The sequence below is a fragment of the Comamonas squillarum genome (assembly GCF_025309455.1).
Lineage (GTDB): Bacteria > Pseudomonadota > Gammaproteobacteria > Burkholderiales > Burkholderiaceae_C > Comamonas > Comamonas squillarum.
This window is the reverse complement of sequence record NZ_CP104377.1, coordinates 1,306,952-1,533,553: the sequence shown is the minus strand read 5'-3', so window position 1 is coordinate 1,533,553 and position 226,602 is coordinate 1,306,952. Positions and strand designations below refer to the sequence as shown.

Genomic DNA, 226,602 nt, shown 5'->3' with positions numbered 1-226,602 from the left:
TCACCGGCGTTTCACACGACGCGGCCTTTGGCCCGGTGGTGATGGTGGGCATGGGCGGCATCTATGCCGAGGTGCTCAAGGACGTGGCGGTGCAGGTGGCGCCGGTGACGCAGGCCGAGGCGCTGCAGATGATTGCGTCGCTCAAGCTCTACCCGCTGCTGCAAGGGGTGCGCGGCCAGCCCGCTGCCGATGTGCAGGCCATGGCCGCCACGGTGGCGCGCCTGTCGGAGCTGGCGCTGGCCTATGCCGGCGAGATCGCCGAGATCGACCTGAACCCGGTGCTGGTCCAGCCTGCCGGCGAGGGCGTGATTGCGGTCGATGCGCTGATGGTGGCGGCCCCGCCGCAGGCCTGATGCGCAGCGCCATGCAGACTTTGATCGGAACTATGCGATGAAACAGGAAGAGAATTTCGCCCGCCCCGATGCCGCATCGGGCCCGGGTGCCTACCGGCAATATGCGCGTGACTGGCTGCACAGCCATTTGCCCGCCCACATGCGCGCCGACAGCGTGGACTACCGCACGCCCAGCCTGGACGAGTGCCGCGATTGGGAAGCGCGCATGTACCAGGCGGGCCTGGCCGGCATGACCTGGCCGACCGCGTACGGCGGCCATGGCCTGAGCCTGCGCGAGCACCTGGCGGTGAACAAGGAAGTGGGCGCGCTGGCCATGCCCGAGAGCGTCAGCTCAATTGGTAAGGAGCTGGCCGGTCCCATCATCATGGCCGTGGGCACCGAGGCGCAAAAGCAGGCCTTTCTGCCCGCCATTTTGGAGATGCGCGAGTACTGGTGCCAGGGCTTTTCCGAGCCCGAGGCCGGGTCGGACCTCGCGCGGCTGCGCACCAAGGCCACGCCCGATGGCGATGACTGGCTCATCCAGGGCCAGAAGATCTGGACCAGCGGCGCGGCCAAGGCCCATTACTGCCTGCTGCTGACCCGCACCGGTACGGTGGCCGACAAGCACCGGGGCCTGCTGATGTTTGCGGTACCGATGGACACGCCCGGCATTCGCGTGGTGCCGATCCGCTCCATCGACAACAAGCAGTCGTTTGCCGAGGTGTTTTTTGACCAGGTGCGCGTGCCCGATTCGGCCCGCCTGGGCGCTGCCGATGAAGGCTGGAGTGCGGCGATTCGGGTGCTGTCGATCGAGCGCGCCACCAACCGCATGTACCGCGCCTGGCGCTTTGCGTGCGAGCTGCGCCAGCTGGTGCGGGCCTACCAGTCCGAGCCCGCGCTGCGCGCTCGCTTGCAAGAGCCCGGCCTGCGCCAGGCCATCGGCCAGGTGGCGAGCCAGATTGACGGGCTCAAGGGCCTGGTCGAGCGCAGTGTGGAGCAGCTGCAGGCCGGTGAGCCCATTGGTGCGCGCGGCTCGCTCACCAAGCTGTACTGGTCTGAATGCCACCAGGCCTTTGCGTCGCTGGCGCTGGCGATGGTGGCCGATATCCACCCTGGCCACAGCGCGCTGGCGCAGCGCGCCAAGGCCCATTTCACGCAGGCCTATCTGTTCTCGCGCGCCGAGAGCATCTACGCCGGAACCACCGAAGTGCAGCTGGATGTCATTGCCCAGCGCATTCAACAGCTGACCAAGGACTAAAGGGATGACGATGCAAACTGAAGAGCTGCACCCCGAGGAGTTTGGGCAGGCGGCGCAGGCGGTCATCGCGGCGCTGCAAGGGCAAGGCCCGGCCGAGGCGGCCACCGCCATGGCCGATGCCGGCCTGTTTGGCATCTGCGCCGATGAAGCGCAGGGCGGCCTGGGCCTGCCGCTGGCATTTGCGATGCCGGTGGTGCGGGTGGCAGGGCAGATGCAACTGTCCTACCCCCTGCCCGAGCAGATTGCCGCCAGCAAGGCGCTGCAAGGCACGGATGTGGGCGGCGAGCTGCTGCGCGGCGAGAAATCGCTGTGCGTGGTGATGGCCGCGCAGGCCGCTGGCGATTGGAGTGGGGTGGCGCGCAATGGCCTGCAGGCCGACTATGCGCTGGTGCAGACCGATGCCGGTTTTGCGCTCTACGACAAGGCGGACTTGCGCTGCCAGGCCGAAGAAATGCTGGACCCGGAGGTGCCCCAGCTGTGGGTATCGGCCGCCGGTGCCACGCCGCTCTTGAGCCTGGACGCGCAGCAGTCGCAGGATTTTTGCGCCGATACCAAGCTGCTCTGGGCCGAGTATCTGAACGGGCTTTGCGCCGGCGCGCTGGAGCGCACTGCTGATTACCTGCAGGCGCGCGTGCAGTTTGGCCGGCCGCTGTCGGCCAAGCAGGCGGTGCGCCACCACCTGGCGCGCATGCGCCTGCTGCTGGAGGCATCGAGCGCCCAGGCCTGGCGCGCGCTGCGCCCCGATGAGTGGGGCAATCCCCGCCAGGCGGACAGCGCCTTGGCCGCTGCACTGAGCCAGGGCGCCTGGGTGCTGGAAAAGGCCATCCACTTACATGGCGGCATGGGCTTTACCTGGGAGCTGGGGCTGCACCGCAGCCTGCGTGAGCTCAAGAAGCTCGACGCCTGCCTGGGGGCGGGGGCTGTGATGCGCGCCGTGGGCGCTGACTTTATCGACCGTTGTGAGGTGACGCAATGACAGGCGCAATAGCAAGAGATATGGAAGGCCGCGTGGCCCTGGTCACCGGCGCAGGTGCCGGCATTGGCCGCGCCACAGCGCTGCAACTGGCCGCGCGCGGCGCCGTGGTGGCGGTCAATGACCTGAAGGAGGCGCTGGTCGAAGAGACGGTGGCTGCCATCACCGCCCAGGGCGGCCAGGCCTTTGGCGTGGTGAAGAACGTGGCCACGCGCGAAGAGATGACCGCCGCCGTGGACGAGGCCTATGCCCGCCACCAGCGGCTCGATATTTTGGTCAACAACGCCGCCTGGGTGCGCTACCAATCGGTGAGCGAGATCATGCCCGAGACGGTGGACCGCATGCTGGACATCGGCTTCAAGGCGGTGCTCTGGGGCATCCAGGCCGCCGCTGCCCGCATGGATGCCGAGCGCGGTGGCAGCATCATCAATGTGGCCTCGGTCGCGGCGCTGCGCTCGGCCGGCAGCTCGATGGTGTATTCGGGCATCAAGGCTGGTGTGCTGGGTATTACCCGAGCTGCGGCGGCGGAGCTGGGCGAGCGCTATATCCGCGTCAATGCGGTCTGCCCGTCTGCCGTACCGACCGAGGGCACCCAGCGCAACCGCAATGCCGAGCGCGATGCCGGCCGCGTGGCCAAGACACCGATGGGGCGCCTGGGCACGGTGGACGATATTGCCGGAACCATCTGCTTTTTGGCCAGCGATGCCTCGCAGTTCACCACCGCGCAGGCGCTGGTGGTGGATGGCGGCATTACCTTCACCAACATCTGAAGCCTATGCCCGCTGTCTTGATCACTGGTGCTGCCTCCGGCATTGGCCGCGCTGCCGCGCTGCAGTTTGCGCAGCAGGGCTGGGACTGCCTGCTGGCCGACATCAGCCCCGCGATTGCCGAGCTGCCCCAGCAGTGCCTGGCGCAAGGCGCGGCCAGTGCGCAGGCCTTTGCGCTGGATCTGACCGAAGCGCAGGCGCTGGTCCAGCTGGGCCGCCAACTGGCTGCGCTGCCAGCACTCGATGCGCTGGTCAACAACGCCGGTATCTCGGACAGCAGCGGCCGGCCGCTGGCCGAGCAGGCGCCCGCGCAGTGGCAGCGCCTGCTACGGCTGAACCTGCAGGCACCGCAGGCCTTGTTCGAGACCTGTCTGCCCCGTTTGAAGGCCGATGCGCGCCTTGTCAATGTGTCCTCCGGCGCGGGGCACAAGGCCATTCCCTGGCGCGGGCTCTACAGCCCCAGCAAGGCCGGTCTGATCGCCTGGTCGCAAAGCCTGGCGCGGCGCTACCCGCAGCTGAGCGTGACCACCTTGTGCCCCGGCTTTGTGCGCACCGAGCTGGTGCAGGGCCTGATGGATGCCGGGCGCCTGGCGTTGGCCGATGCTGTTGCCAAGATCCCGCTGGGCCGCTTGGCCGAGCCCGAAGAAATGGCCGCAGCGCTGGTGTTTTTGGCGCAGCCCCAGGCCCGGGTGCTGTCGGGCCAGGTCCTGTCGGTCGATGGCGGATCGGGCATTTACGGCGGCAGCAGCCGCTGCGCGCTGAGCACCGCCGTGCCCGCACCGTTGCAGACCCCGCTGCATCTGCAGCTGCAAGCGGGCAGCGATGCCGCAGGTGATAGCGCCTGTGATGGCGCCTGGTTGCAAGCGCTGCAGGCAGCGGACGGCGAGCAGGTAGCGGCAACGGCCGCGCCTTGCCAAGGCCTGGTCAGCACCCAGGCGCTGGCCCCTGCTGGTGGTGATCTTGTGGAAGCCGTGCTGAGCGCCGCCCAGCAGTTTGCAGCCACCCATGCGCGCGATGCCAGCCTGGTGCTCTTGCTGCCCGCGACTGCCCCCGAAGGCGTGCCCGCCTGGCAGCACCAGACGGCACTGGCTGCCGCACGCATGCTGGTGGCAACCCTGGCCTGTGAATGGGCCACACAAGGCTTGCGCATCAATGCACTGCTGCTGTCGCCCCAGCAGGCCCGTGGCCCAGCGGTGGCGCAGCTGCTGCCGCTGGTCCGTTTTCTGGCCGGGGCACAGGCGCAGTTTGTCACCGGACAGTGCCCCAATATCTCGGGCTCCGAGGAGAGCGCCCATGGCTGAACTGGACACCGCCGCCGTCGAGGCGCTGTACCGCCAGGAGCGCGGCTACTGGCGGCCCTGGAATGCCCAGCTGCTGGCGCGCCGCCCGGCGTTTTTGCAGGCCTATGCCCACTATGCCGGCTACCCGGCGCGCAGCGGGGCCTTAAGCGAGCGCATGGTGGAACTGGTCTATGTGGCACTCGACGCATCGGCCAGCCATTTGTTTGCCAGCGGCCTGAAGCTGCACATGCAAAAGGCGCTGGCCTGCGGCGCCAGTGATGACGACCTGCTCGATGTGCTGACCTTGGTTTGCCTGCAAGGCGCAGGCGCGACAGCGGCAGCGCTAGGGGAGGTGACCCAGGTGTATGGTCTGCCACCCAAGGCGGAGGCCACGGTGGACGGCCAGCAGCCAGACCTGTGGGCGCGGCTGCAGGCCATCGACCCGGCCTACTTTGGCCATCTGCAGGCGCTAGCCAGCACGGCCGAAAGCGGCAAGGGCCTGAGCGCCGGCGAGCGCTGCCTGATCACGGTTGCGCTGCATGCCTGCTTTACAGCGATGCAGCCCGAGGCCTTGCGCGCAGCCTTGCAGCAGGCCCAGGGCCTGGGCGTGGCGCGCGAAGCGGTGGTGCAGGTCATCCAGATGGGCGCGCACCTGGCGGTGCATGGCACGGCGCTGGGCATCACGGTGCTGGCTGAGCTCGACGCCGCATGACATCGAACGACAAGGAGACAAACATGAACCAGCTGCGTACCGAACGCCGCACCCTGCTGATGGCGGCCATGGCCGCCGCACTGCCTGCAGCCCTTCCTCTGGCACGGGCAGCCACGCCCTGGCCCAGCAAGCCGGTGCGCCTGGTGGTGACCAGCTCGCCCGGATCGGGCGGCGATGTGTTTGCCCGCTTGCTGGCGCCCGGCCTGCAGGCAGCTCTGGGCCAGCCCTTCTATGTGGAAAACAAGGTGGGCGCCAACGGCATCATCGCCAATGACTTTGTCGTCAAAAGCAGCGATGCGCACACGGTGCTGTTTGCGCCGTCATCAGCCATCGTGATCAACCCCTTTATCCAGCCCAAGCTGCCCTATGACACGCAACGCGATCTGCTGCCCGTCGGCCAGATCGGGCTGTCCGGTATTTTTCTGGTCGCCAACCCGGAGACCGGCATTGCATCCTTGCCCGATCTGGTGCGCTATGCCAAGGCCAACCCGGGCAAGCTGTCCTGCGGCTCCTGGGGCAATGGCTCGTCGGGCCATCTGGCGCTGGAGGGCCTCAAGGCCCATTACGGCATCGACATCCACCATGTGCCCTACAAGGCGCTGTCCACCGAGCTGTCCGACATCATCGGCAACAACATTGCCATGGGCTTTATGGATATCGCGTCACCCGTGCCGCATATCCGCAACGGCAAGCTGCTGGCAGTCGGCGTGACGGGCACGCAGCGCGCGCCGGCCACACCGCAGGTGCCCACCTTTACCGAGCAGGGCTTCAAGTTTGATGCCGACGGCTGGTATGGCGTGTTTTTGCCCGCCGGCAGCTCCAACCCCCAGATGGTGGAGCGCCTGAACCACGCCCTGGCGCAGGTGGCGCAAAGCGCCGATATCCGCAAAAAGTTTGAAGACCAGAACATGGCCCTGCCTGCCGTCAAACCGGCGGCAGAGTTTGCCCGCTCCATCCAGTCCGATATGAAGATCTGGGGTGGGCTGGCCAAGCTGGCCGATCTGAAGATGTCGTAACGAGCGCGCTGGCGGCTGCACCGGGCGCTACAAGCCCGGGCCGCTGCTCACAGCAAACCCAAGAACCAGGTGGTCGCCGCAAGGCCGGCCACCGGCAATCCACAGGAGACAAAAATGACCGATTCATGCGCAAGCTTCAACCGCCGGCAGATGCTGCTGGGCCTGCTGGCCGCAGCGGGCACCGGCACGGCCTGGGCCAATACGGCCTGGCCCAACAAGGCGATCCGGATGATCGTGCCGGGGCCAGCGGGCTCGGGCGGCGACATCTTTGCGCGCCTGCTGCTGCCTCCGCTGCAGTCGACGCTCAAGGAAAGCCTCTATGTCGAGAACAAGGCCGGTGCCAACGGCATCATCGGCAATGACCATGTGGCCAAGGCCCAGGCCGATGGCTATACCTTGCTGTTCTCGCCGTCGTCGTCGATTGCGATCAACCCCATCATCCAGCCCAAGATGCCCTATGACGCGATGCGCGACCTGGCACCGGTGGCGCAGGTGGGGGCTGCGGGCATTTTGCTGGTGGCCAACCCAGCCACTGGCCTCAAGACGCTGGCCGACATGGTGCAGTATGCCAAGGCCAACCCGGGCCGCCTGGCCTATGGTTCCTGGGGCAGCGGCTCGACGGGCCACCTGGTGATGGAGGGCATCAAGGCCCACTACGGCCTGGACATGCCCCATGTGCCCTACAAGGGCACTGCCGTGGAGCTGGGCGATCTGCTGGCCAACACGATTGGCGTGGGCTTTATGGACATTGCCTCGCCCATTCCCCATATCCGCAGCGGCAAGCTGCGTGCGCTGGGCGCCACCGGATCGGCGCGCGGCCCGGCGCTACAGGATGTGCCCACACTGACCGAGCAGGGCTACAGCTTTGATGCCGATGGCTGGTACGGCGTGTTTGCGCCCGCCAAGACGGACCCCAAGATCATCGACCGCATCAATGCCGATCTGGGCCAGGTGCTGGGCAGCGCCGAGATGAAGGCCAAGTTTGCCGAGCAGAACATGCTGATCCCTGCGCACAAGTCGGCCGCCGAGTTCAGCCAGGTCGTCAAGAACGACATGGCGCTGTGGCAGCAGCTGGCCAAGGTGGCCAAGCTCAAGGTCGATTGAGCGACGCCCCGGGGCAGGCAGCGGGGCTGAAGGCTCTTCAGCCCTGCCCCGGGACCCTCTGTGCCGTATTGGCACAGCCAACTCTTGCGATGGTATGGCGATTGCCCGGCAGACAGGCTGGGCAAGGGATCCTCTGCAAGACCCTCGCTAAGCGGGATGGGCGCGGATCGGGATGAGGCGCAAGGCGTCTTTCGCAGTCAATAGCCGTAGCTATTGACAAGGAAGACAACGCAGCGAACCGCCCGAGCCCGCATTCAGACCACGGCAGGGAGTCTTGCAGAGTATCCCTAAGGAGGTCTTATGTCGATCAGGATTTTTTGGCGCGCTACCGCGCTGGGGCTGGGCCTGGCTTGCTGCGCGGCCACTGCACCGGCCGCTGAGGTTCAGGCCGCTTTCCCCAACAAGCGCGTGACCATCGTGGTGCCTTATTCTGCCGGCGGGCTGACCGATACGCTGGCCCGGTCGCTGGCGGCGAAGCTGGCGACGCTCTGGGGCCGGCCGGTGGTGGTGGAGAACCGCGATGGCGCAGGCACCATCATCGGCACGAGCGCCGTGGCCCGTACGCCAGCCGATGGCTACACGCTGCTGTTCACCAGCTATGCCTACACCTCCAACCCGGTGCTGCGCCGGCAGCTGCCCTATGGGCCCGACGCTTTCCGGCCTGTGGGCCTGCTGGGCTCCAGCCACAATGTGCTGCTGGTCACCAACCGCTTGCGTGGCCAGTCGCTGCAAAACCTGATCGACCGCGCCAAGGCCGAGCCGGGCAGCTTCAAGCTGGCCTCGTCCGGACCAGGGTCGAGCCCGCACCTGGCGGCCGAGCTGTTTGCGACCAAGGCGGGCATCCGCTTTACCCATGTACCCTACAAGGGCCAGGGGCCGTCGATGACCGATCTGATGGCGGGCGTCGTCGATGGCATGTTTGACGGCATGTCGTCGTACGCGCTGGTCAAGTCGGGCAAGGTGGCAGCCGTGGCCATCGCTGCCGAGCAGCGCCACCCCGGCGCGCCCGAGATCCCGACCTTCAAGGAGCTGGGCATGGATTTTGTCAGTGGCAGCTGGTTTGGCATGCTGGCGCCGGCTGCAACGCCCGATGCGGTGGTGCGGCAGATCAATGCCGACCTGCACCGCGCCCTTGAAGACCCTGCCGTGCGCGCCCAGATTGCCAAGACCGGCTTGCTGGTGTCGCTGTCCAGGCCCGAGGCCTTTGGCCAGTTTCTGCAGGCCGAAACCCGCAAGCTGCAGGCGCTCCTCCAGAGCGGCGTGCGCATTGATCTGGATTGAGCCGGGGCGGGTGGGGGGCCTGACGCATAATGGGCTTTTTGCCACCTGTCTGGATTGCCCATGCCCTACGCCCGCCATACCCTCGCTGCCGGATTGCTCGCGGCAGCGTCTTTGCTGAGCGCACCGGCCTGGGCCATCAACAAATGCGTCGATGCCCAGGGCCGCACCAGCTTTCAGGATGAGCCCTGCGCAGCCGGGCAGAAGGCCGAGGCGATCACCGTGACGCCCTCCAGCCAGGGCATCAACCCGCGCGAGCATGACCGCCCGGTGACCAGCCGTCCAACGGATAACCCACCGCCGTCCGTACCAGCAGCTGCACCCGCCGATGCGCCAGAACCCCGCCCGGCCGATTGCCCCGACCCGGAGCGCATGAAGAGCATGCAGATCGAGGCCGAATCGATTGCGCTGCCGCTGCCGATCCGCAAGCAAAAGCGGGCGTCGTTTGAAGCGCTGAAAGAGCGCTGCGGCGGCTAAAGACCCCCTCTCAGCAAAACGCCCGCGATTGCGGGCGTTTTTGTTTACACGGCCATCGGCGCCGTCAACGGCGCATGGTGCTGGTAGCCTTCCAGCCAGAAGTCCGAAGGCTCCACCTTCTCCAGCCACTCCGGCTCGTATTGGCCGGTCACCGCATAGTCGGGGATGCGGTCCGACAGCACCAGCTGGGGCGACTCAAAAGGCTCGCGCTTGAGCTGCTCTTGCAGCATGTCCAGGTGGTTCTCGTAGATGTGGGCATCACCGATGAAATAGGTAAACCAGCGCGGGGTGTAGCCACTCAGGCGCCCCATCAGGTGCAGCAGCGCGGCGCCTTCGGTGAGGTTGAAGGGGGTGCCCAGGCCCACATCATTGCTGCGGATGTACAGGCACAGCGAGATCTCCCGCTTGCTCTGGTCAACCAGGAACTGGTAGAGCAGGTGGCAGGGCGGCAGGGCCATTTCTTCGAGCTGGGCCCAGTTCCAGCCGTGGAAGAGAATGCGGCGGCTGCCCGGGTCGGTCATGATGGTGTCCAGGCACTGGCGCAGCTGGTCGATGGCCTTGTAGAGCACGATCTGGCGCTTGCCGTCTTCGGCCACTTCCCCGATCTGGGTGTAGCCCTTGGCCAGCGCGTCGGCCACCTGGGCGGCGCCTTGGGGCTGGGCCTGGTCGATCAGCTTGTAGGCCGGCCATTGGCGCCATTGCACGCCGTAGACGGGGCCCAGGTCGTCGGCCTCCAGGCGGTAGGGGTTGGCCAGCCAGGCCTGGTTTTCATTGGCGTTCTGGTCCCAGACCTTGCAGCCCAACGCGCGGAAATCGGCAGCGCTGCGCGCCGCACGCAGAAAACCCACCATCTCGCCGATGGCCGATTTGAAGGCCAGCTTCTTCGTGGTGACAGCCGGAAAGCCTTGCTGCAGATCAAACTTGAGCATGGCGCCGGGCATGCTGAGCGTGCGGATGCCTGTGCGGTTGGACTGCCAGGAGCCTTGGTCCAGAATGCTCTGGACGAGTTGGAGGTATTGCTTCATGTTCTTCTGGCCTGATCGAGAGTGGGGCCTGGCCGCCCCTGGAGCGCCGAGGCGCTGCCTGGCCCGGTGCGATATGGGCGCACTGCGAGGGCGGGGCTGGGGGCAAGGCCCAAAGGGCCTACTGTACGATGCCTGCGTTTTTTGCGTAGGCCGTAAGGATAAGCCCACGTGGGTGATGGCGGCGGCCGCCCTTGCGGCCCAAAAATTGGTGTAGGGTGTCGGCTTTGGCGCCCGGGCCCACCGGGGCCGGCGGTGCATGGCCGTGGCAAGCACAGGTGGGCAGCGGGACATCGACAGTTTGCCTGGCGCAGGAGAGGGCGCGGCAAACGCACCAAGGACACCTGACTATGTGGATGATGACGAAAAAATGGGGCCTAGCCCTGGGCGCTGCTGCGGCGCTGGCACTGGCGGGTTGCCAGACCACGCCCGCTGGCGGCAACCCCAGCGGCCAGCAGGCCTGGAACCAGCTGCAGGCCCAGGTGGGCCAGTACCCGCAGGATGCCGCTTTCTTGCAGCAAGGCGTGATGGCTGCGCGCATGCAGCACCTGCTGGGCGAGCACCGCGCCGCCTTCATGCAGAACCTGCAGGTGAGCGGGCCGCTGAGCAAACAGGGCTCCGTTTACTACATCACCGGCAACCGCCAGCACGATGGTGGCCACAATGCCGCCGCCGTGGCGCTGGATGCCAAGAGCAACACCATGCGCATCTGGTGGCTGCAGGACGGCCAGCCGCGTGTGGTGCAGGACCCGGGCGCAGCGTTTTCCTGGCCCAAGGATGTGAACCAGATGATCAGCAACGCGGTGGGCACGCCGGCGTCGTGATGCTTCCATAAACAAAACAGGGCGGCACCTCTGCGAGGGCCGCCCTGTTTTGTTTTGGCGCTGGGTTTTAGGAGCTGCTAACACGACCCAGCAAACCGAAGGTTTGCGGTTGAGACGAGGCGTCAAGCTGCAGGCAGTACAGTAGTACGACAAGGCTTGGCGCGGCCGGCGAGGCAACGACGTATCAAGGGTTGTGCTAGTAGCTCTAAGCGCGTGTGATCATGGCATGCGGGTTCATAATGTTCTGCGGGTCCAGCGCAGCCTTCACCGCCCGCATCATCGACAGGGCCACCGGCGACTGGTACTGCGGCAAGGTGTCTACCTTGAGCGTGCCAATGCCGTGCTCGGCCGAGATGGAGCCGCCAAAGGCGGCCACTGCGTCATAGACGATGTGGTTGACCTCGTGCTCGCGCTCGTCGAGAAATTGCTTGGCGTCTCCGCCCTCGGGTGCCTGCACATTGAAGTGCAGATTGCCGTCGCCCAGGTGGCCGAAATTGACCAGGCGCATGCCCGGCACCTTGTCGTTCAGCACCTGGGTGGCATGCTCGACAAACTCCGGGATGCGCGAGATGGGCACGGAGATGTCGTGCTTGATGTTGAGGCCTTCCTCGACCTGGGCGAGCGGAATGCTCTCGCGGATATGCCAGAGGTTGTGGGCCTGGCCCAGGTTCTCGGCGACCACGGCATCGAGCACGATCTCTTGCTCGAATGCCGCTTCCATCAAGGCTTCAAAGCGGCTGCGGGCATGCTCTTCCGATTCGCTGTCGGAGTTCTCCAGCACCACGGCATAGGGGAAGGCGGGGTTGTCGATAAAGGGCACGCGCAGCTGGGGCATGTGCTTGTCGACCAGGGTGAGCGCAAAGCGGTTCATCACCTCAAAGCCGGTCAGACCCGCGCCCAGGTACTGGTGCGCCAGCGCCAGCAGGCGCACGGCAGCATCGAACGACGGCAGCGCCGCCCAGGCGGTGAGCTGGCTCGCGGGCAAGGGGTAGATCTTCATCGTCGCTGCCGTGATCACGCCCAGGGTGCCTTCGCTGCCGATGAAGAGGTTGCGCAGGTCGTAGCCGGTGTTGTCCTTGCGCAGGCCCTTGAGGCCGTTCCAGATCTCGCCCTGGGCGTTGACCACTTCGAGGCCCAGGCACAGCTCGCGCGTATTGCCATAGCGCACCACCTGGGTGCCGCCGGCATTGGTGCCCAGGTTGCCGCCAATGGTGCAGCTGCCTTCGGCCGCCAGCGATAGCGGGAACAGATAGCCCTGGCTCTCGCAGCGCTCCTGCAGGGTCTGCAGGATGCAGCCGGCCTCGACGGTGACGGTCAGGTTGTCCTTGTCGATCGCGCGGATCGCCTGCATGCGCCCCAGGTTCAGCACCACCTGCTGGCCCGAGGTATCAGGCGTGGAGCCCACGACCAGGCCGGTGTTGCCGCCCTGGGGCACGATGGAGGTGCCGTTGGCCGCGCAGGCCTTGACGACGGCGGCCACTTGCTCGGTCGTGGCGGGGCGCACCACCGCCAGCGCCTTGCCGTGGACGCGGCGGCGCCAGTCCTGCTCATAGGCCGTCAGGTCGCCCTCGGTAAGCACATGGGCATCGCCCACAATCTGGCGCAAGCTCGCAATCAGGTCGGTCATCGGAAGTCTCAGCAAATAAAAAGAAATCGGTTCTAGGAAGCGGCTGCGGGCTGGGCGGCCGGGGATGCGGCGCGCAGGCGGCCCCGGATATGCAGCACGCAGGCGGCAAACAGCAGCAGGCACAGTGCGATCTCGGCCAGCGCGCACCAGCGGCTGGGCGGCGCATCACCCCAGGCGCGCACCACGCCCTCAATAAAATACAGCCACACCAGAAGGCTCAGCCAGCGGTAGGTATACATGCGGCGCTTGAGCAGGCCGGCGAGCGGAATGCACAGCGGCAAGGCCTTGAGCACCAGCCAGGAGCCGCCCGGCCGCAGCGGGGCCAGCCACAGCTCCCAGGCCAGGCACAACAGCACCAGGCCCAGCAGGGCCGCCACGGCCAGCCAGCGCGAAAACTGCGCCGCTGCCCTGGCCGGGGCAGGCGTTACCAAATCAGGCAGATTTGCGGCGGGTTCAGGGGTCGATGCAGGCATGGAAATGGCATCATATCGGTATGTACGTCAGTGATGAGAAAAACGCAGCATCTTTGCAGGTGCAACCGCGCCAGGGATGGGCTTTGTGGTGGCAGCAATTTGCTGCGTTTCCCTGGCGCAATACCGTCAATACCTTGCGCACGCGCTTTGGCGAGGACCGCCTGGGCCTGACGGCCAGCAGCCTGACCTTTACCACCATGCTGGCACTGGTGCCATTCTTCACGGTGGCGTTGGCGCTGCTCACCGCTTTCCCGATGTTTGCCACGGTCGAGGCGCAACTGCAGCGCTGGCTGATCGAGAGCCTGATCCCCAGCACCATCGCCAGCCAGGTGCTGGGCTACATCACGCAGTTTGCCTCCAAGGCCAGCCGCCTGGGCCTGGCGGGCCTGAGCTTTTTGCTGGTGACGGCGCTGGCGCTGATATTGACGATGGACCGCACGCTCAACAACATCTGGCGCGTGCGCCAGCTGCGGCCACTGGGCCAGCGGGTGCTGATCTACTGGGCGGCCATGTCGCTGGGCCCGCTGGTGCTGGCCTCCAGCCTGGTGCTGACCTCGTCGGTGGTGGCCGCTTCGCGCAGCGCGATGGGCGAGCTGCCCTACCTCATTCGCCTGGCCTTTGATTCGCTGGAGTTTGTGCTGCTGGCATCGGGTGTGACCGCCATGTACCGCTATGTGCCCAACACCCATGTGCGCTGGCGCGATGCACTGGCCGGCGGGCTGTTTGTGGCCGTGGGCATCGAGGTGGCCAAGAAGGTGCTGACCCTGTACCTCGTGCATGTGCCGACCTATTCGACGATCTACGGCACCTTTGCCACCTTGCCGATCTTGCTGATCTGGATCTATGTGGCCTGGGTGATTGTGCTGCTGGGCGCCGTGGTGGCCGCCTACCTGCCCAGCCTGCTGGCCGGCGTGGCGCGGCTGCCGCTGGCGCAGAGCTGGGATTTTCAGCTGGCGCTCGAATGCCTACGCGCGCTCAACCTGATGCGCTACCAGCCCGAGAAGGGCCTCTACCTGCACCAGCTTGCCACCCGAATGCAGGTGGAGGATGTGCAGCTGCACCGCGCGCTCGATGTGCTGTGCCAGCTCGACTGGGTGGGCGCCGTCGTCGATGTGGATGAGCGCCGGACCAGCACGGGAGCCACCGAGAGCCAGCATGACATGCGCTATGTGCTGCTGATCGAGCCCGCGCAGACCCTGGCTGCGCCGCTGGTCAGTGCACTGATGCTGGACCGCAACGAGGCCACCGAGCCCTTGTGGTGGCACAGCGGTCTCGACCAGATCGCGCTCATTGCACTGCTGGAGCGCCGCCAGTGGCTGCCGGAGGAGGTGCCTGCGCAAGAGGTGGAAGCAGTAGCGCAGGAGTTGGAGCCTGTGCTGGGTGATGAGACCCAAGCCCTGCAGCCCAAGGCTTGAGGGCAGTTTGATCGCTGAGAGGGGCTGCCCATCAGCGGCCTACCTGATGGCGATGCGCAGAGATCGCTGAAGCCGCTCAGTGGGCGGCGAAGCTTGCCTCATTGAAGGCCAGGCGCTGGCGCGCCAGCGCCACCATGTCGGCGGGGTAGCTGCTGTAGGCGGTCAGGGTGCTGTCGTCCAGCTCGTACAGCACCACCAGGGCGGCGACTTCCCAGGCCCAGCGCGGGTGGTGCTCGCCCATGCCAATGAGCCGGCCAATGGCGGCCAGCGCAGGGTGCAGCTGGCTGCTGTAGTTCTCGTCCAGATAGGCTTGCAAGGGCTCGGTGCCCAGCTCGGACTGCTCGAAGAAGGCGGTCAGATCGGCATAGGGCTTGGGACAGAAGACCTGGGCGGAGGCTTCGTCCTTTTCGCAGGCGACGGCGCTCAGGTAGTCGAGCAGGCAGTCACAGCGGTTGCCCAACAGACGCTCGACAATGCCGGGAATCAGCTCCTGGCGCTCGAGCAATACCGGCAGCGCCAGCAATTGCACGGCGGCCGGGTAGCTGTTGGAGGCGGGGTTGATGGGTTGGCGCGCTTGCGCCGGTGCTGCGGCATCGCTGCGCATGAAGACCGCATACTCATTGCACCAGTGCAGCACATGCTCGAACAGGCTTTCCATCGCGCGAGGCGGCAGCCCCCGGCTGTAGGCCAGATCCAACAGCGCCAGCGATTGCAGCGCCGCGCGGCACCAGCCAGCCCGGGCAGCGCGTTGGCTGTCGGCGTCCAGATCCTGCACATCCAGACCATAGTAGCCATGGCTGGAGAATTCATGCAGGCTTGACAACTGGTCCGCCCAGGTCTCTGCCCATCGCTCCAGGTCCATGTCCACGCGTGGCCGCAGCAGATGCCAGGGTTGCGCCTGGCAGTGTTGCAGCAAACAGGGAAGGGCCTTGTATTGCATAAGTCGTATGTATCGGGTCTGCAGTTTTTCAGGTGCAGCTGTCTGGGCCTCCATCGGCCTGGCAGATAGGCTAACGCATTTGATGCCCGCATTGCGGCATTTTTTGCGGTGGCTTACGCCTTCTTACGCCAGATACATACTTGATATTCTGCTATAAAAACAAAAGCAATATCGCAATTGCAAAGCTGATAGCGCGACGGATCGCTGCGGCAGGCCCTCAGGCGGGAAGCTGCGGCGCTGCGGCCTGTGCCTGCAGAAAATGGTGGATCGCAAACAGGGTCGCGTCGGGTGACTCGGTCATCTGGTTGTGGCCGCTGGGCACCATCTGGACCTGCACTTGCATGCCAGCGGTTTTGGCGGCGTCCACCAGGCTGCGCGCGGCGCGGGCAGGCGTCATCTGGTCTTGCTCGCCCAGCACAAACAGCACCGGGCAGGCGAGGGCGGCCATCGCAGCCTGGCCATTGCGGTAGCTGTCGCAGGCCACAAAGCCGGTGTGCAGCAGGTTGGTGTCGCCGTTGCTGGCCTGCACGCGGCGGGCCAGCGCCATGCCGGCACCAAATACCCAGCTGCCCGCGCCTGAGGGTGGGGCCAGGGTTGCGCGCGAGAAGGTCTGCACCATGGCAATCGCCTGGTCGGTAGCGCTGAGCGCTTGCTCGAGCAGAGCGGGGGCGACCTTCATCGGGTCGGCCGTGCCGACCAGCACCAGGTGGCTGATACGCGCGCCCAGGCGTGCGGCCGCTTCCATCGCTATCAGGCTGCCCCAGCTGTGGCCGATAAGGGCCGCCTGCTGCAGGCCTGCGGCATCGAGCAGCTGCGCGATGGTCTCGGCCGCTTCTTCCACCGTGCGCGGCGCGGCGCCGGCACTTTTGCAGTGGCCGGGCAGATCGATGGCCAGCACGTTCCAGCCATGGTTGGCCAGGTAGCGGCTTTGCAGCGCCCAGACGCTGTGGTCGCACAGCACGCCGTGGATAAAGATGGCAGTGGGCTGGTTCGCATCCAGCGCCTTGCCGCCGGTGTAGGCATACAGGTCGGCACCTTGTACTTGGATTTGCATGTCTGTGCTCCGATGGTGTGGCTGAGGCTAGATGTCGGCAATCAGGCGTTTGCCCAGGCTCACGGTCTGGTCGTTGGCATAGCCCAGGCTTTCGTAGAAGGCGATCACCGCCTCGTTGCCGGCGCGCACCTGCAAGTTGAGCTTGGGGCAGCCCAGCGCCGTGAGCTCGGCTTCGGCCCGCTGCATCAGCTGGCGCGCATGGCCCTGGCGCTGGTGCCGGGGGTGCACGGCCAGGTAGTTGATCCAGCCGCGGTGGCCGTCGTAGCCGACCATGATGCTGGCGATCACCGCGCCTTGTTCATCGACACCGACCCAGAACAACTCGGGCGAGACGCTCTGCTTGCGCGCAATGTCCTTGTGCGGGTCGTTCCAGGGGCGGGTCAGGCCGCAGTCGTTCCACAGCTGCACGACGGCAGGCGCATCTTGCGGTGCAAAGACACGGATTTCCATCATGCGGCCTTCTCTGCGGACTTGAGCGCGCGCTTCAAGTCATCGATCAGGTCGTCGGCGTCTTCCAGGCCGATGGACAGGCGGATCGTGCCCTGGCTGATGCCCGCTTGCGCCAAGGCGTCGTCGTGCATGCGGAAATGCGTGGTGCTGGCCGGGTGGATGACCAGCGAGCGGCAGTCGCCGACATTGGCCAGGTGGCTGAAGACCTTGAGCGTCTCGATGAACTTCTTGCCCTGGTTGCGGTTGCCGGCAATGTCAAAGCTGAACACAGAACCCGCGCCGCGCGGCAGCAGCTTTTGCGCCAGCGCGTAGGAGCTGTGGCTCTCCAGCATCGGGTGGCCCACGCGGCTGACCATCGGGTGGCTGGCAAGGAACTGCACCACTTTTTCGGTGTTGCGCATATGGCGCTCCATGCGCAGCGGCAAGGTCTCGATGCCTTGCAAGATCAGCCAGGCGCTGTGCGGGCTCATGCAGGCGCCAAAGTCGCGCAGGCCTTCGCGCCGCGCGCGCAGCAAGAAGGCGCCGGTGGTCGATTCCTCGCTGAACACCATGTTGTGAAAGCCGTCATAGGGCTCGGTCAGCTCGGGGAAGCGGCCCGACTTTTCCCAGTCAAAGCTGCCGCCGTCGACCACGATGCCGCCAATGACGGTGCCGTGGCCGGAGAGAAACTTGGTGGCCGAGTGGTAGACGATGTCGGCGCCATGCGCAAAGGGCTTGATGAGCCAGGGCGAGGTCAAGGTGGAGTCGACCAGCAAGGGCACGCCGGCCTCATGGGCGATGGCCGAGACGGTGGGGATGTCCAGCACATCGAGGCCGGGGTTGCCGACGGTCTCGCCAAAAAACAGCTTGGTGTTGGGCCGCACCGCAGCGCGCCAGCCGTCGATATCGCCGGGTTGGACAAAGGTGGTCTCGATGCCAAAGCGGGCCAGGGTGTAGTGCAGCAGGTTCTGGCTGCCGCCATAGAGCGCGGTGCTGGCAACGATATGGCTGCCCGCGCCCATCAAGGTGGCAACCGACAGGTGCAGCGCGGCCTGGCCGCTGGCCACCGCGATCGCGCCCACACCGCCTTCAAGTGCCGAGACGCGCTGCTCCAGCACCGCATTGGTGGGGTTGCTGATGCGGCTGTAGACATGGCCGGGCCGCTCCAGATTGAAGAGGCTGGCTGCGTGGTCGCTCGACTCGAAGACGAAGGAGGTGGTCAGGTGGATGGGGACGGCGCGAGCCCCGGTGGCCGGGTCCGGCTGGGCGCCAGCGTGCAGACTCAGGGTGTCAAAGCCGGGGTCGGTGTAACCGGGCATGGCGTATCTCCGCGATGTTGTCGTTCTGGACGGGCATTGTCGGCTATATTTAGCAGACCTGGGCGGGCAGGCCTGTCGCCGATGCGTGTGCACGCAGGTGGGCCCCGCCAGCATCGGAGAACGGTACAAGGAGACACCCATGAAAGTCAGCGATATCCTCCGCCTCAAAGGCAACACTCTCTACACGGCCAGCGTCAACGACCCTCTGGGCGACGCGATCCAGACCATGGCGGAGAAGGACATTGGCTCACTGGTGGTGATGGAGCACGGCGATGTGGTGGGCATGTTGACGTTCCGCGAGGTGATCGTGGCCATCGTCAACAACGGCGGCACTGCAGGCAATATCCTTGTGCGCAGCGTGATGGACGATGCACCGCTTACCTGCACGATGGAAACCGACATGGACGAGGTGCGCCGCATGATGCTCGACCGCCATGCCCGCTACATGCCGGTGATGGACAAGAAGATGCTGATGGGCGTGATCAGCTTCTACGACGTGGCCAAGGCCGTCGTCGACAGCCAGAATTTCGAGAACAAGATGCTCAAGGCCTATATCCGCGATTGGCCGGTGGAAGGCGAGACGGATTCTTGATGGTGGGACCGGCGCAGCTTGGCGGCTGAGCCGGCGACTTCCACAACCGCTACTGCAGCGGCCCGCGAGGCCGCTTTTTTGCGCCTTTGCTTTGGAACAGATGCTGGGTATTGGTCAGAAACGGATGATGCGCCCGGGGATGCGGCCGACCGTGTTATCGGTGGAGGCTGGGTTCTCAGCCTGAGCATCTGTTTGCGCTGGCAGGCCCACATACTGGGCGCGGGGGCGGATCAATTGGCCGCTGTCGCGCTGCTCCATCGCATGGGCCAGCCAGCCTGCCGTGCGGCCCAGTGCAAACAGCACAAAGGCAGCGCCCGCGGGCAGCCCCAGGCCGCGCTGGATGGCGACCAGCGCATAGTCCAGGCTGGGGTGCAGGCCGGTTTGGCGGTGCACTGTTGCCAGCAAGGCATTGCGGTGCGCATCGGCCGGCAGCAGGCTGATGAGGCGCTGGCTGCGCGGGTCGCCTGCCGGGTAGAGCGGGTGGCCAAAGCCTGCGCAGTAATGCGGGCTGCCATGGGTGCGGGTGTCGGCCAGCAGCTGGGTGAGCGATGGGTGCAGTGCATCGCCAGCCCGTGGCGCCGCATGCCAGTCTTCCCAGTGCTGGTCGATCACCGCCGTCATCCCCCCGTGCAGTGGGCCGGTCAGCGCGGCGAGACCTGCGCCCAGACTGGCATGCAGGCTGGCGCCGGTTGATGCGACCACCCGGGCTGCAAAGCTGGAGGCATTGAGCTCATGGTCGGCGCACAGCACCAGCGCCTGGCGCAGGGTGCTTTCGCCGGCGGCATCCACACGCCAGAGCGCAGCGAGCTGCTGGTGGACCAGCCGTTCGGCCTGGGGCGGCGCAGCACCAGGAGGTGGCGGCAGCCCCGTCAGCACCCACAGCATCTGCTGGAGCAGCGGCCGGGGCCAGCCGGGGCTGGCCAGCGTGGGCTCGCTGGTGGGCAGGCTGTGCCAGGCGCTGAGCGCCTGGTCGGGTGACCGGGGTTGTGGCACGGGCGATGCTGCGGACGCCCTGGTCGGGGCCATGCGGGCGCTGCTGGACTGCGCCGCGATGGGCTGGCCCAGCAGCAGCGCGGTGGTGTCTTCCAGGCTGGCGTGCTGCGCCCATTGCAGGGCATCGCGCCCCCGGTAGTACAGCTGGCCTTGGGCCACCTGTGTGATGGCCGAGCGCAGCACGGGTGTGCCCCAGTCGAGGGTGGAGCGGGCGAGCTGCGCGGGGTTGCGCACGGTGTGCCGCTGGCGCGCGAGGCGCTGCACATCGATGCGGGCATAGACATGGCCGCGCAGGCCCGGTTGGCGGTGCGCCTGTAGCAGGCCCCGGCTGACATAGGCGTAGAGGCTGGCGCGCTGCACACCCAGCATCGCGGCGGCCTGCTGGCTGCTGAGCCAGGGGCTGTCGTCTTCGGAAGGTGGGGTGGGAGAGGGACGTGAAGCAACCATGGGCCATGCTACTGCAAGGCGAGTTGAATGGTATGTGTATCGGCCCAATCAAGATTGACCCCGGGGTGCGGCAGGTATGCAATGGCGGCCATGTGCCAACCAGGAGAACGTCTTGCCAATCACTAACAACCACAGCCCCACCAGCCACCACCTGGCGCAGCAACCGCTGCATGCGGCCATACAGGCCAGCGTGCACATGCTCTGGCAGCAAGCGGGCCTGCCAGCGCAGGCTTTGGAGCAGGGCGCTTTGGCGCTCAGCGGCGATGGCGCTGCCTACCCCTCGAGTTTTTGCCTGGATGTGGCAGCGCCTGCGGCCGTGGCGGCCAGCGGCCTGGCCAGTGCCTTGTTGTACCAGCGCCGCCAGCAGCGGGCCATGCCCCAGTTCCAGGTGGATGTGGGCCATGTGCTGGCCGAGTGCAGTGGCTATTTCACCTTGGACGGCGAGCAGCCCAACCTGTGGGCGCCCATCTCGGGCCTCTATGCCTGCGGCGCCGATGTGGGCGAGCCGGGCTGGCTGCGCATCCATGCCAATTTTGACCACCACCGCGATGGCGTGTTGCGGTTCCTGGGCCTGCCCACGGGCGCTGCCACCACGCGGCAGCAGGTGGCGGACGCGCTCCAAGGCTGGACGGCGCAGGCAGCGGAGGAGCGCGCCGCAGCGCTGGGCCTCGTGGTGGCAGCTGCGCGCAGCCCTGAGGCCTGGCAGGCCCATCCCCAAAGTGCGGCGGTGGCCGCGCAGCCCTTGCTGTCGATCACGCAGCTGGACAGCGACCAGCCCGCCGCGCCCCGCGATGGGCCCGCGCCTGCCCAGCACCGGCCGCTTGCTGGCTTGCGCGTGCTGGACCTGACCCGCATTCTGGCGGGGCCCGTGGCAGCCCGCAGCCTGGCGGCGCAAGGGGCCGATGTGCTGATGCTCAATGGGCCGGGTCTGCCCAATATCGAGGCCATTGCCGATATGAGCCGGGGCAAGCGCTCGGCCTTGCTGGATCTGAAAACCCCGGCAGGCCAGCAAAAGATGGCCGCGTTGCTGGATCAGGCCCATGTGCTGCTGCAAGGCTACCGGCCGGGCGCGCTGGATGCGCTGGGGCTGGATCCGCAGTCTGCCGCCCGGCAGCGGCCGGGCATCGTCTATGCCAGCCTGTCAGCCTATGGCCGCAGCGGCCCCTGGGCCGACCGGCGCGGCTTTGATTCGCTGGTGCAGACCGTCTGCGGCATCAACTGGGCCGAGGGCCAGGCGTTTGGCAGCGCGGGGCTGCGGGCGCTGCCGCTGCAGATTCTCGATTACAGCGCGGGCTTTTTGCTGGCCTTTGGCATCCAGGCTGCGCTCTACCGCCAGGCAAAGCAGGGCGGCAGCTGGCATGTGCAGGTGTCGCTGGCGCGCGTCGCACAGTGGTTGCAGTCCATGGGCCAGCGGCCGGTAGCCGCTGCGGCGGCTACGGCACCCAGCGGCGCGCCGCCCGACGCCTATCTGGAAGAGATGGACACTGGCTTTGGCCGCCTGCGTGCGGTGCGCCACAGTGCGGTGCTGCAGGGCCTGCCAGGCGGCTGGCCCCATGCCGGCCAGCCGCCTGGCGGTGACCCGCCCCGCTGGTGAGCCCTGTGGGGCTGCGTGGGGCACCGGCATCAGTGATAATGGCGGGCTATGAGCGGCAATACCTTCGGCACCTTATTTACTGTTACCAACTTTGGCGAATCCCATGGCCCCGCGATTGGCTGCGTGATTGACGGCTGCCCACCGGGCATGGCGTTGAGCGAGGCAGATATCCAGCAGGACCTGGACCGCCGCCGCCCCGGCACCAGCAAGTTTGTCACCCAGCGCAATGAGCCCGACAGCGTGGAGATCCTCTCGGGCGTCTACGAGGGCAAGACGACGGGCACGCCGATTGCGCTGCTGATCCGCAATACCGACCAGCGCAGCAAGGACTACTCCAATATTGCGCAGAGCTTTCGCCCCGGCCATGCCGACTATGCCTACTGGCACAAGTACGGCATCCGCGACCCGCGTGGTGGTGGCCGCTCCTCGGCCCGCCTGACCGCGCCCACCGTGGCCGCTGGCGCCGTGGCCAAAAAGTGGCTCAAAGAGAAGTTCGGTACCGAGTTCCGCGCCTGCATGCTGCAGGTGGGCGAGGTGGCCCTGCCTTTTGAGGACTGGGCGCATGTGCCTAACAACCCGTTTTTTGCGCCGGTGGCCGATGTGACCCGCTATGAAGACTATATGGATGCGCTGCGCAAGGCGGGCGACTCCTGCGGCGCGCTGATCCGCGTGCAGGCCAGCGGCGTGCCGGTCGGCCTGGGCGAGCCGCTGTATGACAAGCTCGACGCCGACATCGCCTACGCGATGATGGGCCTCAACGCCGTCAAGGCGGTCGAGATTGGTGCCGGTTTTGACAGCGTGGCCCAGCGCGGCACTACGCATGGCGACTCGCTCAGCCCCCAGGGCTTTCGCAGCAACAATGCCGGCGGCATTCTGGGCGGCATCAGCACCGGCCAGGACATCGAGATCCGCATCGCTATCAAGCCCACCAGCTCGATCATCAGCCCGCGCGAGTCCATCGATACCGAGGGCAAGAGTACCGAGGTCATCACCAAGGGCCGGCATGACCCCTGCGTGGGCATCCGCGCCGCACCGATTGCCGAGGCCTTGCTGGCCATGGTGCTGATGGACCATGCGCTGCGCCACCGCGCCCAGAACAGCGATGTGGTGCAGGCGGTGGGGCCGATTGCCGCCGAGGCGCCGCAAGACTGACAAGGCGCAGCCCGGGCCGGCTCCGTGGCTGGTCTCCAAAGAAAAATGCGAACCCAGGGGTTCGCATTTTTTTGTGCCTCAGTCCTTTTTACGGGCGCTGTCTTTCTTGGGCTCGGGCGGCGGGGTCGTTACCTCGTCGACGATGGACTTGAACTGGTCAATGTCCTCGAAGCTGCGGTAGACGCTGGCATAGCGGATGTAGGCCACCTTGTCGAGCTTTTGCAGCTCGGCCATGACCAGCTCGCCGATCAAATGCGTCTGTACCTCACGCGCACCCAAGGTGCGCAGCTTGTCCTCGACATGCTCGAGCGCCAGGTCCACCTTGTCGATGGGGACCGGGCGCTTGCGCAGCGCCAGGCTGAACGAGCCGCGCAGCTTGCTGCGGTCGTAGTCGATGCGCCGGCCGTCCTTTTTGACGATGACCGGCAGGCTGACCTCGGGCCGCTCATAGGTGGTAAAGCGCTTTTCGCAGTTGCCGCACTGGCGCCTGCGCCGTACAAAGCCGCCGTCTTCTGCAACACGGGTCTCCACCACCTGGGTATCGGGATGGCTGCAGAAGGGGCATTTCATAGGCGCGGGCGCAGGTCAGATCAGCGGTAGACGGGGAAGCGTGCGGTCAGGGCGTTGACCTTGGCGCGCACGGCAGCGATGTTGGCCTCGTCCCGTGGGTTGTCCAGCACGTCGGCGATCAGGTTGGCCGTGAGGCGCGCTTCTTCGTCCTTGAAACCACGGGTGGTCATCGCGGGCGTACCGATACGGATACCGCTGGTGACCATCGGCTTTTCCGGGTCGTTGGGGATGGAGTTCTTGTTGATCGTCATGTGGGCAGCGCCCAGCACGGCTTCGGCTTCCTTGCCGGTGATGCCCTTGGCGCGCAGGTCCACCAGCATCACGTGGCTTTGGGTGCCGCCAGAGATGATGCGCAGGCCGCGCTCGGTCAGGGTCTCGGCCACGATGCGGGCGTTGGTCTTGACCTGCTGGGCATACTGCTTGAACTCAGGCGTCAGCGCCTCCTTGAAGGCCACGGCCTTGGCTGCGATCACGTGCATCAGCGGGCCGCCTTGCAGGCCGGGGAACACGGCCGAGTTGATGGCCTTCTCGTGCTCAGCCTTCATCAGGATGACGCCACCGCGCGGGCCGCGCAGGCTCTTGTGGGTGGTCGTGGTCACCACGTCGGCGTGGGGCACGGGGTTGGGGTATTCGCCAGCGGCGATCAGACCGGCATAGTGGGCCATGTCGACCATGAAGATCGCGCCCACATCCTTGGCCACCTTGGCAAAGCGGGCAAAGTCGATTTCCAGCGAGTAAGCGGATGCGCCAGCGATGATCAGCTTGGGCTTGGTCTCGTGCGCCTTCTTTTCCATGGCGTCGTAGTCCAGCTCTTCCTTTTCGTTCAGGCCGTAGGAGACGACGTTGAACCACTTGCCGGAGATGTTCAGTGGCATGCCATGGGTCAGGTGACCGCCTTCGGCCAGGCTCATGCCCATGATGGTGTCGCCGGGCTTGAGGAAAGCCAGGAAAACCGCTTCATTGGCCGATGCGCCGCAATGGGGTTGCACATTGGCAGCATCTGCGCCAAACAGTTGCTTGACGCGGTCGATGGCCAGCTGCTCGGCGATATCGACAAATTCGCAGCCGCCGTAGTAGCGCTTGCCGGGGTAGCCTTCGGCGTACTTGTTGGTCAGCTGGGTGCCTTGGGCCCACATCACGGCAGGGGAGGCATAGTTTTCGCTGGCGATCAGCTCGATGTGCTGCTCTTGGCGCTGGTTTTCGGCCTGGATGGCCGCAAAGAGTTCTGCGTCGGTCTGTTCGACAAGGATGTTACGTTGGTACATGGCGGTCGTTGGAGTCAGAAGTGAGCCCTGCCTGCCAACAGTGAGGTTGGCGAAAACAGGGGCTGCCCAGGCGCACGGCTAACACGTGGCGGGTGCGGGGGGCGATGCGCTCGCCCTGGCACTGCACGGTACGCTCCCCGGTGGTTGCTGCAGGCCGGGCCTGCATTCCACGTCAACAATCCGGTCATACAGATGTCTATCGCCAGTCGCGTACCCGGCTAGTGTAGCCGAGGCTGCACAGGCCTGGGGCAATGGGTTTATCGCCACGTCTGGATAAAAACCGGTTCAGGGAAGCTGTGCCAAGGCCAGAAAAAACAAAAGCACCCCGCAGGGTGCTTGTGCTAACAGGGCGACGAGCCGGAGGGGCAGATCAGGAACCCATGGCCACGGCGGTGGCCTCGGCCTTGGCCGCTGCTGGCAGCGCGGCTTGCTTGTCAGCCAGGGCCACGGTTTCAGAAGCGTTGCCTGCAGCTGCGCTGTTGCTGGCGGCCTTGGCCTTGTCGGCCACGGTACCGGCTGCGGCGGGCGTATCCGCCTGGGCCGACAGTGAAGGCTTGGCAGCGGGGGCCACCGGTGCCTTGGGCGTGTTGCTGCGGCCTTCGGCCACTTGCTTGATGCGGAAGTGCTCGGCCATCACCTTGGCGGCGTAGCCCCCGTCGGTCGGCAGGTTGGCTGCGCCCACATAGTATTTGAGGCCGCCTTCGAGCGAGCCGGCGCGCTCGATGCACTCCTGCAGCACCTTGACGCCCACGCGCAGATTGGTCACCGGGTCAAAGGCTGCAAAGTGGCCGCCGAAGTGCTCGTACTTGTCGGTGTGAATCTTGGTCATCACCTGCATCAGGCCTTGCGCACCCACCGAGCTTTGGGCAAAGGGGTTGAAGCTTGACTCCACGGCCATGATCGCCAGGATCAAGGTGGGATCCAGCTTGGTTTCCTTGCCCACGAGGTAGGCTTCGGAGACGAGCACGGCCAGGGGCTCTGGCGCCACGCGGTATTTCTTGGCCAGCCAATAGGCCACATTGGCCTGGTTGCGGGGCAATTGCTGGGGGTTGCTGGCGGTGGCACGGTCCACGGCCGCCACCATGGCGGCATCGTCGCCATTGGATGCGTCCGCATCGGCACCTGCCAGGTCAACGGCTGGCGCATGCGTGCGGGCCTGCAGCCAGCTGCGCAATTGCGCCTCGCCGGCGTGGCGCAGGTCATCACGCGACACCAGGGTGAGGGCGCAAAACGCCACTACCAGACCAATCAAAGCAAAACTGTTGTGTGCCATGGTCATCAGACCACGGCTGATGGTGGCGCTCAATGAGCGCGCACCGGCATCCACTTGCGCGGGAGCCGTCATAGGGATTTTTCCTTTCTAAGTCCCGCCACCTCCAACAAAGAGCCCGGCGGATAGTGCACCGGGCTGGGGTCTGGCAGGGTGGAGCCGCACTGTCCTGTGCGGTCTCCGGCAGGCTGTCTGCGTTGCAGACGGCCCTTGTCGTTTCAAGCACGCTCTTGCGTGTCAGGGGCTACGATCAAAACACCGTGAGGGGTGTTGACTAAAAAATCAGCAATCAATGCAATGGGCTGAATTCTAGAAGCTTGCTTAATACTCAGTCAACACTATTGAATTGAAAAATGAGAAAAAAAAGTAATAAAAAAACGTGTATAGCGATTCACTGCAGGGCCGTATCCGGGCTGGGGCGGCAGCCACCCCTGCAGCGGGGATGGCAGGCAGAAAAAGCACCGGATCGGGGGCCTGTTGGGGACCCCGTTTTATGGGTTCAATAGCTTGTATTTAATCTTCTAAATACATTGATTGATATAAAGGATGCAGCAAAAAGTCAATCTTTATCAAATGCTGCGCGGCTGTTGTGCTCTGTTTTTGGTGTAGCGAGTCGCTCCATTTGCGTTTTTTCAGCCTAGGAGGGAGCCCGGGTGCCGCCTGCCAATAGCTGCAAGGAACCGTTGCGGGCCGCGCAAAACACTGGCCTGATTTGGGCGGGCAGGTCTTGGTCATCATGCGGTCATCTGCGCACGCACAAATTTCACATCAAAAGGCCAAAAAACTGTATAAAAACCAGGATAAAACAGCCAATAACCCATGGCTACATCAGGTTTTTGGCATTTATACCTGGGTGAAAAATAGATGGACGCAAAAAAGCAGGGCCTGGCGTGTGTTTTTACGGCTCCGCGCTGCGGTTTGGCATGCCGCAGTGTGAAAAGCACGGCGGTGTCCAGGGCGGGCGGACGGGCGCATGCCCGATCCGGCTGTTGGATCCGTGCATCGCGGCAGCGCCCCCTGCTGCTCTCGACCCTGGCCGTGGTGTTACCACAGGGCGCGCCTCCATAGAAACTGCGTCTGTCCTCTATATATATAGAGGCACACCGTTTCCTGGGGGCAACCTGCAAGAATTGAACGATTGTGAACCAGCTACCGATGCCGCTTTTGTGTGCTATGCCAGCACCGCTACAGCGGCTTATTTGTGCACAATGGATCTTGGGCCTGCCATGGCTGCCATGGGGTGGGCCGTACTGACTCAGAGTGAGGATCATCGCCGTGAGCGAAACGCAAGAAACAAACAAGAAAAGGGTCGTCGCGATGCGCTGGTTGCGCCGGCTGGGATGGTGCCTGCTGGCGCTGCTGCTGCTGTGGGCGCTGTCGTGGCTGCTGCTGCCCTGGCTGCTGCGCACCCAGAGCGAGAAGCTGGGCACGGAAAAACTCGGGCGGGCGGTGCATATCGGTGCGGTGGAGTTCAAGCCCTGGTCGCTGGAGCTGACCGTGCGCGACCTGCAGATCGCCGGGCCCCAGGCCGACAGCGCGGCAATGCTGGCGGTCGAGCGCATCTATGTGGATGCTGATATCCAGTCGGTGTTCAGGCTCGCACCGGTGCTCGATGCCATCCAGGTGGACAAGCCGGTGCTGCGCATCGCGCAGACCGCCCCCGGAAAATTTGATTTTGACGACATACTGCAAAAGCTGCGCAGCCCTGAGCCCAAAGCCGATGACGGCAAGACGGCGCACTTTGCGCTCTACAACATCGAGCTCAAAGACGGGCAGGTGGCCTTGCGCGATGACACGGTGGGTCAGACCCATGAACTCCAGGGTCTGCAGCTGGGCATTCCCTTTCTGAGCAACCTCGAATCCAAACGCGAGATCAAGGTGCTGCCCCAGCTGGCCTTTGTGCTCAATGGCAGCCAGTTTGCCAGCCATGCCGAGGCCACGCCTTTTGCTGATGACCGCAAGGCCGAGGCCAAGTTTGCGATCAAGGACCTCGACCTCCAGCCCTATCTGGCCTATATTCCCGCGTCCTTGCCCGTCAAGCTGGTGGCCGGCGTGCTCAATGCCGACCTGGCTCTGGCCTTTGAACAACGTGAAAAGACACAGGTGCGCCTGAGCGGCGAGGTGCATGCCAGCGCTGTGCAGCTGCACGACGCGGCCAACGGCGAATTGCTGGGCTGGGAGCGGCTCGATGTGCAACTGGCCGATGTGCAGCCCTTGCTGGGGCAGGTGCATATCGCCCAGCTGGCGCTCGATGGCGCGCAGCTGTCGCTCAAGCGGGGCAAGAATGGCCAGCTGAGCCTGCTCGATGCCCAGGGCCAGGCACTGCCGCGCCGGGCTGAGGATGCCCCGCAGGCCGCCAAGTCCACAGAAACCGCTGCCGCCGCAGACAAGGCAGAGCCTGCAACCTCCGTGGCCAGTGCAGATGGTGCAAGCCCCGAAGCGAAGGACGACAAGGCTGACAAGGCCGACAACGCGGACTCTCAGGCAGTCGCTGCAGAAGCTGGCGCATCCGCAGGCAAAGCCAGCAGCGGCCAACCTGCCTGGTCGGTGCGGGTCGATGCGCTCAAGCTCAGCCGTCTCAAGGGAGTCTGGGTCGATGAGAGCGTGCCACTGCCCGCGCGCGTGCAGCTCGATGACTTCAGCATGGAGGCGCAGCAGATTGCCTGGCCCTTCAAGCAGCCTTTCAGTTTTGAGGGTTCGTCGGGGCTCTCGGGTGCGCAGGGCGTGCCGTCTACCGGCCGCCTGGTGTTCTCGGGCAAGGCGACCGACCAGATGGCCGAGGTGGATGTGACCACCACGGGCCTGCCGCTGCAGTTGGGGGCTTCTTATTTGACCGGGGTGATCGAGCCGGGCCTGCTGGGCACCATCGACAGCGAGATGCACCTGAGCCGCCAGGGCACGGCGCTGAAGCTGACGCTGGCGCAGATGCGCGTATCGGACGTGGCCCTGCAGTGCAACAGCAAGGCCAACTGCGCGCCGCCCCATGGCCCGGCCATCGGCCTCAAGGGCAAGAACAACCTGCTGGAGCTGCGCCAGCTGCTGGTCAAGGATGCCGTGCTGGACACCGAAGCCCAGCAGGTCAAGCTCGGCTCGGTGCAACTGGTTGAGCCGGTGCTGGGCGTCTCGCGCGCCAAGGACGGCCGCATGATGTTTGAAGACTGGCTCGTGGCATCGCAGGCCCGCCAGAGCGAGGCCAAGGCGCCCGCAAAGCCTGCTACTTCTAGCAAGGCCGCAGCCAGCAAACCCTGGGATGTGCAGCTGGATGTGATCGCGATCAAGGGCGCCCAGCTCGCCTTCCAGGATGAATCGACCGCACGCAAGGTCGCCTTTCGCCTGACCGGCTGGGATCTGGAGCTGCGCGACTATGCGCCGCTGGCGGCCAAGGCCAAGCCCTCGCCGCTCAAGCTCTCGGGCCGGATCGGCAGCGGCCGCGCCGAGCCCGGCCGCATCGCCTATGACGGCAGCCTGGGCCTGGCGCCAGTGTCGGCCGTGGGGCGTCTGAATGTGAGCCAGCTGCCCGTTCACGCCTTTGAGCCCTATGCGGCGGCTCTGCTGCCGGTGCGCCTCGTGCGCGCGGATGCCAACTTCCGGGGCACGGTGGACTTCAGCCAATCGGACAAGGGGCCGGTGCTGCATATCAAGGGCGATGCTGGGCTGGATGATGTGCGCGTGCGCCCCCTGGTGGCCGCCGCAGCGCCGGCCAGCGGTGATGATGCCAGTGATGACGATGGCAATGGCGCCAGCGAGACCGGCCGCAAAGCGGCTGCACCTGTTGCCAACCGGGGTACAGGTACCTTGGGCATTGGGTTGATGGGGGCGGGCGATGACCTGCTGAACTGGAAGCTGCTGAGCCTGCGCGCCCTGGCCGTGGACATGGTGCCGGGCCAGCGCATGAAGGTGCAGGTCGGCGAGACGGCCTTGACCGACTTTTATGCGCGCCTCGTGGTGCAGGAGAACGGCAAGCTCAATCTGCAGGACCTGGGCGGCAGCAGTGCTGCGGGCGCTGGCAATGCGGCGGCGCCATCCGAAGGCGTGGTGGTCGAGGCCTCGGGCGGCGCGGCAGTCAGCCCACCGGCCTCGCCTGCCAGCCCCGAGCCAGCCACCGGCCCGATTATCGACATGGGGCCGATCACGCTGGCCGGCGGTACCGTCAAGTTCAGCGACCAGTTTGTGCGGCCCAACTACTCGGCCGACCTGTCCGAGCTGGCCGGGCGCATGGGCGCGTTTTCGTCCGAGCCGACGGCCGGCCAGTTGCAGCTGGCCGAGCTGGAGCTGCGCGGCAAGGCAGAAGGCACCGCGTCGCTGGAGATCACCGGCAAGCTCAACCCGCTGGTCAAGCCGCTGGCGCTCAATATCCATGGCAAGGTGCGCGATCTGGAGCTGTCTCCGCTGACGCCCTACAGCATCAAGTACGCCGGCCATGGCATCGAGCGCGGCAAGATGAGCGTGGATGTGCAGTACGACGTGACGCCCGAGGGCATGCTGACGGCCAGCAACAAGCTGGTGCTCAACCAGTTGACCTTTGGCGATGCGGTGCAGGGCGCGCCAGCGAGCCTGCCGGTCAAGCTGGCTGTGGCCTTGCTGGCCGACCGCAATGGCGTGATCGACCTGGACCTGCCCATCAGCGGCTCGCTCAATGATCCGCAGTTCCGCCTGGCGCCGATCATCTTCAAGGTGATTGGCAACCTGATCATGAAGGCGGTGACCTCGCCCTTTGCGCTGCTCTCGGGCGCCTTTGGTGGCGGCAGCGAAGCCAGCCATGTGCCCTTTGCCCCCGGCAGTGCGGTGCTGGATGCGGACAGCAAGCAAAGCCTGGATAAGGTGGCCAAGGCGCTGGAAGACCGCCCGGCGCTGCAGCTGACCGTTGCCGGCCAGGCCGATCTGGAGCGTGAGAAGGACGGCTGGCGCAAGGCCCGCATCGATGACCTGGTGCTGGCGCAAAAGCGCCGCAGCGCTGTGCGCGCCGGTGGCAAGCCTGAAGACGTGCAGGCCGTGAGCGCTGCCGAGTACCCCGCCTTGCTCAAGGAGGTGTACAAACGTGCCGATATCCAGAAGCCGCGCAACCTGGTGGGCATGGCCAGCGACATCCCGGTGGCCGAGATGGAAACCCTGCTGCTGACCAGCATCAGCGTGCCCGACAATGCGATGCGCGAGCTGGCGCTGGCCCGGGGCGTGACGGTGCGTGACTACCTGGCCAGCAAGGGCGTCAAGTTGGAGCGCCTCTTCCTGGGCAATGCCAAGACCGAGGGCTTTGGTGAGGACAAGGACTGGACGCCGCATGCCGAGCTCAGTCTGGCGCCGCGCTGAGCGCTGACACACCATTGAACAAGGGCTGGGCCGCAGGGCGCCAGCCCTTTGTTTTTGGCCATGCTGCGGCCGAATTACCTGATAGCGATGCCCGTGTGCTTGGAGTCCTTGCCAAACCGGGTCAAAATAGCACCCTGGATGCAGGCTAGGCAGTTTCGCAGAGACTCCCTTGGGCCGGCTTCCCTCTTTTTTATGTGCCAATGGCTGCATTGCGCTGCATTGCGCTGCGATGCAGGCCGTATTTACGACTGAACTGACTCCATGTTCCCCTTTATCTCGCGCAACAAGACGCCCGAAACCCCTGAGCCCGCACCCGCACCCGCCAAGGCGGCCGCTGCCCCCCATCCCCTCGATGGCGTCACCGGTGGTGCTTTCTCGGCTGCCACCTCGGGCGAGCGTGCAGCCAAGGTGCGCGAATGGCTGGCGACCAACCCGGGTGCCGAGCAGCTGCAGGAAGTGTTCAAGGAGCTGTCTGCCCGCGACAAGGGCGCTGCCAAGGCTATCCGTGAGCGCATGGAAGAGATGCGCCGCGCCAAGGGCCAGGAGGCCATCGCCGCGGAATGGGCCGAGAAGGCCGAGAAGCTGCTGGGCGCCTCCAAGCTGAACATTGCCGATGCCCTGGCCTGGCAGCGTGACGCCGCCAAGGCTGGCGCGCCGCTGTCGCGCGAGCCGCTGGCCGCGCTCAAGATCCAGCTGGCCGACCGCATCAAGACGATTGAAGACCTGCAGCACCGCGTGCAGGTGCAGCGCGAAGCCGCCGTGCTGCTGGCCCAGCGCGTCGAAGTGCTCTCCACCAAGTCCTACAAGGATGCCCAGGCTGCCCAGGCGGCACTGGCCACCGATGTGCAGCACTGGCAGGACCAAGCTGCCGTGCTCGAAGGCGATGCCAGCTGGGGCAGCGTCGAAGCGCGCTACCCGAGCATGCTCGACGCCTCCAAGTCGCAGCTGCTGCTGGTCTGGGATGCGTTCCAGTCCGCCCTCAAGCAAACCCTGGCTGCCGCTGAAGATGCGCAAGCGCCGCTGCCCACGGTGCCGGTCTGGGCCGACGAGATCCGCGCCGGGCGCGGCCTGCCCACCGAAGTGGAGCAAGCTGCCGCCCGTGCCGCTGCTGCCAAGCCCGCTGCCGACCCGCAGGAAGCCAAACGCGCCAAGCATGCGGTGCAAGAAGCGCTGAAAGCCTTGCAGGCCCATACGGCCGAAGGCCATGGCAAGGGCGCATCCAGCGCGGCGCAGCAGCTGCGCGCTGCCCTCAAGCAGCACGGCAAGCTGATCGACCAGGACCTGGAATCGCAGGTCAACACCGCGCTGATCGCCGCCGGTGAACTCGAAGGCTGGCAGCGCTGGAGCGCCGACAAGGTGCGCGAGGAGCTGCTGGCCAAGGCCCAGGGCTTGCTCGCCCGCCCCGAAGGCCAGGAGCTGGGCGGCCGCAAGCTGCAAGAGGCGCTGCGCCAGCTGCGCGAGGACTGGAAGAAGGCCGACCAAAGCGGCCCCACCAACCATGCGCTGTGGAAGAAGTTTGATGAGGCCTGCAACGCTGCTTACAAGCATGTCGAGGTCTGGCTGTCCAAGGTGCGCGAAGAGGGCGCCAAGCACCGCGCCGAGCGCGAGGCCCTGATTGCCGAGCTCAAGGGCTGGGTCGAGGCGCACAAGCCATCGACCGATTGGAAGCGCATTCAGCGCGACCTGTTCCAGTTTGGTGACCGCTGGCGCGCCAGTGGCCATGTGGGCGAAAAGGCCTATGCCGAGCTGCAAGAGGCCTGGAAGACCGCGCTGCACGAGGCCTCTGCGCCTTTGCATGCAGCCCAGAAGCAGAGCATTGCGCGCCGCGAAGCCATGGTGGCCCAGGCCGTGGAACTGGCCGCTGCGCCCAACCTGAACATTGACGCCGTGCGTGAGCTGCAGCGCCAGTGGCAGACCGAAGCCCAGTCCGTGCCGATGGACCGCCGCCATGAGCAAAAGCTCTGGGATGCGTTCCGCAAGCCACTCGATGAAGCCTTTGCCCGCAAGACCCAGCAGCGCGAACGTGTGCAGCACCAGCTGAGCGCCCGCGACCAGGCCGTGCTCGACGCCTCCAAGGTGCTCGAAGCGGCCAACCACAGTGGCGATGCTGCCCAGATCCAGGCCGCGCTCGATGGTTTGCAGCAAGCGCTGCAGGCCCAGCAAGCCCCAGTGGCGGCCGAGCCTGTTGCCGCTGCACCAAAGGCAGCGGCGCCAGAAGCGGTTGCAGCAAATGCGGCTGCTGTAGATGCGGCAGCACCAGTGGATGCGGAGCAGCCAGCAGAACCTGCAGCCCAGGAGGGTGCCGATGCAGAGGCCGCTGCTGCTCCGGCACCAGCGCCAACACCTGTGGCCCCCAAGCCCGTGATTGCCCAGCGCAGCGGCGATGACCGCCCTGGCATGCGCCGTGATGCGCCCGCAGCCGCTGGCCGCCCCGGCAAGCCTGGTGGCGATCGCCGTGACAGCCGCGATGGCCGCGACAGCCGTGGCCCGCGCAGCGACCGTGGCCAGGAACGTCGTGGTGGAGATGACCGCTTTGGCCGGGGTGAGCGCATGGACCGCGCGCCGCGCGAAGACCGGGGCCCCCGTCTGGGCGATGCCGCCTTCCGCGCCCAACGCGATGCGGTGGAGCATGCCCAGGCTGCGCTGCGCAAGCTCGCCACCCAGGCCCATGGCCAGGCACTGACGCAGATGATGGATGCATGGAGCAAGCGCGATGCCGCGCTGCTGCCCCAGGCCCAGGATCTGGGACGCCTTGCCAGCGGCTCGCGCAACAGCTGGAGCCAGGCCATTGCCGCGCCTGCTGCCGGTGATGGCCGCGAAGCCATGCTGCGCCTGGAGATGGCAGCGGAAGTGCCCACCCCTGCCGAGCACATCAATGCCCGCCGTGCACTGCAATTGCAGCTGCTGACGCGCCGCAATGATCCTTCGCCGCAAGAGACCTGGCAGCAGGATGTTGCCAAGGTACTGGCCACCAGCAGCGACGAGGCCTCGGCCCGCCGCCTGCAAAATGCCTTGAAGGCTTTGCTGAAGAAGTAAGCCTTCTACAGCGCCGCCCTCACAACGCCCTGTGCTTGAACGCCAGGGCGTTTTTTATGGGCCTGGTGCTGGGCTTACCTGGTGGAGAGGGGAGTGAAGGGCGGGTCCTGTGGTGGCTGCGGGCTGGCAGCTTGCGTGCAAGCAGACAACAAAAAAGCCATTGCACATGGGTGCAATGGCTTGATGTTTGGTGCCCAGGAGAGGACTCGAACCTCCACGATGTTACTCGCTAGTACCTGAAACTAGTGCGTCTACCAATTCCGCCACCTGGGCTTTCAGGATGGAGCAATTATAGGAGGGTGTTGGTGGCGGTTTTAGAAAAACTGCAAAATTTTTCTCAAAAAAGATAGCGTGAGACTGCGGGTGGCTGTGCGCTGCCGCAAAGCATGCCCGGCCCAAAGCAAAAAAGCTGCTGCACATCGTGTGTGCAGCAGCTTTTGCTGTTTGGTGCCCAGGAGAGGACTCGAACCTCCACGGAGTTACCCGCTAGTACCTGAAACTAGTGCGTCTACCAATTCCGCCACCTGGGCTTTCAGGGAAGCCGCAATTATAGGGGTGATTTTTGACCGCTTCGGGGCAAATTCGGAAAATTTTTCAGAGCGCCGGGTGGGGGTGCCATTTCGCTCAGCGGCTGCCCCAGTTCCAAGGTGCTGCGAGCGGTTGCAGTGGCTGGTGCCGGCCAGGTTTGGCAAGTGATGCAAGCTGGCATGGCGCCCAAGAGAATACGGCATCACTGTACAGAGGAGTGTGGCGAGGGGGGGGGTCTGCCACCTCTGCAGCTGATGGTGTGGTGCCTGCCGAGCGCAGGCTATATCGGGAGCGCAAAGATGCGGTTTGCGCCGTCGATGCCCATCGCAGACAAAGAAAAAGCCGCTGCACGAAAGTGCAACGGCTTATGTCTGGTGCCCAGGAGAGGACTCGAACCTCCACGATGTTACTCGCTAGTACCTGAAACTAGTGCGTCTACCAATTCCGCCACCTGGGCTGATGATGCAGGGCAGTGCCCCTTATCGACTTTCCTAAAAAACCACTGTTGAACCAGCCCGTTAAGACTGATTTTTCACCGTTTTCACAAAACAAGTTGTACTTGTCGTTAAACTTGGTGCCCAGGAGAGGACTCGAACCTCCACGGAGTTACCCGCTAGTACCTGAAACTAGTGCGTCTACCAATTCCGCCACCTGGGCATTTCAGGAAAGAATCAGATTGTATATCAAAAAAACGGCTTCCAAAACAGGAGCAGATAATTTGTCAGAAGAAATTGAAGGTGTAGTCCAAGGCCACCGTGAAGGCCACGGCTTTGTGATCCGGGATGACAACGAAAGCGACATCTACATTCCGGCCAATGAAATGCGCGCCGTACTGCACCGTGATCGGGTCCGCGCCCGCATCGTGCGCACCGACCGCCGCGGCCGCCCCGAGGGCCGCATTGTTGAAATCATCGAGCGCTCCGCGCAGCCCATCATTGGCCGGCTGCTGCAGGAAAGCGGCGTCTGGCTGGTAGCGCCCGAGGACAAGCGCTATGGCCAGGATGTGCTGATCCCCAATGGGGCGATTGGCGCGGCCAAGACCGGCCAGGTTGTCGTGGTGGAGTTGACCGAGCCCCCAGCCTTGTTTGGCCAGCCGGTGGGCCGCGTTGTCGAGGTGCTGGGCGAGATCGACGACCCCGGCATGGAAATCGAGATTGCGGTGCGCAAATATGGCGTGCCCCATGAGTTCTCGGACGAGTGCCTGGCGCTGGCCAAGAAGCTGCCGGACAAGGTGCGCCTGGCCGACCGCAAGGCCCGCATCGACCTCACCGATATCCCGCTGGTCACCATCGATGGTGAAGATGCGCGTGATTTTGACGATGCGGTGTACTGCGAGCCCGCCAAGATTGGCCGCACCAAGGGCTGGCGCCTGCTGGTGGCGATTGCCGATGTGAGCCACTATGTGCAGAACGGCAATGCCATCGACGTTGATGCCTACGACCGTGCCACCAGCGTCTACTTTCCGCGCCGCGTGATCCCCATGTTGCCGGAGAAGCTCTCCAACGGCCTGTGTTCGCTCAATCCCAACGTGGACCGCCTGTGCATGGTGGCCGATATGCTGGTCACCGCCGATGGTGAGCTGCAGGCCTACCAGTTCTACCCTGCGGTGATGCACAGCCATGCGCGCTTTACCTATACCGAGGTGGCGGCCATTCTGGCCAACACCCGGGGCCAGGAAGCGATCAAGCGCAAGGAGCGTGTGGCTGACCTGCTCAACCTGCACGATGTGTACAAGGCTTTGCTGTCGGCGCGTGGCCGTCGCGGCGCGGTGGATTTCGAGACCACCGAGACGCAGATCATCTGTGACGAGAACGGCCGCATCGAGAAAATCGTGCCCCGCACCCGCACCGAGGCCCACCGCCTGATTGAAGAGGCGATGCTGGCAGCCAATGTCTGCGCGGCAGATTTCATCCAGCAAAGCGGCCAGCCCGGGCTCTTCCGGGTGCACGAAGGCCCGACGCCCGAGAAGCAGGACATCCTGCGCGGCTACCTCAAGGCCATGGGGGTGGGCTTGTCGATCAGCGACGACCCGAGTCCGGCTGAGTTCCAGGCCATTGCCCAGGCCACCAAGGACCGGCCCGATGCCCAGCAGATCCACACCATGCTGCTGCGCTCGATGCAGCAGGCGATCTACACGCCGATCAACAGCGGCCACTTTGGCCTGGGCTACGAGGCGTATACCCACTTCACCAGCCCGATCCGCCGTTACCCTGATTTGCTGGTGCACCGCGTTATCAAGGCCGCCCTGCTGGGCAAGCGCTACCAGCTGCCGCTGCTGCCCACGCCTGGAGAGGCCGAGGCCAAGCTGGCCAAGCGGCTGGCCAGCCGGGTGGCTGCCCCCAAGCAAAAGCTGCAGGCCGAGCGTGTGCAACGCGTATCGCGCGAAGTGCAGGCCTGGGAAGCGGCGGGCCTGCATTGCAGTGCCAATGAGCGCCGTGCCGATGAGGCCAGCCGCGATGTCGAAGCCTGGCTCAAGTGCAAGTACATGCGCGAGCACCTGGGCGAGGAGTACAGCGGCATGGTCTCGGCCGTCACCTCGTTTGGCCTGTTCGTGACCTTGGACCAGCTCTATGTCGAAGGCCTGATCCACATCACCGAGCTGGGGGGTGATTACTTCCGCTTTGACGAGATGCGCCAGGAGCTGCGCGGCGAGCGCACCGGCATCCGCTACACGATTGGCACCCGCCTGCAGATCCAGGTCAGCCGCGTGGATCTGGATGCGCGCAAGATCGACTTCCGCCTGGTGCGCGAGGGTGAGGATGCAGCCCGCGCACCGGCCTCCAACGGCCGTGCGGCCAAGGTGGCGTCGTCGCCGTCCAGCCGCCAGCGCGAGGGGCGCGATGAGGCCTATGACGCCCAGCGCGCCAGCCTCAAGCGCAAGGCCAAGGGTGCTGCGCATGCTGCCGGCAAGCCGCGTGGCAATGACCGGGGCGCCGGCGCGAGCAAACAACCGGGACAGAAGACACCGCGCAAACGCCGCTGATCGGCTGTGAATTCACTATGATCGAAGCTAGGCCATCCCCGGGATGGCCTGGCTTTTTTCGTTCACAGAGCTGAGAACTATCGAAGGAGTACGGATGACCGAGAAGACGCGCAAGATTGCAGTGGTGACCGGTGCGGGCACCGGGATTGGCCGCGCAGCGGCGCTGGCCTTGATGAAGGACGGCTGGTCGGTGGTGCTGGCCGGCCGCCGCGCGCAGCCTTTGCAGGAAGTGGCCAGCCATGTGGCAGACGCCGGCCAGGCCCTGGTGGTGCCCACCGATGTGGCCGACCCGGTGGCGGTCAAGGCCTTGTTCGATGCGGCCGTGGCCCAGTTTGGCCGCGTGGACATGCTGTTCAACAACGCCGGGCGCGGCGCGCCTGCGGTGCCGATCGATGAGCTGCCGGTCGAGACCTGGCAGGATGTTGTCAATGTCAACCTCAACGGCATGTTCTATTGCTTGCAGCAGGCTTTTCGCGTGATGCGCCAGCAGTCGCCGATGGGCGGGCGCATCATCAACAACGGCTCCATCTCGGCCCATGCGCCCCGGCCCATGTCGATTGCCTATACCGCCACCAAGCATGCGGTGATGGGCCTGACCAAGACCGCCGCGCTCGATGGCCGCAAGTGGAACATCGCTGTCGGCCAGATCGATGTGGGCAATGCCGGCACCGAGCTGGCGATGCGCATGACCCAGGGCGTCATGCAGGCGCATGGCGAGATTGCGCCCGAGCCACTGATGGATGTGGATGTTGTGGGCCAGTCGGTGCTCTATATGGCCAATCTGCCGCTGGAATGCAATGTGCTGTTCCACACGGTGATGGCCACCAAGATGCCGTTTGTGGGGCGCGGCTAAGTCCGAGTCTGGTTGTCAGCCTGGCCGTTGCAGGCTGCGCGCCAGGCGCGATGCCGTCAGCATGCGTGCCGGCGGCCAGATATCGGCCGCATGGCCATGCAGCCAGACGGCATGGAGCAGCGGCTGCCAGGCCTCCGCCCAGCTGCTGCCGGGCGGCAACGCTGCCAGGTGCGCGCCGATGCAGCCCGCCAGCACATCGCCGGTGCCGCCAATCGACAGGCGGGCATTGCCGCTGTGGTTGATGGCATAGCGCCCATCTGGCGCGGCAATGACCGAGCCGCTGCCCTTGAGCACTACCAGGCACTGCCATTGCTGCGCCGCCTGGCGCGCGGCGCCTATGCGGTCGCGCTGGATCTGCGCAGTGCTGCTGCCCAAGAGGCGCGCCAGCTCCAGTGGGTGGGGGGTGAGCACCGTGGGCCCAGTCGCACTGGCTTGGGCTGCCCGCTGCAGCAGCGCTGTTTGTACAGCGGCTTGGGCGGCGATGGCGTTGAGCGCATCGGCATCGAGCACCAGGCTGCCTGCATGCGGCAAGGCCTGAGGAATCACATCGCTGACCAGGCTGCCACCGCCGCAACCACAGACCAGGCTGCCGCGCAGTGCGCGCATGGCCTCCAGCGATCGGAGCATGATGTCGGCCGCGATGCCGCCAGGCCTGGGCGATGTGCAGCTGCTGCCCAGCAGATGTAGCATGACCCGGCCGGCCCCGGCATGCAGCGCCGCGCTGGCGGCCAGCATGGCGGCGCCTTCCATGCCCTGGCCATCGTGGCTGGCGCTTTGGCCGCCGATGACACCGACATCGCCAAACAGGCCTTTGTGGCTGTTGTGGGTGGGCAGAGGGTTTTGGGCGCGGATGACCAACTGGCCGGTGCCTGAGGAGGTATCCATATCGGCGGCAGGAATCCGGTCACAGCGCCAGACCGGGTTGTGGGCCGACAGCGGTGCCAGCCAGACCTCGCCGGCCCAGTCGCGCCCCTGCAGGGTAAAAAGCCCGGGCTTGAGGGCCAGCATGCTGAGCGTGAAGCGGCGGCCTCTGGGGGCTTGTGGCACCAGGGGTTCTAGCCATGGCAGCCAGGCGCCGGTATCGGCCAGCAGGCCCGAGGGCGTGTCGATGCACAGCACATCGCGATCGGTTTCCAGCAGCTGCTGCAGCCAGGCCAGCGCGGGGCCTTCGGTGGGGGCGCTGCGGCCGGCGCTCAGGCCAATGCCCCAGACTGCATCGATGGCCAGGTCGAAATGGGCGGGCGGTTGCGCGCTGATCGCCAGGCCTGCGGCCTGGGCGCGTTGCAGCGCATGGGCGGCATCGGCGGGCAGGGCCTTGCCGGCGCTGGGCTGCAGGCTGATATGCACGGTCTTGCCGGCGGCTCGCAGATGGATGGCGGCTTCGAGGCCATCGCCGCCGTTGTTGCCGGCGCCGCAGGCCACCCAGATATGCCGGGCATGCGGCGCAATCGCCAGGGCCAGGCGGGCTGTGGCTTCGCCAGCGCGGGCCATCAGGCGGTAGTGGGGCAGCGTGGCCGCCAGCGATTGCTCGCGCGCGCGAACCTGGTCGCTGGAGAGCAGGGCGGGATAGGGCAGAGTGGCAGAAGCGGGCATGGCACCATCGTAGCGCAGGCCCTGGCCTGGGTGGCTGGTACAGCTGGTTAGCGCAGGCGGTGAAGATCCAGCGCTTCGGGGGCGGTGCTGGTGCTCTGGCCCATGACCAGCTGGCGCACATGGTGGGCGCAGCCCATCGACAGCCCCCAGCCATAGCCGCCGTGGGCGGTGTTGAGCCAGACGCCCGGGATGCCGGAGGCGCCCACAACCGGCAGGCCATCGGGCACCGTCAGGCGCGCGCCGCGCCACATCTGCAGGATCGATTGGCTCGGCTGGATGCAGCCGGGGAACCACTCGAGCAGCACGCTGATCAGGGCGTGGCGGGCGTCATCGCTGCGCTCGGGGCTGTCGGCGTAGCCCAGCTCGGCGCCGCCGCTGATGCGCAGGCGCGAGCCCTGGCGCGTCAGGATCATGTTGTTTTCCAGATCGATGATTGCGCGGCGCGGGGCCAGCGACTCTTCGCTGATCTGGATGCTCGCGCTATAGCTATAGATAGGCGCGCTGGGCAGCTGCACATGGTGCGGGCGCAGCAGCTGGTTGGTGTGGGCGCCGGCGCAGAGCACCACCGCATCGAAATCCTGCGTGCCGGCGGTCAGCTGCACGCGCACGCCCTGGCCTGCACTCTGGATGCCGCTGACGGGCTGCTGGGTATGGAGCTGCAGGCCATGCGCTTGCAGCGCCTGCAGCAGCCCCTGCGAAAACAAGCGCCCATTGCCCGACCAAGCTTCCGGCAGGTGCAGGGCGCCGGCGATCTGGATCTCGGTGGCCAGGCCCGGCTCGATGGCGCGGGTTTGGGCTTCGTCGCAGCGCTGGTAGTCAATATGCGCGGCCGACAGGCGCCGGGTCAGTTCATACAGCGCAGCGGCGCTGGGCTCCTTGCGCAGCGGCAGCAGCAGGCCCTGGCTGAACTGGCCGTTGATCTCCAGCATTTCCTGCACATGCTGCATGCGCTGCATGGCCAGCAGCTCCAGCGACTGCAGCGCAGGCAGGGTTTCGCGGTCGCGCAGCTTTTTGGCAATGCCTTGCTGGCGGCGCGCCCAGCGGCGGGGAGAGGAGAGCACGCTGCCCTGGACCTGCAGCTCGGCAAACGCCGGGCGCGACATGCCCAGCTGCAAGGCTTGCTGGAAGGCGGTGGCACCCCAGGGATTGATCGCGCAAGGCCACATCAGCCCTGAGGGGGCAAAGCTGGCCTCCTCGCCAGCTGCGCGGTGCTGCTCGAAGATACTGACCTCGTTGCCGGCCTCCATCAGCTCGAAGGCCGTTGCTATACCTGCAATGCCTGCTCCAACGATCGCAATCTTCATAACAACAAAAACAGGGGGCCGTTCATAGGATGGGGCGCGGCCGGTGCAAGCATTTGCAAAAGCCGTGCGTTCGAGTGCCAGATTGTGCCTAGTTTTTTGCGCTTGCCGTGGTAAGGCGCGCCACTGTGGTTCAAAAAACGCAAGCAATCGTCAAGGTGGGGGTTGGTGCAACTTCTTCGCGACCCATGCCGGACTATGTTAGAATCCTAGGGTTTTGCCGAGTGTGGCTTGCCGCATCGGTTCAAAACGAAATCGCAAACCTGCCTACCTAAGGTGTTGCGGCATGCGGTGCACAGGCACGGCTGCCGTGATAGTGGGGCAGAATTTTAGACCTAACCTTCGGAGAAGATATATGTCCGTTACGATGCGCGAGATGCTGGAAGCCGGCGTCCACTTTGGCCACCAAACCCGTTTCTGGAACCCCAAGATGGGCCAGTACATTTTCGGTAGCCGCAACAAGATTCACATCATCAACCTGGAAAAGACCCTGCCTCTGTTCCAGGACGCACAAAAGTTCATCAAGCAGCTGTCGGCCAACCGTGGCACCATCTTGATGGTGGGCACCAAGCGCCAAGCGCGCGAAATCCTGGCCACCGAAGCACAACGTGCTGGCGTGCCTTACGTCGACCAACGCTGGTTGGGTGGCATGCTGACCAACTTCAAGACCGTCAAGACCTCGATCAAGCGTCTGAAGGACATGAAGGCCCAGCAAGAAGCAGGTCTGGAATCGATGAGCAAGAAAGAGCAACTGATGTTTGCTCGTGAGCTGGAAAAGCTGGAAAAGGACATCGGCGGCATTCAAGACATGAACGCACTGCCAGATGCCATTTTCGTGATCGATGTGGGCTACCACAAGATTGCCATCGCTGAAGCCAAGAAGCTGGGCATTCCTCTGATCGGCGTGGTTGACACCAACCACAACCCAGAAGGTATCGACTACGTGATCCCTGGTAACGATGACTCGGCCAAGGCTGTGGAGCTGTATGCTCGCGGTATCGCCGACGCGATCCTGGAAGGCCGTGCCAACGCCGTGAACGACGTGGTCAAGGCTGCTGCCGGCGAAGAAGGCGACGAGTTTGTGGAAGTGGAAAACACCGCTGCTTAATCCACAGGGCTGCCCATTGGGCCGCGAATGAAAAGCGGGGCTCCAGATTAGCCCCGTTTTTTTTACCTACGTTTCCACAATCACCCCAACTGAACTGAATACGGAGAGAGAAAAATGGCAATTACCGCAAGCATGGTGGCAGAACTGCGCGCAAAGACCGACGCGCCCATGATGGAATGCAAGAAGGCTCTGACCGAGGCTGATGGCGACATGGCCAAGGCCGAAGAGCTGCTGCGCGTCAAGCTGGGCACCAAGGCCGGCAAGGCAGCATCGCGTATTGCCGCTGAAGGCGTGATCGCCGCTGTGGTTGAAGGCAACAACGGCGCGATCATCGAAGTCAACAGCGAAACCGACTTCGTCTCCAAGAACGACAGCTTCATCGCCCTGGCCAATGCAGCGGCCAAGCTGGTCTCCGAAAAGAACCCTGCCGACGTGGCGGCCCTGAGCGCACTGGCTTACGAGCAAGACGGCTTTGGCCCCACCCTGGAAGACGTGCGCAAGGGCCTGGTCGGCAAGATCGGCGAGAACATGTCGTTCCGCCGCTTCAAGCGCTTCGAAGGCAGCAACCTGGCGCTGTACCTGCACGGCACCCGCATCGGTGTGGTGGTCGAGTTCGAAGGCGACGCGCAAGCGGCCAAGGACGTGGCCATGCACGTGGCTGCGATGAAGCCCGTGGCGCTGACCAGCGCTGACGTGCCTGCCGAGCTGATCGAGAAGGAACGCACCGTCGCTGCCGCCAAGGCGGAAGAGTCGGGCAAGCCCGCTGACATCGCCGCCAAGATGGTGGACGGCGCTGTGCAGAAGTACCTCAAGGAAGTCTCGCTGTTCAACCAGGTCTTCGTGAAGGCCGCTGACGGCAAGCAAACCGTCGAGCAAATGCTCAAGGCCGCCAACACCTCGATCAAGAGCTTCACGCTCTACGTGGTGGGTGAGGGCATTGAGAAGAAGGTGGATGACTTCGCTGCCGAGGTCGCCGCGCAGGTTGCGGCCGCCAAGGGCCAGTAATCATCCTGACAAAGGGGCTACGGCCCCTTTGTTTCACCTATCGTTTTTTCACCCATCCCCCACACCTGGAGCTCTCCACCATGTCCCAAAGCCCTGCCCACAAGCGCATTCTTCTCAAACTCTCCGGTGAAGCTCTGATGGGGGATGATGCTTTTGGCATCAACCGCGCAACCATTGTGCGGATGGTCGAGGAGATTGCCGAGGTGACTCGGCTGGGCGTTCAGGTCGCTGTCGTGATCGGTGGCGGCAATATCTTCCGCGGCGTGGCCGGCGGCTCGGTCGGCATGGACCGTGCCACTGCCGATTACATGGGCATGCTCGCGACGGTGATGAATGCACTGGCGCTGGCCGATGCGATGGACAAGCAGGGCCTGACAGCCCGCGTGATGTCGGCCATCGGCATCGAGCAGGTGGTCGAGCCCTATGTGCGCCCCAAGGCGCTGCAGTACCTTGAAGAGGGCAAGGTTGTGGTGTTTGCCGCAGGCACGGGCAACCCCTTCTTCACCACCGATACCGCAGCGGCGCTGCGCGGTGCTGAAATTGGCGCAGAATTGGTGCTCAAGGCCACCAAGGTCGACGGTGTCTACACGGCCGATCCGATGAAGGATCCCAATGCCACGCTCTACACCAAGCTGAGTTTTGATGAGGCGATGAGCCGCAACCTGGGCATCATGGATGCGACGGCCTTCGCCCTGTGCCGTGATCAGAAACTGCCCATCCGTGTATTCTCCATCGTCAAGAGTGGCGCGCTCAAGCGCGTGGTGATGGGTGAAGATGAGGGCACGCTGGTCTACGCCTGATGGGCGGCTGGCGTGTGCAAGTGCAGAATGTGGTAGTTAGGAGTTGACAATGACAGTCGCTGAAATCAAGAAGAATCTCGAAGGCAAGATGGACCAATCGATTGCCGCGTTCAAAAACAACCTGACCAAGATCCGCACCGGCCGCGCCAATCCCGCGCTGCTGGACACCATCCAGGTTGACTACTACGGCTCGATGATGCCGCTGTCGCAAGTGGCTAACGTGGCCTTGATAGACAGCCGCACCATCAGCGTGACGCCTTGGGAAAAGGCCATGGCGGCCAAGGTCGAAAAGGCCATCCGCGAAAGCGACCTGGGCCTGAACCCTGCTTCGATGGGCGACCTGATCCGCGTGCCGATGCCGCCGATGAGCGAAGAGCGCCGCAAGGAAATGACCAAGCTGGTCAAGGCCGAAGGCGAGAACGCCAAGATCGCCATCCGCAACCTGCGCCGTGATGCCAACGAAGGTGTCAAGAAGCTGGTCAAGGACAAGGAAGCGTCGGAAGACGACCAAAAGCGCTCGGAAGCCGAGGTGCAGAAGATCACCGACAAGCACATCCAGCTGATCGACCAGCTGGTGGTCGAGAAAGAAAAAGACATCATGGCGGTCTGATCCAGGTCTGGATCTGTTTTTCCGCGCATGACTGCTGCTGCAATACCGCACCACATTGCCATCGTGATGGATGGCAATGGCCGGTGGGCCAAACGCCGTTTTCTGCCACGCCTGGCAGGCCACAAGCAAGGGGTGGACTCACTGCGCCGCTGCGCCAAGGCCTGTGCCGAGCGCGGCGTCAAGGTGCTCACCGTGTTTGCCTTTTCTTCCGAGAACTGGAACCGGCCGACCGATGAGGTCGATGGCCTGATGAACCTGCTGGCCGGCGCACTTGCCAAGGAGGTGCCATCGCTGGCCCGTGATGGCATCCGTTTGTTCTTTGTCGGTGACCGCGCTTCCTTGTCTGCCAAGGTGCAGGCGGGCCTGGCGCAAGCCGAGCAGGCCACGGCCCACAACGACCGCATGGTGCTCAATGTCTGCTTCAACTATGGCGGCCGCTGGGATATTGCCCAGGCGGCGGCCAAGCTGGCCGCTGCGGGCCAGGCCATCACCGAAGTGGCCCTCAACGATGCCATGGCGCTGGCCCATGTGCCGGACCCCGATCTGCTGATCCGAACCGGTGGCGAGATGCGCATCAGCAATTTTCTGCTGTGGCAATCGGCCTATTCGGAGCTGTATTTCAGTGACAAGTGGTGGCCTGATTTTGACGAGCAGGCTCTGGACGAGGCGATGGCCGAATTCCAGCGGCGCGAGCGCCGCTTTGGCAAGACGTCCGAGCAACTGGTCCAGTCCCCCTCGTAGTGCACCTGCCCGCTGATGCCTGCTACTGTAGGCATCAGTTTTGTTTTTTCAGGAGATCCATTTGCTCAAACAACGCATCATCACGGCCATTGTTCTCCTGCTGATTCTGGTGCCCGCCATCGCTGCGGCCAATCCGGTTCCCTTTGCTGCGTTGATGCTGTTGGCCGTGGTCGCCGCGGCCTGGGAGTGGGGGCGCCTCAATGGCCTGCAAGGCATGGCCGCGTACGGCCTGGGGGCTGTCGCGTTGCTGCTGTGCGGCGCTGCCTGGGCCATGGGCTGGACGCAGGCGGCGCTGCCCGCTGTGTGGCTGGTGGCTGGTGCCGCCTGGGTGCTGCTGGCCGCCTTCTTGCTCAAGGGTGGCGTGCCTGGCTGGGCGCCCATTCCGCGTGCGCTGCGCCTGGTCGTGGGTGTGCTGGCGCTGTGGGTGGCCTGGCTGGCCATTGCACATGCCAAGTGGATGGGTGTGAATTTTCTGCTGTCGGTCTTTGCCCTGGTGTGGATGGCCGACATTGGCGCTTATTTTGCAGGCCGCCAGTTCGGTCTGCGTTTTACCAAGAACAAGCTCGCGCCGGCCATCAGCCCGGGCAAAAGCTGGGAAGGCGTATGGGGCGGCGCGCTGGGCGTGCTGCTGATGGCCTTGGTGTGGAGCTGGGCGGACCGCCACTTTGGCGTGCAGGTGCCTAGCTTCTACAGCCGGCTTTGGGATTTTTCGCCCTGGCTGATGGTGCTGTCCTGCGTGTTTCTGGCCGGCATGAGCGTGGCCGGTGACCTGGTGGAATCCCTCGTCAAGCGCAGCGCCGGCATGAAGGACAGCAGCCATCTGCTGCCCGGCCATGGTGGCGTGCTCGACCGCATCGATGCCATCTTGCCGACCGTGCCGCTTGCGCTGATGCTGCTGCAATTTTTGGATAAGTGAACCTCGCGATGACCATGCAAGTTACCGTGCTCGGATCGACGGGCTCGATTGGAACCAACACGCTCGATGTGGTGGCGCGCCACCCCGACCTCTACCGCATTTTCGCGCTGAGCGCGCATTCGCGCGTGGACCTGATGCTCGCGCAGTGCCTGCAGTTCCAGCCGCGCTATGCGGTGATGACCAGTGCCTCCGCCGCCACCGCTTTGCGCGAAGGCCTGCAAGCGGCAGGCAGCCGGGTCGAAGTGCTCGAAGGCGAGGCGGCGCTGGAGATGGTGGCTTCCCACAGTGATGTACATGCGGTGATGGCGGCCATTGTGGGCGCCGCCGGCCTGCGCCCGGCGATGGCAGCGGCCAAGGCCGGCAAGCGCTTGATGCTGGCCAACAAGGAAGCGCTGGTCGTTGGTGGCCAGCTCTTCATGGATGCGGTCGCTGACGGCGGCGCGACCTTGCTGCCCATCGACAGCGAGCATTCGGCCATCTTCCAGTGCCTGCCCGAAGACCCTGCGGTCTGGCCCCAGCGCGTGGACCACATCATCCTCACGGCCTCGGGCGGGCCCTTCCGCACCCGTGAGCCGGCGAGCTTGCGCGATGTGACGCCGCAGCAGGCGGGCAACCATCCCAACTTTGCGATGGGCCGCAAGATCTCAATCGACTCGGCCACGATGATGAACAAGGCGCTGGAGGTGATCGAGGCGCGCTGGCTGTTCAACCTGCAGCCCGAGCAGATCAAGGTGGTGATCCATCCGCAGCAGATCGTGCATTCGATGGTGCAGTTGCGCGATGCCTCGGTGCTGGCCCAGCTGGGCACGCCCGATATGCGCGTGCCGATTGCCTGTGGCCTGGCCTGGCCCGAGCGCGTGGCTAGTGGCGCCGCGCCACTGGATTTCGCCAAGCTCTCGGCGCTGACCTTTGAAGAGGCCGATGCAACACGCTTTCCCGGCCTGCACCTGTCCTGGCAGGCGCTGCGTGCGCCCCATGGCACGACCACGGTGCTCAATGCCGCCAACGAAGTGGCCGTCGCCGCTTTTCTGGACGGCCGCATGCGCTTTGACCAGATCTACCAGGTCAATGCGCAGGCGCTCGAAGGCGTGCAGCCGCAGGCGCCCGACAGCATCGATGCGCTGCTGGCGCTCGATGCCGAGGTGCGCGCCTATGCCCAAGGCCTTATTTCGGAGCTGGCCGTTTGACAGGGCTATTGTCCGGCTCAGTAGAATCGCGTTTTTCATAGCAAGGGCTTGAGCAATGTTGACCGTTGTTGCATTTGTCGTTGCGCTGGCCGTTTTGATCGCCGTGCACGAATATGGCCACTACCGCGTGGCCGTGGCTTGCGGCGTGAAAGTGCTGCGTTTCTCGCTGGGGTTCGGCCGCCCCCTGTTGCGCTGGAAGAAAAAAGGCGCAGACACCGAATTTGTCATCAGCGCCATTCCGCTGGGCGGCTATGTGCGCATGCTCGATGAGCGCGAGGCGCCGGTCGCCGCGCATGAGCGCCATCTGGCCTTCAATGTGCAGCCGCTGCGCGCGCGCGCGGCCATCGTGGCCGCCGGGCCGCTGGCCAACCTGCTGCTGGCGGTGCTGCTCTATGCCTGCGTGAACTGGGTGGGCGTGCGCGAGCCCGCCGCCATTGTCGGCACGCCGCCGGCTGCCAGCTTGCTCGCGCAGGCAAGCCTGCAAGGCGGTGAAGAAATTGTGTCCATGGGTTTCCCCGATGCGGAACCTGAAGCGGTGCGCTCGCTCGACGACCTGCGCTGGTTTGTGGCGCAGGCCGCGCTGGGTGGCAAGGATGTGGTGCTGAGCGCCCGCCCCGGTGCCGGCGCGGCAGTGCGCAGCTACCGCTTGCCGCTGTCGAGCATCGATGCCCGCGAGGCCGATGCCAAGCTGGTCGACAAAATTGGTTTGACCCACCCCTGGACTGATGCCGTGCTCGGCGACTTTGAGGCGGGCAGTGCCGCAGCCCAGTCGGCGCTGCGCAAGGGCGACAAGGTGCTGTCCATCGATGGCCAGCGCGTGGGCGATGGCGGCGAGCTGCGCCGCATGATCCGCGCATCGGGCGAGCAGGGCGTGCCTGCCCTGCAGGACTGGCTGGTGTCGCGCAACGGCGCGCAGTTGCATGTGCCGGTGCAGCTCGCGCAAAGCGAGGACAAGGGCAGCAAGATCGGGCGCCTGGGCGCGTTCATCGGCGCGCCGCCTGCGATGGTGGATGTGCGCTATGGCCCCTGGGAAGGCCTTGCCCGGGGTGCGCAAAAGACCTGGGAAGTCTCGGCGCTGACGGTCAAGATGATGGCCAAGATGGTCATCGGCCAGGCCTCGCTGCAGAACATCAGCGGGCCGCTGACGATTGCCGAATACGCGGGCAAATCTGCCGAGGTCGGCCTCACCCAATACCTGGCCTTTTTGGCCCTGATCAGCGTCAGTCTGGGCGTGCTCAATCTGCTGCCGCTACCGGTGCTCGATGGCGGTCACCTGATGTATTATCTTTGGGAGGCTGTCACTGGCAAGCCACCCACCCTGCAATGGATGGAGCGCTTGCAAAAAGGCGGTATAGCCGTTTTGCTGCTCATGATGTGCATTGCGTTCTTTAACGATTTGTCTCGGCTCTTGGGCTGACTTTCTTGCCCCTGCTGCATAATGAGCGGCTCTGGTTGCTATCACAAATGACATATTCCATCCCTTCTTCGCTTCTTCGCAAGACCACGGCTGCAGCTGCGTTGATGCTGCTTGCCAAGCTGTCGTGGGCTTTGGACCCATTCACTATCCAGGACATTCGTGTGGAAGGCCTGCAGCGCGTAGAGCCGGGCACCATCTTTGCGTCCATGCCTTTGCATGTGGGCGATGACTACAACGACGAAAAGGGATCGGCAGCCATTCGCTCCTTGTTCGCGCTGGGCCTGTTCAAGGACGTGCGCCTGGAAGCCAATGGCAATGTGCTGGTTGTGGTAGTGGAAGAGCGCCCCACGATCGCCAACGTCGACTTCCTGGGCACCAAGGAGTTCGACAAGGACGCGATGAAAAAGGCCATGCGGGATGTGGGCCTGACCGAAGGCCGTCCTTACGACAAGGCCCTGACCGACCGCGCCGAGCAAGAGCTCAAGCGCCAGTACATCAACAAGAGCCTGTATGCCGCCGAAGTGGTGACCACGGTCACGCCTATCGAACGCAACCGCGTGAACCTGACCTTCACCGTGACCGAAGGGGATGCGGCCAAGATCAAGGAAATCCACATCAGCGGAAACAAGGACTTCAAGGAATCGACCTTGACCGACCTGTTCGACCAGGACACCGGCGGCTGGCTCAGCTGGTACACCAAGAGCGACCGCTACTCCAGCTCCAAGTTCAATGCCGACCTGGAGACGCTCAAGTCCTACTACCTCTCGCGTGGCTACCTGGAGTTCCGCATCGAGTCTACCGAAGTGTCGATCTCGCCGGACAAGGAGCGCATCTCGATCAATCTGCAGATCCATGAAGGCCCCAAGTACGTGGTCTCGGGCGTCAAGCTCGAAGGCAATTACCTGGAGCGCGATGACGAGTTCAAGTCGCTGATCTCGATCAAGCCCGGTGAGCCCTACAACGCCGACCGCGTGACCGAAACCACCAAGCGCTTTACCGACCACTTCGGCAGCTTTGGCTACGCGTTCTCCCGCGTGGAAGCGGTGCCCGAGATCGACCGCGAGAACAACCGCGTCGAGCTGGTGCTCAAGGCCGAACCCTCGCGCCGTGCCTATGTGCGCCGCGTGAACGTGGCCGGCAACAACCGCACACGTGATGAGGTGGTGCGCCGCGAAGTGCGCCAGTACGAAGCGTCCTGGTATGACTCGGACAAGATCAAGCTCTCGCGCGACCGCGTGGACCGCCTGGGCTTCTTCAACGATGTCGCGATCGACACGCAAGAGGTGCCCGGCGCGCCCGACCAGGTTGACGTCAACGTCACCGTGCAGGAAAAGCCCACCGGCTCGCTGCAGCTGGGTGCCGGTTACTCCAGCGCTGAAAAGGTCTCGCTGACCTTTGGTATCAAGCAGGAAAACGTCTTTGGCTCGGGCAACTACCTGGGTATCGATGTCAACACCAGCAAGTACCACCGTACCTTGGTGGTGAGCACCACCGACCCGTACTTCACGCCGGACGGTATCTCGCGTACCTATGACATGTACTACCGCACCGACCGTCCGTATGACGAGCAGGGCGGCAACTACCAGATCGTGACCACCGGTGCCAGCGTGCGCTTTGGCATTCCATTCAGCGAGCTCGACACCATCTATGTCGGCGGTGGTCTGGAAAACACCCGCATCAAGCTGGGCACCAACATGCCTGCGGCCTACCTGGACTACGCCACCCGCTACGGCGACACCAGCCTGAACTTCCCGCTGACGCTGGGTTGGTCGCGCGACAGCCGAGACAGCGCATTGGCGCCCAATTCGGGCCGCTTCCAGAAGCTGAACTCAGAATGGTCGCTGTTTGGTGATGCCCGCTATCTGAAGGGTAACTACCAGATTCAGCAGTACCTGCCTTTGAACAAGCGCTACACCATTGCGCTGAACGGCGAGGCTGGCTGGGGCAAGGGTATGGGCGGCAAGGTCTTCCCCGTGTTCAAGAACTACTTCTCCGGTGGTCTGGGCTCGGTGCGCGGCTTTGAGCAAAATACCCTGGGTCCCCGTGATGTGACCGGCGCCACGCTGGGTGGTGCCAAGAAGGTCACGTTGAATGCCGAGTTCATCGGCCCCATGCCCGGCACCGGCAATGACCGCACCTTCCGCTGGTTTGCGTTTGTGGACGCGGGCAATGTCTGGGGTGATGGACAGGATTTGAAACTGAATGAAATGCGTGCGTCTGCAGGTATCGGGTTGAGCTGGATTTCCCCACTGGGACCGCTGCGTTTGGCTTATGCTCAGCCATTTCGCAAATTCACAGGCGATAAAATCCAGAAATTGCAATTCCAAATCGGAACATCTTTCTAATGAAAACCGTATCTCGTTCTTTCCCATTGCTGGTATTGGCAGCAGCGCTGTCTTTTGGCGCTGCAGCGCAGGCCCAAGAGTTCAAGGCAGGTTTCGTCAATACAGATCGCATCTTCCGCGAAGCCAACGCCGCCAAGGCTGCGCAAACCAAGCTGGAGGCCGAGTTCTCCAAGCGTGAAAAGGACCTGCTGGACCAGGGCAATGCCTTGAAGACCGCTGGCGAGAAGTTCGAGCGCGACGCGCCGACGCTGTCCGAGAGCCAGCGCGTGACGCGCCAGCGCCAGCTGGTGGACCAGGACCGTGAATTCCAGCGCAAGCGCCGTGAATTCCAGGAAGACCTCAGCGCCCGCAAGAGCGAAGAGCTGTCCCAGGTGCTCGAGCGCGCCAACAAGGTCGTCAAGCAAGTGGCCGAGCAGGAAAAATACGATGTGGTGCTGCAAGAAGCGGTCTACATCAACCCCAAGTTCGACATCACCGAAAAGGTTCTGAAGGCACTGAACGCTTCTGCCCCTGCCAAGTAAGACAGAGGTACGCGTGAGCCTGCAGCTAGTTCAGATCATGGAGGCCCTGGGAGGGACGCTTGAGCAAGGGGATCCAGCGATGGAGATCCAGGCCATCGCCTCGCTCGAAGATGCCGGCCCGCAGGACTTCAGTTTTCTCAGCAACCCCAAGCTGCAAGCCCAGATGCTGGCCTCCAAGGCCGGCTGCATCGCCGTCAGTGCGCAGATGCAGGAGCAGGCCCGCCAGCGTGGCGGCGCCTACCTGGTGGTGGACAACCCCTATCTCTACTTTGCGCGGCTGACGCAGCTGTGGCGCAAGCACCATGCGATACGTCCGGTGCCCGCCGGTATCCATCCCTCTGCGGTGGTGGAAGAGGGTGCCATCGTGCACCCTTCTGCGTCCATTGGGCCGCTGTGCCATGTCGCCAGCGGTGCCGTCATCGGTGCCGATTCGGTGCTGACCTCACGGGTGACCGTCGGGGCCGACTGCGTGCTGGGCGAGCGTGTGCTGGTGCAGCCCGGTGCGGTCATCGGCGGCGACGGCTTTGGCTTTGCCAATGAGGGCGGGCGCTGGATCAAGATTGAGCAATTGGGTGGTGTGCAGATCGGCGATGATGTCGAGATCGGCTCCAACAGCTGCATCGATCGCGGAGCGCTGCGCGACACCCTCATTGCCAATGGCGTGAAGATCGACAACCAGGTGCAGATCGGCCATAACGTCGAGATTGGTGAGCATTCGGCCATGGCCGGCTGCGTCGGCATCGCCGGAAGCGCCAAAATCGGACGCCATTGCACGATCGGAGGCGCTGGAATGATTCTGGGCCACCTGGAAATCGCCGACAATGTACATATTTCGGCGGCCACCGTGGTCAGTCGCTCGATCAGGCAGCCGGGTCAGTACACCGGCTTCTTCCCCATCGACGACAATGGCAGCTGGGAAAAGAACGCCGCTACCCTAAAACATCTCCATGCGTTGAGGGACCGAATCAAGGCCTTGGAGCAAACTCAGAAAAACGGCTAAGCCGAGTTCACAATGATGGATATTCAAGCAATTCTCAAGCAGCTGCCTCACCGCTACCCCTTCTTGCTGGTGGATCGCGTGCAAGAGCTTGAGCGCAACACCCGCATCAAGGCGATCAAGAACGTCACCTTCAACGAGCCGTTCTTTACCGGTCACTTCCCGGGCCGCCCTGTGATGCCTGGTGTGCTGATCCTGGAAGCCTTGGCGCAGGCCGCGGGCCTGCTGGCCTTTGATGCCATGGGTCAGGTGCCCGATGAAAACAATATCTACTACTTCGTCGGTATCGACTCGGCGCGCTTCAAGCGCCCGGTGGTGCCGGGAGACCAGCTGGTGCTGGAGATCACCATTGACCGCGTGCGCGGCGGTATCTGGAAGTTCAATGCCGTGGCCAGCGTGGAAGGCGAAGTCGCTGCAGAAGCACAGCTGATGTGCACCATGCGCCACGTGGAATAACGGTAGATGACGGCGGTCAGTCCCATCCACCCTTCGGCGATCGTTGACCCTGCGGCCCAGTTGCACCCCACGGTGTCAGTTGGGCCGTACGCAGTTATTGGCCCCCAGGTTTGCATTGGCGCCCACACCCAGGTGGGTGCGCACTGTGTGATCGAGGGCATCACCACGATCGGTGAATCCAATGTGATCCATTCGCATGCTGCGCTGGGCGGCGTGCCGCAAGACAAGAAATACGCGGGTGAGCCGACCCGGCTGGAGATCGGTGACCGCAACACCATTCGCGAGTTCTGCACCTTCAACACCGGCACCGCCCAGGATGGCGGCGTGACCCGTGTCGGCGACGACAACTGGATCATGGCCTATGTGCATATTGCCCATGACTGCCAGGTCGGCAACCAGACCATCTTGGCCAACAATGCCACCTTGGCGGGCCATGTGCATGTGGCCGACTGGGCCATCATCGGCGGTCTGTCGGGCGTGCACCAGTTCACCAAGGTGGGCGCCCATGTGATGGCCGGGTTTGCCAGCCATATCAGCCAGGATGTCCCCCCGTTCTGCATGGTCGAAGGCCACCCGCTGGCGGTGCGTGGTCTCAACCTGGAAGGCCTGCGCCGGCGCGGTTTCAGCGCCGAGCGCCTGGCGGTCATCAAGCAGGCCTACCGGCTGCTGTACCGCAGCGGCCTGACCTTGCAGGCGGCCGTTGAAGCGCTGGACAACCTGCAGGGCAGCTGTGAGGCAGAAGCCCAGGCCGATGTGCAGCTGATGCTCGACTTTCTGCAGCAATCCAAGCGCGGCATTGTGCGCTGATGGCTGCGCCTGCCGTCATGGATCCACAGCAAGAGATGTTCTTGGCCATGGTGGCCGGCGAGACCTCGGGCGACCTGCTGGCCGGCTTGGTACTGCAGGGGCTGGCTGAGGATTTTCCCGGCCTGCGCTCTGCCGGTATTGGCGGGCCGCGCATGGCCCAGGCTGGGTTTGAGGCCTGGTGGCCCAGCGAGCGCCTGGCCGTGCATGGCTACAGCGCCGAGCTGGTACGGCGCATCTGGGGTATTTTGCGCATCCGCAAGCAACTGGTGCAGCGTTTGACGGCGCAGCCGCCCCGGCTATTCGTCGGTGTCGATGCGCCCGATTTCAACCTCGGTGTCGAAGAGCGCCTGCGCGCCCAGGGCATCAAGACCGTGCATTTTGTCTGCCCCTCGATCTGGGCCTGGCGCCCTGAGCGGGTCGAGAAGATCCGCCGCTCGGCCGACCATGTGCTGTGCATTTTCCCGTTTGAGCCAGCGTTGCTCGCCCAGCACGGCATTGCTGGCACCTATGTGGGCCATCCGCTGGCCAATGTGATCCCGCTGCAACCCAACCGTGCAGCGGCACGCCAGCAGCTGGGCTTGCCGCTGGAGGGTGAAGTGCTGGCCGTACTGCCGGGCAGCCGCGCCTCGGAAGTGAGCTACATCGCCAAGCCATTTTTTCTGGCCGCCGCGCGCCTTTTGCAGGCGCGACCTTCGCTTACAATCGTCGTCCCTGCCGTTCCGGCTTTGCGCGCACGCATTGATGCGCTGGCTGCTGAATGCGGGATATTGGAGCGCATCCGGGTGCTGGGTGGCCAGTCGCACCTGGCGCTGGAGGCCTGTGACTGCACCTTGATCGCCAGCGGTACCGCCACCTTGGAGGCGGCGCTGTTCAAGCGGCCCATGGTCATCAGCTACCACATGCATGCCATCAGCTGGCGCTTGATGCGCCGCAAGCAGCTGCAGCCCTGGGTGGGCCTGCCCAATATCCTGTGTCAAGACTTTGTCGTGCCCGAGCTTTTGCAAGAGGCGGCGACGCCCGAGGCCTTGGCCGAGGCAGTGACGCAATGGTTGGACGCGCCACGCCTTGATCCAGCACGCCTGGCCCAGTTGGAGCAGCGTTTTCATGACCTGCACCTGGAACTGCGCAGGGATACCCCAAAGCTTGCTGCCGATGCCATCCAAAAAATTCTCTCTGCCTGACCAGGCCTCCTTGCCTTGGCATCCGCCGGGCTTGGTTGCGGGTGTGGATGAGGCAGGTCGGGGACCCTTGGCGGGTCCGGTGGTGGCGGCAGCGGTCATTCTGGATGAGCGCTCGCCCATTGCCGGGCTGGCCGATTCCAAGAAGCTCACGGCGCGCGCACGCGAGCGCCTCTACGACGAGATCTGCGGCAAGGCGCTGTGCTGCTCGATTGCGCAGGCCTCCGTTGAAGAAGTCGATGGCCTCAATATCCTGCAAGCCACGATGCTGGCCATGCAGCGCGCGGTCAACGGCCTGCGTCTCAAGCCCGTGCGCGTGCTGGTCGATGGCAACCGCATTCCGCGCCTGGAGGTGCCTGCCGAGGCCATCGTCAAAGGCGATGCGCTGGTGCAAGCCATCTCGGCGGCATCGATTCTGGCCAAGGTGCACCGGGACCGCTGGTGCCAGGATATCGACCGGCTCTACCCGCAGTACGGCTTTGCCGCGCACAAGGGCTACGGCACCGCGGTGCACCTGGCGGCGCTGCAGAGCTTTGGCGCCTGCCCGGAGCACCGGCGCTCGTTCTCTCCGGTGGCCCAGGCGCTGGCCTTGGTCAAGACGGGTGCCTAAATCTCCGCCCTCGCTGTTTGCAGGCGCCAAGCCTGCGCAAAGGAATCATCTGTGTCCCCTGCTGCGCATCCTCCCGTTTTTATCCAGTCGCGTGACAATGCCTTGGTCAAGGATTTGCGCCGTTTGATGGAAGAGGGCGCGGCCTACCGCAAGCAGGGGCGCTACTGGATCGAGGGCGACCACCTCTGCCGCGCAGCGCTGACGCGTGGCGTCAAGCCGGCAGTGGCCGTGTTCTCCGAGAAATTCTGGCAGTCGCCCGAGAACGTCTATGCGCATGCGGCCGCCCGCAATATCGTCATCGACACGGCCTTGTTGGCCAGCCTCAGCCCACTGCCGTCGCCTGCGCCTTTTGGCTTTTTGATGGACTTGCCGCTGCAGCAGGCGGGCATCCAGCCCGGTGTGGCCGCCGTGGTGCTTGACCGTGTGCAGGATGCCGGCAATGTGGGCTCCATCTTGCGCAGTGCTTCGGCCTTTGGTTTTGGCCAGGTGATTGCGCTCAAGGGATCGGCTGCGCTGTGGAGTGGCAAGGTGCTGCGCGCCGGCATGGGTGCGCATTTTGCGTTGCACCTGGTCGAGAATGCATCGCAGGACGATGTGCTGGCCTTGCAGCAGCCGCTGCTGGTCACCAGCTCGCACCAGGGAGATTGGCTGCACCGTGCTGCCTTGCCCTGGCCTTGCAGCTGGGTCATGGGGCATGAGGGGCAGGGTGTGTCTGAGGCCTTGCAGGCGGCGGCCCAGCAGCACATCCGCATCACCCAACCCGGGGGTGAGGAATCACTGAACGTGGGCGCGGCCGCGGCCATTTGCCTGCATGCCAGCGCAGCGGCACGTGCAGATTGATGCGGCGATAGGGTGGTGCTGAGGCGCAGGTAATTTAGTGATAACGAGTATGCGCTTTGCGTATTTTCTCCGTTACTACTACGCTCTGTGTTACTGCAATGCTGCGCAGAGTGTGTAATTTTTAGCGATTTGACCCTCAAATCATCCCCTGCCTCCACTCAGATTGCAGCTTGCACGCTACAATGGGTGGCTTTCAAGTAATCACGTCGCCCGGCTGCACTCAAAGCAATCTCTCATAAGCACAGTCTTCGCGGTGATCCTCCGGGACACCTCAGACTCCGGGCGACCCGTAACCATCCGGAGAACCCAGTGTTTTTGTCTCAACAGAGCGCGTTTCCTCCCGCCATTCTGGCGCTCGCAGACGGCACGGTCTTTATTGGCAACTCAATCGGTGCGCAAGGCACCACGACCGGCGAAGTGGTGTTCAACACCGCGATGACCGGTTACCAGGAAATCCTCACCGACCCCAGCTATTGCCAGCAGATCGTGACACTCACGTATCCGCACATCGGCAACTACGGGATCAATGCGGAAGATATTGAGTCCGACAAAGTCTTTGCTGCTGGCCTGATCATCAAGAATCTGCCCCTGCTGGCCAGCAATTTCCGAAGCACGGAAACCTTGTCGGAATACCTGGTCCGCAGCAAGACGGTCTCCATCGCCAACATCGATACCCGCAAGCTCACACGCCTGCTGCGCGACAAGGGTGCGCAAAACGGCGCCATCGTTGGCCTGGCCGCTGGCGAGCAGGTCTCGCAAGCGCGCATCGACGAAGCCATCGCCGCCGCCCAGGCTGCGCCCAGCATGAAGGGTCTGGACCTGGCCAAGGTGGTCAGCGTCTCGCAGTCCTACGAATGGGTGCAGACCGAATGGCAACTGGCGCGCGCCGATGGCACGCCCGGCTACGGCAAGCTGCAGGACCATGCCTTCCACGTGGTCGCCTTTGACTACGGCGTCAAGAAGAACATTCTGCGCATGCTGGCCGAGCGCGGCTGCCGCGTGACGGTGGTGCCAGCGCAGACGCCTGCGGTCGAAGTGCTCAAGTACCAGCCCGATGGCGTGTTCCTGTCCAACGGCCCTGGCGACCCGGAGCCCTGCGACTACGCGATCGAGGCTGCGCGCACCATCATGGACAGTGGCGTGCCGACCTTTGGCATCTGCCTGGGCCACCAGATCATGGCGCTGGCCTGCGGTGCCAAGACCTTCAAGATGCAAAACAGCCACCACGGTGCCAACCATCCGGTCAAGGATCTGGACTCGGGCCGCGTCTGCATCACCAGCCAGAACCATGGCTTTGCCGTGGACCTGGAGACGCTGCCGGCCAACACCCGTGCCACGCATGTGAGCCTGTTCGATGGCACCTTGCAAGGCATGGAGCGTACCGACCGCCCGGCCTTCTGCTTCCAGGGCCACCCCGAAGCTTCGCCAGGCCCGCATGACGTGTCGTACCTGTTCGACCGTTTTGTGAACCTGATGCGCGAGCACAAGAAGGCCTGATGCCAGGCGCCTGTTGCCCGCGCCCGAACCTGCGCACGATGAACCCAAGGAATATGCTGCCGTGAAACTGTTTTCTTTTCCTGTCGCCACCCTCGAGAAAGCGATCAGCAAGCGCATCATGACCTTGCCTGCCGAGCACAAGGAATGGTTTATGGCGCGCTGGCAGCAAAAGCCCTACAAGAAATCGTTCCTCGACAACAAGGCCTTGCCGCTGGTGACCATCGTGTCCAAGTGCAAGACCATGACGGACGAGGAATTCGACCAGGTGATGGCCGAGTGGGACGCCAAGTTCTACGAAGCCGAGGCGCAGGTTCTGCGCCCCATGGTGCAAGGGGATGGTCTGCTGCAGCTGATGCAAAAGAGCCTGCCCGAGGCCCGTGTCCTGGCCATTTTGAACAAATTAGATACCGACCGCGTATAAACCCAGCGCTGGGCGGCTGCCCACCACAGCAGCCACCAGCGCGCGCGACTGCAAGGCGAGCCTCATGTCTAAACGCACCGATCTCAAAAGCATTCTCATCATTGGCGCTGGCCCGATCATCATCGGCCAGGCCTGCGAATTCGACTACTCCGGCGTGCAAGCCTGCAAGGCGCTGCGCGAGGAGGGCTACAAGGTCATCCTGATCAACAGCAACCCTGCGACGATCATGACCGACCCGGCCACAGCCGATGTCACCTATATCGAACCCATCACCTGGCAGACGGTCGAGAAGATCATCGCCAAGGAGCGCCCCGACGCCATCCTGCCCACCATGGGTGGCCAGACCGCGCTGAACTGCGCGCTGGACCTGTGGAAGAACGGCGTGCTCGACAAGTACAAGGTCGAGCTGATCGGCGCCAAGCCCGAGGCCATCGACAAGGCCGAAGACCGTCTCAAGTTCAAGGACGCGATGACCAAGATCGGGCTGGGTTCGGCCCGCTCGGGCATTGCGCACAGCATGGAAGAGGCCTGGGACGTGCAGCGCCAGGTGGGCTTCCCCACCGTGATCCGCCCCAGCTTCACCTTGGGCGGCACCGGCGGCGGCATTGCCTACAACCCCGAAGAGTTCGAAGTCATCTGCAAGCGCGGTCTGGAGGCGTCGCCCACCAACGAGCTGCTGATCGAAGAGTCGCTGTTGGGTTGGAAAGAGTACGAGATGGAAGTGGTGCGCGACACCGCCGACAACTGCATCATCGTCTGCTCGATCGAGAACCTGGACCCGATGGGCGTGCACACCGGTGACTCGATCACCGTGGCCCCTGCCCAGACCCTGACCGACAAGGAATACCAGATCCTGCGCAATGCCTCGCTGGCCGTGCTGCGCGAGATCGGTGTGGACACCGGTGGCTCCAATGTGCAGTTCTCGATCAACCCCAAGGACGGCCGCATGGTCGTCATCGAGATGAACCCCCGTGTCTCGCGTTCGTCGGCACTGGCCTCCAAGGCTACGGGTTTCCCGATTGCCAAGATCGCGGCCAAGCTGGCCGTGGGCTTCACCTTGGATGAGCTCAAGAACGACATCACCGGCGGCAAGACCCCCGCGTCGTTCGAGCCGACCATCGACTACGTGGTCACCAAGATCCCGCGTTTTGCCTTCGAGAAATTCCCGACGGCCGACAACCGCCTGACCACGCAGATGAAGTCCGTGGGTGAAGTGATGGCCATGGGCCGCACCTTCCAGGAGTCCTTCCAGAAAGCGCTGCGCGGCCTGGAAGTGGGCGTGGACGGCATGAACGAAAAGACCCAGGACCGCGAGATCCTGGAAAAGGAGCTGGGCGAGCCCGGTCCCGACCGTATCTGGTATGTGGGCGATGCCTTTGCCGCCGGCTGGTCGCTCGATGAAGTGCACAACATCACCAAGATCGACAAGTGGTTCCTGGTGCAGATCGAAGAGATCGTCAAGCTCGAGCTGGCACTGGACAAGCACACCGAAGCCCAGGGCGACGACAAGGCGCTGGCCGCACTGTCGGCCGATGATCTGCGCAGCCTCAAGCAAAAGGGCTTCTCCGACCGCCGTCTGGCCAAGCTGCTGCACACCAGCGACAAGGCCGTGCGCGAAGCGCGCCATGCGCTGAATGTGCGCCCCGTGTTCAAGCGGGTGGACACCTGCGCGGCCGAGTTCTCGACCAACACAGCCTACATGTACTCGACCTACGACGAAGAGTGCGAAGCCCAGCCCAGCGACAAGAAAAAGATCATGGTGCTCGGTGGCGGCCCCAACCGCATCGGTCAGGGCATCGAGTTCGACTACTGCTGCGTGCACGCGGCGCTCGCGATGCGCGAAGATGGTTATGAAACCATCATGGTCAACTGCAACCCCGAGACCGTCTCGACCGACTACGACACCTCGGACCGCCTCTACTTCGAGCCCGTGACCCTGGAAGACGTGCTGGAGATCGTGGCCGTTGAAAAGCCCGTGGGCGTGATCGTGCAGTACGGCGGCCAGACGCCGCTGAAGCTGGCCCTGGCGCTGGAAGAGGCCGGTGTGCCCATCGTCGGCACCACGCCGGACATGATCGACGCGGCCGAAGACCGCGAGCGTTTCCAGCAGATGCTGCAGACGCTGAACCTGCGCCAACCGCCCAACGCCACCGCGCGTACCGAGGCGCAGGCGATGGAACACGCCCGCGAACTGGGCTACCCGCTGGTGGTGCGTCCCAGCTATGTGCTGGGCGGCCGCGCGATGGAGATCGTGCACGAAGAGCGTGACCTGGAGCGCTACATGCGTGAAGCGGTCAAGGTCTCCAACGACTCGCCCGTGCTGTTGGACCACTTCCTGTCCAACGCCATCGAGTGCGATGTGGACTGCGTGCGTGACCGCACCGGTAAGGTGTTCATCGGCGGCGTGATGGAGCACATCGAGCAAGCGGGCGTGCACTCCGGTGACTCGGCCTGCTCGCTGCCGCCTTACTACCTGAGCAAGGCGACGGTCGATGAGATCAAGCGCCAGACCGCGGCCATGGCCGAAGGCCTGAACGTGGTGGGCCTGATGAACGTGCAGTTCGCGATCCAGGAGCGCGACGGCAAGGACATCATCTATGTGCTGGAAGTGAATCCTCGCGCTTCGCGTACCGTGCCTTTTGTCTCCAAGGCCACCGGCATCCAGCTGGCCAAGGTGGCCGCACGCTGCATGGTAGGCGACACGCTCGAAGAGCAGGGCATCATCCAGGAAGTGACGCCACCGTACTTCAGCGTCAAGGAAGCCGTGTTCCCGTTTGTCAAGTTCCCCGGTGTGGACACCATCCTCGGCCCCGAGATGAAGTCCACCGGTGAGGTGATGGGCGTGGGCAAGACCTTTGGCGAAGCCTATGTCAAGAGCCAGCTGGGTGCAGGCACCAAGCTGCCCCGCTCGGGCAAGGTGTTCCTGACCGTGAAGAATGCCGACAAGCCACGCGCCGTGCAGATTGCCAAGGAGCTGGCGAGCATGGGCTTCCAGCTCTGCGCCACCCGTGGCACTGCGGCTGCGATTGCCGATGCCGGTATCGAGGTGCAAACGGTCAACAAGGTGACCGAGGGCCGCCCCCACATCGTGGACATGATCAAGAACAATGAAATTGCGATGGTCATCAACACTGTGGAAGAGCGCCGCAACGCCATTGCCGACTCGCGTGCGATCCGTACCAGCGCTTTGCTCGCCCGCGTGACCACCTTCACGACCATCTTTGGTGCCGAGGCCGCTGTCGAAGGCCTGCGCAACATGGATGACCTGGAGGTGTACTCGGTGCAGGAGCTGCACGCCAGCTTGCAGCACTGATCGCATCGCCGTTGGCCGATTTTTGTTGCAAGGCTCAAAAATCGGCATAATAGAGACTGCCTCGCAACCGCCGCGCTCCCCAGCGCGGCGGTTTGCTTTTGAACCCCCGCCGCATAGCAGGCGGATGATGTCTATCAGATGCCAGCCACAGCGCTGGCATCGCGACTGTTTGTGGAGACCGAGATGGCCACTATCCCCATTACCAAGCGCGGTGCAGAAAAGCTCAAAGAAGAGCTGCAACGCCTCAAGACCGTGGATCGTCCCGGCGTCATCGCGGCCATTGCGGAAGCTCGCTCGCATGGCGATCTGAGCGAAAACGCCGAATACGATGCGGCCAAAGACCGCCAAGGCTTTATCGAAGGCCGTATCCAGGAAGTGGAGGCCAAGCTGTCGGCCGCCCAGATCATCGACCCCTCGCAGCTCGATGCGGGCGGCAAGGTGGTGTTTGGCGCGACCGTGGACCTGGCCGATGAGGACAGCGGCGATCCGGTGACCTACCAGATCGTCGGCGAGGACGAGGCCGACCTCAAGCAAGGCCTGATCAATGTCTCCAGCCCCATTGCCCGCGCGCTGATCGGCAAGGAAGAGGGCGACACCGCCGTCGTGCAGGCCCCCGGTGGCGAGCGCCGCTACGAAGTCGTGGCCGTGCGCTACCTCTAAAGCCATCGGCCACTGCGCACCGAGCCCGCGATGAAGCACCGCCTGCCCGTTTTCGCAGCCGCCCTGTGGTGGGGCAGCCTGTCGGCCATTGGCTTCATGGCCGTGCCCATGCTGTTTGCCAACCTGCCACAGGCATCGATGGCGGGCTTTATGGCTGCCAAGCTGTTTGCAGCGCAGACCTGGGTGTCGCTGGCCTGCGGCCTGGTGCTGCTGGTGCTGGCCAAGGACAAGGCCAGCAACACCATCGAGCCCTGGGCGCGTGCGGCACTGGGCTTTGTGCTGGCCGGCATGCTGATGGCGCTGGTCGTGCAGTACGGCATCTCGCCCAAGATCGTGCAGCGCGAGAACCTCAAGTTCTGGCACGGCCTGGGCACCTTGCTGTATGCGCTGCAGTGGCTGTGCGCGGCCCTCGTGCTGTGGCGGGCATCCGCACCCGCATCGCGGCCTTGATCTGGCCCAAGGCAATCGCCCGCCGCCGCGCTACACTGGGCGGGCCATGCAATCTCCCATCGTTTCCATCGACGCCAATGACTGGCGCAACACACCGGGCCGTCCGGAATGGACGGCCGCCGTTGAATCGGGCAAGGTGCTTTATTTCCCCCAACTCGCATTTGCGCTCTCCGAGCAGGAAAAGACGCTGCTGCGCCCCGATGTGCGCGACCCCAAGTCGCGCAACATCAGCCTGAATGTGGATGGCAGCATCAAGGGCGTGGCCGGTGATGCCGCAACGCAGGCCGCCGTGGCGGCCATGGTCACGCGTTTTCGCGCGCAGGCCACCGCGCTGATTGCCGGTCTGTTCCCCGACTACATGCCGCTGGTGCGCATGGCGCCAACGAGCTACCGGCCCTCGCAGGTCGAGACCCGTGCCCAGTCCTGGCGTGCCGACGACAAGCGCATGCATGTCGACGCCTTTCCCTCGCGGCCCAACTACGGCGAGCGCATCCTGCGCGTGTTCAGCAATGTCAATCCCGATGGCCAGCCCCGGGTCTGGCGCGTGGGTGAGCCTTTCGAGGATGTGGCGCGCAAGTTTTTGCCACGCGCCAAGCCTTATGTGCCTTGGCAGGCCAAGGTCTTGGCGATGCTGCATGTGACCAAGTCGCTTCGCAGCGAGTATGACCACCTGATGCTGCAGCTGCACGATGGCATGAAGGGCGACATGGACTACCAGCGCAATGCGCCGCAGGAGACCGTGCCCTTTGCCGCCGGCTCCAGCTGGGTCTGCTTTTCGGACCAGGCGGTGCATGCGGTGATGTCGGGCCAGTACATGCTGGAGCAGACCTTCTTCCTGCCCCCCGGCAAGGAATACAACCCCGACGCAAGCCCGCTGGCGATCTTGACGCGCATGCAAGGCCATGCGCTGGTGGCGGCAGACCAGCGCTAGACCAGCTGCGCCAAAGCCCACTGCGGGCCACAAAAAAGGCGTTGATCGCAGGGATCAACGCCTTTGGTTTTTATGCGCAGTGCGGCTCAGCCCCAGGCCTTTTCAATCCAGCGGGCCGGCTGGATATGGTGGAAGCGCTTGTTGCGCAGGCCTTGCAGCGCGTCGGGCGGGTTGACCTCGCCGTGGAAGATGACGATGCGCGCATCAGCGGGCGGCACCGGCTCCTTCCAGTAGTTGCTCGGCCAGGTGGGGATGCAGTAGTACTTGAAGCTCGGGCACCAGGCAGCCGGCCAGTAATCGAGCTTGCCCTGCTGGTGCAGAAAGTGTGACAGGTACTCCTGCTCATTGCGGTACTGGGCGCGCAGCTGCTCGGTGTTGGCACGGAAGTTGGCCAGCACATCGGCGTGGGCGCCCAAGGTAAAGCGGTAGACCGAGGAGTTGCCGACAATGCGCTCACCAAAGCGCCAAAAACGCGGGTAGTCATGGATGATGCGAAATTCACCCGGCAGGGTGAAGAACTCATCGATGCTGCCGACAATCACCACATCCAGGTCCAGGAACAGCGCCTGGCCTTGCAGACCATACAGGTCCTGCTCGAAGGTGGTGAGCTTTTTCCAGGCGCCATCACGCTGGCCGGGGGCCAGATGGATGTTCAGGTCTGGAATCGGGTGGCATTCCACTTCGCTGCGAATCCCTTGCGTGTCATCGGTCAGGCAGACAAAGCGAAAATCGCCACTCAGATGGCGGCGAACCATGGCGTACAGCCGATTGACATAGTCGGGGCCATATTTGGTACCCCATTTCATGCAAAGGATGTGGCGATCGGTCACACTAGCTGCCCTGCTGCTTTTTGATCGACTTTTGCTTGGGCTTGGCGCGCTTGACCTGGCCGCCGGCCGTCAGGCGCTGGTTACCCAGGATGCGGATCTGCTTGACTTCGGGCTTTTGCCAGACGTTCTTGCTGAACTTGAGCACCTTGACTTCGCGCGGGCCGGCCTTGCGGTCTTCGTCGAGTTGCTTTTCCTTCTCGGGCATCGGGCGCCACAGGACCAGCAGCTTGCCGATGTGCTGGATAGGCGCTGCATTGAGCGAATCGGTCAGCTTCAGGAAGATGGCTTCGCGGTTGGCGCGGTCATCGGAGAAAACACGGATTTTGATCAGGCCATGGGCATTCAGGGCCAGGTCGACCTCTTTTTCGACGGCTTCGGTCAAGCCGTCACCGCCAATCAGAACCACGGGGTCGAGGTGGTGGGCTTCGGCGCGGTGCTCGCGACGTTGGGCGGGAGTGAGTTGTATTTGGGGCATAGCCCGTATTATCGGGGCTCCGGGGAGAAAACATGAAAGTAAGTACTAAAACCAAGAAGGTCAACAAGACTTGGCTCAATCAGCACATCAACGACCCCTATGTGCGGGCCGCGCAAAAAGACGGCTACCGCGCCCGCGCGGTCTACAAGCTCAAGGAAATCGATGAGCATTTCAAGCTGATCCGGCCGGGCGATGTGGTGGTCGATCTGGGCTCCACGCCTGGCGCCTGGAGCCAGTATGTGCGCCGCCGCCTCTCGCCCGATGGCGCGGCGGTGGGCGAGCTCAACGGCGCAATCATCGGCCTGGACATGCTGCCGATGGAGCCCATCGAGGGCGTGGACTTCATCCTGGGCGATTTTCGCGAGCAGGAGGTGCTGGACCAGCTGGAGCAGACGCTGGCCAAGCGCCGCGTTGATGTGGTGATCTCGGACATGGCGCCCAACCTCTCAGGGGTGGAGAACGTGGATGCTGCCCGTATCGCGCATCTGATCGAGCTGGCGGTGGACTTCACCTGCCAGCACATGAAGCCCGAGGGCACCTTGGTGGTCAAGCTGTTCCATGGCAGTGGTTACTCGCAGCTGGTGGACCTGTTCAAGCAGACCTTCCAGGTGGTCAAGCCCTACAAACCCAAGGCCTCGCGCGATAAATCGTCCGAGACCTATTTGGTTGGCATTCGCCTCAAACCCGAAGCGCAGCGTTGAGCACCCCTTGCCAATGCCTGCTTTGCCTGGCGCATGCTCCAAGCTTGCTGAAACACTGAGACAATGGCCTTTACTGAGCAATCCTGCGTGCCACCAAGGGGAAAGCGCAAGCATTGGCCCTTGAAAGTCCTAAAATAGTGCATATCTGACATAACAGATTCTGTGTCTTTCCCGATTTCCTACTACTGGAGCCCCCTTGAACAATCAGTGGTTTTCTAAGATCGCCGTATGGCTTGTCATTGCCATGGTGCTGTTCACCGTGTTCAAGCAATTGGACAACCGTGCAGGCGCCAGCGCGAACAAGATCCCGTATTCCGAGTTTTTGCAAGACGTCCGCAATGGCCGCATCAAGACTGCGACCTTGCAGGAAAGCCCTGCCGGCACGGTGATCACGGCGACCACGGGTGACGATCGCAAGCTCCAGACCACCGCGACCTACATGGACCGTGGCCTGATTGGCGACCTGATCAACAACAACGTCAAGTTTGACGTGAAGGAGCGCGAAGAAGGCTCGCTGCTGATGAGCCTGCTGATCAGCTGGGGCCCGATGCTGCTGCTGATCGGCGTCTGGGTCTACTTCATGCGCCAGATGCAAGGCGGCGGCAAGGGCGGTGCGTTCAGCTTTGGCAAGTCCAAGGCGCGCATGCTCGACGAAAACAACAACAGCGTCACCTTTGCCGATGTGGCCGGTTGCGACGAGGCCAAGGAAGAAGTCAAGGAAGTTGTCGACTTCCTCAAAGACCCCAACAAGTTCCAAAAGCTCGGCGGCCGCATTCCCCGTGGTCTGCTGCTGGTCGGCCCTCCCGGTACCGGTAAGACCTTGCTGGCCAAGTCCATTGCCGGCGAAGCCAAGGTGCCGTTCTTCTCGATCTCGGGCTCCGACTTCGTCGAAATGTTTGTCGGCGTGGGCGCGGCCCGCGTGCGCGACATGTTCGAGAACGCCAAGAAGAATGCGCCTTGCATCATCTTCATCGACGAAATCGATGCCGTCGGCCGCCAGCGTGGCGCCGGCATGGGCGGTGGCAATGACGAGCGCGAGCAGACCCTGAACCAGATGCTGGTCGAGATGGATGGTTTCGAGACCAATATGGGCGTGATCGTGGTGGCTGCCACCAACCGCCCCGACATTCTCGATGCCGCCTTGCTGCGCCCTGGCCGTTTTGACCGCCAGGTCTACGTGACCCTGCCCGATGTGCGTGGCCGCGAGCAGATCCTGAATGTGCACATGCGCAAGATCCCGGTGGGCCAGGATGTGAACCCCAACATCATCGCCCGTGGCACGCCCGGCATGTCCGGTGCCGATCTGGCCAACCTCTGCAACGAAGCTGCGTTGATGGCCGCGCGCCGCAATGCGCGCACCGTGGAGATGCAGGACTTCGAAAAGGCCAAGGACAAGATCTTCATGGGCCCCGAGCGCAAGTCTGCGGTGATGGACCCCGAAGAGCTGAAGAACACCGCCTACCATGAAGCCGGCCACGCGCTGATCGGCAAGCTGCTGCCCAAGTGCGACCCGGTGCACAAGGTCACCATCGTGCCGCGCGGCCGCGCGCTGGGTGTGACCTTCACGCTGCCCGAGAAGGACCGCTACGGTTACGACAAGGAATGGGCATTGAGCCGTATCGCCATGCTGTTTGGCGGCCGGATTGCCGAAGAAGTGTTCATGAACCAGATGACGACTGGCGCATCGGACGACTTCAACAAGGCGACCCAGCTGGCGCGCGACATGGTGACCCGCTACGGCATGACCGATGCGCTGGGCCCGATGGTCTATGCCGAGCAGGAAGGCGAGCCTTTCCTGGGCCGCTCGATGAGCAAGCCCAGCAACATCAGCGAAGAGACCATGCAGAAGGTGGACGCCGAGGTTCGCCGCATCATTGATGAGCAGTATGGTCTGGCACGCCGCCTGATCGAAGAGCACAGCGACAAGATGCATGCGATGGCCAAGGCCATGCTGGAGTGGGAAACCATCGATTCCGAGCAGCTGGACGACATCATGGCGGGCAAGGCACCGCGCCCGCCCAAGGACTGGACGCCACGCAACCCACCGTCGAGCAGCAATGACGGCGGCGCAGGCGGCAGCCCCACCGTGGTGACGGAGCCGGCACACAATCCGGTCTGATCACGACAGACCCTGGCGAAAAGCGCTCTGCCCGAGCGCTTTTCTTATTTTTAAAGGACACCTCTGATGCGCCACTGGCAAACCACCCGCTTTCGTATTGACCTGACCGCGCCGCAAGTGATGGGCATCGTCAACGTCACGCCGGACTCGTTCTCGGACGGAGGCAGCCACGAAGGCGTCTCGGCCGCGATGATCCATGCGGAAAAGCTGCTGGCCGATGGCGCGCATATCCTGGACATTGGTGGTGAGTCCACCCGCCCGGGCAGCCCTGCGGTGCCGCTGGACGAAGAGCTGCGCCGGGTGCTGCCGGTGGTCAAGGCGGCCGTGGCCTTGCAGGTGCCGATCTCGGTCGATACCTACAAGCCCGAGGTGATGCAGGCGGTGCTGGATCTGGGCGCGGACATCATCAACGACATCTGGGCGCTGCGCCAGCCCGGCGCGCAGGCCGTGGTGGCGGCCCACCCGCAATGCGGCGTCTGCCTGATGCACATGCATGCCGATCCGCAGACCATGCACCAAGAGCACATGGCCACCCAGAGCGATGTGGCGGCCGAGGTGCTGGACTTTTTGCAGGCCCATACCCGCAGCCTGCAAGCGCTGGGCGTGCAGGCCGAGCGCATCGTCTGGGATGCCGGCACCGGCTTTGGCAAAAGCCCGAGCCAGAACTTTGCGCTGCTGCAGCAGCAGCCCCGGCTGGCGGCAGCTGGCTACCCGCTGCTGGCGGGCTGGTCGCGCAAGGGATCGCTGGGCAAGGTCACAGGGCGGGTGGTGGCCGAGCGCATGCCCGCCAGCATTGCGGCGGCCCTGCTGTCGGTGGAGCATGGCGCAGCCATTGTGCGCGTGCACGATGTGCGCGAGACCTGCGATGCGTTGGCCGTGCTGCAGGCGATGCGCGCCCCGCAATCTTTGGATACGCAGGGCTGACGCGGTTTGCGCCTGGCATCGTTGGTCAGGCGCTACACTGCTACTGCGCCATAAACCACCGATGGCGCCTTTTCACTTTCTCTCAGGCCCCCAACAAGCAAGAACACTATGGCACGACAGTATTTTGGAACCGATGGCATCCGTGGCACGGTAGGCAAGCCACCGATCACCCCTGACTTTGTGCTTCGCCTGGGCCATGCCGTGGGCCGGGTGCTGCGCCGTGAGCAGGAGCGCCCGACGGTGCTGATCGGCAAGGACACGCGCATCTCGGGTTATATGCTCGAAAGCGCACTGGAGTCGGGCCTCAATTCGGCCGGTGTCGATGTGGTGCTGCTGGGCCCCTTGCCGACCCCTGGCGTGGCCTACCTCACGCGCGCCCAGCGCGCCAGTCTGGGCGTGGTCATCAGCGCCAGCCACAACCCTTTTGACGACAACGGCATCAAGTTCTTCAGCGCCGAGGGCGCCAAGCTGCCCGACAGCTGGGAAGAGTCGGTGGAAGCGGCGTTGATGGAGGGCTTTGACTGGGTGCCGTCCGCAGCACTGGGCAAGGCCCGCCGCCTCGACGATGCCGCAGGCCGCTATATCGAATTTTGCAAGAGCACCTTTGACCACCGGCTGACCTTGCGCGGACTCAAGATCGTGGTCGATGCGGCCCACGGCGCGGCCTACCATATTGCGCCCAAGGTCTTCCATGAGCTGGGCGCCGAGGTCATCACCATTGGCTGCAATCCGGACGGCCTCAATATCAACCAGGATGTGGGGGCTACCCACCCCGATGCGCTGGTGCGCTCGGTGCGCTCCAACGGCGCCGATCTGGGCGTGGCGCTCGATGGTGATGCCGATCGGCTGCAGCTGGTCGATGCCAAGGGACGGCTCTACAACGGCGATGAGCTGCTCTACCTGATGGCCATGGACCGGCTGCGCCGGGGCAAGAAGCTGCCCGGCGTCGTGGGCACCTTGATGACCAACCTGGCTGTTGAGGCGGCCTTGCAAAAGCAGGGCGTGGAGCTGGTGCGCGCCAAGGTCGGTGACCGCTATGTGCTCGAAGAGCTGCAGCGCCGCAATTGGGTGCTGGGCGGTGAGGGCTCGGGCCACCTGCTGGCGCTGGACAAGCACACCACGGGTGACGGCCTGGTGAGTGCCCTGCAGGTGCTGCAGGCCTGCGTGAGCCGCAACCAGAGCGTGGCCGAGCAGCTCGACGGCGTGGATCTGTGCCCCCAGGTGCTGCTCAATGTGCGCCTGCAGCCCGGGCAGGACTGGCGCAACAACCACCAGCTGTTTGAGTTGGAGCGCAGCATCACCGACGACTTTGCCGGCCAGGGCCGGGTGCTGATCCGGCCCAGCGGCACCGAGCCGCTGCTGCGCGTGATGGTCGAGGCCTTTGATGCGGCCCAGGCCAGCCGCTGCGCCGAGCAGCTGGCCGAAGTGGCCCGCCAATCCTGACGAGCGGCTGCGTGCGCGCAGCCCATTGAGGGTGCTGTGGTAGGCACACAGCGTCATGCAACTGTCATGTTTTGCACATGGCACTGTCATCTGCGCGCAGGACACTGAAGGCGCTCTGTATCAGCCCGTCGAGCAGCCGGGGCCGCACGGCGGTCTGGCACCATGCAAGGGCGGCAGGGCGCTACAGGAGCTCTGCCATGCACAACAAACACAGCTTTTTCAGCGCATCCGAGACCGCCATTGTCACGCCCTCGGCGCCGAAACCGCAGGCCAGCCTGCCTGCAACCGCCGCGGCGGCCAACCCGCTGGACATCGAGGTCTCCTGGGCCTGCCACCTCGACGAGGTGCGCGAAGCCCAGCGTCTGCGCCACCAGATTTTTGCCGGCGAGATGGGCGCGCAGCTGCAAACCAGCCTGGAAGGCCATGATGTCGACGGCTTTGATGACTACTGCGAGCACCTGCTGGTGCGCCAGGGCCAGAGCAAGCAGGTGATCGGCACCTACCGCCTGCTGACCCCCGCGCAGGCCCTGCGCGCCGGCCGCACCTATTCTGACGGAGAGTTTGACCTGAGCGCCATTGATGCATTGCGCCCGCGCATGGTGGAACTCGGCCGCAGCTGCGTGCATCCGGACTACCGCCAGGGCGGGGTGATCATGGCGCTTTGGGGCGCGCTGGCCAGCTTCATGCTGCGTAACAAGCTCGATGTGATGATGGGCTGCGCGAGCATCCCCATGTGGCACAACGGCATTGTCAGTGGCGATGCCGCTGCCAGCATCTGGCGCCAGCTGCTAGCCAAGGGCCAGATCTCCCAGGAATACAGCGTCGTGCCGCACCTGCCGCTGCCGCTGGGGCAACTCAATGACCAGGTCGATGTAGAGCCGCCTGCGCTCATCAAGGGCTATCTGCGGGTCGGCACCGAGGTGATCGGCGCGCCGGCCTGGGATCCGGACTTCAACACCGCTGATCTGCCGATGCTGATGCAGCTCGACCGCCTGCCTGCGCGCTACCGCAAGCACTTTCTGGGTTGATGGCGCAAGCCGCTTGCTAGCGCTGCGCATCCCCTTCTGAAGGATGCCGGACGCAAGTGACGGTTCACCTCTCGGATCCATTCCAAGGCGGCAACGTAGGCATACAGAATGGATGCATATAGCCCTAGTGGAAAGTCCTCATAATCAAAACACTGCTTGTGCTGCAAGCAGTGTTTTTTGCTATCCAAAGGACCTATGGTGAGCTCTCTCTCGCAATCCCCACAACCGCCGATTACCTTGCTGGTGTTCAACCCCATGGCCGAGCCGCTGCTCGACCAGATCCGCGCGCATGCTGACGTGGTGTATGCACCCACCCCCGAGCTGCGCGCCAGCGCGGTGGCCTCGCACGGCGCCCAGGCACAGGCCGTGTTGACCATTGGCTCGATTGGCCTCACGGCCGAGGAAATCGCCCAGATGCCGCAGCTGCGCCTGGCCTGCACCTTGGGTGCCGGCTATGAAGGCTTGGCGCTCGATGCACTGCGCGCACGCGGCATTGTGCTGGCGACCGGGGCGGGCACCAACGACACCAGCGTGGCCGACCACAGCTTTGGCCTGATTCTGGCGTCGATGCGCAACTTCCGCACCCTGGACCAGCAGGCCCGCGCCGGTGTCGACCGCTACAGCCTGGCCCATCCGCCCAGCGTGTCGGGCAAGAAGCTGGGCATTCTGGGCCTGGGCCATATCGGCCTGAAGATTGCCAGGCGTGCTGAAGGCTTTGACATGCCGGTGGGCTACCACAACCGCCAGCCCAAGGCAGGGGTGGGCCACCGCTATTTCGATTCGCTGCATGCGCTGGCCAGCTGGGCCGACATCCTGGTCTGCGCCACGCCGGGCGGACCGGGCACCAAGCACCTGGTCAATGCAGAGATTCTGCAGGCGCTGGGCCCCCAGGGTTACCTGATCAATATCGCGCGGGGCTCGGTGGTCGATACGCTGGCGCTGGCGGCCGCCTTGAAGGACGGCACCATTGCCGGTGCCGGCATTGATGTCTATGAGAGTGAGCCGCATCGCCCCGAGCCGCTGATCGACCTGCCCAACATCCTCATCACGCCCCATGTGGCGGGCTGGTCGCCAGAGGCCACCCAGGCGAGCCTGACGCAGTTCATCGGCAACCTGACGGGTGTGTTCTCGGGCAAGGGCGCCGTCGCGCCCGTGAATCTGGGCGCTTAAGGCTCGGCAGAAAAAACACCCATGCGGTCACCGGCCTGGGTGTGCCGCGCCTTATTTGGCGGTGATGCCCAGCGCCTGCTTGAACTGGAAGGGGTAGGGCGTCTTCTGCCAGGCCAGCACCTCCTCGCCCAGCAGGTAGGCCGATTGCGGAAACTGCTCGGCCCAGCCGGGGGCTACCTTGAGCGACCACTTTTCGGTCTTGTCACGCAGGCAGATCTGGTCGAGCGCCGGGTCGCGGCGCGCATGGCACAGCAGGGTCGCGAGGCGCAGGCACAGCAGCTCCAGCGCAAAATCGCGGTCCTGCAAGAAGGCATCGACCTTGCGCAGCTTGCCTCTCTGCGCCAGCACCAGGGCTGCCAGGTGGGACAGCTCGGTTTGCGTAAAGCCGGGCACATCGCTGTGGCCCAGCACATAGGCGCCGTGGTGGTGGTGGTCGGTGTGGGAGATGAGGCAGCCGATCTCATGGAGCTGGCTGGCCCAGTCGAGCATCGGCGACTGCAGCTCGGCCGGCGCGGTCGAACCCGCATAGCGGCGTGCCTGCTCGTACAAGGTGGCGGCAGTGCGCTGCACGCGGCCCGCTTGGGTGCGATCGACCTGGTAGCGCTCCTTGAGCGCGGCGATAGTGCGGTGGCGGATATCGCTGAACTCCTCGTGCTGCACCATGTCGCGCAGCAGGCCCTGGCGCAGCGCGCCGCTGGCAATGCGCAGCTCCCCGATCTGCAGCAGATCAAACACCGCGCAAAGCACGGTCACGCCGCCGCCAATCACCGCCCGGCGCTCTTCCTTGAGGCCTTCGAGCCGCAGCTCGCTGGCATTGCCGGCGGCCAGCAATTGGTCGCAGAGCCAGTGCAGTTGCTCGCGCGTGACCACGTCGGGCTGGCCGCCGTGCAGCGCCAGCACATCGGCAATCGCGTTGGCCGTGCCCGAGGTGCCATAGGCGCAGTCCCAGCTGCCGGGCACAAAATGGTGGGCTGCTTCTTCCATCACCGCCTGGGCGGCGATCTGCGCGGTTTTCAGCGCCGATTTGCTGAACTCACCCTGGGGGAAATAGCGCAGCGACCAGGCCACGCTGCCCACGGGGAAGGAGGCCACGCGCTGCGAGCTGTAGCGCTGGCCCAGGATCAGCTCGGTGGAGCGGCCGCCGATATCGACCACCAGGCGGCGCTCGTCCGATGGGGGCAGCGAGTGGGCCGCGCCCTGGTAGATCAGGCGCGCTTCTTCCGGCCCGGAGATGATGCTGATCGGGTAACCCAGAATCTGGTTGGCGCGCTGGATGAAGACATCGCTGTTGCGCGCTTCGCGCAAGGTCTGGGTGGCTACGGCGCGCACATGGGCGGCAGGAAAGCCCTGCAGGCGCTCGGCAAAGCGCGCCAGGCAATCCCAGCCGCGCTGCATGGCCTCGGCCGTCAGCAGGCCTTGCTCATCGAGACCGGCGCCCTGGCGGACCATCTCCTTGAAATATTGCACGCGTTCAATATGGCCCGCGGCATAGCGGCCAACTTCCAGGCGGAAACTATTGGATCCCAGATCCACCGCGGCAAGCAAGGTGCCATCAAGCATAAGTGTCGTCATCTATCGGTTCTGCAGTCTAGGCAGGCAGCATAGCACCTGAGCACCCTGTGCAAAGCTCCCTGCCGTGGGCTGTGCGCGGTCTTAGACTGTCCGCGTTCTTCCGCTTGGCGAGGGCTTTGCACAGGATCCCTCGTCTCCTGTGTACGTCCGCTATACAGCGGCATGCTGACAAAACTTAAAAGTAAGTCTTTCCCGTGAATCTAATATGACAATCTTATGCGCTGTTGTTGTGTGACATCGATCCCCTTCAGAGGCAAATGGGGTGAAAAATGTCATGCCAGTGTCATATACATTTTTTACAGTTCACTCCATTGCGTTTCATCACCAACAGGAGTTTTCATGAAAGTGTCCGCGATTCGAGTGCTGGTTGCTGGTCTGGTTGCCGCCGGTGCGTTTGCCCAGGTGCAGGCCGAAGAGGCTACGGGTGCCGGTGCAAGCTTCCCAGCTCCACTGTATTCCAAGTGGGCTGCCGACTACAACAAGGCCACTGGCGTCAAGATCAACTACCAATCGGTGGGTTCGAGCGCTGGCATCAAGCAAATCGATGCCAAGACCGTGGACTTCGGTGCCTCCGACATGCCTTTGAAGGATGAAGAGCTGGCACAAAAGGGTCTGGTGCAGTTCCCCACCGTGATCGGCGGCATTGTGCCCGTGGTCAACATCAAGGGCATCACCCCCGGTCAACTCAAGCTCAACGGCCAAGTGCTGGGCGACATCTACCTGGGCAAGATCACCAAGTGGAATGACCCAGCGATCACCAAGCTGAACCCCGGCGTGGCGCTGCCAGATGCCACCATCGCTCCGGTGCGCCGCGCTGACGGCTCGGGCACGACCTTCGGCTTCACCAACTACCTCTCCAAGGTCAATACCGAGTGGAAGGAAAAAGTGGGTGAGGGCGCTGCCGTGAACTGGCCTACCGGTGCCGGTGGCAAGGGCAACGAAGGCGTGGCCGCCTATGTGGGCCGCCTGCCCAACTCCATCGGCTACGTGGAATACGCCTACGTCAAGCAAAACAAGATGGTCTTCGCCCAGCTGCAAAACGCCGATGGCAACTTTGTCAGCCCGGAAAGCGCCAACTTCAAGGCCGCTGCTGCCGGTGCCGACTGGAACAAGAGCTTCTACCAGATCCTGAACAACCAGCCTGGCAAGGATGCATGGCCTATCACCTCGGCCACCTTCATCCTGATGCGCAAGCTGCAGGAAAAGCCAGCCCAGGGCACCACCTCGCTGAAGTTCTTCGAGTGGGCTTACACCTCTGGTGATGGCACTGCTGACGGCCTGGACTATGTGCCCATGCCAGCCAGCGTCAAGGACATCATCTACAAGTCCTGGGGCGAGATCAAGGACGGCAGCGGCAAGGCTGTGTTCGCCAAGTAAGTCGAAAATGATGGGTCGCTCGGGTAGCGGCCCTTTTCCACACTGAATGGAATCAAACGTGTCGACATCCTTTCCTGTTCAAAACAAAACGGTTGCCGCCGGCAAAGCGCAGATGCAATCCAGCCAACCGCCAACGCGCAAGCCTTGGCTCTCCAACTCCGTCGCTGACGGCTTTTTTGCGTTCCTCGCCCGTGGCGCTGCGGTGCTGACGCTGGCCCTGCTGTTGGCCATCATGGGCTCGCTGATCGTCGGCGCCTGGCCTGCCATCCGTGAATACGGCATCGGATTTTTCTTCAACAGCGAATGGGATCCCGTCCAGAACCGCTACGGTGGTCTGGTGATGATCTATGGCACCTTGGCCACCTCGTTCATCGCGATGCTGATCGCCGTGCCCGTGAGCTTTGGCATTGCGCTGTTCCTCACCGAACTCTCCCCCGTCTGGCTCAAGCGCCCGCTGGGTACCGCCGTGGAACTGCTCGCTGCCGTGCCTTCCATCGTCTACGGTATGTGGGGCTTGATGGTGTTTGGCCCCTTGCTGGCCACCTATGTGCAGCAGCCGCTGCAGAACCTGTTCCAAGGCGTTCCTTATATGGAAGCCTTCTTCTCCGGCCCACCCGTGGGTATCGGTATTTTCTCGGCCGGCGTGATCCTGGCCATCATGGTCATCCCCTTCATCGCATCGGTGATGCGCGATGTGTTCGAAGTCACCCCCGCTCTTCTCAAGGAATCGGCGTACGGCCTGGGCTCGACCACCTGGGAAGTGATGTGGAAAGTCGTGCTGCCCTACACCAAGACCGGCGTGTTCGGTGGCGTGATGCTGGGTCTGGGCCGTGCACTGGGCGAGACCATGGCCGTCACCTTCGTGATCGGTAATATGAACCAGCTCAACTCGCTGTCCATCTTTGAAGCGGCCAACAGCATTACCTCGGCGCTGGCCAATGAGTTCGCCGAAGCCGGTGAAGGCCTGCACCAGGCATCGCTGATCTACCTGGGCCTGGCCTTGTTTTTCATCACGTTCATCGTCCTGGCCTGCTCCAAATTTATGCTGAGCCGCCTGCAAAAGAATGAAGGAGCCCGTTCATGACCACCGGAGAAAGCTTGATCCAGGCATCCGATCTGGCCAGCCAGCGCGCTGCCAAGTACCGAGCACGCAACCGCGTCAACCAGGTCGCGATTGCCCTGTCCCTCGCAGCCATGGCCTTTGGCGTGTTCTGGCTGATCTGGATTCTGTGGGAAACCCTGCGCCTGGGCGTGGGCGGTCTGAGTGTGGCCCTGGTCACCCAGATGACCCCGGCTCCCAATGAAATTGGCGGTATCGCCAACGCCATCTGGGGCTCGCTGGTGATGGTGACCCTGGCCACCTTCGTGGGCACGCCCATCGGTGTGATGGCCGGTATCTACCTGGCCGAGTACAACAAGACCGGCTGGCTCGCATCGGTGACCCGCTTTGTCAACGACATTCTGCTGTCGGCTCCGTCGATCGTGATCGGTCTGTTCGTCTACTCGATGATCGTGATCCGCTTCAAGAGCTTCTCGGGCTATGCCGGTGTGGTTGCGCTGGCGCTGATCGTGATTCCGGTGGTCATCCGTACCACCGAGAACATGCTGATCCTGGTGCCTTCGAGCCTGCGTGAAGCGGCCTACGCACTGGGCACGCCCAAGTGGAAGGTGATCAGCATGGTGACCTTGCGTGCCGCCCGTGCCGGTGTCATCACCGGTGTGCTGCTGGCCGTGGCCCGTATCGCTGGCGAAACCGCTCCGCTGCTTTTCACCGCACTGAACAACCAGTTCTGGAACACCGACTTGTCCAAGCCGATGGCGAGCCTGCCGGTCACCATCTTCAAGTTTGCGATGAGCCCTTATGAAAACTGGCAGCAACTGGCCTGGGCAGGTGTCTTCCTGATCACGCTGGCCGTGCTGGGTCTGAACATTCTTGCGCGCAGCATGGCGCGCCAAAAATAAGTATTCACAGGTGAACCCTATGTTGACAAAAACCAATGCGGCTAACGCCAGTGCACTGAACTCCAAGATCTCGGTGCGCGACCTGAACTTCTACTACGGCAAGTTCCATGCGCTCAAGAACATCAACCTGGAAATCCCGGAAAACAAGGTCACGGCCTTCATCGGTCCCTCGGGCTGCGGCAAGTCCACCTTGCTGCGCACCTTCAACCGCATGTACGAGCTCTATCCCGAGCAGCGCGCCGAAGGCCATATTGGTCTGGATGGTGAAAACCTGCTGACCAGCAAGCAGGATGTGGCCCTGATCCGCGCCAAGGTTGGCATGGTCTTCCAAAAGCCCACGCCGTTCCCGATGTCCATCTACGACAACATCGCCTTTGGTGTGAAGCTGTTCGAGGACCTGAGCAAGAGCGACATGGAAGAGCGCGTGGAATGGGCGCTGCGCAAGGCTGCGCTGTGGACCGAAGTCAAGGACAAGCTGGGCCAAAGCGGCTCGGGCCTGTCCGGTGGTCAGCAGCAGCGCCTGTGCATTGCCCGCGGTATCGCGATCAAGCCCGAAGTGCTGCTGCTCGACGAGCCTTGCTCGGCGCTGGACCCCATCTCCACGGCCAAGATCGAAGAGCTGATCGCTGAGCTGAAAGACGACTACACCGTGGTGATCGTGACCCACAACATGCAGCAGGCCGCGCGCTGCAGCGATTTCACCGCCTACATGTACCTGGGCAGCCTGATGGAGTTCGGTGCCACTGAGCAGATGTTCTTCAAGCCCCAGCGCAAAGAGACCGAAGACTACATTACCGGTCGTTTCGGCTAAGCCCGCGCGGTCACGCCCTCCACTACAACGAAAAGAGCCTGATATGACGGAAAAACATCTCTCATCACAGTTCGACAGCGAACTCAACAGCATCTCCTCCCGGGTGATGGAGTTGGGCGGCCTGGTCGAATCCCAGATCCAGCAGGCCATCTACGCGCTGTCGCAGTTCAGCACCGAGGCCGTCGCCAGGGTCGAAGAGCAGGAAAAGCGCGTCAACCAGCTGGAAGTGGACATCGACTACGAACTCTCGACCATCATTGCGCGCCGCCAGCCCACGGCCCGTGATCTGCGCCTGCTGATCGCGTTCTCCAAGGCCACGGCCAATCTGGAGCGCATGGGTGACGAGGCGCACAAGATGGCCCGCATGGTCGGCTCCATCATCGACAGCGGCGCCGCCCGCTCGCTGCCCACGTCGGACCTGCGTGTGGCTGCCGAGCTCGCCTCGGGCCTGCTGCGCAAGACCTTGGACGCCTTTGCCCGCCTGGACACCACGGCGGCCGTGTCGATCCTCAAGGAAGACGACCTGATCGATGCCGAGTTCGACGGTTTTGTGCGCAAGCTCATCACCTACATGATGGAAGATCCGCGCAAGATCTCCCCGAGCCTGGACCTGCTGTTCCTGGCCAAGGCGATCGAGCGCATCGGTGACCACTCGAAAAACGTTGCCGAGCTCATCATTTACCTGGTCAAGGGTATCGATGTGCGCCACACCACCATGCAAGAAATCGAATCGAGTGTTTTGTAGAGTCTGAGTTATGAAAAAACTGCCACGCGTACTCATTGTCGAAGACGAGCCCGCGATTGCCGAGCTGATCGCGGTGAACCTGCGACACAACGGCTGCCTGCCGATCTGGGCAGAGGATGGTGATGCCGCACAGCGCGAATTGGACGCGGTGCTGCCCGATGTGATCTTGCTGGACTGGATGCTGCCGGGCCAAAGCGGCCTGTCGCTGGCGCGCAAATGGCGTGCGGATGCCCGCGTCAAGGGCATTCCCATCATCATGCTGACCGCCCGCGGCGACGAGCCTGACAAGATCGCCGGGCTCGATGCCGGTGCCGATGACTACATCACCAAGCCTTTTTCCACGCAGGAATTGCTGGCCCGCATCCGTGCGGTGCTGCGCCGGCGCATTCCCGAGCAGGTCAACGACAGTGTGACGATTGGTGAGCTGGTGCTGGACGCGGCCACGCACCGTGTCACGTTCCAGGGTGAGCTGCTCAAGCTCGGCCCCACCGAGTTCAAGCTGCTGCACTTTTTGATGAAGCATGCCGAGCGTGTGCACTCGCGCTCGCAGCTGCTCGACAAGGTCTGGGGCGACCATGTGTTCATCGAGGAGCGCACCGTGGACGTCCATGTCAAGCGTCTGCGCGAGGCCTTGGGCGCTGCCAATGTGATGGTGGAGACCGTACGTGGGGCCGGCTACCGCATCACCGGCCAGCCCCAGGCGCTGCAGCGCGCTTAGCTTGCAGCCTGCCTGTGATGCGGGGATACTTCCGCATTCGGGCAGCTTGCTCTTTTTTGTAGGCTGCGCTGGTCGCAGCTTTTTTTGTTTTTGAGCGTTAGGCCTGCATGCTGTTTCGCATTGTCAGTTTTTTGTTTTTTCAGGCCCTGGGCGCGGCCCTGGGCTGGTGGCTGGGGCAGTTGCCCGGCGCACTGTTGGCGGCCATCTTAGGCGCCTGGTGCTGGTTTGTGGTGGATGTGTGGCGCGGCAACAAGGTGGTGGGCTGGCTGCGGCATGGCGACGCGGACAGCGCCCCGCAGCTGATGGGCATGTGGGGCGAGGCGGCCGACCGGGCGCGGCGCCTGGTGCGCCAGCTGCAAAAGAACGAGGCGCAGTCCGATGACCGGCTGCACCAGGTGCTGACGGCCATCCAGGCCTCGCCCAATGGCGTGGTGCTGCTCGACGAGCACAGCCATATCGAGTGGTGCAACCAGACCGCGTGCGACCACTTCGGCTTCAACCTCGAGCGCGACCATATGCAGGTCATCACCAACCTGGTGCGCGCGCCGGAGTTCATCGGCTATTTCAACGCCAACAACTTCAGCAAGGATGTGGTGATGGTCAGCCCGGTAATGCGCGCGGCCAGCCCGATGCGCATGTCGGTGCAGATGTTCCCCTATGGCGGCAACCGCAAGCTGCTGCTCTCGCGCGATGTCACCTCGCTGGAGCTGGCCGATGCGATGCGGCGCGACTTTGTGGCCAACGTCTCGCACGAGATCCGCACGCCGCTGACGGTGCTGACCGGCTTCATTGAAACGCTGCAGACCCTGCCGCTGAGCGCAGAGGAGCGCACCCAGTACTTGGCGCTGATGTCCAACCAGGCCCACCGCATGCAGGGGCTGGTGGTCGATCTGCTGACCTTGTCGCGCCTGGAGGGCAACCCGCCGCCCAGCCTCAACGAATGGGTCAGTGTGGGCAGCCTGCTCAAGCGCTGCGAAGAAGATGCGCATGGCCTGGCACGCATGATCGCCAAGGATGGCGACAAGCCCTTGCAGCTGTTCTTTCCGCAAGAAGATGCCGATGCCGGCCACTACGAGCTCGCCGGTGCCGGCAATGAGCTGCAAAGCGCGCTGTCCAACCTGGTCAACAACGCCGTGCGCTACACGCCGGCGGGCGGCGAAATCCGTGTGCAGTTCACGCGCCAGCCCGATGGCTCGGGGCGGGTCAGTGTGACCGACACCGGCCCGGGCATTGCGCCCGAGCATATCCCGCGCCTGACCGAACGTTTCTACCGCCTCGACCGCAGCCGCTCGCGCGATACCGGCGGCACGGGCCTGGGCCTGGCCATCGTCAAGCATGTGCTGCAGCGCCACGGCGCGCAGCTGCAGATTCGCAGCACGATCGGCAAGGGGTCGGAGTTCAGCGTGGTGTTTCCACCATCGCGCGTGCGCAAGCAGCTGACCGAGGAGCTCGTTTAGGCGCTTTGCCGCACCGCGTTTTTGGTGACGCGCTGCAGCAAGACCAAAAAGCAGGCCGCTGCCAGTACCAGCGCATAGGCCGCACACATCCAAAAAGCGATGGGGGAGTCCATCGCCGGGCGGCCGGCGATGCCGTGGTAGGCCAGCTGAAATCCACCCCACAGGCCTACGCCCCAGAGCAGGCTGCAGTACACCAGCAAGGGCATCACGGTGATGCGGTAGCTGCGCAGCACAAAGATGGACACGGTCTGGCTGGCATCGGCCAGGTGGTAGAGGCTGACCCAGCCCAGCAGGCCCAGCGCGATGGCCGCGACCTCGGGCGTTGCGGTGTAGATGGGCACAATCCAGCCTTTGGCGAGCCAGACCAGCAGCGCCAGTGTGGTGGCCAAGCCCATCGCGGCAAACAGGCCCAGAAACACCACCTGGCGCGCCCGCGCCTCATCGCCCGCACCCCGCCAATAGCTGGCGCGCGCGCTGGTCGCAATGGCGAGTGACAGCGGCACCATGTACATCAGCGCCGTGACATTGGCCGCAATCTGGTGCGCGGCCGACGAAGCCGTGCCCATGCGTGCCACGTAGAGCGCCATCAGCGTGAACGAGGTGATCTCGACCAGGATCGACAGGCTGGCCGGCACGCCCAGCTGCGCAAACTGCGCCAAGGTGGGCCAGTGCGGGCGCTCCAGTGGGCGCCAGATATCGGCAGGCGCATAGACGGACTGGCTGCGCAGCAGCCACCAGCCCAGGCCGCAGAGCAGGAAATTGACCAAGAACGTGGCCCAGGCGCAGCCCAGCACGCCCATCGGTGCCAGGCCCAGGCCGCCAAAGGTGAACCAGATGGACAGCGGCAGCTTGACGAGAAGGGACATGGCCTGCAGCCAGGTGACCATCTTGGGTTTGCCCAGCGACTGGCTCAAGGTGCTGAAAATGCGGAACAGCAGCGCAGCCGGCAGGCTCCAGCCGATGATGGCCAGGTAGCTTTTGACCAGCGACTGCAACTCCTGCGGCACCTCGGTCCAGCGCAGGATGGGCGCGGGATTGAACAGCACGGCCCAGCCCAGCAAGGTGGCGGCCAGGCAGATGTAGAGAGACTGGCGCAGCGATGCGCCAATGTCGCCGTGGCGGCGCGCGCCGTGCATCTCCGACCAGATCGGCATCAGTGCCTGCAAAAGGCCCATCAAAGAGACATAGACCGTCACAAAGATGGCCGAGCCCACCGACAGCGCGGCCAAAGACGCCTCGGCATGGCGGCCGGCAACGATGGTGTCGACCACGCCAAAGCCCATCACGGCGATCTGGCCGACAAACACCGTGCCCGCATGTTTGGCCAGCACCCGCATATCGCGGCCTGCCAGCAGGCGCGTCAACATCTCCCGCATACGCGCCTTCAACCCGGTTGACGACGGTAGATGACGATCTCCGCGTTCTTGTCGGTCGGGCGGGCAACGGCCGCCAGGCGCTTCCACTCAGGGCCCAGCACCTCGTTGCTCGGGGTGCGCTGTGATTCGAGCGGCATGGCCAGCCAGTTGCACGATGCGCTGGTGGGGTCGGTCAAGGTCTTGAGCTGCCAGCCGCCCTGGGCCTGCATGGCCACAATCTGCGAGCGGCTCAGGCCCCAGGCGGCCACGCAGCCGGCCGATGCGGGGGCGGGAAGCACCTTGCCCAGCGCCTGCACCTGGGCGGTGTAGCTGCGGCCATAGTCCAGCATCGGCATCCAGATGCTCATCAGCAAGATCCAGCTGAGCACGGTGCCGCCCGCAGGCAGCACCAGGCTGCGCCAGATCTCGGGCCGGTTGCGGCGCGCGCGCCAGAAGGCCAGTGCGCACCAGGCCAAGGTCGCCAGCACGGCAATGACAAACTGCGGCAGCGAGAACTGCGCGACAAAATCAGGGGCAATGCGAGCCACATTGGCCGCTGGCTTGGCTGGGGTGCCGGTGTAGACCGCCAGCCAGATCACCCAGATGGTGATGGCCGCAGCGCTGAAAAAAAGCAGGGTGAACCAGTCGATCAGCGCCGCCATGGCGCGGCGGAAGGTGGGCAGCGCAAAAGCGGCCAACGCGGCAAACGCGGGCAGGCCCAGCAGCAACGCGCGATCGGACGGGGTGGTGATGACGGTGTTGACCAGCGCCAAGGCGCCCAGCAGGATGGGCAGCCACAGATGGCGGTGCACAAAGCGCCAGTCGGCCACCTGGCGGCGCCAGATCCACAGCGACCACAGCGCCAGCGGCCAGGCCGGCCACACATACCAGACCACCAGCTCAAACAGCGGGCGCAACTGGCGGAAATGCTCGGCCGGCAGGATGCGCCATTGCCACTGGTGCAGGTAGACGGCTAGCAGCAAGGCGGCCACGCCCAAAATGGCAAAGACGCCTGCGGCCTGCAGGCTGCGCGCGCGCAGCTTGGCATCGACGGGGGTGAGCGCCAGGATCAAGGCCACGCCCAGACCCAGGCAGACCGCATAGGTGGGCGCGCCGCTCAGCGCCAGCATCACCAAGCCTACCGCGCCTATGCACAGCGGCGTGCCAAAGCGGATGGGAATACAGGCAGCCGCATAGAACACAAAGCACACGCCCGACAGCTGCACCACGTAGCTGCTGGCCTCGTGCGAGGGCTGGGCCAGGCCCAGGCAGGCAATCAGCGCCAGCAGGCCGCCATCGGCCATCGCGCGCGCATAGTCAATCTCGTTGGCTTCGCCGCCAAAGGCAAAGGCCACGGGGCCCGCTCCAGGGCTGCGCGCCAGGTAGTACACGGCATACCAGGTGGCCATCAAGGCCAGCCAGAGCAGGGCGGCAAATGGCAGGCGGCTGGCCAGCTCAGGCGAGATGAAGTCGCCAAAGGCCTGGATGGCCCAGGCGCCCAGCCAGTAGGGGATCAGACCCTCGGTGTCCGGGCTCAGGCCCAGAATCTCCGGCGCCAGCCAGGGGGTCCGGCCTTCTGCCAGCGCCAAGGCGTAGCCATAGCTGGTGATGTCCAAGGTCTTCCAGGGTGCGCGGGCGATAAAGCCGGGCACCACATAGGCCAGGCACAGCAGCAGCAGGAGTGCACGCGGCAGAGGGCGTACAGCGGCTTGGGAGACGATGGCTGGGGTCGGAAAATTCACACGGGCTTACCAAAGGGAGCAAGGCTCAGCAGCTTATCAGGCCCTGCACCAGAAATGTAGGAGAACCGCGCATTGTCTGCGGGTCCGCCAAGCGGGTCAATAAAAAAAGGCAGTACGGTGTCGCACTGCCTTTGGATTGCACAGACAAAAAGGGCGCCAGGCCTTGCGGCCCGCAGCCCTTTTGCCAAGCAAATTACTTCTTGCCGAAACGGTTGCGGAAACGCTCCACACGGCCGCCCATGTTGTCCACCGACTTTTGGGTGCCGGTGTAGAAAGGGTGCGACTCAGACGAGGTATCCAGCTTGAACAGCGGGTATTCCTTGCCTTCGAAGGTGTCGGTTTCCTTGGTGTTCACGCACGAGCGGGTCACAAACTTGAAGCCGTTGGACAGGTCCACGAACAACACTTCGCGGTAGTCTGGGTGAATGCCTTCTTTCATGATTCTTCCTTAGGTCAAGTGCGGGAGCCGTGCCAAGCCGGATGCAACCTTTGCATCCCAGTAAACTGGGCGTACTTTCCGCAATAAAAGCCCTCCATTATTGCATAGGATGGGTTTGTTTTCAGCAAAACCTGGGGTTTCAGTCGGCTGATGTCCATTTGCGGGATACGCCACGCCATGGCAAAGCCTTGATGGGAAGGCCTTTAGCCCGGCTTGCGCCCCGCATGCAGCCAGACGGGCGCCATCGGGAAATCCAGCCGTCCCAGCGCCTGGGCCTCCTGGCCTGGTGTGATCGAGCCTGCCCGTGCAACCGGGCCGTGGTGTGACCTGGACGGTAGCGGGCACGCACAGGCCAGCGCAGGCATGAAAAAACCCTCCGTGTTGAGCGGAGGGTTGGCAGGCCGGTGGGCGCAGGGCGGGGTTTAGCCGCCGCGGCGCATCATGTCGAAGAACTCGACATTGCTCTTGGTCTGCTTCATGTTCTTGATCATCAGTTCCATGGACTCGATCTCGTCCATGTTGTACATGAACTGGCGCAGGATGCGGGTCTTTTGCAGGATCTCGGGAGCGAGCAGCATCTCTTCGCGGCGCGTGCCGCTCTTGTTGAGCTCGATGGCCGGGAAGACGCGCTTTTCATACAGACGGCGGCTCAGGTGCAGCTCGCTGTTGCCCGTGCCCTTGAATTCTTCAAAGATCACTTCGTCCATGCGGCTGCCGGTGTCGACCAGTGCGGTGGCGATGATGGTGAGCGAGCCACCTTCTTCGACATTGCGGGCCGCGCCAAAGAAGCGCTTGGGGCGCTGCAGCGCATTGGCGTCCACACCACCGGAGAGCACCTTGCCCGACGAAGGCACCACGTTGTTGTAGGCGCGGGCCAGGCGGGTGATGGAGTCGAGCATGATGACGACATCCTGGCCCATTTCCACCAGGCGCTTGGCGCGCTCGATGACCATCTCGGCCACGTGCACGTGGCGGGCGGCGGGCTCGTCAAAGGTCGATGCAATGATCTCGCCCTTGACCGAGCGCTGCATTTCCGTCACTTCTTCCGGACGCTCGTCGATCAGCAGCACCATCATGTGCACATCGGGGTAGTTGGCGGTGATGGCGTGTGCAATGCTTTGCATCATCATCGTCTTGCCGCTCTTGGGGGCCGCGACGATCAGTGCGCGCTGGCCACGGCCAATCGGCGCGATGATGTCGATCAGGCGGCCGGTGATGTTTTCCTCGGCCTTGATGTCGCGCTCCAGACGCATCTGTTCCTTGGGGAACAGCGGCGTCAGATTCTCGAACATCATCTTGTGCTTGTTTTGCTCGGGAGGCAGGCCGTTGACCTTGTCGAGCTTGGTCAAGGCAAAGTAACGCTCGCCATCCTTGGGGGTGCGCACTTCGCCTTCGATCATGTCGCCGGTGTGCAGATTGAAGCGGCGCACCTGGCTGGGGGAGATGTAGATATCGTCGGTGCTGGCGGTAAAGCTGGTGTCGAGGCTTCGCAGAAAGCCAAATCCGTCGGGCAGGATTTCCAGAACGCCATCGGCAAAAACCTGTTCACCGGCCTTGGCTCGCTTCTTGATGATCGCAAACATCAACTCCTGTTTGCGCATGCGGCCAGTATTTTCAATTTCAAGCTCTTCTGCCAGCTTGAGGACTTCAGACACATGCAGTGCCTTGAGCTCATTTAAGTGCATGGATAGACTCCAGAACGGAGTAACTGTTAGAGGTAGGGGGGATGCAGAGCCGGTGCAATAAGCGGGAGACCGCGAAGCCGGAGACCATGCTTGATCTATTCTTGGTCGGAATACGATCGGTGATCTAAATGTCGATTATAGACAGGTTGCTGCAGGATCATCCTGCCTGAATTATCAACTATATGTATCAGGCGGGACAGAGAGCGGCTAGGATTTTTGATTTTTTTATAAAAATACAGAAAAATCAAATGCTTGAAAAATGCAAAAAGCACGGCCAAAACCGTGCTTTGTAGGCGATGGCCGCCAGATCTGGCCAGCCATGCCGGGATGCAGACGCGCTGGCTGCGCATCCAGCGGTTCGATTTAGGCCAGTTGCTCGTCCAGGAAGGCCGTCAATTGGGCCTTGTTCAGTGCGCCCACCTTGGTGGCAGCCAGTTCGCCGTTCTTGAACAGCATCAGCGTGGGGATGCCACGGATGCCGAACTTGGCCGAGATGGCGCGGTTTTCATCGACATTGACCTTGGCAATCTGCAGCTTGTCCTTGTAGCTGACCGACACTTCTTCCAGCACGGGAGCGATCTGCTTGCAAGGGCCGCACCATTCGGCCCAGAAGTCCACCAGAACATTGGTGTTGGGTTGCAGAACATCGCCTTCAAAGCTGGCTTCGTTGGTGTGCTTGATCAGGGATTCCGACATGGCAGGTTCCTCGTTAAATTTTGGGTTTTTTGGCGCCAGGGGTTGCGCCATGGACAAAAGTTGAGGCCATTGTGACAGAAAGCAAGGCCGGGTGCAGGCAGCGCGCGCCGCATCTGACGCGTTGTGGGGGCGCCAGATGTCAAGCACAATGCACTCTCAGAGGGACGAGAGGGTCCAGGCATGCACAGCTGCTATGCCGGAGTTTGAAACTATCAATCGCTGCTGCCGCTTGCAAGCGACGGCGGCAAGAGGAGAGGCCATTGGCACTGCTGAACAGGGACAGCGCGTCTGTCTATGACACACCACCGCACGGCGACTTTGTGCGCTATGTGGACCAGCTCATCGCCCGGCAGAACTCCGGTGCCGCTCATACCATGGGCAGCATGCAGCGCCCGGCGCGGCCAGGCCACGGCCAGGCGCCATTGCCATCGGCTGCATCCAGCCACGCGAGCAGCAACCCGATCGCCGACCAAGCCCAGGAGCTGCTCGACCGCATCCGCCAGATGGACCAGACGCGCAAGGGCAGGCGCCAGGGCGCGGCGCAGACGCTGACCACCACAACGCGCAGCAGTTCAGGCGCATCTACCACATCGATTTTTACCTCTGCCGGCAGTGGTACGGCCAGCAAGAAGTCGTTCAGCGGCTTCAAGCTCATCGGGGTGCTGATTGCCGCGATCCTGGGCATCATGTTTCCGCCGCTGGGCATCGTGATGCTGATTGCGGCCTTCAAAAAGGGCTGGTCCCAGAAAGACTAAGCGGCATCCCAGGGCCCGCCAGAATGCGGTCACGGTCTGGGGCGGCGGGTTGCTTGGCGGCTGTGGCTGCAAATCCTTGCATTTGTATGCATACGGTAAATGGCTGTAGGCCGGTGCACCAACTGCGCTGGCGGGCGTTGTGTATATGCTAGCCTTCGCTGCATTGATAGCTGAACCACCACCATGATTGTTGACCTGAAGATTCTCGACCCCCGCATGCAAGCGCAGCTGCCCCAGTACGCCACCCCTGGTAGCGCCGGCCTGGACTTGCGCGCCTGCCTCGATGCCCCCCTGACCCTGGAGCCCAACGCCTGGCAACTGGTGCCCACCGGCCTGGCCATCCATCTGCGCGACCCTGGTTACGCGGCGATGATCCTGCCGCGATCGGGCCTGGGCCACAAGCATGGCATCGTGCTGGGCAACCTGGTTGGCCTGATCGACAGCGACTACCAAGGCCAGCTGATGGTCAGCGCCTGGAATCGCAGCAGCCAGCCCTTTGTGCTGGAGCCGATGGAGCGCCTCGCGCAAATGGTGATCGTGCCCGTGGTGCAGGCGAGCTTTCAGGTAGTGGAAGATTTTGGCGATGTGTCCGAGCGTGGCGCCGGGGGCTATGGCTCCACCGGCACCAAATAGGCCGCCCCACCGTATTGAGACTGGCAGGGCCACGATGGCCTTGACCGCAACGTCATTTTTGTGATCTGAAAGGAGAGCGCAATGTCCCCATCGAATTCAAGCTCGCGCAGCTTGCTGCAACGCGCCAGCAAGCTGGGCCTGGCCCTGGCGGCTACCTCGGTGCTCGCCGCCTGCGTCCAGGCACCGCCCCGTTATGACAACCGCTACCCGCAAGGCCCGGCGCCCCAGCAACAGGGCAGCTACCCGCAGCAGGGCGGCTATCCGCAGAAAGCGCCTTACGGCATGGAATATGGCACCGTAGGCAATATTGAAGAGCTGCGCTCGCAGTCGCGCAGCACCTCTGGCGTAGGCGCCATCTTGGGTGCCGTGGTTGGCGGCGTGCTGGGCAATCAGGTGGGCGGCGGCTTTGGCCGCATGGCCGCCACCGCAGCGGGTGTGGCCGGTGGTGCAGCGGCCGGCAATGCGCTGGAGCAGTCGTCGAGCAGCGGCCGCAGCACCGTCAGCGGCTACCGCATCCATATCAACTTGCAAAACGGCGGCCAGCGCATTTTTGATGTGCCCAACCCCGGCGATCTGCGCCCGGGCGACCGCGTGCAGATCAACCAGGGCCAGATCTCGCGCTATTGATCGGCGCAGCGCCTGCCAGGCTTGGGTGAACCCCGATGGGCAGGCGGCTGGCGCTGGGACACAATGGCGCCGCGTGTCTCAAAAAGCGTGTACACCGCAACGGTGTGCACGCTTTTTTTGCGTGATCTTCCCTCCCGATAGTTGACCCCACCAAGGTGCCCCCATGTTCCAGAAGACAACCAACACTCTTGCCGCCATGGCCGTCAGTGCGACGGCGCTTGCGGCCCTGTCGCTGCCTGCCCAGGCGGGCCCCCGGCTCGATGCCATCATGCAGGCCAAGGTGCTGCGCGTGGGCACCCCGGGCGACTACCGCCCCTTTGCGATGAAGGCCGATGGCAAATACGCCGGCCATGACATCGAGGTGGTCGAGGCCATGGCCAAGGAGCTGGGGGTCAAGGTCGAATATGTGGACACCAGCTGGCCCAAGCTGATGCAGGACCTGCAGGACAACAAGTTCGATGTGGCCGTGGGCGGCATCACGCGCAATGTGGCGCGCCTGAGCAAGGTGCAGATGCTGCCGGGCTACGCGCCGTTTGGCAAGGTGGCCCTGGTGCGTGCGGCTGACAAGGACAAATTCACCACGCCCGAAAGCCTGAACCAGGCCAGCGTGCGCGTGATCAAGAACCCTGGCGGCACCAACGAAGCCTATGTGCTGCAGAACCTGAAGAACGCCCAGGTCAGCACGCATGACAAGAACGCCGAGATTCCGGGCCTGATCGCCGAGGGCAAGGGCGATGCGATGATCACCGAGACCTATGAGGCGCTGCACTACAGCAAGGCCGACCCGCGCCTCTACGCCGCCTACCTGGACAAGCCGCTGACCCCCGTCAACCAACTGGGCTTTATGCTGCCGGTGGACGATGCCGACTACCAGCGCCTGATGCAGTTCACCTGGGATGTGCTGGCACTGCGCGGCGTGCTGCAGCAAGAGGCGCAGAAGTGGCTGAAGTAATCAGCTAGGTGACCTCCACGCTAGCCGACAAGGCACCATAGGGCAGGGCCTGGCCGCTGTTGGTATGAAACCGAGTGGGCCAAGGCCCACTGATTCTTTGGCGGTAGGGTTGGGCCTATTCCAGCGGCTCGTCTTCGGGCGTGCACTGGCGCTTCAAGCTCTGCGCCTCATAGTCCAGCGTCTGCTTCATCGCGCCGCCCAGCAGTGCTGCATCGATGTGCAGATGAAAGTTGTCACCGGTATTGGTTTGCTTGGCCTGGGCGGTCAGCATCTTGCCGCAGGTCACCGTCCAGCTCTTGTTGTTCTTGTCCAAGAGCTTGCTGTCCTTGATGCGGCACTGGCTGAAATGCTTGGACAGGATCAGATCGGGATAGAGAAAGCCGTCCTTGTCCACCAGTTCCGGGCCGATGCAGCGGTCCTTGGTACGCGGGGCCTTGGCGGGTTTGTTACCGATGGCCGATTTGGTCTCGGTCACGGAAAAAGCGCCCGGCTGGGCGGCTTGGGCGGACAGGGTGGCCAGCAGCGCGGCACAGAGGCCGGCGCTGGCGATCCAGGTCAATGTTGTGTTCATGCTTGAACTCCTGAGCGGCGGCCCATCCACACGGGGCCGTGATCGCTTGGTTATAGCAGGCGCGCATGCGGCCTGCTGTAAAGCTGTGCGAAGCAAGGGTAACGTTGCGCATCCCTGACGCGCAGCGTTAGGCAATAGCCAGTGGCCATGATGGGCAGCGATTTGCAGCGATCGGCAGCGCGCCGCTCACTCGTCCTGCTTCAGTCCCTGCATCACCACGGCGGCAATCTCCTCGATGGACTTGTGCGTGGTCGACAGCCACTGGATGCCGGCGCGGCGCATCATCGACTCGGCCTCGGCCACTTCCATGCGGCAGTTTTGCAGGCTGGCGTAGCGTGAGTCGGGGCGGCGCTCATTGCGGATCTGGGACAGGCGCTCGGGTGCAATGGTCAGGCCAAAGATCTTCTTTTTATAGGGCAGCAGGGCCGGGGGCAGCTGCTGGCGGTCAAAATCCTCGGGGATCAGCGGGTAGTTGGCGACCTTGAGGCCAAACTGCATTGCCAGGTACAGGCTGGTAGGGGTCTTGCCGCTGCGGCTGACCCCGACCAAAATCACATCGGCACCGGCCAGGTCATGGTTGGTTTGGCCATCATCGTGCGCCAGGCTGAAATTGATCGCCTCCATGCGGTCGAAGTATTCCTTGCTCTCGCTGATGTCGGTAAAGCGGCCGATGCGGTGGTGCGACTTGGCGCCCAGCTCGTCTTCGAGCGGCTGCACAAAGGTGGCAAACATGTCCATCACCAGGCCTTTGCAGTGCTCATGCACTACTTTGACGGTCTCCGGTTCGACCAAGGTGGTGAACACAATGGGCTTTTTGCCCTCTTTCTCGGCTGTGTGGTTGATCTGGTGCACGGCCTGGTGGGCCTTGTCGACCGTGTCCACAAAGGGCAGGCGCACCGCACGGGTGGTGATGTCGAACTGCTTCATGATGGCGCGGCCAAAGGTCTCGGCTGTCACGCCGGTGCCATCAGAGATAAAGAAAATGGTGCGTTGGTGCATGGTGGTACATCGGCGGTAACGGGCGAATTCTGGCGCAGGCTGCGCACAGCTGCGTGCGGGGTTTGTCATTGTTGACCACGGTGTTCAGCAAGTCGCAAGCAAAATGGCAGCAGCACGCCTACAATGACGCCCATTATTCACATTTCCCGCATGTACTCCGGCCTACCAGTACAAATACAAAGCCAGATGTCCGAGCTCGCAGCGGCCCGGCAGGAGTCTATGCGTGCGTGCCATTGCCCCCACTGCGGCCATGGGCGCCCGAGCCAGTTTTTAACTTCCGGAGCTTCACCATGTCCAACCTCTACAGCGCGACCGCCCTGGTCGTACCGTTTGAGAACCTGAGAATGACCGACGTCGAGGTCGTAGGCGGCAAGAACGCCTCGCTCGGCGAAATGATCTCGCAACTGCCGCAAGGCGTGCGCGTGCCGACCGGCTTTGCCACGACGGCCCATGCGTTTCGCGAGTTCCTGGCCCACGAAGGCCTGGCTGACAAGATCAGCGCCAAGCTCGCGGCGCTGGATGTGGACGATGTGCGCGCGCTGGCTCAGGTCGGCGCCGAGATCCGTGCCATGGTCGAGGCCCAGCCTTTCCCGCTCGATTTGCAACAAGCCATTGCCGATGCCTTTGTAACCTTGCAAGCGGGCAATACCGAGGCCTCCTTTGCCGTGCGCTCGTCGGCCACCGCAGAAGACCTGCCCGACGCTTCGTTCGCTGGCCAGCAAGAAACCTTCCTGAACGTGGTGGGCATCGACGATGTGCTGCACAAGATGAAGGAGGTGTTTGCCTCGCTCTACAACGACCGCGCCATTTCCTACCGCGTGCACAAGGGCTTTGCCCACGACGTGGTGGCGCTGTCGGCCGGTGTGCAGCGCATGGTGCGCTCGGACAAAGGCGCTGCTGGCGTGATGTTCACCATCGACACCGAGTCGGGCTTTGACCAGGTGGTCTTCATCACCTCCAGCTACGGCCTGGGCGAGACCGTGGTGCAAGGCGCCGTGAACCCGGACGAGTTCTATGTGCACAAGCCCATGCTCGAAGCGGGCAAGCAGGCCCTGATCCGCCGCAACCTGGGCTCCAAGCTGGTGCAGATGGTATTTGCCACGCCCGAAGAAAAGGCGGCATCGGGCAAGCTGGTGGCCACCACCGATGTGAGCCCCGAGCTGCGCAACCGCTATTCGCTCACCGATGCCGAAGTGCAAGAGCTGGCGCAGTACGCGCTGGTGATCGAGAAGCACTATGGCCGCCCGATGGATATCGAGTGGGGCAAGGACGGCACCGACGGCAAGCTCTACATCCTGCAGGCACGCCCTGAGACGGTGAAGAGCCAGTCCAAGGGCCAGGCCGAGCAGCGCTACAAGCTCAAGGGCAGCGGCACCGTGCTGGCCGAAGGGCGCGCGATTGGCCAGAAGATCGGCACCGGCCGCGTGCGCCTGGTCTCCGACATCTCGCAGATGGACCAGGTTGAAGCCGGCGATGTGCTGGTGACCGACATGACCGACCCGAATTGGGAGCCGGTGATGAAAAAGGCCGCGGCCATCGTCACCAACCGCGGTGGCCGTACCTGCCACGCCGCGATCATTGCGCGCGAGCTGGGCATCCCTGCCGTCGTGGGCTGCGGCAATGCCACCGAGCTACTCAAGAACGGCACCCTGGTGACGGTGAGCTGCGCAGAAGGCGACACCGGCCGCATCTATGACGGTCTGCTGGAAACCGAGATCACCGAGGTCAAGCGCGGCGAGATGCCACCCATCAAGACCAAGATCATGATGAACGTGGGCAACCCCCAGCTGGCCTTTGATTTTGCCCAACTGCCCAACGATGGCGTGGGTCTGGCACGTCTGGAATTCATCATCAACAACAACATCGGCGTGCACCCCAAGGCCATCCTGGACTACCCCGCCGTCGATGCCGATCTGAAGAAGGCCGTCGAATCCGTCGCCCGGGGCCATGCCTCGCCGCGCGCTTTCTACGTCGACAAGATCACCGAAGGTGTGGCCACGATTGCGGCGGCTTTCTACCCCAAGCCCGTCATCGTGCGCATGTCGGACTTCAAGTCCAACGAGTACCGCAAGCTGATCGGCGGCAGCCGCTACGAGCCCGATGAAGAAAACCCGATGCTGGGCTTCCGGGGTGCGGCGCGCTACATCTCCAAGGATTTTGGCGAAGCCTTCAAGATGGAGTGCGAAGCGCTCAAGCGCGTGCGTAACGACATGGGCCTGACCAATGTCAAGATCATGATCCCCTTCGTGCGCACCCTGGACCAGGCCAAGCGCGTGACCGAGCTGCTGGCGGCCAATGGCTTGAAGCGCGGCGAGAACGGCCTGGAAGTCATCATGATGTGCGAAGTGCCCTCGAACGCCATCCTGGCCGATGAGTTCCTGGAGTACTTCGATGGCTTCTCGATCGGCTCGAACGACCTGACCCAGCTGACGCTGGGCCTGGACCGTGACTCCGGTCTGGAGCTGCTGGCTGCCGACTTTGACGAGCGCGACCCTGCCGTCAAGAAGATGCTCGAATGCGCCATCACGGCCTGCCTGGCCCAGAACAAGTACGTCGGTATCTGCGGCCAGGGCCCTTCGGACCATCCGGACTTTGCGCAGTGGCTGGCGGACAAGGGCATTGCCTCGATCTCGCTGAACCCCGACAGTGTGATCGACACCTGGCAGCGCCTGGCCGCCAAGTAAGCGGCACTCCCCTGCCACCGCTGTGGTGGCAGGCACCCCACCAGGCGCCAAAATCAAAAAGCCAGTCAGGACCTCTGACTGGCTTTTTTGCGTTCTAAGACTGCTGCAGCCGGCCAGGCCGGCTAAAGGCTAAAGGCTCAGGCGCTCAGCTTGGCAGCAAGTGCAGCAACCTTGGCGCCCTGGGCAAAGGCCAGTTCCAGCTCGGGGGCGGAGGGCTGGCGCGAGCCATCGGCACCGGCCAGGGTGGCTGCGCCGTAGGGCGAGCCGCCCTTGGCCTGCGACAGGTCAAACTGCGAAGGCAGGCCAAAACCGGCGGGCACGATCACCATGCCGTGGTGGGCCAGGGTGTTCCAGAACGAGGTCACGGTGGTTTCCTGGCCGCCCAAGGTGCCCGTCGACGTGAACACGCTGCCGACCTTGCCCGACAGCGCGCCCTTGGCCCACAGGCCCCCAGTCTGGTCGAGGAAGCTGCGCATCTGGCCGCTCATATTGCCAAAACGGGTGGGGGTGCCAAAGATGATGGCGTCGTACTCTGCGAGCTCGGCTGGCGTGGCCACAGCGGCTGCCTGGTCCACCTTGCCGCCAGCGGCCTGGAAAGCCTCTTGCGGCATGGTCTCGGGTACGCGCTTGATGACCACCTCGGTGCCGGCGACACTGCGTGCGCCTTCGGCGATCTTGCCGGCCATGGTCTCGATGTGACCGTACATGGAATGGTAGAGAACCAGAACTTTAGCCATGGTGAATATTTCCTTTGTCGATGAAGAGGGACCGCTACAGCGGTGGGAGCGTCTCCAGAACCGGTATGCGATCCGTTCTTGGCGCCTGGATCTACTGTAGGGCGTCTGCGCCTGTTTGGGGTGCCTCGGGTTTGAACGCAGCGTTGCATGGATTTGAACAATCGCCGCCAGCCGGCATGGCGCGCCAGAGCCTTCCTGGGCTGGTGCGATCACCAGGCGCTGCGCGCCAAGAGCAGCTGGCACAGCGCCTGCACCTTGGGTGAGGCATGGCGCGTGCGCGGGTAGACCACGGAGAGCGCGCGGCTGCGGCCTTCCAGCGCGGGCAGCAGCCGCTCCAGCCGGCCATCGGCCAGCGCATCGCGCACCGCAAACCCCATCACCTGGGCCACGCCCAGGCCGGCAATCGCGCCTTCGATCAACGGGTCACCACTGTCGAACCTGATCGCGTGGGGCGCGGGCCAGTCGATGGTGCTGCCGTCGGGGTGGCGAAACTGCCAGGGCACGGCAAAACCCCGGTAGTGGTTGTAGACCGACAGGCAGCGGTGCGTGGCCAGCTCTTGCAGGTTTTGCGGCCGGCCGTGGCGGGCGGTATAGGCCGGTGAGGCGACCGTCACCCAGTGCAGCGGCGGCAGCGGCCGGCCGATCATCCGGCTGTCGAGCAAGGGGCCGATGCGCACCGCAGCGTCAAAACCCTCGTCCACCATGTCCACCAGGCGGTCGGTGAAGCTGGCCTCGATCTGCAGGCCCGGGTGCTGCTGCAGCAGCTGGCCCAGCAAGGGTGTCAGCACCATGCGGCCGAGCACCGAAGGCGCCGTCATGCGCAGCACACCGGTGGGCTCGCAGCGCCGGTCCAGCAGCTGCTGCTTGGCATCGTCCAGCCCGGCGATCAGCGCGGCACTGCGGTCGACCAGCAGGCAGCCATCGGGGGTCAGCGACACATTGCGGGTATTGCGGTGCAGCAGGCGCGTGCCCAGGTCGGCCTCCAGCTGCGCAATGGCGCGGGAGATGCGCGACTGCGTGGTGCCCAGGCTGTGCGCGGCCTGGGTAAAGCTCTTGTGCTCGGCCACCTTGATCAGCATCTGTACCGCGTTCAAATCCATGGATGGCTCCGGCAAAGGTATTGATTCATTTTTGCATAAGTAAAAGATAGGTTTGCTATTTATCTTCGTTATTGATTTAAATACCATGGCGCCATGACCGGTCATCACCCGCCTGCAGGCACCCAGTGCTGCAGGTTTTCTGCGCGCAGACCGCGCCGCATGCTTTTTCCCTTGTCGGAGTGATGACGTGACCCTTGAAGAACCCCTGCGCCAGCCTGCTTTGCTGCGCCATCCGCGCGCCGCGCTGGCCTTGCTGTCGTTTGCGCAACTGCTGATTGCGCTCGACGCGACGATTGTCTTTGTCGCGCTGGATGCCATGGGCCAGCAGCTGCAGCTCGATGCCCGCCACCTGCAATGGGTCATCAGCGGCTACAGCGTGGCCTTTGGCGGCTGCCTGCTGCTGGGCGGGCGCTGCGCTGATCTGCTGGGCCAGCGCCGCATGTATGTGGCAGCGATGGCGCTGTTTGGCCTGGCCTCCTTGGCTGGCGGCTTTGCGCATCTGCCCTGGCAGTTGGTGGCGGCGCGTGCCGGGCAGGGGGTGGCAGCGGCGCTGCTGTTCCCGGCCACCTTGTCGATGATCAATACCTTGTATGCCGCAGGCGCTGCGCGCAACCGTGCGCTGGCCGTGTGGAGCATGGCCAGTGCCGGCGGGCTGGCGGCTGGCGCCTTGCTGGGTGGCCTGCTGACCCAGACCCTGGGCTGGAACTGGGTGCTCTGGGTGCTGGTGCCGATTGCCTGGCCCTGCGCGCTCGCCGCTGGCCGCTACCTGCCTGCGATGCCAGCAGTGCCGGCTGCACAGCGCCGCTTTGACCTGCTGGGCTGCATCAGCGTGACCGTCGGTGCCAGCGCCTGGGTGGCGCTGCTGGTGCAGGGCCCGCAATGGGGCTGGGCTGACGGGCGCACACTGGGCCTGCTGCTGCTGGCGCTGGCCGCGCTCGGTCTATTCTGGCGCACCGAAGCGCGGGTGGCGGCGCCCCTGATGCCGCTGGCCATGCTGCGGGTGGGCAGCTTGCAGACCAGCATGCTGCTGGCCATGCTGTTCATGAGCAGCTACGGCGTGCAGTATTACTTTCTGGGTCTGTATTTTCAGCAGGTGCTGGGCTGGAGCCCGCTGCAGGCCGGCCTGGCCTTTGTGCTGCCGACGGCGGTGTGCACCTGGGGCATACGCCTGGCCGAGCGCGGCCTGGCGCAGCAGGGCACCCGCAGCGTGCTGCTGCGGGGCTGGGCCGCCGGTGTGCTGGGCATGGTCTGGATAGCTGCGGTGCTGCCGCTGGCCGGCAACTATGCCTGGCTGGTACCCGGCTTTGTGGTGATGAGCCTGGGCCAGGGTGCGAGCTGGACCGGCATGTGGGTGCTCGTGGGCCAGGGTATTGCGCCGGCGCGCCAAGGCGTGGCGTCCGGTGTGGCTGCCACCGCGCAGCAGGTGGGCGCGGCGCTGGGCCTGGCGCTGCTAGTGATGCTGGCGGCCGCGCCGCTGGCTGGGCTGGAAGGGGCTGGCGCTGAGACCATCCGCCAGGCCAATGCCCGGGGCCTGCAGCATGCGCTCTGGGGTGCCGCGGGCCTGGCCTTGCTGGCCTGGCTGGTATGTCTGCGCATGGCCAAGCCGCAGACCCAGTCCCGCAGTGCATCCCAGGAGGATGGCGAAGCAGCGGCTTGCGCCTGAGCCAGCTGCGCTGCGTCAGGCGGCGGCCTTACAGCGGCTGCACCAGGTAGACGCAGCGCTGGCCGCCGTCGAGCAGGTATTCGCTGCGCTCCAACGTAGCCAAGCCTGCGACCACCTCCTGGAACAGCGCCTGCTCCGAACGGCAAAAGCCCCGGCAGCTCTGTGCCGCAGCGCAGATGGGGCAGTGGTGCTCCACCAGCAGCCAGCCTTGCGGGTGGGGCTCGACATGGGCCATATAGCCCTCTTGCGTGCGGACCTCGGCCAGCTGCGCCAGGCGCTCGGGCAGTCCGGGGGCGGTGCAGGCCTGGCGGTAGCGGCTGCGTGATTGCGCTTCGCGCTCGCTGATCAGGCCGTCCATGCCCTGCTGGCCAAAGAGCTTTTCGATGGCGCCAATGAGCTGCACCGTGAGTTGCGCATGGGCATCGGGAAAGTAACGCTGGCCCGCAGCCGTCAAGGTCCACAGCTGGCGCGGCCGGCCCGCGCCCGCCGGTTTTTGCAGATCGGCCTGCACGAGGCCCTGGTCAGCCAGCTTGTTGATCTGCTGGCGAGCGGCCTCGGCCGTCATCTGCAGCGTGCGCGCCAAGTCGGCGGTGCTGGCGGGGGCCTGGCGCTTCAGAGCTTCTAGCATGCGCATGGTGGACGAGGGGTCGATGGGGAGCGATGGCATTTATTTATACAAGTGATAGCTTGTTTTATTGCTGAGAGCGTGGGATTATCAAAGACAATACTTGCATTATTTCACAACCAGGAATGGCATGGCATCCTCAACTTCATCACCCCTCACCACAGGCGCCGCGCCCGTGCCCGAAGCGCCTGCCGGCTGGGCCCAGCTGCTGGGCCGGCCCCATGGCCTCAAGGCGCTGGCGCTGACCGGCGCGGTGGCCATGCATGCGATCAATGTGCATATCGTCACCACCATCCTGCCCTCGGTGGTGCAGGAGATTGGCGGCCTGGCCTGGTATGCCTGGAGCACCACCTTGTTTGTGGTGGCCTCGATCATTGGCGCGGCACTGGCGGTGCGCATGCTGGCCCGCTGGGGCGCACGCGGCGCCATGCTGGCAGGCCTGCTGGTGTTTGGCCTGGGCAGCTTGCTGTGTGCAACGGCGCCATCGATGCCGATGCTGCTGCTGGGCCGCGCGGTGCAGGGCCTGGGGGGCGGCGCGGTGGGGGCGCTGAGCTATACCTTGATCCGGCTGGTGTTTCCGCCCGCGCTGTGGCCGCGCGCGATTGGGCTGATCTCGGCCATGTGGGGTGTGGCGACGCTCAGCGGCCCAGCCGTGGGCGGCCTGTTTGCCCAGGCCGGCCAATGGCGCCTGGCCTTTGGCGCCTTGTTGCCCTTGCTGGTGCTGCAAATGCTGCTGGTGCAGCGCCAACTGGCCCCGCAGCGCCTGCTGCGCAGCACACCTGCGCAGGACGGCCGCATTGCCGGGCTGCAGATTGTGCTGCTGGCGCTGTCGGTGCTGTTGGTGGCGGCGGCCAGTGTGGTGACTGCACCGCTCTGGCAATGGCTGCTGGGCGCGGCAGGCTTGCTGGCCGGCGCGGCTGCGATCTGGCATGAGCGCCGCGCCAGCCGCCGCCTGCTGCCCCAGGGCAGCACGGCGCTCGGCCAGCCGCTGGGCATGCTGTACGCCGCCGTCGCCCTGCTGCTGGTGGGGACGATGACCGAGGTGTTTGTGCCCTATCTGCTGCAGCACTTGCATGGCTTGCAACCGTTGACGGCGGGCTATGTGACGGCTTTGCTCGCCGGCGGCTGGTCGGTGGCGTCGGTGTTGTTCTCGGGCAAAAGTGGCCGGGCCGGCAGGGCACTGATGCTGATCGGCCCGGTGCTGTGCACGTTGGCCCTGGTGGCCTTGGCGCTGGCCATGCCCTGGCAGGGGATGGCGGCGCTGGTGGTCTGTGGCCTGGCGCTGGCTGTGCTCGGTCTGGGGGTGGGCATGGCCTGGCCCCATGTGCTCAATGCCATCATGCACAGCGCCAGTGCCCAGGAGGCCGACAGCGCCGCATCGGGCATCACGACGGTGCAGCTCTATGGCATGGCGGTCGGTGCGGCGCTGGTGGGCCTGGTGGCCAATGCGCTGGGGTTGACCGCGCTGGGCGACCCGGCAGCGCTGGGCCGCTCGGCGCTCTGGTTGTTTGCCGTGTTTGCGCTGTTCCCTGCATTAGCGGCCTGGTCGCTGCGGCGATTTTTGCGCCGTGCTGCAGCGCTCTGAGGCATAAAAAAACAGCGGAGCCACCTGCGTGGTCTCCGCTGTTGTGGCGGTGCAGGAGCGGCTGTTTAGCCCAGCAGCAGCGCATCATCGGCGAGTTTTTCGCCGCGCACCTTCTCGAACATCTGCAGCAGATCGGGCACGTCCATCTTGGCGCGTTCCTCGCCGCTGACATCGAGCACCACCTGGCCCTGGTGCAGCATCACGGTGCGGTCGCCCACATCGAGCGCCTGGCGCATGCTGTGGGTGACCATCATCGTGGTCAGTTGGCCTTCTTCGACGATGCGGGCGGTGAGTTTGAGCACAAAGTCGGCGGTGCGCGGATCGAGCGCAGCGGTGTGCTCGTCGAGCAGCAAAATGCGCGAAGGCTGGAGCGCTGCCATCAGCAGGCTTACGGCCTGGCGCTGGCCTCCCGAGAGCAGGCCGATGCGGTCGGTCAAACGGTTTTCCAGGCCCAGGCCCAGGGTGGCGAGCTTTTCGCGGTAGAGCGCACGGTTGGCTTGCTTGACGGCCTTGGACAGGCCGCGAAAGTTGCCGCGCTCATGCGCCAGGGCCATGTTCTCTTCGATCGACAGGTCTTCGCAGGTGCCGGCCATCGGGTCCTGGAACACGCGGGCCACTTTGTGCGCGCGGTCCCAGACGGGCTTGCGCGTCATGTCTTCGCCGTCAATGACGATGCTGCCCGAGTCGACCATCAGGTCGCCGGAGATGGCGTTCAAAAAGGTCGATTTGCCCGCGCCGTTGGAGCCGATGACGGTGACGAACTGGCCGGCGGGAATATCCAGCGCCATGCCGCGCAGCGCGCGGGTTTCGATCGGGGTGCCGGGGTTGAAGGTGATCTTGAGGTCTTTTGCGCTCAGCATGTCTCTCTCCTTGTCAGTGCTTTTTCGCAAAACGACGTTTGAGCTGGGGGATGACCAGCGCGATCGTGACCAGCAAGGCGGTGACCAGGTTCAGATCCTGGGCCTTGAGGCCGATGAAGTCGCTGTTGAGCGCCAGCGCAATGAAGAAGCGGTAGACGATGGCGCCGAGGACCACGGCCAAGGTGGCCCAAATCAGCTTGCGCGAAGGCAGGATGGACTCGCCCACGATCACTGCTGCCAGACCGATCACGATGGTGCCGATGCCCATCGAGCTGTCGGCGCCGCCCTGGGTCTGCGCAAACAGCGCGCCGGCCAGGCCGACCAGGCCGTTGGAGACCGCCATGCCCAGCAAGATCATGCCGCCGGTGTTGACGCCTTGCGCGCGGGCCATGCGGGCATTGGTGCCGGTGGCACGAATGGCCAGGCCCCGCTCAGTCAGGAAGAACCAGTCCATCGCCAGCTTGGCGAGCACCACAATCGCGCACATCAGCAGCGGACGGAACACATAGTCTTCAATGCCGGCCGGTTGCAGCTGGTTGAAGAGCGTGGGGTCGTTGATCAGCGGCACATTGGGGCCACCCATGATGCGCAGATTGATCGAGTACAGCGCGATCATCATCAAGATCGAGGCAAGCAGGTCCATGATCTTGAGCTTGACGTTGAGCCAGCCGGTGATCAGGCCAGCGACCGCACCAGCCAAGGTGGCACCGATGGTGGCCAGAAAGGGGCTGTAGCCGCCGGTGATCATCACCGCGCAGACGGCGGCGCCCAAGGGAAAGCTGCCATCGACCGTCAGGTCAGGAAAGCGCAGCAGGCGAAAGGAGATGAACACACCGAGCGCGACCAGCGCAAAGATCAGGCCGATCTCGATGGCTCCCAAAAATGAAAATAAGGTCATGGAGTTTTCTTATCAGAGCTAGTCCGGATAACAAACAAGCCCCGCTTCTGGCGGGGCTGCGTCTTGTCACCCCCTGCGCTGTGCGGGTTGCACAGCCACAGGTGAGGCGGCATCCATCACTGAATGACTTTGGCAGCCGACTTGACCAGCTCGTCGGACAGCTTGATGCCTTGCTTTTCGGCGGCACCGGGGTTCACATGCAGCTCCATCTTGCTCGAGACTTCGGTCTTGATGTCGCCGGGCTTTTCACCCTTGAGGATGCGGGCCACCATGCGGCCGGTCTGCTCGCCCAGATCGCGGTAGTTGATACCCAGGGCTGCCACGGCGCCACGGGCGACGGAATCGGTGTCCGAGGCGACCAGCGGCAGCTTGGAGTCCTGGCCGACCTTGACCAGCGCTTCATAGGACGACACCACGTTGTTGTCGGTGTTGGTGTAGATCACATCGGCCTTGCCCACCAGCGAGCGCGCTGCGCTGGAGACATCGACGGAGCGGGGCGCTGCGGCTTCGACCAAGGTCATGCCCATCTTGGGCAGCAGCTCCTTGAGTTCCTTGACCACCACGGCAGAGTTGGCCTCACCGGGGTTGTAGACCATGCCCACGCGCTTGGCGTTGGGCACCACTTTCTTGAGCAGTTCCATCTGCTTGTCCAGCGCCAGCAGGTCGGAGACACCGGTCACGTTGTTCTTCGATGGCTCCCAGCTGGGCACCAGCTTGGCGGCCACGGGGTCGGTCACCGCGGAGAACACCACGGGCACGGTCTTGGTGGCAGCCACCACGGCTTGTGCCGAAGGCGTTGCGATGGCCACGATGGCATCGGGCTTGTCACCGACAAACTTGCGGGCGATCTGCGCGGCGGTGCCAGGATTGCCCTGGGCGCTTTGGTACTGCCACTTGAGGTTCTTGCCTTCTTCAAAGCCCTCGGCCTTGAGTGCCGCCTTGACGCCGTCGCGCACTGCGTCCAGCGCAGGGTGCTCCACGATGGCCGTCACAGCTACAGATTTCTGGTCTGCTGCCTGTGCAGGCGCGATGGCCGCGATTGCCAGTGCCACTGCGCCCAAGGGGGCCCAAGCCAATTTCTTCATGCGTATATCTCCGCCAGGTTTGTTGAATAGCCTGCGGTAGTGCCCCAGAGCCACTACCGCTTCATCTGCCCCAGTAACAACAGGTGGCAAACAGGTAGCAGCAGTCTACACTCCAGCACCCATGGGATGACACATTTGTGATCTATGGGATTGCCCTAGTTGCAGCCCTGCCTGAGAAGCTGTGCTGGCTTGCGCAAGTGGCCACATGATCACAGTAATATTTCTCAAAATAGTCTTTTTGATCAATAAAAATGTGTTTGACTGAGAAATATGCAGCGCTGTGGCAATAAAACTGTGCGTAAAATTTGGCCTGCCGCAAAGCCAGCATGCGGCGATTTCGCGCACTGCGGGTAATCACCGAGGCGCAGATTCCTGATCGGGGCCGGCCCACTGCAAGGCGGCCTTGAGCAGGTTCTGGCGCGTCGCCAGCTGCTCGAGCGACGTGCGCATCTCCGGCTCGAGCTCACTGCGGCGGCTCAAGATCGAAAAGGATTTGGGGCCGGGTCCGGCCACCATCGCCCATTGGTAGTAAGGGTCGAGCGCCACGACGTAGTAGCTGACACCAAAGGGCCCGAAGCGGCTGATGCTGAAATGCACGGGTATCGGCAACTGGTAGTGGCTGCTCAGCGCCGCGCCCTTGGCATCGACCGGCGCCATGTAATCCTGCCGGCGGTCCCAGCGGTTGGACAGGGGGTCGTACGAGGTCGCGATCACTCGCACGCCACCGTCGTAGCGCTGCAGAAACTCGTAGCGCTCCCGGGTGCGCAGCGCGTCCTGCGGCTCCTCGACCTTGGCGACCTTGTACCACAGGCCCATGAAGCGCTCCAGATCGAGGTTGGCAGCCGATACCAGGGGGGCAGGGGCAGGGGCCACCGCAGCAGCATGCGATGGCGCGGCAGCCTTGGGTGCCGCAGCGGGAGGGGGGCGCTTGGCGCGTTTGCTGGATGCAGCGGGCGCCGCATCCGCCGCGGGGGCGGCCATGCTGCCACCGGCCCAGAGCACGCCGGCCAGCAGTGCGCTTACCAGCTGGAGCCAAGGATGGGTCCGAGCATTGCCCGCCGGCACCCGGCCCTGGCAGGGGCTGGGTTGAACTGAAAGGCGTGGGAAGCGTGACCAGACAAACATAGGACCATTGTCTGCACGCCCGTCAGGGCGCGCTTGTCGGCCAAGTTCGGCAATCGATCGCGGGCCGGCCCGTGTTTGCCCTGCCATGGAAACCCGCAAGAAGCAGTGCTAACGGCGGTGTTTACATGCCCGTGTAGTTGGGGCCGCCGCCGCCTTCGGGCGTGACCCAGACAATGTTCTGGGTCGGGTCCTTGATGTCGCAGGTCTTGCAGTGCACGCAGTTTTGCGCATTGATCTGCAGGCGCTGGGCGTTGCCGCCCTGGCTTTCATCTGCCACGAACTCATAGACCCCTGCCGGGCAGTAGCGCTGCTCGGGGCCGGCGTACTGGGCCAGGTTGATCTGCACCGGCACGCTGGCATCTTTCAAGGTCAGATGGGCGGGCTGGTCCTCGGCGTGGTTGGTGCCGCTGATGAAGACGCTCGAGAGCCGGTCAAAGGTCAGCTTGCCATCGGGTTTGGGGTAGACGATGGGCTTGCATTCCGACGCGGGCTTGAGGTAGGCGTGGTCGGGCTTGTCGCGGTGCAGGGTCCAGGGCATGTTGCCACGCAGCACAAACTGCTCGAGGCCATTCATGATGGAGGCGGTGACCAGGCCCTTCTTGAACCAGCTCTTGAAGTTGCGGCTCTTGTTGAGCTCGTCGTACAGCCAGCTCTTTTCAAAAGCGGCAGGGTAGGCGCTCAGCTCATCGCCCTGGCGGCCCGCGGCAATCGCCTCAAAGGCCGCTTCTGCGGCCAGCATGCCGGTCTTGATCGCGGCGTGGCTGCCCTTGATGCGGCTGACGTTCAGGAAACCGGCATCGCAGCCCACCAGCGCGCCACCGGGGAACACGGTCTTGGGCAGGCTCATCAGGCCGCCGGCGGTGATGGCGCGCGCGCCATAGCCAATGCGCTTGGCCGGCTTGATGCCCTTGGACTCGTCGCCTTCGAGGTAGTAGCGGATGTTGGGATGGGTCTTCCAGCGCTGCATCTCCTCGAACGGAGACAGGTAGGGGTTCGAATAATCCAGACCGGTAATGAAGCCCAAGGTGACCTTGTTGTCGTCCAGGTGGTAGAGGAAGGCGCCACCATAGGTGTCGTTGTTCATCGGCCAGCCGGCGGTGTGCATCACAAAGCCGGGCTGGTGGCGCTGGGGATCGATCTCCCACAATTCCTTGACGCCCAGGCCATAGGTCTGCGGGTCCTTGCCTTCGTCGAGCTTGAACTTGGCGATCAGTTGCTTGCCCAGGTTGCCGCGCGAGCCTTCGGCAAAGATGGTGTATTTGCCATGCAGCTCCATGCCCAGCTGGAACTCGCCGGTGGGCTCGCCGTTCTTGCCGACGCCCATGTTGCCGGTGGCCACGCCCTTGACCGAGCCGTCGTCGTTATAGACCACTTCAGCGGCGGCAAAGCCGGGGAAAATCTCGACGCCCAGGGCCTCGGCCTGCTCGGCCAGCCATTTGACGACAAAGCCCAGCTGCACGATGTAGTTGCCTTCGTTGTGAAAGCAAGGGGGCAGCAGCCAGTTGGGGGTGCGCAGACCGGATTTTTCGCTGAGGAAAATCATCGCGTCTTCGGTCACCGGCTGGGTCAAAGGCGCGCCCTTGGCTTTCCAGTCGGGGATCAGCTCGGTCAGCGCGCGCGGATCCATGATGGCGCCCGACAAGGTGTGCGCGCCAGGCTCCGAACCTTTTTCCAGCACGACGACGGAGACATCGCTGCCTTTTTCCGCTGCCAGCTGCTTCAAACGGATGGCTGTGGCCAAGCCGCCTGGGCCGCCGCCGACGATGACGACGTCGTACTCCATCGACTCGCGGGGGCCATATTGGGCCAGTATTTCTTCGTTGGTCATCGGGGCTCCGTACAAATTCTTTTCAAGCGGGTGGCAGGCATGCGGCAGATCTGAGCCTGGGTTGCATGCAGTGCCATGGATTTTATGAGGATGTTGCAGTGCGGTAACCGCCCTGATCCTAGGGTTAGCCCTAGATTTGGGCGCTTCTCCGCTCTGATTTCTGAGACAGGGGCTTTGTGCCTGTGAAAGTCGGCGACAAGGCTGGGGCGCGGACGCCTGCCACCTCACCGTAAGATGACAGTCTATGAAAATCTTGCTGCCTGACCACAAACGCTGGGTTCATGACTCGGTGATGGACGTTCGCTGGGGGGATATGGACAGTCTGGGCCATGTCAACAACACCGTGTATTTTCGCTACATGGAAAGCGCGCGCGTGGAGTGGCTGCGCTCTTCGCGCGACACGCCCCATGGCGAGGGGCAGGGCCCGGTGGTCGTCAACTGCTTTTGCAACTACCTGCGGCAGATCGAATACCCGGCCCAGCTCGTCGTCAAGATGTATGTCAGCGATGCGGCGCGCACCGCCTTTGAGACCTGGTACCACATCGAAAGGCAGGATGCGCCCGGCGAGGTCTACGCCAGCGGCGGCGCCACCGTGCTGTGGGTGGATTTTGCGCGCCAGAAGGCGGTGGATCTGCCCGGCTGGATGCGCGGCATGGTGGAAGGCTGATAACACCGGATTTTGCTGCGTTTCGCTGGTTTGCTATGCAATATATAGCAAATCAAGACTTGTGGCAGTTTTGAGGTTGGCCGGTACCTGGCGTCATGCGATGCATCGCGCGCAGACATGAAAAAGCCCGGTGAAAGCCTTCCCTGGCGGGAAGTCTTGCACCGGGCTGAACACCTCAGGGCGAATCCGCGCGGGTCAGCGCAGATCAGTGGCGCGGCAGCGCGTAGGCGATCACATAGTCGCCCCGGTCGGGCGAGTTGCGTGCGCCACCGGCCGAGACCAGCACAAACTGCTGGCCCGTCACCGGCGACTGGTAGCTGATGGGCGTGCCCTGGCTGCCCACGGGCAGGCGGGCTTTCCACACTTCCTGGCCGGTGCCGGTTTCATACGCGCGCAGGTAGTAATCCTGCGTGGCAGCGATAAAGACCAGGCCGCCTTGCGTGGCCATGGTGCCACCGATGGTGGGCATGCCAATGGGGATGGGCAGGCCCATCTTGATGCCAAAGGGCCCCGTGTCCTTGACGGTGCCCACCGGCACTTGCCAGGCGATCTGCTGGGTCTTGAGGTCCACGGCGGTCAGCGTGCCAAAAGGCGGCTTCTGGCAAGGGATCTCCAGCGGCGACATGAAGCGCACCTTGGCGTTGATCGCGTAGGGCGTGCCATCGAGCGGCACCGGCTTGGTGATCGCAGCGGCCTCGTTGCCGTCGGACTTGGCGCCGGCGTCGGCCGGGTCGGCCTTGATCAGCTGCACTTCCAGGCCCACGCGCATGTCATTGATGAACAGGTAGTTGTTGGTCGGGTCGACCGAGATGCCCCCCCAGTTCATGCCGCCCAGCGAGCCGGGCAGGTTCAGCGAGGCATCGGTGCCCGGTGGCGTGAACAGGCCGGTGTAGCGCTTGGACTTGAACTTCAGGCGGCATAGCAGCTGGTCAAACGGGGTCGCACCCCACATGTCGGATTCGCGCATGTCATCGGCACCGATATTGGGCATGCCCACCGAGAAGGGCTGCGTGGGCGAGTAGGTCTCGCCGTCGATCTTGCCAGCGGGCACGCGGCGCTCTTCAACGGCGGTCAGGGGTTGGCCGGTCGCGCGGTCCAGCACAAAGATCTGGCCGGCCTTGGTGCCGAACACCAGCGCGGGCGTGGTCTTGCCGCCAGCACCGGGGAAGTCCACAAACGAGGGCTGCATCGGCACATCGAAGTCCCAGAGGTCATCGTGCACGGTCTGGTAGACCCATTTTTCCTTGCCGGTGCTGGCATCGACGGCCAGCATCGATGCGCCGTACTTGCGGTCCAGCGCGGTGTGCTTCACACCCCAGAGGTCGACTGCTGCGCTGCCCACGGGCATGAACACGGTGTTGGACTGCGGGTCGTAGGACATCGGTGCCCAGACATTGGGGGTCGAGCGCACATAGGTCTTGCCGTCGGCAGGGGCGGCCTGGTCCTCGGGGTTGCCCGGGTCAAAGGCCCAGCGCAACGCGCCCGTCACCACGTCAAAGCCACGCACCACGCCACCAGGCATGTCGGTGCTGACGTTGTCGGCCACGCGGCCACCAATCACGATGGTGGTGCCCGCCAGGGTCGGGGCGGAGGTGGGGTAGTACTCGCCCTTGTCGGCGCCCTTGCCCATGCCGTTGCGCAGGTCCACGCGGCCATGGGTGCCAAAGTCTTCGCAGAAGGCGCCGGTGTCGGCGTCAAGCGCGATCAGCTCGGGCGCGACGCTGTTCATCAGAATGCGGCGCTGGCAAGCGGCGCCGGGCGCCACACTCACGGCCTGCACTGGCGTTGCGCCGGCCATGCTGGGCTGGCCGAGCGGCTGGGCCGCATCAAAATAGGCCAGGCCACGGCAGCGCATCCACTTTTTCTGCTTGGCATTGATCTCGGTCTTCCATAGCTCTTTGCCGGTAGTGGCGTCCAGCGCAATCACATTGTTGTGCGGGGTGCAGACAAAGACCTGGTTGCCAATCTGCAGCGGGGTCAGCTGGTCTTCAGCGCCGCCGCCGCCAGGGCTCACCGGCACATCGCCGGTCTGGTAGCGCCAGGCCTCTTGCAGATCCTTGACATTGCTGCGCGTGATCTGGTCCAGCGCCGCAAAGCGGGTGCCCCCTGGCGTGCTGCCATAGTGCGCCCAGTCGGCAGCTGCCTGGCCCTTGGCCACCGGTTGGACCACGGTCGCATCCGATTTGGCCGACACCGAGGCGTGGGGCAGGAACATGCCGCCCACGGTAGCGAGGCAGGTCAGCAGCAGCAGGCCTGCGACCACGGTGGAGCCAGACTTGCCGGGCGCCTGGCCGCGCGCGCGGCGCAGCAACGGGAAGGACAGTGCCACCAGAATGCCGATACCGGCGAGCAGCAGCAGGCGCGAGACCAGGGGCCAGAAATCCAGGCCCACATCGGCCAGCGCCCAGACGGCGGTGGCCAGCAAGGTCAGCGCATAGAGCCAGGCGCCGCCGGGGCGCGCAGCGGCAATCAGCAGGCCCGAGAGGATCAGTGCAATACCGCTGATCAAAAAGTACCAACTACCCTGCAGTGCCACCAACTGGTAGCCATAGATAGCAAAGAACAGGCCTGAGGCCAGCAGGCACAGGCCCAGGAAAAGCAGCCAGGCCTTGGAAGCCAGGCTGGGTCGCTTGTTATGTTTATCCATTGTCACTATTAGGTTATGCGAATCGCCGCATCGCCGTGGGTAGGCGGATGGCGGGCCTGGGCCGCAAAGCCTCGCAGGCCCATCGCATGGGCTGGAGAGAGGCGCGGCTTGATCTATGTCATGTCCGCGACAGCGCATTATCGGCGCGGAGCAAAGCCGGGGAGGGCGGTAGGTGCAATTTTTGCCGGCGAGCTAAGTCCCAGCACTTGCAAGCAAACACCAGTGCAGCGTGGTGTGACCCAGCGACCGGTATCCGGTCGGCCCGATTAGGCTCAAGAAGCGTCGGCCTTGGGCAGCGGCGCCTGCCAGCGCGCGATAAACCAGAAATAAAAGCCCGCTGCTGCAAAGATGGCCGCCATCACGCCCAGCAGCAGCTGCATGTCGGGGTTGTGGGCATAGGGCCCCCAGATGACCCGGCCCAGCAGCACAGCCACGACCACGGCCGAAATCACCGCGCAACGCCGGTTGCGTGCCAGCACCCGTTTCTCGGCCTGCGCAATGAACAGCTCGGCGTGCTCGCCGCTAAAGCCCGCCGCATCCAGCTTGGCCAACAAGTCTTCGCGCGACTTGCCTTTGAGGATGTCGCGTGCCAGCAGAAAACGAAGAAATTTGTTGGATGCGGAATCGGCCATGGTGTGAGGAGAAAACAGCAGGAAGGAGCGTAGAGCGCGCGCAGGCGCAGGCCGCCCATTGTGCCTGCCTTGGCGAAGCCCTGGATAAAGCGGGCTTGAACCTAGGGTAAACCATATATTTCGTCAATAGATATGTAATATATGACTAAATGACTAGTTAAAAGGAATAATATGACGCTTTAATATATTCATTTTGACAATGCTTGGTTGTAACATTTGTCCATCATCCACCCTGATCAGAGAGCCTGACATGAGCGACAAATCCAGCAAAAAGACCGCCCAAACCTCCTCCTCCAGCGCCGCCAAGGCCGGTGCCGGCGACAAGAAAGTCACGATTTTGGGTGCCGGCAAAATCGGCTTTGCGATGGCCGTGCTGCTGCAGGCCGCCGGCGGCTACCAGCTGCGCATTGCCGACCAGTCCAAGGCGCAGCTCAAGGCCGCTGCGGCGCTGGGCCTGGAGACCGTGCATATCGGCAAGGGTGGTGACCTGTTGCCTGCGGTGCAGGGTCAGTTTGCCGTGCTCAATGCGCTGCCTTTCCACATGGCCACCGAGGTGGCCGGCATCGCTGCCGCCCATGGCGTGCATTACTTCGATTTGACCGAGGATGTGCAGTCCACCCACGCAATCCGCAAAATCGCCGCCAAGGCCGGCAGCGTGCTGATGCCCCAGTGCGGCCTGGCTCCCGGCTTTATCGGCATTGTCGGCAACGACGTGGCCAAGCATTTCGACACCTTGCACGACCTCAAGATGCGCGTGGGTGCGCTGCCCCGCTACCCGCAGGGCAGCCTGCGCTACAACCTGACCTGGAGCACCGAAGGCCTGATCAACGAGTACATCAACCCCTGCGAAGCGCTGGTGGATGGCCAGCCGCTGACGGTGCATGCGCTCGAAGGTCTGGAGACCTTTGCGCTGGACGGCATCGAGTACGAGGCCTTCAACACCAGCGGCGGTCTGGGCACCTTGACAGAGACCTGGGCGGGCAAGGCGCGCAATGTGGACTACAAGTCCATCCGCTACCCCGGCCACTGCGCCATCTTGAAGATCTTGCTCAACGAGCTCAAGCTGCGTGACAAGCGCGAGCTGCTCAACGAGATCTTCGACAACGCCATTGCCGCCACGCGCCAGGATGTGATCGTGGTCTTTGCCAGCGCCACCGGCTACAAGGGTGAGCGCCTGATGCAGGAGTCCTACTCGGCCCGAATCGTGGGCACCACCGTCGCTGGCCATGCACTCACTGCCATCCAGCTGACCACCGCTGCTGGCATCTGCTGCGCGCTGGACTTGGTGGCCAGCGGTGTGCTGCCGCAAAAGGGCTTTATCGCGCAAGAGTCGATCGAGCTGGCGGACTTCATGGCCAACCGCTTTGGCCAGTACTACCGCGTGCAGGATCTGAATGCATCGCTGGCAGCCTGAGCACTGAGGGCAGGGCCGCGCCCCTCGCAGCTCGCCCGGCGAGCGGCTGCCAACTCCTGCGCAAAGGCCTGGCGACAGGCCCGGCGACCGGGCGCTCTCCGGTGTGGGGTGCATACATCTATCCGCTAAAAAATGGCTGCTTTCGTCGCTGCAAGGGGAAGAAAGCAGCTATTATTTTTGTAGTTTCAGAAAGTATGTGCTGTGACTAAATGCTAGTCATCGCCCACTTCTGTACTGCGCGATAGATGACTTGTATCAAGCAATGTCTCTGCGGTGATCGATAGCGATTGCTTTGTTGCGCAAGCCAAGATAGATTGCGTCGGCTCCTCACACAAGTTGTGACGTTAGTGACCAAATAAATCGAATGGCACGGTTGCTGAAAGCGCCGCATGGTTTGTCATGCGGCTGCGGGCAGCGTTTTGCTCTTTGTGGGGCTTTTCAGTACACATGCGGCCTGCAGTACCCTGGGGAATGGGAATGCCTGGCTCAGATACCAAGGAATCGTCATATGGCAGATCACAACTCCAACGAAACGCTTGCCAGTCCGTCCCGGCGCAAAGTGCTGGCCCGCATGGGCCTGGCGGCAGGCTCGGGGATGGTCTTGTCGCTGCCGCATATCGCCAGCGCGGCAGCGACGCCGCTCAAGTGCGCCGGCGCCTATACCGACACGCTGTTCCACACCCGCAATCTGACGCAGTTTGCGCGTGAAGCCAATGGCCTGAGCCAGGGTGGTCTGCAGATCGAGGTGGTCTCCAATGCCAAGCTGATGCCGATGAACCAGGTCATGCCTGCGCTCAGCAAGGGTGATCTGGCGATCGGCGAGATCTTCATGTCGAACTTCAGCGACCAGTACCCCGCCTTTGCCATCGACTCGCTGCCCTTTATCGTGCGCAGCTTTGACGATGCCAAGCGCCTGTGGGCGGCCACGCGCGAGCCGATCGAGGCGCTGCTGAAAAAGCAAGGCATTCGCCTGCTCTACACCGCACCTTGGCCGGGTCAGGGCCTGTTCTCGCGCACGGCGGTGAACAAGCTCGACGACGTCAAGGGCCAGAAATTCCGCGTCAACAACGTCGCCTCCAAGTACATTGCCGAGGTCGCCGGTGCGACCCCGGTCGACACCCCGGCCAATGACCTGGCCAAGGCTATCCAGGCGGGCAAGGTTGATGTGATGCTGACATCGAGCACCACCGGCGTGGACAGCCAGTCCTGGAACGCGATGGGCATCTTCATCGACATGCGCGCCTGGATTCCGAAGAACCTGATCCTGATGAGCGAGAAGAGCTGGTCGGGCCTGACCGACGGCGCCAAGACGGCGCTGGACACTGCCGCCAAGCAGGCCGAGGCGCGCGGCTGGCAGTTGGCCAAGGATGCCGACGATGCCGCGCAGAAGGTGCTGGTCGAGCATGGCACCAAGATCAGCCAGCCGTCCTACGAGCTGCGCCGTGCGCTGGACTTGATGGGCGAGAAGTTCGCCCGCGAGTGGTCGTCCAAGGCCGGTGTCGATGGTGCTGCCGCCTTGCTGAACTACTACTTCCCCAAGAAGTAAACCCTTGGCATGTGCCTGCGGGCCTGCATGCCTGCCCCGGTGCACCAGAGATCAAAAAACCGCCGATGCGCCTGTCAAGGGCAGCGGCGGTTTTTGCATGCTGGCGCTGCGATTTACTTGGCGTAGATATGCGCAATCTCGGTGGCGAACTTCTGCATGAGCTGCGGGCGGCGCAGCTTGAGCGTAGGCGTCATCAAGCCGTTGTCGATGGTCCAGGGTTCGGTGACCAGGTAGACGGCGCGCGGCACCGCATACTTGGCAAGGCCCTGGCACTGCGCGGCGATGCGCTCCAGCGCGATCTTGCGCACGGCGCTGGCCTGCAGGCTGACGCTGTTGTCCGGGTCCAGACCCAGGCTGGTGGCCAGCTGCTTCCATTCTTCGCGGTTGACGACGGTGACGCAGGCGATAAAGGGCTGGTGCTCACCGACGACAAAGCTTTGCTCGAACAGCGGATCGGCGCAGAGCGCCTGCTCGATATCCGAGGGCGGCACCTTCTCGCCGGTGGCGGTGACGATGATCTCCTTGATGCGGCCCACGATGCGCACTTCGCCACCTACCAGCTCGGCCTGGTCGCCGGTGCGCAGCCAGCCGTCGTCAGTAAAGGCCTGGCGCGTGTCTTCAGGGCGGCCCCAGTAACCCATCATGATATTGGGGCCGCGTGCCTGCAGTTCCTTGTTCTCGCCAATGCGCACTTCCATGCCATCGAGGGGCTTGCCCACCGTGGATGGGTCGTTGTGCTGCAGCGAGTTGGCGGTCAGCACCGGCGAAGTCTCGGTCATGCCAAAGCCCTGCAGCACATTCAGGCCCAGGCCCAGAAAGCTGTGCGACACCACCGAGGGAATGGCCGCGCCGCCGGTCACGGCAATGCGCAGCCGGCCGCCAAACAAATCCAAAATGGGCTGGGCCACTTTTTTCTGCAGCAGCGACCAGGGCAGCCAGCGCGCCCAGCCGCCTTGCGGTGCATCGGTATTGGCCAGGCCATGGGCCTGGCAGTGGCGCGCCCAGCCTTTGGAGACGGCTGCGGCAAAGAGCGCGCGCTTGAGGGCCGACCTGGTGAGCTTTTCCTGGATCTTGGCGTAGATGCGCTCGTAGATGCGGGGCACGGACACCAGGATGGTGGGGCGGATGCTGAGCATGTCCTCGGCCAGCAGCGCGACCGAGCGGGCATAGACCACCGTGCTGGCGACTGCCATCGGCAGGTAGTAGCCGCAGCTGCGCTCAAAGGTGTGCGATACCGGCAGAAAGGACAGAAAGACATCGTTCTGCGTTGGCACGACACGGCCGAGCACCGCCTTGACGTCGCTCAGCACATTGTGGTGGCTCAGCATCACGCCCTTGGGCTTGCCGGTGGTGCCGCTGGTGTAGACGATGGCGGCCATATCCTGCGCTTCTGGCGCCTGGTGGGTCTGTGATGGGGTGCTGTTGCCATCGGCCTCGGCCAGCCAGTCCTGCAGACGGACCAGGCGCGGCAGACCTTCGCTGCTGGCCAATACCGGGATCGCTGCTTGCTGCGGGTCATCGATCACCACGCAGCGCAGCGCGGGCAGCGGCGTGCCAGTCGCCACGATCTGCTCCCAGGTCTCCAGGCGGTTGATGAGCAGCAGCGAGGCGGCCGCATCGGCCAGGATAAAGGCGATATTGCCGGGGTTGTCATTGGCATGCAGCGGCACGGTGGCGCAGGCCTGGGCCATGCCGGCCTGGTCGATACAGATGGCGTGCACGCTGTGCGTCAGCAAGGTGGCAATGCGTGCGCCTCGCGCCAGCTGCAGGCCTTGCAGCGCCTGGCCCCAGCGTGCGACCTGGGCCTGCATATCGGCCCAGCTGAACGATTGCCAGGCATCCGTTGCGCTATCAAACCAGCGGTAGGCTTCGCGCTCAGGGCTGTGGTTGCAGCGGTAGGCAAACAGCGCGGGCAGGGTGGTCAGGGCGCTAAGCTCAGGGGCCAGCGGCGCTGGAAGTTGGGCGTTCATATCTCTGTCGTTCTCCTCGGGTGTGATCATCGCATTGGCGCGCCGTGGTTTGGGCCATTTGCGGGCCGGATGGCCTGCGGGCTTGCTGCGATTTGCAACGAGGCGATTGTCTGCAGCGCGCGGCGGCAGACGCTGAAATTTGGATGCGTATGCGATTTTTATACCTCAGGGGTATCAATATTTGATACTTCTATCGCGTGCAGAGCTTGGAATGCGCTCGTACAGGCACGGTGGAGCGGTCGCCGTTCAGCGGCTGCTGGATGGCGCTGCCCGCTGGCCTTCGCTGCTGGCAGATGCGGCATCCGGCGCCTGCTGTGACTGGTCTGCAGCGCCGGTACTGCCCGCAGAATCGGCTTGGGGCACGCCACCGAGCAGGTAGTGCAGGCACAGGGCCAGCAGTGCTGCGCCAGCGGCCCACCAGCAGGGGTACCAGCGCGCGGCGTCGCTGTAGCCGTCGGGGTTGCTATCCCGGCGGGCGTTGGCGCCTTCGCGTGGATCGCAGGCCAGGTCAAAGCGCGGGTCATGGGCGGGCCCAGGCTGCGGCTGCTCGGGCAGGCTGGGGTCGGCCCGGGCCAGCTCGGCATCGTCGATCAGTGGCGCGCGCTCCCATTCCTCCAGCGCGCGGCGTGCGGCGGCCCAGTCGGCATCGTCCACCAGCAGACGCACCAGGCTGCCGGCGGGCAGCTCGCCGATCGCGCCTTGCAAATGCTCGCCACTGACAAAGCTGGTGATGCCGTGCTGGCGCAGCACGTCTTGCAGAACATGGGCTTGTACGGCACTGGCCGGTTCATAAACAGTGCGCATCTTGGGTCTCCTGTTGCGGCTAGGGATCCTCTGCAAAATCCTCGCCCAATGGGATGGACGCGGATCGCCCGAGTCCGCGTCTACACCACGGCAGGGAGTTTTGCAGAGGGTCTCTTGGTCATGCAAATACTATAGCGTCTGTTGCTTTGTGGCTATGGCGGCATGACCTGCATCAAGCAAAAGTAGGCCGATCGGCAACCGGCCTGGTGGGCTGCGCGCTTTCCCTAGTCAGGGTGGGCAAAGCGGGTGGTATGTTGGTGCCTGGGGCGGTTTTTTTGGCCGCATTCAGAACCCGTTTTTGGAACAGGAGACTTTGGATGATGCACCCTGCTTGGCGTTTTCGTCTCTCCCCCCTCTGGCTGGCCGCTGGCCTGGCTGCTGGCAGTGGCATGGCCCAGGCCGCTTGCCTCGATGACGCCCAGGTCGCGCAGTGGCTGCAGGCCTATGAGGCCAAGCAGCCCGTGCCTTCGGCCCCCGCGATGACCGAGGCCGATGGCAAATGCAGCCGCAACAAGCTCAACGCCGCCTGGCTGGCCCAGGGCAAAAAGCCCATTGGCTACAAGGCGGGGCTGACCAGCGCGGCGATGCAAAAGCGCTTTCAAACCGACAAGCCGGTATGGGGTGTGCTCTACGAGGGCGCGCTGCTGCCCAACCGCAGCACCGTGCCTGCCGCCTTTGGCGCACGCCCGATGTTTGAGGCGGATATGCTGGTGCGCGTCTCCAGCAGTGCCATCAACCGCGCGACTACGCCGCTGCAGGTGCTTAACAACATCGACCGCATCGTCCCCTTTATCGAGTTGCCCGACCTGGTCGTGGAGAACCCCGCACAGCTCGATGGCGCGGCCGTCGAGGCGATGAATGTAGGCGCGCGCATGGGCGTGATGGGCAACGCCATGCCCGTGCCACAGTTCCGCGCCGAGCGCTATGCGCTGTTGAATGCACTGCAGAGCATGCAGGTCGATATCACCGACCAGAGCGGCGCGCGGCTGGGTGGCGGGCGCGGCGGCGACCTGATGGGCCAGCCGCTCAATGCCGTGGTCTGGCTCGCGCAAGCCCTGCAGGCCGAAGGCCAGCGCCTCAAGGTGGGCGACTGGATCAGCCTGGGTTCGTACTCGGCCTTGATGCCGCCCCAACCCGGGCAGCAGATCCGCGTGGATTACAAGGGCTTGGTCGGGGCGCAGCCGGTAGAGTTGCGCTTTGAGTAACCAAGCTCGGCATCAGGCCTATGCGAAGGAAGGCTCTGCCAAGTTGGCAGGGCCTTTTTTCCTCGGGATGCTCTGCAAAACCCTCGCCAAGCGGGATGGACGCGGATCGGGATGAGCAGCAAGGCGTCTTTTGCAGTCAATAGCGAGCTATTGACAAGGAGGACAACGTAGCGGATCGCCCGAGCCCGCGTTCAGACCACGGCAGGGAGTTTTGCAGAGGGTCCCTAGGTGACCGACATGCCCCGTTGTGAATGGGCAATGGCTGATAATCAGCCGGCCCTGTTCCCCAATTGCGCCCATGCCGGCTGGCTGGGCAACGATGTATGTCTGACGCCTCACCCCGCTCCAAAGCCCATCTCCCCGCCGAATTGTCCATGCCTGCCGATGTGATCGCCGAGCTGACTCCCACGATGCGCAGCGTGGTTGAGCGCATGGCCCGCGCCCAGCACACCCCCATGTGGGAGATGACGGTGCAAGAGGCGCGCCAAGCCTACGGCATTGGCGCCGGGGTGCTGGAGATTGCCAAGCCCGCACTCGCACGCGTTGAGGACTTGCACATCCCGGCGCGCGATGGTTTTCAGATCCCGGCGCGGCTCTACGCCGCCAGCTGGGACCCGCTGCAGCCGGTGTTACTCTTTACCCATGGCGGGGGCTTTACGATCGGCAGCGTGGACACGCATGACACGCTGTGCCGCGAGCTGGCCCACCTGGCTGGCTGCATGGTCGTCTCGGTGGACTACCGCCTGGCGCCCGAGCACCGCTTTCCGACTGCCAGCAATGATGCCTGGGATGCCTTGCAGTGGCTGGCGGCCGAAGGCATGGCGCTGGGGGCCGATACCGGCCGCCTGGCCGTGGGTGGCGACAGCGCAGGCGGCACCTTGGCAGCGGTCAACGCGATTCTCGCGCGCGACGCCGGTATCGACCTGGCCTTGCAGCTGCTGATCTACCCCGGTTGCGCGGCGCACCAGGATACGCCCTCGCATGCGCGCTACAGCCAGGGGCCCATTCTGACCAAGCCGATGATCAGCTGGATGTTCAGCAACTACCTGCGCACGCTGACCGACCGCGACGACTGGCGCTTTGCGCCCTTGCTGGCGCCGGATCTGCGCGGCCTCGCGCCTGCCAGCATCCATCTGGCGCAATGCGATTCACTGGTCGATGAGGGCGTGATGTATGCCGAGCGCCTGCGTGCTGCCGGTGTCGACGTGGACCTGCACACCTATGCCGGCGTGGCGCATGAATTTGTCAAGATGGGCCGCGCGCTCAAGGAAGCGCGGGCCTGCCATGCGCAGATGACCCAGGCGCTGCGTGCGGCCTTTGACTGAGGGCGGCCCTGCTGCCGAATCGCCTCTAGATTGACCATATTGTGAGTACAGAAAAGACCATGAGCACCTCTTCCCAGACCCTGTTTGACACCCCCGCCCGCAGCCTGGCCGATTTCCGCTGCCGCAGCCGCCAGCGCGTGCGCTGGTCTGAGGTCGATCTGCAGAAAGTGGTCTTCAACGCCCATTACCTGAGCTATGTGGATATTGCCATGTCCGAATACTGGCGCCAGCTGGCCGTGCCTTACGAGGAGGGCATGCAGCGCCTGGGCGGCGAGCTGTTCCTGCGCGCCTCGCAGCTGGAGTTCCATGCCTCGGCACGCCTGGACGATGTGATCGACATCGGCCTGCGCGTGGCCAAGCTGGGCAATACCTCGGTGCAGTACGAGGCGGCGATCTACTGCGCTGGCACTTTGCTGGCCACGGCCACCATGGTCTATGTGTTTGCCGACAGCGCCCAGCAGCCCCAGCCGCTGCCCGAGGCCTACCGCCGCATGGTGCAGCGCTTTGAAGCGGGCGAAGAGATGGTGGAACTGAAGACCGGCAGCTGGAATGTACTGGGCCAGGAGGCGATGCGCCTGCGCATGCAGGTCTTTGTGCGCGAGCAGGGCATTCCTGCCGAGATCGAGGCCGATGCCTTTGATGTGAGTGCGCTGCATGCGGTCGCGCTCAACGGCCTGGGCATGTGCGTGGCCACCGGCCGCATGCTGCCCAGCGCGCAGGAAGAAAACCGGGCCGATGCGATGCGCATTGGCCGCATGGCCGTCGCCAAGCCGCTGCGCGGTGGCAGTCTGGGCCGCCAGGTGCTCGATGCCTTGGTCGATGCCGCTGCGCGCCAGGGCAAGCGGCAGGTGGAGCTGCATGCGCAGCGCACAGCGGAGAACTTCTACCGCCGCGCTGGCTTCAGCGTTGTGGGCGAGCCCTATGAGGAAGCAGGCATTGCCCATATCTCGATGCAAAAAACGCTGCGCTGATCAATGGCGGGCTGCTTGTCTTACCAATGGGGCTATGCAGCGGTTTGATAACTTGACCAATAAAAAGCCGGGTCTGGTTTCCCAGACCCGGCAAGTGTGATGGTCAAGATGCGCTTGAGTAGTTGTTCCGTCATGCTTGCAGGGGCTGCTTGAACGGCTCCTGCTTGCAAAGTCCCGCAATTTTAGCAAATTGCAGCGCAAATGCCATAAAAATTCTGTAACGGCTGCCGGGGGGCCTTTTTTGACTGAGAAATTGTCGTATTTGTGATGAAGCAGACAGTTACCACTGTCGTGGGACATCACAAATAGGCGATCAGATGTCTTCCTTGAGCGTATAGGGCAGGCTCAGTAGCTGCAAGGCCGCGCCGGTGCTGCTGCCCAGGTGCAACGGCTCGCTGGCGGCCGTAATCTGCATCGATACCAGGGCCTCAAAGCCCGATGCGCTGGCAGCGGCCTGCACCACGGTGCCCACCGGCTGGCTGTCGTCGCTGGCGGCAAAGACCTCCTGGCCCGGCTGGGGCTGCGCGGCCGAGGCGAGCCGGTACATGCGGCGCTTGAGCGTGCCGCGGAACTGGCTGCGTGCGACGACCTCCTGGCCGGGGTAGCAGCCTTTTTTGAAGCTCACGCCATCGACCGATTCAAAGTTCAGCATCTGGGGCACAAAGGCATCGACCACCGGCGTGGTGATCAGCGGCACGCCCGCCTGCACCATCGACAGCTGCCAAGCCTGCGGCGCAATGGCCGGGCTGCCTGAGATTTGCGTGGGCAGGGCGCTGGCGGCGGGGGCGGCGAGCAGTGCGCGGCTCTCGCCTTCGGCGGCATAGAGGCGCACCATCGACGCATCGCCCAGCGCCAGCACCTGCCAGGGCGCCAGGCTGCGGGCCTCGGCGGGCACAGCATCACCGGCCAGGCCCAGCAGTTGCACGGCCTCGGTCGCGTCGCTCAGCTTGCACTTGGCGCGCAGCACAAACATCGACAGACGCTTGAGCGTGGCGGGCAGCACATCGCGGCTGGTGATGAGCCAGAACTCGTCTGCGCTGCGTTTGATCACGATAAAGCTGGCCTGCATACGGCCCTTGGCCGACAGAAAAGCCGCCAGCCGTGCCTGGCCCACGGGCAGCAACTGCACATCATGGCTGAGCTGGCCCTGCAAGAAGCTGGCGGCATCGGCGCCCTCGGCGCGGATCACGCCCAAATGCTGGAGCGAAAGGTGTCCCTGTAATGCTTGAGTCATGGGGTGAATTATGATGCTCGCTCCATTGCACGGAGGCGGTAGGGTTGTGAAGCGTTTATTCAAGTTGATTGTTGTGCTGGCACTGGCCGCTGCCGGTGCGGGCTATGTCTGGCTGAACCAGCCACTGGTCCTGGGCAAAGGCGGCGCCACCGTGGAGCTGGAGATTGAGCCGGGCACCTCGCCGCGTGCCGTCGCCCAGGCGGTGCGGGCCGTGGGCATCGAGGTGAACCCCGATCTGCTGTACTGGTGGTTCCGCCTCTCGGGCCAGGACCGCAAGATCCGCGCGGGCAACTACGAGATACCCGCCGGCACGTCGCCGCGCAGCCTGCTGGCGCGCCTGGTGCGCGGTGAAGACAGCCAGCGCGTGCTGACCATTGTCGAAGGCTGGAACCTGCGCCAGATGCGTGCGGCCATGGCCAGGGAAGAGCACCTGCGCCACGACACGGCAGCGATGACGCCCGAAGAGATCATGGCAGCGCTGGGCCGGCCCGATATGCCGGCCGAAGGCCGGTTTTTCCCCGACACCTATGCATTTTCCAAGGGCAGCAGCGACCTGGCCTTGATGCGCCGCGCGATGCTGGCGATGGACAAGCGGCTCGAAGCGGTCTGGTCGCTCAACCCCTCGGACAGCCCGCTCAAGAGCCCGCAGGATTTGCTGACGCTGGCCAGCATTGTTGAGAAGGAAACCGGTAAGGCAGAGGACCGGGCGATGGTGGCGGGGGTTTTCATCAACCGCCTGCGCATCGGCATGCTGCTGCAGACGGACCCGACCGTCATCTACGGCCTGGGTGAAAAATTCGATGGCAATCTGCGCAAGCGCGACCTGCAGACCGATACGCCCTGGAACACCTATACCCGCGCTGGCTTGCCACCCACACCGATCGCCATGCCCGGCAAGGCCTCGCTGATGGCCGCCATCCAGCCTGAGAACACCAAGGCGCTGTACTTTGTCGCCAAGGGCGATGGCAGCAGCCATTTCAGCCAGAGCCTGGACGAGCACAACCGTGCGGTAAACACCTATATCCGCGGCAAGTAGTCGCGGGCACTGGCGAAAGCCGGACTGTTGAGCAAAGCCAGCCATAGCGCTGGCTTTTTCGTTTCAGCGCGGGCAGGGGGGCCGGCGTGTTATGGGCTGCCGCTGCCCAACGCCTCGGTGTAGAACGCGTAGCGCCCCCGGCCCTGCTGCTTGGCCTGGTAGAGCGCCCTGTCGGCCTTGCGCAGCAGGCCGTCCGGGTCTTGCGTGTCAGAGGGCTGGGTCAACAGGGCAATACCCACGGACACGCCGATGCTGACGCGCTGGCCTTCGATCACATAGTCGGCGCTGAGCTTGTCGATCACCCGCTGGGCCAGGCTGGCAGCGGCTTGCGCCGAGGAGGCGTTTTGCACGATGCAAAATTCGTCACCGCCCATGCGCACCACCAGGTCGGTGTCGCGCAGCAGCTCACGCAAGCGCTCGGCCACCGCGCACAACAGCGCGTCGCCAGTGGCGTGGCCGAGGGTGTCATTGACCTGTTTGAAGCGGTCCAGGTCCAGATACAGCAAGGCGCCTGCGGTGCCGCCCGGCGAGCAGATCGGCTTTTGCAGCAGACTGCGGTTGGGCAGGCCGGTGAGCGGGTCATGCAGCGCCAGGTAGGCGACCTCGGCCTGCGCACGCTTGCGGTCATCCACATCTTCGAGCACGCCCAGCCATTCGCTGATGCGCTGCTGCTCGTCCACAATGGCGGCGCCCCGGGCGCGCATCCAGCGCCAGGCGCCGTCCTGGGTGCGCAGGCGCAACTCCACATCCAAGGTGTGGCGGGGGTCCGTCAACAGCGGCACCGCCTGGTTTTGCAGCTGCGCGGCGTCCTCGGGGTGCACATGGCGCAGCCAGCCCAGCTGCAGCGCCTGCGCATCTGGCGTGCCACCCAGGGCCTGCCAACCGACGATGGACAGCGCGCGGCCTTTGGCATCGAGGCTCCACTGCACCGACGCACCGGCATGGGCCAGGGTGCGCGCGCGCTGCTCGCTGGCGGCCAGCGCAGCGGCTGCCTGCTTTTGCGCAGCCAAGGTCGACTCGATGCGCGCGCGTGCGCGGCTGAGGCTCTGGCGCAGGATCTCGTACTCCTGCACCACCAGCACTTGGCCGCCACCGGTGGCCGCGGCATAGGAGGCGCCGGTGCGCGTGCTGATGGTCAGCTGGCGGATGGGGCGCAGCAACTGGCGTGAGACCCAGGCGCACAGCAGGCCCGCAATGGCCAGCGCAAAAAGGCTGGCCAGCACGATATGGGTGACCGGTGTTTGCCAGCGGGCGTTGAAGGCTTCCAGTGGCTCACCGGCCACCACCACCCAGCCGGGCGTCTTGGGCAGCTGGTAGAAGCTGAAGATCACCTGGCCGCCATCGGCCCGCAGGGCCTCGAAGCTGCCCCGGTTGGCACCCACGGCCTGCAGCCTGGCCCAGTCGGGCACGGTGGTGCCGATAAAGCGTTCGGCCTGGGCCGAGCGCGCCAGTATCCGGCCCTCGCCATCGGTGATGGCTATCAGCACACTGTCGCTGGCCTGGCTGGGCGCGATGCTCACCATCTCAGCCGGTGGTGTGGTCAGCACCAGCACCTGGGGCGATGCAGCGCCCAGGCGCACGGCCATCGCCACTGCGGCCTGGCCGTCCTGGAAAAAAAGCTGTGAAAAAGCCGGCGCACTGCTGCGCAGCGCCTCCTGGGCCAGTGCCAGCTGCACGGGCAGCAACGCAGGCGCTGCCGTCGAGGCCATGTCCGCTTGGGTCTGGCCGGGGCGCAGCAGCACCAGGCTGCTGGGCGCGGCCATGCCGGTCAGCCGCAGCCAGCGGTCCAGCGTGCGGGGCGATGAGAAGTCGCCGTCCGCCGCAAAGGACTGCAGCATGCCGGCGCGGTTGAGCAGATCAGACTCGGCCGCCTGGCCCAGGTTGCTGGTGATGTCCAGCATGCGGTTGAGGCTGCTGTCTCGGTAGGACTGGGCCACATGCTGCACCGTGTAGATGCCCGCGGCCAAGATGGGCAGCGCTGCTGCCAGCATCAGCAGCACCAGGTAGGTGCTCAGCGAGCGCGCACCGGCCACCATGGGCTCCAAGGCAGGGCCATTGGTGTCCATTCCTTCAGCGGGCAAAAGGGTCTGGGCAGATGATGCGGGCATGGGTGGGGCTGGACCCTTTCCCACGGCGCTGGGCCGGAGGCGGACACGGGTGCAGCTGGGGGCTGGAAAGAGGCCGACTGGATTATCGGGGGTGGTCCGGGGCTTTTTCAGCGCCAGCGAGTGACTCTGACAATTGTTATAGGAGTGGTTTGCCTCTGCCTCAGCAGCCTCACGAGGGCGATGCCGGGTCTGTCACTTATTCACAACGGTCCAAGCCAAGTCAAGCCCAGTTGGAGGCCAGCATGGCCAAGCCCGCCAGGGTCAGCAGGCCCAGCACCACGCGCTTGAAGGCCACATCGCTGATGCGTTCATACAGGCGCGCTCCCCACAGCGAGGGCAGCACCATGGCCGGCAGCGCCACCGCCAGCTGCGGCAGCATGCGCTGGCTCACCAGCCCGGTGGCCACATAGCTGGCAAAGGTGACGGCCAGCATCGTGAGGTTGAAGTTCTGGATCACCTGGCGCTGGGTGTCGCGCGCCATGCCGGTGATCTGGCACCACAGGGTGGGCACCACGCCCGAAAAACCACCCAGCGCCGCCATGGCCCCACCGGCCAGCCCCGCCAGCCCATTGGCCAGCGCACGCCCAGGGCCTCGGCTGAGCCGCCCCGATGCGATGCCGCCCAGCCGGTGGGAGAAGGCCATCAGCGGGCAAAAGATGACCAGCAGCGCGCCCAGCACGGTCTTGAACAGCTGGGCATCGAGCATGGGCAATAGCTTCAATCCCAGCGGCAGGCCGCACAGCCCACCCAGCACAAACGGCCACAGCATGCGCCCGTCAAAGCCGCGCCGCACCTTGAGCGCCTGGATGATCTGCCCGCACAGGCCGCCAAACACCGCCAGCACCGCCGCGAGCGCGGGCTCCAGGGTCCAGGCCCACAGGGCCATGGCCGTCATGCTGTAGCCAAAGCCCGAGAGGCCCTGCACAAAGCCGGCGAGCGCTGCGCCCATGGCGATGACGAGGATGCTGTCCATGCCGAGAAGTCTCCGCGCTCGGGTGCAGTCCCGGGCTGATTTTTGCTGATGGAGGAAGAGGCGTAAAAAAGCGACCCGGTGGGTCGCTTCGGAAGAAGCCCGAGGGCTATCTTAAGACTTAAGCTGAGGTGCCGTAGCTGTCCAGCGGCACGCAGCTGCAAAACAGGTTGCGGTCGCCATAGACGTTGTCGACGCGGCCCACGGGGCTCCAGTACTTGGCGCGGCGCAGCGCAGGCACGGGGTAGGCGGCGGCTTCACGGCTGTAGCTGTGGCTCCATTCGCTCGCCAGCAAGGTCTCGGCGGTGTGGGGCGCGTTCTTGAGCAGGTTGTCATCCTGCGCGGCACGGCCCGCTTCAATGTCGGCGATCTCGCCACGGATGGCGATCATCGCTGCGATGAAACGGTCCAGCTCGTACAGGCTCTCGCTCTCGGTGGGCTCGACCATCAAGGTGTTGGGCACCGGGAACGACAGGGTCGGCGCGTGGAAGCCGTAGTCGATCAGGCGCTTGGCGACGTCCTCGGCCATCACGCCGCAGCTGTCCTTGAAGTGGCGCAGATCCAGAATGCATTCATGGGCCACATGGCCGTGCTCACCGGCGTACAGCGTTGGGAAGTGGGCTTCGAGGCGCTTGCTGATGTAGTTGGCGTTCAGAATCGCCGTCTCGGTGGCGCGCTTGAGGCCGGCCTCGCCCATCATGCGGATGTACATCCAGCTGATCGGCAGCACGGCGGCATTGCCCAGCGGCGCGGCGCTCACGGCGCCCACCTTGCCAGGGACACCCGCCGTGGCATGGCCGGGCAGGAAGGGCACCAGGTCTTCGACCACGCAGACGGGGCCGACGCCGGGGCCGCCACCGCCGTGGGGGATGCAGAAGGTCTTGTGCAGGTTCAGGTGGCTGACATCGCCGCCAAACTCGCCCGGTGCGGCCAGGCCGACCTGGGCGTTCATGTTGGCGCCATCCACATAGACGCGGCCGCCATGGCTGTGCACCAGCTGGCACAGCTCCTTCACCTGGGTCTCGAACACGCCGTGCGTGCTGGGGTAGGTGATCATGATGCAGGCCAGGTTGGCGCTGTGCTTTTCGCAGGCCAGTTGCAGGTCCGCCATGTCCACATTGCCGTTCTCATCGCACTTGGTGACCACCACCTGCAGGCCCACCATCTGCGCGCTGGCCGGGTTGGTGCCGTGGGCGCTGCTGGGGATCAGGCAGATATTGCGGTGCGCCTGGCCCTTGGAGGCGTGGTAGGCCTTGATGGCCAGCAGGCCGGCGTACTCGCCTTGCGAGCCGGCATTGGGCTGCAGGCTGATGCCGGCGTAGCCGGTGGCCTGGCACAGCCATTCGCGCAGCTGGGCATCGAGCAGCGCATAGCCTTGCAGTTGCTCGGCCGGTGCAAACGGGTGCATGTTGGCAAACTCGGGCCAGGTGATGGGGATCATCTCGCTGGTCGCGTTGAGCTTCATCGTGCAGCTGCCCAGCGGGATCATGCTGCGGTCGAGCGCCAGGTCCTTGTCCGACAGGCTGCGGATGTAGCGCAGCATCGCGGTTTCGGAATGGTGGGTGTTGAAGACCGGGTGGGTCAGGTAGGCGCTCGTGCGCTGCAGGCCTTCGGGGATCAGCGAGGTGCTGCCTTCGTCCATCGCCTCGATATTGGGCAGGGGCTGGCCGGGCTGGGCGAAGATGCTCCAGATCAGTTCCACATCGGCGCGGCTGGAGGTTTCATCCAGGCTGATGCACAGGTACTCGCCCCAGGCCTTGCGCAGGTTGGCGCCCTGGGCCAGCGCGCGCGCCAGGATGGCGTCGGTGGCGTCCTTGGTGTGCAGCGACAGGGTGTCGAAAGCGCTGTCATGGTGCCGGGCGCTGAAGCCCAGCGCCGCCAGGCCACGGCTCAAGATGGCGGTGAGGCGCGCCACGCGCTGGGCAATGCGCTTGAGGCCGGCCGGGCCGTGGTAGACCGCGTACATGCTGGCGATCACCGCCGGCAGCACCTGGGCGGTGCAGATGTTGGAGGTGGCTTTTTCGCGGCGGATGTGCTGCTCGCGCGTTTGCAGCGCCAGGCGGTAGGCCGGGTTGCCATGCACATCGACGCTGACGCCGACCAGGCGGCCTGGCAGCGAGCGCTTGTAGTCGTCGCGGCAGGCCATGAAGGCGGCGTGCGGGCCGCCGGCGCCCATGGGCATGCCAAAGCGCTGGCTGTTGCCCACGACGATGTCGGCACCCCATTCACCAGGCGGGGTGATCAGCGTCAGCGCCAGCAGGTCGGTGGCCACAATCGCGGCAGCCTGCTTGGCGTGGATGGCATCAACGTCGGCCTTCCAGTCGACGATCCAGCCGCTCGAGGCCGGGTACTGGATGACGGCGGCAAAGAGCTCACCGGCCAGCGCAGATTCCCATTCGTCCTTGCTGTTGGCCACCAGCACTTCCAGGCCCAGCGGCTGGGCGCGCGTCTGGATGACCTCGATGGTCTGGGGATGCAGATCGCCTGCCAGCACGATGCGGTTGCTCTTGGACTTGACCGAGCGCTTGGCCAGGGTCATGGCCTCGGCAGCGGCCGTGGCTTCGTCGAGCATCGAGGCGTTGGCGATGGGCATGCCGGTCAGGTCGCAGACCATGGTCTGGAAGTTGACCAGTGCTTCCATGCGGCCTTGCGAGATTTCGGCCTGGTAGGGGGTGTAGGCGGTGTACCAGGCGGGGTTCTCCAGGATGTTGCGCAAAATCACGCCCGGCGTGAAGGTGCCGTAGTAGCCCTGGCCGATAAAGCTCTTGAGCACCTGGTTCTTGCTGGCCAGGGCCTTGAGCTCGGCCAGCGCGTCCGCTTCGGTCACGGGCTCGGGCAGCTCCATGGGCTTGCTGCGCACGATGGAGGCGGGCAACACCTTGTCGATCAGCGCATCGAGCGAGGGCAGGCCCAGTGCTGCCAGCATGCTGGCCTCGTCGGCGCTGCCGGGGCCAATGTGGCGGGCGATGAATTCACTGGCGTTTTCCAGCGCGGCGAGGGGCTCTTTGGAGGGCATCAGCATGGTCCGAAGCGGTGTAGTGGGAGAGGGTGATGGCTGGCGCCGTATCAAAGAGCGCGGGCAGCGAGGAAAAAAGTGGGTCAGCCCGAGGGCTGGCCTGCTGGTGGCCTGCAAAATGTTCAGTGGCAGACCAGCAGCATGGCCAGGTCGTCAGGCGTTGGCGGCGAAGTCGTTGTAGGCGGTCTCGTCGAGCAGCGCGTCGAGCTGGGACACATCGCTCAGCTTGACCTTGAAGAACCAGCCGCTGTTGAGCGGGTCGGAGTTGGCAAGCGAAGGGTCATTGCGCAGTGCTTCGTTGACTTCGACGATCTCGCCGGTCACGGGCATGAAGACGTCGGCAGCGGCCTTGACGGACTCGACCACACCAGCCACATCGCCCTGGTTGAACGAGGCGCCGACTTCCGGCAGGTCGACAAACACCACATCGCCCAGCGCGTCTTGCGCATGGACGGTGATGCCGACGATGGCGGCGTTGGTGTCGGCGCTGTTGATCCATTCGTGGTCGCGGGAGAACTTGATCGTCATAGGAATACTCCAGTTTTGTAGGCGTGAATTGTGCTCGGGCGAGTGCAGAAAGCCGCACCCAGCAGCTACTTTAGCCGCGGAAATAGCGGGGAGGGACAAAAGGCATGGCTGCCACCTCGACCGGGACGGGTTTGCCGCGCACCATCGCATGCAGCTGGGTGCCGATGGCTGCGAGGGCTGGCTCCACATAGGCCATCGCAATGGGCTTGTCGACGGTCGGGGCCAGCAGGCCGCTGGTGGTCACACCCACGACCTGGCCAGCCAGGCTGCTAATCTCGACCTGCTCGCGCACGGGGATGCGTTCTTGCGCGACCAGGCCGACGCGCTTGCGCGTCAAGGTGGCCGGGTTGTCGATCTGGGCGAGCACCTTGTCAGCACCGGGAAAGCCGCCTGCGCGGGCACCGCCCGTGCGGCGCACTTTCTGGATCGCCCAGTTGAGGCCGGCTTCGGGTGGGGTGGTGGTGGCATCGAGGTCGCTGCCGTAGAGGCACAGGCCCGCTTCCAGGCGCAGCGAGTTGCGCGCGCCCAGGCCAATGGGCTGCACCTCGGGCTGGGCCAGCAGCTTGCGCGCCAGCGCCTCGGCCTCATGGCCGGCCACCGAAATCTCGAAACCGTCCTCGCCGGTGTAGCCGCTGCGGGTGATAAAGCAGGCAATGCCGTCCACGTCGAAGTCGCCACCGGTCATGAACACCAGTTGCTCGACGCCGGGCGCCAGACGGGCGAGGGCCGTGGCCGCCTGGGGGCCTTGCAGCGCCAGCAGGCCCTGGTCGGGCAGTGGCAGCACCTGGCAGCGCTGGCCGATGCGTTCGCGGATCAGCGCCATATCTGCCACCTTGCAGGCGCCGTTGACGATGACGAACAGCTCTTGCTCCGAGACACGAAAGAACATCAGGTCATCGACAATGCCGCCTTCGTCATTGAGCAGCAGGCCGTAGCGCTGCTTGCCAATGGCCAGGTCGATCACATCGACAGGCACCAGGGTCTCGAAGGCAGCGGCCGCGTCGGGGCCGATCAGGCGCAGCTGGCCCATGTGCGAGACATCAAACAGGCCCGCTGCCGCGCGGGTGTGCTTGTGCTCGGCGATCAGGCCTTGCGGGTACTGCACGGGCATGGAATAGCCGGCAAAGGGCACCATGCGGGCACCCAGCTCGATATGCAGGGCGTTCAAAGGGGTGGACAGCAGGGCGGATGCGTTGGCGGACATGGACTCTCCAGGGCAAATAACAGGGCATGCAGCCGTTGCCGGTTGCACGCTGTTTGCCCTGCTGTCCGCTTTACCTGAGAGATTCACCCGCCGCTTTGAGGCCTGGGGGCTTGCTCCTTCGGTGGATGGCGTCCAGGCGCCATCTCTCTCCAGCTGGGAACGCCGGCAGGCTCATGCTGCGCGGCGGGCGCCAGTCCTTTTGCCTGAGCGTTCAGCAGCTGCATCTGCAGTAGCCTGCGCCTTCGGCGGCCGCGCTGCGCGTTGGGAACCAACGGGGGCGACTCTCTCCTGACTGCCGCGATTCTAGCGGGAACTGACCGCCCGTGCCTGTAAAAGGCTGCGCCAACCCACAAAAAAGCCACCGGCAGGCGGTGGCTCAGCGTTGGCAGCAAGCCCGATCAGCGGTAGACCAGATCGCGCAGCCCCAGCGATATGCCCGGCACATAGGTGATCACCATCAGGCACAGCAAGATCACCGCGACAAAGGGCAGCAGGTGTTTGATGATCTGGTCCAGCGATATGCGGGCTACGGTGCAGGCGGCAAACAGGTTGACGCCAAAGGGCGGCGTGATCATGCCCAGCGCCAGGTTGACGACCATGATGAGGCCGAAATGCACCGGATCAATACCAAAGTGCATGGCCACGGGCGCCAGAATCGGCGCCAGCACGATGATGGCCGCGCTGGTCTCGATGAACATGCCGATGATGAACAGCGCCGCGTTCACGCCCAGCAGGAACATGGCCGGGCTTTGCAGCACTTCTTCGAGCCAGTGGCCAATCGCATCGGGCACGCCTGCACGGGTGATCAAAAAGGCGAACAGGCCGGCATTGGCGATGATGAACATGATGATCGACGAGGAGATGGCCGATTTGCGAAGAATCGCGTACAGGTCCCGGATCTTGATCTCGCGGTAGATCAGCACGCCCACGACCAATGCATAAAACACGGCCACAGCCGACGCCTCGGTAGGGGTAAAGACGCCGCCATAGATGCCGCCCAGGATGATCACCGGCATCAACAGCGCCCAGCCTGCCTGCAACAAGGCCTTGCCAAAGCCCAGCCGGCCTTCGCCATCGGTCTTGCCCCAGCCCTTATATTTGCAGTAGGCCCAGACAAAGAACATCAATGCGGCGCTGATCAGCAGGCCCGGGCCAAAGCCGGCGATGAACAGCTCACCAATGGACACCTCGGCGCTCACGCCATAGAGAATCATCGGAATGGAGGGCGGGATGATCACGCCCAGCTCGGCGCTGGTGGCCTGCAGTGCGGCCGCATAACTCTTGGGGTAGCCGTGCTTGATCAGCGCCGGGATCAGGATCGCGCCAATCGCAAAGGTGGTCGCGACCGAGGAGCCCGAGACCGCTGCAAAGATCATGCAGGTGAGCACGCAGGTCATCGGCAGGCCACCCTGGACGCCGCCGACAATGCTCTTGGCAAATTCCACGAGGCGGCGCGAGATGCCACCGGTCTCCATCAGGTTGCCAGCCAGAATGAAAAAGGGAATCGCGGCGAGCGGGAATTTGTTGATCGCGCCAAACATCTCCTTGACCGAGATGAGCATGTTGGCATTGCTGGCCTGGATGCCCAGCACGGAGGCCAGGCCGATCGACACGGCGACGGAGACAGTGAGCGCAAAGCACAGCACCATCGTGGAAAGCATCACGGCGGTCATTGCGCGTTCTCCAGTTCGGTATTTTGGGGTTCAAGCAGGTTGCCGATGACGCCGAGCACGGCAAACAGCGCGCCGACGGGCACAGCCAGGTAGGCCCAGAACATGGACAGCGATTCGAGCCCGGCCATGGTCTGCACGCCGCCGCGGCGGGCATAGTCCCAGCCCCACCAGATCAGCACGGCCAGCAGCGCCAGCGTGGCGATGCAGACAAAACCACTCAGGAGGCGGCGCATTGCCGGCGGTGCCCAGCGCTTTAAAACGTCCACACTGACCATCGCGCCTTGGCGGAAGGCCATCGGGATCGCGAGAAACACCATCCAGATCAGGCTGAAGCGGATCAGCACCTCGGTCCATTCGGCGGGCTCTTCGAGCACAAAGCGGGTGATGATCTGGAACATGCCCAGCGTGGATGCGATGGCCAGCATCAGGCAGGCGCCAGCCATGGCGATGCCCGATGTCCAGCGCTCGAAAGCAAGAAAAGCGTTTTTCATGGTGACCGGGGTGGGCAGGCGCATCAAGAGCCGCCTGGCGCCACCGTCCTTGCGCGAGTTGACACAGCAACTGCTGGCGCCTGGCCGGCGTCAGCAGCGATGGGGTACCAAAGGAGGAGCTGCGCCGGAAAGGTGCAAGCACCTTTCCTGGCGCAGGGCTTATTGGAAGTTGCGGATGCGGTCGAGGTTGGCCTTGCCGAACTGCTTTTCGAAGTCGGCATTGGTCTTGGTCAAGGTGGCGACAAACTTGGCTTTGTCGACGTTTTCGACCACCTGCATGCCCTTGGCGCGCAGCTCGGCCACGCCATTGGTGTCGTCCTGGTCCACACGGGCACGGTTGGCCTTGGTGGCAGCCTGGGCGGCCTGCACAAAAGCGGTCTTGTCGTCTGCGCTCAGCTTGTCGTAGGCGGCCTTGTTCATCACCAGGATGCAGGGCGAGTAGACGTGGCCGGTGAGGCTCAGGTGCTTTTGCACCTGGTCAAACTTGGCCGAGGTGATGACGGGCAGCGGGTTCTCCTGGCCATCAACCGTGCCCTGCTGCAGCGCGGTGAACACCTCGGGGAAGGCCATCGGCGTGGTGATGATGCCCAGCGCCTTGTAGGCCTGGATGTGGACCGGGTTCTCCATCGTGCGCATCTTCAGGCCCTTGGTGTCATCGGGGCTGTTGATGGCGCGCTTGGAGTTGGTCATGTGGCGGAAACCGTTCTCCGCCCAGGCCAGGGCCTTGAAACCCTTGCTGTCGAACTTGGCCAGCAGCTCGTTGCCGATGGGGCCATCGAGCACCGCGCGTGCATGGGCCTTGTCGCGGAACAGGAAGGGCACATCGAGAATCTTGGTCTCCGGCACAAAGTTGGGGACTGGACCGCTGGAGCTGAAGGCCAGCTCCTGGGTGCCCAGCTGCACCGCTTCGATCGACTCGCGCTCGCCACCCAGCGCGCCGTTGTAGAAAGTCTGGATTTTGTAGCGGCCGCCAGTGCGCTGCTCCACCTCTTTGGCAAAGGTGTCGATGGCCACGCCCTGGTGCGAGTTCTGGGCCACCGAGATGCTGATGCGCATGGTTGTCTGCGCCAAAACAGGGCCTGCGGCCATCAGACCCATTGCTAACCCCATACCCCAGGCCAATTTCTTCATCTGCATGACGTGTCTCCCCGGCTGTGCCGAATGGTTTTGTAGGCGCCTGCGGATGCCCGCATGCGCTTTGCATTGTGGGCAAGACGGGGCCATTCGGTATTGGGGTTTTTATGATGTCAGGCAGGCGGGCTTTTCTGTTTTCTGCAGCTTTCTATCTAAGTATTTGATAAATAAATAATGTTGATGAGTAAGGCTGCAAGCAAATGTCGCCGCCTCTGTCACCGTGTGGACAGAGTGCTGGGTCTCCATCCCATCTCCCGCCACCCTGCCAGGGCATTGCGTTTGGCAGATGGGCACCCGTCAGTCTGTGTGCGGGTTCAAGGGTTGAGCGCCTGCAGGCGCTCGGCGGTGCCCACATCCACCCAGCGCCCGTCATAGCGGCTGGCGCTGCAGCGGCCCGCCTGCATCGCAGCGCGCAGCTGCTGCACCAGCGGCATCTTGGTGCCCTGCGGATTGCCCGCAGGGATATCGCAGTAGGGCGCGCTGAACAGGGTTTTTTTCAGCAGCGCGACCGAGCAGTAGGTCAGGCGCGGGCGCGGGTCGTCAGCGGCAGGGTTCTGGGCCCGGCCCTCGGCCGTCAGCACAAAGTCGCCCTTGGGGTGGTGGGACGCATTGGGCACCAGCCAGAGGTGGGCCAGGTCATCGCTGTGCGCAAAGCGCTGGCGCAGGGCCTCGTCAAACGGAAAGCCGGGGATAAACACATCGCCAGAGACGAGCCAGAAGGCATCGTCGAGCAGCGGCAGCGCGCGGCTGATGCCGCCGCTGGTCTCGATGCCGCCACCAAAATCCAGGTCCTCGCGGGAGTAGGCAATCTGCAGCTGCGCGCTGCCCAACTGGGCAAGGGCGGGCGCGGCGGGCCAGGCATCTGCCACCTGCTGGCCCAGCCAGCCAGTGTTGATCACCAGGCGCTGCACGCCGGCGCGGGCGAGCTGCTCCATGCTGTACTGCATCAGCGGTTTGCCTTGTACCGGGAGCAGGGGCTTGGGCGTATGGTCGGTCAGCGGGCGCATGCGCTCGCCACGGCCTGCGGCCAGCACCATGGCCTGGGCGCGAAAATCAAGAGGAAATGACATGGGTGATGGAGGCAAAGGGGTCGGGCGTCCAAGTGGAGAGGACCGTGCTCAACCTTTCCAGGTGAAGGGAAACTTCAGCTGTTTGAAAAAGCCATTGGGCACATAGTCGCCGAGCACGCCGTAATCGGTGGGCCAGACTTTATCGCTCTTGACGGCGGTGCCAAACATATAGTCCAGAAAGGCGAAATGGGCGGCGTAGTTCTTGTCCAGCGCCTCGGCATCCTGGCTGTGGTGCCAGTGGTGGAAGTTGGGCGTGACGATGATATAGCGCAGCGGGCCCAGCCGCACACTGACATTGGCGTGGTTGAACACCGCCTGGAAGCCGACGATGATGATGTAGGCATCGATCACCTCCTTGCTGAAGCCCAGCACATAGATGGGTGCGAGCACCAGGGTGCGGGTGATCAGCAGCTCCAGAATGTGCTGGCGCGAGCCGGCCAGCCAGTCCATGCTTTTGACGCTGTGGTGCACTGCGTGGATGCGCCAGAGCAGGGGCACCTCATGGTAGGCGCGGTGCGTCCAGTACTGCACCAGATCAGCGACGAGAATGATCAAAAACAGCGCCACCCAGAAGTTCAGATTGGCGACCCAGCCCCGGATGCCGTCATGGGCGGCCCAGCCAAAGAACTGGTGCACCATCAGGTTGGTGGCCAGCAGCACAAAGCCGACCACCATGTGGTTGACCAGAAAGTGGTGAAAGTCGGTTTGCCACTCGGGGCGGAAGACCGGTTGGTTCTTGCGCAGCGCAAACAGCTTTTCGATAAAGATGAAGATCAGCGCGCTGCCCAGCAGGTCGAGAATGAACCAGTCCAGGCCGATATAGGGTGTGTTGGTGGCAAAGCTGCCCACGGGCACCTTGTGGCCGCCCAAGAGCGCCGACAGCACCACCAGGCCAAAGGCCGAGGCGGCCAGCCAGCGCACCCGGCCCAGCACGATCAGTGCGACCGACAGGCCCCCGGCAATCACCATGCTCCAAAACAGCAGCTGGCGCATCACATCGACGTTGTAGCTGCGGCGCAGCTCAGGTGTGGTGAGGTACTGCGGAAAGTGAAAGGCCAGCACACCCAAAAAGCACAGGGCCGCCAAGATCAGCGCAATGACGCCGGCCACCATGCCCTGGCCCGCGCGCAAGGCGCCATGGCTTTCAGACAGTTCGTTGAGTCGCTTAAACATAGGTGCTTATTGACCGGTCGTATGCGCTGATCTCCAAACTCTTAGGCGCATCCAGGGCGGTCTGTTGTCGTTGTTCCAGGGCGCCACTATGCCATGGCGCAGGCGCCGGGCGCGCAGGGAAACGGGCGCACAAATGCAATAGTTTTGTTACATAAGACGCGAGCGAGGGAGTCTCTGCATCACCGCTTGCCAAGCGGCATGGATGCGGATCGGGATGAGCCGCTAGGCGTCGTTTGACGGCGCGCCGCAGCTATTGCCGAGGACGACAACGCAGCGGATCGCCCGAGACGGCGTTTAGGCCACGGCAGGAAGTGGAGCGGAGGGTCCGTGAGGGCCCCGCAATGCAACAACCCCCATGGCAGCGGTAACTGCCTGGGGGCTGGTGGAGAGAGGGCTGCCGGTAAGCAGGCTCTGCCAGAAAGAGACTTCGGTAAAAGTGTTTCGATGCAGAAAGTATGCAGGCCGGTAAGGCAAAAAATATTTTGTTTTTCTGGGTTGCTCGTCTTAATATAGAAAAATATTCTAAATTTATGGCTGGTGCAGAAAATCATGCTTCTCGATACGTTGGACCGCAAAATTCTTCGCCAGCTGCAACTCAACAGCCGCGCCAGCCTGCAAGACATTGGCCAGGCGGTAGGCTTGAGCGCCTCGCCCTGCTGGGGACGCATCAAGAAGATGGAAGAGGCCGGCGTGATCCAGGGCTATTCGGTGCGCTTGTCGCCCCAGGCGCTGGGCCTGGGCGATACGGTGCTGGTGATGGTCACCCTCGACAGCCACAGCGACAACACTCTGGAAAAGTTTGGCGAGCTGCTGGCCACCATCCCCGAGGTGGTGGAGGCGCACCTGGTCTCGGGCGAGTACGACTACCTGCTGCGCGTGGTCGTCAAGGACACCCGCGACTATGAGCGCCTGCTGCGCGAGAAGCTCTACAAGATCAAGGGCATACGCCACAGCCAGTCAAGCTTTGTGCTGCGCACGCTCAAGCACGCGGATTTGCCGCTGGGGGTGTAGCGAGCCTCCTGCATCGCAAACCCGGTGCGCATAAAAAAGCCAACTTGCAGGAGTTGGCTTTTTGCTGGGCAGGTAGCGGGGTGCTTGCCCCGGCCTATAGGGAAGGGGGAGGGCAGCAAACCGGAACTGGGGGGGCTTGCTTACTTGGTCAGGATCAGCTTGCCCAGCTTGGTGGTCTGCAAACGGTAGATGGCGCCGTTGTGCACGATGGATACCGCTTTGGCGCCTTGGAGCAGCTCACTGCTTTCCAGCGCGGCCGATTGCGTGGCATGGCCTTGGGACGCGCTGGCACTCTTGCTGGCAGCGGCAAGCGGGGTGGCGGGTAGGGCGATGGTTTGCATGGCAGTGCTCACAGGGATAAAACTGAAGCAAATGATAACGATTCGTATTCGTGAAGTCCAGTGTTTATTTGACATTTGCCATGGTAAAAGGCAAAAAGCCACGGCCGCGGCGTTAGCGACCGTGGCGGGGGCAGGCTTGTGCGGCCTCAAGGCGCGGATGGAGGCGCGAATCCCGGCGCGAATCCGGGCGCTTGTCGAGGCACCTATCAGGGTGCCGCCAGGCATGAAGATGCGTCAACAGGCGCTCAGGTTGGCTGCACACCCGCATCGGCCAGCAGCTTTTTCCAGATCGGCAGCTCACGCTGCCAGTCGTCCTGAAAGCGCGCCGGGCTGTCATCGGTCAAGGGCACAAAGCCGGCCACCAGTACGCGGGCATTGACCTCGCGCGTTTGCAGTGCCTTGCGCACCTGGGCGCCCAACTGTTCGACCACGGGCGCCGGTGTGCCGCCAGTGGCCGCAATGCCCAGCCAGCCGGAGATCGTGAACGCGTCTTCCTTGTGGCCTTGCTCGGCAAAGGTGGGCACATCGGGCAGCGCGGGCACGCGGTTGGGGCCGGTGAAGCTGATGGCGCGCAGCCTGCCGCTGTCGATATGCTGCTTGAGCGAGAGGATGCTGCCGATGCCCATCATCAGCTGGCCGCCCACGAGGTCTTGCACCATCGGCGCCTCGCCCTTGTAGGCGATGTGGCTCATGTCGGCGCCCGTCATGTTGCTCAGACTCGCCAGCACCAGATGGCCTTGCGAGCCAATGCCATAGCTGCCGTAGGAGAGTTTGCCCTTGTTGGCGCTGATGTAGGCGATGAGCTCTTGCAGATTGCGCACGGGCAGCTGGCTGTTGGTCACCAGCACAATCGGCGCCCAGCAGATGCGCACCACCGGCACCATGTCCTTTTGCGGGTCGTAGGAGATCTTTTTGAACATGAACTGGTTCGACAGCATCGTGCTGGTCGTCCCCAGGGTCAGCGTATGGCCATCGGCCGCTGCCTTGGCCACGGCATCACAGGCGAGCAGGCCCGCCGCGCCGGGGCGGTTGTCGACGATGGCCGGTTGGCCCAATTGCTGGCCCAGCCGGTCGCTGACGCTGCGCGCCAGCACATCGGTGGCGCCACCTGGGGCAAACGGCACGATCACGCGCAGGGGTTTGGTCGGGAAGCTGGCCTTGTCGCTGGCTGCGCGCGCGACCGTGGCGAGCGGCAGGCCACTGGCAGCGGCTGCGCTGGCCAGCGCCAGGCGCAGCATCTGGCGCCGGCGCAAAGGTTTTGGGAATAGGGATGGCTGGGTGCGGGACGTCTGCATCAATCGGTGTCTCCTCAATCTAGTGATAGTTGGGGGAGGCGCTGGTGATGGTCGGTTTGCCCGCCGCTGCTTCGGCCAGTACAGGTCGCCACGGCGCTTGTCCTGCGGTCCAGTTTAGGCAGGGCAAGCGGGCTGCTGGCGTCGCTTGGGCGTCACTGCGGGTAAACCTGATCCGGTCTGCATCCGCCATGAAAAAGGGCTCCTGCTGGAGCCCTTGCCGGGAGGGTGGGCAGTTTACTCGCCCACCTGGTCGGTGATAAAGCCGATTTTCTTCAAGTTGCTGCGCTGGGCAGCGGCCATGGCCTGGGCCACTTTCTCGTACTTCACATCACGGGCACCGCGGATGTGCAGCTCGGGCTGGGGCTCCTTGCGGGCCTCGGCCTGCATATTGGATTCCAGCTCGGCGTCGGTCACGGCCTTGCCGTTCCAGTTGTACGTGCCATCGGGCAGGATGGCCAGCTGGATGGTGTCGGGCTTGGCGTCTTCCGGCGTGTTGACGGCACGCGGCAGGTCGATGTTGACCGAGTGCTTCATCACCGGCACGGTGATGATGAAGATGATGAGCAGCACCAACATGACGTCGACCAAGGGCGTCATGTTGATCTCGTTCATGACCTCATCGGCATCGTCTTGCGTTCCAAAAGCCATGATCAGGCACCTTTCTTGAGCGGCGTGACCACGGCGCCGGGCTTGCTGGAGTCCACATTCAGGCGGGTGCCGGTCACGAAGAAGGCATGCAGGTCATGGGCAAAGCTGTTGAGGCGGTTGAGCACCGACTTGTTGCCACGCACCAGTGCGTTGTAGCCCAGCACGGCAGGGATGGCCACAGCCAGACCCAGTGCGGTCATGATCAGCGCTTCACCGATGGGGCCGGCGACCTTGTCGATCGAGGACTGGCCCGACATGCCGATGGCCACCAGCGCGTGGTAGATGCCCCAGACGGTGCCGAACAGGCCGATGAAGGGGGCGGTGGAGCCCACCGATGCGAGCACGGCCAGACCCGATTGGGCGCGCGCGGTGAACTCGTCGATGCCATTGCGCAGGCAGCGCGTGATCCAGTCGCTGACGTCCAGCGAGTCATGCAGGTGCTCGGCCGTCTTGCGGTGGTGGGCGGTGGCTTCGCGGCCTTCGATGGCCAACTGGCGGAACGGGTTGTCGCCTTGTTCGCCCAGCTTGCTCAGGCCGGCTGCGAAGTCAGCGCTGTGCCAGAAGTCCTGGGCATTGCGGGCGTACTTCTTGAAACGCATGATATCGAGCGCCTTGATGACGATCACGATCCAGGAAGCGAGAGACATGGCCACCAGAATGACGGCGACCGTCTTGGTCACGAAATCTCCCTGAGCCCAGACGTGGGCGATGCCGAATTGCGAGTCCATAACTGATCCTATTTCCGTTCGATTTAATTGAGTTCCCACTTGATGGGCACGTTGACCCACATGGGCCGGGGAGTTCCGTTGGAGGTGCCTGCCTTGAAGCGCCATTTGCGCACCGTGTCCATGGCGGCCTGGTCCAGGCGGTCATAGCCGCTGGACTGCTTGAGCTGCAGCTCCTGGGGCTTGCCTTCTTCGTCGATGTAGGCGCGCACGATGGTGGTCCCGGTCTCGCCCATACGGCGGCTGATGGCCGGGTACTGCGGAGCGGGGTTGTTCAGGTAGGCGGCATTGCTCGATGGCAGCTGGATCACCGGTGGCGGTGGAGGCGCTGGCGGAGCGGGCGGAGCCGGTGGAGGAGACGGCGGAGGGGGCGGCGGCGCCTCGATGGGCGGTGCCGGTGGCTGGGCCTCGGTGGTGCCGGTCACTGCATTGGGCGCAGGCGTCGGATCCTTGATCGCCTGGGGCTTGGGCGCAGGTTTGGGGACGGGCTTGGACGTGGGCTTTGGCGGCGGCTTCGGTGCGGGCGGCGGCGGCTTGGGGGTCGGAGGAGGGGGCGGCGCAACCACCGGCATCGGCTCGGGCGCAATCAGCTGCACCATGACCGGTTCGGGCTTGGGCATCTCGATGGCTGCACTTTTGAGCAGGCCCGCCTGCAAGGCCCAAAGACCTGCGACGTGCGCTGCCAGCACCGAACCCGTAACCACGATATTGCGCCCCATTTTTTTGGAGGGGCTGTAAGGGTCTGGTGAGAGCATAAGGGCAATAAAAAATGCTGCAGCCTGAAGCCGCAGCACGGCATATCAATGCGTTGGTGGCTTATTTCTGAAAGACCCACCAGAGAGAGGCAGCGACCAGAATCAGGCTACCGAGGACAGCGGCGAAGAGTTCCATGCTTTGCTTTCCATGATGGTGGTGGCAAGCTGGACCGGGTGCACTGCGGCTTCATTGCGCAAGGCGGCAACCGGACGGGACGCGCTGCATTGCTCGACCACATCGCGGGCGCAACCTTCGCAGCAGCCGCATTGCAGTCCAACACCCAGTTCGAACTGGATCTCATCGAACGACATCCCCGCATGCGCGTGGCGAGCAATCTCTTTGTCCGAGACTCGGCGGCAAACACAAACGATCATGGTCAGATAAGCAGCGTGGTGGCTGGCTAGTGAATAACTGATGGGGATTATAAATAAGAATTTGTCGCATTCGCAATAAACTCCTGAGCGCAATAGGGGTGCTGTGGCCCATAGGTAGGCGATAGCCTGTGTATCTGGACCAGATTGTGAGTATTTATTGTTATGAATCAATAGTCTGTGCCATGCGCTGTTGGAAGCATGCTTACACAAAAAATAGCGGGCCTTGGCGGCTTCACACAGATCTGCCAGGCCGCGACAGCGGGCGAAGAGCGGTTGAATGCTGCATGAGGAGGGCGAATGCGGGCAGAAAAGGCTCCTATCGCTGCCCGAGGAAATGTCCCTTTGCGCGCTTTGCACGGCCCTTGCCATCCATCCATAAAGGCCACGGCGCCATGGCGCAGCGCTTGGGAGGTCACTGCCTGTGAAGAACAGGCGTAAAAAAACCAGCATGGCGGATGCTGGTTTCTGGTCTGCAGCGCAAAGGACTGCGCTGAGGAAAGTCGGCAGGACTTACTTGACGTGCTTGCCGATCAGGCCAGCCATCTCGAACATCGACACCTGGGGCTTGCCAAACACCTTCTTGAGCTTGTCATCGGCGTTGATCATGCGCTTGTTGGCGGCGTCTTGCAGGTTGTGGGCCTTGATGTAGACCCACAGCTTGCTGATGATTTCCGTGCGTGGCAGCGGAGCGGTGCCCACAACGGCGCCCAGTTCTGGGCTTGGGGTCAGCGGCTTCATGAAGGCTGCGTTGGGGGTGCGCTTCTTTGCAGGCGCTGCGGTCTTAGATGCGGTTGCCATGTTTTGGTTTCCTTGTGTCAATATCTCTATCGCCAGCCAGAGTTTCCCTCCGCTGGTTACGGCCATGCTAACGGCAAAAAAACCGCTTTCCAAGGGAGCGGCGCATTTTTTTGCCTCGAAATGTTGCTTGTTTTAGCTTTGCTAACCTTTGTTGATGGATCAAAGCTATCAACGAGCAGCTTAGGGCGTTGATTCTTGTCAGATTGGGGCCTGTTCCCCTCGGAGCATGGTACTGGCTCCCAAGGCGGTGTCAATCGGGGTCGCGTTGCAAAACTGTCTTCCCTCTGCCACGCTGGGGCACCGGCAAGGTCGTCAGCGCCAGGCTGGAGACGGCAATGGCAAAGGCCAGCATCTGCAAGCCGCTCAGGGTTTCGCCCAGAAACACCACGCCCACCAGTGCAGTCGACAGCGGCAGCATCACCGTGAACACCGCGCTTTGCGAGGCAGGAACGACCTGCAGCCCGGTCATCCACAGCCAGACAGTGACCATGCAGGCGGCCAACGCATAGCCGACCAGCAGCAGCCAGGTGGCGCCACCCACCTGGGCAAACTCAAAATGCCAGGCCAGGTACAGGCCAAAAGGCAGGGTCAGCACAAAGCCCCAGAGGTTGATGAGCGCCGCAATGCGCTTGGGGCTCAAGCTGCTGGTGAGCTTTTTGCCGATGACCGCATAGCAGGCCTCACAGAACACGGCGCCCACCAACAGCCATTGCCCCAGCCAGTGCTTGCTCGGGTCTGTCTCGGTGACAGCGCCTGCAGCCGCGCCCGCGTGTGCGCTGGCGCCAGGCTTGGCAAAGGCCAGCAGCGCAATGCCCAGCACGGCCAGGCTGATGGCGACCATCACCCGCCCGCTGATGCGCTCCTTGAGCACCAGCCAGCTGAGCAGCGCAATGGCTGCCGGGATCGTCGCCATCGTGACACTGGCGGTGACCGCACTGGTCATCGACACGCCAGTGATCATGCACAGCGTAAAGAGGAAGTTGCCAAAAAAGGATTCGAGAAACAGCAGCCCCTTGGCCTTGGCGGGCAATGGCGCCTCATTGGCCGGGCGTTTGAGCCAGCCCAGCATGGCCACCCCGCCAATGCCAAAACGCAGCCAGGCCAGCAGCAAGACCGGAAAAGTGGCGGCCAGCGGCTTGGAGAGCGCGACATAGGCGCCCACCAGCGACATGCTGAGTGCCAAATACAGATAGGCCAGAGGCTTGCTATGGATGCGCATGGTTGCAAAGACTAAAAGGGGGGCGGGGCGATCGGGGCAGGTGGCGCCAGGCGCAAGCAAGCTGTCATATCCGCTTTGCACAATGGGCTATGCGCATCATGCCGCAATTGGCCAGCCTCTGGCAGGCAGCGCTGCAGCCTGGACAGCAGTGGTTCTGAAAACGGATTCTCATATTGTGAAATATGCTGATATTGCAGTGCGTCAATATTTCTCAATACGAGAAATTGCATTTCTCAATGCGAAATAGTATTAATAGGATGTTGATTTTTAACGATTAAAAATAAGTCTTATATAAGACATAAGACAAAAATATGCGGCGAGGCAGGCGTACAGTTAAGGCCATGGACAGACGGTATCTGTCCACCGGTTTTCGATCCGTTAGTTCCATCCACTTGACCACAGGAGTCCCCCATGTCTCAGAAACTGAACCAGCAACTCAGCCGCGAACAGCAAATTGCCGCCCTTGAATTGGATTGGGCGCAGAACCCCCGCTGGAAGGGCGTCAAGCGCGGCTACTCGGCTGCTGACGTGGTGCGTTTGCGCGGCAGCGTGCAGCCGGAGTACACCTTGGCCCAGCGCGGCGCCCAGGTGCTGTGGGACAAGATCAATGGCGGGGCCAAGAAGGGCTATGTGAATGCCTTTGGCGCGATCACCGCAGGCCAGGCGATGCAGCAGGCCAAGGCGGGGCTGGAAGCGGTGTACCTCTCGGGCTGGCAGGTGGCAGCGGACGGCAACACCTCGGAGACCATGTACCCCGACCAGTCGCTCTACGCCTATGACTCGGTGCCCACCATGGTGCGTCGCATCAACAACACTTTCAAGCGCGCTGACGAGATCCAGTGGGCCAAGGGCGTGAACCCGGGCGACAAGGAGTTCATCGACTACTTCCTGCCGATCGTGGCCGATGCCGAAGCGGGCTTTGGCGGCGTGCTCAATGCCTTTGAGCTGATGAAGAACATGATTGCCTCGGGCGCTGCCGGCGTGCACTTTGAAGACCAGCTCGCTGCCGTCAAGAAGTGCGGCCACATGGGCGGCAAGGTGCTGGTGCCCACACATGAAGCCTGCGAGAAGCTGATTGCCGCGCGTTTTGCGGCCGACGTGATGGGTGTGCCCACGATTGTGCTGGCCCGCACCGATGCCGAAGCGGCCAACCTGATCACCAGCGACCACGACGCCAACGACAAGCCCTTCCTGGTGGGCGAGCGCACGCAAGAAGGTTTTTACCGCGTCAAGAACGGTTTGGAGCAGGCGATCAGCCGTGGCGTGGCCTACGCGCCGTATGCCGATCTGGTGTGGTGCGAAACCGGCACGCCGGACCTGGGCTTTGCCCGCGAATTTGCCCAGGCCGTGCATGCCGCCAGCCCCGGCAAGCTGCTGAGCTACAACTGCTCGCCATCGTTCAACTGGAAGAAGAACCTCGACGACGCGACGATTGCCAAGTTCCAGGACGAGCTGGCAGCGCTGGGCTACAAGTACCAGTTCATCACCTTGGCTGGTATCCACAGCAACTGGTACAACACCTTCAAGTTCGCCCACGCCTATGCCCGTGGCGAAGGCATGAAGCACTATGTGGAGATGATCCAGGAGCCCGAATTCGCTGCCCGCGAGCAAGGCTACACCTTTGTCTCGCACCAGCAGGAAGTGGGCGCAGGCTACTTCGACGATGTGACCACGGTGATCCAGGGCGGGTCGTCCAGCGTCAAGGCGCTGACCGGCTCGACCGAAGAAGAGCAGTTCCACTGATCTGCGACGTCTGCATGCGCTGCAGGCGAGACGGCCTGCAGGCGCAGCAGATGCAGCAAGGCGGCACCAGGGGTGCCGCCTTTTCTTTGGCTTTTCATCCCAGAGCTGAGGCGCTGCGCAGCAGCACTGCCAGATAATCGCTGCTTGCGCATTTGCACCGCTTATCGATCACTGCCATGTCCACTACTGCCGCTGCCACCTCTGCCACGCCCGCCGAACCCGCCGCTCCCAAGATCTCCATCATCCACTGGCCCGCCAAGACCCTGGTCAATCCCGTCATCGGCAAGCCCAGCCGCCCGATCAGCGGCGATACCGAGTACCAGACCATGAAAGTGTTCGAGGGCCTGGGCGGCAAGGTGAGTTCGGGCACCTGGCAGTCCAGTGCGGGCCACTTCAGCTCCAATGTGCAGGGCTATATCGAGTTTTGCGTCATTGTCGAAGGCGACTGCCGCCTCGTCGACCCCGATGGCACCGTGCACCGTTTTGGCGTGGGCGACCATTTCATCATGCCCGAGGGCTGGACCGGCCACTGGGAGGTGGACAGCTTTGTGAAGAAGGTCTACTTGGTGGCCGAGGCCTGAGAGCGTTCCTCTCCCGCCGCATTCAGACGATAAAAAACCGCTGTGGCCTGGGCAGGCACACAGCGGTTTTTGCTGAATGGAAGGATTCCGCTGGGGGAATTACTTCTTGTCGTTGCCCAGCTGGGGCAGCGCGTGGCTGCCGCTGGCGGTCAGCAGGCCGGTCTGGGTGTAGATGGCCAGCTTGTCGCGGGTGTCCATCAGGTCCAGGTTGCGCATGGTCAGCTGGCCAATGCGGTCGGCGGGGCTGAATGGCGCGTCTTCCACCTTTTCCATCGACAGGCGCTCGGGCTTGTAGGTCAGGTTGGCCGATTCGGTGTTCAAGAGCGAGTAGTCATTGCCACGGCGCAGTTCCAGCGTCACGGTGCCGGTGATGGCACGGGCCACCCAGCGCTGGGCGGTTTCGCGCAGCATGATGGCCTGTGGGTCAAACCAGCGGCCTTGGTAGAGCAGACGGCCCAGGCGCAGACCGTTGATGCGGTACTGCTCGATGGTGTCTTCGTTGTGGATGCCGGTGACCAGGCGCTCGTAGGCGATGTGCAGCAGCGCCATGCCGGGGGCTTCGTAGATGCCGCGGCTCTTGGCTTCGATGATGCGGTTCTCGATCTGGTCGCTCATGCCCAGGCCGTGGCGGCCGCCGATGCGGTTGGCTTCCAGGAAGAAGGCGACCGGGTCTTCGATGCGCTGGCCGTTCAGGGCCACAGGGCGGCCTTCTTCAAAGGTGACGGAGACTTCCTCGGCCTTGACGTCGACCTCGGGCTTCCAGAACGCCACGCCCATGATGGGGTTGACGATGCGGATGCCGCTGTTCAAGAACTCCAGGTCCTTGGCTTCGTGGGTGGCCCCCAGCATGTTGGAGTCGGTCGAGTAGGCCTTCTCCGCGCTCATCTTGTAGCCAAAACCTTCCTTGGTCATGAAGGCGGACATCTCGGCGCGGCCGCCCAGCTCGTCGATGAAGGTCTGGTCCAGCCAGGGCTTGTAGATCTTCAGCGCAGGGTTGGTCAAGAGGCCGTAGCGGTAGAAACGCTCGATGTCATTGCCCTTGAAGGTCGAGCCATCGCCCCAGATGTTGACGTCGTCTTCCTTCATCGCGGCCACCAGCATGGTGCCGGTCACGGCGCGGCCCAGCGGCGTGGTGTTGAAGTAGGTGATACCGCCAGTGGAGATGTGGAAGGCGCCGGCCTGAATGGCGGCGATACCTTCGTTGGCCAACTGGCTGCGGCAGTCGATCAGGCGGGCCTTCTCGGCACCGTACTCCATGGCCTTGCGCGGGATCTCGTCGTAATCGGACTCATCGGGCTGGCCCAGGTTGGCCGTATAGGCGTAGGGCAGGGCGCCCTTGTTCTTCATCCAGCGCAGCGCTGCGCTGGTATCGAGGCCGCCGGAGAAGGCGATGCCGACCTTCTGGCCGACGGGAACATGTTGCAGGATGGTTTCCATGGTGTGGCTTTTCTCTAAAAACAGGCGCTGCTGCGATGCTGTCTGAGGATTCAGTGATGCGCCAGACAAGCGGCGTGCAGCGGGAGGCGTGCGCCAGCTGGCCCGGCGCAGGCCCCAAAAATCAGGCGTAGTGGCAGATGTAGTGGTAGGCCTCGGCCACGCGGATATCGAACTTGCTGTTGGCCGGAACGCTGAACTTGTCGCCAGGGCCGGACTTTTTCCATTCGTCGCTGCCGTCGAGCTTGTACTCGCAGGCGCCGGCAACGCATTCCATGATCTCGGCAGCGGCCGTGCCAAAGGTCAAGGTGGCTGCAAGCACCACACCGACCGATTGCTTGGTGCCGTCGGCCAGCTGGTAGCTGTGGCTGACGCACTTGCCATCAAAATAAACATTGGCCTTGGTGGTGAGGCGTACGCCGTCGATGCTCTCAGTGATCATGGAAGACAACAGGTAAAAGGAGGAAAACCGCCATTGTAGGCGAGGCCTTTGCCCGTCTCTGAAACATGGTGGGGCAGTTGAGCGGCAGGGCAGGCATAAAAAAGCAGCAGTGCGTCTGCACTGCTGCTGGCTGTCATGCCAGGATGCGTGGCATGGGGAGGCGCTTGGCGCTCCGATTTAACGCCAGTGGCCGCGGTGGCCGCCCCAGTAACCGCCCACGCCAATCTGCACCGAAGGCTGCAGCATGACGGGCGGCGGCGCATAGTACACAGGCGCCGGCGCGACATAGACCGGGGGCGGCGCCATATAGACGGGCTGTTGGTAGACCGGCTGGCTGCTGACGACAACGCCGGGCTCAGGTGCCGCGGGGGCATAGTCCTGTGGAGGAGAGTTGTCGTAGGCCGAAGCGGCAGGCTGCACGCTCAGCGGCAGCCATTCGCCCGGTGCCGTGGCCGTGCGCGTGCTGTAGCGGCGGCCGGCGTATTCATACTCCACGTTATAGCCATCGGGCTGGTTTTGCGTGGTGTACTGGTTGGCGCATTGCCGCACCGTCTGGTAGCTGGGGGTGCCGCCTTCGAGCTGGTTGCCGATGGCCGAGCCGGCAATGACACCGGCGCCGGTGGCTGCTGCGCGGCCAAACCCATGGCCAATGCCGTTGCCCAGCAAGCCACCGACAACGGCGCCAGTAATGGCGCCCACGCCGGAGGTGCGCTGGCCGGCATACACCTGCTGGTCATTGCAGACGGTTTGTGGCGTGTTGACCTGGCGGTAGGCCGGTGTGACCGACAGTACCCGGCCATAGGGCTGCTCGCCCGCAGGCAAGGGCGGCTGCGCGCCGGGGGCCTGCTGCGGCAAAAAGGGATCGGAAGAGGGTGAGTAATTTTGGGCCCAGACCGAGGGGCTGGCTGCCGCCAAGGTGGACAGCGCAGCCAGCACGATCAGGCGGGCTGAGAGCAGATGTGGCATGAATGCCTCCAAAAAAGCGATAAGTTGCTGGGTGCTCAACGCGCCAGTACCGAGTCTGGGCGACACGCTTTACACCGCCTGCACAAATATCTAAGACTGTGTGGGCGACATAAAGTTCAGCATGCCCCCATGCTGCCCCGGGCGTGTATCTGCACCATGTCGCAGCGTAAAGCGCCGGTCAACACCGCCCAGCCATATCCGCAGAGGGCCCTCAGGCGATCTTGCTGCTCCAAACCGCCTCATCAAAGCCCACGGTGACGGAGCCATCGGCCCATTCGACAACCGGGCGCTTGATCACGCTGGGGTTCGCAATCATCAGCGCACTGGCGCTGTCGGCGTCTGTCACGGCTTGTTGTACCGTGGGGTCCAGCTTGCGCCAGGTGGTGCCTTGGCGGTTGACCAGCTTTTCCCAGCTGGCCTTGGCGATCCAGTCGGGCAGATGGCTGGCGGGCACACCCGCTTTCTTGAAATCATGGAATTGGTGGTCGACGCCCTGCGCCTCCAGCCAGGTACGGGCTTTTTTGACAGTGCTGCAGTTGGGGATGCCGTAGACGGCGATGGTGTGGTTACTCATGGGCAGCAATGATGACACAGCCGCAATTACGCGACAATCTGGCCCCATGCAAACCCGTTTCGATACCTTGGAGCAGTGGCTCGCCCACTGCGAGCAGATTCATCCCAAAACCATTGACATGGGGCTGACCCGCGTCAAGGCCGTGGCCGAGCGCCTGGCGTTGCGCTTTGCCTGCCCGGTGATCACGGTGGCGGGCACCAATGGCAAGGGCTCGACCTGCGCCATGCTGGAGGCCGTGGCGCTGGAAGCCGGCTACCGCCCCGGGGTGTTCACCTCGCCCCACCTGGTGCATTTTGAAGAGCGCTGCCGCGTGCATGGCGAGATTGTCTCTGCCGCCGATCTGTTGCCGCATTTCGAAGCGGTGGAAGCGGCCCGCCTGCAGGCGCCCGAGGTCTCGCTCAGCTATTTCGAGTTCACGACGCTGGCGATCCTGCGCCTGTTGAGCCAGGCCAGGCTGGATGTGGCGATCCTGGAAGTGGGGCTGGGTGGCCGGCTCGATGCCACCAACATCATCGACACGGACTGCGCGGTCATCACCAGCATCGACCTGGACCATATGAACCTGCTGGGTCCGGACCGTGAATCGATCGGCCGGGAAAAGGCCGGCATCATGCGCCCGGGCAAACCGGCTGTTGTCAGCGACCCGGTGCCGCCGCAAAGCGTGATCGACCACGCGCAGAGCATTGGCGCGGATCTGTGGCGCTTTGGCCGCGATTTCAACTACGAGGGCGACAAGCAGCAGTGGAGTTGGGCGGGGCGCGGCCGGCGCTATGCTGGCATGGCCTACCCGGCGCTGCGCGGTGCCAACCAGCTGGTCAATGCGTCTGGCGTGCTGGCCGCCTACGAGGCTCTGCGCCAGGTGCTGCCCGTCACGGCCCAGGCCGTGCGCAATGGGCTGGCGATGGTGGAGCTGCCCGGGCGCTTTCAGATCGTGCCCGGCCAGCCTGCGGTGGTGCTGGATGTCGCGCACAACCCCCATGCGATTGCCGCGCTGACGGCCAATCTGGATGCGATGGGCTACTTTCCAACCACCCATGCGGTCTTTGGAGCGATGCACGACAAGGACCTGACGCCGATGCTGCGCAAGCTGGGCCCCTTGGTGGACCGCTGGTATTTCTGCGACCTGCCCACGGACCGGGCCGAGAAGGCGGTGGACCTGCAGTCCAAATGGAATGCCGTGCACCTGCTGTCCGAGCAGCGGCGCGAAGTGGCTACAGCTTGTTACCCGGACCCGATGTCCGCATTCCAGGCGGCCGTCGAAGCGGCAGGGCCCGCTGATAGAATCGTCGTTTTCGGCTCGTTCTTTACGGTGGGCGGGGTGTTGAAGCACGGTGTGCCACGGCTCGATGCCAAGCACCTGAACTAAAAGCAGCCCCCCGATGGGGCCGCTCCCAGCGACCTGTTTTCAAGCTCCACCTCCAATCGTTCATGGCAATTTTCAATCTTCGATGGCCCGGTAAAAAGCAACAGGAAGCGGAGAGCCCGCGCGTGATTCGCGCGCCGCGCAGCAATCCCGCCGAGAGCGTGGATGCCATGCGCCGCCGCGCGCGCCACCGCCTGATCGGTGCCACCGTGCTGGTGCTGGCGGCCATCATCGGTTTTCCGATGCTGTTCGACACCCAGCCGCGCCCGGTGCCTGTCAATGCCTCGATTGAAATACCGGACCGCGAACGCGTGGCCGCCCTGGCCGTGCCGCCCGCGTCGAACGCCGCAGCGCCGCACGGCAGCCGTTCGGGCAATGACAATGGCCTGGATGCGGGCGAAGAGATTGTCGGCGCAAGAAGCAATGCAGCCAGTCCGGCCGCCACGGCACCGGTCGCCGCTGGCGCCAGCGCTGCTGCCTCAGCTGCTGCAGCAGCAACTGCTGCCGCCAGCAAACCCGCCGACAAGCCAACGGCCAAGCCCGAGCCCGCTGCGAAACCAGAACCCAAGCCCGAGTCCAAGCCGGCCCCCAAACCCGAACCTAAACCTGAACCTGAACCCAAGCCTGAGGCCAAACCTGAGCCCAAACCGGAAGCCAAGCCCAAGGAAGAGCCCAAGCCCAAGCCGGCAGAACCGGCCAAGCCCAAGCGCGATGACGAGGCCGAGCGCGTGCGCGCGATGATGGAAGGCCGCACCGCCAATGCGACTGCCGCAGCGCCTGCCGCTGCCCCCGCCGCCAAGCCGGCGGCCGCTGCCAGCCGCTATGCGATCCAGGTGGGTGCGTTTGCCGAAGAGAGCAAGGCGGCCGAGGTGCGTGCCAAGTTGCAGATGGCCGGTGTGCCCGCCTATACGCAGTCGGTCAAGACGGCCTCGGGCAACCGCATCCGTGTGCGGGTGGGGCCTTTCAACAGCAAGGAAGAGGCCGACAGTGCCGCAGCCAAGGTGCGCGCCCAGGGCCTGCCCGCTGCGCTGCTGCCGATGTAGGACTGACGCCGCAGCCATGTGCCTGAAGTTGTGACACCTATCTACCGCGCCTTGTCATCGCCATGCCCCCCTTGCCGGGCGCGGGCCTTGGCAGGCGCTCCCTGGCCCCTGCGGGCGGAGCTTTGACATGTCGGCGCTGGATTGGGTGTTTGTCGTGATCCTGGTGGGATCGGTGCTGATCGGCGCCTTGCGCGGTCTGGTGTTCGAGGTGCTGTCGCTGATCAGCTGGGTGCTGGCCTTTTTTGCGGCCCGCCTGTGGGGCGCTGAGGTCGGCATGTGGTTGCCGATGCAGGAGATGGACGAGGGTGTGCGGATCGCCGCAGGCCTTGTGATCGTCTTTGTTGTCGCCATCTTTGCCTTGGGTCTGGTGATTCGCATCATCGGCAAACTGGTTCAGATTGTGGGTTTGCGGCCTTTTGACCGCACGCTGGGCGCGCTTTTTGGCGCCTTGCGTGGGGTGTTACTACTTGTGTTGATCGCTCTGGTTTTTATGCTGACATCGATGCGGGAATCGCAAATCTGGAACACTTCAGTCTTCGCACCGCATCTGGTGTCGGCAGTGTCAGTGTTGCGGCCATGGATGCCGCAAGAAATGGGAAGACATTGGTCTTCGCTGGTGGACCAGCTCACCGAGGCTGGTTCACGCATCGCGGCAGAGCCGCGTTAACGTTTTTGGAACGCTCAATATGTGTGGAATCGTCGGAGTCGTCAGTAGCACGCCGGTCAATCAATTGATCTATGACGCGCTGTTGCTGCTGCAACACCGTGGACAGGATGCGGCAGGCATTGCAACCCAACAGGGTCGCAAGTTCTTCATGCACAAGGCCAAAGGCATGGTCAAGGATGTGTTCCGTACCCGCAATATGCGGGCTTTGCCGGGCAATGTCGGCCTGGGCCAGGTGCGCTACCCCACGGCAGGCAATGCCTACAGTGAAGAGGAAGCCCAGCCTTTCTACGTCAATGCGCCTTTTGGCATCGTGCTGGTGCACAACGGCAACCTGACCAATGCCGTGCAGCTGCGCAAGGAGCTGTTCTCCACCGACCACCGCCACACCAACACCGAGAGCGACTCGGAAGTGCTGCTCAACGTGTTCGCCCATGAGCTGGAACGCGCCACGCACGGTATCCCGCTGCAAAAGCAGGATGTCTTCAATGCGATCCGTGCGGTGCACAAGCGCGTGCAGGGCTCCTACGCGGTCATCGCACTGATCGCCGGCCACGGTGTGGTGGCATTCCGCGATCCAAACGGCATCCGTCCGCTGTGCATTGGCCGTGGTGCCGATGGTACGGTGATGGTGGCCAGCGAATCGGTGGCGCTCGAAGGCACGCTGCAGCAGCTCGAGCGCGATATTGCACCGGGCGAAGCGGTGTTCATCGGCGACGACGGCTCGCTCACGTTTGAGCAATGCGCCGAAAGCCCCAGCCTGCACCCCTGCATTTTTGAGTTTGTCTACCTGGCCCGCCCGGACTCGGTGCTCGATGGCATGTCGGTCTACCAGGCGCGCCTGAACCTGGGTGAATCGCTGGCCACGCGCGTGATCTCGATGGTGCCGCCCAACGAAATCGATGCGGTGATTCCGATCCCCGAATCGAGCCGCCCCAGCGCGATGCAACTGGCCCAGCTGCTGGGCAAGCCCTACCGCGAAGGCTTCGTCAAGAACCGCTATGTGGGCCGTACCTTCATCATGCCGGGCCAAGGCGCGCGCAAGAAATCGGTGCGCCAGAAGCTCAATGCCATCGGTAGCGAGTTTCAGGGCCGCAATGTGCTGCTGGTCGATGACTCCATCGTGCGCGGCACCACGTCCAAGGAGATCGTGCAGATGGCGCGCGACGCCGGCGCCAACAAGGTCTACCTGGCCAGCGCTGCGCCACCGGTGCGTTTCCCCAACGTCTACGGCATCGACATGCCCACCGCCAAGGAGCTGGTGGCCCATGACCGCAGCCTCGAAGAGATTCGCCAGTACATCGGCTGCGACGCGCTGATCTACCAGGACGTCGATGGCATGAAAAACGCCGTGGGCAAATTGAACACCGGTGTGCATGGCTTTGAGGCCTCGTGCTTTGACGGTGTCTATGTCACCGGCATCACGCCCGAAGGCATCTCGCAGGTCAACGAAGGCCGTGTGTCCACCGAAGAGGATGATCTCGATACCTCGCGTCTGTCGCTGCGCAACGCAGATGTGACAGATGCGGCTTGATGGCGGTCTGCGTACTGCTTGGGAAGAAGAATGACTGATAAGAAATTGCCGCCGGGCCTGCATCCCGATACCTTGGCGGTGCGTGAGGCGGTGGAGCGCAGCCAATGGGGCGAGCACAGCGAAGCCCTGTACCTGGCCAGCAGCTTTGTGCAACCCAATGCCGAGACGGCCGCGCGCCGCTTTGCCGCGCTGGAGGAGGGCTATACCTACACCCGCACCGGCAACCCGACGGTGACCAGCTTTGAGCGCCGCCTGGCCGCGATGGAAGGCACCGAGTGCGCCATCGCCACCTCGACGGGCATGTCTGCCATTTTGCTGGTGGCACTGACCGTGCTGAAGACTGGCGACCATGTGATCTGCTCGCAGTCCATGTTCGGCTCGACGATCAAGCTGCTGGGCACCGAGATGGCGCGCTTTGGCGTGGAAACCAGCTTTGTGTCGCAAACGGATGTGGAGGCCTGGAAGGCCGCCATCCGGCCCAACACGCGCATGCTGTTTGCCGAGACGCCGACCAATCCGCTCACCGACCTGTGCGACATTGCCGCGCTGGCCGAGCTGGCCCATGCGCATGGCGCCTTGCTGGCCGTCGACAACAGCTTTGCCACGCCGGTGCTGCAGCAGCCAGCCAAGCTGGGCGCTGATCTGGTCGTGCATTCGGGCACCAAGTTCCTCGATGGCCAGGGCCGCGTGATGGCCGGCGCCGTCTGCGGCACCGTCGCGCTGGTCGACAAGGTCATGGGCACCTTCTTGCGCAGTGGGGGTCTGAACCTCTCGCCGTTCAACGCCTGGGTGGTGATGAAGGGCATGGAGACCCTGTCCTTGCGCGTCAAGGCCGAAAGCGCCGCCGCGCTGGAGCTGGCACGCTGGCTGGAAGGGCACCCTAAGGTGGCCCGGGTCTACTACCCTGGCCTGGAAAGCCACACCCAGCATGCGCTGGCGATGCGCCAGCAAAATGGCATGGGCGGCGCTGTGCTGGCCTTCGATGTGGTGGGCCAGGGCGCTGAACAACTGCGCGCCAATGCCTTCCATGTGGTTGACAGCACCTTGCTGTGCTCGATCACGGCCAACCTGGGGGATGTGAAGACCACGATCACCCACCCGGCCAGCACCTCGCATGGCCGCCTGACCGAAGAGCAGCGCCAGTCCGCTGGCGTGGGCCAGGGCCTGATCCGCATTTCCGTCGGTCTGGAACACCTGGATGATTTGAAAGCCGACCTGTTGCGCGGCCTGGATACCCTGACATGAGCACCAAAGTACGTACCCGTTTTGCCCCGTCGCCTACCGGCTTTATCCATCTGGGCAATATCCGCTCGGCCCTCTACCCCTGGGCCTTTGCACGCGCCAACCAGGGCGATTTCATCCTGCGCATTGAAGACACCGATCTGGAGCGCTCCAACCAGGCCTCCGTTGATGTGATTCTGGAAGGCATGGCCTGGCTGCAACTGGACCCCAACGAGGGCCCGTTCTACCAGATGCAGCGCATGGACCGCTACAAGGAAGTGCTGGCCACCCTGCAAGAAAAGGGCGCCGTCTACCCCTGCTACATGAGCATGGAAGAGCTGGACGCGCTGCGTGAAAAGCAGATGGCCAACAAGGAAAAGCCGCGCTACGACGGCACCTGGCGCCCTGAAGAGGGCAAGGTGCTGCCGCCGGTGCCCGAAGGCGTCAAGCCCGTGCTGCGCTTCAAGACACCGCTGACGGGCGTCGTGGCCTGGGAAGACAAGTGCAAGGGCCGCATCGAGTTCCAGAACTCCGAGCTCGATGACCTGGTCATCGCCCGTCCCGATGGCACGCCGACCTACAACTTCTGCGTCTGCGTCGATGACATGGACATGGCGATTACCCACGTGATCCGTGGTGACGACCATGTCAACAACACGCCGCGCCAGATCCACATCTTTGAAGCGCTGGGCGCCGATGTGCCCGTGTTTGCCCACCTGCCCACCGTGCTCAATGAGCAGGGCGAGAAGATGAGCAAGCGCAATGGCGCCAAGGCCGTCACCCAGTACCGTGACGAAGGCTACCTGCCCGATGCGATGGTGAACTACCTCGCGCGCCTGGGCTGGAGCCACGGCGATGACGAGATTTTCTCGCGCCAGCAGTTCCTCGATTGGTTCAACCTGGACCACCTGGGCCGCAGCGCGGGCCAGTTTGACGAGGCCAAGCTGCGCTGGGTCAATGCCCAGCACATGAAGCTGACGCCCGATGATGAGCTCGCTGCCATGCTGACCCCGCTCATGAAGAACCTGGGTCTGGACAGCATCACCGTGGGTGATGGCCGCCTGCCGCGCATCTGCGCGCTGTTCAAGGACCGCTGCGATACCTTGGCGGACCTGGCGCAATGGGCCCGCGTCTTCTACCAGGACGTGCAGCCCAGCGCGGAAGACCTGAGCACCCATGTGACGCCCGAGATCATCCCGGTGATCGACGAGTTGCTGCAGGTGCTGCAAGAGGGCGATTGGAGCAAGGAGGCGATCAGCGCCGGCTTCAAGCAGGTGCTCAAGACGCACGGTATCAAGATGCCGCAACTGGCCATGCCGGTGCGTGTTTTGGCCGTCGGCACAGCCCATACGCCATCGGTGGACGCGGTGCTTGCATTACTCGGTCGTGAAAAAATTATCGAAAGACTGCAAAAGCGCTGAAATACACCCTATAATTCGAATCTTCGGTGAGCAGCAACAAGTAAATTGTAAAACTTGCCGATACGGGGGTATAGCTCAGCTGGGAGAGCGCTTGCATGGCATGCAAGAGGTCATCGGTTCGATCCCGTTTACCTCCACCAAAGATTATCGGAAACGAGAAATCGGTTCTTAGGTTTTGACCCTATCGTCTAGAGGCCTAGGACATCACCCTTTCACGGTGAGTACCGGGGTTCGAATCCCCGTAGGGTCGCCAAGTTTGAAGCGCTTGATGCTATATAATAGCTAGCAAAGCTTCCTGCCAGGAGTGGTAGTTCAGTTGGTTAGAATACCGGCCTGTCACGCCGGGGGTCGCGGGTTCGAGTCCCGTCCACTCCGCCAGTTTGGTCAGTCGCTCGATGAGAAGCGCCTTTGATTAAGAGGGCGCTTTTTTAATCGATGGCCGCAAGGCAAGTCCAGGTTTTGACCCTATCGTCTAGAGGCCTAGGACATCACCCTTTCACGGTGAGTACCGGGGTTCGAATCCCCGTAGGGTCGCCAAGTTTGAAGCGCTTGATGCTATACAATAGCTAGCAAAGCTTCCTGCCAGGAGTGGTAGTTCAGTTGGTTAGAATACCGGCCTGTCACGCCGGGGGTCGCGGGTTCGAGTCCCGTCCACTCCGCCACAGTTTTAAAATTTGTTGAGATCGTTTCAGGACGCGAAGGCATCGCGAAGCTGTACTCAGGTACAGCGAGTGATGGCGACAAAGTCATGGAGCGATATCAGCAAATTGGGGGGTATAGCTCAGCTGGGAGAGCGCTTGCATGGCATGCAAGAGGTCATCGGTTCGATCCCGTTTACCTCCACCAATTAAACTTGTCTGAGGCATTGCACCAGCAATGCAGCGCAGGCAACGTTCTAGGATTGACCCTATCGTCTAGAGGCCTAGGACATCACCCTTTCACGGTGAGTACCGGGGTTCGAATCCCCGTAGGGTCGCCAAGTTTGAAGCGCTTGATGCTATACAATAGCTAGCAAAGCTTCCTGCCAGGAGTGGTAGTTCAGTTGGTTAGAATACCGGCCTGTCACGCCGGGGGTCGCGGGTTCGAGTCCCGTCCACTCCGCCACAGTTGTTAAATGTTTTTAGATCGAGCCAAGACGCGAAGGAGTCGCGAAGCTGTACTCAGGTACAGCGAGCGACTCCGACAAAGTATTGGGTTGATATAAAAATATTGGGGGGTATAGCTCAGCTGGGAGAGCGCTTGCATGGCATGCAAGAGGTCATCGGTTCGATCCCGTTTACCTCCACCAATTAAACTTGTCTGAGGCATTGCACCAGCAATGCAGCGCAGGCAACGTTCTAGGATTGACCCTATCGTCTAGAGGCCTAGGACATCACCCTTTCACGGTGAGTACCGGGGTTCGAATCCCCGTAGGGTCGCCAAGTTTGAAGCGCTTGATGCTATATAATAGCTAGCAAAGCTTCCTGCCAGGAGTGGTAGTTCAGTTGGTTAGAATACCGGCCTGTCACGCCGGGGGTCGCGGGTTCGAGTCCCGTCCACTCCGCCAGATTCCAAAAGCCTTCTTGTCATGCGGCAAGAAGGCTTTTTTCATGGCGGCGGCCTGTGCGCAGCGCCCAAGAAAAAGCCGATCAGCGGGTTGCGTCGCAGATCGGCTTTTTGCATGCCAAGGCCCGCAGGCCTGTGGGATTACTTGGGTGCCAGGCGAATGGCGCCATCGAGGCGAATCACTTCGCCATTGAGCATGTCGTTCTCGACAATGTGCTTGACCAGCTTGGCATAGTCCTCAGGGGTGCCCAGGCGGCTGGGGAAGGGCACGCCGGCGGCCAACGCATCCTGCACCTCCTGGGGCATGCCAAACAGCATGGGGGTGCCGAAAATGCCGGGCGCAATCGTCATGTTGCGGATGCCGCTGCGCGCCAGATCGCGGGCGATGGGCAAGGTCATGCCGACGACACCGCCTTTGGAGGCGGCATAGGCGGCCTGGCCAATCTGGCCGTCATAGGCAGCCACGCTGGCCGTCGAGATCAACACGCCGCGCTCGCCCGTGAGTTCCGGCTCATTCTGGGCCATGGCTTCGGCGCAGAGGCGAATCATGTTGAAGCTGCCAATCAGGTTGACCGTGATGGTCTTGCTGAACAGCTCTAGCGAATGGGCGCCTTTTTTGCCCACGGTCTTTTCGGCCGGTGCAATGCCTGCGCAGTTGACCAGGCCAAACAGCTTGCCCAGCGAGACCGCCTTGGCAACCACCGCCTGGGCTTGCTCTGCATTGGACACATCGCATTGCACAAAGGCGCCGCCCAGCTCCTGGGCCAGGGACTGGCCTTTTTCTGCCTGCATGTCGGCGATGACGACCGTGGCACCCTCGCGGGTCAGCATGCGGGCCGTGCCTTCGCCCAGGCCCGAAGCGCCGCCTGTGACGATAAATACCTTGTTGGCGATGTGCATCGCTATGTCTCCTGGTTGTTGGATCGCTGCATCTTAGCCCAGAGCGGGGCGGCGAGCGGTCACAAAAAAAGCCCGCGAACGGGCTTTTCGTGACAGTGTGCGGGGCTTACTGGAAGCCGGCGCGGTCCAGCATCTGCTGCACCTTGGGCATGTTGCTGCCCACGGCGCTGATCGGGATGGTCTCGCTCTTGAACGGCTTGTTCTGGGTCATCGTCTTGAGTGCGGGGTTGTCGGTCTGCACATTCTTGGCAGCAGGCCACTCGTTGTTGCCGTTGGCAAAGTAGGTCTGCGCTTCCGGGCTGGCCAGGTACTCCAGGAACTTGACGGCATTGTCCTTGTTCTTGCTGTACTTGGCGACGGCACCACCGGCGATGTTCAGGTGCGTGCCCCAGCTGCTCTGGTTGGGAAACACCACGCTCACCTTGTTGGTGATCGCGACATCGTCAGGGTTGCTCGAACGCATCAGGCGGGCAAAGTAGTAGCTGTTGGTGATGGCGATATCGCATTCACCGGCGGCCACGGCCTTGATCTGGTCGGTGTCGCCACCCTTGGGTGGGCGTGCCAGGTTGTCCTTGACGCCCTGCAACCATTGCAGGGCCTTGGCCTCGCCGATGTGCTCGGTCACCGCGCCAAACAGGCTCAGGTTGTAGGGGTGCGAGCCCGAGCGGATGCAGATCTTGCCCTTGTTCTTGGGATCGGCCAGCTTTTCGTAGCTGTCGACATCTTCCAGCTTGACCTTGTCCTTGTTGTAGGCGATCACGCGGGCACGGGTCGAGAGGCCGAACCAGGTGATGCCGCCGTCCGCTTCGGGCTGGGCGCGCAGGTTGGCGGGGATCACTTCCTCCAGTTTGGCCGAGCGGATCGGCAGGAACAGGTTGTCCTTCTCGCCGCGGTACAGGCGCGCGGCGTCCACCATCAGCACCACATCGGCAGGGGAGGCGGCGCCTTCTGCCTTGAGGCGGGCCACAATGCCTGCGTCGTCCGAGTCCACACGGTTGATCTTGATGCCGGTCGCTTTTGTGAAGTTGTTATAGAGCGCCTCATCAGTGGCGTAGTGGCGGGCAGAGTACAGGTTGACCACTTCCTGGGCATGTGCTGCGGCACCTGCCGTGATGGCGCAAGCCAGTGCAAGGAGTTTGAAAGAATGCATAGGGCAAAACGTCTCTGTAAAGTTGGAGCAGCGATCTTAATTGAAACAAGAATTGTTTCTATTTAAACCATTGCGTTGCTTGTGCTTATTCAGATCGTCTTAAGTGCGGCCCTGTGGATGGCGCGCCAGCTCAGGCACAAAGCGGGCGGACAAAAAAAAGCCCAGCAAGGCCGGGCTTTAAAAGGATCCCAGAAACCAGGTTTCGAAAAGATCCAAGGAGACAACTGGGTGTGTTGAAATTTTCAACACCATGGGTAAATTATAGGGTTTACCCTTGAGTCTGTCCAGCGCGCTGGCGAATATTTGACCAAACTGTAGGTCTTGGGCAACGGCAGTGCGCTAAAGAGGCTCGCTAGTTAGCGCTTGCGGGCCGTGGCGGCGCTGACGGTGCCAGCAGCCTTGACGGCATTGTTGGTGATGGTGTTGAAGTTGGTTTCAGCCACTTCACCGGCTTGCTTGACCGCCTTTTGCACGGAGTCATACGCATTGTTGGCAGCAGCAACAGCGGTCTTCATCACGGCCACAGCGCTTTCGGAGCCAGCCGGTGCGTTCTTGGCAGCGGTGTCGACAAATTCGTTGAACTTGGACTGGGCTTCGACGGCCTTGTTCTCGAAGGCCTTGCTGAATTCCAGGCTGGTAGCAGCAGCGATTTCGTACAGGTGACGGCTGTAGGCAGCGGTCTTTTCGGCCATGGGTTGCAGCAGGCCGCTTTGAACGCTCAGCAGGTCTTGGGCGTTCTTGGCATCCAGTACAGCCGAGGTGTTGGCCGACACGTCGGACAATGCAGCGCGGGTCGCGGCCACATTCAGTTCCACCAGCTTTTCCACGCCTTCGAAGGCCTTGTTGGTCAGGCCCATCAGGGTTTCCAGATTCGCTTTGTGTGCAGCCAGGATTTGGTCAGGGGTCAATGCCATGTTCATACTCCGTCTCGTTAGAAGTGTTGAAGGTACAAATTCGGGCACGTGCTGTGCGCCGGGGGTTTGTGCATTGCTGTGAATTTGCTGCACTGCACAATGACTCTATTGTTGGGCATCTGCGCGCCTTTTGCAAGCCTTTTTTGTGCAGTGCAGCAAAAAAATCTTTTGGTTTGATTTCAATCATTTACCATTTGTTTAATTGGTTGATAGGGTAACGAATTAATCGTTTGGCAATCAGCTGAAATCGGCTTGCTCTGACGTTGTAATTGCCCCATGTGTCAGCACGATGGCAATGCCTTTGATGGCCTGCCATCGCCTGTCTCCGACGTGCAGCGACGCCCGGCACCAGCACTTCTACAATGCCTGCGAACTTTGTGACCAGGATGGCCAAGATGTCTTCTATGCAGCAGCACGCCGAGCGCCCCCAGCCCCAGCCCCGATCGGCCTATGCGCAGTTTGTGCGTGTGACCACCCGCTGGGCCGACAACGATGCCTATGGGCATGTCAACAATGTCGTGTACTACAGCTGGTTCGACACCGCCGTGAACCGCTTGCTGATCGAAAAAGGCGTGCTCGATATCGAAGCGAGCAGCAGCATTGGCCTGGTGGTGGAGACCCAATGCCACTATTTTGCGCCGGTGTCCTATCCGCAGGACGTGGACGTGGGCGTGCGCGTGGCGCATCTGGGCAAGAGCAGCGTGCGCTATGAACTGGCAATTTTTGTCGCCGGCCAGGCGCAAAGCGCTGCATGCGGGCATTTTGTTCACGTGTATGTGGACCGCAGCAGCCGCCGCCCGGTGGCGCTGCCCGATGCCACACGCCAGGCACTGGAGAGCTTGGAGCTGCAGTAAATAAGAGGCTTGCCCTGCCTGGCAGCAAGGCAGCGGGCAATCGCCTACACTTGCCGCTGTTGCGACCTTATGAAATAGGCGCTGGGTTGTGGATATGAGACATGGCGTCTGCCGCCAGCAGCCAAATAGGCTGCTGCATGGGTTGGCGCGCAACCCTGTGCTGCCAACCATGATTATCCAAAGCCTGCTGGACACCGACCTGTACAAGTTCACCATGATGCAGGTGGTGCTGCACCAGTTCCCCGGGGCCCAGGTGGAATACAAGTTTCGCTGCCGCAACCCCGGTGTGCAACTGGCGCCGTATGTGGACGAGATTCGCGCCGAAATCCAGCACCTGTGCAGCCTGCGTTTTGCCGATGACGAATTGGCTTATCTGCAATCGCTGCGTTTTATCAAAAGCGACTTCATCGATTTTCTGCGGCTCTACCAACTCAAGGAAAAATACATCACGGTGCTGCCGCTGCCCAGTGGCGAGATCGACATCACGATCACCGGCCCCTGGCTGCATACCGTGTTGTTCGAGATCCCGGTGCTGGCCATCGTCAACGAGGTCTACTTTCGCAATACCCAGCCAGAGCCCGACTGGGCTGAAGGACGCCGGCGCCTGGCAGGCAAGATCGAGGCCATGCGCGGGCCGGGGCTGGAGGCGCTCAAGATTGCCGACTACGGCACGCGCCGGCGCTTTAGCCATCGCTGGCAGCGCGAGGTGCTGGGCAGCCTGGTGGGGGGGCTGGGCGTGGCGACCCATCCGGCAATGCCCGGTGAGCGCCTTGGCCAATTGGCTGGCACCAGCAACACCTTGTTTGCCAAACAGCTGGGCCTGACCCCGCTGGGCACCATGGCCCATGAATACCTGCAGGCCTGCCAGGCGCTGGGCCCGCGCCTGCGCGAGAGCCAGATCTATGGCTTTGACATGTGGGCCAAGGAGTACCGGGGCGACCTGGGCATTGCGCTGTCCGACGTCTATGGCATGGATGCCTTTCTGCGCGACTTTGACCTGTACTTCTGCAAGCTCTTTGATGGCGCGCGCCATGACAGCGGCGACCCTTTCAGCTGGGGCGAGCGCCTGATCGCGCACTACAAGCTGCACAAGGTCGATCCGCTGACCAAGATCCTGATCTTTAGCGATGCGCTGACGATACCGCGCACCATTGCGTTGTTCGAGCGCTTTGAGGGCCGCTGCCAACTGGCCTTCGGCGTGGGCACCAACCTGACCAATGACCTGGGCTACGAGCCGCTGCAGATCGTCATCAAGATGACGCGCTGCAATGGCCAGCCGGTCGCCAAGATCTCGGACACGCCGGGCAAGAGCATGTGCGACGACGAAAAATACCTGGCCTACCTGCGCCAGGTGTTCAACCTGCCCCCCAGCCAGCACATCCCCCCGCAAGGCGTGGCCCCCGCCCCCGCACGTGCGGGTTAATCGGGATGGCTGCCGCCTGCCGCAGCCTGCATTGGGGCTTGGCCGCTGACTAAAATCACCGGGCTGCGTGCGCCTGCCGGACGGTGTTGGGCTGCCATGCATGAATAAGCACAAACACAAGGAGCAGGTTATGGGGCAGCAGTATGGGGTCTGGGGCAGGGCGGCGGTGGGCGCTGCGGTGCTGGCGCCCGGGTGGGCCGGGGCGGCCACCATCAACGGGGCCGAACTCTCTGTTTTCTGGGGCATTCCCTTTGCCGGAATTTTGCTGTCGATTGCGCTGATGCCGCTGTTTCTGCCCAGCTTCTGGCACCACCATTTTGGCAAGGTGGCCGCTTTTTGGGCGCTGGCCTTTTTGCTGCCCTTCGCAGCGGTCTTTGGCCCGGGGCTGGCCGTTGGCAACCTGGCCCATGCACTGGTGGCTGAATACATTCCCTTTGTGATCTTGCTGACGGCCTTGTTCACCGTCTCGGGTGGTATCTATATCCGCGGCAATCTGCATGGCTCGCCGGGTTTGAACACGGCCATCCTGGCCATTGGCGCAGTGCTGGCCAGCTTCATGGGCACGACCGGCGCGTCCATGCTGCTGATCCGCCCGCTGATCCGGGCCAACGATGCCCGCCGCAGCTGCGCGCATGTGGTGGTGTTTTTCATCTTCATCGTCTCCAATGCCGGTGGCTCGCTCACACCGCTGGGTGATCCGCCGCTGTTCCTGGGCTTTTTGAAGGGCGTGGATTTTTTCTGGACCGTGCGCCATATCTTTGCCGAGACCCTGTTCCTCGTCGGCGCGCTGCTGGTCATCTTCTACCTGCTGGATCGCTATATGCTGCGCTTTGATGCGCAAAAGCCCCGCAGCGATCCGACGCCCGACACCCACAGCCTGGGCTTTGAAGGCAAGATCAATTTTGTGCTGCTGGGCGCTGTCGTGGCCCTGGTGCTGCTGAGCGGCTTTTGGAAGTCCGACCTGCAGTGGGACATTGCCGGCGTGGCCGTGGGCTTGCCGTCCGTCGTGCGTGATCTGGGCCTGATTGCGGTGGCCGTGCTGTCCTACAAACTCACGCCCGCGTCGGCCCATGCGGCCAACCAGTTCGACTGGGGCCCGATGCAGGAAGTGGCCAAGCTGTTCGCCGGCATTTTTCTCACCATCATCCCCGTCATCGCGATGCTGCAGGCGGGCGCCAACGGTCCCTTTGGCGCGGTGGTGCGTGCGGTAACCCGGCCCGATGGCTCGCCCGACCCGGCGATGTACTTCTGGGCTGCGGGCCTGCTCAGCAGCTTTTTGGACAATGCGCCCACCTACCTGGTGTTCTTCAACACCGCCGGGGGTGATCCCCAGGTGCTGATGACCTCGATGGCGACCACCTTGGCCGCGATTTCGGCGGGTGCCGTCTTCATGGGCGCGAACACCTATATCGGCAATGCACCCAATATGATGGTCAAGGCCATTGCCGAAAGCCGTGGAGTGCGCATGCCCAGCTTTTTTGGCTACATGGCCTGGTCGTGCGCCATCCTGGTGCCGCTGTTTGTCGTGATGACTTTTATCTGGTTCCGCTGAACCCCCGAGGAAACTGCCGATGTCCCGCCCGAAAATTCTGATTGCCCGCGCCATTTCGCCCGAAGTGGTCACCGTGCTCGAGCAGCACTTCGATGTCCGCTCCAACCAGGACGACATCGCCTGGTCGCCCGCCGAGCTGGCCGAGCGCCTGCAGGGCATGGATGGCGTGCTGACCACCGGCTCGCAGCGCATCGATGCGGCCTTGCTGGCCGCCTGCCCGCAGCTGCAGATCTGCGCCAACATGGCCGTGGGTTACAACAACTTTGATGTGGCCGCGATGACGGCAGCCGGCGTGCAGGGCACGAATGCGCCCGACGTGTTGACCGAGACCACGGCCGATTTCGGCTTTGCGTTGCTGATGGCCACGGCCCGCCGCATCACCGAGAGCGAGCATTTTCTGCGTGCCGGCCATTGGAAGGACTGGCGCTATGACCTGTTTGCCGGCGCCGAAGTGCATGGCAGCACCCTGGGCATTCTGGGCATGGGCCGCATCGGCCAGGCCATTGCCCGGCGCGGCGCGCATGGCTTTGGCATGCAGGTGGTCTACCACAACCGCTCGCGCCTGTCTGCCGAGCTGGAGGCCGATTGCAAGGCCCGCTATGTGAGCAAGCAAGAGCTGCTCAGCACTGCTGACCACCTGGTGCTGGTGCTGCCCTACACCCCCGAGGCCCACCACACGGTTGGCGCAGCCGAGATCGCCAGCATGAAGCCTAGCGCCACGCTGATCAACATCGCGCGCGGCGGCATTGTGGATGATGTGGCGCTTGCCAAGGCGCTGGCGAGCAAGACCATTGCCGCCGCCGGCCTGGATGTGTTCGAAGGCGAGCCTGCGGTGCATCCCGATCTGCTGGCGCTGTCCAACGTGGTGCTGACGCCGCACATCGCCAGCTCCACGATGGGCACGCGCCGGGCCATGGCCCAGCTGGCGGCTGACAACCTGATCGCCTACCTGGGCGGCCAGGCGCCGGTCACACCCGTCAACCGCCTGGAGCACAGCCGCCGCAGCGCCGCCTGAACGCAAAATATTTCAATAAACATGGCTGTTTGTGCCCACCAGACGGGTGCAAGCAGCTATTATTTTTGCAGTCTTCTCAAACACGGGGAACGGTTGTGAATCTGGATCTGGATCGGTCGCTGCTCAGCCTGGTGCTGCTGGCCTTGGTACTGCTGGCGGTGCTGGCCAACCTGCTGGTGCTGCTGTTGCGCCGGCCCAAAGCCGATCTGGGGGAGGCCTGGCTGCAGCAGCAGGAGCGCCAGGCCCGCGACCAGCAGCAGACCGTGCAGGCGCTGGCGCGCAGCGAAGGCGCGCTCAGCCACCTGTCGCAGCACCTGAGCCTGCAGTTGCGCGAGTTGAACCAGGGCAGCCAAGATGTGATGGGCGAGTTCCGCGAATCGCTGGAAGCGCGCATGGCGCAAAGCCTGGCTGAATCGCGCCTTGGGCGCCAGGAGCTGGCCCAGGCGCTGGCCGGGTTCGAAACCCAGCTCGCCCAGCGCCTGGCCCACCTCGATGCGGCCATCAACCAGCGCCTGTCGGTGCTCGATACCTCGCTCACCCAGCGCGTCGATGCGCTCACCCGCGCCAACCACCAAAGCCTGGCCACGCTCAAGACCGATGTGCAGTCGCACCTGGCGGGCATGCAGGACGGGGTGGGGCGCCAGCTGGCGCAGCTGCTGCAGGCCAACCAGCAGCAGGCCGAGCAGCTGCGCGGCACGCTCAACGAGCGCCTGGCCAGCATCCAGAGCGACAACGCCAGCAAGCTCGAAGAGATGCGCAAAACGGTGGATGAAAAGCTGCATGCCACCTTGGAGCAGCGCCTGGGTGAATCCTTCAAGCTGGTGAGCGACCGGCTCGAACAGGTTCACAAGGGCCTGGGCGAGATGCAGACGCTGGCGGGCAGCGTGGGTGACCTCAAGCGCGTGATGACGAATGTGAAATCGCGCGGTACCTGGGGCGAGCTGCAGCTGGGCATGATCATCGACAACGTGCTGACGGCCCAGCAGTACGCCAGGAACGTCAAGACCGTGCCGGGCAGCGACGAGATGGTAGAGTTCGCCATCCGCCTGCCGGGCCACAGCGATGACAAACCGGTGTGGTTGCCGATCGATTCCAAGTACCCGGTCGAGCACTACCAGCGCCTGATGGATGCGCAAGAAAGCCTGGACAAGGCGGCGATCCAGTCGGCCAGCATCGGCTTTGAAAATTCGATCCGGCTGGAGGCCAAGAAGATCTACAGCAAGTATGTCTCGCCACCCAACACCACCGATTTTGCGGTGCTCTACCTGCCCACCGAGGGGTTGTTTGCCGAGGTGATGCGCCGGCCGGGTCTGGTCGAAGCCTTGCAGAACGACTGCCGGGTCATGGTCTCGGGCCCAGCCAACCTGGCAGCGATGCTCAGCAGCCTGCAGATGGGCTTCAAGACCTTGGCCATCGAAAAGCGCAGCTCCGAGGTGTGGGCGGTGCTCGGGCAGGTCAAGACCGAGTTCAACAAGTTTGGCGATGTGGTGGAGGCCACGCGCAGGTCGCTGGACCAGGCGGCCAAGAAATTCGAGCAGGTCGATGTGCGCACGCGGGCCATCCAAAAGCGGCTCTCGCATGTGCATGAGACGCCGGCCGCTGGCGAGTTGGGCCCTTTGACCACGGATACGGACGAAGGCGACAGCGCAGCGGCCCTGACTTAGCCGACAATGCAGGCCAAGCAAGTGCCAGTTGCCCACGGTGCTGAAGGGAACGCGTGAATCGCGAGTTGATACGGCTGATCATCGGCCAGTTTTTTGTCCATACCTGTATGACAGGCACGCGCTTGGCAGCCCCGCTGCTGGCCCTGCGCGATGGCCACACCCCCGGCGCGGTGGGGTTCTTGCTCAGTCTGTTTGCGCTGACCCAGGTGTTCCTGGCGCTGCCGGCGGGCCGCTACGCAGACCGGCATGGCTTCATGAAGCCGATGCTGGCCGCCATTGCGCTGGCCTTTGCCGGCACTGCCATTGGTGTCGCTTTTCCCCGTTTTGAAGTCCTGTGCGTCGCGGCGCTGCTCACGGGGGCGGGCTGCGGCATCTCCATCATTGCGCTGCAGCGCCATGCGGGCCGCGTCGCCCATGAGGCCAGTGAGCTGCGCCAGATCTTCAGCTGGCTGTCGCTGGGCCCGGCGATTGCCAATTTTCTGGGGCCGATGGTCACCGGGCTGATCATTGACCACTCGACCGGCCAGGCCGGCAACAACCTGTCCTACCGCATCGCTTTTGCGGTGCTGGCGCTGTTCTCGGTGGTGGCCTGGTGGTGTGTGCGCAGCGCCCAGGAGATGGAGCCCGCGCCCGCCAAAAGCGATGGCCAGCCCCACCATGCCTGGGACCTGCTGCGCGAGCAGTCCTTCCGCCGCTTGCTGATTGTCAACTGGTTGGTCGCCTCTTGCTGGGATGTACACACCTTTGTCGTGCCGCTGCTGGGCCATGACCGGGGTCTGTCGGCCTCCGAGATCGGTGCCGTGCTGGGCGTGTTTGCGCTGGCGGCCTTTGTGATCCGGGTGCTGCTGCCCGCCATCTCGCGCCACCTGCGCGAGATGACCGTGGTGATGGCCGCGATGGTGCTCACGGCTGCGATTTTTGCGATCTACCCGCTGATGCCCAATGCCTGGGCGATGGCTTTTTGTTCGGCCTTGCTGGGCATCGGCCTGGGCAGTGTGCAGCCGATGGCCATGAGCATGCTCCACCAGATCACCCCCGAGGAGCGCCACGGCGAGGCCGTGGGCCTGCGGCTGATGCTGATCAATGGCTCGAGCGTCTGCATGCCGCTGATGTTTGGCGCCGCAGGGGCGGCCATTGGGGTGGGCGGGGTTTTCTGGGTAATGGGCGGCTTGGTGGGCGCGGGCTCGCGCATGGCCTGGGTGCTGGGCAAAACGCCCTTGCCCAACTTCCGGGTGCTCGACAGCAGCCACAGCGCAGAACCGGCCAGCCATGCGCTGGGTGAGAAACAGGCCCAGCCGCCCCGCGAGCCCTGATCTTGGCGCACGACTCGCCTCTGGTGGCCGCCCAAGCGGCTAAACTGCAAGGCTTGTATGGGGGGATCAAAGCATGATGGATGGATTGGTATCCGGGCGCATACTGGGTCAGCCGGTCGAGCGCAGCAGTAAAACCGGCAAGCCGTATGCACTGGCCAAGGTGCGTGCCAATGCGGGCGCGGGCGATGGCGAGATGCTGATTGTCAACGTCATCGCTTTTGACGATGCGCCGGTCGCAGCGCTTTTGGGCCTGGGCGACGGCGACAGCATCTGCCTGTCGGGCAGTCTGACCCCCAAGGTCTGGGTCGACCGCGATGGCGTGACCCGCCCCAGCGTGGACATGGTCGCCCACCAGGTGCTGACCGCCTACGGCGTGGCCCGCAAGCGCGGCGTGGCCGGTGATGCGGACTTTGACCCTGCCGCCTGAACCCATCAGGGGTGTGGGCGGGCACGTACAATCTGGCGCAGCATGACTCCATCTTCTCCCGCATCTTCTCCAGCTGCTTCGCGCGGCCTGTTTATCAGCTTTGAAGGCATTGACGGCGCCGGTAAATCCTCGCATATCCAGGGCTTGCACGATGCCTTCCTGGCCGCAGGCCGCCACGTGGTGAGCACGCGCGAGCCCGGTGGCACGCCGCTGGCCGAAAAGCTGCGCGCGCTGTTCCTGCAAGAACCCATGGATGCCTTGACCGAGGCTTTGCTGGTGTTTGCGGGCCGGCGCGACCACCTGCAGCAGGTGATCGAGCCGGCGCTGGCCCGGGGCGATGTGGTGCTGTGTGACCGTTTTACCGATGCCACTTTTGCCTACCAGGGCGCCGGGCGCGGCTTTGACCTGCAGGTGCTGCAGGTGCTCGAGCGCATGGTGCAGGCCCGGCCCGAGCTGGGTGAGGGCGCGCTGCGCCAGCCTGACCTGACCATCTGGTTTGATCTGCCCACCGAGGTGGCCGCCGAGCGCCTGGCCGGTGCACGTGCCCCCGACCGTTTTGAGGCCGAACCCCAGCAGTTTTTTGCCCGCGTGGCCGCCGGTTATGCCGAGCGCGCGCTGGCGCAGCCCGCGCGGTTTGCGCGCATCGATTCGCACCAGCCCAAGCCGGCGGTGTGGCAGGCGGTGCGCCAGGCCGTAGCAGCCCAGGGTTGGCTGCCGGCCAGCAAAGTGGAGGGCTGATATGGCCACCGCCAAGAACACTGCAGCAGCCGAGCCCGTAGCCGCAGCACCGGCGCCCACCGCGCCCTGGATTGCCCAGCAACGCGAGCAGCTGCTGGCCCAGCGCGGCCATGCCTGGCTGCTGCAAGGCCCCTCGGGCCTGGGCCAGTTCTCGCTGGCCATGGGCCTGGTGCGGGCCTGGTTGTGCGATGCACCGACGCCCCAGGGCGCCTGCGGCCACTGCGCCAGCTGCCATGCGATCGATGTGCATGCCCACACGGACCTGTGTGTGCTGATGCCCGAGACCGAGATGCTGGCGCTGGGCTGGCCGCTGCCCGAAAAGGCCCAGGCGGACATTGACGACAAAAAGCGCAAGCCCAGCCAGGAAATCCGCGTCGATGCGATGCGCGATGCGGTGGAGTTCACGCAGCGCACCTCGGGCCGGGGCAAAGGCAAGGCGGTGCTGGTGTTTCCGGCGGAAAAAATGAATGCGGTCACTGCCAATGCGCTGCTCAAAACGCTGGAGGAGCCACCGGGCGATGCCCGCTTTGTGCTGGCGACCGAAGCCGCGCACCAGCTGCTGCCCACGATCCGCAGCCGCTGCCTGGCGCACACCATGCAGTGGCCCGATACCGCATCGGCCCGCAGCTGGCTGGTGGCGCAGGACGTGCCGGCAGACCAGGTCGACGCGCTGCTGCAGGCCGCAGGCGGTCGCCCCGACGATGCGCTGGATCAGATGCATGCCGGCCGCTCGCCCCAGGTCTGGAGGAAGTTGCCCAAGGATTTGGCCAATGGCCAGCCCGGTGCCTTGTCCAGCCTGTCGGCGCCCGAGGTGGTCGATGCGTTGCAAAAGCTCTGCCATGATTTGCTGATGCTGCGTGTGGGGGCCGCGCCACGGTTTTTTGACGCGGCCGATTTGCCTGCGCCCCCGGCGCTGGCGGTGCTGGCGCGCTGGAGCAAGGCTTTGACGCAGTCGATGCGCACGGCGGCGCACCCCTTCAACCAGGGGCTGATGCTCGAAGCACTGGTCGCGCAGGCGGCCAGCGTGCTGCAGTCGCGGCGCTAAGCGGGGTCCATCTGCCGGCGTAACAGGCCGCTGATGTGGCCTGTGTTTGCGCTGGCATCTGGAAATAGGCAGCAAAATTTGGTTATCCTTGGAATCTATGAACAGTCCTACCCCTGTACCGGGCACGGCCAGCGCTCGCCCCAGCGTGCTGCAATTGGCCATCAAGGAAAAGGCCGCGCTCTATGCCGCCTACATCCCCTTGTTCAAGGAAGGGGGCATCTTTGTCCCCACGCCCAAGGACTATGCACTGGGCGACGATGTCTACCTGCTGCTGACCTTGCCCCAGGATCCGCAGCGCTACCCCATTGCCGGCAAAGTCGGCTGGGTGACTCCGGCAGGCGCCGGTGGCAACCGCACCCAGGGCATTGGCGTGCGCTTTCCCAAAGATCCCAAGACGGATGAGCTGCGTTACAAGATTGAACAGATCTTGGGCACGGCCTTGCAGGCTGACCGCGCCACGCAGACCATCTAAGAACCTGTTCAAAGTCTCTACGCAGCCGCGTTGGAGCGCAATCGGGATGAGTTCGAAGGGATGGAACGCAGCTTGCACCGGGGTGCAAGCAAGGGCCAGCGCGCAGAAATCGCCCGATTTCACTCCAACCCGTAGGGACAGTGGCTTTGCGCTGCCCGGGAAGGGGCGCCCGGCGAGGGCCGCCCGGGCAGGGGCGGTCTGCGTTGTTGCCAATCCTCGCAATAGCTGGGCTATTGCTGCGGTGTTGCGCGGCTGGGCGCCCCCCTAGCATCCCATCTCGCAAAGACACTGTCGCGGCGCGAGGAGACATTGAACAGGTTCTAAGCACTGGATTCGACCCTGTCCCACCCCGATTTCTTAGCCGGGCTGACAGGGTTTTACGGTGGTCGCGACCGTCGGAGCAGCCGGAGCGGGGACAATGGCAGCAGTTCTTTGTATTTGGACTGCGGCGCTTTGAGCGTCTGCAGCGTTGACGATTGATGTTCACCGACTCCCACTGCCACCTCAACTTTCCCGAGCTTGTTCAGGACCTGCCTGCCATCCGCGCCAAGATGGACGAGGCGCGGGTGACCCGCGCGCTGTGCATCAGCTGCACGATGGAGGAGTTTCCCGACGTGCATGCGCTGGCGATGCGCTATGACAACTTCTGGTGCAGCGTGGGTGTGCACCCCGATACCGAAGGGCTGACCGAGCCCAGCGTGCAGGACCTGGTCGAGCGCGCGGCGCTGCCGCGCGTCGTGGCCATTGGCGAGACAGGCCTGGACTACTACGGCATGGAAGACCGCAAGGGCGGCTGCACGGTGGCTGATCTAGAGTGGCAGCGCGAGCGCTTTCGCACGCATATTCGCGCGGCCCAGCAGGTACGCAAGCCGCTGGTGATCCACACCCGCAGCGCATCGGATGACACCTTGCGTCTGCTGCGCGAAGAGGGCGAGACCGGTGGCGCCCATGCCGCAGGCGGCGTGTTCCACTGCTTTACCGAGAGCATGGAAGTCGCCCGCGCGGCGCTGGACCTGGGTTTTTACATCTCGTTCTCGGGCATCATCACTTTCAAAAAGGCGCAGGATCTGCGCGATGTCGCGGCCTTTGTGCCCGAGGACCGGCTGCTGATCGAGACCGACAGCCCTTATCTGGCGCCGGTGCCGTTTCGGGGCAAGACCAATACGCCCGCCTATGTGCCGCATGTGGCCGCGCAGATTGCGCAGGTGCGCGGCACCAGCGTGGAAGCGGTGGCCGAGGCCACCAACCGCAATTTCGATCGACTCTTCAGCGGAGTGCTGTCATGAAGCTGCCTGCTACACCTGGTTCTTTGTCTGTGCTTCGAGCGGCCTGCGCGGCGGCCCTGTGGCTGGCCTGCGCGGCCGCGCAAGCGGGCTCGTATGACGATTTCTTCACCCGCATCATCCGCGATGACGCCAAGGGCATCGAGGCGCTGGTGCAGCGCGGCTTTGACCCCAACACCGTGAGCGAGAAGGGCGAAACGGGCCTGACGCAGGCCTTCAAGCTCGACTCCTACCGCGCGGCCAAGGGCATGATTGCGCTGCCAACCACCAATGTGAACCTGGCCAATGCCAAGGGCGAGACACCGCTGATGATGGCTGCCATCAAGGGCCAGGTCGATCTGGCCAAGGCCTTGATTGCCCGGGGCGCCGATGTGAACCGCGAGGGCTGGACGCCGCTGCACTATGCCGTCTCGGCCCCGAGCGAAGATGGCTCCGACCTGCAGATGGTGGCGCTGCTGCTGGAGCACCATGCCTATATCGATGCCGCATCGCCCAATGGCACCACGCCGTTGATGATGGCCGCCCAGTACGGCACACGCAGCGCCGTGCAACTGCTGATCAAGGAAGGCGCCGACCCCAAGCTGAAAAACCAGCAGGGACTGACGGCGAGTGACTTTGCCACCCGCGCCGACCGCTCGGAAGTGGTGACCTGGCTGAGCCAGGCCGGCGCCGCAGCGCCAGGCGCGGGTGCCAGCGCAGGGACAGGCGCAGGTGCAGGTGCAGCCGCTGCAGGCAGCACGGCCGCGCCCAAGCCGCAGCCCGGCGCCTATGTGCCGCAAAAGCCCGCATTCCCGCAGGAAGGCCGGCGCAAGATCCAGAGCAACTGGTAAGGCTGCGGGCGGCGCTGCCCCCGTTGCCCATGTCGTGTTTGCACCCGCTGTGGGCAGGGGCTTGACATTCACACCATGGCAATCTTTAGAGTTCCTGCCATGGATAGAAAGACTCCCGCCATGACTGCCCAAACCACCCCATCCGCCACCCCGCTGCTGCAACTGCCGATCGAGGGCATGACCTGCGCCTCCTGCGTCGGCCGGGTCGAGCGCGCCTTGCAGGCCGTGCCCGGCGTGCAAAGCGCCCATGTCAACCTGGCCACCGAGCAGGCCAGCCTGCAACTGGGCGACCAGGCCCCCGCCGCCCAGGTGCTGGAGCAGGCGCTGGCAGCGGTCCACAAAGCCGGCTACAGCGTGCCTGTGCATGCGCTGGAGCTGGAAGTCGAAGGCATGACCTGCGCCTCTTGCGTGGGCCGCGTGGAGCGCGCGTTAAAAGCCGTGCCCGGCGTGCAGACCGCCGCCGTGAACCTGGCTACCGAACGGGCCACGGTGCAGCTGACGGCGGGCGTGCATGCCGAGCAGCTGATGGCTGCTATTGCCAAGGCCGGCTATACCGCCCGCACTGTGCCGCAGGTGGGTGAGGCCAGCGAGGCGGCCGATGCCCATGATGCGCAGAGCCAGCGCCAGCAGCAAGCGCAAAACGGGCTGCTGCGTGACCTGTGGCTGGCGGCCTTGCTGGCCGCGCCGGTCTTTGTGCTGGAGATGGGCGGCCACATGCTGCCGGGCTTTCACCACTGGGTGGGCCAATGGCTGCCCCAGCAGAGCAACTGGCTGCTGCAGTGGGTGTTGACCAGCCTGGTGCTGGCCGGGCCGGGCCGGCGCTTTTACCGCCTGGGCCTGCCTGCGCTGGCGCGGGCCGCGCCCGATATGAACTCGCTGGTGGCAGTGGGCACCTTGTCGGCCTATCTCTATTCGCTGGTGGCCACCTTTGCGCCTGGCGTACTGCCAGCGGGCACCGTGCATGTCTATTTCGAGGCCGCGGCGGTGATCGTAGTGCTGATTTTGCTGGGCCGCTGGATGGAGGCACGCGCCAAGGGCAATACCTCGGCGGCGATCAAGCGCCTGGTGCAGCTGCAGGCCAAGACGGCCTGGGTGCTGCGCGATGGCGATTGGCAATCACTGGCCATTGATGCGGTGCAGCCCGGCGATACCGTGCAGGTGCGCCCCGGCGAGCGCATCCCGGTCGACGGCCGGGTGACAGATGGCGAGAGCTATGTCGACGAATCGATGATCAGCGGTGAACCCGTGCCGGTGCACAAGACCAGCGGCGCCCTGGTGGTGGGCGGCACCATCAACCAAAAGGGCGCCTTGACCCTGAAGGCCACCGAAGTGGGCGGCAACACGGTGCTGGCGCAGATCATCCGCATGGTGGAGCAGGCCCAGGGCGGCAAGCTGCCGATCCAGGCCGTTGTGGACCAGGTGACCATGTGGTTTGTGCCCGCCGTGATGGCCGCTGCCGTGCTGACCTTTGTGCTCTGGCTGTTGCTGGGCCCATCGCCCGCGCTGAGCCTGGCCCTTGTCAATGCGGTGGCTGTGCTCATCATTGCCTGCCCTTGCGCGATGGGCCTGGCGACGCCCACCTCGATCATGGTGGCCACCGGCCGCGCCGCCCAGCTGGGGGTGTTGTTCCGCAAGGGCGAGGCGCTGCAGCTGCTCAAGGACGCCCAGGTGGTGGCCGTGGACAAGACCGGCACCTTGACCGAGGGCCGGCCCGCGCTGACCGACCTGGTGCTGGCCCCCGGCTTTGAACGCGCGGCCGTGCTGGCGGCGGTGGCCGCCGTTGAGAGCCAGTCGGAGCACCCGATTGCGCAGGCCATTGTGCAGGCTGCCCAGGCCGAAGGCCTGCAGTTGCTGCCGCTGTCCGGCTTTGAATCGGTCACCGGTTTTGGCGTGCGTGCCCAAGTGGGCGCTGCGCGGGTCGAAGTAGGTGCAGACCGCATGATGCGGCAATTGGGCGCTGATGTGGCGGTGTTTGCTGACGAGGCTGCCCGTCTGGGCGCCGAAGGCAAGACGCCGCTGTATGCCGCCATCGATGGCCAGCTGGCCGCCATGATCGCCGTGGCCGACCCGATCAAGCCCACCACACGCGCTGCGATTGAGGGCCTGCATGCGATGGGCCTCAAGGTAGCGATGATCACCGGCGACAACCGCCGCACCGGCGAAGCGATTGCCCAGCAGCTGGGCATTGACGAGGTGGTGGCCGAGGTGCTGCCCGATGGCAAGGTGGCGGCCGTCAAGCGCCTGCGGGCTGCGCATAGTGCGCTGGCCTATGTGGGCGATGGCATCAACGATGCGCCTGCCTTGGCCGAGGCCGATGTCGGCATTGCCGTGGGCTCGGGCACCGATATCGCCATCGAGTCGGCCGACGTGGTGCTGATGGGCGGCGACCTGCGCGGCGTCGTGACTGCCATCGGGCTCTCGCGCGCCGCCATGCGCAATATCCACCAGAACCTGTTCTGGGCCTTTGCCTACAACGTGGCGCTGATCCCGGTCGCCGCGGGCCTGCTGTACCCGGTCAATGGCACCCTGCTGTCGCCGGTGTTTGCGGCAGGGGCGATGGCGCTGTCGAGCGTGTTTGTGCTCGCCAATGCCTTGCGGCTGCGCCGTTTTAGCGTCTAGATAAGGCTGCTAGACATGAAAAAACCCCGCAGACACCAAGCCTGCGGGGTTTTTGTCTAAGCGTTGAAGCTTAGACCTGGTCGGCCGACAGACCAGCCGTTTGGCTGAAGCCACCGTCCACATAGGTGATCTCGGCGGTCACGCCCGAGGCCAGATCGCTCAGCAGGAAGGCGGCGACATTGCCCACGTCTTCGATGGTCACATTGCGGCGCAGCGGTGAGGCGTCGGCCACGCGGCCGAGCAGCTTGCCAAAGTCCTTGATGCCCGAGGCAGCCAGGGTCTTGATCGGGCCGGCAGAGATGCCGTTGGCGCGGATCGCGCGGCCGTCTTCGGTGCGGCCCACGGCCTCGGCCAGGTAGCGCACGGAGGCTTCGAGCGAGGCCTTGGCCAGGCCCATGGTGTTGTAGTTGGGGATGGAGCGCAGGGCGCCCAGGTAGGACAGGGTCAGCAGGGACGACTTGTCGTTGAGGTAGGGCAGGGCGGCCTTGGCCAGCGCAGGGAAGCTGTAGGCGCTGATGTCATGCGCAATGCGGAAGCCTTCGCGCGAGAGGCCATCCAGGAAGTTGCCGGCAATCGCCTCGCGCGGCGCAAAGCCGATGGAGTGCACAAAACCATCGAACTTGCCCCAGGTCGCAGCCAGGTCGGCAAACATTTTCTCGATCTGGGCGTCATCGGCCACATCGCAGTCGAACACCAGCTTGGAGTCGAACTCGGCGGCAAACTCGCTGATACGGTCCTTGAAGCGTTCGCCCACATAGCTGAAAGCCAGCTCGGCGCCTTGCTGGTGGCAGGCCTTGGCAATGCCATAAGCGATAGAGCGGTTGGACAGCACGCCCGTGATCAGCAGTTTCTTGCCGGTCAGAAAACCCATTGTTCTTCTCCTGATAAGTGCCACGCCATAAGGGCATGGCCAAAAAAGACTTGGGCACCGGCGCAAAGCGTTTCTCGGGGGTAAACGCTTGCACAGGTGGCCAGCTAGGGCAGAATTGTCGCATGCGATTCTGCCTTCCGCTGATTTTGTGTGCTGCCGCGGCAGCGCCTGCCTGGGCCAGCCATGCCTACGCCCTCTGGGGCGAGCCGCGCTACGCGGCGGATTTCAAGCATTTTGCCTATGCCAACCCCGAGGCGCCCAAGGGCGGTGAGCTGCGCCTGGTCAGTGCGCTGCGCTACTCGACGTTTGACAAATACAACCCCTTTACGATCAAAGGCTCGCCCCCGGCCTACCTGAGCGACATGCTGTTTGACAGCCTGCTGATCGCCAGCCTGGACGAGACGACAACCGGCTACGGCCTGTTGGCCGAGGACATCGATGTGGCCGCCGATGGCATGTCCGCGACATTCAAGATGCGCAAGGCGGCGCGCTTTCACAATGGCAAACCGGTGCTGGCCCAGGATGTCAAGCACAGCTACGAGGCGCTGATCAGCCAGTACGCCACGCCCGGCTACAAGACCTTGCTGGCCGATGTGGAGGGCTGCGATGTCATCGACGACCGCACGGTGCGCTTTCGCTTCAAGAAGCCCAACCGCGACCTGCCGCTGACCGTGGGCAGCCTGCCGGTCTTCAGCCGCGACTGGGGCCTGGGCGCCGATGGCAAGCCCAAGCGCTTTGACCAGATCGTGACCGATATGCCCATTGGCAGCGGCCCCTACAAGATCGGCCCGGTGGTGTTTGGCCGCGACATCACCTACGTGCGCGACCCCGACTACTGGGCCAAGGACCTGCCCGTGCGCGTGGGCAGCGCCAATTTTGACCGGGTCACGGTCAAGATCTACAAGGACAACACCGCCAAGCTGGAGGCGCTCAAGGCCGGCGAGTTCGATGTGATGCGCTTTTTCAGCGCCGGCGACTGGGCGCGCCGCCTCTATGGCAAGCGTTTTGACCGGGGTGAGCTGCGCAAGGGGGACTTCGCCAACAAGCTGCCCTCGGGCTTCCAGAGCTACTTTTTGAACCTGCGCCGCCCAGTGCTGCAGGATGTGCGGGTGCGCGAGGCCCTGGGCCTGGCGTTTGACTACGAGTGGATGCAGCGCCAGCTGTTCTACGGAGCCTACGAGCGCGTGCATGGCCTGTTTGGCAACACCATGTGCGAGACGCATGGCAGCCCCAGCGACGCCGAGCTGGCCCTGCTCAAGCCCTTTGAGAAAGACCTGCCCGCCGGTACCTTGGGGCCGCTGCAGGATCCCCCCCGCACCGACCAGGGCAGCAGCCTGCGCGACAACCTGCGCAAGGCGCAGGCGCTGTTGGCCGATGCCGGCTGGAAGGTGGACAGGAATGGCGTGCTGCGCAATGCCAAGGGCCAGGCGCTGGAGCTGGAGTTTCTCGACAGCAACGAGGGCGGCATTCGCACCGTGTCCACCTGGATGCGCAACCTGGAGAAGCTGGGCATCAAGCTCCGGCTGCGGGTGGCCGATTACGCGCTCTACCAGCAGCGGGTCGACAAGTTCGACTATGACCTGATATCGGTCAATGTGCCGGGCACCAATATCCCGGGCCAGGAATACGCCGAGCTGTTTGGCAGCGCGGCGGCGGAGCAGGAGGGCTCGGGCAATTTCATTGGCTTGAAGAGCCCAGCGGTCGACGCGATGATTGCCCAGATGGCCAGCGCCAAGAGCGAGCAGGAGCTGCTGCCCGCCTGCCATGCGCTCGAGCGCATCATTGTGGCGGGCCACTACCTGATTCCGCAGTGGTATGCCGCCAGCCACCGCGTGGTGTATGACGCCTGGCGATTGGTGGAGCCCCCGCAGGTGCCCGCCTATGTGCCGGGCGAGACCTGGGTGATGTACTACTGGTGGGCGCGCATGCCGCCGCTCACAGCCGCAACCGCCAAGCCATGAGCTGCTCTGATGCCGGGCCCAGCCGTTATATGATCCCTCTGACCGCCCCAGCGCGCCTGCCGCGCTGCCCCGGCATTTTCTGCCACAGTGCCACGGCGTTTGCCCGCCCGTGCTGACATTGGAGCCCACCCCGCATGTTTGCCTATATCCTCAAACGTCTGCTGCTGATGATTCCCACGCTGTTCGGGGTCTTGCTGCTGACCTTTGTGGTGATCCAGTTCGTGCCGGGGGGCCCGGTCGAGCAGTACCTGGCAGAGGCCAAGGCCGGCAACCGGGGCGCGGAGGGCGCGGGCATGGGCTACCGGGGCGCGCAGGGCATTGACCCCAAGCGGCTCGACGAGATCAAGGCCTTGTACGGCTTTGACAAGCCGCCCATCGAGCGCTTTGTGCAGATGCTGGGCCAGTTCGCCCGCTTTGATCTGGGCAACAGCTTTTTCCAGAACAAAAGCGTCTGGCAGCTGATCAAGGACAAGCTGCCCGTCTCCATCAGTCTGGGGCTGTGGACCTTTTTCATCAGCTACCTGATTGCGGTGCCGCTGGGCATTGCCAAGGCGGTGCGCGCGGGCAGTCGGTTTGACATGGTCACCACGGTGATCGTGCTGGTGGGCTATGCGATACCCGGCTTTGTGCTGGGGGTGGCGCTCTTGGTGATCTTTGGCGGGCAGCTGCAGTGGTTTCCGCTGCGCGGGCTCACCTCATCGGGCTGGGAAGAGATGGGCTGGGCCGCCAAGCTGGTCGACTACCTCTGGCACATCACCTTGCCAGTCACCGCCATGGTGGCCGGCAGCTTTGCGGTGACGGCCATGCTCACGAAAAACGCCTTTCTTGAAGAGATCCGCAAGCAGTATGTGGTGACGGCCAAGGCCAAGGGTCTGAGCGAGCGCCAGGTGCTGTGGCGCCATGTGTTTCGCAATGCCTTGCTGCCCATCGTCACCGGCTTTCCGGCGGCCTTCATTGGCGCCTTCTTTACCGGGGCCTTGTTGATCGAGACCTTGTTCTCGCTCGATGGCCTGGGCCTCTTGAGCTATGAGAGCGTGATCCGGCGCGACTACCCGGTCGTGCTGGGCACCTTGTACCTGTTTACCTTGATCGGTTTGCTCACCAAGCTGGTGAGCGACCTGTGCTATGTCTGGGTGGATCCCCGTGTCAAGTTTGACTGAGTCGCGTATGCCCGCATTGGCCAGCCCAGCACCTGCGGCATGGCGCCGCGCCTCAGGCCTTGCGGCGCAGCTGCAGGCGCCGCAGCAGCACGGCCACGACGACGATGTTGAGCAGCAGCACCAGCGCGCCTTGCCAATGGCGGTGCGCCAGCAGGTGCTGCACTTCGAGCGGTATGTACAGCCCCGAGGACAGCGCGCCCAGCCATTCGCCCCAGGCCTTGTCCTGCCACAGGCCCCAGGCCTCCAGCCAGCGCACAGCGATATAGGTCCCGCCCAGCAGCACCAGCGTATGGATGGGGGTGGCATTGATCTTGTCCACCCAGCCAATCAGCACGGCCGGGTAGCGCGCCTCGGGCGAGAGGCCCACGTGGCCGATCAGCTCCAGCGCGAGGCGGTGCAGATCGTGGTGCAGCAGGCTGAGCAGTCCCAACAGGCCCAGCAGCGCGGCAAAGCCTTTGAGCGCTTCAAAAATGGCAATGCTTTTGAGCGCGGTGCGCAAGGCGGAGGGCGTGTGGGTGGCAGGCATGGCGCAGAGCATGGCCGATGGCGCGCCGTTTGGCTGTCGGCCAATGGCGACAGCGCAGCACCCCGTGCCCTCGCCGCCACCGTTGCCAACGTCGGCCCCAGGCCGCCCTATTCAGTGACAGGAGGGGGACGGTGCCCACACCGTCTCTGCAGACCATAACGATGACCGAGCCTGTTTCCCCACTTCCCCCCGGCCGCTCGCCTGCGGCCCGCGCCTGGCGCCGCTTCAAGTCCAACAAACTGGGCTTTTACAGCCTGCTGCTCTTTGTGGTGCTGGTGGTGCTCAGCCTGTTTGCCGAGCTGATCAGCAACGACAAGCCGCTCGTTGTGCGCTATGAGGGGCAGACCTATTTCCCGCTCGCCAAGGACTACCCGGAGACCAGCTTTGGTGGCGACTTCCACACCGCCACCGATTTTCTCGACCCCTTCATCCAGCAGCAGCTGCGCAAGGATGGCAACTGGGCGATCTTTCCGCTCAACCGCTATGGCCCCAACACCATCAACTACTTTGCCAAATCGCCCACGCCTTCGGCCCCCTCGGCGGACAACTGGCTGGGCACCGATGACCGGGGGCGTGACCTGCTGGCCCAGCTGATCTACGGCTTTCGCGTCAGCGTGCTGTTTGGCCTGGCGCTGACGGCCGTCGGCACGCTGATCGGCATTCTCACCGGTGCGATACAGGGCTTTTTTGGCGGCAAGGTGGACCTGGTGTTCCAGCGCTTTACCGAGATCTGGAGCGCCATGCCGATCCTGTACCTGCTGATCATCTTCAGCGCAGTGCTGGCGCCCAGCGCCGGCCTGCTGTTGGTGCTGCTGAGCCTGTTTGGCTGGATGGCACTGTCCGACTATGTGCGGGTGGAGTTTTTGCGCAACCGCCAGATGGACTATGTGAAATCGGCGCGGGCGCTGGGTGTGCCAAGCTGGAAAATCATGTGGCGCCATATCCTGCCCAACAGCATGACGCCAGTGGTCACCTTTTTGCCGTTCCAGATGAGTGCCGCGATCCTGACCCTGACATCGCTGGATTTTCTGGGCCTGGGCGTGCCCCCGGGCACCCCCAGCCTGGGCGAGCTGTTGAACCAGGGCAAGAACAGCATCGATGCCTGGTGGATTTCGCTGTCGACCTTTGCGGTGCTGGTGACCACCTTGCTGCTGCTCACCTTCATGGGCGATGCATTGCGCGATGCGCTGGACCCGCGCAAGCAGCTGAATTCGCCGCGCGCTGGCGCAGCGCCTGCTGCGCTTTCGGCTCAGCCAGCGCCGTCAGCCAGCGCAGATGCCAAGGAGACCCGCCATGCGTGAGCAAGCACAACCCGCGGTGGCCGTGCCCGCGCCGCTGCTCCAGGTCAACCACCTCCATGTGGGCTTTGGCGGCCAGGATGTGGTCAAGGACCTGAGCTTTTGCATACAGGCCGGCGAGAAGCTGGCGCTGGTCGGCGAATCAGGTTCTGGCAAGACAATCACCGCGCTGTCGCTGCTGCGCCTGGTGGGCGAGGCCCAGTTGCGCGGCGAAGCGCTGATGGGCGGGCGCAACCTGCTGCAGATCTCCGAGCGCGAGATGCAGGCGGTGCGTGGTGATGAGATTGCGGTGATCTTTCAGGAGCCGATGACGGCGCTGAACCCGCTGATGACCATGGGCGCGCAGATTGCCGAGGTGCTGCAGCTCAAGCAAGGCCTGGGCGACAAGGCCGCCTGGGAGCAGGCGGTGCAGCTGCTCGCCACAACCGGCATCCCCGAGCCGCAGCGGCGCGCCGGCAGCTACCCGCACCAGCTCAGCGGCGGCCAACGCCAACGCGCGATGATTGCGATGGCGCTGGCCTGCCGGCCCAAGCTGCTGATTGCCGATGAGCCCACCACGGCGCTCGATGTGAGCCTGCGCGGCCAGATCCTGGAGCTGCTGAGCGACTTGCAGCGCCAGACCGGCATGGCGGTGCTGATGATCACCCATGACCTGCCGCTGGTGCGCCATTTTGCCGACCGGGTCGCGGTGATGGAAAAAGGCCGGCTGGTGGAGCAGGGGGCTGTGGCCGAGGTGTTTGCCGCGCCCCAGCATGCCTACACCCAAAAGCTGCTGGCCAGCACGCCCCAGCGCCAGGTGGTGGCCCGCCAGCCTGAGGCACCCACGGTGCTGCAGACGCGCGATTTGCAGGTGGCCTATGCCACGCCGCTGCCGGGCATAGCGGGCTGGTTCAGCAAGGGCCGGTTCGACGCGGTGCGCGGCGCCAGCCTGGCGCTGGGCCGGGGTCAGACCTTGGGGGTGATTGGCGAGTCGGGCTCGGGCAAATCCACCTTGGCCCAGGCGATCCTGGGCCTGCTGCCCAGCCTGGGCGAGCTGCGCATTGGCCAAGAGACCTGGCAGTTGCCGGCCCAGCGCAACAGCGCGGCCAACCAGCGGCTGCGCCGCAAGGTGCAGGTGGTGTTCCAGGATCCGTTCTCGTCGCTGTCGCCGCGCATGACGGTGCAGGAGATGGTGGGCGAGGGCATGCAGCTGGCGCAGCCCCAACTGGCCCCAGCGGATCTACAGCAGCAGGTGCTGGCGCTGCTGCAGGAAGTGGGCATGACCGAGGCCCAGTTCCCGGGCCTGCTCGAGCGCTATCCGCATGAGTTCTCCGGCGGCCAGCGCCAGCGCCTGGCCATTGCCCGCGCGCTGATCGTGGACCCCGAGATCCTGGTGCTGGACGAGCCCACCAGCGCGCTCGATGTCACCATCCAGCAGCAGGTGCTGGCCTTGCTGCAGCGCCTGCAGCGCGAGCGCGGCCTGAGCTATGTGCTGATCACGCACGATGTGGCGGTGATCCGGGCCATGGCCCATGAGGTGCTGGTGATGAAGGATGGCGAGGTGGTGGAGAGCGGCGAGGTCATGCAGGTGCTCGATGCGCCGCGCCAGGCCTACACGCAGCGCCTGATGGACGCCAGCCTGGAGCTGGGCTGAGCGGGCAGCGCCCGGCAACGACTTTATGAGCGGAATAGGGCCGCAGGCAGTGCGCAAGCTGCCTGCGGCATCAACGGGAAATCCATGACAGAACTGCTGCAAGTGACCGGTTTGGGCAAGCGCTTTGGCGGCGTGCAGGCCGTGGCCGATGTGAGCTTTGCCTTGCGCCGGGGCGAAGTGCTGGCGCTCATTGGCCCCAATGGCGCGGGCAAGACAACCACCTTCAACATGCTGGGCGGGCAACTGGTGCCCGATGCCGGCAGCATGCTGCTTCAGGGCACGGCCCTGGGCGGCAAGCGGCCCCGCGAGATATGGCGCCTGGGCGTAGGGCGCACCTTCCAGATTGCCGAGACCTTTGCCTCGCTGACGGTGGCCGAGAACGTGCAGATGGCCTTGCTGTCGGCCGCTGGCCGCGTCTTTGGCCTGTGGCAAAAAGCCGCCCCCTTTCAGCGTGATGAGGCGCTGGCCTTGCTGGCGCTGGTGGGCATGCAGGACCAGGCTGACCGTGCTTGCAGCGCGCTGGCCTATGGCGATGTGAAGCGGGTGGAGCTGGCCATCGCCATGGCCCACAAGCCTGTGCTGCTGCTGATGGATGAGCCCACTGCCGGCATGGCCCAGGCTGAACGCCTGCAGCTGATGGCGCTCACGCGGCAACTGGCCCGTGAGCGCGACATGGCCGTGCTGTTTACCGAGCACAGCATGGATGTGGTGTTTGCCTATGCCGACCGCATCATTGTGCTGGCGCGGGGCCGGCTCATTGCCGAGGGCGCGCCGGAGGCCGTGCGGCGCAACCCCGAGGTGCAGGCGGTCTACCTGGGCAAGGGCAGCACCTATGACAGCCAGGAACCAAGTCAGGAGCCTGCCGTATGAGCGCGCAGATAACCGATGTGCACGCCGAGCTTCTGCTGCAGGTGAGCGCGCTCAACGCCTGGTATGGCGAAGCCCATATTCTGTTTGATGTGGGGCTGGAGGTGCGGCGCGGTGAGGTGGTGGCCTTGATGGGGCGCAACGGCGCGGGCAAGTCCACCACGCTCAAGGCCATCATGGGCCTGGTGGAGCGGCGCAAAGGCACCGTGCAGTTCATGGGCCAGAACATTGCGCAGGCAGACCCCTGGCGCATTGCACGCCTGGGCCTGGGCTATGTGCCCGAAGAGCGGCGCATCTTCAGCGACCTGACGGTACTCGAAAACCTGGAGGTGGGCCGCCAGCCCGCCCGCCGCTGGGCCGATGGCAGCCTGGCCAGCGAGTGGACGGTGGATGAGCTGCTCGCCTTTTTCCCGAACCTGGCGGCCATGCCGCAGCGCGCTGGCGGGCAGATGAGTGGCGGCGAGCAGCAGATGCTCACCGTCGCCCGCACCCTCATGGGCAATCCCTATCTGGTACTGCTCGATGAGCCCTCTGAAGGGGTGGCGCCTGTCATCGTCGAGCAGATGGCGCAGATGATTGTGCAACTCAAGCAGCGCGGCGTGAGTATTTTGCTGTGCGAGCAAAACCTGCACTTTGCGCGCCTGGTGAGCGACCGGGCCTATGTGCTGGAGAAGGGCGCGATCGCGTTTGCTGGCAGCATGCAGGCACTGGTCGACGAAGAGCGGGCTGGCGCCAAGCGGATCGGCGTCTAAGGCGCCATTAGACAAAGCAAAGCCTGCACGCATCGCGCGCAGGCTTGGGTGTCCCTCCGGAAATAAAAGGGACTGCGGCTTACCAGTGGCCGGTGGGGTTGATGCCGTCCTGCATCACCCAGTGGATGCGTGAGGTCTCCACGCCCATCAGTGCAGCCTGGTGGACTAGCATATCGGTGGTCTTGCCATCGAGCACGGGCTGGCGCGAGAGCAGCTTGAACGAGTCGGTGGTGTCGCCCATCAGCATGGCCCAGCGGTAATCGGGGTCAATGGCGACGACATGGTAGCCCTCGTGGAAGGGGCCCATGAACGAGGCCTTCATGGCGCCAAAGTTGGGCGCGCCGACAAAGCGGGCAATGCCATGGCCCTCGACCCAGCGGTGGGTGCCGGCATGAAAGCCCCGGGTCGTGATGCCCAGGCTGCCATCGCTCAGCAGCTCATATTCGACGCGTGAGCGCGTCAGCGGCTTGCCGATGCCGCGCTCGATGCGGGCGATCTCATACCAGTCGCCGACAAAGCGTTCTGCATCAAAATCGGCGACGGGCTCAATCAGGTCGACCGGCACGACTTTGCGGGATTTGTTGCTGGTCCACCAGTAAACGGCCAAGGCGGCCACACCGGCTGCCAGGGGGAGCCAGAGAGAGCGCTGTTGCGGTCGTTGTTGATGATCGAGCTCTTGCATAAGAAATTATTCCTTGTTTTGTTTTATGAATCCTAACCAGATAGGCGTAATTTACAAGCTGCCAGCGTGGGCCAAATGTAAGCAAAGCGCCTGATTTGCGCTGTCGCCTTGCGGCTTGCATGCCTAATTTCGCACCAAGGCACGGGAATTAGCAGGTATTTTTATCTGCTCGCTTGGCATCTGTGGCCTAATGTCGGTTTTGTTTATCGCGAGGTCCCAGGATGGGCAACAAAATCGTTACGGAAGCTGACCGCAAGTTCACCCCTCAACCGGCCCTGCCTAACGGCAAGAGCCTGCCTACTGCTGGCCGCGGCCAACAGGTCAGCCGTGCCCGTGGCACTGCTACCCGTTCCAAGAAGAACCCAGGCAAGCGTACGCACAAGGGCGGTTAATACCGCCTACCGGTTTGCCCCGTCCGCATGCCGCGCTTGCCACGATCAGGCGCGGCATGCGGATGGTGCTTTTTCGGTAAGGATGAGCCCGCATCAGCGGGCTTTTTTGCGTCTGTCTGAAAGATCCGTCAGCGATGCAAGCGGCGGCGCAGCTCCAGCACCTCTTCCATCAGGTCGACGGTCAGTGCGGCCAGTTGGGGGTCGGCATCATAGGTGTGCTCCAGCAGCGCCACACGGCGCGCGCGCACGATGCAGGTGGCCGCAAAGCGCCAGCTGGTGACGGCTTCGGGGTTGCGTGTGCCGGTGCTGGGGGTGAGCACGCCATCGACGACACGGGCCTGCACCCAGTCCAGGTTGCGCTGGCAGGCCTGGGCCAGACTGGCCGCATCAAGGCTGTCGTCATCAATGATCTGCAAGCTGCTGGTGTGTACTGTCGTGTAGTGGGGCATGGTCACACTCCTTGGCGAGGCTGGTAGTGGGGAAAGGCCTTGGCAAAGGCCGCGTAGGCCTCGCGCTCCTGCTCGGTCGTGGCCGGTGGTATGTGCAGTTGCAGCTCCAGGTACAGATCGCCAGGCGTGGCAGCGGGCAGGCCTTTGCCCTTGATGCGCAGCTTGCGCCCGGCCGACCAGCCTGCAGGAATAGTCACTTCCAAGGTGCCGGCCGGCGTTTTGACCTCCGCGCTGCCGCCCAAAGCCGCTTCCCAGGGGCTGACGGGCATTGGCATATAAACATCCTTGCCTTCGGCACGCCAGCGCTTGTCGGGGCGAAAGTGCACTTCGAGCAAGAGATCGCCCGCTGGCCCGCCCTGGTAACCGGGCCCGCCCTGGCCGGCCAGGCGAATCATCTGGCCCTCGCGCACCCCGGCAGGAATCTTCACCTGCAGCTGGCGCTCCTGGCTGCGTACTTCGCCATCCTCGGTCACGTCCTGGCCATGCAAGGTCAGCATGCGTTCGCTGCCCTGGTAGCTGTCGGTCAGGTCCAGCTCGATGCTGGCGTGCTGGTCCTCGCCCCGGATCGCCGCACGTGGCCCGCCGCCGGCATGGCCACCGCGCTGGGCGCGCGCCGCGTCGCCAAACATCTGGCGAAAGAAATCGCTGTAATCGGCATCGCCCCCCATGCTCTGGCGGCGAAACTGGAAATCGCCGCTGTCAAAGCCTTCGGCGCTGCGGAAGGGTTTGCCCGCGCCTGACGCAAAGCCGCGCGGGGCGTCGAGCATGGCGTCGTATTCGGCACGCTTTTGCGTGTCCGACAGCACCGCATTGGCCTCGTTGACCTCGGCCATGCGCTGGGCGGCGTCTTTTTCCTTGCTCAGATCCGGGTGGTATTTGCGGGCGAGCTTGCGAAATGCCTTTTTGATCTCGTCTGCGCCGGCCTTTTTGTCCACGCCCAGAACGTCGTAGTAGTTTTTGGAATCCATGCCTGCTCCCGAAGATATGGCAGTTTGCTGTTGTACAGGCAACTGCCCAATGGATGATGACTTCCTAGAACTTAGTTGCTTTTGGGTCTGATTCAAGTCAGAGAAGCGCGTATTCTCAAAGGCACCGGAGCCCTGGGATACCGCAATAGTGGTACAAATACGCCTTTGTGTGCGGGATGGGCTGTGTATGACCGAGGCTGCGAGTGCGCCCTGGCTGGTGGTGTGTTTGTGCGCGCAGTGGTGCGGTACCTGTGGCCAGTACCAGCCTGCTTTTGATGCGCTGGCCAAGGAGTGGCCGGACATGGCCTTTGTCTGGCTCGATGTCGAGGACGAGGAAGAGGCGCTGGGCGAGCTCGATATCACTACCTTCCCCACCGTACTACTGGGGCGCGGCACCGAAGCCATGTTCCTGGGCCCCGTTCTGCCCCAGTCCGGCGTGCTGCAGCGCATGCTGGAGCGTTTTTCGCAAGGCGACGCGCAGGCCTTGCCCGATGGCGATGAAGCCCATGCACTGTTGCGGCGCACTGCGGCCATCGTGCAGGCGCGCAATGCGCAGACTTAGTCGTTCGCACGCCTAAAAGCCACTGCGCATCATTGCATCGATACTGGTTTGCCCCTATAATTGATGTCTACACGACCAACTGGGCGGTGCCAACCGCCCATTTTTTTTTGGTCGCATGTTTTTCAGCTCGATGCTGCGGAATGTGTAACATTCCGTGGTTCTCGGGTTTTTTGTATTTGCGGGATAAATAGCACACGTGAGCTTGCAAGAAACCACCCTACAAACGGTGAGCGGCCTGGGCTACGACTTGGTGGAGATCGAACGCTCTGCCAGCGGCCTTTTGCGCATCACCATCGACCTGCCTTGGAATGCGGATGACGTCCGTCCGGAAGGCGTGCCAGAGCAGTTTGTGACGGTGGAGGATTGTGAGAAGGTCACCCGCCAGCTGCAGTTTGCGCTGGAAGTCGATGGCGTGGAATACAAGCGCCTGGAAGTGTCCTCGCCCGGTATTGACCGTCCATTGCGCCATGAGCAGGATTTCATCCGCTTTGCCGGCGCGGTGGTGGACCTGACGCTGAAGGAATCCATCGGTGCAGCTGCCGAAGGCACAACCATCAGCGCCAATCGCAAGAAGTTTCGGGGCACGCTCGAGCGTACCGAGGCAGGTGGCTGGCAGATCGTCTGGAGCGATGCGCCGCCTGTCAAGCCCGGTGCCCGTGTGAGCAAGAAGCGCCCACCCGCACCGCTGCAAAGCCTGGGTTTTACGCTCGATGAGTTGCGTGAAGCGCGTCTGGCACCCATCGTGAGCTTCAAGGGCAGGGCGGCAGCAGGTGCTGCCGACGAACCCCAGGCCTGAAGTGGCCCCGCACATGGTGGCGCTGATGATGCCGCCTTCTGGTTAAAGATTGAAATAGGAGAGTCGTCGCATGAATCGCGAATTGTTGATGCTGGTGGATGCCATCGCGCGCGAAAAGAACGTAGAGCGCGATGTGGTGTTCGGCGCTGTGGAATCTGCCCTGGCCCAGGCTACGAAGAAGCTGTATCCCGGCGAAGTGGATGTGCGTGTGGCTATCGATCTCGATACCGGCGACTACGACACCTTCCGCCGCTGGCTGGTGGTGCCCGATGATGCGGGCCTGCAAAACCCGGATGCCGAAGAAATGCTGATGGATGCCGTTGACCGCAAGGCAGACGCGCAGGTGGGCGACTACATTGAAGAGCAGATCGAATCCGTGCCTATCGGCCGTATCGGCGCCATGGCGGCCAAGCAGGTGATCCTGCAAAAGATCCGTGACGCCGAGCGCGAGATGCTGCTCAACGACTTCATGGCACGCGGCGACAAGATCTTCAACGGCACCGTCAAGCGCATGGACAAGGGCGACATCATTGTCGAGTCCGGTCGCGTGGAAGGCCGCTTGAAGCGCGGTGAAATGATTCCGAAGGAAAATCTGCGCAATGGTGACCGCGTTCGCGCGATGATCATGGACGTGGACCTGACCCTGCGCGGCGCGCCGATCCTGCTCTCGCGCTCCGCGCCCGAGTTCATGGTCGAGCTGTTCCGCAACGAAGTCCCTGAAATCGAGCAAGGCCTGCTGGAGATCAAGAGCTGCGCCCGTGACCCTGGCAGCCGCGCCAAGATTGCCGTGCTTAGCCACGACAAGCGCATTGACCCGATCGGCACCTGCGTCGGTGTGCGCGGCAGCCGCGTGAACGTGGTGACCAATGAGCTCGCTGGCGAGCGCGTGGACATCGTGCTGTGGTCTGAGGACCCCGCCCAGTTCGTGATCGGTGCGCTGGCGCCGGCCAATGTGTCCTCGATCGTCGTGGACGAAGAAAAGCATGCCATGGATGTGGTGGTGGACGAGGAAAACCTCGCGATCGCCATTGGCCGTGGTGGTCAGAATGTGCGTCTTGCCTCCGATCTGACGGGGTGGAAGATCAACATCATGGACGCGGCCGAATCGGCCCAGAAGCAGGAAGAAGAAACCAGCACTTCCCGCAAGCTGTTCATGGAAAAGCTGGATGTGGATGAAGAAATCGCTGACATCCTGATCGAAGAAGGTTTCTCCAGCCTGGAAGAAGTGGCCTATGTGCCGCTGCAGGAAATGCTGGAAATCGAGAGCTTCGACGAAGAGACCGTCAATGAGCTTCGCACGCGCGCCAAAGATGCGCTGCTGACGATGGAAATCGTCCACGAAGAGAGTGTTGCCCGTGTTTCCCAAGCGTTGCGTGATCTGGAAGGGATGACGCCTGAGTTGGTAGCCCAGCTGGAAGCTGGTGGAATCCACACGCGTGACGACCTGGCCGATTTGGCCATTGATGAATTGACCGAGCTGACCGGACAGTCTGCCGATGACGCAAAAGCCTTGATCATGAAGGCTCGCGAACATTGGTTTGATGGACAGGAATAAGGTCAGGAGGCACGGAACAAGATATGTCGAGTAATACTGTCGCCGAGTTCGCTGTTGAACTCAAGAAATCACCGGATACATTGCTGGAACAACTGCAAGCCGCAGGCGTGTCCAAGCACGATGCATCCGATGCACTGACTGAAACGGACAAACAAGCGCTGTTGTCCCATCTGCAGGCCGCCCACGGCGCTGCAGACCGCAAGAAGATCACATTGACCAAGAAATCTACCAGCGAGATCAAACAAGCCGACGCCACGGGCCGGGCACGCACCATCCAGGTGGAAGTGCGCAAAAAACGCACCTTCGTCAAGCGTGACGAAGTGGCTGAGGCCGATTCCGACGAAGCACTCAAGCACGCCGAAGCCAAGCAAAAGGAAGCCGAACACAAGGCTGACCTGGTTAAGCGCGAAGAGGAAGCCCGTCGCGAAGCCGACCTGATCGGCAAGCAAGAAGCTGATCTGGTGCAGCAGCGTGCCGAGCGCGCTGAGCGCGAAGAGCGCGAGCGCAAGGAGCGTGAGGCTGAAGAGCGCGCCGCTGCCTACGTGGCCAAGACGCAAGAGCGCAAGGCCCAGGAAGCTGCCGAGCAGGAAGAAGCTGCGCGCCGCCACGCCCAGGAGCTGGCCGCCCGCAACGAAGCCCAGGCTGAAGCCAAGAAAAAGGCCGAAGACGAATCCAAGGCCCGTGAGGCGGAGGAAACCGCGCGCGCTGTCGATCTGGACGAGCGCCGCCGCAAGGCCCTGGCCGAGGCCGAAGCCATTCGCGCCATGATGAACGCGCCCAAGAAGGTGCTGGTGGCCAAGAAGCCTTCGGAAGAGAAGAAGGAAGTCAAGGCCGCTGATGCCAAGAAGGGCACCTTGCACAAGCCTGCCACGACCGGCACTGGCGCGGCCAAGCCTGCCGCTGGTGCAGCGCCTGGCAACAAGGAAGTCAAGTCGGCCAAGCTGTCCTCGAGCTGGAGCAACCAGAACGACAGCAACGGCAAGAAGAAAGAACTCAAGACCCGTGGTGATTCCTCGGGTGGTGTGGCCGGTCGCGGCAACAACTGGCGTTCGGGCCCCCGTGGCGGCCGTCGCGGCAATGACCGCAACGACCACCGTGGCGCGCAATCGGCTGCGCCGGTGGAAGCACGCGTGCTCGACGTCTATGTGCCCGAGACCATCACCGTGTCCGAGCTGGCCCACAAGATGGCCATCAAGGCGTCCGAAGTGATCAAGTCGCTGATGAAGATGGGCCAGATGGTCACCATCAACCAGCCGCTGGACCAGGACACCGCGATGATCGTCGTGGAAGAAATGGGCCACAAGGCACATATTGCCGCACTGGACGATCCGGAAGCGTTCACCGCCGAAGAAGAATCCCAGGCCGAATCCGAAGCGCTGCCACGCGCGCCGGTCGTGACCGTGATGGGCCACGTCGACCACGGCAAGACCTCGCTGCTGGACTACATCCGCCGCAGCAAGGTCGCTGCGGGCGAAGCCGGCGGCATTACGCAGCACATAGGTGCCTACCACGTGGAAACCCCACGCGGCATGATCACCTTCCTGGACACCCCTGGTCACGAGGCCTTCACGGCCATGCGTGCCCGCGGTGCACAGTCGACCGACATCGTGATTCTGGTGGCCGCTGCCGACGACGGCGTGATGCCCCAGACCAAGGAAGCGATCAAGCACGCCAAGGCCGCTGGTGTTCCTATCGTGGTGGCCATCACCAAGGCCGACAAGCCCGATGCCAACCCCGAACGCGTCAAGCAGGAGCTGGTGGTCGAGCAGGTGGTGCCCGAAGAATACGGTGGTGACTCGCCTTTCGTGGCCGTGTCGTCCAAGACCGGCCAAGGCATTGACGAGCTGCTCGAGCAAGTGCTGCTGCAGGCCGAAGTGCTGGAACTCAAGGCGCCGGTGCAAGCCAATGCCAAGGGTCTGGTGATCGAAGCCCAGCTGGACAAGGGCCGCGGCCCGGTGGCCACAGTGCTGGTGCAGTCCGGTACCTTGAAGGTGGGCGATATCGTGCTGGCCGGTCAAACCTATGGCCGCGTGCGTGCCATGGTCGACGAAGACGGCAAGGTCGCCAAGGAAGCCGGTCCATCGCTGCCCGTGGAAATCCAGGGTCTGTCGGATGTGCCGCAGGCTGGTGACGACTTCATGGTGCTGCCCGATGAGCGCCGCGCCCGTGAAATCGCGACCTACCGCGCTGGCAAGTTCCGCAACACCAAGCTGGCCAAGCAACAAGCGGCCAAGCTGGAGAACATGTTCGCCGAAATGGGTGCGGGCAACGTGCAGTCGCTGCCGATCATCATCAAGGCCGACACCCAGGGTTCGCAAGAAGCACTGGCTGCCTCCTTGCTCAAGCTGTCGACCGACGAGGTCAAGGTGCAGATGGTCTACACCGGCGTGGGCGGTATCAGCGAGTCGGATGTGAATCTGGCGCTGGCCTCCAAGGCGATCGTGATCGGTTTCAACGTGCGTGCCGATGCGCAAGCGCGCAAGACCGCCGAGAGCAACGATGTCGATATCCGCTACTACAACATCATTTACGACGCTGTCGATGAGTTGAAGGCGGCCATGTCCGGCATGCTCGCTCCCGAGCAACGCGAAGAGATCATCGGTATGGCCGAGATCCGCACCGTGTTCGTGGCCTCCAAGATCGGTACGGTGGCTGGTTCGTACATCACCCAGGGTCACGTTACCCGCAATGCACACTTCCGTCTGCTGCGCGACAACGTGGTCATCTACACCGGTGAGATCGACTCACTGCGCCGCCTCAAGGACGACGTCAAGGAAGTCAAGGAAGGCTTCGAGTGCGGTATCAAGCTCAAGAACTACAACGACATCAAAGAAGGTGATATGTTGGAAGTCTTTGAGATCAAGGAAATCGCTCGTACGCTGTAATTTCCGATGGCAACTCGCAAGAAAACTGCTGCGCCCAATCGCAGCTTCAAAGTCTCCGACCAGATCCAGCGCGATCTGTCGGAGCTGATCGCCCGTGAGTTGAAGGACCCACGTGTGGGCATGGTGACGCTGCAAGCCGTTGAGGTGACGCCTGACTATGCCCACGCCAAGGTCTATTTCAGCTTGCTGATCGGTGACCCCGACCAGACCCAGGACGCACTGAACCAGGCAGCTGGCTTCTTGCGCAATGGACTGTTCAAGCGCCTGCATATCCACACCGTGCCGACCTTGCACTTCATCTACGACCGCACCACCGAGCGTGCCGCCGACATGAATGCCTTGATCGCCAAGGCCGTGGCATCGCGCGGACCCGAGGAAGGCTGATCGCATGCATGCCTCTCGCACACGGGTGCAGCGGCGCCCTGTGCACGGGGTGTTTCTGCTCGATAAACCCATTGGCTTGTCCAGCAACGACGCTTTGCAAAAAGTGAAGTGGCTGCTGCGCGCCGAAAAAGCGGGCCATACCGGCACGCTAGACCCATTGGCTACGGGTGTGCTGCCGCTGTGTTTTGGCGCGGCCACCAAGTTCAGCCAATTGCAGCTCGATGCCCCCAAGACCTATGAGGCCTTGGTGCACCTGGGTGCTACCACCACCACCGGCGACGCCGAGGGCGAGGTGCTGCAGACCTGGGAGGTGGATGGGGAGGCGCTGACGCCCGAGACCCTGGACGCCGTGGCAGCCCGGTTTACCGGCCCCATCAGCCAGGTGCCACCCATGTACAGCGCGCTCAAGCGCGATGGCAAGGCACTCTACGAATACGCCCGCGCCGGCATCACGCTCGAGCGTGAGCCGCGTGCTGTCACCATCTTGCATCTGACGCTGTCGCGTGTGCAAGAAGAGCAGGACTTTGTCGCGCTCAAGATGACGGTGCGCTGCAGCAAGGGCACCTATGTGCGTACGCTGGCCGAGGATATTGGCCAGGCGCTGGGCTATGGCGCGCATTTGCGCAGCCTGCGCCGCATAGAAACCGGTGGGATCGACCTGTCCCGCTGTATCAGCCTGCAAACCCTGGAAGCGACGCCCGATGCGGAGCGCCTGCACACCGTGTTGCCTGTCGACACGTTGCTGGCAGCGCACACCCGTGTCACGCTCGATGGTGATAATGCAGGCAGATTTTTGTCCGGCTTGCGCCGGCGGGGTGAATGGGCCGATGCCGATGCAGTGGCCGTTTATGGAGAAGAGCCTCCTGCGCTTTTGGGTGTGGCACACATCCGGGCGCGCGAGCTCATTCCCGACCGCCTCCTAAGCCCCGTCGAGATTCAACAAATTTTGGAAGGAACGCCGCGCCCACAAGCCAGCGGCATTTTGGAAACATCATGAGCAAACAAATCCGCAATATTGCGATCATCGCCCACGTTGACCATGGCAAGACGACCATGGTGGACCAGCTGCTGCGCCAGTCTGGTACCTTCGCCGAACACGAAAAAGTCGTGGACACCGTGATGGACAACCACGCCATCGAGCGTGAGCGCGGCATTACCATCCTGGCCAAGAACTGCGCCGTGTCCTGGAACGACACCCACATCAACATCCTCGACACCCCCGGTCACGCGGACTTCGGCGGTGAAGTGGAGCGCGCGCTGTCCATGGTGGACGGTGTGGTGCTGCTGATCGATGCGCAAGAAGGCCCCATGCCCCAAACGCGTTTTGTGACCAAGAAGGCCCTGGCCTTGGGTTTGAAGCCCATCGTCGTGGTCAACAAGGTCGACAAGCCCGGTGCCAACCCTGACAAGGTCGTCAACGCTGCGTTCGACCTGTTCGACAAGCTGGGCGCGACCGATGAACAGCTGGACTTCCCCGTGGTCTACGCCTCGGGCATCAACGGCTGGTCGTCCAAGGAAGAAGGCGAGCCAGGCGCGCAATGGGGCCCCGACATGTCGGCCCTGTTCGAAACCATTCTGGAACACGTGCCATCGGTGCAGGGCGACGCGACTGCACCGCTGCAGATGCAAGTCTCGGCGCTGGACTACTCCACGTTCGTGGGCCGTATCGGCGTGGGCCGTATCACCCAGGGCACGCTCAAGCCAGGCCAGCAGGTGGCCGTGATGGCCGGCCTGGATGGCAAGAGCTACACCGGCAAGATCAACCAGGTCCACACCTTCCAAGGTATTGACCGCGTGCAAGCGACCGAAGCCGGTCCTTCCGAGATCGTGCTGATCAGCGGTATCGAAAACATCGGTATCGGTGAGACCGTGACCGACCCGACCAACCCCCAGCCGCTGCCGATGCTCAAGATCGACGAGCCGACGCTGACGATGAACTTCTGCGTGAACACCTCGCCTCTGGCAGGTCGTGAAGGCAAGTACGTGACCAGCCGCCAGATCTGGGACCGCCTGCAAAAGGAACTGCGCTCCAACGTGGCCCTGCGCGTCAAGGAAACCGACGAAGACGGTATCTTTGAAGTGGCTGGCCGTGGTGAACTGCACCTGACCATTCTGCTCGAAGAAATGCGCCGCGAAGGCTACGAGCTGGCCGTGTCCAAGCCACGCGTCGTGATGCAAATGATCGACGGCGTGCGCCATGAGCCTATCGAGCTGGTGACGGCTGACATCGAAGAAGGCCACCAAGGCGGCGTGATGCAAGCGCTGGGCGAGCGCAAGGGCGAGCTGGTGAACATGGAACCCGATGGCCGCGGTCGCGTCCGTCTGGAATACCGCATTCCGGCCCGTGGCCTGATCGGCTTCACCAACGAATTCCTGAACCTGACCCGCGGTTCCGGCCTGATCGCCAACATCTTCGACAGCTACGAGCCGCACAAGGGCGAAATCGGCGGCCGCAAGAACGGTGTGCTGATCTCGATGGACGACGGTGAAATCTTCACCTACGCGCTGGGCAAGCTCGACGACCGTGGCCGCATGTTTGTGAAGCCCAACGACCCCGTGTACGAAGGCATGATCGTCGGTATCCATAGCCGTGACAACGACCTGGTGGTGAACGCTACGCGTACCAAGCAGCTGACCAACTTCCGCGTGAGCGGCAAGGAAGACGCGATCAAGATCACGCCTCCAATCGAGCTGTCGCTGGAATACGGCGTGGAGTTCATCGAAGAAGACGAGCTGCTGGAAATCACCCCCACCAGCCTGCGCGTGCGCAAGCGCCACCTGAAGGAACACGACCGCAAGCGCGCATCGCGCGAAAACGCATAATCTGCGCTGCGGCGTGATCCAACACCAGCAAAGGCCGCATCTGCGGCCTTTTTTGCGTTCTGGGGGAGTCAGCCCATGGGCTGGAGCTTGAGCAGCAGCTCCTTCAAACGCTGGGCCGTGGCCACTGGTTGGTGCTGGTTCAGCGCCAGCGCAATGCCGATCTGGGGCAGATGCTGGGTGTCGGTCAGCTCGCGGAAGATGACGCCAGGTGTCGCGGCCTTTGCGACCACGGCCGGCACCAGCGCCACGCCCAGGCCTGCGCCCACCAGGCTCACCAAGGTCTGCGCCTGCACGGCATGCTGTTTGATCTGCGGCATAAAGCCGGCGTTCTGGCAGGCCAGCACCACCAGTGCATGCAGGCCTGGCACTTCGCTGGGGCGGTAGTTCACAAAGGGCTGGTCGGCCAGGTCGATCAGCTGCAGGCTGTCCTTGATCTGCAGCGGGTTGCCAGCGGGCAGGGCGGCAATCAGGCGGTCGGGCTCGACGGGGGTGATGGACAGCTCGGTGGCCTGCGTGACGGGATAGCGCAGCAGACCGGCATCAAAATCACCGCTGGCCACCTGGGCGCAGATCTCGCGCGTCGTGGATTCGGTCAGCACCAGGTCGATCGCCGGGTAGGCGGCCCGAAACGCCTGCACCAGCTTGGGGATCAGCGAGAACGTGGCCGAGCCGATAAAGCCGATATGCAGGCGCCCGAGCTCGCCACTGGCGGTGGCCTGCGACACGGCCTGTACCTGCCGGGCATGGTAGAGCGCAAGCTTGGCGCTCTCCAGCGCAGCCCGGCCTGCATCCGACAGCACCGTGCCGCGCCGGTCACGCTCGAACAGCTGTACCCCTAGGTCGTCTTCGAGCTTGCGGATCGACTGCGACAGCGGCGGCTGCGACATATGCAGCTGCTCAGCGGCCTGGCGGTAGTTCAGGGTTTGCGCCAGGGTGACAAAGTGGCGCAGTTGGCGCAAGTCCATTGATATCTCCTGTGTATCAGTACCTGTCAATTGCGACATAGACACAGTTGTGAAACATATCAAATAATGCCATTCATCGCTATCACCACAACGACGGAGACAAGCCTTGAGTGCATTGACAGGCCTGCGGGTGCTGGACCTATCCAGCGTGATTTTCGGGCCGCTGGCCAGCCAGGTGCTGGCCGATTACGGCGCCGAGGTGATCAAGATCGAGCCGCCTGGCGGCGACTCCACACGCTACACCGGGCCGGCGGCCGAAGCCGGCATGTCCGCGCTGTTCATGGGTTCGAACCGCAGCAAGAAGAGCGTGGTGCTGGACCTGAAGGCGCCCGAGGCCCAGGCGGCGCTGCATGCGCTGCTCAAGACTGCCGATGTCTTCATGCACAGCATGCGGCCGCAAAAGCTCGCCAAGCTGGGGCTCGACCCAGTGCGGCTGCGCGCCCAGTACCCGCGCCTGGTCTATGTGGGCCTGCATGGCTTTGGTGAGGACGGCCCCTATGCCGGCCTGCCAGCCTACGACGATGTGATCCAGGGCATGAGCGGCCTGGCCGACCTGATGGAGCGCCAGACCGGCGAGGCCCGCTACCTGCCCACGATTGCGGCCGACAAGACCTGTGGCCTGGTCGCAGCGCATGCGGTGATGGCGGCCTTGTTCCAGCGCGAGCGCACGGGAGAGGGCAGCTTTGTCGAGGTGCCGATGTACGAGACCATGGTGGGCTTCAACCTGGTCGAGCATTTCTACGGCATGCATTTTGAGCCCGCGCTCAGCGGCGCTGGCTACCCGCGCGTGATGGCGCCCTGGCGCAAGCCCTACAAGACGCTGGACGGCCATGTCTGCATGATGCCCTACACCGATGGCCATTGGCGCCGCTTTTTTGCTGCCGTGGGCCAGCCCGCGCTGGCGCAGGACGAGCGCTTTGCCACCCAGGCCCAGCGCACCCGCCATATCGCGATCCTGCTGGAGACCATGAGCAGCTATGTCGCGCAAAAAGACACCGCCTACTGGCTGCAAACCTGCGAGGAGCTGGAGATTCCTGCGGCGCCTGTCGCGCGCATGGACGACCTGCCGCGTGACCCGCACCTCAAGGCCACCGGCTTTTTTGTCGAGCAGCACGACCCCGCCATGGGCACCGTGCGTTTTCCGCGCTCTTCCGTGCGCATCGATGGCGCGCAGGCGCCCATCGGCATGCCGCCGCGCCTGGGTGAGCACACCGAGCAGCTGCTGCGCGAAGTGGGTTGGGACGATGCCCGCATTGCGGCGTTGCAGCCCTCCATCGCTGAATGAACCTCTGAGAGTAACAAGGCCATGACCGCCCAAAACTGGATTTCTTCAACCGACAACCGCGCCGCCGCACTGGCAGGCACTGCCCGCATGGGCCAGGGCTTTGTCTGGCAGGACCTGCAGGTCGGCCAGCAGCTGCGCACCTTCCGCCGCACGGTGACGGAGACCGACCTGGTTAACTTCATCAATACCACCGGCATGCTCGAGGCCATCTTTATCGAAGACGGCTACGACGGCGGCGCGATCCGCGGCCGGCCGGTGCCCGGTGCACTCACCTATACCTTGATCGAAGGCTTCATCCTGCAAAGCATGATCCAGGGCACGGGCCTGGCGATGCTGGAGTTGCACCAGAAGATCCTGGGCCCGGTAGTGGTGGGTGACACGATCGAGGCGCTGGTGGAGGTGACCGATATCAAGCCGACCAGCAAGGGCGGCCGGGCGGTGGTGACCTCGCGCATCGAGGTCTATAACCAGCGCCAGGAGCAGGTGATGGTCTATACCGCCGTGCGCCTGCTCGCTGGGCGCTAGGCGATCACAGCAACCCGCGTGAGATGAAAAAACACATACAGGAGACAAAGATGCAATATGGTTTGGTACGTCGTTCCGCCTTGCTGGCCCTGGCGCTGGTTGCTGTTGGTGGGGCTGCGCAGGCGCAGGACCCCTGGCCCAGCCGGCCGATCACCCTGGTCGTGCCGTTCCCGCCGGGGGGGCCCACCGATATGGTGGCGCGCGTGCTGGCCCAGCAGGTGGGCCAGCAGCTGGGGCAGACGGTCATCGTCGACAACCGGCCCGGTGCCAACGGCAATATCGGCAATGCGCTGGTGGCCAAGGCGGCGGCCGATGGCTACACGGTGCTCTACAACACCTCGTCGATTGCGCTCAGCCCCTCGCTGTACAAAAAGCTCAGCTATGACGTGGCCAAGGACCTGCGCCCGGTCGCATTGACCGCGGTGGTGCCGCTGGGCCTGGTGGTCAACCCCAAGGTGCCCGCCAACACCGTGCAAGAGCTGGTGAAGTACGCGCAGGACAACAAGGGCAAGCTCTCCTACGGCTCGGCCGGCAACGGCAATGTCACGCACCTGGCCGCCTTTCAGGTGGTGCAGCACTATGGCATCGACGCCAGCCATGTGCCCTACAAAGGCAGCGCCCCGGCTGATGTGGACCTGGTAGCGGGCCAGATCGAGTTCATGACCGACACCATCAACTCGGTCGCGCCCTTCATCAAGGACGGCAAGCTCAAGCTGCTGGCAGTCAGCACGGCCCAGCGCATTCCGAATTTTCCCAACGCTCCCACCTTGGCTGAGAGCGGCATGACCGGCTTTGAGGCTGGCGCCTGGCAGGGCGTGATGGTGCCGGCCAGGACGCCCGATGCTGTGGTGCAGCGCCTCAATGCCGAAATCTTGAAGGCGCTCAAGGACCCCGGCGTGCTGGAAAAACTGCGCTTGCAGGGCACCGAGCCGCTGGGCTCCACGCCGCAGGCCTATGGCGACTATATCCAGAGCGAGATCAAGCGCTGGGCCGGCGTGGTCAAGAGCACGGGCGTGTCCCTGGATTGAACGAAAGCGAAGAACATGACGATTTTGAACGGACTGGCGCTGACGCGCATTCCGCCCGAAGGCGAAGCGCTGCGCGCCCAGGTGCGGGCCTTTTTGCAAGAGGCGGTCAAAGACATTCCTGCCCATATCCGCGCCAAATCCTGGAGCGGGTATGACCCGGCCTTCAGCCGCAAGCTGGGCGAGAAGGGCTGGCTGGGCATGACCTTTCCCACCGCCTATGGCGGCCACGCGCAGGGTGCGTTTGCGCGCTATGTGGTGGTCGAGGAGCTGCTCAATTTTGGCGCCCCGGTCGGCTCGCACTGGATTGCCGAGCGCCAGAGCGCGCCCTTGATCCTGAAATACGGCACCGAGGCGCAAAAGCAGCGCTATGTGCCGCAGGTGGCGCGCGGCGAGAGCTTTTTCTGCATCGGCATGAGTGAGCCCAATGCTGGCTCGGACCTGGCCAGCGTGCGCACGCGCGCCACGCCCAACGATGCGGGTTGGCTGCTGAACGGCCAGAAGATCTGGACCACCAACGCTCAGCACTGCCAGTACATGATTGCGCTGGTGCGCACCTCGGGCGAAGCAGCGGACCGCCAGAAAGGCCTGTCGCAACTGATCGTCGATTTGAGCCTGCCGGGCGTGACGGTGCGGCCCATCGAGGACATGTCGGGCGACCGCCATTTCTGCGAGGTCTTCTTTGACAATGTGCAGCTCGCACCCGATGCGCTGGTGGGCGCCGAAGGCCAGGGCTGGGAGCAGGTGACGGCCGAGCTGGCCTTTGAGCGCAGTGGGCCCGAGCGCCTGTTCTCGTCGGTGGTGCTGCTGGACCAGTGGCTGGCCTTTTTGCGCACGCAAGCGGCGCCGCGCGCCGAATCCCTGAAGCTGGCAGGCCAGATCCTGACGCGCCTGGCGCCGCTGCGTGCGCTGTCGGTGGCGGTGCAGGAAAAGCTGGTGCAGGGCCAGAGCCCCATCGTCGAGGCCGCCTTGGTCAAGGACCAGGGCACGGTGCTGGAGCAGTTCATACCGGCTGCGATTGCCGATGACCTGATGGCGCTGGAGGGCGAAGCCGTGCCGCACGAGCTGCTGCTGACCCTGAACTACCTCACCCTGGTATCGCCGTGCTACACGCTGCGCGGCGGCACCCGCAGCATTTTGCGCGGCATGATCGCGCGCGGCCTGGGCCTGCGTTGAGCGCAAGGAGAAGATGATGGACCATTTGATTACCGAGGCCCTGCGCGACCTGCTGACCGGGCAATGCACGCCCGCTGTGGTGCGCGCGATCGAGAGCGAAGTGGCTGCCGGCCAGAGCCCTGCCGCTGCGGCGCTGTGGCAGCAGATTGAAGACACCGGCTTTGCCGACCTGCTGCTGAGCGAAGAGGCTGGCGGCGCCGGCCTGGCCTTGCGCGATGCCTTTGGTGTCTGGGATTTGCTGGGCCAACACGCGATGCCGCTGCCGCTGGCAGACACCATGCTGGCGCGGGCCTGGCTGGCAGCTGCCGGTGTGGCGCTGCCGCAGGGCGCCATCGCCTTGACGCCAAAGCTGGCGGCAGCCGAAGGTGGCCTGCGGGCCAGCGGTGTGCGCGGCGCCCGCGTAGCGTCCTGGGTGCTGGGCCAGCAGGGCGCTGATCTGTGGCTGCTGCCGGTGGCCACCGCGCAGGTCAGTGCCAGCATTTTTGTGCTCGATGCGGATCTGCACTGGCCCGAAGCCGCGCTGGCCTCGGCCACACGGGTGCCGGCCGCAGCGTCGTTGCTGGTCGCCCAGGCCGGGCTGGTGTCGGCCTTGCTGGCGGGCAGCCTGCTGACGGTGTTTGAGAGCACCTTGAACTTTGCCAACGAGCGCCAGCAGTTTGGCCGCCCGATTGGCAAGTTCCAGGCGATCCAGCATGAGCTGGCGGTGATGGCCGAGCATGTGAGCGCCGCGCGCATGGCCGCGCAGATCGCCTGCGAGGCCGATGGCGTCGCGGCAGACCCGCTCAAGGTGGCCGTGGGCAAGGCGCGCACCAGCGAGGCAGCGGTGGAGGTGGCATCGCTCGCGCATTCGATCCACGGCGCGATCGGCTTTACCACCGAGTTTGATCTGCAGCTCTACACCCGCCGCCTGCACCTGTGGCGCCAGACGGCTGGCAGCGAAAGCTATTGGCAGCTGCAGGCCGGCCAGGCGCTGCTGGCTGCTGGCGGCATGGCCCTGGATGTGATCCGCGAGATCACGGACAGCCGCGCCGCCGTAGCCTGATTTGGCACCTGATTGACCGCAGCCCGCGCCGTTTTTCGGCTATGGTGGCGGTTGTTTTTAGAAGAATCAGGAGTCATGCTTATGTCGGTCTACACCGAAGATGTGCAAAGCGAAGTGCGTGGTCAGCTGGGCTTGATCACGCTCAACCGGCCCAAGGCGCTGAACGCCTTGTCGCTGGCCATGGTGCGCGAACTGCGCGATGTGCTGCTGCGCTGGCAGCAGGACGAGAAGGTGCTGGCCGTAGCGATCCGGGGCAGCAACAAGGAGGGCGCCTTTGGCGCCTTCTGCGCTGGCGGCGATATCCGCTTTTTGCATGCGGCCGGCATGGCAGGCAATCCCGAACTGGAGGATTTCTTCAGTGAGGAATATGCGCTCAACCACCTGATCCACCATTTCGGCAAGCCCTATATCGCCTTTATGGATGGGATCGTGATGGGCGGCGGCATGGGCATCAGCCAGGGCGCAAGCCTGCGCATCGTCACCGAGCGCACCAAGATGGCCATGCCCGAGACCGCCATAGGCCTGTTCCCCGATGTGGGCGGCGGCTACTTCCTCTCGCGCTGCCCCGGCCATGTGGGCGAGTACCTGGGCCTGACGGGACAGATGATTGGCGCGGCCGATGCGCTGGCCTACCAGCTGGCCGATGGCTACCTGGAGAGTGCGCAGCAGCAGGCGCTGTGGGACGGGCTGGCCAGCGGCAGCTTTGCCAACGGCCAGGCCGTAGAAGCCTTTGTCAAAGCCGCTTTGGCGTCCGCACCAGAACGTGCTAACAACCCCGATGCCGAGATCGCGCAGTACTTTGGCCTGGCTGATGTGCCGGCCATCATCGCTGCGCTGGAGGCGGGCAGCAGCGACTTTGCCCGCACCACCGCCGAGACCCTGCGCAAGCGCTCGCCGCTGATGCTGTTTGTCGTGCTCGAGCAGATCCGCCGTGCACGCGGCATGGGCCTGGCCGAAGACCTGCGCATGGAGCGCGACCTGGTGCGCCACTGCTTCTATTTGCGCCCCGACCGCAAGAGCGAAACGCTCGAAGGCATCCGCGCGCTGGCGGTCGATAAGGACCACCATCCCCGCTGGAGCCCCGCCCGCATTGAAGTGGTGGACCTGCAGGAAGTGGCGCAGATGTTTGCCAGCCCTTGGCCGGCTGAGGCGCACCCGCTGCTGGCGCTGAACTAAGAGCCGCTACCACAACCCTTGATACGTCGTTGCCGCGCCGGCCGCGCCAAGCCTTGTCGTACGTCTGTACTGCCTGCGGCTTGACGCCTAGTCGGGGACGCCTAGTCTCAACCGCAAACCTTCGGTTTGCTGGGTCGTGTTAGCAGCTCTAAGCCATCAGGGCTTGCGAGCCATACGAGGGCCTGCGTGAATACGTAGGCCCTTGCCGACTGTCAAAGGCCCTGGCGAATCGGTGTGCTATACCTTGGCATGTGATCCTCAGGTATCCATGAAAGGCAAGACCATGACGCATGCAGACTCCCAGGCCTCCTCAATCCGCGTGGAGGCCAATATCGGCGAAGGCTTTTGGCGCAAGGGCCCGCAAGACAGCCTGCCACCACCGGACATGATGGGCGCCTATATGCGCAACCGGCCGGTGCTGGGCGCGCCGGTCGTGGGGCGCAAGGCCTGGATCATCGGCAGCGGCATTGCCGGCCTGGCAGCCGCCTTCTACATGATCCGCGACGGCGGCATGGCGGGCGAAGACATCACCATCTTGGATACGCTGGATGTGGCTGGCGGCTCGCTCGATGGCGCGGGCAATGCCGAGCAAGGCTATATCGTGCGCGGCGGCCGCGAGATGAACTGGAACTACGACAACTTCTGGGATCTGTTCCAGGACGTGCCGGCGCTGGAGCTGCCCGAGGGCTACAGCGTGCTCGACGAGTACCGCTTCGTCAACGACAACGACCCGAACTGGTCCAAGGCCCGGCTGATGCACCAGCAGGGCAAGATCCGCGATTTCTCGACGCTGGGTCTGACCAAGGCGCACCAGTGGGAGATCGTCAAGCTGCTGCTCAAGCGCAAGGAGGAACTCGACGACATCAGCATCGAGTCCTATTTCAGCGCCAGTTTTCTGGAGACCAATTTCTGGTACCTGTGGCGCTCGATGTTCGCGTTCGAGAACTGGCAAAGCCTGCTGGAGATGAAGCTCTACATGCACCGCTTCCTGGACGCCATCGATGGCCTCACCGACATGTCGGCGCTCGTGTTTCCCAAGTACAACCAGTACGACAGCTTTGTCGTGCCGCTGACGCGCATGCTCAAGGACAAGGGCGTCAAGGTGCAGTTCAACACCCGCGCCTACGACCTGGACATGCGCGAGGAAGCAGGCAGCCGCACGGTGACCGCTATCCGTTGCAAATCGGCGGGTCAGAAGGTTCAGATTGACGTCGGCCCCCATGATGTGGTGTTTGCGCTGACCGGCTCGATGACCGAAGGCACGGCCTATGGCGACCTGGACACCGCGCCGGTGCTGGCGCGCGGCAATGAGGAGCCGGGTGAGGACAGCGACTGGACCCTGTGGAAGCGCTTGGCGGCCAAGTCGCCGGTGTTTGGCCGGCCCGAGAAGTTCTATGGCGATGTGAAGGGCTCGATGTGGGAGTCGGCCACCTTGACCTGCAAAGCCTCGCCGCTGATCGACAAGCTCAAGGAGCTGTCGGTCAACGATCCGTACTCGGGCAAGACGGTGACCGGAGGCATAATCACCTTCACCGATTCGAACTGGGTGATGAGCTTTACCTGCAACCGCCAGCCGCATTTTCCCGACCAGCCCGGCGATGTGCTGGTGCTGTGGGTGTATGCGCTGCTGATGGACAAAAAGGGCAACCATGTCGCCAAGACCATGCCCGAATGCACGGGACGCGAGATTCTGGCCGAGCTGTGCTACCACCTGGGCATTGCCGACCAGATCGATGCGGTGGCGGCCAACACCAAGGTGCGCCTGGCCTTGATGCCTTACATCACGGCGCAATTCATGCCCCGCGCCGCCGGCGACCGGCCCCATGTGGTGCCCGAGGGCTGCACCAACCTGGCCTTGGTCGGCCAGTTTGTCGAGACCAGCAATGACATCATCTTCACGATGGAAAGCTCGGTGCGCACCGCGCGCATCGGTGTCTACAGCTTGCTGGGCCTGCCCAAGCAGGTGCCTGACATCAGTCCTACGCAGTACGACATCCGCAACATCATCAAGGGCGCGCGGGCGCTGAACGGCAACCAGCCCTTTGTCGGCGAGCGTTTGCTGCACCGCGTGCTGGGCAAGACCTATTTCGCCCACATCCTGCCGCCGCTGCCCGAGAACGAAGAAACCTTGCGCGAGCGCGCCGAATCGGAGCTGGCGCAACTGCTGGGCAAGGGCGGCCAGGCCTTGAGCAAGGTCTCCACCTGGCTGGAGCGCTACAGCAGCAATCTGCGCGACAAGTCCAAATAAGCAGCGCGCTGGACAGAGCGCCCCAACGCAAAGAGGTGGCCGCAAGGCCACCTCTTGTTGTTTGCACTAAAGCTGAAGGGCGTTAGCCGATCAAGGCTTGGCCAGCTTCCATACACCACCGCCCATGCCATCGCCACGCTTGTCGCCTGCCTGGCTGTCTTTGGCAAAGTAGTACAGCGGCCAGCCCTTGTAGGCCCATTGCTGGGTGTTGTCGGTGCGGGTGATGATGCTGAAGTCACCAATCGGCTTGGCACCTGCAGCCACGCCCAGTGGCGGCCAGTTGGTGGCGCACTGCTGGTAGCAGGTGGATGCACCGCTGCCAGCGGTGTCCTTGGTGAAGGTGTAGAGCGTGCGGCCATCGGGGCCGACGAGCACGCCATCTGCGGATCGCACTGGCGTGCTCGTATCCGACGCTTTGTGGTGCATGGAGCCACAGGCGGTCAAAAGAACGGCGGACAGCGGAATGGCCAGTACAGCAAGCTTGGAGAACATAGACGGCACCCAGGTTGGTTGATGGTGTCCTCAATATAGGTGGGGGCGCTGGCCCGCCATGTCGGACAGATGCCCATCCTCGAACACACCGCGCTCAGCTGCCGGCCCGCTGTGTCGGGTCTTATCGCATGCGCTTGCTGGCAGCCAGGCCCTGGGCGGCAGCCAGCAGCCCACTACCCAGCACCACAAAACCCAGCGCAATCGTGGCCGCATAGGCCGCCACACCCCCGAAACCACCGACATGGGCCGGGTTCAGGAAGGGGTAGGGGTACCAGCCCGTCAGCTGGCCGCGCAGCAAGGTGTAGAGGAGGTAAAGCGCCGGCAGGACCAGCGCCTTGGCCAGAGCCTTGCGTGCCAGCGGCGCGGCCGGCGGGGCGAGCAGCCAGTCGAGCACCACGGCGACCGGCATCAGGTAGTGCAGCACCCTGTTGATCCAGGCCTGCATCAGGCCGACATCCAGGTTGCGCAGCAGCAAGGCAAACACCAGGCCGACAATGGCCATGTTGAGTGCAGAGAAAAAACGCAACTGGCTGAGCCAGGGGCGCTCAGCACGCGCCGGTGTGCAGGCACCGAGCACCAGCACCAGCGCCGCCAACAGATTGGACAGCACCGTGAAATAGCTGAAGAAGTTGGCAAAACGCAGGCCGTGCGCGGCATGCAGGGACAGCTGTTGGCCGATGGCTGCGAGCACCAGGGCGGCCAGGCCAAAGCGTGCAAGCCGCAGCAGTGTGTGCATGGCGGGGTCTCCAGTCAGGATGGAGCCGCTATCTTAGAACCTGTTCAAAGTCTCTACGCTGGCGCCCAGGTGCAACCGCCATTGGGCCATCTGGTCTATCAACGGTTATGCACCTTCATCGCGCGCTCTACCTCGCGCTTGCCTTCGCGGTCCTTGATCACATCGCGCTTGTCATGTTCGGCCTTGCCCTTGGCCAGTGCAATATCGCATTTGGCCAGGCCGTTTTTCCAGTGCAGGTTGATGGGGACGAGGGTGTAGCCCTTTTGCTCGACCTTGCCGATCAGGCGCTTGATCTCGTCTTTCTTCATCAAGAGCTTCTTGATGCGTGCGGCATCGGGGCTGACATGGGTGGAGGCGGTCTTGAGCGGGTTGATCTGGCAGCCCATCAGAAAGAGCTCGCCATTCTTGACCAGCACATAACCATCGGTGAGCTGGGCCTTGCCCTCGCGCAGCGCCTTGACCTCCCAGCCGTGCAGCACCATGCCCGCTTCGAAGCGTTCCTCAAAGAAATAGTTGAATGCAGCCTTCTTGTTATCGGCTATGCGGCTGTTGGTGTTGTTCGTCTTCGACATAATTGCAATATTAGGGGCAAAACGGCTTTCCCAAGTCCATAGGGCTGCTGGGGGCTGCGCTTTTTGTTCTGGTCTATGATTTTATGAATGTTTCGGGCGGCAGCCGGTTTGCTGCTGCGGCCCTCTCTCCTGTCTGCATGAAAACTGTCAACAAGTCCGTCCTGATCTGGTACAGCCCCCAGGAGATGTTCGATCTCGTGGCCGATGTGCCGCGCTATCCCGATTTTCTGCCCTGGTGTGACCATGCGCGCGTGCTCGAGCAGCACGCCGATGGCGTGACCGCCGAGGTCGGCATTGCGCTGGCGGGTATCAAAAAATCCTTTGTCACCCGCAACACCTATGAGCCGGGCAAGCGGCTGCAGATGGCCCTGGTCAAGGGGCCGTTCTCGCAGCTGCAAGGCGACTGGCGCTTTGAGCCGGTGGGCGATGGCAGCCAGCGCGCCTGCAAGGTGTCGCTGAGCCTGAGCTATGGCTTTGACAGCATGGCGCTCGCCGCCGTGGTCGGACCCATTTTTGACAAGATCGCCGCCACGATGATGGATGCCTTTATCCAGCGGGCCGAGAAGATCTATGGCTGATACCGCAGCGGGCGCCGCGCTGATGCAGATTGAGGTGGTCTGGGCCCAGAACGGCCAGCCCCAGACGGTGCAACTGCAGCTGGCCGCCGGTGCCAGCCTGGCCCAGGCCCTGGCAGCGGCTGGCCAGCAAACCGGCCAGGTGTTTGCCGATGCGCAGGATGCGGGCATCTGGGGCCGGGTGCGGCCCCGCAGCCAGCTGCTGGCCGATGGGGATCGGGTGGAGCTGTACGAAGCCCTCAAGGTCGACCCCAAGAAAGCGCGCCGTGAGCGCTTTGCCAAGCAGGGCGCCCGTGGCGCCGGCCTGTTTGCCCGGCGCAGGCCGCAGTCCAAGGCCGGTTACGGCGCTTAAAGAAAAGGTTCACCGCCATTGCGCGGCCATCGCCGCATGGAAAAAAGCCAAGCATCTGCTTGGCTTTTTGGTGTGGGGCACGGGCGATCAGCAGTTGTTGAAGATCACCTCATCGGTGCGCTTGATCTCGGCGGCGCGCTGCTCGGCGCTCTGGAACACCATCTCGCCCTTTTCATTGGGTGCGCGCACGGCCTTGCCGGTGTCATACATCGCCTTGGCCTGCTGGGCGCGCTTGCAGTTGTCGGCCTTGGCTGCCGCTTGCTTGGCTTTTTCTGCGGCTTCGGCATCGGTCTTGGCTTTGGCGTCAGCGGCCTTTTTGGCTTCGAGCTCCTTGTCCTTGCCAGTGGCGGCCTTGGCAGCGGCGGCACCGCCAGCCGGGGCGGCCCCAGCAGCGGGGGCGGGTGCTGCTGCGCCATCGCCAGACTCGCCCTCCTGGGGCGCGGGTGCGACCTCGCGCAGCGCAGGGCCTGTGCCCGAGGACTGCATGCCCTTGAGCGAGCCATAGCCCTTGGGGCGCTTGAGGATGTTCTTCTCCGGCACCTCCAATCCCGGTGGGCGGTCGCTAAAGACCTTGCGGCCGTCTTTGTCGACCCACTGCCATTGGGCCATGGCGGGCGCGCCAATGCCAATGGCTACCGAGAGGAGAAGGAGCTTGATGAGTTTCATAGAAGGCGAGTGTAGCTTGCCGATTGTCAACGCCAGACGAAGTTGTTGGTTGCAGATAACAGGCTTGCGCCGAAGGGATGTAATACGGCTGCCCTGCAAGCTGTTTACAAAAGACGGTAGAATCTTTCTTTTGGAGCCTTCACAATGCGCCTGATCGGAAAAGCGCTCACCTTCGACGATGTGTTGCTGGTGCCCGCATACTCCCAAGTCCTGCCCAAGGACGTCTCTCTCGCCACCCAATTCTCCCGCAATATCCGCCTGAACCTGCCCCTGGTGTCTGCCGCCATGGACACGGTCACGGAAGCCAGACTGGCGATTGCCATCGCTCAGGAGGGCGGTATTGGTGTGATCCATAAGAACATGACCGCCGAGCAGCAAGCTGCCGAGGTCTCCAAGGTCAAGCGCCATGAATCGGGCGTCGTGCACGACCCGGTGGTGATCACGCCTGAGCACACGGTGCTGCAGATCATGCAGCTGTCCGAGGAGCGGGGCATCTCCGGCTTCCCGGTCTGCGACGGCGGCAAGGTGGTTGGCATTGTGACCAGCCGCGATCTGCGCTTTGAGACCCGCTACGACGTCAAGGCGCGCGACATCATGACGCCGCGCGACAAGCTGGTGACCGTCAATGAAAAAGACGACACCACGCCCGCCGCTGCCAAGGCTTTGCTCAACAAGCACAAGCTCGAGCGCATTCTGGTGGTGAACGATGCCTTTGAACTCAAGGGCCTGATCACCGTCAAGGACATCACCAAGCAAACCACCTTCCCCAATGCCGCACGTGACCGCGCTGGCCGTCTGCGCGTGGCGGCGGCCGTTGGCGTGGGCGCTGGCACTGAAGAGCGTGTGGACCTGCTGGTCAAGGCCGGTGTGGACGCCCTCGTGGTGGACACCGCCCACGGCCACAGCCGTGGCGTGATCGAGCGCGTGCGCTGGGTCAAGCAAAACTACCCCCAGGTAGATGTGATCGGCGGCAACATCGCCACCGGCGCAGCGGCGCTGGCGCTGGTCGAGGCAGGCGCTGATGCGGTCAAGGTCGGTATCGGCCCAGGCTCCATCTGCACCACGCGTATTGTGGCCGGTGTGGGCGTGCCCCAGATCATGGCTGTCGACAGCGTGGCCCAGGCGCTTCAAGGCACCGGCGTGCCTTTGATCGCTGACGGCGGTATCCGCTTCTCGGGCGATATCTCCAAGGCCCTGGCCGCTGGCGCATCGACCATCATGATGGGCGGCATGTTTGCCGGCACCGAAGAAGCACCCGGCGAAGTGATCCTCTACCAAGGCCGCTCATACAAGAGCTACCGCGGCATGGGCTCGATCGGCGCGATGCAGCAAGGCTCGGCCGACCGCTACTTCCAGGAATCGAGCACCGGCAACCCCAATGCCGACAAGCTGGTGCCCGAAGGCATCGAAGGCCGCGTGCCCTACAAGGGTTCGATGGTTGCCATCGTCTACCAAATGGCCGGCGGCGTGCGCGCATCGATGGGCTACTGCGGTTGCGCATCGATTGCCGAGATGAACGAGAAGGCCGAGTTTGTGGAAATCACCGCAGCCGGTATCCGTGAGTCGCATGTGCACGATGTGCAGATCACCAAGGAAGCTCCAAACTACCGCGCTGACTGATGGTCCCGAGAATGGCTGCCGCTGGCAGCCATTTTTTTGAACTCCTTCCAAGGAATGCCGATGAAGCTTGCCGAAGCCCTGTTGCTCAGAGCCGACCACAAGAAAAAGCTGCTCTCCCTGCGTGAGCGCATTGCCCGCAATGCCATCGTGCAAGAAGGCGAGCAGCCCAAGGAGCGAGTCGAAGACCTGCTCACTGAGGCCACCTCGACCTTGCTCGCGCAGCAGCAGCTGGTGCGCGCCATCAACACCGCCAACGAGACGGCCCGCTTGGCTGATGGCCGCCCGCTGGCCGATATCCTGGCCCAGCGCGATACCCTGGTCGCCCAGCATTCGCTGCTGGTCGCCACCATCGCCGCCACGCACAAGGATGTGGACCGCTACAGCCAGCGCGAGATCAAATGGCTGCCGCAGATCAATGTGGCCAGCTTGCAAAAGCAGGCCGATGATCTGTCGCGCCGCATCCGCGAGACCAATGTGGTGCTGCAATCGGCCAACTGGCAGATCGATGTGGCGGCATAGCCGTTCACTGACCCCATAAAGGATCACCATCTAGTTTTTGGAGCGCCACGGGCGAGTGCAAAGACCCCGGCTGGGAGCCAGGGGGTTGAAAATATTCTGGGTCCCATCTGGATGCGCGGAGGGCAGCGCAAACGTGCTCAATACACGGCTTACCCATCAGCCCGGAACCACGTACCCTGTACCTTTGACAGCGTATACCTCACCACCTTGCACTGACGCGGCGCTCCTCCTTTCGAGGCGAGAACACAACCCTTGATGCGTTGTTGCTTGCCTTTTCGTACTTCAGTACTGCCTGCGGCTGCGCGCCTAGCCTCAACCGCAAACCTTTGGTTTGCTGGGCTGTATTCTCACCTCTTGTGCCAGCTATTGGCATAAAACTGGTCTGAATGCTAGAATCTGGTCTGAATTGATGTTCAGGACAGATTTTTTGTCACCCACTTCCATGCACAGCGTCGGTATCTACGAAGCGAAAACCCGTTTCTCTGCCTTGGTCGAGTTGGTCGAGCAGGGCGAGGAAGTGCGCATCACGCGCCACGGCAAGGAAGTGGTGCGCATGCTGCCGATGCGGCGCAAGCCGGTGATCACCGACGAGCAGATTGCCCGGGAGCTGGCGCAGATCGAGGCGTTGCAGGCCAGTATTGCGCCGGCGTCTGATGCGGATGCAGTCCCCCAGCTGCGCCGCAGCGGCAGGAGCGCCGCATGAGCGCCGCCTTCAGCGCCTTTGTGCTCGATGCCTCGGTCACCGCCGCCTGGCTGCTGCCCGAAGCGGCGAGTAGCCATACCCAGCGCCTCTACGCCCGCATTCGCCGCCATGAGGTGGATCCGCAAGCGCCCAACCTGTGGTTCTGGGAATGCAGCAACCTGATTGCCACCGGGGCCAACAGCGGCCGTGTCCCGCTGGGCAGTGTCGAAGGTCTCTGGGGCGTGCTCGATGCGATACGCCACCGGGTGGAACTCCATGACCTGGCCCCCGCCCAGCACAAGGCCGTGCTGGATGTGGCCTTGGCCACCGGCCTGCCGGTCTACGATGCCGCCTACCTGTGGCTGGCGCAGTCGCTGCGCTTGCCGCTGGCCAGTTTTGATGCCGCGCAAGTGGCAGCAGCCCGCCAATGCGGCATCACCGTGCTGGCGGCCGACGATTTTTGACCCATCCACCCCGTTTTTCCACCATCCAAACCCAACGATCCTGCTATGCAACACCACAAGATCCTCATCCTTGACTTTGGCTCCCAAGTCACCCAACTGATCGCCCGCCGCGTGCGCGAAGCCCATGTCTACTGTGAAGTGCATCCCTGCGATGTGAGCAGCGACTGGGTGCGCGAGTTTGCCGCAGACGGCAAGCTCAAGGGCGTGATCCTGTCCGGCAGCCATGCCAGCGTCTACGAAGTGGACGACCGCGCGCCGGATGCCGTGTTCGAGCTGGGCATTCCCGTGCTGGGCATCTGCTACGGCATGCAGACCATGGCCACCCAGCTGGGCGGCAAGGTCGAAGGCTCCAACAGCCGCGAGTTTGGCTACGCCGAAGTACGCGCCCATGGCCACACCGAGCTGCTCAAGGGCATCGAGGACTTCGTCACCCCCGAAGGCCACGGCATGCTCAAGGTCTGGATGAGCCACGGCGACAAGGTCACCGCGCTGCCGCCAGGCTTCAAGGTCATGGCCTCGACGCCATCCTGCCCGATCGCCGGCATGGCCGACGAGGCCCGCCGCTACTACGCGGTGCAGTTCCACCCCGAGGTAACGCACACCGTGCAAGGCCAGGCCTTGCTCAACCGCTTTGTGCTCGACATCTGCGCCACCCAGGCCGACTGGATCATGGGTGACTACATCGAAGAAGCTGTGGCTAAGATCCGCGAGCAAGTCGGTGACGAAGAGGTGATTCTGGGCCTGTCCGGCGGTGTCGATTCGTCCGTCGCTGCCGCGCTGATCCACCGCGCCATTGGCGACCAGCTGACCTGCGTGTTTGTCGACCACGGCCTGCTGCGCCTCAACGAAGGCGACATGGTCATGGAGATGTTCGAAGGCAAGCTCCACGCCAAGGTCATCCGTGTGGATGCGTCTGACCTGTTCCTGGGCAAGCTCGCTGGCGTGAGCGAGCCAGAAGCCAAGCGCAAGATCATCGGCGGCCTGTTTGTCGACGTCTTCAAGGCCGAGGCCGACAAGCTCAAAGCAGGCGACGGCGGCCACAAGGGCGCGACCTTCCTGGCCCAGGGCACCATCTACCCCGACGTGATCGAATCGGGCGGCGCCAAGAGCAAGAAGGCCGTCACCATCAAGAGCCACCACAACGTGGGCGGCCTGCCAGAGCAGCTGGGCTTGAAGCTGCTCGAGCCGCTGCGCGACCTGTTCAAGGACGAAGTGCGAGAGCTGGGCGTAGCCCTGGGCCTGCCGCGCGGCATGGTCTACCGCCACCCCTTCCCCGGCCCAGGCCTGGGGGTGCGCATCCTGGGCGAAGTGAAAAAGGAATACGCCGATCTGCTGCGCCGCGCCGACGCCATCTTTATCGAAGAGCTGAACAACTGGGTGGACGATGCCACCGGCAAGACCTGGTACGACCTGACCAGCCAGGCCTTCACGGTCTTCCTGCCCGTCAAGAGCGTGGGCGTCATGGGCGACGGCCGCACCTACGACTACGTCGTGGCGCTGCGCGCGGTGCAGACCAGCGACTTCATGACGGCGGACTGGGCTGAGTTGCCTTATGGTCTGCTCAAGCGGGTGTCGAACCGGATCATCAATGAAGTGCGCGGGATCAATCGCGTTACTTATGATGTGTCTAGCAAGCCGCCTGCGACGATTGAGTGGGAGTGATTTTAACGGACCGTATTATTTAATACTAATATATTAATAGCCCGCCTCAAAGCGGGCTTTTTTATGGGGAGAAATCTATCCAATAAAACAGTTTTGGCTTAAGTTAGATTAATGGTTGCAGTATATTTCGGGATGAATGTTCATCTCTTTGGCAGCGTGAGAGAACGAAGACAGTATCCATAAAAGTTGTGTAATATTCCCTTTTACTGGAATGCCATTTTTCATCCTGTTGAACTCATAGGATATATTTTGTTTTGATAAAAAAGAACAACTTAAAATACAACGTCTATTTAATTTATAGTCTTTCATAACATTCCTCATGTCGTTTTTGAATTGTAGTTCGTTGCCTTTTCTTGCCGTGGAAATATTAGTTGCTACGCCGGTGGATGAAGTATATTTTTTTGAGAATGAATTTTTCAATTTGTTGTCTATTTTCTCAGCGTCAAAAAACATATTCCCTAGATTTTTTATACCTTGACCTACAACTTCATGAAGCTTGCTGGCAGATGTGCTTAGTTCTCCATGCTTAGAGTGAATAAAGCAGATTTGTGTGTTTTCAAGATTTATAGTAATATGATCGGCCCATTCATTCCCCAAATCATCGCAAAAAATATAATCATCTTTTTTGTGATGAGATTCAATTAAGTGAAACATGGAGTCTTTTGAGAAGTTTCGACTGTTTCGTCTAAATGTGCCTTTTTCTGATTTGACTTTCCCCATGTTGGGAACAGGGTGCAACATATTTAGAATACTATCAATTTCTGATATTCCAGACTTATCTTCAAAGCATGCTCCCATAAAGTACATGTACTTTGGATTAGTGAAAGTAATGCTATAGAATCCATTTTTTATAATGAATCTTTGTAGGGTTTCTTTTTCTTTCGTGTCTCCAATATAGATTTTGGATAATATTTTGGAATTAAATGTTAGTGAGTTTTTATTTTTCTTGATTCTGCCATTTGCTCCGATAATATTTAGCGCTGTATCTATCTCGTAAACATTTTCTAAGCGCCGTGCTAGCCAATTTTCCATCTTCGTGGATATATTTTGTAGCGATCCTCTTATATTTCTTGATAAAGCTAAATCGTCTTTTCGAATTCTGTCAAATAAAGATCCCGCTTCCACTAATATTGCATTCGGCGCGCAGTGTCCGAGAACCTCGTTGATGTCAGTTTTTCCAGCAAAAGAATCAAGGAAATTTTCTACAGACGGCGAATTGATGAAGTCAATCTGTTTTTTGATCCAACTGGATATTTCATCAATAGATTCTCTTCTAGAGAATTCGGTTACACGTCCGGTTCCTGAAATTGTTTTCAGATTTTGTCCCTGTCGGAGCTTTAGGAAGTATGGTATCGATCTACCTGCTGCATGGAGAGACAGCAAGCCGTTCAAATTGGTTGCTTCATAAGCACGAGACCGCATTGCGCTATCAGCATTAGTCATATTTCTTATAGATAGCTTTTGAAATTCTACGTCATCTGTTAGCTTTGATGTAATTTCCTTGCTTTCAACCAATTGGAAATTTCCATCTAAAATTTCGGAGAAGTTTGAGCAGCTCTTTTTTACGATGGCAATATAATTTTCTATTTCTATTAGAATTATAAATGCGTAAATTGTATCTGATAAATCCTCATCCAAGAAATATACAGGCCTTTGAGATTTAAAAACTTTGGCTGAATATGTATATCTAAGATTGTTCTTATATTCTCTGTTTACTCTGAAATCATTAATTATAAATACATCTTTTTCAATTGAGTTGCTAGAGGCTAAATCCATTATTTGTTTTATCCATGCTGGATCGAAATTCGCATTTTTTCGATAAAATTGAGCATTCCGAGTCAACTGGAATCTATCTGGCATAAATACCTCCTTAAGTTTTACTTCAATTGACGACTTTGAAAATTTTATTTAAATCACTGTATTTAATAGTTTTAAGCTTGGATTTTTATTTTAAAAATTATTTTTATAATATAAAGTGGCACTCTGATAGTGTTCTGCGTGACGATCATCTCAGCAATTCTACGGTGCGAATCGCGTCATTGTGAGGGTTTACAGCATTGTAGAATTTGTTTTTTCCTGAGACTAGGTGAGTCAGAGGCTCAAGACCTCGCCGTACTGGATTGTACTATCACGTAGATAGCGCTTCCCAGTCGACTCGATGCCATATAAGTGGCATTTGTGGTCATCGGGTAGGCTGAAGAAATTTCTCCAAGCGTGCTCAGCCGGAGGAGCATAAGACATAAAAATTTGCACTAATGCAGTACATTTGAACTGAACTTAGTTGCAATTCCCATTATTGCTGGGACTGACTCTTTAGACGTTGAGCAGGAGTCAATATGTTTTATTCCCGACCAACCACTCCCTCGGCGACACCCCCACCTTCCCCGCAAACGCCCGCGACAAGGCGGAAGGATTCGCATACCCCAGCTCCTCCGCCAGCACCTTGATCGAGCGCCTCTCGCGCAGCCCGTTCTGGGCCAGTGCCACACGCCAACCTGTCAAATAATCGGCAGGCGTTTGCCCCACCAGATCGCGAAAGGTGTTGGCAAAGGCGGTGCGCGACATGCCCGCTTGCGCTGCCATGCGCTCCAAGGTCCAGGCGTCGCCTGGGGCTTCGTGCATGGCGACCAGGGCGCGGGCCAAGCGTGGGTCGGACATGCCATTGACCAGGCCAGGGCGGATGCCGGCGTCCTGCGGGTGGTCCAGCAGCCAGCGCAGCAGCTGGATCACGACGACTTCAAACAGACGATCGACCAGCAGGCGCTGGCCGCAGCGCAACTGGCCGGTTTCGGACAGCAGCAGTTGCAGCGCCATGTCCATGCCGGGCACCTGGGCCAGCGGCAAAGCTATTAAAGGCGGCAGTGAGCGGGCGAGCGGGTTGGCCGACCCGCCTTCAAACACGAGGCGCGCGCAGCTGAAGTCGGCACCTTCTTCCGGCGGGTTGTGGAAGCGATGCGTGAACGGGGCAGGGTAGAGCAGCACGGTGGGCTCGTCAAAGCGCAGCGATTGCGGCACATCGCGGGCACCGGGGTGGCTCACTTCCAGCTCGCCACGGCGCAGCACATGCAGGTAACCAAAGCCCTCACCGGCATCAAAGTGGGTCAGGCCGCACAACGCGCCGGAGTGGTGCAGCTGCGCCTTGACGCGAAAGCGCTCCAGGATGCTGGAGAGGCGGTCGATAGGGGCTGGGGGCTGCATGATGTACGAATTGGTGTTATTTGTGAATTAATTAGTCCAAATTATACATTTGGGGCACGCATACTGGCTCTGCGTTTCAACCCCTTCAGGAGTCTTTCATGTCCCGCGTTTCTACCGACAACACCCCCGCCGCCAGCCAAGCCGTGATGGCCCAGATCCACAGCGCCTTTGGTGCCACGCCCAATATGTTCAAGGCGGTCGCCAACTCTCCCGCCGCGTTGCACAGCATGTGGGCCGCCTTTGGCGCGCTGGGCAAGGGCAGCATTGGTGCGAAGCTTGGCGAGCAACTGGCGGTTGCCATTGCCAACTACAACCGCTGCGAATACTGCCTGGCCGCCCACACGGTGCTGGGCCAAAAGGCCGGTGCCAGCCTGGCCGATATGTCGGCCGCCCAGGTTGGCCATTCGGGTGATGCCAAAACCGCAGCTGCGTTGGCGTTTGCGTTGAAGGTGGTGGCGCAGCGTGCGCAGATCAGCGATGCCGACATTGCCAGCCTGCACCAGGTCGGTTTTGGCGACGAGCAGGTGGTTGAGATCATCGCGCATGTGGCTTTGAACCTGTTTACCAACTACATCAATGTTGCCTTGGATGTGCCAGTGGATTTTCCGAAGGTTGCGCTGAAGTGAGCTCTGCACCTGCGCTCCCCATCGACCTGTTGCTGCCCAAGAGGTACTGAATGAAGATTGCTGTGTTTGACACCTATGTGCTGCGGCCCGATGGGCGCAGAATGCATTTCGATATCCTCGTGCGTGACCAGGAGCCCGATAAGGGGATCGATGCCGTGCTCGCGCATGGGCGCCGCTATCTGGCCGCCAAGCAGCTGCCGGCTGAATCGTTGACAGCGCAGGCATGCCGCTTTTGCCATGTCCAGGCGGCTGCGCCAGCGGTGGAGCAAGAGATCGCGCGCAGTGGCTTTGCCATCATCGAGCTGCAGCATTGCGATTGATGCACCGGCAGATTCGCACCTACGCACCATAGAAAGCATCGGCATGAAAGCACACAGTCAGTTCACTACCGCGACCCGGCATGACCAGCATGGCCGCTGGCCACAGGCCGAGTCCGTCGATGACTTTCGCCACAACCTGGCCATCGTCCAGGCCCGCATCGCGGCGGCCTGCCAGCGGGTGGGGCGCGACCCGGCGGCAGTGCGCCTGTTGCCTGTGAGCAAGACCAAGCCCGAGTCCAGCCTGCGCCTGGCCTATGCCGCCGGCTGCCGCATGCTGGGCGAGAACAAGCCGCAGGAGGCCTATGGCAAGTGGGAGGCAATGCAGGATTTGCCCGATCTGCAGTGGTCGGTCATCGGCCACCTGCAAACCAACAAGGCCAAGCTGGTGGCGCGCTTTGCAACCGAGTTCCAGGCGCTGGACAGCCTGCGTGTGGCCGAGGCGCTCGAGCGGCGCCTGCAAGTGGAAGGGCGCAGCTTGGATGTCTTTGTGCAAATCAACACCTCGGGCGAGGCGAGCAAGTATGGCCTGCCGCCTGAGGAAGCTGCTGCATTCGTCAAGGCGCTGCCCGCTTTCTCTGCGCTGCGTGTGCGCGGGCTGATGACCTTGGCGCTGTTTTCTGCCGAGGCCGCGCAGGTGCGCCAGTGCTTTGTGCGCCTGCGTGGCTTGCGCGATCAGCTGCGACAGGACGCGCCGGCCGGTATCTGCCTGGATGGGCTGTCGATGGGCATGTCGGGGGACTACGAGATGGCGGTGGAGGAGGGTGCTACCGTCGTGCGTGTGGGGCAGGCGATTTTTGGTGCGCGGGCCATGCCGGACAGCTATTACTGGCCGGTGGCTGGCGAGTGCGCTGCCACTTGATGCCAAGTGACTTCTGTCCGGTGATGGCTGGGATTTCTGCGCGGCGAGGCGGCCTTTCAGCGGGGTCAGCGTTGAAGTTCCCTCCGGATAACCCGATGCAGCCAAGATCGGCAGGGTGCCCACGCTGATGTCGAGCATGGGGTAGCGCGGAAATGCTTATTCGTTGAATTTTCAGCGATATCGATAGCTTTTCGCTTTTTTGTAGGCCAGGTGCTGGTACTCAAGGGTGAAATACATGCTTGGCTACATAAATATCACTATTTTTGGGGATGGTAAAAATAGTAAATACCCACTAAATTACGCGCACGTCAACTTGCAACAAAATGATGCGCACGCAACATTTTGCTATGTGACGATTCTTTAACCGCAAGGTCTCCCATGCGCATACCCAATGTATTACGCGATGCATCTGCAGCGAAACGCAGTGTTCCCCCTATGTCGCAGAGGGGCCTGCAAAGAGGTGCTTCACGGCTTCTCGGTCTTGCTGCTTTGCTGGGTGTTGCATCCGTCAACGCACAGAGCTGCGCAGTAGGTGAGACGCCTGCGGCCTTCGGATTCACAGGCGGAGAGCAGACCGTCACAGTGCCTGCCGGTGTCTTTAGCCTCACGGCCTACCTCAGCGGAGCGCAGGGTGGTTCAGGCCGTAGCGGAGCGGGGACCATTGGCGGTAGCCCCAATTCGCCCGGCGGCAGTGGCGGACTTGGCGGGCATGTGCGAGGCACTGTGGCTGTTACTCCTGGTGCCACCTTGTCCGTCTGGGTCGGTGGGCAGGGATCGCAGGCCGTCAACCCTGGCGGCATTGGCCAGGGGGCTGATGGTATTGGCGGTGGGGCGACAGACCTTCGCATAGGCGGTAATGGCATCGGCAACCGGGTTGCAATAGCAGGCGGAGGCGGTGGTGGCGGCAATGCGGGCTGGAGCACCGCCAATGTCATTGCCGGTGGCAATGGCGGTGTAGGTGGAGGTGGAACTGGCGGCGCAGGTGCCACAGTACCTGGTGGCCCTGGCCCCTTTGGCGGCGCAGGCGGCACGGTAGGCACCGGTGGTACTGGCGGTGGAGGGTGTGGTACCTTCCCCGCTACGCCCGGCAACGCCAGCAATGGCGATGGCGGTGACTCGTTCAACTTTTCTGGTTCGTTCAGCGGCGCCGGGTTTGGCGGCGGTGGCGGTGGCGGTGCCACTGTAGGTGCAGGCGGTGGCGGCGCCGGTGTAGGTACCACAGCTTGCCAGCAAAACTGGAATGGTGGTGGCGGCGGCGGTGCCGGTGGCTCCTCAGGGGCTACCGGTATGTCGGCAGTCACTATTAACAATGGCGTGCAGGCCGGAAATGGCGCAGCACTTCTTTGTTTTGCGCCAAGTACATTCTCTGTGGGCGGAGCTGCTTCAGGGCAGACTGCCAGCGTCACATTGCAGCTCAATGCAACCAATCCTGCTAGTTCCCAGCAAGTCGTGGTGGCGCAAGCCGCTAGCAGCTACAACTTTGCTACGCAGCTTCCACAAGGTGCCAACTGGAGTATCAGTGTTTCAAGTGCGCCTTCGGGGCAGCTGTGCAGCGTGGCCAATGCATCCGGTACTGCCATCAGCAGCAATGTGGTCAACGCCAATCTGAGCTGTGTGACCGTAGCCGTCGGCGTCAATCCGGCTACCTTGCCCAACGGCGCGTTCAATGGCGCGTACTCGCAGACCCTGACGGCAACGAGCGCTAATGGTGGCACTGGTCCCTACACCTTCTCGGTAACGGGAGGCACAATGCCCACTGGGCTGACGCTCTCTCCTGCAGGCGTACTGTCCGGAACAGCGACAGCGGCAGGTTCGTTTAACTTCACGGTGCAAGCGACGTCCAGCAACGGCTTCAGTGGTTCACGGGCTTATACCGTGACCATCGCACAAGGCAGTCAGGCCATCAGCGGTTTTGCGGCAATCCCCGGCAGCCCTGTCTATGCCCCAGGCGGCACATTTACCGTCACGGCCACTGGCGGTGGCTCTGGCAACCCAGTGGTATACAGCTCGACGACCCCAAGTGTATGCACCGTCGCAGGCAGCACCGTCACTATGGCTGCCAGCGGCGTTTGTGCGCTTCAGGCCAACCAGGCGGGTAATGCCAACTACAGCGTGGCCAGCCAGGCCTCATTGAATATCACCATCGGCAAAGCCGCGCAAGCTATTTCCGCCTTTATTGCGACCCCTGCCAGCCCGGCGTACAGCGCCGGTGGTTCGTTCTCGGTGGCTGCCACTGGCGGCGCCTCCGGTTTGCCAGTGGTCTTCAGCGTGGCAGCGTCCAGCAGTGCAGTGTGTTCGATCAGTGGCAACACCGTCTCCATCTTGGGTAGTGGGGTCTGTGCTTTGTTGGCCAACCAGGCCGGCAATACCAATTACAACGCTGCCACTGAGGCAACTTTGAATGTCACCATCACCAAAGCTGCACAAGTGATTTCCGCGATCGATGTGACTCCCGCTGCTCCGGCCTACAGTGAGAACGGCACCTTCTCGGTGGCGGCTACCGGTGGAGCCTCGGGCCTGCCGGTGACGTTCAGTGTTGCGCCGGCCAGTGCTGCGATCTGCTCGTCAGGCGGGGCCAATGGCTCGGTCATCACCATGGTTGCTGCGGGGGTCTGCACGGTCCAGGCGGACCAGGCTGGCAATGACAACTACCTGGCCGCCCCGCAAATACAGCGGAATGTGACCGTTAGCAAGGGTGCGCAGGTGATTAGTTTTAGCTCCAACGTCCCTGCGACACCCAAGGTCGGTAGTTCCTACACGGTGACAGCCACCGGCGGTCAATCCGGCAATGCGGTGACTTTTGCGATTGACGCTGCAAGTGCTTCTGTCTGTAGCGTGACTGCGGCCGTGGTGGAGTTCAACGGCGTGGGCAACTGCGTGATCAATGCCAACCAGCTGGGCAATGCCAATTTTGATGCGGCTGAGCAGGTGCAGCAGACCATTGCAGTCGGCCAAGGGGGCTCGTCGATCACGGTCTCGTCCAGCCTCAATCCCTCGCAGCCTGGTCAGAACGTGACCTTTGGCGTAGCGGTAGCCTTTGATGCAGCCAAGCGTGCTGCGCTGCAGACCAAGGCTGCGCCTGTGCCCACGGGCAGCTTGGAAGTGTTTGACGGCACCACTTCGCTGGGCGTTGCCCCCTTGGTGGATGGCGCAGCCAGCCTGACCACGAACAAGCTGTATGCGTTGGGGGCACATGAGATTGTGGCGCGGTACAGCGGTGATGCAAATTACCCGGCAGAGGACAGCCAGGTCTTTGTGCAAACGGTCGTCGCGCCTACACCGGTGCCTAGCGTCAGCACATGGGGCATCTTGCTGGCCTCCGGCCTGCTGGCGGCGATGGGCATGGTCGGTGTGGCAGGCAAGGGCCGCCGTCGCGTATAGCGGCTCGGGCTGTCGCCCTCACAAGCCGCCTTCGGGCGGCCTTTTGCTGGGAAACGGGGGTGTGGGTTCATCACGGCACCAAAGCGATGGCGTACACATGTAAGCGGCGGTTCGCATGCAGCGCGGTTGCGTGTCGCATCTGCAAAGGCGAGTCCCGTGCTTGGGCGCAGAAGGCGGGCATGATCTGCCGCAAGGCGTGGTCAGCACTCGAAGTCTGCAGACGCTGGCCCCCATCCGTTTTATTTTGTATGATGAATGAATCTATACCACCACCGATTCCCATGTCCTTATCGTCACAGCCCGGCAGCAGTCTGCACCACCAGGTGATGGACAGCCTGGGGCGGCTGATTGCCAGTCCCGAGTACGGACCTGGCGCCACCTTGCCCAATGAGGAGGAGCTGTGCGAGCGGCTGGGGGTGAGCCGTACTGCGGTGCGCGAGGCGATCAAGGCGCTCAGCGCCAAGGGCATGCTGGAGGCGCGGCCCCGCACCGGTACGCGCGTGCGGCCGCAGGAGCAGTGGAGCCTGTTTGATGCCGATGTGCTGGGTTGGCTCTGCAGCCAGGGGGTGGACCAGGAGCTGGGCCGGCACCTGATGGTCATGCGCGGCATTCTGGAGCCGGCCGCTGCCTCGCTGGCAGCGCGCATGCACAGCGATGCGCAGTTGCTGGCGCTGCAGCAGGCCTTTGCGGCGATGGAGGCCGCAACGTCCATTGATGAATGGGTGGTCGCCGACCTGGCCTACCACCAGAGCATCTTGCAGGCCACGGGCAACCCCTTGCTGATCTCGCTGGGCGGCATTGTGGCCTCGGCGCTGGAGTCCTTGCTCACCGTCAATGCCCAGCAGGCCGGGCAGTTCAATGATGGTCTGCTGATGCACGGCAAGGTGCTGGCGGCGATTGAGCGGCGCAGTGCCGATGATGCGCAGCTGTGGATGCGGGCACTGCTGGCCGACACGATTGCCCGTTGGGGCGCACCCGCCTGAAAGCCTGTACATCCAGGTTTCGCGCGGCTGTCGCGCAAAGCGCAAGGGTGGCGTATTTCCTAGGGTTTGCTCTGATTCAATCATCATACAAATAAACCGATGATGGCGACTTCTGAAATTCTCAAGGTCGCCATTCCATGTCTCGTTCCCTGTTTGATCTGTCGGGCCGTACGGCGCTGATTACCGGCTCCTCGCGCGGCATTGGGCTGGCGCTGGCCCAGGGCCTGGCGGAATCGGGGGCAACGGTGGTGGTCAACAGCCGCCAGCAGGCAGCAGTGGATGCGGCTGTGGCGCAGTTGCAGGGCATGGGCCTCAAAGCCCAAGGGGCGGCCTTTGATGTGGCCGACCAGGCGGCGGTAGAAGCGGCCTTTGCTGCGTTCGATGCCCAAGGCCTCGCGATCGATATCGTTGTCAACAATGCCGGCATCCAGCACCGCGAGCCTCTGCTCGATGTGTCGCTGGAGGACTGGAGCCGGGTCATCAACACCAACCTGACGGCGGCCTTTGTGGTGGGCCGCACCGCAGCGCGCCGCATGATCGAACGCGGGACGGGCGGCAAGATCATCAATATCGGCTCGCTGACCAGCGAGGCGGCCCGTGCCACGGTGGCGCCGTACACGGTGGCCAAGGGCGGCATCAAGATGCTCTCCAAGGCGATGGCCGCTGAGTGGGCCATGCATGGTATCCAGGCCAACTCGATCGGCCCGGGCTACATCCTCACCGACATGAACGAGGCGCTGGTCAACAACGCCGCGTTTGATGCCTGGGTCAAGGCCAGCAACCCCACGCAGCGCTGGGGCCGGCCCGATGAGCTGGTGGGCACGGCCATCTACCTGGCCTCGGGTGCATCCAACTACGTCAACGGCCAGATCATCTATGTGGATGGCGGCTGGCTGGCGGTGCTGTAAGCGGGCGCGGCACCATGGCTACCCTGATTACCGACGTCAAAGTCATCGCGACGGCGCCCGAGGGAATCAACCTGCTGGTCGTCAGGATCGAGACCAACCAGCCCGGCCTCTTCGGCCTGGGTTGCGCCACCTTTGCCTACCGCCATCTGGCAGTGCAGTGCCTGGTCGAGCAGTACCTGCGCCCGCTCCTCATCGGCCGCGATGCGAGCCAGATTGAAGAGCTGTGGCAGTTGATGCACCAGAACGCTTACTGGCGCAACGGCCCCATCGAGAACAATGCGATCTCGGGCGTGGACATGGCGCTGTGGGACCTCAAAGGCAAGCAGGCCGGCATGCCGCTGTACCAACTGCTGGGCGGCAAGCTGCGCGAGGGCGTGCCCATCTACCGCCATGCAGATGGGCGGGATCTGGAAGAGCTCTGCGACAACATCCAGAAGTACCGCGAGCAGGGCATCACCCATATCCGCTGCCAAAGCGGCGGCTATGGCGGTGGCGGTTTTGGCGCGGCGCCCGGCACGGCGCCCCGGGGCGCCGCTGACGGCATCTATCTGGATGCGCGCAAGTACATGCGCGAGACGCTCAAGATGTTTGACGCCATCCGCAGCCGCATCGGCTTTGAGGTGGAGCTGTGCCATGACGTGCACGAGCGCTTGAAACCCGCCGATGCCATCCGCTTTGCGCAGGCGCTGGAGCCCTATGAGCTGTTCTTTCTGGAAGACGCGATTGCGCTGGAGGAGGGCGACTGGCTGCGCCAGCTGCGCGACAAGACCAATGTGCCGCTGGCCCAGGGCGAGCTGTTCAACCACCCCTTTGAATGGCGCGGCATTATCGCCGAGCGGCTGATTGACTTTATCCGCGTGCACCTGAGCCAGGTGGGCGGCATCACACCGGCGCGCAAGCTGCAGCTGTTTGCCGAGCAGTACGGCGTGCGCACAGCCTGGCATGGCCCGGGCGATATGTCGCCGCTGGCGCATGCGGCCAATATCCATATCGACCTGGCCTCGCGCAATTTTGGCGTGCAAGAGTGGTCGGGCACCGAGCCGCCCAATTTTGTGATCCAGGCGCTCAAGGGCCCGCGCGATGCGCTGCTGGCCGTGTTCCCCGGTTTGCCCACATTCCGCAATGGCTATGTCTACGCCAATGACCTGCCCGGCCTGGGTGTGGACATTGACGAGCGCGAAGCGGCCAAGTACCCCTGCAGCAGCGAAGTGACCACCTGGACGCAGACGCGCCTGGCCGATGGGAGCCTGCAGACCCCCTGATTCTCAGCATGCCGGGCCAGCAGCGCCGGCTTTTTTCGATTGACAACAAAGACGGAGACAGACAGATGACCACTCACTTCCAACTGCGCCGCATCGTGCTGGCCACCCTGGCGGCATCGGCAATGGGCGCTGGCGCCGCTTATGCCGAAGTCAAGGCCCGCGTCGGCCATGCGATGCCCGAGAGCCACCCGCAAGCCATCGCGATGAACAAGTTCGCCGAGCTCGCATCCACCTACACCAATGGCAATGTCAAGGTGCAGGCCTACCACAGCGCGGTGCTGGGCAGCGACGAGAAGCAACTGCAGGCCGTGCAGGCTGGCACGCAGGATCTGTACATCGGCACCCTGGCGCCGCTGTCCTCGCGGATCAAGGAAGTGCAGGTCTGGGATCTGCCCTTCATGTTCCGCAACTCGGCCGAAGTCTATGCGGTGCTCGATGGCGCCTCGTCCAAGAAGATTTTCGAGAAGATCGCACCGGCCAACCTGGTGGGCCTGACCTGGACCGGCATGGGCTTTCGCAACCTGTCCAACAGCAAGCACCGCGTGGCCAAGCCCGAGGATGTGAGCGGCCTCAAGATCCGCGTGATGACCAACCCGGTGGCCCTCGATACCTGGAAGACCCTGGGCGCCAATGCCACCCCGATGGCCTTTGCCGAGGTGTTCCCGGCGCTGGAGATCAAGGCGCTCGACGGCCAGGAGAACCCGCTGCAGCACATGTGGGCCAACAAGATGCAGGAAGTGCAGAAGTTCATCACCATCACCAACCACGTCTACACGCCGTCGGCCCTGGTCGCATCGAAGAAGTTCTGGGATGGCCTCTCGCCCGCCGACAAGGCCGGTGTGCAAAAGGCCGCGACCGAAGCGGGCCTGCTGCAGCGCAAGCTGCTCGATGAAGGCGACAGCCAGGCCATCGACAACTTCAAGAAGGCCGGTGTGACGGTGGACACCATGCCCGCTGCCGAGCTGGCACGCATGCAGGACAAGATCAAGCCCGTGCTGGCCAAGTTCTCGCCGCAGATCGGCGATGAGTTCGTCAAGGGCTTCTTTGCCGAAATCGAGCAGGCGCGCAAGGCCCAGTAAGGCCCAGGAAGGGTATGGGCCCAGGCCGGCATAGGCTGGGTCCGCTCCCTGCATTTCTTTTCAAGGTTCTGGCAGCGCCTCATGGCGCGGCGCTGCCGGCATAGACATACAAGCATTCAGGTGGCGGCACGGCACAAGGCCGCGCTGCCGGGAAAGGTGTTGCCATGGGCAAGGTACTCAAAATGCTCGCCGACGGGCTGACGCGCGCGCTGGAAATCGCCATGGTGCTGTGCATGCTCGTCATGCTGGTGATGGTGTTCGGCAATGTGATGCTGCGGCTGTTTTTCAATACCGGCATTGATCTGTCCGAAGAGGTGCCGCGCTTTGCCTTTGTGTGGCTGACCTTTCTGGGCGC

201 protein-coding genes, 15 tRNA genes and 3 riboswitches (2 of these 219 only partly in view) are annotated in these 226,602 nt (G+C 63.3%); of the genes, 138 read left to right on the top strand and 78 right to left on the bottom strand.

Annotation, left to right across the window (positions count from 1 at the left end):
- The 10 genes from N4T19_RS07125 to N4T19_RS07080 form a co-directional block, all read left to right on the top strand.
- On the top strand, window positions 1-353 hold the 3' portion of the coding sequence (locus N4T19_RS07125) for an acetate--CoA ligase family protein (protein ID WP_260719746.1). 1,783 nt of this gene lie to the left of the window's left edge; the window shows 353 of its 2,136 coding nt (coding positions 1,784-2,136); its start codon lies off the left edge, out of view; the stop codon is at window positions 351-353.
- Window positions 354-390: 37 nt separating this feature from the next.
- Window positions 391-1,590 carry an acyl-CoA dehydrogenase family protein gene (locus N4T19_RS07120; protein WP_116924225.1) on the top strand — a complete coding sequence of 400 codons (1,200 nt, stop codon included), beginning with the start codon at window positions 391-393 and terminating at the stop codon, window positions 1,588-1,590.
- A gap of 4 nt (window positions 1,591-1,594) precedes the next feature.
- Window positions 1,595-2,566: an acyl-CoA dehydrogenase family protein gene (locus tag N4T19_RS07115; protein ID WP_232539376.1), complete on the top strand. Its 972-nt coding sequence runs from the start codon at window positions 1,595-1,597 to the stop codon at window positions 2,564-2,566.
- Window positions 2,563-3,333 carry an SDR family NAD(P)-dependent oxidoreductase gene (locus N4T19_RS07110; RefSeq protein WP_232539375.1) on the top strand — a complete coding sequence of 257 codons (771 nt, stop codon included), beginning with the start codon at window positions 2,563-2,565 and terminating at the stop codon, window positions 3,331-3,333. Before N4T19_RS07115 ends, N4T19_RS07110 begins: the two co-directional genes overlap by 4 nt.
- A 5-nt stretch (window positions 3,334-3,338) precedes the next feature.
- Entirely contained in the window at window positions 3,339-4,631 is a 1,293-nt protein-coding gene (locus N4T19_RS07105) for an SDR family oxidoreductase (protein ID WP_260719745.1), read from the top strand.
- Complete coding sequence (locus N4T19_RS07100; RefSeq protein WP_116924222.1) at window positions 4,624-5,322, top strand: carboxymuconolactone decarboxylase family protein; 699 nt, start codon at window positions 4,624-4,626, stop codon at window positions 5,320-5,322. The genes N4T19_RS07105 and N4T19_RS07100 overlap by 8 nt, the downstream gene beginning before the upstream one ends.
- Before the next feature lie 23 nt (window positions 5,323-5,345).
- Complete coding sequence (locus N4T19_RS07095) at window positions 5,346-6,338, top strand: Bug family tripartite tricarboxylate transporter substrate binding protein (protein WP_116924484.1); 993 nt, start codon at window positions 5,346-5,348, stop codon at window positions 6,336-6,338.
- A gap of 114 nt (window positions 6,339-6,452) precedes the next feature.
- On the top strand, window positions 6,453-7,442 hold the full coding sequence (locus N4T19_RS07090; RefSeq protein WP_116924221.1) for a Bug family tripartite tricarboxylate transporter substrate binding protein: 990 nt from the start codon (window positions 6,453-6,455) through the stop codon (window positions 7,440-7,442).
- 300 nt (window positions 7,443-7,742) lie between these two features.
- Window positions 7,743-8,723, top strand: coding sequence for a tripartite tricarboxylate transporter substrate binding protein (locus N4T19_RS07085; RefSeq protein ID WP_260719744.1), 981 nt, complete (start codon window positions 7,743-7,745; stop codon window positions 8,721-8,723).
- A 60-nt stretch (window positions 8,724-8,783) separates the two neighbouring features.
- The gene (locus tag N4T19_RS07080; protein WP_116924219.1) at window positions 8,784-9,197 is read left to right on the top strand and encodes a DUF4124 domain-containing protein; all 414 of its coding nucleotides are present in this window, start codon (window positions 8,784-8,786) and stop codon (window positions 9,195-9,197) included.
- Between the two features lie 44 nt (window positions 9,198-9,241).
- Here N4T19_RS07080 and N4T19_RS07075 read toward each other — a convergent pair whose 3' ends face one another.
- Window positions 9,242-10,222, bottom strand: a complete 981-nt coding sequence (locus N4T19_RS07075; protein ID WP_182342208.1) for a thymidylate synthase — start codon at window positions 10,220-10,222, stop codon at window positions 9,242-9,244.
- A gap of 347 nt (window positions 10,223-10,569) precedes the next feature.
- On the opposite strand from N4T19_RS07075, the gene N4T19_RS07070 reads away from it, so the two are divergent.
- A complete protein-coding gene (locus N4T19_RS07070) occupies window positions 10,570-11,043 on the top strand; it encodes a hypothetical protein (RefSeq protein WP_116924217.1) in 474 nt (157 codons plus the stop codon).
- Window positions 11,044-11,248: 205 nt separating this feature from the next.
- Here N4T19_RS07070 and N4T19_RS07065 read toward each other — a convergent pair whose 3' ends face one another.
- A complete protein-coding gene (locus N4T19_RS07065; protein ID WP_182342203.1) occupies window positions 11,249-12,670 on the bottom strand; it encodes an FAD-binding oxidoreductase in 1,422 nt (473 codons plus the stop codon).
- 32 nt (window positions 12,671-12,702) lie between these two features.
- Entirely contained in the window at window positions 12,703-13,143 is a 441-nt protein-coding gene (locus N4T19_RS07060; RefSeq protein ID WP_260719743.1) for a DUF2069 domain-containing protein, read from the bottom strand.
- 20 nt (window positions 13,144-13,163) lie between these two features.
- Between N4T19_RS07060 and N4T19_RS07055 the strand changes: the two genes are divergently transcribed.
- Window positions 13,164-14,558 (top strand): YihY family inner membrane protein, encoded by a 1,395-nt coding sequence (locus N4T19_RS07055; protein WP_260719742.1) that lies wholly within the window; start codon window positions 13,164-13,166, stop codon window positions 14,556-14,558.
- A gap of 76 nt (window positions 14,559-14,634) precedes the next feature.
- On the opposite strand, the gene N4T19_RS07050 is transcribed toward N4T19_RS07055, so the two are convergent.
- From N4T19_RS07050 to N4T19_RS07035, 4 genes are all read right to left on the bottom strand, one after another.
- A complete protein-coding gene (locus N4T19_RS07050; RefSeq protein ID WP_182342195.1) occupies window positions 14,635-15,498 on the bottom strand; it encodes a PoNe immunity protein domain-containing protein in 864 nt (287 codons plus the stop codon).
- 217 nt (window positions 15,499-15,715) lie between these two features.
- Window positions 15,716-16,552, bottom strand: coding sequence for an alpha/beta fold hydrolase (locus N4T19_RS07045; RefSeq protein ID WP_260719741.1), 837 nt, complete (start codon window positions 16,550-16,552; stop codon window positions 15,716-15,718).
- Window positions 16,553-16,579: 27 nt separating this feature from the next.
- Window positions 16,580-17,002, bottom strand: coding sequence for a GNAT family acetyltransferase (locus N4T19_RS07040; protein ID WP_260719740.1), 423 nt, complete (start codon window positions 17,000-17,002; stop codon window positions 16,580-16,582).
- Window positions 17,002-18,300: an O-acetylhomoserine aminocarboxypropyltransferase gene (locus N4T19_RS07035; RefSeq protein WP_116924211.1), complete on the bottom strand. Its 1,299-nt coding sequence runs from the start codon at window positions 18,298-18,300 to the stop codon at window positions 17,002-17,004. Before N4T19_RS07035 ends, N4T19_RS07040 begins: the two co-directional genes overlap by 1 nt.
- Window positions 18,301-18,439: 139 nt before the next feature.
- On the opposite strand from N4T19_RS07035, the gene N4T19_RS07030 reads away from it, so the two are divergent.
- The gene (locus tag N4T19_RS07030; RefSeq protein WP_021028721.1) at window positions 18,440-18,892 is read left to right on the top strand and encodes a CBS domain-containing protein; all 453 of its coding nucleotides are present in this window, start codon (window positions 18,440-18,442) and stop codon (window positions 18,890-18,892) included.
- A 114-nt stretch (window positions 18,893-19,006) separates the two neighbouring features.
- Here the strand turns inward: N4T19_RS07030 and N4T19_RS07025 are convergent, their stop codons facing one another.
- On the bottom strand, window positions 19,007-20,332 hold the full coding sequence (locus N4T19_RS07025; RefSeq protein WP_260719739.1) for a citrate synthase family protein: 1,326 nt from the start codon (window positions 20,330-20,332) through the stop codon (window positions 19,007-19,009).
- 196 nt (window positions 20,333-20,528) lie between these two features.
- Here N4T19_RS07025 and N4T19_RS07020 point away from each other — a divergent pair, with 196 nt between their 5' ends.
- Both N4T19_RS07020 and aroC read left to right on the top strand, forming a co-directional pair.
- Window positions 20,529-21,926, top strand: a complete 1,398-nt coding sequence (locus N4T19_RS07020; RefSeq protein WP_458259348.1) for a CoA transferase — start codon at window positions 20,529-20,531, stop codon at window positions 21,924-21,926.
- A gap of 48 nt (window positions 21,927-21,974) precedes the next feature.
- A complete protein-coding gene (aroC, locus tag N4T19_RS07015; RefSeq protein WP_260719737.1) occupies window positions 21,975-23,078 on the top strand; it encodes a chorismate synthase in 1,104 nt (367 codons plus the stop codon).
- 78 nt (window positions 23,079-23,156) lie between these two features.
- Here the strand turns inward: aroC and nrdR are convergent, their stop codons facing one another.
- The 4 genes from nrdR to N4T19_RS06995 form a co-directional block, all read right to left on the bottom strand.
- A complete protein-coding gene (gene nrdR / locus N4T19_RS07010) occupies window positions 23,157-23,648 on the bottom strand; it encodes a transcriptional regulator NrdR (protein ID WP_021028724.1) in 492 nt (163 codons plus the stop codon).
- Between the two features lie 20 nt (window positions 23,649-23,668).
- A complete protein-coding gene (glyA, locus tag N4T19_RS07005) occupies window positions 23,669-24,913 on the bottom strand; it encodes a serine hydroxymethyltransferase (RefSeq protein ID WP_021028725.1) in 1,245 nt (414 codons plus the stop codon).
- Window positions 24,914-24,970: 57 nt separating this feature from the next.
- A riboswitch (ZMP/ZTP riboswitch) is annotated at window positions 24,971-25,133 on the bottom strand.
- Between the two features lie 150 nt (window positions 25,134-25,283).
- Window positions 25,284-26,258: a lytic transglycosylase domain-containing protein gene (locus N4T19_RS07000; RefSeq protein WP_182342181.1), complete on the bottom strand. Its 975-nt coding sequence runs from the start codon at window positions 26,256-26,258 to the stop codon at window positions 25,284-25,286.
- A gap of 659 nt (window positions 26,259-26,917) precedes the next feature.
- Window positions 26,918-27,127, bottom strand: a complete 210-nt coding sequence (locus N4T19_RS06995) for a hypothetical protein (RefSeq protein WP_260719736.1) — start codon at window positions 27,125-27,127, stop codon at window positions 26,918-26,920.
- Window positions 27,128-27,500: 373 nt separating this feature from the next.
- Here N4T19_RS06995 and N4T19_RS06990 point away from each other — a divergent pair, with 373 nt between their 5' ends.
- Both N4T19_RS06990 and N4T19_RS06985 read left to right on the top strand, forming a co-directional pair.
- Window positions 27,501-31,490, top strand: a complete 3,990-nt coding sequence (locus tag N4T19_RS06990) for a DUF748 domain-containing protein (RefSeq protein ID WP_260719735.1) — start codon at window positions 27,501-27,503, stop codon at window positions 31,488-31,490.
- 261 nt (window positions 31,491-31,751) lie between these two features.
- The gene (locus N4T19_RS06985) at window positions 31,752-34,526 is read left to right on the top strand and encodes a DUF349 domain-containing protein (protein WP_260719734.1); all 2,775 of its coding nucleotides are present in this window, start codon (window positions 31,752-31,754) and stop codon (window positions 34,524-34,526) included.
- A gap of 188 nt (window positions 34,527-34,714) precedes the next feature.
- Here the strand turns inward: N4T19_RS06985 and N4T19_RS06980 are convergent.
- The 4 genes from N4T19_RS06980 to N4T19_RS06965 form a co-directional block, all read right to left on the bottom strand.
- Window positions 34,715-34,799: transfer RNA gene (locus N4T19_RS06980), tRNA-Leu, on the bottom strand.
- A 172-nt stretch (window positions 34,800-34,971) separates the two neighbouring features.
- Window positions 34,972-35,056: transfer RNA gene (locus N4T19_RS06975), tRNA-Leu, on the bottom strand.
- Window positions 35,057-35,426: 370 nt separating this feature from the next.
- Window positions 35,427-35,511 (bottom strand) — tRNA-Leu (locus N4T19_RS06970).
- A gap of 115 nt (window positions 35,512-35,626) precedes the next feature.
- A tRNA-Leu gene (locus tag N4T19_RS06965) sits at window positions 35,627-35,711 on the bottom strand.
- 19 nt (window positions 35,712-35,730) lie between these two features.
- Here N4T19_RS06965 and rnr point away from each other — a divergent pair.
- Together rnr and N4T19_RS06955 are read left to right on the top strand one after the other, a co-directional pair.
- Window positions 35,731-38,037, top strand: a complete 2,307-nt coding sequence (rnr, locus tag N4T19_RS06960; protein ID WP_116924204.1) for a ribonuclease R — start codon at window positions 35,731-35,733, stop codon at window positions 38,035-38,037.
- Between the two features lie 94 nt (window positions 38,038-38,131).
- On the top strand, window positions 38,132-38,890 hold the full coding sequence (locus N4T19_RS06955) for an SDR family oxidoreductase (protein ID WP_116924203.1): 759 nt from the start codon (window positions 38,132-38,134) through the stop codon (window positions 38,888-38,890).
- Window positions 38,891-38,905: 15 nt separating this feature from the next.
- Here N4T19_RS06955 and N4T19_RS06950 read toward each other — a convergent pair whose 3' ends face one another.
- Together N4T19_RS06950 and N4T19_RS06945 are read right to left on the bottom strand one after the other, a co-directional pair.
- Window positions 38,906-40,483, bottom strand: a complete 1,578-nt coding sequence (locus tag N4T19_RS06950) for an NAD(P)H-hydrate dehydratase (RefSeq protein WP_260719733.1) — start codon at window positions 40,481-40,483, stop codon at window positions 38,906-38,908.
- A gap of 47 nt (window positions 40,484-40,530) precedes the next feature.
- Window positions 40,531-41,787: an NAD(P)/FAD-dependent oxidoreductase gene (locus N4T19_RS06945; protein ID WP_116924201.1), complete on the bottom strand. Its 1,257-nt coding sequence runs from the start codon at window positions 41,785-41,787 to the stop codon at window positions 40,531-40,533.
- 352 nt (window positions 41,788-42,139) lie between these two features.
- On the opposite strand from N4T19_RS06945, the gene rpsB reads away from it, so the two are divergent.
- The 22 genes from rpsB (at window position 42,140) to N4T19_RS06835 (ending at window position 64,594) form a co-directional block, all read left to right on the top strand.
- Complete coding sequence (gene rpsB / locus N4T19_RS06940; protein WP_116924200.1) at window positions 42,140-42,892, top strand: 30S ribosomal protein S2; 753 nt, start codon at window positions 42,140-42,142, stop codon at window positions 42,890-42,892.
- Window positions 42,893-43,006: 114 nt separating this feature from the next.
- Entirely contained in the window at window positions 43,007-43,897 is an 891-nt protein-coding gene (gene tsf, locus N4T19_RS06935) for a translation elongation factor Ts (protein ID WP_021026556.1), read from the top strand.
- An 80-nt stretch (window positions 43,898-43,977) separates the two neighbouring features.
- Complete coding sequence (gene pyrH, locus N4T19_RS06930; RefSeq protein ID WP_116924199.1) at window positions 43,978-44,697, top strand: UMP kinase; 720 nt, start codon at window positions 43,978-43,980, stop codon at window positions 44,695-44,697.
- 49 nt (window positions 44,698-44,746) lie between these two features.
- Entirely contained in the window at window positions 44,747-45,307 is a 561-nt protein-coding gene (gene frr / locus N4T19_RS06925) for a ribosome recycling factor (RefSeq protein WP_021026558.1), read from the top strand.
- 27 nt (window positions 45,308-45,334) lie between these two features.
- Window positions 45,335-46,048 carry a polyprenyl diphosphate synthase gene (gene uppS, locus N4T19_RS06920; protein ID WP_260719732.1) on the top strand — a complete coding sequence of 238 codons (714 nt, stop codon included), beginning with the start codon at window positions 45,335-45,337 and terminating at the stop codon, window positions 46,046-46,048.
- A gap of 61 nt (window positions 46,049-46,109) precedes the next feature.
- Entirely contained in the window at window positions 46,110-46,964 is an 855-nt protein-coding gene (locus N4T19_RS06915) for a phosphatidate cytidylyltransferase (RefSeq protein ID WP_260719731.1), read from the top strand.
- Between the two features lie 8 nt (window positions 46,965-46,972).
- Window positions 46,973-48,151, top strand: coding sequence for a 1-deoxy-D-xylulose-5-phosphate reductoisomerase (gene ispC, locus N4T19_RS06910; RefSeq protein WP_260719730.1), 1,179 nt, complete (start codon window positions 46,973-46,975; stop codon window positions 48,149-48,151).
- 55 nt (window positions 48,152-48,206) lie between these two features.
- Entirely contained in the window at window positions 48,207-49,568 is a 1,362-nt protein-coding gene (rseP, locus tag N4T19_RS06905) for an RIP metalloprotease RseP (protein WP_260719729.1), read from the top strand.
- A 104-nt stretch (window positions 49,569-49,672) separates the two neighbouring features.
- Window positions 49,673-51,913: an outer membrane protein assembly factor BamA gene (bamA, locus tag N4T19_RS06900; protein ID WP_409935199.1), complete on the top strand. Its 2,241-nt coding sequence runs from the start codon at window positions 49,673-49,675 to the stop codon at window positions 51,911-51,913.
- Window positions 51,913-52,434 carry an OmpH/Skp family outer membrane protein gene (locus N4T19_RS06895; protein ID WP_021026564.1) on the top strand — a complete coding sequence of 174 codons (522 nt, stop codon included), beginning with the start codon at window positions 51,913-51,915 and terminating at the stop codon, window positions 52,432-52,434. The genes bamA and N4T19_RS06895 overlap by 1 nt, the downstream gene beginning before the upstream one ends.
- A 13-nt stretch (window positions 52,435-52,447) precedes the next feature.
- Window positions 52,448-53,434, top strand: coding sequence for a UDP-3-O-(3-hydroxymyristoyl)glucosamine N-acyltransferase (gene lpxD, locus N4T19_RS06890; RefSeq protein ID WP_116924194.1), 987 nt, complete (start codon window positions 52,448-52,450; stop codon window positions 53,432-53,434).
- 12 nt (window positions 53,435-53,446) lie between these two features.
- Entirely contained in the window at window positions 53,447-53,887 is a 441-nt protein-coding gene (fabZ, locus tag N4T19_RS06885) for a 3-hydroxyacyl-ACP dehydratase FabZ (protein ID WP_021026566.1), read from the top strand.
- Window positions 53,888-53,893: 6 nt separating this feature from the next.
- Entirely contained in the window at window positions 53,894-54,694 is an 801-nt protein-coding gene (lpxA, locus tag N4T19_RS06880) for an acyl-ACP--UDP-N-acetylglucosamine O-acyltransferase (protein ID WP_116924193.1), read from the top strand.
- 17 nt (window positions 54,695-54,711) lie between these two features.
- Window positions 54,712-55,875, top strand: coding sequence for a lipid-A-disaccharide synthase (gene lpxB / locus N4T19_RS06875; protein WP_260719728.1), 1,164 nt, complete (start codon window positions 54,712-54,714; stop codon window positions 55,873-55,875).
- A complete protein-coding gene (gene rnhB, locus N4T19_RS06870; protein ID WP_116924192.1) occupies window positions 55,847-56,482 on the top strand; it encodes a ribonuclease HII in 636 nt (211 codons plus the stop codon). The genes lpxB and rnhB overlap by 29 nt, the downstream gene beginning before the upstream one ends.
- 51 nt (window positions 56,483-56,533) lie before the next feature.
- On the top strand, window positions 56,534-57,322 hold the full coding sequence (locus N4T19_RS06865) for a TrmH family RNA methyltransferase (RefSeq protein WP_243419206.1): 789 nt from the start codon (window positions 56,534-56,536) through the stop codon (window positions 57,320-57,322).
- Window positions 57,323-57,631: 309 nt separating this feature from the next.
- On the top strand, window positions 57,632-58,819 hold the full coding sequence (gene carA, locus N4T19_RS06860) for a glutamine-hydrolyzing carbamoyl-phosphate synthase small subunit (RefSeq protein WP_182342169.1): 1,188 nt from the start codon (window positions 57,632-57,634) through the stop codon (window positions 58,817-58,819).
- 61 nt (window positions 58,820-58,880) lie between these two features.
- Window positions 58,881-59,240, top strand: a complete 360-nt coding sequence (locus N4T19_RS06855; RefSeq protein WP_027010823.1) for a hypothetical protein — start codon at window positions 58,881-58,883, stop codon at window positions 59,238-59,240.
- 64 nt (window positions 59,241-59,304) lie between these two features.
- Window positions 59,305-62,553 carry a carbamoyl-phosphate synthase large subunit gene (gene carB, locus N4T19_RS06850; protein WP_116924191.1) on the top strand — a complete coding sequence of 1,083 codons (3,249 nt, stop codon included), beginning with the start codon at window positions 59,305-59,307 and terminating at the stop codon, window positions 62,551-62,553.
- A gap of 183 nt (window positions 62,554-62,736) precedes the next feature.
- Window positions 62,737-63,213, top strand: a complete 477-nt coding sequence (greA, locus tag N4T19_RS06845) for a transcription elongation factor GreA (protein WP_027010824.1) — start codon at window positions 62,737-62,739, stop codon at window positions 63,211-63,213.
- Between the two features lie 30 nt (window positions 63,214-63,243).
- Window positions 63,244-63,663, top strand: a complete 420-nt coding sequence (locus N4T19_RS06840) for a DUF4149 domain-containing protein (protein WP_116924190.1) — start codon at window positions 63,244-63,246, stop codon at window positions 63,661-63,663.
- A 46-nt stretch (window positions 63,664-63,709) separates the two neighbouring features.
- Entirely contained in the window at window positions 63,710-64,594 is an 885-nt protein-coding gene (locus N4T19_RS06835; RefSeq protein WP_116924189.1) for a Kdo hydroxylase family protein, read from the top strand.
- 86 nt (window positions 64,595-64,680) lie between these two features.
- On the opposite strand, the gene N4T19_RS06830 is transcribed toward N4T19_RS06835, so the two are convergent.
- Together N4T19_RS06830 and N4T19_RS06825 are read right to left on the bottom strand one after the other, a co-directional pair.
- On the bottom strand, window positions 64,681-65,400 hold the full coding sequence (locus N4T19_RS06830) for a hypothetical protein (RefSeq protein WP_021026577.1): 720 nt from the start codon (window positions 65,398-65,400) through the stop codon (window positions 64,681-64,683).
- 25 nt (window positions 65,401-65,425) lie between these two features.
- The gene (locus N4T19_RS06825) at window positions 65,426-65,899 is read right to left on the bottom strand and encodes a YhbY family RNA-binding protein (RefSeq protein WP_021026578.1); all 474 of its coding nucleotides are present in this window, start codon (window positions 65,897-65,899) and stop codon (window positions 65,426-65,428) included.
- A 32-nt stretch (window positions 65,900-65,931) separates the two neighbouring features.
- On the opposite strand from N4T19_RS06825, the gene N4T19_RS06820 reads away from it, so the two are divergent.
- The 6 genes from N4T19_RS06820 to N4T19_RS06795 all read left to right on the top strand — a co-directional run bounded on the left by N4T19_RS06820 (window position 65,932) and on the right by N4T19_RS06795 (window position 73,284).
- Window positions 65,932-66,600, top strand: coding sequence for an RlmE family RNA methyltransferase (locus N4T19_RS06820; protein WP_116924188.1), 669 nt, complete (start codon window positions 65,932-65,934; stop codon window positions 66,598-66,600).
- A gap of 196 nt (window positions 66,601-66,796) precedes the next feature.
- Window positions 66,797-68,719, top strand: a complete 1,923-nt coding sequence (ftsH, locus tag N4T19_RS06815; RefSeq protein WP_116924187.1) for an ATP-dependent zinc metalloprotease FtsH — start codon at window positions 66,797-66,799, stop codon at window positions 68,717-68,719.
- 66 nt (window positions 68,720-68,785) lie between these two features.
- Window positions 68,786-69,643 carry a dihydropteroate synthase gene (gene folP / locus N4T19_RS06810; protein WP_409935162.1) on the top strand — a complete coding sequence of 286 codons (858 nt, stop codon included), beginning with the start codon at window positions 68,786-68,788 and terminating at the stop codon, window positions 69,641-69,643.
- 108 nt (window positions 69,644-69,751) lie between these two features.
- The gene (gene glmM / locus N4T19_RS06805) at window positions 69,752-71,086 is read left to right on the top strand and encodes a phosphoglucosamine mutase (protein ID WP_116924185.1); all 1,335 of its coding nucleotides are present in this window, start codon (window positions 69,752-69,754) and stop codon (window positions 71,084-71,086) included.
- Between the two features lie 197 nt (window positions 71,087-71,283).
- Entirely contained in the window at window positions 71,284-72,114 is an 831-nt protein-coding gene (locus tag N4T19_RS06800; RefSeq protein ID WP_116924184.1) for a GNAT family N-acetyltransferase, read from the top strand.
- A gap of 198 nt (window positions 72,115-72,312) precedes the next feature.
- Window positions 72,313-73,284, top strand: coding sequence for a 2-hydroxyacid dehydrogenase (locus tag N4T19_RS06795; RefSeq protein WP_409935161.1), 972 nt, complete (start codon window positions 72,313-72,315; stop codon window positions 73,282-73,284).
- Window positions 73,285-73,335: 51 nt separating this feature from the next.
- Here N4T19_RS06795 and N4T19_RS06790 read toward each other — a convergent pair whose 3' ends face one another.
- On the bottom strand, window positions 73,336-74,844 hold the full coding sequence (locus tag N4T19_RS06790; protein ID WP_116924182.1) for a Ppx/GppA phosphatase family protein: 1,509 nt from the start codon (window positions 74,842-74,844) through the stop codon (window positions 73,336-73,338).
- Window positions 74,845-75,195: 351 nt separating this feature from the next.
- On the opposite strand from N4T19_RS06790, the gene pstS reads away from it, so the two are divergent.
- The 7 genes from pstS to phoR all read left to right on the top strand — a co-directional run bounded on the left by pstS (window position 75,196) and on the right by phoR (window position 81,926).
- Complete coding sequence (gene pstS / locus N4T19_RS06785; RefSeq protein WP_182342164.1) at window positions 75,196-76,233, top strand: phosphate ABC transporter substrate-binding protein PstS; 1,038 nt, start codon at window positions 75,196-75,198, stop codon at window positions 76,231-76,233.
- Window positions 76,234-76,345: 112 nt separating this feature from the next.
- The gene (gene pstC / locus N4T19_RS06780; RefSeq protein WP_043339725.1) at window positions 76,346-77,317 is read left to right on the top strand and encodes a phosphate ABC transporter permease subunit PstC; all 972 of its coding nucleotides are present in this window, start codon (window positions 76,346-76,348) and stop codon (window positions 77,315-77,317) included.
- A complete protein-coding gene (gene pstA / locus N4T19_RS06775) occupies window positions 77,314-78,195 on the top strand; it encodes a phosphate ABC transporter permease PstA (protein ID WP_182342158.1) in 882 nt (293 codons plus the stop codon). The genes pstC and pstA overlap by 4 nt, the downstream gene beginning before the upstream one ends.
- Before the next feature lie 19 nt (window positions 78,196-78,214).
- Window positions 78,215-79,006, top strand: a complete 792-nt coding sequence (pstB, locus tag N4T19_RS06770; RefSeq protein ID WP_116924179.1) for a phosphate ABC transporter ATP-binding protein PstB — start codon at window positions 78,215-78,217, stop codon at window positions 79,004-79,006.
- A 43-nt stretch (window positions 79,007-79,049) separates the two neighbouring features.
- Window positions 79,050-79,751 (top strand): phosphate signaling complex protein PhoU, encoded by a 702-nt coding sequence (gene phoU, locus N4T19_RS06765; RefSeq protein ID WP_116924178.1) that lies wholly within the window; start codon window positions 79,050-79,052, stop codon window positions 79,749-79,751.
- Between the two features lie 10 nt (window positions 79,752-79,761).
- Window positions 79,762-80,469 carry a phosphate regulon transcriptional regulator PhoB gene (gene phoB / locus N4T19_RS06760; protein WP_021026591.1) on the top strand — a complete coding sequence of 236 codons (708 nt, stop codon included), beginning with the start codon at window positions 79,762-79,764 and terminating at the stop codon, window positions 80,467-80,469.
- Window positions 80,470-80,576: 107 nt separating this feature from the next.
- Entirely contained in the window at window positions 80,577-81,926 is a 1,350-nt protein-coding gene (phoR, locus tag N4T19_RS06755) for a phosphate regulon sensor histidine kinase PhoR (RefSeq protein WP_182342152.1), read from the top strand.
- Here the strand turns inward: phoR and N4T19_RS06750 are convergent.
- From N4T19_RS06750 to trxA, 5 genes are all read right to left on the bottom strand, one after another.
- Window positions 81,923-83,293: an MATE family efflux transporter gene (locus N4T19_RS06750; RefSeq protein ID WP_116924176.1), complete on the bottom strand. Its 1,371-nt coding sequence runs from the start codon at window positions 83,291-83,293 to the stop codon at window positions 81,923-81,925. The two genes, phoR and N4T19_RS06750, sit on opposite strands and share 4 nt — an antisense overlap.
- A 17-nt stretch (window positions 83,294-83,310) precedes the next feature.
- Complete coding sequence (locus N4T19_RS06745; RefSeq protein WP_260719727.1) at window positions 83,311-85,023, bottom strand: hypothetical protein; 1,713 nt, start codon at window positions 85,021-85,023, stop codon at window positions 83,311-83,313.
- A gap of 193 nt (window positions 85,024-85,216) precedes the next feature.
- Window positions 85,217-85,462 carry a type B 50S ribosomal protein L31 gene (locus N4T19_RS06740; protein ID WP_116924174.1) on the bottom strand — a complete coding sequence of 82 codons (246 nt, stop codon included), beginning with the start codon at window positions 85,460-85,462 and terminating at the stop codon, window positions 85,217-85,219.
- A gap of 422 nt (window positions 85,463-85,884) precedes the next feature.
- Window positions 85,885-87,147 (bottom strand): transcription termination factor Rho, encoded by a 1,263-nt coding sequence (gene rho, locus N4T19_RS06735; RefSeq protein WP_021026598.1) that lies wholly within the window; start codon window positions 87,145-87,147, stop codon window positions 85,885-85,887.
- Between the two features lie 363 nt (window positions 87,148-87,510).
- The gene (gene trxA / locus N4T19_RS06730; RefSeq protein WP_027010832.1) at window positions 87,511-87,843 is read right to left on the bottom strand and encodes a thioredoxin TrxA; all 333 of its coding nucleotides are present in this window, start codon (window positions 87,841-87,843) and stop codon (window positions 87,511-87,513) included.
- Window positions 87,844-88,103: 260 nt separating this feature from the next.
- On the opposite strand from trxA, the gene N4T19_RS06725 reads away from it, so the two are divergent.
- From N4T19_RS06725 to N4T19_RS06710, 4 genes are all read left to right on the top strand, one after another.
- Window positions 88,104-88,598 carry a hypothetical protein gene (locus N4T19_RS06725; protein WP_116924173.1) on the top strand — a complete coding sequence of 165 codons (495 nt, stop codon included), beginning with the start codon at window positions 88,104-88,106 and terminating at the stop codon, window positions 88,596-88,598.
- 183 nt (window positions 88,599-88,781) lie between these two features.
- Complete coding sequence (dut, locus tag N4T19_RS06720; protein ID WP_182342149.1) at window positions 88,782-89,231, top strand: dUTP diphosphatase; 450 nt, start codon at window positions 88,782-88,784, stop codon at window positions 89,229-89,231.
- Between the two features lie 81 nt (window positions 89,232-89,312).
- Window positions 89,313-89,858, top strand: a complete 546-nt coding sequence (locus N4T19_RS06715; RefSeq protein ID WP_260719726.1) for a glycine zipper 2TM domain-containing protein — start codon at window positions 89,313-89,315, stop codon at window positions 89,856-89,858.
- A 163-nt stretch (window positions 89,859-90,021) separates the two neighbouring features.
- The gene (locus N4T19_RS06710) at window positions 90,022-90,810 is read left to right on the top strand and encodes a transporter substrate-binding domain-containing protein (RefSeq protein WP_260719725.1); all 789 of its coding nucleotides are present in this window, start codon (window positions 90,022-90,024) and stop codon (window positions 90,808-90,810) included.
- 115 nt (window positions 90,811-90,925) lie between these two features.
- On the opposite strand, the gene N4T19_RS06705 is transcribed toward N4T19_RS06710, so the two are convergent.
- Both N4T19_RS06705 and ppsR read right to left on the bottom strand, forming a co-directional pair.
- Complete coding sequence (locus N4T19_RS06705) at window positions 90,926-91,381, bottom strand: hypothetical protein (RefSeq protein WP_133247973.1); 456 nt, start codon at window positions 91,379-91,381, stop codon at window positions 90,926-90,928.
- A 186-nt stretch (window positions 91,382-91,567) separates the two neighbouring features.
- Window positions 91,568-92,380 carry a posphoenolpyruvate synthetase regulatory kinase/phosphorylase PpsR gene (gene ppsR, locus N4T19_RS06700; RefSeq protein WP_116924168.1) on the bottom strand — a complete coding sequence of 271 codons (813 nt, stop codon included), beginning with the start codon at window positions 92,378-92,380 and terminating at the stop codon, window positions 91,568-91,570.
- Window positions 92,381-92,670: 290 nt separating this feature from the next.
- Between ppsR and ppsA the strand changes: the two genes are divergently transcribed.
- Window positions 92,671-95,064, top strand: a complete 2,394-nt coding sequence (ppsA, locus tag N4T19_RS06695) for a phosphoenolpyruvate synthase (protein ID WP_260719724.1) — start codon at window positions 92,671-92,673, stop codon at window positions 95,062-95,064.
- Between the two features lie 137 nt (window positions 95,065-95,201).
- Here the strand turns inward: ppsA and wrbA are convergent, their stop codons facing one another.
- On the bottom strand, window positions 95,202-95,801 hold the full coding sequence (gene wrbA / locus N4T19_RS06690; RefSeq protein WP_116924166.1) for an NAD(P)H:quinone oxidoreductase: 600 nt from the start codon (window positions 95,799-95,801) through the stop codon (window positions 95,202-95,204).
- Window positions 95,802-96,010: 209 nt separating this feature from the next.
- Window positions 96,011-96,901: a LysR family transcriptional regulator gene (locus N4T19_RS06685; RefSeq protein WP_116924165.1), complete on the bottom strand. Its 891-nt coding sequence runs from the start codon at window positions 96,899-96,901 to the stop codon at window positions 96,011-96,013.
- A gap of 187 nt (window positions 96,902-97,088) precedes the next feature.
- Here N4T19_RS06685 and N4T19_RS06680 point away from each other — a divergent pair, with 187 nt between their 5' ends.
- Window positions 97,089-98,564, top strand: a complete 1,476-nt coding sequence (locus N4T19_RS06680) for an MFS transporter (protein WP_260719723.1) — start codon at window positions 97,089-97,091, stop codon at window positions 98,562-98,564.
- A gap of 28 nt (window positions 98,565-98,592) precedes the next feature.
- Here the strand turns inward: N4T19_RS06680 and N4T19_RS06675 are convergent, their stop codons facing one another.
- Window positions 98,593-99,231, bottom strand: coding sequence for a helix-turn-helix transcriptional regulator (locus tag N4T19_RS06675; RefSeq protein ID WP_182342134.1), 639 nt, complete (start codon window positions 99,229-99,231; stop codon window positions 98,593-98,595).
- 88 nt (window positions 99,232-99,319) lie between these two features.
- Here N4T19_RS06675 and N4T19_RS06670 point away from each other — a divergent pair, with 88 nt between their 5' ends.
- Window positions 99,320-100,774: an MFS transporter gene (locus tag N4T19_RS06670; protein WP_260719722.1), complete on the top strand. Its 1,455-nt coding sequence runs from the start codon at window positions 99,320-99,322 to the stop codon at window positions 100,772-100,774.
- Window positions 100,775-100,839: 65 nt separating this feature from the next.
- On the opposite strand, the gene N4T19_RS06665 is transcribed toward N4T19_RS06670, so the two are convergent.
- The 5 genes from N4T19_RS06665 to N4T19_RS06645 form a co-directional block, all read right to left on the bottom strand.
- Window positions 100,840-101,634, bottom strand: coding sequence for an ABC transporter ATP-binding protein (locus tag N4T19_RS06665; protein ID WP_116924162.1), 795 nt, complete (start codon window positions 101,632-101,634; stop codon window positions 100,840-100,842).
- A 13-nt stretch (window positions 101,635-101,647) separates the two neighbouring features.
- Complete coding sequence (locus N4T19_RS06660) at window positions 101,648-102,532, bottom strand: ABC transporter permease (RefSeq protein WP_021025995.1); 885 nt, start codon at window positions 102,530-102,532, stop codon at window positions 101,648-101,650.
- Between the two features lie 116 nt (window positions 102,533-102,648).
- A complete protein-coding gene (locus N4T19_RS06655) occupies window positions 102,649-103,617 on the bottom strand; it encodes an ABC transporter substrate-binding protein (RefSeq protein ID WP_116924161.1) in 969 nt (322 codons plus the stop codon).
- Window positions 103,618-103,971: 354 nt separating this feature from the next.
- Window positions 103,972-104,598: a lipocalin family protein gene (locus N4T19_RS06650; protein ID WP_165841092.1), complete on the bottom strand. Its 627-nt coding sequence runs from the start codon at window positions 104,596-104,598 to the stop codon at window positions 103,972-103,974.
- A gap of 265 nt (window positions 104,599-104,863) precedes the next feature.
- Window positions 104,864-106,570, bottom strand: coding sequence for an electron transfer flavoprotein-ubiquinone oxidoreductase (locus tag N4T19_RS06645; RefSeq protein WP_116924158.1), 1,707 nt, complete (start codon window positions 106,568-106,570; stop codon window positions 104,864-104,866).
- A gap of 244 nt (window positions 106,571-106,814) precedes the next feature.
- Here N4T19_RS06645 and N4T19_RS06640 point away from each other — a divergent pair, with 244 nt between their 5' ends.
- A complete protein-coding gene (locus tag N4T19_RS06640; RefSeq protein WP_116924157.1) occupies window positions 106,815-107,237 on the top strand; it encodes an acyl-CoA thioesterase in 423 nt (140 codons plus the stop codon).
- Between the two features lie 205 nt (window positions 107,238-107,442).
- On the opposite strand, the gene N4T19_RS06635 is transcribed toward N4T19_RS06640, so the two are convergent.
- Window positions 107,443-109,884, bottom strand: a complete 2,442-nt coding sequence (locus N4T19_RS06635) for a pyrroloquinoline quinone-dependent dehydrogenase (RefSeq protein ID WP_260719721.1) — start codon at window positions 109,882-109,884, stop codon at window positions 107,443-107,445.
- Between the two features lie 272 nt (window positions 109,885-110,156).
- Window positions 110,157-110,516, bottom strand: coding sequence for a hypothetical protein (locus tag N4T19_RS06630; RefSeq protein WP_116924155.1), 360 nt, complete (start codon window positions 110,514-110,516; stop codon window positions 110,157-110,159).
- A gap of 250 nt (window positions 110,517-110,766) precedes the next feature.
- On the opposite strand from N4T19_RS06630, the gene N4T19_RS06625 reads away from it, so the two are divergent.
- Both N4T19_RS06625 and N4T19_RS06620 read left to right on the top strand, forming a co-directional pair.
- Window positions 110,767-111,930 (top strand): saccharopine dehydrogenase family protein, encoded by a 1,164-nt coding sequence (locus N4T19_RS06625; protein WP_116924154.1) that lies wholly within the window; start codon window positions 110,767-110,769, stop codon window positions 111,928-111,930.
- A 508-nt stretch (window positions 111,931-112,438) separates the two neighbouring features.
- Window positions 112,439-113,476 carry a TRAP transporter substrate-binding protein gene (locus tag N4T19_RS06620; protein WP_116924153.1) on the top strand — a complete coding sequence of 346 codons (1,038 nt, stop codon included), beginning with the start codon at window positions 112,439-112,441 and terminating at the stop codon, window positions 113,474-113,476.
- Between the two features lie 113 nt (window positions 113,477-113,589).
- Here N4T19_RS06620 and N4T19_RS06615 read toward each other — a convergent pair whose 3' ends face one another.
- The gene (locus N4T19_RS06615) at window positions 113,590-115,446 is read right to left on the bottom strand and encodes an AMP-dependent synthetase/ligase (RefSeq protein ID WP_260719720.1); all 1,857 of its coding nucleotides are present in this window, start codon (window positions 115,444-115,446) and stop codon (window positions 113,590-113,592) included.
- Between the two features lie 246 nt (window positions 115,447-115,692).
- Window positions 115,693-116,250, bottom strand: coding sequence for a putative signal transducing protein (locus N4T19_RS06610; protein ID WP_116924151.1), 558 nt, complete (start codon window positions 116,248-116,250; stop codon window positions 115,693-115,695).
- 317 nt (window positions 116,251-116,567) lie between these two features.
- Here N4T19_RS06610 and N4T19_RS06605 point away from each other — a divergent pair, with 317 nt between their 5' ends.
- The 3 genes from N4T19_RS06605 to N4T19_RS06595 all read left to right on the top strand — a co-directional run bounded on the left by N4T19_RS06605 (window position 116,568) and on the right by N4T19_RS06595 (window position 119,751).
- Window positions 116,568-117,455 (top strand): 2-keto-4-pentenoate hydratase, encoded by an 888-nt coding sequence (locus N4T19_RS06605; protein WP_260719719.1) that lies wholly within the window; start codon window positions 116,568-116,570, stop codon window positions 117,453-117,455.
- A gap of 374 nt (window positions 117,456-117,829) precedes the next feature.
- Window positions 117,830-118,780 (top strand): alpha/beta hydrolase, encoded by a 951-nt coding sequence (locus tag N4T19_RS06600; RefSeq protein WP_232539368.1) that lies wholly within the window; start codon window positions 117,830-117,832, stop codon window positions 118,778-118,780.
- Window positions 118,781-118,839: 59 nt separating this feature from the next.
- Complete coding sequence (locus N4T19_RS06595) at window positions 118,840-119,751, top strand: YbgC/FadM family acyl-CoA thioesterase (RefSeq protein ID WP_182342118.1); 912 nt, start codon at window positions 118,840-118,842, stop codon at window positions 119,749-119,751.
- 313 nt (window positions 119,752-120,064) lie between these two features.
- On the opposite strand, the gene ygfZ is transcribed toward N4T19_RS06595, so the two are convergent.
- The gene (ygfZ, locus tag N4T19_RS06590; protein ID WP_116924149.1) at window positions 120,065-120,985 is read right to left on the bottom strand and encodes a CAF17-like 4Fe-4S cluster assembly/insertion protein YgfZ; all 921 of its coding nucleotides are present in this window, start codon (window positions 120,983-120,985) and stop codon (window positions 120,065-120,067) included.
- Window positions 120,986-120,995: 10 nt separating this feature from the next.
- Between ygfZ and mltG the strand changes: the two genes are divergently transcribed.
- On the top strand, window positions 120,996-122,021 hold the full coding sequence (mltG, locus tag N4T19_RS06585; RefSeq protein ID WP_165841091.1) for an endolytic transglycosylase MltG: 1,026 nt from the start codon (window positions 120,996-120,998) through the stop codon (window positions 122,019-122,021).
- Window positions 122,022-122,110: 89 nt separating this feature from the next.
- Here the strand turns inward: mltG and N4T19_RS06580 are convergent, their stop codons facing one another.
- The 10 genes from N4T19_RS06580 to N4T19_RS06535 all read right to left on the bottom strand — a co-directional run bounded on the left by N4T19_RS06580 (window position 122,111) and on the right by N4T19_RS06535 (window position 135,388).
- Window positions 122,111-124,129, bottom strand: a complete 2,019-nt coding sequence (locus tag N4T19_RS06580; protein WP_116924148.1) for a diguanylate cyclase domain-containing protein — start codon at window positions 124,127-124,129, stop codon at window positions 122,111-122,113.
- Between the two features lie 220 nt (window positions 124,130-124,349).
- Window positions 124,350-125,102: a sulfite exporter TauE/SafE family protein gene (locus tag N4T19_RS06575; protein WP_182342112.1), complete on the bottom strand. Its 753-nt coding sequence runs from the start codon at window positions 125,100-125,102 to the stop codon at window positions 124,350-124,352.
- 118 nt (window positions 125,103-125,220) lie between these two features.
- Complete coding sequence (gene gcvP / locus N4T19_RS06570) at window positions 125,221-128,121, bottom strand: aminomethyl-transferring glycine dehydrogenase (protein WP_260719718.1); 2,901 nt, start codon at window positions 128,119-128,121, stop codon at window positions 125,221-125,223.
- Between the two features lie 147 nt (window positions 128,122-128,268).
- A complete protein-coding gene (gene gcvH, locus N4T19_RS06565) occupies window positions 128,269-128,643 on the bottom strand; it encodes a glycine cleavage system protein GcvH (protein ID WP_021028599.1) in 375 nt (124 codons plus the stop codon).
- A gap of 70 nt (window positions 128,644-128,713) precedes the next feature.
- Complete coding sequence (gcvT, locus tag N4T19_RS06560) at window positions 128,714-129,847, bottom strand: glycine cleavage system aminomethyltransferase GcvT (protein WP_260719717.1); 1,134 nt, start codon at window positions 129,845-129,847, stop codon at window positions 128,714-128,716.
- A gap of 51 nt (window positions 129,848-129,898) precedes the next feature.
- Window positions 129,899-130,010, bottom strand: a riboswitch (glycine riboswitch).
- Window positions 130,011-130,028: 18 nt separating this feature from the next.
- A riboswitch (glycine riboswitch) is annotated at window positions 130,029-130,148 on the bottom strand.
- Between the two features lie 97 nt (window positions 130,149-130,245).
- Window positions 130,246-131,520 (bottom strand): TRAP transporter large permease, encoded by a 1,275-nt coding sequence (locus tag N4T19_RS06555; RefSeq protein WP_116924144.1) that lies wholly within the window; start codon window positions 131,518-131,520, stop codon window positions 130,246-130,248.
- On the bottom strand, window positions 131,517-132,011 hold the full coding sequence (locus N4T19_RS06550) for a TRAP transporter small permease (protein WP_116924473.1): 495 nt from the start codon (window positions 132,009-132,011) through the stop codon (window positions 131,517-131,519). Before N4T19_RS06550 ends, N4T19_RS06555 begins: the two co-directional genes overlap by 4 nt.
- Window positions 132,012-132,170: 159 nt before the next feature.
- Window positions 132,171-133,148, bottom strand: a complete 978-nt coding sequence (locus N4T19_RS06545; RefSeq protein WP_116924143.1) for a TRAP transporter substrate-binding protein — start codon at window positions 133,146-133,148, stop codon at window positions 132,171-132,173.
- Between the two features lie 311 nt (window positions 133,149-133,459).
- Complete coding sequence (locus N4T19_RS06540) at window positions 133,460-134,215, bottom strand: nucleotidyltransferase family protein (RefSeq protein ID WP_260719716.1); 756 nt, start codon at window positions 134,213-134,215, stop codon at window positions 133,460-133,462.
- A 48-nt stretch (window positions 134,216-134,263) separates the two neighbouring features.
- The gene (locus N4T19_RS06535) at window positions 134,264-135,388 is read right to left on the bottom strand and encodes a sterol desaturase family protein (RefSeq protein ID WP_116924141.1); all 1,125 of its coding nucleotides are present in this window, start codon (window positions 135,386-135,388) and stop codon (window positions 134,264-134,266) included.
- A 549-nt stretch (window positions 135,389-135,937) separates the two neighbouring features.
- Here N4T19_RS06535 and N4T19_RS06530 point away from each other — a divergent pair.
- Window positions 135,938-136,399: an Lrp/AsnC family transcriptional regulator gene (locus N4T19_RS06530; RefSeq protein WP_116924140.1), complete on the top strand. Its 462-nt coding sequence runs from the start codon at window positions 135,938-135,940 to the stop codon at window positions 136,397-136,399.
- Between the two features lie 140 nt (window positions 136,400-136,539).
- On the opposite strand, the gene hemP is transcribed toward N4T19_RS06530, so the two are convergent.
- The 8 genes from hemP to N4T19_RS06490 all read right to left on the bottom strand — a co-directional run bounded on the left by hemP (window position 136,540) and on the right by N4T19_RS06490 (window position 142,555).
- Entirely contained in the window at window positions 136,540-136,740 is a 201-nt protein-coding gene (gene hemP, locus N4T19_RS06525; protein ID WP_021028607.1) for a hemin uptake protein HemP, read from the bottom strand.
- 245 nt (window positions 136,741-136,985) lie between these two features.
- Window positions 136,986-138,035 carry a Bug family tripartite tricarboxylate transporter substrate binding protein gene (locus tag N4T19_RS06520; protein WP_260720276.1) on the bottom strand — a complete coding sequence of 350 codons (1,050 nt, stop codon included), beginning with the start codon at window positions 138,033-138,035 and terminating at the stop codon, window positions 136,986-136,988.
- A 234-nt stretch (window positions 138,036-138,269) separates the two neighbouring features.
- Window positions 138,270-138,683: an ExbD/TolR family protein gene (locus N4T19_RS06515; RefSeq protein WP_116924138.1), complete on the bottom strand. Its 414-nt coding sequence runs from the start codon at window positions 138,681-138,683 to the stop codon at window positions 138,270-138,272.
- A 2-nt stretch (window positions 138,684-138,685) separates the two neighbouring features.
- On the bottom strand, window positions 138,686-139,411 hold the full coding sequence (locus tag N4T19_RS06510; protein ID WP_021028610.1) for a MotA/TolQ/ExbB proton channel family protein: 726 nt from the start codon (window positions 139,409-139,411) through the stop codon (window positions 138,686-138,688).
- A gap of 23 nt (window positions 139,412-139,434) precedes the next feature.
- The gene (locus N4T19_RS06505) at window positions 139,435-140,163 is read right to left on the bottom strand and encodes an energy transducer TonB (protein ID WP_260719715.1); all 729 of its coding nucleotides are present in this window, start codon (window positions 140,161-140,163) and stop codon (window positions 139,435-139,437) included.
- A gap of 102 nt (window positions 140,164-140,265) precedes the next feature.
- Window positions 140,266-140,538, bottom strand: coding sequence for a (2Fe-2S)-binding protein (locus N4T19_RS06500; RefSeq protein ID WP_021028611.1), 273 nt, complete (start codon window positions 140,536-140,538; stop codon window positions 140,266-140,268).
- Window positions 140,539-141,048: 510 nt separating this feature from the next.
- Window positions 141,049-141,336, bottom strand: coding sequence for an SWIB/MDM2 domain-containing protein (locus N4T19_RS06495; protein ID WP_021028612.1), 288 nt, complete (start codon window positions 141,334-141,336; stop codon window positions 141,049-141,051).
- A 250-nt stretch (window positions 141,337-141,586) separates the two neighbouring features.
- The gene (locus N4T19_RS06490; protein WP_260719714.1) at window positions 141,587-142,555 is read right to left on the bottom strand and encodes a DMT family transporter; all 969 of its coding nucleotides are present in this window, start codon (window positions 142,553-142,555) and stop codon (window positions 141,587-141,589) included.
- Between N4T19_RS06490 and N4T19_RS06485 the strand changes: the two genes are divergently transcribed.
- The 3 genes from N4T19_RS06485 (at window position 142,554) to N4T19_RS06475 (ending at window position 144,879) form a co-directional block, all read left to right on the top strand.
- Window positions 142,554-142,802 carry a hypothetical protein gene (locus N4T19_RS06485; RefSeq protein WP_260719713.1) on the top strand — a complete coding sequence of 83 codons (249 nt, stop codon included), beginning with the start codon at window positions 142,554-142,556 and terminating at the stop codon, window positions 142,800-142,802. The genes N4T19_RS06490 and N4T19_RS06485 overlap by 2 nt on opposite strands.
- Before the next feature lie 164 nt (window positions 142,803-142,966).
- Complete coding sequence (gene aceA, locus N4T19_RS06480) at window positions 142,967-144,298, top strand: isocitrate lyase (protein ID WP_116924135.1); 1,332 nt, start codon at window positions 142,967-142,969, stop codon at window positions 144,296-144,298.
- Between the two features lie 176 nt (window positions 144,299-144,474).
- A complete protein-coding gene (locus N4T19_RS06475) occupies window positions 144,475-144,879 on the top strand; it encodes a cupin domain-containing protein (RefSeq protein WP_260719712.1) in 405 nt (134 codons plus the stop codon).
- A gap of 99 nt (window positions 144,880-144,978) precedes the next feature.
- Here the strand turns inward: N4T19_RS06475 and argG are convergent, their stop codons facing one another.
- From argG to N4T19_RS06455, 4 genes are all read right to left on the bottom strand, one after another.
- On the bottom strand, window positions 144,979-146,316 hold the full coding sequence (gene argG / locus N4T19_RS06470) for an argininosuccinate synthase (protein ID WP_021028617.1): 1,338 nt from the start codon (window positions 146,314-146,316) through the stop codon (window positions 144,979-144,981).
- 121 nt (window positions 146,317-146,437) lie between these two features.
- On the bottom strand, window positions 146,438-146,755 hold the full coding sequence (gene ppnP, locus N4T19_RS06465; RefSeq protein ID WP_021028618.1) for a pyrimidine/purine nucleoside phosphorylase: 318 nt from the start codon (window positions 146,753-146,755) through the stop codon (window positions 146,438-146,440).
- 177 nt (window positions 146,756-146,932) lie between these two features.
- A complete protein-coding gene (locus N4T19_RS06460) occupies window positions 146,933-147,721 on the bottom strand; it encodes a glycine zipper 2TM domain-containing protein (protein ID WP_116924133.1) in 789 nt (262 codons plus the stop codon).
- Window positions 147,722-147,932: 211 nt separating this feature from the next.
- Window positions 147,933-148,295, bottom strand: coding sequence for an ArsC family reductase (locus N4T19_RS06455; RefSeq protein WP_116924132.1), 363 nt, complete (start codon window positions 148,293-148,295; stop codon window positions 147,933-147,935).
- Window positions 148,296-148,341: 46 nt separating this feature from the next.
- On the opposite strand from N4T19_RS06455, the gene folC reads away from it, so the two are divergent.
- The 17 genes from folC (at window position 148,342) to N4T19_RS06370 (ending at window position 157,087) form a co-directional block, all read left to right on the top strand.
- A complete protein-coding gene (gene folC, locus N4T19_RS06450; protein ID WP_260719711.1) occupies window positions 148,342-149,661 on the top strand; it encodes a bifunctional tetrahydrofolate synthase/dihydrofolate synthase in 1,320 nt (439 codons plus the stop codon).
- A 62-nt stretch (window positions 149,662-149,723) separates the two neighbouring features.
- Window positions 149,724-150,701, top strand: coding sequence for an SPOR domain-containing protein (locus N4T19_RS06445; RefSeq protein ID WP_260719710.1), 978 nt, complete (start codon window positions 149,724-149,726; stop codon window positions 150,699-150,701).
- 127 nt (window positions 150,702-150,828) lie between these two features.
- The gene (locus tag N4T19_RS06440; protein WP_116924129.1) at window positions 150,829-151,368 is read left to right on the top strand and encodes a CvpA family protein; all 540 of its coding nucleotides are present in this window, start codon (window positions 150,829-150,831) and stop codon (window positions 151,366-151,368) included.
- Between the two features lie 19 nt (window positions 151,369-151,387).
- On the top strand, window positions 151,388-152,899 hold the full coding sequence (gene purF / locus N4T19_RS06435; protein ID WP_116924128.1) for an amidophosphoribosyltransferase: 1,512 nt from the start codon (window positions 151,388-151,390) through the stop codon (window positions 152,897-152,899).
- 30 nt (window positions 152,900-152,929) lie between these two features.
- Window positions 152,930-154,144 (top strand): O-succinylhomoserine sulfhydrylase, encoded by a 1,215-nt coding sequence (locus tag N4T19_RS06430; protein ID WP_260719709.1) that lies wholly within the window; start codon window positions 152,930-152,932, stop codon window positions 154,142-154,144.
- Window positions 154,141-155,541, top strand: coding sequence for a glutamate--tRNA ligase (gene gltX, locus N4T19_RS06425; RefSeq protein ID WP_260719708.1), 1,401 nt, complete (start codon window positions 154,141-154,143; stop codon window positions 155,539-155,541). Before N4T19_RS06430 ends, gltX begins: the two co-directional genes overlap by 4 nt.
- Window positions 155,542-155,605: 64 nt before the next feature.
- Window positions 155,606-155,681, top strand: a tRNA-Ala gene (locus tag N4T19_RS06420).
- Window positions 155,682-155,718: 37 nt separating this feature from the next.
- Window positions 155,719-155,794 (top strand) — tRNA-Glu (locus N4T19_RS06415).
- Between the two features lie 48 nt (window positions 155,795-155,842).
- A tRNA-Asp gene (locus N4T19_RS06410) sits at window positions 155,843-155,919 on the top strand.
- A gap of 83 nt (window positions 155,920-156,002) precedes the next feature.
- Window positions 156,003-156,078, top strand: a tRNA-Glu gene (locus tag N4T19_RS06405).
- Window positions 156,079-156,126: 48 nt separating this feature from the next.
- Window positions 156,127-156,203 (top strand) — tRNA-Asp (locus N4T19_RS06400).
- Between the two features lie 108 nt (window positions 156,204-156,311).
- Window positions 156,312-156,387 (top strand) — tRNA-Ala (locus tag N4T19_RS06395).
- Window positions 156,388-156,444: 57 nt separating this feature from the next.
- Window positions 156,445-156,520 (top strand) — tRNA-Glu (locus N4T19_RS06390).
- Window positions 156,521-156,568: 48 nt separating this feature from the next.
- Window positions 156,569-156,645, top strand: a tRNA-Asp gene (locus N4T19_RS06385).
- Window positions 156,646-156,753: 108 nt separating this feature from the next.
- A tRNA-Ala gene (locus N4T19_RS06380) sits at window positions 156,754-156,829 on the top strand.
- 57 nt (window positions 156,830-156,886) lie between these two features.
- A tRNA-Glu gene (locus N4T19_RS06375) sits at window positions 156,887-156,962 on the top strand.
- A 48-nt stretch (window positions 156,963-157,010) separates the two neighbouring features.
- Window positions 157,011-157,087 (top strand) — tRNA-Asp (locus N4T19_RS06370).
- A 140-nt stretch (window positions 157,088-157,227) separates the two neighbouring features.
- Here N4T19_RS06370 and N4T19_RS06365 read toward each other — a convergent pair.
- The 3 genes from N4T19_RS06365 to N4T19_RS06355 all read right to left on the bottom strand — a co-directional run bounded on the left by N4T19_RS06365 (window position 157,228) and on the right by N4T19_RS06355 (window position 160,050).
- Window positions 157,228-157,986 carry a 3-hydroxyacyl-CoA dehydrogenase gene (locus tag N4T19_RS06365; protein WP_116924125.1) on the bottom strand — a complete coding sequence of 253 codons (759 nt, stop codon included), beginning with the start codon at window positions 157,984-157,986 and terminating at the stop codon, window positions 157,228-157,230.
- 106 nt (window positions 157,987-158,092) lie between these two features.
- Complete coding sequence (locus N4T19_RS06360; protein WP_260719707.1) at window positions 158,093-159,136, bottom strand: extracellular solute-binding protein; 1,044 nt, start codon at window positions 159,134-159,136, stop codon at window positions 158,093-158,095.
- Window positions 159,137-159,492: 356 nt separating this feature from the next.
- Window positions 159,493-160,050 (bottom strand): phasin family protein, encoded by a 558-nt coding sequence (locus N4T19_RS06355; protein ID WP_116924472.1) that lies wholly within the window; start codon window positions 160,048-160,050, stop codon window positions 159,493-159,495.
- A gap of 395 nt (window positions 160,051-160,445) precedes the next feature.
- Here N4T19_RS06355 and N4T19_RS06350 point away from each other — a divergent pair, with 395 nt between their 5' ends.
- The 13 genes from N4T19_RS06350 (at window position 160,446) to N4T19_RS06290 (ending at window position 175,285) form a co-directional block, all read left to right on the top strand.
- Window positions 160,446-160,904 (top strand): acyl-CoA thioesterase, encoded by a 459-nt coding sequence (locus N4T19_RS06350; RefSeq protein ID WP_232539367.1) that lies wholly within the window; start codon window positions 160,446-160,448, stop codon window positions 160,902-160,904.
- A 169-nt stretch (window positions 160,905-161,073) separates the two neighbouring features.
- Window positions 161,074-162,327: a nicotinate phosphoribosyltransferase gene (gene pncB / locus N4T19_RS06345; RefSeq protein WP_182342079.1), complete on the top strand. Its 1,254-nt coding sequence runs from the start codon at window positions 161,074-161,076 to the stop codon at window positions 162,325-162,327.
- A 130-nt stretch (window positions 162,328-162,457) separates the two neighbouring features.
- On the top strand, window positions 162,458-163,879 hold the full coding sequence (locus N4T19_RS06340) for a sodium:proton antiporter (protein ID WP_116924123.1): 1,422 nt from the start codon (window positions 162,458-162,460) through the stop codon (window positions 163,877-163,879).
- Window positions 163,880-163,898: 19 nt separating this feature from the next.
- Window positions 163,899-164,894 (top strand): 2-hydroxyacid dehydrogenase, encoded by a 996-nt coding sequence (locus N4T19_RS06335; protein ID WP_260719706.1) that lies wholly within the window; start codon window positions 163,899-163,901, stop codon window positions 164,892-164,894.
- A 176-nt stretch (window positions 164,895-165,070) separates the two neighbouring features.
- Window positions 165,071-166,558, top strand: a complete 1,488-nt coding sequence (gene rmuC / locus N4T19_RS06330) for a DNA recombination protein RmuC (protein ID WP_409935198.1) — start codon at window positions 165,071-165,073, stop codon at window positions 166,556-166,558.
- Between the two features lie 53 nt (window positions 166,559-166,611).
- Entirely contained in the window at window positions 166,612-167,871 is a 1,260-nt protein-coding gene (locus N4T19_RS06325; RefSeq protein ID WP_116924120.1) for an MFS transporter, read from the top strand.
- Window positions 167,872-167,944: 73 nt separating this feature from the next.
- Entirely contained in the window at window positions 167,945-168,298 is a 354-nt protein-coding gene (locus N4T19_RS06320; protein WP_116924119.1) for a single-stranded DNA-binding protein, read from the top strand.
- Between the two features lie 42 nt (window positions 168,299-168,340).
- Entirely contained in the window at window positions 168,341-169,036 is a 696-nt protein-coding gene (tmk, locus tag N4T19_RS06315; protein ID WP_116924118.1) for a dTMP kinase, read from the top strand.
- Window position 169,037: 1 nt separating this feature from the next.
- Window positions 169,038-170,081: a DNA polymerase III subunit delta' gene (locus N4T19_RS06310; RefSeq protein WP_182342070.1), complete on the top strand. Its 1,044-nt coding sequence runs from the start codon at window positions 169,038-169,040 to the stop codon at window positions 170,079-170,081.
- Between the two features lie 97 nt (window positions 170,082-170,178).
- On the top strand, window positions 170,179-170,553 hold the full coding sequence (locus tag N4T19_RS06305; RefSeq protein WP_182342068.1) for a PilZ domain-containing protein: 375 nt from the start codon (window positions 170,179-170,181) through the stop codon (window positions 170,551-170,553).
- A gap of 479 nt (window positions 170,554-171,032) precedes the next feature.
- Window positions 171,033-171,839: a TatD family hydrolase gene (locus tag N4T19_RS06300; protein WP_260719705.1), complete on the top strand. Its 807-nt coding sequence runs from the start codon at window positions 171,033-171,035 to the stop codon at window positions 171,837-171,839.
- Between the two features lie 29 nt (window positions 171,840-171,868).
- Window positions 171,869-172,666 (top strand): ankyrin repeat domain-containing protein, encoded by a 798-nt coding sequence (locus N4T19_RS06295; protein WP_313900089.1) that lies wholly within the window; start codon window positions 171,869-171,871, stop codon window positions 172,664-172,666.
- Between the two features lie 120 nt (window positions 172,667-172,786).
- Window positions 172,787-175,285: a heavy metal translocating P-type ATPase gene (locus N4T19_RS06290; RefSeq protein ID WP_260719704.1), complete on the top strand. Its 2,499-nt coding sequence runs from the start codon at window positions 172,787-172,789 to the stop codon at window positions 175,283-175,285.
- Between the two features lie 70 nt (window positions 175,286-175,355).
- Here the strand turns inward: N4T19_RS06290 and fabI are convergent, their stop codons facing one another.
- Window positions 175,356-176,156: an enoyl-ACP reductase FabI gene (gene fabI / locus N4T19_RS06285; RefSeq protein ID WP_021027875.1), complete on the bottom strand. Its 801-nt coding sequence runs from the start codon at window positions 176,154-176,156 to the stop codon at window positions 175,356-175,358.
- A 122-nt stretch (window positions 176,157-176,278) separates the two neighbouring features.
- On the opposite strand from fabI, the gene N4T19_RS06280 reads away from it, so the two are divergent.
- Both N4T19_RS06280 and N4T19_RS06275 read left to right on the top strand, forming a co-directional pair.
- Entirely contained in the window at window positions 176,279-178,117 is a 1,839-nt protein-coding gene (locus N4T19_RS06280) for an extracellular solute-binding protein (RefSeq protein WP_182342058.1), read from the top strand.
- Window positions 178,118-178,251: 134 nt separating this feature from the next.
- Complete coding sequence (locus N4T19_RS06275) at window positions 178,252-179,277, top strand: microcin C ABC transporter permease YejB (protein WP_116924112.1); 1,026 nt, start codon at window positions 178,252-178,254, stop codon at window positions 179,275-179,277.
- Between the two features lie 52 nt (window positions 179,278-179,329).
- On the opposite strand, the gene N4T19_RS06270 is transcribed toward N4T19_RS06275, so the two are convergent.
- The gene (locus tag N4T19_RS06270; RefSeq protein ID WP_116924468.1) at window positions 179,330-179,803 is read right to left on the bottom strand and encodes a DUF2127 domain-containing protein; all 474 of its coding nucleotides are present in this window, start codon (window positions 179,801-179,803) and stop codon (window positions 179,330-179,332) included.
- A 161-nt stretch (window positions 179,804-179,964) separates the two neighbouring features.
- Between N4T19_RS06270 and N4T19_RS06265 the strand changes: the two genes are divergently transcribed.
- The 4 genes from N4T19_RS06265 to N4T19_RS06250 all read left to right on the top strand — a co-directional run bounded on the left by N4T19_RS06265 (window position 179,965) and on the right by N4T19_RS06250 (window position 184,353).
- Window positions 179,965-181,104 carry an ABC transporter permease gene (locus tag N4T19_RS06265; RefSeq protein ID WP_116924111.1) on the top strand — a complete coding sequence of 380 codons (1,140 nt, stop codon included), beginning with the start codon at window positions 179,965-179,967 and terminating at the stop codon, window positions 181,102-181,104.
- Window positions 181,097-182,734 carry an ABC transporter ATP-binding protein gene (locus N4T19_RS06260; RefSeq protein ID WP_260719703.1) on the top strand — a complete coding sequence of 546 codons (1,638 nt, stop codon included), beginning with the start codon at window positions 181,097-181,099 and terminating at the stop codon, window positions 182,732-182,734. The genes N4T19_RS06265 and N4T19_RS06260 overlap by 8 nt, the downstream gene beginning before the upstream one ends.
- Window positions 182,735-182,818: 84 nt before the next feature.
- Complete coding sequence (locus N4T19_RS06255) at window positions 182,819-183,604, top strand: ABC transporter ATP-binding protein (RefSeq protein WP_260719702.1); 786 nt, start codon at window positions 182,819-182,821, stop codon at window positions 183,602-183,604.
- Window positions 183,601-184,353, top strand: a complete 753-nt coding sequence (locus N4T19_RS06250; RefSeq protein ID WP_116924108.1) for an ABC transporter ATP-binding protein — start codon at window positions 183,601-183,603, stop codon at window positions 184,351-184,353. Before N4T19_RS06255 ends, N4T19_RS06250 begins: the two co-directional genes overlap by 4 nt.
- A gap of 79 nt (window positions 184,354-184,432) precedes the next feature.
- On the opposite strand, the gene N4T19_RS06245 is transcribed toward N4T19_RS06250, so the two are convergent.
- The 3 genes from N4T19_RS06245 to N4T19_RS06235 all read right to left on the bottom strand — a co-directional run bounded on the left by N4T19_RS06245 (window position 184,433) and on the right by N4T19_RS06235 (window position 186,844).
- On the bottom strand, window positions 184,433-185,035 hold the full coding sequence (locus tag N4T19_RS06245; protein WP_116924107.1) for a lipocalin family protein: 603 nt from the start codon (window positions 185,033-185,035) through the stop codon (window positions 184,433-184,435).
- A gap of 520 nt (window positions 185,036-185,555) precedes the next feature.
- Complete coding sequence (locus N4T19_RS06240) at window positions 185,556-185,876, bottom strand: MerR family transcriptional regulator (protein ID WP_116924106.1); 321 nt, start codon at window positions 185,874-185,876, stop codon at window positions 185,556-185,558.
- Between the two features lie 2 nt (window positions 185,877-185,878).
- Window positions 185,879-186,844, bottom strand: coding sequence for a DnaJ C-terminal domain-containing protein (locus N4T19_RS06235; RefSeq protein WP_182342044.1), 966 nt, complete (start codon window positions 186,842-186,844; stop codon window positions 185,879-185,881).
- A gap of 187 nt (window positions 186,845-187,031) precedes the next feature.
- Here N4T19_RS06235 and N4T19_RS06230 point away from each other — a divergent pair, with 187 nt between their 5' ends.
- From N4T19_RS06230 to typA, 7 genes are all read left to right on the top strand, one after another.
- Window positions 187,032-187,406 carry a thioredoxin family protein gene (locus N4T19_RS06230; RefSeq protein ID WP_116924104.1) on the top strand — a complete coding sequence of 125 codons (375 nt, stop codon included), beginning with the start codon at window positions 187,032-187,034 and terminating at the stop codon, window positions 187,404-187,406.
- 196 nt (window positions 187,407-187,602) lie between these two features.
- Entirely contained in the window at window positions 187,603-188,202 is a 600-nt protein-coding gene (rimP, locus tag N4T19_RS06225) for a ribosome maturation factor RimP (protein ID WP_116924103.1), read from the top strand.
- A 70-nt stretch (window positions 188,203-188,272) separates the two neighbouring features.
- On the top strand, window positions 188,273-189,757 hold the full coding sequence (nusA, locus tag N4T19_RS06220; protein WP_021027864.1) for a transcription termination factor NusA: 1,485 nt from the start codon (window positions 188,273-188,275) through the stop codon (window positions 189,755-189,757).
- A 23-nt stretch (window positions 189,758-189,780) separates the two neighbouring features.
- The gene (gene infB, locus N4T19_RS06215; RefSeq protein WP_116924102.1) at window positions 189,781-192,642 is read left to right on the top strand and encodes a translation initiation factor IF-2; all 2,862 of its coding nucleotides are present in this window, start codon (window positions 189,781-189,783) and stop codon (window positions 192,640-192,642) included.
- A 6-nt stretch (window positions 192,643-192,648) separates the two neighbouring features.
- Window positions 192,649-193,026 (top strand): 30S ribosome-binding factor RbfA, encoded by a 378-nt coding sequence (gene rbfA, locus N4T19_RS06210; RefSeq protein ID WP_021027862.1) that lies wholly within the window; start codon window positions 192,649-192,651, stop codon window positions 193,024-193,026.
- A 4-nt stretch (window positions 193,027-193,030) separates the two neighbouring features.
- Window positions 193,031-194,023, top strand: coding sequence for a tRNA pseudouridine(55) synthase TruB (gene truB / locus N4T19_RS06205; RefSeq protein WP_116924101.1), 993 nt, complete (start codon window positions 193,031-193,033; stop codon window positions 194,021-194,023).
- Window positions 194,020-195,849 (top strand): translational GTPase TypA, encoded by a 1,830-nt coding sequence (typA, locus tag N4T19_RS06200; RefSeq protein WP_116924100.1) that lies wholly within the window; start codon window positions 194,020-194,022, stop codon window positions 195,847-195,849. Before truB ends, typA begins: the two co-directional genes overlap by 4 nt.
- A 68-nt stretch (window positions 195,850-195,917) precedes the next feature.
- On the opposite strand, the gene N4T19_RS06195 is transcribed toward typA, so the two are convergent.
- On the bottom strand, window positions 195,918-196,814 hold the full coding sequence (locus tag N4T19_RS06195; RefSeq protein ID WP_260719701.1) for a LysR family transcriptional regulator: 897 nt from the start codon (window positions 196,812-196,814) through the stop codon (window positions 195,918-195,920).
- A 106-nt stretch (window positions 196,815-196,920) separates the two neighbouring features.
- On the opposite strand from N4T19_RS06195, the gene N4T19_RS06190 reads away from it, so the two are divergent.
- The 7 genes from N4T19_RS06190 to N4T19_RS06160 all read left to right on the top strand — a co-directional run bounded on the left by N4T19_RS06190 (window position 196,921) and on the right by N4T19_RS06160 (window position 205,291).
- Window positions 196,921-198,099 carry a CaiB/BaiF CoA transferase family protein gene (locus N4T19_RS06190; RefSeq protein ID WP_182342035.1) on the top strand — a complete coding sequence of 393 codons (1,179 nt, stop codon included), beginning with the start codon at window positions 196,921-196,923 and terminating at the stop codon, window positions 198,097-198,099.
- An 87-nt stretch (window positions 198,100-198,186) separates the two neighbouring features.
- Window positions 198,187-198,624 (top strand): MaoC family dehydratase, encoded by a 438-nt coding sequence (locus tag N4T19_RS06185; RefSeq protein WP_407928857.1) that lies wholly within the window; start codon window positions 198,187-198,189, stop codon window positions 198,622-198,624.
- A 50-nt stretch (window positions 198,625-198,674) separates the two neighbouring features.
- Window positions 198,675-199,652: a Bug family tripartite tricarboxylate transporter substrate binding protein gene (locus N4T19_RS06180; protein WP_182342033.1), complete on the top strand. Its 978-nt coding sequence runs from the start codon at window positions 198,675-198,677 to the stop codon at window positions 199,650-199,652.
- Window positions 199,653-199,667: 15 nt separating this feature from the next.
- The gene (locus tag N4T19_RS06175; protein ID WP_116924095.1) at window positions 199,668-200,825 is read left to right on the top strand and encodes an acyl-CoA dehydrogenase family protein; all 1,158 of its coding nucleotides are present in this window, start codon (window positions 199,668-199,670) and stop codon (window positions 200,823-200,825) included.
- Between the two features lie 13 nt (window positions 200,826-200,838).
- Window positions 200,839-201,867 carry an acyl-CoA dehydrogenase gene (locus N4T19_RS06170; protein WP_260719700.1) on the top strand — a complete coding sequence of 343 codons (1,029 nt, stop codon included), beginning with the start codon at window positions 200,839-200,841 and terminating at the stop codon, window positions 201,865-201,867.
- An 81-nt stretch (window positions 201,868-201,948) separates the two neighbouring features.
- Window positions 201,949-203,043, top strand: coding sequence for an enoyl-CoA hydratase/isomerase family protein (locus tag N4T19_RS06165; RefSeq protein ID WP_116924093.1), 1,095 nt, complete (start codon window positions 201,949-201,951; stop codon window positions 203,041-203,043).
- Between the two features lie 283 nt (window positions 203,044-203,326).
- Complete coding sequence (locus N4T19_RS06160; protein WP_260719699.1) at window positions 203,327-205,291, top strand: oleate hydratase; 1,965 nt, start codon at window positions 203,327-203,329, stop codon at window positions 205,289-205,291.
- 90 nt (window positions 205,292-205,381) lie between these two features.
- On the opposite strand, the gene N4T19_RS06155 is transcribed toward N4T19_RS06160, so the two are convergent.
- The 3 genes from N4T19_RS06155 to smpB form a co-directional block, all read right to left on the bottom strand.
- Window positions 205,382-205,717 (bottom strand): COG4315 family predicted lipoprotein, encoded by a 336-nt coding sequence (locus N4T19_RS06155; RefSeq protein ID WP_232539365.1) that lies wholly within the window; start codon window positions 205,715-205,717, stop codon window positions 205,382-205,384.
- A gap of 187 nt (window positions 205,718-205,904) precedes the next feature.
- The gene (locus tag N4T19_RS06150; RefSeq protein ID WP_260719698.1) at window positions 205,905-206,519 is read right to left on the bottom strand and encodes a Pr6Pr family membrane protein; all 615 of its coding nucleotides are present in this window, start codon (window positions 206,517-206,519) and stop codon (window positions 205,905-205,907) included.
- Window positions 206,520-206,617: 98 nt separating this feature from the next.
- Window positions 206,618-207,091 (bottom strand): SsrA-binding protein SmpB, encoded by a 474-nt coding sequence (smpB, locus tag N4T19_RS06145; RefSeq protein ID WP_021027262.1) that lies wholly within the window; start codon window positions 207,089-207,091, stop codon window positions 206,618-206,620.
- Window positions 207,092-207,228: 137 nt separating this feature from the next.
- Between smpB and N4T19_RS06140 the strand changes: the two genes are divergently transcribed.
- Both N4T19_RS06140 and N4T19_RS06135 read left to right on the top strand, forming a co-directional pair.
- Window positions 207,229-207,669, top strand: coding sequence for a type II toxin-antitoxin system RatA family toxin (locus N4T19_RS06140; RefSeq protein ID WP_116924090.1), 441 nt, complete (start codon window positions 207,229-207,231; stop codon window positions 207,667-207,669).
- Window positions 207,662-208,018 carry an RnfH family protein gene (locus N4T19_RS06135; RefSeq protein WP_116924089.1) on the top strand — a complete coding sequence of 119 codons (357 nt, stop codon included), beginning with the start codon at window positions 207,662-207,664 and terminating at the stop codon, window positions 208,016-208,018. Before N4T19_RS06140 ends, N4T19_RS06135 begins: the two co-directional genes overlap by 8 nt.
- Before the next feature lie 87 nt (window positions 208,019-208,105).
- On the opposite strand, the gene N4T19_RS06130 is transcribed toward N4T19_RS06135, so the two are convergent.
- On the bottom strand, window positions 208,106-208,684 hold the full coding sequence (locus tag N4T19_RS06130) for a DUF4124 domain-containing protein (RefSeq protein WP_260719697.1): 579 nt from the start codon (window positions 208,682-208,684) through the stop codon (window positions 208,106-208,108).
- Window positions 208,685-208,828: 144 nt separating this feature from the next.
- Between N4T19_RS06130 and guaB the strand changes: the two genes are divergently transcribed.
- The 5 genes from guaB to guaA all read left to right on the top strand — a co-directional run bounded on the left by guaB (window position 208,829) and on the right by guaA (window position 213,631).
- The gene (gene guaB / locus N4T19_RS06125; RefSeq protein WP_021027258.1) at window positions 208,829-210,304 is read left to right on the top strand and encodes an IMP dehydrogenase; all 1,476 of its coding nucleotides are present in this window, start codon (window positions 208,829-208,831) and stop codon (window positions 210,302-210,304) included.
- Window positions 210,305-210,364: 60 nt separating this feature from the next.
- Window positions 210,365-210,823: a DIP1984 family protein gene (locus tag N4T19_RS06120; protein ID WP_182342015.1), complete on the top strand. Its 459-nt coding sequence runs from the start codon at window positions 210,365-210,367 to the stop codon at window positions 210,821-210,823.
- A 442-nt stretch (window positions 210,824-211,265) separates the two neighbouring features.
- On the top strand, window positions 211,266-211,526 hold the full coding sequence (locus tag N4T19_RS06115; protein ID WP_116924086.1) for a type II toxin-antitoxin system Phd/YefM family antitoxin: 261 nt from the start codon (window positions 211,266-211,268) through the stop codon (window positions 211,524-211,526).
- Window positions 211,523-211,969, top strand: coding sequence for a type II toxin-antitoxin system VapC family toxin (locus N4T19_RS06110; protein WP_182342012.1), 447 nt, complete (start codon window positions 211,523-211,525; stop codon window positions 211,967-211,969). The genes N4T19_RS06115 and N4T19_RS06110 overlap by 4 nt, the downstream gene beginning before the upstream one ends.
- A gap of 45 nt (window positions 211,970-212,014) precedes the next feature.
- Complete coding sequence (guaA, locus tag N4T19_RS06105) at window positions 212,015-213,631, top strand: glutamine-hydrolyzing GMP synthase (RefSeq protein WP_260719696.1); 1,617 nt, start codon at window positions 212,015-212,017, stop codon at window positions 213,629-213,631.
- Between the two features lie 108 nt (window positions 213,632-213,739).
- Here guaA and N4T19_RS06100 read toward each other — a convergent pair whose 3' ends face one another.
- Window positions 213,740-215,491 (bottom strand): hypothetical protein, encoded by a 1,752-nt coding sequence (locus tag N4T19_RS06100; RefSeq protein WP_260719695.1) that lies wholly within the window; start codon window positions 215,489-215,491, stop codon window positions 213,740-213,742.
- A gap of 471 nt (window positions 215,492-215,962) precedes the next feature.
- The gene (locus N4T19_RS06095) at window positions 215,963-216,829 is read right to left on the bottom strand and encodes an AraC family transcriptional regulator (protein WP_260719694.1); all 867 of its coding nucleotides are present in this window, start codon (window positions 216,827-216,829) and stop codon (window positions 215,963-215,965) included.
- Window positions 216,830-216,927: 98 nt separating this feature from the next.
- Here N4T19_RS06095 and N4T19_RS06090 point away from each other — a divergent pair, with 98 nt between their 5' ends.
- From N4T19_RS06090 to N4T19_RS06045, 9 genes are all read left to right on the top strand, one after another.
- Window positions 216,928-217,455: a carboxymuconolactone decarboxylase family protein gene (locus N4T19_RS06090; protein WP_116924081.1), complete on the top strand. Its 528-nt coding sequence runs from the start codon at window positions 216,928-216,930 to the stop codon at window positions 217,453-217,455.
- Window positions 217,456-217,505: 50 nt separating this feature from the next.
- Window positions 217,506-217,775: a DUF2024 family protein gene (locus N4T19_RS06085; RefSeq protein WP_260719693.1), complete on the top strand. Its 270-nt coding sequence runs from the start codon at window positions 217,506-217,508 to the stop codon at window positions 217,773-217,775.
- Window positions 217,776-217,818: 43 nt separating this feature from the next.
- Window positions 217,819-218,634 (top strand): YggS family pyridoxal phosphate-dependent enzyme, encoded by an 816-nt coding sequence (locus tag N4T19_RS06080; protein WP_260719692.1) that lies wholly within the window; start codon window positions 217,819-217,821, stop codon window positions 218,632-218,634.
- A gap of 723 nt (window positions 218,635-219,357) precedes the next feature.
- A complete protein-coding gene (locus tag N4T19_RS06070; protein ID WP_313900086.1) occupies window positions 219,358-222,015 on the top strand; it encodes a beta strand repeat-containing protein in 2,658 nt (885 codons plus the stop codon).
- Between the two features lie 281 nt (window positions 222,016-222,296).
- Window positions 222,297-222,998: a FadR/GntR family transcriptional regulator gene (locus N4T19_RS06065; RefSeq protein WP_165841089.1), complete on the top strand. Its 702-nt coding sequence runs from the start codon at window positions 222,297-222,299 to the stop codon at window positions 222,996-222,998.
- A 137-nt stretch (window positions 222,999-223,135) separates the two neighbouring features.
- Window positions 223,136-223,906 (top strand): SDR family oxidoreductase, encoded by a 771-nt coding sequence (locus N4T19_RS06060; protein WP_116924075.1) that lies wholly within the window; start codon window positions 223,136-223,138, stop codon window positions 223,904-223,906.
- A 14-nt stretch (window positions 223,907-223,920) separates the two neighbouring features.
- Window positions 223,921-225,168, top strand: a complete 1,248-nt coding sequence (locus N4T19_RS06055) for an enolase C-terminal domain-like protein (protein WP_116924074.1) — start codon at window positions 223,921-223,923, stop codon at window positions 225,166-225,168.
- A 65-nt stretch (window positions 225,169-225,233) separates the two neighbouring features.
- Entirely contained in the window at window positions 225,234-226,247 is a 1,014-nt protein-coding gene (locus N4T19_RS06050; protein WP_182341831.1) for a TRAP transporter substrate-binding protein, read from the top strand.
- Between the two features lie 164 nt (window positions 226,248-226,411).
- Window positions 226,412-226,602, top strand: the 5' portion of a protein-coding gene (locus N4T19_RS06045; RefSeq protein WP_116924072.1) for a TRAP transporter small permease. Its footprint extends 403 nt past the window's final position; 191 of the gene's 594 nt are visible here — the first part of the coding sequence; it begins with the start codon at window positions 226,412-226,414; the stop codon falls past the right edge of the window.

Excerpts from the sequence above, each read along its gene's own strand:
- N4T19_RS07120 (WP_116924225.1), top strand. The coding sequence starts at position 391 with ATGAAACAGGAAGAGAATTTCGCCCGCCCCGATGCCGCATCGGGCCCG.
- N4T19_RS07115 (WP_232539376.1), top strand. The coding sequence starts at position 1,595 with ATGACGATGCAAACTGAAGAGCTGCACCCCGAGGAGTTTGGGCAGGCG.
- N4T19_RS07110 (WP_232539375.1), top strand. The coding sequence starts at position 2,563 with ATGACAGGCGCAATAGCAAGAGATATGGAAGGCCGCGTGGCCCTGGTC.
- N4T19_RS07105 (WP_260719745.1), top strand. The coding sequence starts at position 3,339 with ATGCCCGCTGTCTTGATCACTGGTGCTGCCTCCGGCATTGGCCGCGCT.
- N4T19_RS07100 (WP_116924222.1), top strand. The coding sequence starts at position 4,624 with ATGGCTGAACTGGACACCGCCGCCGTCGAGGCGCTGTACCGCCAGGAG.
- N4T19_RS07095 (WP_116924484.1), top strand. The coding sequence starts at position 5,346 with ATGAACCAGCTGCGTACCGAACGCCGCACCCTGCTGATGGCGGCCATG.
- N4T19_RS07090 (WP_116924221.1), top strand. The coding sequence starts at position 6,453 with ATGACCGATTCATGCGCAAGCTTCAACCGCCGGCAGATGCTGCTGGGC.
- N4T19_RS07085 (WP_260719744.1), top strand. The coding sequence starts at position 7,743 with ATGTCGATCAGGATTTTTTGGCGCGCTACCGCGCTGGGGCTGGGCCTG.
- N4T19_RS07080 (WP_116924219.1), top strand. The coding sequence starts at position 8,784 with ATGCCCTACGCCCGCCATACCCTCGCTGCCGGATTGCTCGCGGCAGCG.
- N4T19_RS07075 (WP_182342208.1), bottom strand. The coding sequence starts at position 10,222 with ATGAAGCAATACCTCCAACTCGTCCAGAGCATTCTGGACCAAGGCTCC.
- N4T19_RS07070 (WP_116924217.1), top strand. The coding sequence starts at position 10,570 with ATGTGGATGATGACGAAAAAATGGGGCCTAGCCCTGGGCGCTGCTGCG.
- N4T19_RS07065 (WP_182342203.1), bottom strand. The coding sequence starts at position 12,670 with ATGACCGACCTGATTGCGAGCTTGCGCCAGATTGTGGGCGATGCCCAT.
- N4T19_RS07060 (WP_260719743.1), bottom strand. The coding sequence starts at position 13,143 with ATGCCTGCATCGACCCCTGAACCCGCCGCAAATCTGCCTGATTTGGTA.
- N4T19_RS07055 (WP_260719742.1), top strand. The coding sequence starts at position 13,164 with ATGTACGTCAGTGATGAGAAAAACGCAGCATCTTTGCAGGTGCAACCG.
- N4T19_RS07050 (WP_182342195.1), bottom strand. The coding sequence starts at position 15,498 with ATGCAATACAAGGCCCTTCCCTGTTTGCTGCAACACTGCCAGGCGCAA.
- N4T19_RS07045 (WP_260719741.1), bottom strand. The coding sequence starts at position 16,552 with ATGCAAATCCAAGTACAAGGTGCCGACCTGTATGCCTACACCGGCGGC.
- N4T19_RS07040 (WP_260719740.1), bottom strand. The coding sequence starts at position 17,002 with ATGGAAATCCGTGTCTTTGCACCGCAAGATGCGCCTGCCGTCGTGCAG.
- N4T19_RS07035 (WP_116924211.1), bottom strand. The coding sequence starts at position 18,300 with ATGCCCGGTTACACCGACCCCGGCTTTGACACCCTGAGTCTGCACGCT.
- N4T19_RS07030 (WP_021028721.1), top strand. The coding sequence starts at position 18,440 with ATGAAAGTCAGCGATATCCTCCGCCTCAAAGGCAACACTCTCTACACG.
- N4T19_RS07025 (WP_260719739.1), bottom strand. The coding sequence starts at position 20,332 with ATGGTTGCTTCACGTCCCTCTCCCACCCCACCTTCCGAAGACGACAGC.
- N4T19_RS07020 (WP_458259348.1), top strand. The coding sequence starts at position 20,529 with ATGCTCTGGCAGCAAGCGGGCCTGCCAGCGCAGGCTTTGGAGCAGGGC.
- aroC (WP_260719737.1), top strand. The coding sequence starts at position 21,975 with ATGAGCGGCAATACCTTCGGCACCTTATTTACTGTTACCAACTTTGGC.
- nrdR (WP_021028724.1), bottom strand. The coding sequence starts at position 23,648 with ATGAAATGCCCCTTCTGCAGCCATCCCGATACCCAGGTGGTGGAGACC.
- glyA (WP_021028725.1), bottom strand. The coding sequence starts at position 24,913 with ATGTACCAACGTAACATCCTTGTCGAACAGACCGACGCAGAACTCTTT.
- N4T19_RS07000 (WP_182342181.1), bottom strand. The coding sequence starts at position 26,258 with ATGACGGCTCCCGCGCAAGTGGATGCCGGTGCGCGCTCATTGAGCGCC.
- N4T19_RS06990 (WP_260719735.1), top strand. The coding sequence starts at position 27,501 with ATGCGCTGGTTGCGCCGGCTGGGATGGTGCCTGCTGGCGCTGCTGCTG.
- N4T19_RS06985 (WP_260719734.1), top strand. The coding sequence starts at position 31,752 with ATGTTCCCCTTTATCTCGCGCAACAAGACGCCCGAAACCCCTGAGCCC.
- N4T19_RS06955 (WP_116924203.1), top strand. The coding sequence starts at position 38,132 with ATGACCGAGAAGACGCGCAAGATTGCAGTGGTGACCGGTGCGGGCACC.
- N4T19_RS06950 (WP_260719733.1), bottom strand. The coding sequence starts at position 40,483 with ATGCCCGCTTCTGCCACTCTGCCCTATCCCGCCCTGCTCTCCAGCGAC.
- N4T19_RS06945 (WP_116924201.1), bottom strand. The coding sequence starts at position 41,787 with ATGAAGATTGCGATCGTTGGAGCAGGCATTGCAGGTATAGCAACGGCC.
- rpsB (WP_116924200.1), top strand. The coding sequence starts at position 42,140 with ATGTCCGTTACGATGCGCGAGATGCTGGAAGCCGGCGTCCACTTTGGC.
- tsf (WP_021026556.1), top strand. The coding sequence starts at position 43,007 with ATGGCAATTACCGCAAGCATGGTGGCAGAACTGCGCGCAAAGACCGAC.
- pyrH (WP_116924199.1), top strand. The coding sequence starts at position 43,978 with ATGTCCCAAAGCCCTGCCCACAAGCGCATTCTTCTCAAACTCTCCGGT.
- frr (WP_021026558.1), top strand. The coding sequence starts at position 44,747 with ATGACAGTCGCTGAAATCAAGAAGAATCTCGAAGGCAAGATGGACCAA.
- uppS (WP_260719732.1), top strand. The coding sequence starts at position 45,335 with ATGACTGCTGCTGCAATACCGCACCACATTGCCATCGTGATGGATGGC.
- ispC (WP_260719730.1), top strand. The coding sequence starts at position 46,973 with ATGACCATGCAAGTTACCGTGCTCGGATCGACGGGCTCGATTGGAACC.
- rseP (WP_260719729.1), top strand. The coding sequence starts at position 48,207 with ATGTTGACCGTTGTTGCATTTGTCGTTGCGCTGGCCGTTTTGATCGCC.
- bamA (WP_409935199.1), top strand. The coding sequence starts at position 49,673 with ATGCTGCTTGCCAAGCTGTCGTGGGCTTTGGACCCATTCACTATCCAG.
- N4T19_RS06895 (WP_021026564.1), top strand. The coding sequence starts at position 51,913 with ATGAAAACCGTATCTCGTTCTTTCCCATTGCTGGTATTGGCAGCAGCG.
- fabZ (WP_021026566.1), top strand. The coding sequence starts at position 53,447 with ATGATGGATATTCAAGCAATTCTCAAGCAGCTGCCTCACCGCTACCCC.
- lpxA (WP_116924193.1), top strand. The coding sequence starts at position 53,894 with ATGACGGCGGTCAGTCCCATCCACCCTTCGGCGATCGTTGACCCTGCG.
- lpxB (WP_260719728.1), top strand. The coding sequence starts at position 54,712 with ATGGATCCACAGCAAGAGATGTTCTTGGCCATGGTGGCCGGCGAGACC.
- rnhB (WP_116924192.1), top strand. The coding sequence starts at position 55,847 with ATGCCATCCAAAAAATTCTCTCTGCCTGACCAGGCCTCCTTGCCTTGG.
- carB (WP_116924191.1), top strand. The coding sequence starts at position 59,305 with ATGTCTAAACGCACCGATCTCAAAAGCATTCTCATCATTGGCGCTGGC.
- greA (WP_027010824.1), top strand. The coding sequence starts at position 62,737 with ATGGCCACTATCCCCATTACCAAGCGCGGTGCAGAAAAGCTCAAAGAA.
- N4T19_RS06840 (WP_116924190.1), top strand. The coding sequence starts at position 63,244 with ATGAAGCACCGCCTGCCCGTTTTCGCAGCCGCCCTGTGGTGGGGCAGC.
- N4T19_RS06835 (WP_116924189.1), top strand. The coding sequence starts at position 63,710 with ATGCAATCTCCCATCGTTTCCATCGACGCCAATGACTGGCGCAACACA.
- N4T19_RS06830 (WP_021026577.1), bottom strand. The coding sequence starts at position 65,400 with ATGAAATGGGGTACCAAATATGGCCCCGACTATGTCAATCGGCTGTAC.
- N4T19_RS06825 (WP_021026578.1), bottom strand. The coding sequence starts at position 65,899 with ATGCCCCAAATACAACTCACTCCCGCCCAACGTCGCGAGCACCGCGCC.
- N4T19_RS06820 (WP_116924188.1), top strand. The coding sequence starts at position 65,932 with ATGAAAGTAAGTACTAAAACCAAGAAGGTCAACAAGACTTGGCTCAAT.
- folP (WP_409935162.1), top strand. The coding sequence starts at position 68,786 with ATGCGCCACTGGCAAACCACCCGCTTTCGTATTGACCTGACCGCGCCG.
- glmM (WP_116924185.1), top strand. The coding sequence starts at position 69,752 with ATGGCACGACAGTATTTTGGAACCGATGGCATCCGTGGCACGGTAGGC.
- N4T19_RS06800 (WP_116924184.1), top strand. The coding sequence starts at position 71,284 with ATGCACAACAAACACAGCTTTTTCAGCGCATCCGAGACCGCCATTGTC.
- N4T19_RS06790 (WP_116924182.1), bottom strand. The coding sequence starts at position 74,844 with ATGCTTGATGGCACCTTGCTTGCCGCGGTGGATCTGGGATCCAATAGT.
- pstS (WP_182342164.1), top strand. The coding sequence starts at position 75,196 with ATGAAAGTGTCCGCGATTCGAGTGCTGGTTGCTGGTCTGGTTGCCGCC.
- pstC (WP_043339725.1), top strand. The coding sequence starts at position 76,346 with ATGCAATCCAGCCAACCGCCAACGCGCAAGCCTTGGCTCTCCAACTCC.
- pstA (WP_182342158.1), top strand. The coding sequence starts at position 77,314 with ATGACCACCGGAGAAAGCTTGATCCAGGCATCCGATCTGGCCAGCCAG.
- pstB (WP_116924179.1), top strand. The coding sequence starts at position 78,215 with ATGTTGACAAAAACCAATGCGGCTAACGCCAGTGCACTGAACTCCAAG.
- phoU (WP_116924178.1), top strand. The coding sequence starts at position 79,050 with ATGACGGAAAAACATCTCTCATCACAGTTCGACAGCGAACTCAACAGC.
- phoB (WP_021026591.1), top strand. The coding sequence starts at position 79,762 with ATGAAAAAACTGCCACGCGTACTCATTGTCGAAGACGAGCCCGCGATT.
- phoR (WP_182342152.1), top strand. The coding sequence starts at position 80,577 with ATGCTGTTTCGCATTGTCAGTTTTTTGTTTTTTCAGGCCCTGGGCGCG.
- N4T19_RS06750 (WP_116924176.1), bottom strand. The coding sequence starts at position 83,293 with ATGTTGACGCGCCTGCTGGCAGGCCGCGATATGCGGGTGCTGGCCAAA.
- N4T19_RS06740 (WP_116924174.1), bottom strand. The coding sequence starts at position 85,462 with ATGAAAGAAGGCATTCACCCAGACTACCGCGAAGTGTTGTTCGTGGAC.
- rho (WP_021026598.1), bottom strand. The coding sequence starts at position 87,147 with ATGCACTTAAATGAGCTCAAGGCACTGCATGTGTCTGAAGTCCTCAAG.
- trxA (WP_027010832.1), bottom strand. The coding sequence starts at position 87,843 with ATGTCGGAATCCCTGATCAAGCACACCAACGAAGCCAGCTTTGAAGGC.
- dut (WP_182342149.1), top strand. The coding sequence starts at position 88,782 with ATGATTGTTGACCTGAAGATTCTCGACCCCCGCATGCAAGCGCAGCTG.
- N4T19_RS06715 (WP_260719726.1), top strand. The coding sequence starts at position 89,313 with ATGTCCCCATCGAATTCAAGCTCGCGCAGCTTGCTGCAACGCGCCAGC.
- N4T19_RS06710 (WP_260719725.1), top strand. The coding sequence starts at position 90,022 with ATGTTCCAGAAGACAACCAACACTCTTGCCGCCATGGCCGTCAGTGCG.
- N4T19_RS06705 (WP_133247973.1), bottom strand. The coding sequence starts at position 91,381 with ATGAACACAACATTGACCTGGATCGCCAGCGCCGGCCTCTGTGCCGCG.
- ppsR (WP_116924168.1), bottom strand. The coding sequence starts at position 92,380 with ATGCACCAACGCACCATTTTCTTTATCTCTGATGGCACCGGCGTGACA.
- ppsA (WP_260719724.1), top strand. The coding sequence starts at position 92,671 with ATGTCCAACCTCTACAGCGCGACCGCCCTGGTCGTACCGTTTGAGAAC.
- wrbA (WP_116924166.1), bottom strand. The coding sequence starts at position 95,801 with ATGGCTAAAGTTCTGGTTCTCTACCATTCCATGTACGGTCACATCGAG.
- N4T19_RS06685 (WP_116924165.1), bottom strand. The coding sequence starts at position 96,901 with ATGGATTTGAACGCGGTACAGATGCTGATCAAGGTGGCCGAGCACAAG.
- N4T19_RS06675 (WP_182342134.1), bottom strand. The coding sequence starts at position 99,231 with ATGCCATCGCTCCCCATCGACCCCTCGTCCACCATGCGCATGCTAGAA.
- N4T19_RS06670 (WP_260719722.1), top strand. The coding sequence starts at position 99,320 with ATGGCATCCTCAACTTCATCACCCCTCACCACAGGCGCCGCGCCCGTG.
- N4T19_RS06665 (WP_116924162.1), bottom strand. The coding sequence starts at position 101,634 with ATGCTGAGCGCAAAAGACCTCAAGATCACCTTCAACCCCGGCACCCCG.
- N4T19_RS06660 (WP_021025995.1), bottom strand. The coding sequence starts at position 102,532 with ATGACCTTATTTTCATTTTTGGGAGCCATCGAGATCGGCCTGATCTTT.
- N4T19_RS06655 (WP_116924161.1), bottom strand. The coding sequence starts at position 103,617 with ATGAAGAAATTGGCTTGGGCCCCCTTGGGCGCAGTGGCACTGGCAATC.
- N4T19_RS06650 (WP_165841092.1), bottom strand. The coding sequence starts at position 104,598 with ATGGCCGCCCCCGCGGCGGATGCGGCGCCCGCTGCATCCAGCAAACGC.
- N4T19_RS06645 (WP_116924158.1), bottom strand. The coding sequence starts at position 106,570 with ATGACCAACGAAGAAATACTGGCCCAATATGGCCCCCGCGAGTCGATG.
- N4T19_RS06640 (WP_116924157.1), top strand. The coding sequence starts at position 106,815 with ATGAAAATCTTGCTGCCTGACCACAAACGCTGGGTTCATGACTCGGTG.
- N4T19_RS06635 (WP_260719721.1), bottom strand. The coding sequence starts at position 109,884 with ATGGATAAACATAACAAGCGACCCAGCCTGGCTTCCAAGGCCTGGCTG.
- N4T19_RS06630 (WP_116924155.1), bottom strand. The coding sequence starts at position 110,516 with ATGGCCGATTCCGCATCCAACAAATTTCTTCGTTTTCTGCTGGCACGC.
- N4T19_RS06625 (WP_116924154.1), top strand. The coding sequence starts at position 110,767 with ATGAGCGACAAATCCAGCAAAAAGACCGCCCAAACCTCCTCCTCCAGC.
- N4T19_RS06620 (WP_116924153.1), top strand. The coding sequence starts at position 112,439 with ATGGCAGATCACAACTCCAACGAAACGCTTGCCAGTCCGTCCCGGCGC.
- N4T19_RS06615 (WP_260719720.1), bottom strand. The coding sequence starts at position 115,446 with ATGAACGCCCAACTTCCAGCGCCGCTGGCCCCTGAGCTTAGCGCCCTG.
- N4T19_RS06610 (WP_116924151.1), bottom strand. The coding sequence starts at position 116,250 with ATGCGCACTGTTTATGAACCGGCCAGTGCCGTACAAGCCCATGTTCTG.
- N4T19_RS06605 (WP_260719719.1), top strand. The coding sequence starts at position 116,568 with ATGATGCACCCTGCTTGGCGTTTTCGTCTCTCCCCCCTCTGGCTGGCC.
- N4T19_RS06600 (WP_232539368.1), top strand. The coding sequence starts at position 117,830 with ATGCCTGCCGATGTGATCGCCGAGCTGACTCCCACGATGCGCAGCGTG.
- N4T19_RS06595 (WP_182342118.1), top strand. The coding sequence starts at position 118,840 with ATGAGCACCTCTTCCCAGACCCTGTTTGACACCCCCGCCCGCAGCCTG.
- ygfZ (WP_116924149.1), bottom strand. The coding sequence starts at position 120,985 with ATGACTCAAGCATTACAGGGACACCTTTCGCTCCAGCATTTGGGCGTG.
- mltG (WP_165841091.1), top strand. The coding sequence starts at position 120,996 with ATGATGCTCGCTCCATTGCACGGAGGCGGTAGGGTTGTGAAGCGTTTA.
- N4T19_RS06580 (WP_116924148.1), bottom strand. The coding sequence starts at position 124,129 with ATGCCCGCATCATCTGCCCAGACCCTTTTGCCCGCTGAAGGAATGGAC.
- N4T19_RS06575 (WP_182342112.1), bottom strand. The coding sequence starts at position 125,102 with ATGGACAGCATCCTCGTCATCGCCATGGGCGCAGCGCTCGCCGGCTTT.
- gcvP (WP_260719718.1), bottom strand. The coding sequence starts at position 128,121 with ATGCTGATGCCCTCCAAAGAGCCCCTCGCCGCGCTGGAAAACGCCAGT.
- gcvH (WP_021028599.1), bottom strand. The coding sequence starts at position 128,643 with ATGACGATCAAGTTCTCCCGCGACCACGAATGGATCAACAGCGCCGAC.
- gcvT (WP_260719717.1), bottom strand. The coding sequence starts at position 129,847 with ATGTCCGCCAACGCATCCGCCCTGCTGTCCACCCCTTTGAACGCCCTG.
- N4T19_RS06555 (WP_116924144.1), bottom strand. The coding sequence starts at position 131,520 with ATGACCGCCGTGATGCTTTCCACGATGGTGCTGTGCTTTGCGCTCACT.
- N4T19_RS06550 (WP_116924473.1), bottom strand. The coding sequence starts at position 132,011 with ATGAAAAACGCTTTTCTTGCTTTCGAGCGCTGGACATCGGGCATCGCC.
- N4T19_RS06545 (WP_116924143.1), bottom strand. The coding sequence starts at position 133,148 with ATGCAGATGAAGAAATTGGCCTGGGGTATGGGGTTAGCAATGGGTCTG.
- N4T19_RS06540 (WP_260719716.1), bottom strand. The coding sequence starts at position 134,215 with ATGTCATTTCCTCTTGATTTTCGCGCCCAGGCCATGGTGCTGGCCGCA.
- N4T19_RS06535 (WP_116924141.1), bottom strand. The coding sequence starts at position 135,388 with ATGTTTAAGCGACTCAACGAACTGTCTGAAAGCCATGGCGCCTTGCGC.
- N4T19_RS06530 (WP_116924140.1), top strand. The coding sequence starts at position 135,938 with ATGCTTCTCGATACGTTGGACCGCAAAATTCTTCGCCAGCTGCAACTC.
- hemP (WP_021028607.1), bottom strand. The coding sequence starts at position 136,740 with ATGCAAACCATCGCCCTACCCGCCACCCCGCTTGCCGCTGCCAGCAAG.
- N4T19_RS06520 (WP_260720276.1), bottom strand. The coding sequence starts at position 138,035 with ATGCAGACGTCCCGCACCCAGCCATCCCTATTCCCAAAACCTTTGCGC.
- N4T19_RS06515 (WP_116924138.1), bottom strand. The coding sequence starts at position 138,683 with ATGGCTTTTGGAACGCAAGACGATGCCGATGAGGTCATGAACGAGATC.
- N4T19_RS06510 (WP_021028610.1), bottom strand. The coding sequence starts at position 139,411 with ATGGACTCGCAATTCGGCATCGCCCACGTCTGGGCTCAGGGAGATTTC.
- N4T19_RS06505 (WP_260719715.1), bottom strand. The coding sequence starts at position 140,163 with ATGCTCTCACCAGACCCTTACAGCCCCTCCAAAAAAATGGGGCGCAAT.
- N4T19_RS06500 (WP_021028611.1), bottom strand. The coding sequence starts at position 140,538 with ATGATCGTTTGTGTTTGCCGCCGAGTCTCGGACAAAGAGATTGCTCGC.
- N4T19_RS06495 (WP_021028612.1), bottom strand. The coding sequence starts at position 141,336 with ATGGCAACCGCATCTAAGACCGCAGCGCCTGCAAAGAAGCGCACCCCC.
- N4T19_RS06485 (WP_260719713.1), top strand. The coding sequence starts at position 142,554 with ATGGTTGCAAAGACTAAAAGGGGGGCGGGGCGATCGGGGCAGGTGGCG.
- N4T19_RS06490 (WP_260719714.1), bottom strand. The coding sequence starts at position 142,555 with ATGCGCATCCATAGCAAGCCTCTGGCCTATCTGTATTTGGCACTCAGC.
- aceA (WP_116924135.1), top strand. The coding sequence starts at position 142,967 with ATGTCTCAGAAACTGAACCAGCAACTCAGCCGCGAACAGCAAATTGCC.
- N4T19_RS06475 (WP_260719712.1), top strand. The coding sequence starts at position 144,475 with ATGTCCACTACTGCCGCTGCCACCTCTGCCACGCCCGCCGAACCCGCC.
- argG (WP_021028617.1), bottom strand. The coding sequence starts at position 146,316 with ATGGAAACCATCCTGCAACATGTTCCCGTCGGCCAGAAGGTCGGCATC.
- ppnP (WP_021028618.1), bottom strand. The coding sequence starts at position 146,755 with ATGATCACTGAGAGCATCGACGGCGTACGCCTCACCACCAAGGCCAAT.
- N4T19_RS06460 (WP_116924133.1), bottom strand. The coding sequence starts at position 147,721 with ATGCCACATCTGCTCTCAGCCCGCCTGATCGTGCTGGCTGCGCTGTCC.
- N4T19_RS06455 (WP_116924132.1), bottom strand. The coding sequence starts at position 148,295 with ATGAGTAACCACACCATCGCCGTCTACGGCATCCCCAACTGCAGCACT.
- folC (WP_260719711.1), top strand. The coding sequence starts at position 148,342 with ATGCAAACCCGTTTCGATACCTTGGAGCAGTGGCTCGCCCACTGCGAG.
- N4T19_RS06445 (WP_260719710.1), top strand. The coding sequence starts at position 149,724 with ATGGCAATTTTCAATCTTCGATGGCCCGGTAAAAAGCAACAGGAAGCG.
- N4T19_RS06440 (WP_116924129.1), top strand. The coding sequence starts at position 150,829 with ATGTCGGCGCTGGATTGGGTGTTTGTCGTGATCCTGGTGGGATCGGTG.
- purF (WP_116924128.1), top strand. The coding sequence starts at position 151,388 with ATGTGTGGAATCGTCGGAGTCGTCAGTAGCACGCCGGTCAATCAATTG.
- N4T19_RS06430 (WP_260719709.1), top strand. The coding sequence starts at position 152,930 with ATGACTGATAAGAAATTGCCGCCGGGCCTGCATCCCGATACCTTGGCG.
- gltX (WP_260719708.1), top strand. The coding sequence starts at position 154,141 with ATGAGCACCAAAGTACGTACCCGTTTTGCCCCGTCGCCTACCGGCTTT.
- N4T19_RS06365 (WP_116924125.1), bottom strand. The coding sequence starts at position 157,986 with ATGCACATCGCCAACAAGGTATTTATCGTCACAGGCGGCGCTTCGGGC.
- N4T19_RS06360 (WP_260719707.1), bottom strand. The coding sequence starts at position 159,136 with ATGCATTCTTTCAAACTCCTTGCACTGGCTTGCGCCATCACGGCAGGT.
- N4T19_RS06355 (WP_116924472.1), bottom strand. The coding sequence starts at position 160,050 with ATGGCATTGACCCCTGACCAAATCCTGGCTGCACACAAAGCGAATCTG.
- N4T19_RS06350 (WP_232539367.1), top strand. The coding sequence starts at position 160,446 with ATGTCTTCTATGCAGCAGCACGCCGAGCGCCCCCAGCCCCAGCCCCGA.
- pncB (WP_182342079.1), top strand. The coding sequence starts at position 161,074 with ATGATTATCCAAAGCCTGCTGGACACCGACCTGTACAAGTTCACCATG.
- N4T19_RS06340 (WP_116924123.1), top strand. The coding sequence starts at position 162,458 with ATGGGGCAGCAGTATGGGGTCTGGGGCAGGGCGGCGGTGGGCGCTGCG.
- N4T19_RS06335 (WP_260719706.1), top strand. The coding sequence starts at position 163,899 with ATGTCCCGCCCGAAAATTCTGATTGCCCGCGCCATTTCGCCCGAAGTG.
- N4T19_RS06320 (WP_116924119.1), top strand. The coding sequence starts at position 167,945 with ATGATGGATGGATTGGTATCCGGGCGCATACTGGGTCAGCCGGTCGAG.
- tmk (WP_116924118.1), top strand. The coding sequence starts at position 168,341 with ATGACTCCATCTTCTCCCGCATCTTCTCCAGCTGCTTCGCGCGGCCTG.
- N4T19_RS06310 (WP_182342070.1), top strand. The coding sequence starts at position 169,038 with ATGGCCACCGCCAAGAACACTGCAGCAGCCGAGCCCGTAGCCGCAGCA.
- N4T19_RS06305 (WP_182342068.1), top strand. The coding sequence starts at position 170,179 with ATGAACAGTCCTACCCCTGTACCGGGCACGGCCAGCGCTCGCCCCAGC.
- N4T19_RS06300 (WP_260719705.1), top strand. The coding sequence starts at position 171,033 with ATGTTCACCGACTCCCACTGCCACCTCAACTTTCCCGAGCTTGTTCAG.
- N4T19_RS06290 (WP_260719704.1), top strand. The coding sequence starts at position 172,787 with ATGACTGCCCAAACCACCCCATCCGCCACCCCGCTGCTGCAACTGCCG.
- fabI (WP_021027875.1), bottom strand. The coding sequence starts at position 176,156 with ATGGGTTTTCTGACCGGCAAGAAACTGCTGATCACGGGCGTGCTGTCC.
- N4T19_RS06280 (WP_182342058.1), top strand. The coding sequence starts at position 176,279 with ATGCGATTCTGCCTTCCGCTGATTTTGTGTGCTGCCGCGGCAGCGCCT.
- N4T19_RS06275 (WP_116924112.1), top strand. The coding sequence starts at position 178,252 with ATGTTTGCCTATATCCTCAAACGTCTGCTGCTGATGATTCCCACGCTG.
- N4T19_RS06270 (WP_116924468.1), bottom strand. The coding sequence starts at position 179,803 with ATGCCTGCCACCCACACGCCCTCCGCCTTGCGCACCGCGCTCAAAAGC.
- N4T19_RS06265 (WP_116924111.1), top strand. The coding sequence starts at position 179,965 with ATGACCGAGCCTGTTTCCCCACTTCCCCCCGGCCGCTCGCCTGCGGCC.
- N4T19_RS06260 (WP_260719703.1), top strand. The coding sequence starts at position 181,097 with ATGCGTGAGCAAGCACAACCCGCGGTGGCCGTGCCCGCGCCGCTGCTC.
- N4T19_RS06255 (WP_260719702.1), top strand. The coding sequence starts at position 182,819 with ATGACAGAACTGCTGCAAGTGACCGGTTTGGGCAAGCGCTTTGGCGGC.
- N4T19_RS06250 (WP_116924108.1), top strand. The coding sequence starts at position 183,601 with ATGAGCGCGCAGATAACCGATGTGCACGCCGAGCTTCTGCTGCAGGTG.
- N4T19_RS06245 (WP_116924107.1), bottom strand. The coding sequence starts at position 185,035 with ATGCAAGAGCTCGATCATCAACAACGACCGCAACAGCGCTCTCTCTGG.
- N4T19_RS06240 (WP_116924106.1), bottom strand. The coding sequence starts at position 185,876 with ATGCCCCACTACACGACAGTACACACCAGCAGCTTGCAGATCATTGAT.
- N4T19_RS06235 (WP_182342044.1), bottom strand. The coding sequence starts at position 186,844 with ATGGATTCCAAAAACTACTACGACGTTCTGGGCGTGGACAAAAAGGCC.
- N4T19_RS06230 (WP_116924104.1), top strand. The coding sequence starts at position 187,032 with ATGACCGAGGCTGCGAGTGCGCCCTGGCTGGTGGTGTGTTTGTGCGCG.
- nusA (WP_021027864.1), top strand. The coding sequence starts at position 188,273 with ATGAATCGCGAATTGTTGATGCTGGTGGATGCCATCGCGCGCGAAAAG.
- infB (WP_116924102.1), top strand. The coding sequence starts at position 189,781 with ATGTCGAGTAATACTGTCGCCGAGTTCGCTGTTGAACTCAAGAAATCA.
- rbfA (WP_021027862.1), top strand. The coding sequence starts at position 192,649 with ATGGCAACTCGCAAGAAAACTGCTGCGCCCAATCGCAGCTTCAAAGTC.
- truB (WP_116924101.1), top strand. The coding sequence starts at position 193,031 with ATGCATGCCTCTCGCACACGGGTGCAGCGGCGCCCTGTGCACGGGGTG.
- typA (WP_116924100.1), top strand. The coding sequence starts at position 194,020 with ATGAGCAAACAAATCCGCAATATTGCGATCATCGCCCACGTTGACCAT.
- N4T19_RS06195 (WP_260719701.1), bottom strand. The coding sequence starts at position 196,814 with ATGGACTTGCGCCAACTGCGCCACTTTGTCACCCTGGCGCAAACCCTG.
- N4T19_RS06185 (WP_407928857.1), top strand. The coding sequence starts at position 198,187 with ATGGGCCAGGGCTTTGTCTGGCAGGACCTGCAGGTCGGCCAGCAGCTG.
- N4T19_RS06180 (WP_182342033.1), top strand. The coding sequence starts at position 198,675 with ATGCAATATGGTTTGGTACGTCGTTCCGCCTTGCTGGCCCTGGCGCTG.
- N4T19_RS06175 (WP_116924095.1), top strand. The coding sequence starts at position 199,668 with ATGACGATTTTGAACGGACTGGCGCTGACGCGCATTCCGCCCGAAGGC.
- N4T19_RS06170 (WP_260719700.1), top strand. The coding sequence starts at position 200,839 with ATGATGGACCATTTGATTACCGAGGCCCTGCGCGACCTGCTGACCGGG.
- N4T19_RS06165 (WP_116924093.1), top strand. The coding sequence starts at position 201,949 with ATGTCGGTCTACACCGAAGATGTGCAAAGCGAAGTGCGTGGTCAGCTG.
- N4T19_RS06160 (WP_260719699.1), top strand. The coding sequence starts at position 203,327 with ATGACGCATGCAGACTCCCAGGCCTCCTCAATCCGCGTGGAGGCCAAT.
- N4T19_RS06155 (WP_232539365.1), bottom strand. The coding sequence starts at position 205,717 with ATGCACCACAAAGCGTCGGATACGAGCACGCCAGTGCGATCCGCAGAT.
- N4T19_RS06150 (WP_260719698.1), bottom strand. The coding sequence starts at position 206,519 with ATGCACACACTGCTGCGGCTTGCACGCTTTGGCCTGGCCGCCCTGGTG.
- smpB (WP_021027262.1), bottom strand. The coding sequence starts at position 207,091 with ATGTCGAAGACGAACAACACCAACAGCCGCATAGCCGATAACAAGAAG.
- N4T19_RS06140 (WP_116924090.1), top strand. The coding sequence starts at position 207,229 with ATGAAAACTGTCAACAAGTCCGTCCTGATCTGGTACAGCCCCCAGGAG.
- N4T19_RS06135 (WP_116924089.1), top strand. The coding sequence starts at position 207,662 with ATGGCTGATACCGCAGCGGGCGCCGCGCTGATGCAGATTGAGGTGGTC.
- N4T19_RS06130 (WP_260719697.1), bottom strand. The coding sequence starts at position 208,684 with ATGAAACTCATCAAGCTCCTTCTCCTCTCGGTAGCCATTGGCATTGGC.
- guaB (WP_021027258.1), top strand. The coding sequence starts at position 208,829 with ATGCGCCTGATCGGAAAAGCGCTCACCTTCGACGATGTGTTGCTGGTG.
- N4T19_RS06120 (WP_182342015.1), top strand. The coding sequence starts at position 210,365 with ATGAAGCTTGCCGAAGCCCTGTTGCTCAGAGCCGACCACAAGAAAAAG.
- N4T19_RS06115 (WP_116924086.1), top strand. The coding sequence starts at position 211,266 with ATGCACAGCGTCGGTATCTACGAAGCGAAAACCCGTTTCTCTGCCTTG.
- N4T19_RS06110 (WP_182342012.1), top strand. The coding sequence starts at position 211,523 with ATGAGCGCCGCCTTCAGCGCCTTTGTGCTCGATGCCTCGGTCACCGCC.
- guaA (WP_260719696.1), top strand. The coding sequence starts at position 212,015 with ATGCAACACCACAAGATCCTCATCCTTGACTTTGGCTCCCAAGTCACC.
- N4T19_RS06100 (WP_260719695.1), bottom strand. The coding sequence starts at position 215,491 with ATGCCAGATAGATTCCAGTTGACTCGGAATGCTCAATTTTATCGAAAA.
- N4T19_RS06095 (WP_260719694.1), bottom strand. The coding sequence starts at position 216,829 with ATGCAGCCCCCAGCCCCTATCGACCGCCTCTCCAGCATCCTGGAGCGC.
- N4T19_RS06090 (WP_116924081.1), top strand. The coding sequence starts at position 216,928 with ATGTCCCGCGTTTCTACCGACAACACCCCCGCCGCCAGCCAAGCCGTG.
- N4T19_RS06085 (WP_260719693.1), top strand. The coding sequence starts at position 217,506 with ATGAAGATTGCTGTGTTTGACACCTATGTGCTGCGGCCCGATGGGCGC.
- N4T19_RS06080 (WP_260719692.1), top strand. The coding sequence starts at position 217,819 with ATGAAAGCACACAGTCAGTTCACTACCGCGACCCGGCATGACCAGCAT.
- N4T19_RS06065 (WP_165841089.1), top strand. The coding sequence starts at position 222,297 with ATGTCCTTATCGTCACAGCCCGGCAGCAGTCTGCACCACCAGGTGATG.
- N4T19_RS06060 (WP_116924075.1), top strand. The coding sequence starts at position 223,136 with ATGTCTCGTTCCCTGTTTGATCTGTCGGGCCGTACGGCGCTGATTACC.
- N4T19_RS06055 (WP_116924074.1), top strand. The coding sequence starts at position 223,921 with ATGGCTACCCTGATTACCGACGTCAAAGTCATCGCGACGGCGCCCGAG.
- N4T19_RS06050 (WP_182341831.1), top strand. The coding sequence starts at position 225,234 with ATGACCACTCACTTCCAACTGCGCCGCATCGTGCTGGCCACCCTGGCG.